Annotated in this window: 221 protein-coding genes, 6 tRNA genes, 2 pseudogenes and 1 other annotated feature (1 of these 230 only partly in view); of the genes and pseudogenes, 131 read left to right on the top strand and 98 right to left on the bottom strand. The window is 59.6% G+C overall.

Annotated elements, in window-relative coordinates:
- From rpsR to PH605_RS09540, 3 genes are all read right to left on the bottom strand, one after another.
- Positions 1-143: the 5' portion of a 30S ribosomal protein S18 gene (rpsR, locus tag PH605_RS09550; RefSeq protein ID WP_003502063.1), read on the bottom strand. Its footprint begins 106 nt before the window's first position; 143 of the gene's 249 nt are visible here — the first part of the coding sequence; its start codon is at positions 141-143; its stop codon lies off the left edge, out of view.
- 16 nt (positions 144-159) lie between these two features.
- The gene (gene rpsF / locus PH605_RS09545; RefSeq protein ID WP_003520723.1) at positions 160-621 is read right to left on the bottom strand and encodes a 30S ribosomal protein S6; all 462 of its coding nucleotides are present in this window, start codon (positions 619-621) and stop codon (positions 160-162) included.
- A gap of 292 nt (positions 622-913) precedes the next feature.
- A complete protein-coding gene (locus PH605_RS09540; RefSeq protein ID WP_142844819.1) occupies positions 914-1,957 on the bottom strand; it encodes an aldo/keto reductase in 1,044 nt (347 codons plus the stop codon).
- Positions 1,958-2,181: 224 nt separating this feature from the next.
- Between PH605_RS09540 and fabD the strand changes: the two genes are divergently transcribed.
- From fabD to vapC, 9 genes are all read left to right on the top strand, one after another.
- Positions 2,182-3,126: an ACP S-malonyltransferase gene (gene fabD, locus PH605_RS09535; RefSeq protein ID WP_142844820.1), complete on the top strand. Its 945-nt coding sequence runs from the start codon at positions 2,182-2,184 to the stop codon at positions 3,124-3,126.
- An 82-nt stretch (positions 3,127-3,208) separates the two neighbouring features.
- Positions 3,209-3,946, top strand: a complete 738-nt coding sequence (gene fabG / locus PH605_RS09530; RefSeq protein WP_003520726.1) for a 3-oxoacyl-[acyl-carrier-protein] reductase — start codon at positions 3,209-3,211, stop codon at positions 3,944-3,946.
- 349 nt (positions 3,947-4,295) lie between these two features.
- The gene (locus tag PH605_RS09525) at positions 4,296-4,532 is read left to right on the top strand and encodes an acyl carrier protein (protein ID WP_003502080.1); all 237 of its coding nucleotides are present in this window, start codon (positions 4,296-4,298) and stop codon (positions 4,530-4,532) included.
- 247 nt (positions 4,533-4,779) lie between these two features.
- On the top strand, positions 4,780-6,042 hold the full coding sequence (gene fabF, locus PH605_RS09520) for a beta-ketoacyl-ACP synthase II (protein ID WP_003520727.1): 1,263 nt from the start codon (positions 4,780-4,782) through the stop codon (positions 6,040-6,042).
- A gap of 329 nt (positions 6,043-6,371) precedes the next feature.
- Positions 6,372-7,592 (top strand): endolytic transglycosylase MltG, encoded by a 1,221-nt coding sequence (mltG, locus tag PH605_RS09515; RefSeq protein ID WP_065654086.1) that lies wholly within the window; start codon positions 6,372-6,374, stop codon positions 7,590-7,592.
- Positions 7,593-7,660: 68 nt separating this feature from the next.
- Positions 7,661-8,548 (top strand): YicC/YloC family endoribonuclease, encoded by an 888-nt coding sequence (locus PH605_RS09510; RefSeq protein ID WP_065654810.1) that lies wholly within the window; start codon positions 7,661-7,663, stop codon positions 8,546-8,548.
- A 5-nt stretch (positions 8,549-8,553) separates the two neighbouring features.
- A complete protein-coding gene (gene gmk / locus PH605_RS09505) occupies positions 8,554-9,216 on the top strand; it encodes a guanylate kinase (protein WP_065654085.1) in 663 nt (220 codons plus the stop codon).
- Positions 9,217-9,309: 93 nt separating this feature from the next.
- On the top strand, positions 9,310-9,543 hold the full coding sequence (gene vapB, locus PH605_RS09500; protein ID WP_031233980.1) for a type II toxin-antitoxin system VapB family antitoxin: 234 nt from the start codon (positions 9,310-9,312) through the stop codon (positions 9,541-9,543).
- Entirely contained in the window at positions 9,543-9,941 is a 399-nt protein-coding gene (gene vapC / locus PH605_RS09495; RefSeq protein WP_020810687.1) for a type II toxin-antitoxin system tRNA(fMet)-specific endonuclease VapC, read from the top strand. The genes vapB and vapC overlap by 1 nt, the downstream gene beginning before the upstream one ends.
- 32 nt (positions 9,942-9,973) lie before the next feature.
- Here vapC and PH605_RS09490 read toward each other — a convergent pair whose 3' ends face one another.
- The 7 genes from PH605_RS09490 to PH605_RS09460 all read right to left on the bottom strand — a co-directional run bounded on the left by PH605_RS09490 (position 9,974) and on the right by PH605_RS09460 (position 18,458).
- The gene (locus PH605_RS09490; protein ID WP_080856195.1) at positions 9,974-10,624 is read right to left on the bottom strand and encodes an alpha/beta hydrolase; all 651 of its coding nucleotides are present in this window, start codon (positions 10,622-10,624) and stop codon (positions 9,974-9,976) included.
- A gap of 73 nt (positions 10,625-10,697) precedes the next feature.
- A complete protein-coding gene (gene rsmA / locus PH605_RS09485; RefSeq protein ID WP_080856196.1) occupies positions 10,698-11,528 on the bottom strand; it encodes a 16S rRNA (adenine(1518)-N(6)/adenine(1519)-N(6))-dimethyltransferase RsmA in 831 nt (276 codons plus the stop codon).
- The gene (gene pdxA / locus PH605_RS09480; RefSeq protein ID WP_065654809.1) at positions 11,528-12,550 is read right to left on the bottom strand and encodes a 4-hydroxythreonine-4-phosphate dehydrogenase PdxA; all 1,023 of its coding nucleotides are present in this window, start codon (positions 12,548-12,550) and stop codon (positions 11,528-11,530) included. Before pdxA ends, rsmA begins: the two co-directional genes overlap by 1 nt.
- A 26-nt stretch (positions 12,551-12,576) precedes the next feature.
- Positions 12,577-13,524, bottom strand: a complete 948-nt coding sequence (locus PH605_RS09475) for a SurA N-terminal domain-containing protein (RefSeq protein ID WP_003520739.1) — start codon at positions 13,522-13,524, stop codon at positions 12,577-12,579.
- Positions 13,525-13,822: 298 nt separating this feature from the next.
- A complete protein-coding gene (locus tag PH605_RS09470) occupies positions 13,823-16,204 on the bottom strand; it encodes an LPS-assembly protein LptD (protein ID WP_142844821.1) in 2,382 nt (793 codons plus the stop codon).
- The gene (gene lptG / locus PH605_RS09465) at positions 16,204-17,292 is read right to left on the bottom strand and encodes an LPS export ABC transporter permease LptG (protein WP_078054093.1); all 1,089 of its coding nucleotides are present in this window, start codon (positions 17,290-17,292) and stop codon (positions 16,204-16,206) included. Before lptG ends, PH605_RS09470 begins: the two co-directional genes overlap by 1 nt.
- On the bottom strand, positions 17,289-18,458 hold the full coding sequence (locus PH605_RS09460; protein WP_078054092.1) for an LptF/LptG family permease: 1,170 nt from the start codon (positions 18,456-18,458) through the stop codon (positions 17,289-17,291). Before PH605_RS09460 ends, lptG begins: the two co-directional genes overlap by 4 nt.
- A gap of 298 nt (positions 18,459-18,756) precedes the next feature.
- Here PH605_RS09460 and PH605_RS09455 point away from each other — a divergent pair, with 298 nt between their 5' ends.
- The 3 genes from PH605_RS09455 to PH605_RS09445 all read left to right on the top strand — a co-directional run bounded on the left by PH605_RS09455 (position 18,757) and on the right by PH605_RS09445 (position 21,959).
- Positions 18,757-20,250: a leucyl aminopeptidase gene (locus tag PH605_RS09455; protein ID WP_059753150.1), complete on the top strand. Its 1,494-nt coding sequence runs from the start codon at positions 18,757-18,759 to the stop codon at positions 20,248-20,250.
- A gap of 25 nt (positions 20,251-20,275) precedes the next feature.
- Positions 20,276-20,725 (top strand): DNA polymerase III subunit chi, encoded by a 450-nt coding sequence (locus tag PH605_RS09450; RefSeq protein ID WP_003520745.1) that lies wholly within the window; start codon positions 20,276-20,278, stop codon positions 20,723-20,725.
- 205 nt (positions 20,726-20,930) lie between these two features.
- Positions 20,931-21,959, top strand: coding sequence for a sensor domain-containing diguanylate cyclase (locus PH605_RS09445; RefSeq protein ID WP_142844898.1), 1,029 nt, complete (start codon positions 20,931-20,933; stop codon positions 21,957-21,959).
- A 31-nt stretch (positions 21,960-21,990) separates the two neighbouring features.
- Here PH605_RS09445 and PH605_RS09440 read toward each other — a convergent pair whose 3' ends face one another.
- Positions 21,991-22,917, bottom strand: a complete 927-nt coding sequence (locus PH605_RS09440) for a Gfo/Idh/MocA family protein (protein WP_125145882.1) — start codon at positions 22,915-22,917, stop codon at positions 21,991-21,993.
- 327 nt (positions 22,918-23,244) lie between these two features.
- Between PH605_RS09440 and PH605_RS09435 the strand changes: the two genes are divergently transcribed.
- Positions 23,245-24,432, top strand: a complete 1,188-nt coding sequence (locus PH605_RS09435; protein ID WP_142844822.1) for a GGDEF domain-containing protein — start codon at positions 23,245-23,247, stop codon at positions 24,430-24,432.
- 106 nt (positions 24,433-24,538) lie between these two features.
- The gene (locus tag PH605_RS09430) at positions 24,539-26,479 is read left to right on the top strand and encodes an EAL domain-containing protein (protein ID WP_142844823.1); all 1,941 of its coding nucleotides are present in this window, start codon (positions 24,539-24,541) and stop codon (positions 26,477-26,479) included.
- Between the two features lie 35 nt (positions 26,480-26,514).
- Here PH605_RS09430 and PH605_RS09425 read toward each other — a convergent pair whose 3' ends face one another.
- Positions 26,515-28,398, bottom strand: coding sequence for an ABC-F family ATP-binding cassette domain-containing protein (locus PH605_RS09425; RefSeq protein WP_142844899.1), 1,884 nt, complete (start codon positions 28,396-28,398; stop codon positions 26,515-26,517).
- 69 nt (positions 28,399-28,467) lie between these two features.
- Positions 28,468-29,514 (bottom strand): GGDEF domain-containing protein, encoded by a 1,047-nt coding sequence (locus PH605_RS09420; RefSeq protein ID WP_161987834.1) that lies wholly within the window; start codon positions 29,512-29,514, stop codon positions 28,468-28,470.
- Between the two features lie 258 nt (positions 29,515-29,772).
- Between PH605_RS09420 and PH605_RS09415 the strand changes: the two genes are divergently transcribed.
- Positions 29,773-30,468, top strand: a complete 696-nt coding sequence (locus PH605_RS09415) for a glutathione S-transferase family protein (protein WP_065654073.1) — start codon at positions 29,773-29,775, stop codon at positions 30,466-30,468.
- Between the two features lie 103 nt (positions 30,469-30,571).
- Complete coding sequence (ndk, locus tag PH605_RS09410) at positions 30,572-30,994, top strand: nucleoside-diphosphate kinase (RefSeq protein ID WP_003496769.1); 423 nt, start codon at positions 30,572-30,574, stop codon at positions 30,992-30,994.
- Between the two features lie 319 nt (positions 30,995-31,313).
- Here the strand turns inward: ndk and PH605_RS09405 are convergent, their stop codons facing one another.
- A complete protein-coding gene (locus PH605_RS09405; protein ID WP_142844824.1) occupies positions 31,314-31,826 on the bottom strand; it encodes a hypothetical protein in 513 nt (170 codons plus the stop codon).
- The gene (locus PH605_RS09400; protein ID WP_193559573.1) at positions 31,823-32,383 is read right to left on the bottom strand and encodes a CGNR zinc finger domain-containing protein; all 561 of its coding nucleotides are present in this window, start codon (positions 32,381-32,383) and stop codon (positions 31,823-31,825) included. The genes PH605_RS09405 and PH605_RS09400 overlap by 4 nt, the downstream gene beginning before the upstream one ends.
- A gap of 52 nt (positions 32,384-32,435) precedes the next feature.
- On the opposite strand from PH605_RS09400, the gene PH605_RS09395 reads away from it, so the two are divergent.
- Entirely contained in the window at positions 32,436-33,332 is an 897-nt protein-coding gene (locus tag PH605_RS09395) for a branched-chain amino acid ABC transporter permease (protein WP_142844826.1), read from the top strand.
- A gap of 110 nt (positions 33,333-33,442) precedes the next feature.
- Here PH605_RS09395 and PH605_RS09390 read toward each other — a convergent pair whose 3' ends face one another.
- The 5 genes from PH605_RS09390 to PH605_RS09370 form a co-directional block, all read right to left on the bottom strand.
- Positions 33,443-33,898: a molybdenum cofactor biosynthesis protein MoaE gene (locus tag PH605_RS09390; RefSeq protein WP_125145888.1), complete on the bottom strand. Its 456-nt coding sequence runs from the start codon at positions 33,896-33,898 to the stop codon at positions 33,443-33,445.
- Between the two features lie 4 nt (positions 33,899-33,902).
- On the bottom strand, positions 33,903-34,157 hold the full coding sequence (gene moaD / locus PH605_RS09385; protein ID WP_065654069.1) for a molybdopterin converting factor subunit 1: 255 nt from the start codon (positions 34,155-34,157) through the stop codon (positions 33,903-33,905).
- Positions 34,157-34,744 (bottom strand): CDP-diacylglycerol--glycerol-3-phosphate 3-phosphatidyltransferase, encoded by a 588-nt coding sequence (pgsA, locus tag PH605_RS09380; RefSeq protein WP_003520759.1) that lies wholly within the window; start codon positions 34,742-34,744, stop codon positions 34,157-34,159. Before pgsA ends, moaD begins: the two co-directional genes overlap by 1 nt.
- Before the next feature lie 103 nt (positions 34,745-34,847).
- A complete protein-coding gene (gene uvrC / locus PH605_RS09375; RefSeq protein WP_161987835.1) occupies positions 34,848-36,899 on the bottom strand; it encodes an excinuclease ABC subunit UvrC in 2,052 nt (683 codons plus the stop codon).
- A complete protein-coding gene (locus PH605_RS09370) occupies positions 36,896-37,684 on the bottom strand; it encodes an SDR family oxidoreductase (protein WP_125145889.1) in 789 nt (262 codons plus the stop codon). Before PH605_RS09370 ends, uvrC begins: the two co-directional genes overlap by 4 nt.
- A 349-nt stretch (positions 37,685-38,033) precedes the next feature.
- On the opposite strand from PH605_RS09370, the gene PH605_RS09365 reads away from it, so the two are divergent.
- Positions 38,034-38,690, top strand: a complete 657-nt coding sequence (locus tag PH605_RS09365; RefSeq protein WP_035261664.1) for an outer membrane protein — start codon at positions 38,034-38,036, stop codon at positions 38,688-38,690.
- A gap of 116 nt (positions 38,691-38,806) precedes the next feature.
- On the opposite strand, the gene PH605_RS09360 is transcribed toward PH605_RS09365, so the two are convergent.
- Positions 38,807-39,403, bottom strand: coding sequence for a glutathione S-transferase (locus tag PH605_RS09360; protein WP_142844827.1), 597 nt, complete (start codon positions 39,401-39,403; stop codon positions 38,807-38,809).
- Positions 39,404-39,515: 112 nt separating this feature from the next.
- A complete protein-coding gene (locus tag PH605_RS09355) occupies positions 39,516-40,289 on the bottom strand; it encodes a ribonuclease T2 family protein (RefSeq protein WP_142844828.1) in 774 nt (257 codons plus the stop codon).
- A gap of 207 nt (positions 40,290-40,496) precedes the next feature.
- On the opposite strand from PH605_RS09355, the gene PH605_RS09350 reads away from it, so the two are divergent.
- Complete coding sequence (locus PH605_RS09350) at positions 40,497-41,444, top strand: lysylphosphatidylglycerol synthase domain-containing protein (RefSeq protein WP_142844829.1); 948 nt, start codon at positions 40,497-40,499, stop codon at positions 41,442-41,444.
- A gap of 5 nt (positions 41,445-41,449) precedes the next feature.
- Here the strand turns inward: PH605_RS09350 and PH605_RS09345 are convergent, their stop codons facing one another.
- Positions 41,450-42,313: a 23S rRNA (adenine(2030)-N(6))-methyltransferase RlmJ gene (locus PH605_RS09345; RefSeq protein ID WP_142844830.1), complete on the bottom strand. Its 864-nt coding sequence runs from the start codon at positions 42,311-42,313 to the stop codon at positions 41,450-41,452.
- Positions 42,314-42,354: 41 nt separating this feature from the next.
- On the opposite strand from PH605_RS09345, the gene PH605_RS09340 reads away from it, so the two are divergent.
- Both PH605_RS09340 and PH605_RS09335 read left to right on the top strand, forming a co-directional pair.
- Complete coding sequence (locus tag PH605_RS09340; RefSeq protein WP_161987836.1) at positions 42,355-44,577, top strand: molybdopterin-containing oxidoreductase family protein; 2,223 nt, start codon at positions 42,355-42,357, stop codon at positions 44,575-44,577.
- Positions 44,578-44,632: 55 nt separating this feature from the next.
- Positions 44,633-45,250, top strand: a complete 618-nt coding sequence (locus PH605_RS09335) for an NUDIX domain-containing protein (RefSeq protein ID WP_080856204.1) — start codon at positions 44,633-44,635, stop codon at positions 45,248-45,250.
- 57 nt (positions 45,251-45,307) lie between these two features.
- Here the strand turns inward: PH605_RS09335 and PH605_RS09330 are convergent, their stop codons facing one another.
- The 4 genes from PH605_RS09330 to PH605_RS09315 form a co-directional block, all read right to left on the bottom strand.
- On the bottom strand, positions 45,308-46,243 hold the full coding sequence (locus PH605_RS09330; RefSeq protein ID WP_142844831.1) for an omptin family outer membrane protease: 936 nt from the start codon (positions 46,241-46,243) through the stop codon (positions 45,308-45,310).
- Between the two features lie 131 nt (positions 46,244-46,374).
- Positions 46,375-47,049: a phosphoribosylglycinamide formyltransferase gene (gene purN, locus PH605_RS09325; RefSeq protein WP_142844832.1), complete on the bottom strand. Its 675-nt coding sequence runs from the start codon at positions 47,047-47,049 to the stop codon at positions 46,375-46,377.
- A complete protein-coding gene (gene purM / locus PH605_RS09320) occupies positions 47,046-48,119 on the bottom strand; it encodes a phosphoribosylformylglycinamidine cyclo-ligase (protein ID WP_078054076.1) in 1,074 nt (357 codons plus the stop codon). The genes purN and purM overlap by 4 nt, the downstream gene beginning before the upstream one ends.
- A gap of 123 nt (positions 48,120-48,242) precedes the next feature.
- A complete protein-coding gene (locus PH605_RS09315; RefSeq protein ID WP_020811533.1) occupies positions 48,243-49,037 on the bottom strand; it encodes a class I SAM-dependent DNA methyltransferase in 795 nt (264 codons plus the stop codon).
- A gap of 244 nt (positions 49,038-49,281) precedes the next feature.
- Here PH605_RS09315 and PH605_RS09310 point away from each other — a divergent pair, with 244 nt between their 5' ends.
- Genes PH605_RS09310 through ppx form a run of 4 tightly spaced genes read left to right on the top strand, consistent with a single transcriptional unit; the run spans position 49,282 to position 54,990 of the window.
- Entirely contained in the window at positions 49,282-50,439 is a 1,158-nt protein-coding gene (locus PH605_RS09310) for an AI-2E family transporter (RefSeq protein WP_065654058.1), read from the top strand.
- Between the two features lie 2 nt (positions 50,440-50,441).
- Positions 50,442-51,170 (top strand): DnaA regulatory inactivator HdaA, encoded by a 729-nt coding sequence (hdaA, locus tag PH605_RS09305; RefSeq protein ID WP_065654057.1) that lies wholly within the window; start codon positions 50,442-50,444, stop codon positions 51,168-51,170.
- Positions 51,167-53,470 carry an RNA degradosome polyphosphate kinase gene (locus tag PH605_RS09300; protein WP_423748604.1) on the top strand — a complete coding sequence of 768 codons (2,304 nt, stop codon included), beginning with the start codon at positions 51,167-51,169 and terminating at the stop codon, positions 53,468-53,470. Before hdaA ends, PH605_RS09300 begins: the two co-directional genes overlap by 4 nt.
- The gene (gene ppx, locus PH605_RS09295; RefSeq protein ID WP_142844833.1) at positions 53,467-54,990 is read left to right on the top strand and encodes an exopolyphosphatase; all 1,524 of its coding nucleotides are present in this window, start codon (positions 53,467-53,469) and stop codon (positions 54,988-54,990) included. Before PH605_RS09300 ends, ppx begins: the two co-directional genes overlap by 4 nt.
- Before the next feature lie 45 nt (positions 54,991-55,035).
- On the opposite strand, the gene PH605_RS09290 is transcribed toward ppx, so the two are convergent.
- The 8 genes and pseudogenes from PH605_RS09290 to PH605_RS09255 form a co-directional block, all read right to left on the bottom strand.
- On the bottom strand, positions 55,036-55,668 hold the full coding sequence (locus PH605_RS09290; RefSeq protein ID WP_142844834.1) for a DapH/DapD/GlmU-related protein: 633 nt from the start codon (positions 55,666-55,668) through the stop codon (positions 55,036-55,038).
- A gap of 155 nt (positions 55,669-55,823) precedes the next feature.
- On the bottom strand, positions 55,824-56,171 hold the full coding sequence (locus PH605_RS09285) for a hypothetical protein (RefSeq protein WP_142844835.1): 348 nt from the start codon (positions 56,169-56,171) through the stop codon (positions 55,824-55,826).
- A gap of 146 nt (positions 56,172-56,317) precedes the next feature.
- Positions 56,318-56,665: a YunG family protein gene (locus tag PH605_RS09280; protein ID WP_065654053.1), complete on the bottom strand. Its 348-nt coding sequence runs from the start codon at positions 56,663-56,665 to the stop codon at positions 56,318-56,320.
- Between the two features lie 124 nt (positions 56,666-56,789).
- Positions 56,790-58,148, bottom strand: coding sequence for an esterase-like activity of phytase family protein (locus PH605_RS09275; protein WP_142844836.1), 1,359 nt, complete (start codon positions 58,146-58,148; stop codon positions 56,790-56,792).
- Positions 58,149-58,300: 152 nt separating this feature from the next.
- Positions 58,301-59,329: an adenylate/guanylate cyclase domain-containing protein gene (locus PH605_RS09270; RefSeq protein WP_125145898.1), complete on the bottom strand. Its 1,029-nt coding sequence runs from the start codon at positions 59,327-59,329 to the stop codon at positions 58,301-58,303.
- Positions 59,330-59,530: 201 nt separating this feature from the next.
- Positions 59,531-59,797 (bottom strand): annotated as a pseudogene (locus PH605_RS09265) (hypothetical protein); the annotation flags it as partial.
- Between the two features lie 30 nt (positions 59,798-59,827).
- Positions 59,828-60,988 carry a ribonuclease D gene (rnd, locus tag PH605_RS09260; protein ID WP_065654050.1) on the bottom strand — a complete coding sequence of 387 codons (1,161 nt, stop codon included), beginning with the start codon at positions 60,986-60,988 and terminating at the stop codon, positions 59,828-59,830.
- Between the two features lie 82 nt (positions 60,989-61,070).
- Positions 61,071-62,342, bottom strand: a complete 1,272-nt coding sequence (locus PH605_RS09255; RefSeq protein ID WP_078054069.1) for an MFS transporter — start codon at positions 62,340-62,342, stop codon at positions 61,071-61,073.
- Between the two features lie 191 nt (positions 62,343-62,533).
- On the opposite strand from PH605_RS09255, the gene aspS reads away from it, so the two are divergent.
- The 3 genes from aspS to PH605_RS09240 all read left to right on the top strand — a co-directional run bounded on the left by aspS (position 62,534) and on the right by PH605_RS09240 (position 66,511).
- Positions 62,534-64,321 (top strand): aspartate--tRNA ligase, encoded by a 1,788-nt coding sequence (gene aspS / locus PH605_RS09250; RefSeq protein WP_142844837.1) that lies wholly within the window; start codon positions 62,534-62,536, stop codon positions 64,319-64,321.
- 1 nt (position 64,322) lies between these two features.
- Entirely contained in the window at positions 64,323-64,799 is a 477-nt protein-coding gene (locus PH605_RS09245; RefSeq protein WP_003520788.1) for an FUSC family protein, read from the top strand.
- A gap of 100 nt (positions 64,800-64,899) precedes the next feature.
- Positions 64,900-64,955 (top strand) — a sequence feature (sul1 is cis-regulatory element that is thought to sense ions involved in sulfur or methionine metabolism; They are found in Alphaproteobacteria).
- A 74-nt stretch (positions 64,956-65,029) separates the two neighbouring features.
- Positions 65,030-66,511, top strand: coding sequence for a SulP family inorganic anion transporter (locus tag PH605_RS09240; protein WP_142844838.1), 1,482 nt, complete (start codon positions 65,030-65,032; stop codon positions 66,509-66,511).
- A 42-nt stretch (positions 66,512-66,553) separates the two neighbouring features.
- Here PH605_RS09240 and PH605_RS09235 read toward each other — a convergent pair whose 3' ends face one another.
- A complete protein-coding gene (locus PH605_RS09235) occupies positions 66,554-67,744 on the bottom strand; it encodes a hypothetical protein (protein WP_142844839.1) in 1,191 nt (396 codons plus the stop codon).
- Between the two features lie 229 nt (positions 67,745-67,973).
- Between PH605_RS09235 and parC the strand changes: the two genes are divergently transcribed.
- Positions 67,974-70,226 carry a DNA topoisomerase IV subunit A gene (gene parC / locus PH605_RS09230; protein WP_065654046.1) on the top strand — a complete coding sequence of 751 codons (2,253 nt, stop codon included), beginning with the start codon at positions 67,974-67,976 and terminating at the stop codon, positions 70,224-70,226.
- A 71-nt stretch (positions 70,227-70,297) separates the two neighbouring features.
- Here the strand turns inward: parC and PH605_RS09225 are convergent, their stop codons facing one another.
- From PH605_RS09225 to hemB, 4 genes are all read right to left on the bottom strand, one after another.
- Entirely contained in the window at positions 70,298-70,543 is a 246-nt protein-coding gene (locus PH605_RS09225; RefSeq protein WP_065654045.1) for an AbrB/MazE/SpoVT family DNA-binding domain-containing protein, read from the bottom strand.
- Between the two features lie 60 nt (positions 70,544-70,603).
- Positions 70,604-71,362 (bottom strand): arginyltransferase, encoded by a 759-nt coding sequence (locus PH605_RS09220; RefSeq protein WP_078054065.1) that lies wholly within the window; start codon positions 71,360-71,362, stop codon positions 70,604-70,606.
- Between the two features lie 178 nt (positions 71,363-71,540).
- Positions 71,541-71,999 (bottom strand): RDD family protein, encoded by a 459-nt coding sequence (locus tag PH605_RS09215; protein ID WP_125145903.1) that lies wholly within the window; start codon positions 71,997-71,999, stop codon positions 71,541-71,543.
- 97 nt (positions 72,000-72,096) lie between these two features.
- Positions 72,097-73,110 carry a porphobilinogen synthase gene (gene hemB / locus PH605_RS09210; RefSeq protein WP_078054282.1) on the bottom strand — a complete coding sequence of 338 codons (1,014 nt, stop codon included), beginning with the start codon at positions 73,108-73,110 and terminating at the stop codon, positions 72,097-72,099.
- 173 nt (positions 73,111-73,283) lie between these two features.
- Between hemB and PH605_RS09205 the strand changes: the two genes are divergently transcribed.
- The gene (locus PH605_RS09205; protein ID WP_003496683.1) at positions 73,284-73,721 is read left to right on the top strand and encodes a DUF6163 family protein; all 438 of its coding nucleotides are present in this window, start codon (positions 73,284-73,286) and stop codon (positions 73,719-73,721) included.
- Between the two features lie 234 nt (positions 73,722-73,955).
- A complete protein-coding gene (gene ldtR, locus PH605_RS09200; RefSeq protein WP_026363448.1) occupies positions 73,956-74,465 on the top strand; it encodes a transcriptional regulator LdtR in 510 nt (169 codons plus the stop codon).
- A gap of 116 nt (positions 74,466-74,581) precedes the next feature.
- On the opposite strand, the gene PH605_RS09195 is transcribed toward ldtR, so the two are convergent.
- Positions 74,582-75,307 carry a hypothetical protein gene (locus PH605_RS09195; protein WP_142844840.1) on the bottom strand — a complete coding sequence of 242 codons (726 nt, stop codon included), beginning with the start codon at positions 75,305-75,307 and terminating at the stop codon, positions 74,582-74,584.
- A gap of 478 nt (positions 75,308-75,785) precedes the next feature.
- Between PH605_RS09195 and PH605_RS09190 the strand changes: the two genes are divergently transcribed.
- The 10 genes from PH605_RS09190 to PH605_RS09145 all read left to right on the top strand — a co-directional run bounded on the left by PH605_RS09190 (position 75,786) and on the right by PH605_RS09145 (position 86,602).
- Positions 75,786-77,117, top strand: coding sequence for a L,D-transpeptidase family protein (locus PH605_RS09190; RefSeq protein ID WP_003520799.1), 1,332 nt, complete (start codon positions 75,786-75,788; stop codon positions 77,115-77,117).
- 198 nt (positions 77,118-77,315) lie between these two features.
- Positions 77,316-78,605, top strand: coding sequence for a serine hydroxymethyltransferase (glyA, locus tag PH605_RS09185; RefSeq protein WP_020809946.1), 1,290 nt, complete (start codon positions 77,316-77,318; stop codon positions 78,603-78,605).
- 16 nt (positions 78,606-78,621) lie between these two features.
- Entirely contained in the window at positions 78,622-79,101 is a 480-nt protein-coding gene (gene nrdR, locus PH605_RS09180; RefSeq protein WP_003496675.1) for a transcriptional regulator NrdR, read from the top strand.
- 2 nt (positions 79,102-79,103) lie between these two features.
- On the top strand, positions 79,104-80,348 hold the full coding sequence (ribD, locus tag PH605_RS09175; protein ID WP_142844841.1) for a bifunctional diaminohydroxyphosphoribosylaminopyrimidine deaminase/5-amino-6-(5-phosphoribosylamino)uracil reductase RibD: 1,245 nt from the start codon (positions 79,104-79,106) through the stop codon (positions 80,346-80,348).
- Positions 80,348-80,959, top strand: coding sequence for a riboflavin synthase (locus PH605_RS09170; protein WP_059752541.1), 612 nt, complete (start codon positions 80,348-80,350; stop codon positions 80,957-80,959). Before ribD ends, PH605_RS09170 begins: the two co-directional genes overlap by 1 nt.
- Before the next feature lie 295 nt (positions 80,960-81,254).
- The gene (locus PH605_RS09165; protein WP_142844842.1) at positions 81,255-81,887 is read left to right on the top strand and encodes a LysE family translocator; all 633 of its coding nucleotides are present in this window, start codon (positions 81,255-81,257) and stop codon (positions 81,885-81,887) included.
- 164 nt (positions 81,888-82,051) lie between these two features.
- A complete protein-coding gene (gene ribH, locus PH605_RS09160) occupies positions 82,052-82,498 on the top strand; it encodes a 6,7-dimethyl-8-ribityllumazine synthase (protein WP_004441178.1) in 447 nt (148 codons plus the stop codon).
- Between the two features lie 4 nt (positions 82,499-82,502).
- On the top strand, positions 82,503-83,000 hold the full coding sequence (gene nusB / locus PH605_RS09155) for a transcription antitermination factor NusB (protein ID WP_004441180.1): 498 nt from the start codon (positions 82,503-82,505) through the stop codon (positions 82,998-83,000).
- Positions 83,001-83,021: 21 nt separating this feature from the next.
- Positions 83,022-84,245, top strand: a complete 1,224-nt coding sequence (locus PH605_RS09150) for an MFS transporter (protein WP_142844843.1) — start codon at positions 83,022-83,024, stop codon at positions 84,243-84,245.
- A gap of 218 nt (positions 84,246-84,463) precedes the next feature.
- Positions 84,464-86,602 (top strand): sodium-translocating pyrophosphatase, encoded by a 2,139-nt coding sequence (locus PH605_RS09145; RefSeq protein WP_142844844.1) that lies wholly within the window; start codon positions 84,464-84,466, stop codon positions 86,600-86,602.
- 76 nt (positions 86,603-86,678) lie between these two features.
- Here PH605_RS09145 and PH605_RS09140 read toward each other — a convergent pair whose 3' ends face one another.
- Positions 86,679-87,209 carry an outer membrane protein assembly factor BamE gene (locus PH605_RS09140; protein WP_003520808.1) on the bottom strand — a complete coding sequence of 177 codons (531 nt, stop codon included), beginning with the start codon at positions 87,207-87,209 and terminating at the stop codon, positions 86,679-86,681.
- Between the two features lie 271 nt (positions 87,210-87,480).
- Here PH605_RS09140 and PH605_RS09135 point away from each other — a divergent pair, with 271 nt between their 5' ends.
- From PH605_RS09135 to PH605_RS09100, 8 genes are all read left to right on the top strand, one after another.
- On the top strand, positions 87,481-88,020 hold the full coding sequence (locus PH605_RS09135) for a ubiquinol-cytochrome C chaperone family protein (RefSeq protein ID WP_142844845.1): 540 nt from the start codon (positions 87,481-87,483) through the stop codon (positions 88,018-88,020).
- A gap of 8 nt (positions 88,021-88,028) precedes the next feature.
- A complete protein-coding gene (locus PH605_RS09130) occupies positions 88,029-88,592 on the top strand; it encodes a YceD family protein (protein ID WP_142844846.1) in 564 nt (187 codons plus the stop codon).
- A 98-nt stretch (positions 88,593-88,690) separates the two neighbouring features.
- A complete protein-coding gene (plsX, locus tag PH605_RS09125; protein WP_035261625.1) occupies positions 88,691-89,752 on the top strand; it encodes a phosphate acyltransferase PlsX in 1,062 nt (353 codons plus the stop codon).
- A gap of 4 nt (positions 89,753-89,756) precedes the next feature.
- Positions 89,757-90,728 (top strand): beta-ketoacyl-ACP synthase III, encoded by a 972-nt coding sequence (locus tag PH605_RS09120; protein WP_059752548.1) that lies wholly within the window; start codon positions 89,757-89,759, stop codon positions 90,726-90,728.
- 244 nt (positions 90,729-90,972) lie between these two features.
- Entirely contained in the window at positions 90,973-91,311 is a 339-nt protein-coding gene (locus PH605_RS09115; protein WP_003502236.1) for an integration host factor subunit alpha, read from the top strand.
- A 274-nt stretch (positions 91,312-91,585) separates the two neighbouring features.
- Entirely contained in the window at positions 91,586-92,119 is a 534-nt protein-coding gene (locus PH605_RS09110) for a MerR family transcriptional regulator (RefSeq protein ID WP_003520813.1), read from the top strand.
- Between the two features lie 163 nt (positions 92,120-92,282).
- A complete protein-coding gene (locus tag PH605_RS09105) occupies positions 92,283-93,011 on the top strand; it encodes a nuclease (RefSeq protein WP_125145913.1) in 729 nt (242 codons plus the stop codon).
- Positions 93,012-93,143: 132 nt separating this feature from the next.
- Positions 93,144-93,229 (top strand) — tRNA-Leu (locus tag PH605_RS09100).
- Between the two features lie 10 nt (positions 93,230-93,239).
- On the opposite strand, the gene PH605_RS09095 is transcribed toward PH605_RS09100, so the two are convergent.
- Positions 93,240-93,770, bottom strand: coding sequence for a DUF4142 domain-containing protein (locus PH605_RS09095; protein WP_125145914.1), 531 nt, complete (start codon positions 93,768-93,770; stop codon positions 93,240-93,242).
- A gap of 253 nt (positions 93,771-94,023) precedes the next feature.
- On the opposite strand from PH605_RS09095, the gene PH605_RS09090 reads away from it, so the two are divergent.
- The 8 genes from PH605_RS09090 (at position 94,024) to PH605_RS09055 (ending at position 103,917) form a co-directional block, all read left to right on the top strand.
- Positions 94,024-96,528 carry a heavy metal translocating P-type ATPase gene (locus tag PH605_RS09090; protein WP_161987837.1) on the top strand — a complete coding sequence of 835 codons (2,505 nt, stop codon included), beginning with the start codon at positions 94,024-94,026 and terminating at the stop codon, positions 96,526-96,528.
- A 12-nt stretch (positions 96,529-96,540) separates the two neighbouring features.
- Positions 96,541-97,551 carry a 2Fe-2S iron-sulfur cluster-binding protein gene (locus PH605_RS09085; RefSeq protein WP_142844902.1) on the top strand — a complete coding sequence of 337 codons (1,011 nt, stop codon included), beginning with the start codon at positions 96,541-96,543 and terminating at the stop codon, positions 97,549-97,551.
- Positions 97,552-97,562: 11 nt separating this feature from the next.
- Entirely contained in the window at positions 97,563-98,051 is a 489-nt protein-coding gene (gene cueR / locus PH605_RS09080; RefSeq protein WP_142844848.1) for a Cu(I)-responsive transcriptional regulator, read from the top strand.
- 72 nt (positions 98,052-98,123) lie between these two features.
- Positions 98,124-99,068, top strand: a complete 945-nt coding sequence (locus tag PH605_RS09075) for an ABC transporter permease (RefSeq protein ID WP_142844849.1) — start codon at positions 98,124-98,126, stop codon at positions 99,066-99,068.
- Positions 99,058-99,963, top strand: a complete 906-nt coding sequence (locus PH605_RS09070; protein WP_142844850.1) for an ABC transporter permease — start codon at positions 99,058-99,060, stop codon at positions 99,961-99,963. The genes PH605_RS09075 and PH605_RS09070 overlap by 11 nt, the downstream gene beginning before the upstream one ends.
- Positions 99,964-100,102: 139 nt before the next feature.
- A complete protein-coding gene (locus PH605_RS09065; RefSeq protein WP_142844851.1) occupies positions 100,103-101,170 on the top strand; it encodes an ABC transporter ATP-binding protein in 1,068 nt (355 codons plus the stop codon).
- A gap of 12 nt (positions 101,171-101,182) precedes the next feature.
- On the top strand, positions 101,183-102,193 hold the full coding sequence (locus PH605_RS09060; RefSeq protein ID WP_065654031.1) for an ABC transporter ATP-binding protein: 1,011 nt from the start codon (positions 101,183-101,185) through the stop codon (positions 102,191-102,193).
- 230 nt (positions 102,194-102,423) lie between these two features.
- On the top strand, positions 102,424-103,917 hold the full coding sequence (locus PH605_RS09055) for an ABC transporter substrate-binding protein (RefSeq protein WP_142844852.1): 1,494 nt from the start codon (positions 102,424-102,426) through the stop codon (positions 103,915-103,917).
- 393 nt (positions 103,918-104,310) lie between these two features.
- Here the strand turns inward: PH605_RS09055 and PH605_RS09050 are convergent, their stop codons facing one another.
- Positions 104,311-104,565 (bottom strand): heavy-metal-associated domain-containing protein, encoded by a 255-nt coding sequence (locus PH605_RS09050; RefSeq protein ID WP_003521591.1) that lies wholly within the window; start codon positions 104,563-104,565, stop codon positions 104,311-104,313.
- Between the two features lie 106 nt (positions 104,566-104,671).
- Positions 104,672-106,129, bottom strand: a complete 1,458-nt coding sequence (locus PH605_RS09045) for a TrkH family potassium uptake protein (RefSeq protein WP_065654029.1) — start codon at positions 106,127-106,129, stop codon at positions 104,672-104,674.
- A gap of 80 nt (positions 106,130-106,209) precedes the next feature.
- Between PH605_RS09045 and ilvA the strand changes: the two genes are divergently transcribed.
- From ilvA to PH605_RS09030, 3 genes are all read left to right on the top strand, one after another.
- The gene (ilvA, locus tag PH605_RS09040; RefSeq protein WP_065654028.1) at positions 106,210-107,484 is read left to right on the top strand and encodes a threonine ammonia-lyase; all 1,275 of its coding nucleotides are present in this window, start codon (positions 106,210-106,212) and stop codon (positions 107,482-107,484) included.
- A gap of 70 nt (positions 107,485-107,554) precedes the next feature.
- On the top strand, positions 107,555-107,866 hold the full coding sequence (locus tag PH605_RS09035; RefSeq protein ID WP_065654027.1) for an HlyU family transcriptional regulator: 312 nt from the start codon (positions 107,555-107,557) through the stop codon (positions 107,864-107,866).
- 117 nt (positions 107,867-107,983) lie between these two features.
- On the top strand, positions 107,984-109,249 hold the full coding sequence (locus tag PH605_RS09030) for a GGDEF domain-containing protein (protein ID WP_065654026.1): 1,266 nt from the start codon (positions 107,984-107,986) through the stop codon (positions 109,247-109,249).
- 43 nt (positions 109,250-109,292) lie between these two features.
- Here the strand turns inward: PH605_RS09030 and PH605_RS09025 are convergent, their stop codons facing one another.
- Positions 109,293-109,910, bottom strand: a complete 618-nt coding sequence (locus PH605_RS09025; protein ID WP_142844853.1) for an FMN-dependent NADH-azoreductase — start codon at positions 109,908-109,910, stop codon at positions 109,293-109,295.
- A gap of 149 nt (positions 109,911-110,059) precedes the next feature.
- On the opposite strand from PH605_RS09025, the gene PH605_RS09020 reads away from it, so the two are divergent.
- Both PH605_RS09020 and PH605_RS09015 read left to right on the top strand, forming a co-directional pair.
- On the top strand, positions 110,060-111,028 hold the full coding sequence (locus PH605_RS09020) for a LysR family transcriptional regulator (protein ID WP_142844854.1): 969 nt from the start codon (positions 110,060-110,062) through the stop codon (positions 111,026-111,028).
- A gap of 271 nt (positions 111,029-111,299) precedes the next feature.
- Positions 111,300-111,860, top strand: coding sequence for a DUF2087 domain-containing protein (locus tag PH605_RS09015; protein ID WP_142844855.1), 561 nt, complete (start codon positions 111,300-111,302; stop codon positions 111,858-111,860).
- A 155-nt stretch (positions 111,861-112,015) separates the two neighbouring features.
- On the opposite strand, the gene PH605_RS09010 is transcribed toward PH605_RS09015, so the two are convergent.
- The 3 genes from PH605_RS09010 to PH605_RS09000 form a co-directional block, all read right to left on the bottom strand.
- Positions 112,016-114,004: a bifunctional 2',3'-cyclic-nucleotide 2'-phosphodiesterase/3'-nucleotidase gene (locus PH605_RS09010; protein WP_059752563.1), complete on the bottom strand. Its 1,989-nt coding sequence runs from the start codon at positions 114,002-114,004 to the stop codon at positions 112,016-112,018.
- Positions 114,005-114,212: 208 nt separating this feature from the next.
- A complete protein-coding gene (locus tag PH605_RS09005) occupies positions 114,213-114,548 on the bottom strand; it encodes a PilZ domain-containing protein (protein WP_003502271.1) in 336 nt (111 codons plus the stop codon).
- A 97-nt stretch (positions 114,549-114,645) separates the two neighbouring features.
- Positions 114,646-115,113, bottom strand: coding sequence for a DUF1203 domain-containing protein (locus PH605_RS09000; RefSeq protein WP_080856231.1), 468 nt, complete (start codon positions 115,111-115,113; stop codon positions 114,646-114,648).
- A gap of 164 nt (positions 115,114-115,277) precedes the next feature.
- On the opposite strand from PH605_RS09000, the gene PH605_RS08995 reads away from it, so the two are divergent.
- On the top strand, positions 115,278-116,165 hold the full coding sequence (locus PH605_RS08995) for a DUF4344 domain-containing metallopeptidase (RefSeq protein WP_142844856.1): 888 nt from the start codon (positions 115,278-115,280) through the stop codon (positions 116,163-116,165).
- 54 nt (positions 116,166-116,219) lie between these two features.
- Entirely contained in the window at positions 116,220-116,864 is a 645-nt protein-coding gene (locus tag PH605_RS08990) for a dihydrofolate reductase family protein (RefSeq protein WP_142844857.1), read from the top strand.
- 113 nt (positions 116,865-116,977) lie between these two features.
- Here the strand turns inward: PH605_RS08990 and sseA are convergent, their stop codons facing one another.
- From sseA to PH605_RS08970, 4 genes are all read right to left on the bottom strand, one after another.
- A complete protein-coding gene (gene sseA / locus PH605_RS08985; protein ID WP_142844858.1) occupies positions 116,978-118,399 on the bottom strand; it encodes a 3-mercaptopyruvate sulfurtransferase in 1,422 nt (473 codons plus the stop codon).
- A gap of 16 nt (positions 118,400-118,415) precedes the next feature.
- Positions 118,416-119,153, bottom strand: a complete 738-nt coding sequence (locus tag PH605_RS08980; protein WP_065654018.1) for an alanyl-tRNA editing protein — start codon at positions 119,151-119,153, stop codon at positions 118,416-118,418.
- A gap of 12 nt (positions 119,154-119,165) precedes the next feature.
- The gene (locus tag PH605_RS08975; protein WP_003521575.1) at positions 119,166-120,203 is read right to left on the bottom strand and encodes a cysteine synthase A; all 1,038 of its coding nucleotides are present in this window, start codon (positions 120,201-120,203) and stop codon (positions 119,166-119,168) included.
- 122 nt (positions 120,204-120,325) lie between these two features.
- A complete protein-coding gene (locus PH605_RS08970) occupies positions 120,326-121,765 on the bottom strand; it encodes a cryptochrome/photolyase family protein (RefSeq protein ID WP_142844859.1) in 1,440 nt (479 codons plus the stop codon).
- Between the two features lie 189 nt (positions 121,766-121,954).
- Between PH605_RS08970 and PH605_RS08965 the strand changes: the two genes are divergently transcribed.
- The 3 genes from PH605_RS08965 (at position 121,955) to PH605_RS08955 (ending at position 123,474) form a co-directional block, all read left to right on the top strand.
- A complete protein-coding gene (locus tag PH605_RS08965) occupies positions 121,955-122,224 on the top strand; it encodes a DUF982 domain-containing protein (RefSeq protein WP_065654016.1) in 270 nt (89 codons plus the stop codon).
- Positions 122,225-122,359: 135 nt separating this feature from the next.
- Positions 122,360-122,917 carry a methylated-DNA--[protein]-cysteine S-methyltransferase gene (locus tag PH605_RS08960; protein ID WP_125145989.1) on the top strand — a complete coding sequence of 186 codons (558 nt, stop codon included), beginning with the start codon at positions 122,360-122,362 and terminating at the stop codon, positions 122,915-122,917.
- Between the two features lie 113 nt (positions 122,918-123,030).
- A complete protein-coding gene (locus tag PH605_RS08955) occupies positions 123,031-123,474 on the top strand; it encodes a TIGR02594 family protein (RefSeq protein WP_078054040.1) in 444 nt (147 codons plus the stop codon).
- Between the two features lie 69 nt (positions 123,475-123,543).
- Here the strand turns inward: PH605_RS08955 and PH605_RS08950 are convergent, their stop codons facing one another.
- Positions 123,544-123,783, bottom strand: a complete 240-nt coding sequence (locus PH605_RS08950; RefSeq protein ID WP_142844860.1) for a hypothetical protein — start codon at positions 123,781-123,783, stop codon at positions 123,544-123,546.
- 170 nt (positions 123,784-123,953) lie between these two features.
- Between PH605_RS08950 and PH605_RS08945 the strand changes: the two genes are divergently transcribed.
- Positions 123,954-124,343: a DUF2934 domain-containing protein gene (locus tag PH605_RS08945; protein WP_142844861.1), complete on the top strand. Its 390-nt coding sequence runs from the start codon at positions 123,954-123,956 to the stop codon at positions 124,341-124,343.
- Between the two features lie 102 nt (positions 124,344-124,445).
- Here the strand turns inward: PH605_RS08945 and PH605_RS08940 are convergent.
- Positions 124,446-124,520: transfer RNA gene (locus PH605_RS08940), tRNA-Asn, on the bottom strand.
- A 176-nt stretch (positions 124,521-124,696) separates the two neighbouring features.
- On the opposite strand from PH605_RS08940, the gene PH605_RS08935 reads away from it, so the two are divergent.
- Complete coding sequence (locus PH605_RS08935; protein ID WP_065654012.1) at positions 124,697-124,975, top strand: hypothetical protein; 279 nt, start codon at positions 124,697-124,699, stop codon at positions 124,973-124,975.
- Positions 124,976-124,978: 3 nt separating this feature from the next.
- Here the strand turns inward: PH605_RS08935 and PH605_RS08930 are convergent, their stop codons facing one another.
- A complete protein-coding gene (locus PH605_RS08930; protein WP_142844862.1) occupies positions 124,979-125,623 on the bottom strand; it encodes an exopolysaccharide biosynthesis protein in 645 nt (214 codons plus the stop codon).
- 511 nt (positions 125,624-126,134) lie between these two features.
- On the opposite strand from PH605_RS08930, the gene PH605_RS08925 reads away from it, so the two are divergent.
- The 7 genes from PH605_RS08925 (at position 126,135) to PH605_RS08895 (ending at position 131,832) form a co-directional block, all read left to right on the top strand.
- Entirely contained in the window at positions 126,135-126,722 is a 588-nt protein-coding gene (locus tag PH605_RS08925; protein WP_059752579.1) for a YqaA family protein, read from the top strand.
- A 138-nt stretch (positions 126,723-126,860) separates the two neighbouring features.
- Complete coding sequence (locus tag PH605_RS08920) at positions 126,861-127,415, top strand: dual specificity protein phosphatase family protein (protein ID WP_003521565.1); 555 nt, start codon at positions 126,861-126,863, stop codon at positions 127,413-127,415.
- 298 nt (positions 127,416-127,713) lie between these two features.
- Positions 127,714-128,826: an ABC transporter substrate-binding protein gene (locus PH605_RS08915; protein ID WP_185740822.1), complete on the top strand. Its 1,113-nt coding sequence runs from the start codon at positions 127,714-127,716 to the stop codon at positions 128,824-128,826.
- Between the two features lie 112 nt (positions 128,827-128,938).
- Positions 128,939-129,991: a FecCD family ABC transporter permease gene (locus tag PH605_RS08910; RefSeq protein WP_078054036.1), complete on the top strand. Its 1,053-nt coding sequence runs from the start codon at positions 128,939-128,941 to the stop codon at positions 129,989-129,991.
- Positions 129,988-130,809 (top strand): ABC transporter ATP-binding protein, encoded by an 822-nt coding sequence (locus tag PH605_RS08905; protein WP_142844863.1) that lies wholly within the window; start codon positions 129,988-129,990, stop codon positions 130,807-130,809. Before PH605_RS08910 ends, PH605_RS08905 begins: the two co-directional genes overlap by 4 nt.
- The gene (locus tag PH605_RS08900) at positions 130,806-131,261 is read left to right on the top strand and encodes a pseudoazurin (protein ID WP_080856240.1); all 456 of its coding nucleotides are present in this window, start codon (positions 130,806-130,808) and stop codon (positions 131,259-131,261) included. Before PH605_RS08905 ends, PH605_RS08900 begins: the two co-directional genes overlap by 4 nt.
- A gap of 73 nt (positions 131,262-131,334) precedes the next feature.
- A complete protein-coding gene (locus tag PH605_RS08895; protein ID WP_078054033.1) occupies positions 131,335-131,832 on the top strand; it encodes a ferritin in 498 nt (165 codons plus the stop codon).
- 149 nt (positions 131,833-131,981) lie between these two features.
- Here PH605_RS08895 and PH605_RS08890 read toward each other — a convergent pair whose 3' ends face one another.
- The 4 genes from PH605_RS08890 to PH605_RS08875 all read right to left on the bottom strand — a co-directional run bounded on the left by PH605_RS08890 (position 131,982) and on the right by PH605_RS08875 (position 133,082).
- On the bottom strand, positions 131,982-132,209 hold the full coding sequence (locus tag PH605_RS08890) for a DUF6429 family protein (protein ID WP_078054032.1): 228 nt from the start codon (positions 132,207-132,209) through the stop codon (positions 131,982-131,984).
- Positions 132,210-132,295: 86 nt separating this feature from the next.
- Positions 132,296-132,502: a hypothetical protein gene (locus PH605_RS08885; protein ID WP_078054031.1), complete on the bottom strand. Its 207-nt coding sequence runs from the start codon at positions 132,500-132,502 to the stop codon at positions 132,296-132,298.
- A gap of 104 nt (positions 132,503-132,606) precedes the next feature.
- Complete coding sequence (locus tag PH605_RS08880) at positions 132,607-132,867, bottom strand: hypothetical protein (protein WP_065654007.1); 261 nt, start codon at positions 132,865-132,867, stop codon at positions 132,607-132,609.
- A gap of 138 nt (positions 132,868-133,005) precedes the next feature.
- Positions 133,006-133,082: transfer RNA gene (locus tag PH605_RS08875), tRNA-Pro, on the bottom strand.
- A 218-nt stretch (positions 133,083-133,300) separates the two neighbouring features.
- Here PH605_RS08875 and PH605_RS08870 point away from each other — a divergent pair.
- The gene (locus PH605_RS08870) at positions 133,301-133,837 is read left to right on the top strand and encodes a DUF1269 domain-containing protein (RefSeq protein ID WP_003521556.1); all 537 of its coding nucleotides are present in this window, start codon (positions 133,301-133,303) and stop codon (positions 133,835-133,837) included.
- A gap of 71 nt (positions 133,838-133,908) precedes the next feature.
- On the opposite strand, the gene PH605_RS08865 is transcribed toward PH605_RS08870, so the two are convergent.
- The 6 genes from PH605_RS08865 to uppC all read right to left on the bottom strand — a co-directional run bounded on the left by PH605_RS08865 (position 133,909) and on the right by uppC (position 139,711).
- The gene (locus PH605_RS08865; protein ID WP_142844864.1) at positions 133,909-134,562 is read right to left on the bottom strand and encodes a hypothetical protein; all 654 of its coding nucleotides are present in this window, start codon (positions 134,560-134,562) and stop codon (positions 133,909-133,911) included.
- A 172-nt stretch (positions 134,563-134,734) separates the two neighbouring features.
- Positions 134,735-134,884: a hypothetical protein gene (locus tag PH605_RS08860; protein ID WP_104679367.1), complete on the bottom strand. Its 150-nt coding sequence runs from the start codon at positions 134,882-134,884 to the stop codon at positions 134,735-134,737.
- Positions 134,885-134,963: 79 nt separating this feature from the next.
- Complete coding sequence (gene uppF, locus PH605_RS08855) at positions 134,964-136,205, bottom strand: polysaccharide biosynthesis O-antigen ligase family protein UppF (RefSeq protein ID WP_142844865.1); 1,242 nt, start codon at positions 136,203-136,205, stop codon at positions 134,964-134,966.
- Positions 136,202-137,755: a polysaccharide biosynthesis glycosyltransferase UppE gene (gene uppE, locus PH605_RS08850; RefSeq protein WP_080852228.1), complete on the bottom strand. Its 1,554-nt coding sequence runs from the start codon at positions 137,753-137,755 to the stop codon at positions 136,202-136,204. The genes uppF and uppE overlap by 4 nt, the downstream gene beginning before the upstream one ends.
- Positions 137,756-137,979: 224 nt before the next feature.
- Positions 137,980-139,122 carry a polysaccharide biosynthesis type 4 glycosyltransferase UppD gene (gene uppD / locus PH605_RS08845; protein WP_161987838.1) on the bottom strand — a complete coding sequence of 381 codons (1,143 nt, stop codon included), beginning with the start codon at positions 139,120-139,122 and terminating at the stop codon, positions 137,980-137,982.
- 16 nt (positions 139,123-139,138) lie between these two features.
- The gene (gene uppC, locus PH605_RS08840) at positions 139,139-139,711 is read right to left on the bottom strand and encodes a polysaccharide export protein UppC (protein WP_003502309.1); all 573 of its coding nucleotides are present in this window, start codon (positions 139,709-139,711) and stop codon (positions 139,139-139,141) included.
- A 210-nt stretch (positions 139,712-139,921) separates the two neighbouring features.
- On the opposite strand from uppC, the gene uppB reads away from it, so the two are divergent.
- Positions 139,922-142,189, top strand: coding sequence for a polysaccharide biosynthesis protein UppB (gene uppB / locus PH605_RS08835; protein WP_142844866.1), 2,268 nt, complete (start codon positions 139,922-139,924; stop codon positions 142,187-142,189).
- Between the two features lie 19 nt (positions 142,190-142,208).
- Here the strand turns inward: uppB and uppA are convergent, their stop codons facing one another.
- On the bottom strand, positions 142,209-143,435 hold the full coding sequence (uppA, locus tag PH605_RS08830) for a polysaccharide biosynthesis GNAT family N-acetyltransferase UppA (RefSeq protein WP_142844867.1): 1,227 nt from the start codon (positions 143,433-143,435) through the stop codon (positions 142,209-142,211).
- 97 nt (positions 143,436-143,532) lie between these two features.
- Positions 143,533-143,745 (bottom strand): DUF2842 domain-containing protein, encoded by a 213-nt coding sequence (locus tag PH605_RS08825; protein ID WP_020811154.1) that lies wholly within the window; start codon positions 143,743-143,745, stop codon positions 143,533-143,535.
- Between the two features lie 143 nt (positions 143,746-143,888).
- On the opposite strand from PH605_RS08825, the gene PH605_RS08820 reads away from it, so the two are divergent.
- Positions 143,889-144,992 (top strand): COX15/CtaA family protein, encoded by a 1,104-nt coding sequence (locus tag PH605_RS08820; protein WP_162856831.1) that lies wholly within the window; start codon positions 143,889-143,891, stop codon positions 144,990-144,992.
- Between the two features lie 6 nt (positions 144,993-144,998).
- On the opposite strand, the gene PH605_RS08815 is transcribed toward PH605_RS08820, so the two are convergent.
- From PH605_RS08815 to PH605_RS08790, 6 genes are all read right to left on the bottom strand, one after another.
- Entirely contained in the window at positions 144,999-145,844 is an 846-nt protein-coding gene (locus tag PH605_RS08815; RefSeq protein ID WP_142844869.1) for an aminoglycoside phosphotransferase family protein, read from the bottom strand.
- A 10-nt stretch (positions 145,845-145,854) separates the two neighbouring features.
- Positions 145,855-146,787 carry an N-acetyl-gamma-glutamyl-phosphate reductase gene (gene argC / locus PH605_RS08810; RefSeq protein ID WP_142844870.1) on the bottom strand — a complete coding sequence of 311 codons (933 nt, stop codon included), beginning with the start codon at positions 146,785-146,787 and terminating at the stop codon, positions 145,855-145,857.
- A gap of 70 nt (positions 146,788-146,857) precedes the next feature.
- On the bottom strand, positions 146,858-147,811 hold the full coding sequence (gene speB / locus PH605_RS08805; RefSeq protein ID WP_142844871.1) for an agmatinase: 954 nt from the start codon (positions 147,809-147,811) through the stop codon (positions 146,858-146,860).
- 131 nt (positions 147,812-147,942) lie between these two features.
- Positions 147,943-148,410 carry a 30S ribosomal protein S9 gene (gene rpsI, locus PH605_RS08800; protein WP_003521540.1) on the bottom strand — a complete coding sequence of 156 codons (468 nt, stop codon included), beginning with the start codon at positions 148,408-148,410 and terminating at the stop codon, positions 147,943-147,945.
- A gap of 2 nt (positions 148,411-148,412) precedes the next feature.
- Positions 148,413-148,877: a 50S ribosomal protein L13 gene (rplM, locus tag PH605_RS08795; protein ID WP_003502335.1), complete on the bottom strand. Its 465-nt coding sequence runs from the start codon at positions 148,875-148,877 to the stop codon at positions 148,413-148,415.
- A 252-nt stretch (positions 148,878-149,129) separates the two neighbouring features.
- Positions 149,130-149,966 (bottom strand): EamA family transporter, encoded by an 837-nt coding sequence (locus tag PH605_RS08790; protein WP_142844872.1) that lies wholly within the window; start codon positions 149,964-149,966, stop codon positions 149,130-149,132.
- Positions 149,967-150,872: 906 nt separating this feature from the next.
- Between PH605_RS08790 and PH605_RS08785 the strand changes: the two genes are divergently transcribed.
- The 4 genes from PH605_RS08785 (at position 150,873) to PH605_RS08770 (ending at position 153,784) form a co-directional block, all read left to right on the top strand.
- The gene (locus PH605_RS08785) at positions 150,873-151,307 is read left to right on the top strand and encodes a CoA-binding protein (RefSeq protein WP_125145969.1); all 435 of its coding nucleotides are present in this window, start codon (positions 150,873-150,875) and stop codon (positions 151,305-151,307) included.
- Positions 151,308-151,381: 74 nt separating this feature from the next.
- A complete protein-coding gene (locus PH605_RS08780; protein ID WP_142844873.1) occupies positions 151,382-152,665 on the top strand; it encodes an O-acetylhomoserine aminocarboxypropyltransferase in 1,284 nt (427 codons plus the stop codon).
- A 150-nt stretch (positions 152,666-152,815) separates the two neighbouring features.
- Complete coding sequence (locus PH605_RS08775) at positions 152,816-153,328, top strand: hypothetical protein (protein ID WP_125145968.1); 513 nt, start codon at positions 152,816-152,818, stop codon at positions 153,326-153,328.
- Positions 153,329-153,442: 114 nt separating this feature from the next.
- Positions 153,443-153,784, top strand: a complete 342-nt coding sequence (locus PH605_RS08770; RefSeq protein ID WP_142844874.1) for a cupin domain-containing protein — start codon at positions 153,443-153,445, stop codon at positions 153,782-153,784.
- Positions 153,785-153,791: 7 nt separating this feature from the next.
- Here the strand turns inward: PH605_RS08770 and PH605_RS08765 are convergent, their stop codons facing one another.
- The 4 genes from PH605_RS08765 to PH605_RS08750 all read right to left on the bottom strand — a co-directional run bounded on the left by PH605_RS08765 (position 153,792) and on the right by PH605_RS08750 (position 157,076).
- On the bottom strand, positions 153,792-154,178 hold the full coding sequence (locus PH605_RS08765) for a type II toxin-antitoxin system VapC family toxin (RefSeq protein WP_059752628.1): 387 nt from the start codon (positions 154,176-154,178) through the stop codon (positions 153,792-153,794).
- The gene (locus tag PH605_RS08760; RefSeq protein ID WP_142844875.1) at positions 154,175-154,426 is read right to left on the bottom strand and encodes a hypothetical protein; all 252 of its coding nucleotides are present in this window, start codon (positions 154,424-154,426) and stop codon (positions 154,175-154,177) included. The genes PH605_RS08765 and PH605_RS08760 overlap by 4 nt, the downstream gene beginning before the upstream one ends.
- Positions 154,427-154,491: 65 nt before the next feature.
- Positions 154,492-155,745 (bottom strand): cytochrome P450, encoded by a 1,254-nt coding sequence (locus PH605_RS08755; protein ID WP_161987839.1) that lies wholly within the window; start codon positions 155,743-155,745, stop codon positions 154,492-154,494.
- Positions 155,746-155,828: 83 nt separating this feature from the next.
- Positions 155,829-157,076 (bottom strand): GGDEF domain-containing protein, encoded by a 1,248-nt coding sequence (locus tag PH605_RS08750; RefSeq protein ID WP_065653992.1) that lies wholly within the window; start codon positions 157,074-157,076, stop codon positions 155,829-155,831.
- Between the two features lie 451 nt (positions 157,077-157,527).
- Between PH605_RS08750 and clpP the strand changes: the two genes are divergently transcribed.
- The 5 genes from clpP (at position 157,528) to PH605_RS08725 (ending at position 165,680) form a co-directional block, all read left to right on the top strand.
- Positions 157,528-158,160: an ATP-dependent Clp endopeptidase proteolytic subunit ClpP gene (gene clpP / locus PH605_RS08745; protein WP_003521529.1), complete on the top strand. Its 633-nt coding sequence runs from the start codon at positions 157,528-157,530 to the stop codon at positions 158,158-158,160.
- Between the two features lie 293 nt (positions 158,161-158,453).
- Positions 158,454-159,731: an ATP-dependent Clp protease ATP-binding subunit ClpX gene (gene clpX / locus PH605_RS08740; protein ID WP_059752638.1), complete on the top strand. Its 1,278-nt coding sequence runs from the start codon at positions 158,454-158,456 to the stop codon at positions 159,729-159,731.
- A gap of 414 nt (positions 159,732-160,145) precedes the next feature.
- Entirely contained in the window at positions 160,146-162,563 is a 2,418-nt protein-coding gene (gene lon / locus PH605_RS08735; RefSeq protein ID WP_078054020.1) for an endopeptidase La, read from the top strand.
- A gap of 289 nt (positions 162,564-162,852) precedes the next feature.
- A complete protein-coding gene (gene hupB, locus PH605_RS08730; RefSeq protein ID WP_003502360.1) occupies positions 162,853-163,128 on the top strand; it encodes a DNA-binding protein HupB in 276 nt (91 codons plus the stop codon).
- Between the two features lie 353 nt (positions 163,129-163,481).
- Positions 163,482-165,680, top strand: a complete 2,199-nt coding sequence (locus PH605_RS08725) for an esterase-like activity of phytase family protein (RefSeq protein ID WP_142844877.1) — start codon at positions 163,482-163,484, stop codon at positions 165,678-165,680.
- A 204-nt stretch (positions 165,681-165,884) separates the two neighbouring features.
- On the opposite strand, the gene PH605_RS08720 is transcribed toward PH605_RS08725, so the two are convergent.
- Positions 165,885-166,022, bottom strand: a complete 138-nt coding sequence (locus PH605_RS08720) for a hypothetical protein (protein WP_003502364.1) — start codon at positions 166,020-166,022, stop codon at positions 165,885-165,887.
- Between the two features lie 317 nt (positions 166,023-166,339).
- A tRNA-Val gene (locus PH605_RS08715) sits at positions 166,340-166,415 on the bottom strand.
- 444 nt (positions 166,416-166,859) lie between these two features.
- Here PH605_RS08715 and PH605_RS08710 point away from each other — a divergent pair.
- From PH605_RS08710 to dnaE, 25 genes are all read left to right on the top strand, one after another.
- Positions 166,860-166,936: transfer RNA gene (locus tag PH605_RS08710), tRNA-Asp, on the top strand.
- A gap of 39 nt (positions 166,937-166,975) precedes the next feature.
- Positions 166,976-167,052 (top strand) — tRNA-Asp (locus PH605_RS08705).
- A 435-nt stretch (positions 167,053-167,487) separates the two neighbouring features.
- Positions 167,488-167,853, top strand: coding sequence for an NADH-quinone oxidoreductase subunit A (locus PH605_RS08700; protein ID WP_003496469.1), 366 nt, complete (start codon positions 167,488-167,490; stop codon positions 167,851-167,853).
- Complete coding sequence (locus PH605_RS08695; RefSeq protein WP_003521524.1) at positions 167,844-168,428, top strand: NuoB/complex I 20 kDa subunit family protein; 585 nt, start codon at positions 167,844-167,846, stop codon at positions 168,426-168,428. The genes PH605_RS08700 and PH605_RS08695 overlap by 10 nt, the downstream gene beginning before the upstream one ends.
- Before the next feature lie 20 nt (positions 168,429-168,448).
- Complete coding sequence (locus PH605_RS08690) at positions 168,449-169,051, top strand: NADH-quinone oxidoreductase subunit C (RefSeq protein ID WP_003496465.1); 603 nt, start codon at positions 168,449-168,451, stop codon at positions 169,049-169,051.
- Positions 169,048-169,476, top strand: coding sequence for a GFA family protein (locus PH605_RS08685; RefSeq protein ID WP_142844878.1), 429 nt, complete (start codon positions 169,048-169,050; stop codon positions 169,474-169,476). Before PH605_RS08690 ends, PH605_RS08685 begins: the two co-directional genes overlap by 4 nt.
- Position 169,477: 1 nt before the next feature.
- Complete coding sequence (locus tag PH605_RS08680; protein ID WP_003496461.1) at positions 169,478-170,668, top strand: NADH-quinone oxidoreductase subunit D; 1,191 nt, start codon at positions 169,478-169,480, stop codon at positions 170,666-170,668.
- A complete protein-coding gene (locus PH605_RS08675; RefSeq protein ID WP_142844879.1) occupies positions 170,668-170,928 on the top strand; it encodes a hypothetical protein in 261 nt (86 codons plus the stop codon). The genes PH605_RS08680 and PH605_RS08675 overlap by 1 nt, the downstream gene beginning before the upstream one ends.
- A 16-nt stretch (positions 170,929-170,944) precedes the next feature.
- On the top strand, positions 170,945-172,042 hold the full coding sequence (locus tag PH605_RS08670) for an NADH-quinone oxidoreductase subunit E (RefSeq protein WP_078054017.1): 1,098 nt from the start codon (positions 170,945-170,947) through the stop codon (positions 172,040-172,042).
- Between the two features lie 10 nt (positions 172,043-172,052).
- Entirely contained in the window at positions 172,053-173,357 is a 1,305-nt protein-coding gene (nuoF, locus tag PH605_RS08665; protein ID WP_020012329.1) for an NADH-quinone oxidoreductase subunit NuoF, read from the top strand.
- Positions 173,358-173,506: 149 nt separating this feature from the next.
- Positions 173,507-175,588, top strand: coding sequence for an NADH-quinone oxidoreductase subunit NuoG (nuoG, locus tag PH605_RS08660; protein WP_142844880.1), 2,082 nt, complete (start codon positions 173,507-173,509; stop codon positions 175,586-175,588).
- 13 nt (positions 175,589-175,601) lie between these two features.
- The gene (gene nuoH, locus PH605_RS08655) at positions 175,602-176,648 is read left to right on the top strand and encodes an NADH-quinone oxidoreductase subunit NuoH (protein WP_003521518.1); all 1,047 of its coding nucleotides are present in this window, start codon (positions 175,602-175,604) and stop codon (positions 176,646-176,648) included.
- Positions 176,649-176,684: 36 nt separating this feature from the next.
- Complete coding sequence (nuoI, locus tag PH605_RS08650) at positions 176,685-177,176, top strand: NADH-quinone oxidoreductase subunit NuoI (RefSeq protein ID WP_003496449.1); 492 nt, start codon at positions 176,685-176,687, stop codon at positions 177,174-177,176.
- Between the two features lie 136 nt (positions 177,177-177,312).
- Positions 177,313-177,927, top strand: coding sequence for an NADH-quinone oxidoreductase subunit J (locus PH605_RS08645; RefSeq protein ID WP_003521517.1), 615 nt, complete (start codon positions 177,313-177,315; stop codon positions 177,925-177,927).
- Between the two features lie 28 nt (positions 177,928-177,955).
- Entirely contained in the window at positions 177,956-178,264 is a 309-nt protein-coding gene (gene nuoK, locus PH605_RS08640; RefSeq protein WP_003521516.1) for an NADH-quinone oxidoreductase subunit NuoK, read from the top strand.
- 7 nt (positions 178,265-178,271) lie between these two features.
- Positions 178,272-180,269 (top strand): NADH-quinone oxidoreductase subunit L, encoded by a 1,998-nt coding sequence (nuoL, locus tag PH605_RS08635; RefSeq protein ID WP_065653984.1) that lies wholly within the window; start codon positions 178,272-178,274, stop codon positions 180,267-180,269.
- A complete protein-coding gene (locus tag PH605_RS08630) occupies positions 180,269-181,780 on the top strand; it encodes an NADH-quinone oxidoreductase subunit M (RefSeq protein ID WP_142844881.1) in 1,512 nt (503 codons plus the stop codon). Before nuoL ends, PH605_RS08630 begins: the two co-directional genes overlap by 1 nt.
- A gap of 18 nt (positions 181,781-181,798) precedes the next feature.
- Entirely contained in the window at positions 181,799-183,241 is a 1,443-nt protein-coding gene (gene nuoN / locus PH605_RS08625) for an NADH-quinone oxidoreductase subunit NuoN (protein WP_078054275.1), read from the top strand.
- A 26-nt stretch (positions 183,242-183,267) separates the two neighbouring features.
- On the top strand, positions 183,268-184,008 hold the full coding sequence (locus tag PH605_RS08620; protein ID WP_161987840.1) for a biotin--[acetyl-CoA-carboxylase] ligase: 741 nt from the start codon (positions 183,268-183,270) through the stop codon (positions 184,006-184,008).
- Positions 184,009-184,209: 201 nt separating this feature from the next.
- Positions 184,210-185,877, top strand: a complete 1,668-nt coding sequence (locus PH605_RS08615; protein WP_142844882.1) for a ribonuclease J — start codon at positions 184,210-184,212, stop codon at positions 185,875-185,877.
- Positions 185,878-186,009: 132 nt separating this feature from the next.
- Positions 186,010-186,315 (top strand): DUF1467 family protein, encoded by a 306-nt coding sequence (locus PH605_RS08610; RefSeq protein WP_065653980.1) that lies wholly within the window; start codon positions 186,010-186,012, stop codon positions 186,313-186,315.
- Positions 186,316-186,971: 656 nt separating this feature from the next.
- The gene (gene proS, locus PH605_RS08605) at positions 186,972-188,294 is read left to right on the top strand and encodes a proline--tRNA ligase (RefSeq protein WP_142844883.1); all 1,323 of its coding nucleotides are present in this window, start codon (positions 186,972-186,974) and stop codon (positions 188,292-188,294) included.
- Between the two features lie 124 nt (positions 188,295-188,418).
- Positions 188,419-189,726, top strand: coding sequence for a lipoprotein-releasing ABC transporter permease subunit (locus PH605_RS08600; RefSeq protein ID WP_003521507.1), 1,308 nt, complete (start codon positions 188,419-188,421; stop codon positions 189,724-189,726).
- 15 nt (positions 189,727-189,741) lie between these two features.
- Positions 189,742-190,425: an ABC transporter ATP-binding protein gene (locus tag PH605_RS08595; protein WP_142844884.1), complete on the top strand. Its 684-nt coding sequence runs from the start codon at positions 189,742-189,744 to the stop codon at positions 190,423-190,425.
- A gap of 433 nt (positions 190,426-190,858) precedes the next feature.
- The gene (gene dnaE / locus PH605_RS08590; RefSeq protein WP_142844885.1) at positions 190,859-194,359 is read left to right on the top strand and encodes a DNA polymerase III subunit alpha; all 3,501 of its coding nucleotides are present in this window, start codon (positions 190,859-190,861) and stop codon (positions 194,357-194,359) included.
- Between the two features lie 22 nt (positions 194,360-194,381).
- Here the strand turns inward: dnaE and PH605_RS08585 are convergent, their stop codons facing one another.
- Together PH605_RS08585 and PH605_RS08580 are read right to left on the bottom strand one after the other, a co-directional pair.
- Positions 194,382-195,620, bottom strand: coding sequence for a L,D-transpeptidase family protein (locus PH605_RS08585; RefSeq protein WP_142844886.1), 1,239 nt, complete (start codon positions 195,618-195,620; stop codon positions 194,382-194,384).
- 169 nt (positions 195,621-195,789) lie between these two features.
- Complete coding sequence (locus PH605_RS08580) at positions 195,790-197,073, bottom strand: DNA polymerase IV (RefSeq protein WP_142844887.1); 1,284 nt, start codon at positions 197,071-197,073, stop codon at positions 195,790-195,792.
- Between the two features lie 178 nt (positions 197,074-197,251).
- Here PH605_RS08580 and PH605_RS08575 point away from each other — a divergent pair, with 178 nt between their 5' ends.
- Positions 197,252-197,539, top strand: coding sequence for a BrnT family toxin (locus PH605_RS08575; RefSeq protein WP_142844888.1), 288 nt, complete (start codon positions 197,252-197,254; stop codon positions 197,537-197,539).
- Positions 197,505-197,765 (top strand): BrnA antitoxin family protein, encoded by a 261-nt coding sequence (locus PH605_RS08570; RefSeq protein WP_003502419.1) that lies wholly within the window; start codon positions 197,505-197,507, stop codon positions 197,763-197,765. Before PH605_RS08575 ends, PH605_RS08570 begins: the two co-directional genes overlap by 35 nt.
- Before the next feature lie 21 nt (positions 197,766-197,786).
- On the opposite strand, the gene PH605_RS08565 is transcribed toward PH605_RS08570, so the two are convergent.
- Positions 197,787-198,095, bottom strand: a complete 309-nt coding sequence (locus tag PH605_RS08565; protein WP_078054010.1) for a DUF3572 domain-containing protein — start codon at positions 198,093-198,095, stop codon at positions 197,787-197,789.
- Between the two features lie 131 nt (positions 198,096-198,226).
- Here PH605_RS08565 and PH605_RS08560 point away from each other — a divergent pair, with 131 nt between their 5' ends.
- Both PH605_RS08560 and PH605_RS08555 read left to right on the top strand, forming a co-directional pair.
- Entirely contained in the window at positions 198,227-198,598 is a 372-nt protein-coding gene (locus PH605_RS08560; protein WP_003521498.1) for a response regulator, read from the top strand.
- An 18-nt stretch (positions 198,599-198,616) separates the two neighbouring features.
- Positions 198,617-199,987, top strand: coding sequence for a PleD family two-component system response regulator (locus PH605_RS08555; RefSeq protein WP_020810655.1), 1,371 nt, complete (start codon positions 198,617-198,619; stop codon positions 199,985-199,987).
- An 889-nt stretch (positions 199,988-200,876) separates the two neighbouring features.
- On the opposite strand, the gene rpmG is transcribed toward PH605_RS08555, so the two are convergent.
- From rpmG to topA, 6 genes are all read right to left on the bottom strand, one after another.
- Positions 200,877-201,044, bottom strand: coding sequence for a 50S ribosomal protein L33 (gene rpmG, locus PH605_RS08550; protein ID WP_003496403.1), 168 nt, complete (start codon positions 201,042-201,044; stop codon positions 200,877-200,879).
- Between the two features lie 89 nt (positions 201,045-201,133).
- Positions 201,134-202,300 carry an MFS transporter gene (locus PH605_RS08545; protein WP_161987842.1) on the bottom strand — a complete coding sequence of 389 codons (1,167 nt, stop codon included), beginning with the start codon at positions 202,298-202,300 and terminating at the stop codon, positions 201,134-201,136.
- 17 nt (positions 202,301-202,317) lie between these two features.
- Positions 202,318-202,944 (bottom strand): NUDIX hydrolase, encoded by a 627-nt coding sequence (locus tag PH605_RS08540; protein WP_003521495.1) that lies wholly within the window; start codon positions 202,942-202,944, stop codon positions 202,318-202,320.
- Positions 202,945-203,006: 62 nt separating this feature from the next.
- The gene (locus tag PH605_RS08535) at positions 203,007-203,450 is read right to left on the bottom strand and encodes a DUF983 domain-containing protein (RefSeq protein ID WP_020808926.1); all 444 of its coding nucleotides are present in this window, start codon (positions 203,448-203,450) and stop codon (positions 203,007-203,009) included.
- Between the two features lie 44 nt (positions 203,451-203,494).
- Positions 203,495-205,849: a ribonuclease R gene (gene rnr, locus PH605_RS08530; protein WP_078054007.1), complete on the bottom strand. Its 2,355-nt coding sequence runs from the start codon at positions 205,847-205,849 to the stop codon at positions 203,495-203,497.
- Positions 205,846-208,530: a type I DNA topoisomerase gene (gene topA, locus PH605_RS08525; RefSeq protein ID WP_142844889.1), complete on the bottom strand. Its 2,685-nt coding sequence runs from the start codon at positions 208,528-208,530 to the stop codon at positions 205,846-205,848. Before topA ends, rnr begins: the two co-directional genes overlap by 4 nt.
- 258 nt (positions 208,531-208,788) lie before the next feature.
- Here topA and PH605_RS08520 point away from each other — a divergent pair, with 258 nt between their 5' ends.
- A complete protein-coding gene (locus tag PH605_RS08520) occupies positions 208,789-209,022 on the top strand; it encodes a hypothetical protein (RefSeq protein WP_003521491.1) in 234 nt (77 codons plus the stop codon).
- Here PH605_RS08520 and dprA read toward each other — a convergent pair.
- The 5 genes from dprA to PH605_RS08495 form a co-directional block, all read right to left on the bottom strand.
- Positions 208,975-210,117, bottom strand: a complete 1,143-nt coding sequence (dprA, locus tag PH605_RS08515; protein ID WP_142844890.1) for a DNA-processing protein DprA — start codon at positions 210,115-210,117, stop codon at positions 208,975-208,977. The two genes, PH605_RS08520 and dprA, sit on opposite strands and share 48 nt — an antisense overlap.
- A 20-nt stretch (positions 210,118-210,137) precedes the next feature.
- Positions 210,138-210,755, bottom strand: a complete 618-nt coding sequence (gene plsY / locus PH605_RS08510) for a glycerol-3-phosphate 1-O-acyltransferase PlsY (protein ID WP_065653971.1) — start codon at positions 210,753-210,755, stop codon at positions 210,138-210,140.
- A gap of 48 nt (positions 210,756-210,803) precedes the next feature.
- Positions 210,804-212,096, bottom strand: coding sequence for a dihydroorotase (locus tag PH605_RS08505; protein WP_142844891.1), 1,293 nt, complete (start codon positions 212,094-212,096; stop codon positions 210,804-210,806).
- Positions 212,093-213,034, bottom strand: coding sequence for an aspartate carbamoyltransferase catalytic subunit (locus tag PH605_RS08500; protein WP_003521487.1), 942 nt, complete (start codon positions 213,032-213,034; stop codon positions 212,093-212,095). The genes PH605_RS08505 and PH605_RS08500 overlap by 4 nt, the downstream gene beginning before the upstream one ends.
- 238 nt (positions 213,035-213,272) lie before the next feature.
- A complete protein-coding gene (locus PH605_RS08495; RefSeq protein WP_125145999.1) occupies positions 213,273-213,704 on the bottom strand; it encodes a nuclear transport factor 2 family protein in 432 nt (143 codons plus the stop codon).
- A 324-nt stretch (positions 213,705-214,028) separates the two neighbouring features.
- Here PH605_RS08495 and PH605_RS08490 point away from each other — a divergent pair, with 324 nt between their 5' ends.
- The 7 genes and pseudogenes from PH605_RS08490 to PH605_RS08455 all read left to right on the top strand — a co-directional run bounded on the left by PH605_RS08490 (position 214,029) and on the right by PH605_RS08455 (position 218,648).
- Positions 214,029-215,681, top strand: coding sequence for an acyl-CoA dehydrogenase family protein (locus tag PH605_RS08490; RefSeq protein ID WP_142844892.1), 1,653 nt, complete (start codon positions 214,029-214,031; stop codon positions 215,679-215,681).
- A 137-nt stretch (positions 215,682-215,818) separates the two neighbouring features.
- A complete protein-coding gene (locus tag PH605_RS08485) occupies positions 215,819-216,430 on the top strand; it encodes a GNAT family N-acetyltransferase (RefSeq protein WP_142844893.1) in 612 nt (203 codons plus the stop codon).
- A gap of 63 nt (positions 216,431-216,493) precedes the next feature.
- Positions 216,494-216,790 (top strand): type II toxin-antitoxin system ParD family antitoxin, encoded by a 297-nt coding sequence (locus PH605_RS08480; RefSeq protein WP_059752717.1) that lies wholly within the window; start codon positions 216,494-216,496, stop codon positions 216,788-216,790.
- Positions 216,787-217,160 (top strand): annotated as a pseudogene (locus tag PH605_RS08475) (type II toxin-antitoxin system RelE/ParE family toxin). Before PH605_RS08480 ends, PH605_RS08475 begins: the two are co-directional and overlap by 4 nt.
- A gap of 121 nt (positions 217,161-217,281) precedes the next feature.
- A complete protein-coding gene (locus PH605_RS08465; protein ID WP_003521480.1) occupies positions 217,282-217,926 on the top strand; it encodes a TetR/AcrR family transcriptional regulator in 645 nt (214 codons plus the stop codon).
- Positions 217,927-218,199: 273 nt separating this feature from the next.
- Positions 218,200-218,334 (top strand): hypothetical protein, encoded by a 135-nt coding sequence (locus PH605_RS08460; RefSeq protein ID WP_256366667.1) that lies wholly within the window; start codon positions 218,200-218,202, stop codon positions 218,332-218,334.
- The gene (locus tag PH605_RS08455) at positions 218,331-218,648 is read left to right on the top strand and encodes a DUF6105 family protein (RefSeq protein ID WP_003521478.1); all 318 of its coding nucleotides are present in this window, start codon (positions 218,331-218,333) and stop codon (positions 218,646-218,648) included. Before PH605_RS08460 ends, PH605_RS08455 begins: the two co-directional genes overlap by 4 nt.
- Here PH605_RS08455 and ruvX read toward each other — a convergent pair.
- Complete coding sequence (gene ruvX / locus PH605_RS08450) at positions 218,600-219,079, bottom strand: Holliday junction resolvase RuvX (protein WP_142844894.1); 480 nt, start codon at positions 219,077-219,079, stop codon at positions 218,600-218,602. The two genes, PH605_RS08455 and ruvX, sit on opposite strands and share 49 nt — an antisense overlap.
- 14 nt (positions 219,080-219,093) lie before the next feature.
- A complete protein-coding gene (locus PH605_RS08445) occupies positions 219,094-219,396 on the bottom strand; it encodes an alkylphosphonate utilization protein (RefSeq protein ID WP_065653964.1) in 303 nt (100 codons plus the stop codon).
- 84 nt (positions 219,397-219,480) lie between these two features.
- Here PH605_RS08445 and PH605_RS08440 point away from each other — a divergent pair, with 84 nt between their 5' ends.
- The 4 genes from PH605_RS08440 to PH605_RS08425 all read left to right on the top strand — a co-directional run bounded on the left by PH605_RS08440 (position 219,481) and on the right by PH605_RS08425 (position 222,621).
- Positions 219,481-220,185 carry a metal-dependent hydrolase gene (locus PH605_RS08440; RefSeq protein ID WP_065653963.1) on the top strand — a complete coding sequence of 235 codons (705 nt, stop codon included), beginning with the start codon at positions 219,481-219,483 and terminating at the stop codon, positions 220,183-220,185.
- Between the two features lie 124 nt (positions 220,186-220,309).
- On the top strand, positions 220,310-220,597 hold the full coding sequence (gatC, locus tag PH605_RS08435; RefSeq protein ID WP_003521472.1) for an Asp-tRNA(Asn)/Glu-tRNA(Gln) amidotransferase subunit GatC: 288 nt from the start codon (positions 220,310-220,312) through the stop codon (positions 220,595-220,597).
- 54 nt (positions 220,598-220,651) lie between these two features.
- On the top strand, positions 220,652-222,133 hold the full coding sequence (gatA, locus tag PH605_RS08430) for an Asp-tRNA(Asn)/Glu-tRNA(Gln) amidotransferase subunit GatA (protein WP_065653962.1): 1,482 nt from the start codon (positions 220,652-220,654) through the stop codon (positions 222,131-222,133).
- 20 nt (positions 222,134-222,153) lie between these two features.
- Positions 222,154-222,621: a GNAT family N-acetyltransferase gene (locus PH605_RS08425; protein ID WP_142844895.1), complete on the top strand. Its 468-nt coding sequence runs from the start codon at positions 222,154-222,156 to the stop codon at positions 222,619-222,621.
- Between the two features lie 71 nt (positions 222,622-222,692).
- Here PH605_RS08425 and PH605_RS08420 read toward each other — a convergent pair whose 3' ends face one another.
- Complete coding sequence (locus tag PH605_RS08420; protein ID WP_003521470.1) at positions 222,693-222,950, bottom strand: YjhX family toxin; 258 nt, start codon at positions 222,948-222,950, stop codon at positions 222,693-222,695.
- 275 nt (positions 222,951-223,225) lie between these two features.
- Between PH605_RS08420 and PH605_RS08415 the strand changes: the two genes are divergently transcribed.
- On the top strand, positions 223,226-223,735 hold the full coding sequence (locus PH605_RS08415) for a GNAT family N-acetyltransferase (protein ID WP_125145997.1): 510 nt from the start codon (positions 223,226-223,228) through the stop codon (positions 223,733-223,735).
- Here PH605_RS08415 and PH605_RS08410 read toward each other — a convergent pair.
- The gene (locus PH605_RS08410; RefSeq protein ID WP_161987843.1) at positions 223,717-224,049 is read right to left on the bottom strand and encodes a DUF1294 domain-containing protein; all 333 of its coding nucleotides are present in this window, start codon (positions 224,047-224,049) and stop codon (positions 223,717-223,719) included. The two genes, PH605_RS08415 and PH605_RS08410, sit on opposite strands and share 19 nt — an antisense overlap.
- A 151-nt stretch (positions 224,050-224,200) precedes the next feature.
- Here PH605_RS08410 and gatB point away from each other — a divergent pair, with 151 nt between their 5' ends.
- Positions 224,201-225,706, top strand: a complete 1,506-nt coding sequence (gene gatB, locus PH605_RS08405) for an Asp-tRNA(Asn)/Glu-tRNA(Gln) amidotransferase subunit GatB (protein WP_078054000.1) — start codon at positions 224,201-224,203, stop codon at positions 225,704-225,706.
- The last annotated feature ends 215 nt before the right edge of the window (positions 225,707-225,921 follow it).

Raw genomic sequence — 225,921 nt, 5'->3', positions numbered from 1 at the left:
ATCTTGCCGCGCTCGGAAATGTAGCGCTGCAGCAGACGTACGTCCTTGTAGTCGATCTTCGGAGCGTTTGCGCCGGAGAAGGGGCACGTCTTGCGACGGCGGTGGAACGGGCGGCGTGCCTGGGAAGAGGATGCGTCAGCCATTGGTCAAAACTCCTTCTTATGCACGGTCTTCGCGCGGACGGCGCGGACGGTCTTCGCGGTCGCCGAAGCCACCTTCGCGCGGTGCGCGCGGGCCACGATCTTCACGCGGGCCACGGTCCGGACGGTCGCCATCGCGGCGCGGACGGTCGTCACGGTCGCGCTTCTGCATCATCGCGGACGGGCCTTCTTCGTGAGCTTCGACGGCGATGGTCATGTAGCGAAGAACGTCTTCGTTGATGCGCATCTGGCGCTCGACTTCATGGATGGCGGCCGCCGGAGCGTCGATGTCCATGAGAGCGTAGTGAGCCTTGCGGTTCTTCTTGATGCGGTAGGTGAGGGACTTCAGACCCCAGTTCTCGATGCGTCCGACTTTGCCGCCGAACGATTCGATAACGCCCTTGTACTGCTCGACAAGTGCGTCGACCTGCTGGGCAGAAATATCCTGCCGGGCAAGGAAGATGTGTTCGTAAAGAGCCATTTAAGCTTTGCCTTTCTTGCGTTTCGTCCTTCACCCGGCAACGGCGCTAAGCCTCAACGACTGCTCTTGGGTAAGGCGGTAAGGCCTTAAAGCAAGAAAAGCGTTGTTCGAGACGGTCGAGAGCGGAGACACGGGAGGCCGGAAAAACCTTATGGTTCCTGCTGTTCCGTTACCGGAACCAGCCCTCCGTTCAGCCACCAGCCAATTGGACCGGGTGTTGTGAACAGCGCGCTTATACGCAATTTTGCCCGGAATGCAAGGGCAAGCGGTGAAAAAGCGCGCTGTAAAGCCGTCAGATCGCCATTGGATATTGGCGATGGATCGCCGCAATCCCTTTTAGTACCTCTTCCGACAGCGTCACATCCGCAGCCGCAATATCCACCTTCAACTGTTCCATCGTCGTCGCGCCGATGATGGCCGAGGCCATGAAGGGACGTGTCAGGCAGAAGGCGATGGCGAGCTTTGCCGGATCGATTCCATGCTGCGCGGCAAGCTCCAGATAGGCCTTGACTGGCGCTTCCTGGAGCGGCTGCAGGCGGCCACCTAGATCCTTGTTGATGGTTCCGCGCGATCCCGCCGGGCGCGCGCCGTTCTGGTATTTGCCGGTCAGAAGACCGGCCGCCAGCGGCGAATAGGCGAGCAGGCCGACATCCTCGTGATGGGCGACTTCCGCCATGTCGAGATCGAAACTGCGGTAGAGCAGGTTATATTCATTCTGAATGGTGGCGACGCGCGGCAGGCCGTTGGCCTCGGCGATGTCGATATATTTCTGTGTGCCCCAGGCGCTCTCGTTGGAAAGGCCGATGGCGCGGATCTTGCCGGCCTTCACCAGTTCGCCGAGCGTTTCGAGCTTTTCGGTGATTTCGGCGAGCGTGCGCTGCTTTTCCTGGCCGGAGGCGTCGAAGCTCCAGACGCCGCGGAAATGATAGGTGCCGCGATTTGGCCAGTGAATCTGGTAGAGGTCGATATAGTCCGTCTTCAGGCGCTTGAGGCTGGTATCCACCGCCTCGCGGATGGCGGCGGCGTCGATATCGCGGCCGCCGCGAATATAATCGCGTCCTGAGCCAGCGACCTTGGTGGCGAGCACGACCTGATCTCGCTTGCCGGTCTTTTCGAACCATGTGCCGATACAGTCTTCCGTTCGGCCCTGGGTCTCGGCGGAAACGGGGGTGGTGGGGTAAAGTTCTGCCGTATCGAAGAAATTGACGCCGTTTTCGACGGCGTAATCCATCTGCGCATGCGCGTCGGCTTCGGTGTTCTGCGTGCCCCACGTCATCGTGCCGAGGCAGATTTCAGACACGGAAATATCCGTGCGGCCCAATAGTCTCTGTTTCATGGAAATGTCCCGGTGCTTGGCCAGATAGTTTGGAAGGTGGTGTGAAAGTAATGGGGAATTGCCGCAGTGCAAGAAAAAATATGATGAAAGATAAGGGGAAAACAGGACGGCAAAACCCCTGACATGGGCCTGCCATGGGGCTTCAAGCCTTGACTTCGCTGGCGGGAATGTGAATGGAAGTCCGAAAGAATAAAGGCAAGGCCAGACAAGAAGGACGACATCCCATGGGTATTGCATTCACATTTCCCGGACAGGGAAGCCAGGCCGTCGGCATGGGCAAGGAGCTGGCGGATACCTATCCGGAAGCGCGCGCCGTGTTTCAGGAAGTCGACGAGGCGCTCGACCAGAAGCTTTCCGATATCATGTGGAACGGCCCGGAAGAGACGCTGACGCTGACCGCCAACGCGCAGCCGGCGCTTATGGCGGTGTCCATGGCGGTCATGCGGGTTCTCGAAGCGCGCGGCTTCAAACTGTCCGATACGGTTTCTTATGTCGCCGGCCACTCGCTCGGCGAATATTCAGCGCTCTGTGCCGCCGGCACCTTTTCGGTTGCCGATACCGCCCGCCTTCTGCGCATCCGCGGCAACGCCATGCAGGCCGCCGTGCCGGTGGGCGAGGGCGCCATGGCGGCGATCATCGGGCTTGAGCATGACGCTGTTTCGGCAATTTGCGAAGAGGCGGCCATTCTCGGCATCTGCCAGATCGCCAACGACAATGGCGGCGGTCAGCTCGTCATCTCCGGCGGCAAGGTCGCCGTCGAGAAGGCTGCGGCGATCGCTTCCGAAAAGGGCGCCAAGCGCGCCATCATGCTGCCGGTTTCCGCACCCTTCCACTCTGCGCTGATGGCGCCGGCGGCGGAAGCCATGCGCGAGGCGCTGGCGGCCGTCGAAAAGCACAACCCGGTCGTGCCGGTCATCGCCAATGTGCGCGCCGCCCCCGTTTCCGATGCCAATGAGATCGCCGCCCTGCTGGTCGAGCAGGTGACGGGTCAGGTGCGCTGGCGCGAGACGGTGGAATGGTTCGCCGCCAACAATGTCACGCAGCTTTACGAGATCGGCTCCGGCAAGGTGCTGACGGGCCTTGCCCGCCGCATCGACAAGACGGTGAACGGCGTTGCCGTCAACGGTGCCGCCGATATCGACCAGCTTCTTGCCACCCTTATCGGCTGAGACGGATACTCCGGCTGCCGCATTCATCGGGCGCAACTGCGCTGAACATTTTCAGTCCGAAGCTCTAAAGAAGGAATAGGACATGTTTGATCTGACAGGCCGCAAGGCTCTCGTAACCGGCGCGACCGGCGGCATCGGCGAAGAAATCGCCCGTCTTCTGCACAGCCAGGGCGCAACCGTTGGCCTGCACGGCACCCGCGTTGAAAAGCTCGAAGCGCTGGCGGCGGAACTTGGCGAGCGCGTCAAGATTTTCCCGGCCAACCTTGCCGACCGCGCCGAAGTAAAGGCGCTCGGCGAAAAGGCCGAAGCCGAACTGGAAGGCGTGGATATCCTCGTCAACAATGCCGGTATCACCAAGGACGGCCTCTTCGTGCGCATGAGCGACGAGGACTGGGATAACGTCATCGAAGTGAACCTGACGGCGATGTTCCGCCTGACGCGCGAGCTGACGCATCCGATGATGCGCCGCCGTTTCGGCCGCATCATCAACATCACCTCCATCGTCGGCGTTACCGGTAACCCCGGCCAGGCCAACTATTGCGCCTCCAAGGCCGGCATGATCGGTTTTTCGAAGTCGCTGGCCCAGGAAATCGCCACCCGCAACGTCACCGTCAACTGCGTGGCGCCGGGCTTTATCGAAAGCGCGATGACCGGCAAGCTGAACGACAAGCAGAAAGACGCCATCATGGGCGCCATTCCCATGAAACGCATGGGAACCGGTGCTGAGGTCGCCTCGGCCGTTCTTTACCTTGCCTCCAACGAGGCGGGCTACATGACCGGCCAGACCCTGCACGTCAACGGCGGCATGGCGATGATCTGACGGCACTTGTGACCGTCATAAAAGGATTGCGGCGCTGTTTAAGCACCTTCCTGGGTAGCTGGCGCCGCAAGGCCCCGCCGGCTGGTTTTCGGCGAAATTGCCTGTCATACGCTGTGCTTAGCGCGTTTTCAGGCTTTTCGACCGATTGAAACCATGTTAAGCGGGCCAAGACTGTGAACAGTCGTCCCGGAGAGACAGGAAGCCGTTGCGATTTTGCGTGACGATGTCTAGCTTGGACCGGGTTGAACGGGTTTGCCAGCAGTGCCGGATTTGAACGGCGCATGAGGGCTTCTAACAGGGCAGGGTGCCGCAAGGCATTCCCTTCAAAATAAAGGTCGAGGAAACCGACATGAGCGATATCGCAGAACGCGTAAAGAAAATTGTAATTGATCATCTTGGCGTTGACGCCGACAAGGTTGTCGAAGGCGCCAGCTTCATTGACGATCTGGGCGCTGATTCGCTCGACACCGTTGAACTGGTCATGGCTTTCGAAGAAGAATTCGGCGTTGAAATCCCCGACGACGCAGCTGACTCGATCCTGACCGTCGGCGACGCCGTAAAGTTCATCGAGAAGGCCCAGGCCTGATCGACCTTGATGGGGGAGGTGCAATATCCTCCCGTCCTTGGCCCGGCTCGTCCGGGCCAATGTTTTATAGGCAGACGGCAACATGCCCCTGACGGTGCGTGTTCCGGGCAATGCATGGGGTCAAGGGCCGGAAACGGCGCCCACAACCTTCGTGCCGAGATTTGAATACTGCAACATCCGATGAACATCTCCTGATGTCCGGCGTTGCATGAAGACCGATGATTTGGATAAGGGCGGAGCATTGGCGATGAGGCGTGTCGTTATCACCGGTACCGGCATGGTATCTCCTCTTGGATGTGGGACGGAAGTGACCTGGGAGCGGCTGCTGGCCGGCCAGAACGGCGCCCGTCTCGTGACTGAATTCGAAGTCGAAGACCTTCCGGCAAAGATCGCCTGCCGTATTCCCGTGGGCGATGGTTCCAACGGCACCTTCAATGCCGACGACTGGATGGAACCCAAGGAACAGCGCAAGATCGATCCTTTCATCCTGTACGGCATGGCTGCCGCCGACATGGCGCTTGCCGACGCGGACTGGCATCCGGAAACGGACGAGGACCAGATCGCCACCGGCGTTCTGATCGGCTCCGGCATCGGTGGCCTTGAGGGCATTGTCGAGGCGGGCTATACGCTGCGCGACAAGGGCCCGCGGCGCATTTCGCCATTCTTCATTCCCGGCCGCCTGATCAACCTCGTATCCGGCCAGGTTTCCATCCGCCACAAGCTGCGCGGACCGAACCATGCCGTGGTGACGGCCTGCTCGACCGGCGCGCACGCCATTGGCGACGCCGCCCGTCTGATCGCGCTCGGCGATGCCGACGTCATGGTCGCCGGTGGCGCCGAATCGCCGGTCTGCCGCATCGCGCTTGCCGGCTTCGCCGCCTGCAAGGCGCTCTCCACCCAGCACAATGACAATCCGGAAAAGGCCTCGCGCCCCTATGATCGCGACCGTGACGGTTTCGTCATGGGTGAAGGTGCGGGCATCGTCGTTCTGGAAGAGCTGGAACATGCCAAGGCGCGCGGTGCGAAGATTTATGCGGAAGTCGTTGGTTACGGCCTTTCGGGCGATGCCTATCACATCACCGCACCGTCCGAGGACGGTGAAGGCGCCTATCGGTGCATGTCGATGGCGCTGAAGCGTGCAGGTCTCACGCCTGACGATATCGACTACATCAACGCCCATGGCACCTCGACCATGGCCGATACGATCGAGCTTGGCGCGGTCGAGCGGCTTGTCGGCGAATCGGCCTCGAAGATTTCCATGTCTTCCACCAAGTCGGCCACCGGCCATCTTCTCGGTGCGGCAGGCGCTATCGAGGCAATCTTCGCGACGCTTGCGATCCGCGATAACATCGTTCCGCCGACGCTGAACCTCGACAATCCCGATGTGGAGACGAAGATCGATCTCGTGCCGCACAAGGCGCGCAAGCGGCAGGTCGATGTGGCGCTCTCGAACTCCTTCGGCTTCGGCGGCACCAACGCCTCCCTCGTGCTGCGTCGTTACGAAGCATAATTGCGGCGGCGGCTCTGCCGCCGCTGGCGCCCTCCCACCGGGTGCTAACAAAGGACGTTCTTTCCTTTGAAGAACGCATTGCGGCTTGCGAAAGCCATTCCGGTTTTCGCGCCGATATTGTAGTCGTTTATGGGAAGCGTTTGCCGGTTCGGGGTAATTTCCGGCCGCAAGCTGCTTCCTCCATCGGCTTTGTCCGAAACGATGTTCGTGAAGCGGAATAGCAAGGCTTCACGATATCTCTATGTGGTGCAGGAAGACATTCCGAACCTGTTTTTGCCGCATTACCTGCGCAAAAAGCGCTGACAACGCCGAACTGAAAAGGACCGACGGTGAGCGACACGAACCAGAACAGCCAGGGACAATACGGACAGAACGGCGCGGGCGAAGGCAATCGTGGCCCGATCATTCCGAAATCCCCGACGGAAGCCCTGCGGCCGGAAAAAGTGCCGGCTCCGCCCAAGCGCTCCCGCAAGGCCCATGGCCAGCTTGTGATCTTTCTGAATTTTCTGATGACGCTCGCGGTTGCCGTCTGTGTGCTGGCCATTGCCGCTTTCTATTACATGATCGATGCGTTTCAGGAGCCCGGTCCGCTTCAGACGAACACGCATTTCACGGTGCGCAACGGCGCCGGTATTATCGAGATCGCCAATAATCTCGAGCGTAACGAGGTCATCTCCAACGCCCGTGTCTTCCGCCTGATGACCGGCAGCTACCTGCAAAAGGACCAGACGCTGAAGGCCGGCGAATATGAGATCAAGGCCGGCGCATCGATGAAGGACATCATGATGCTGCTGGAGTCCGGCAAGTCGATCCTTTATTCCGTGTCGCTGCCGGAAGGCCTGACCGTGAAGCAGATGTTCGCGCGCCTTGGGGCGGATGAAGTGCTGGATGGCGAATTGCCCTCGGCCCTGCCGCCGGAAGGAAGCCTGCGCCCCGATACCTACCGTTTCACCCGCGGCACCAAGCGCGAAGAAATCATCAACCAGATGAGCGCGGCGCAGGACAAGCTGATCAATATGATCTGGGAACGGCGCGATCCGGACCTTCCGATCAAGACCATCGAGGAATTCGTGACGCTTGCCTCGATTGTCGAGAAGGAAACCGGCAAGGATGATGAGCGCGCCCATGTCGCTTCGGTGTTCTACAACCGTCTGAAGAAGGGCATGCGCCTGCAATCTGACCCGACGATCATCTATGGCCTGTTCGGTGGCGACGGCAAACCGTCGGACCGCCCGATCTATCAATCGGACCTGCAGAAGCAGACGCCGTTCAACACCTATGTCATCAAGGGCCTGCCGCCGTCGCCCATCGCCAATCCGGGCCGGGCGGCGCTTGAGGCCGTGGCCAATCCATGGCGCACGGATGACCTTTATTTCGTTGCCGATGGCACCGGCGGCCATGTGTTTGCAAAGACGCTTGAAGAACATAACGCCAATGTGCGCCGCTGGCGCAAGATAGAGGCCGAAAAGGCGGCCTCCGGCGCCAATCCCGAGGTTGTCGTGGATGGCCAGCCGGGCGGGGCCGAGGCGGAAAAGCCGGCCAACAATTGAAAATCCTGACCGGGCCCTGCGATCCGCACGGGCCCGGTTTTGCACAGCATGACGGGGGGCTTCCAGATATGACATTGCAATCGATGACCGGCTTCGCACGCAGCGAAGGAACCTCCGGCCGTTACCGCTGGGCGTGGGAATTGCGCTCGGTGAACGGCAAGGGGCTCGATGTGCGCCTGCGTCTGCCGACCGGTCTTGAAGCGCTGGAAACGGCCCTGCGCGAAATCGCAGGTGAGCATCTTTCCCGCGGCAATATCCAGGCGGGCCTGACGCTGGCGATTGCGGAAAACCGGCTGGAGGCGGTGATCAACCGCGATGCTCTGGCGGCGGTTCTGGCGCTGAAGAAGGAGCTTGGCGATGTCGTGGAAGACAAGCCGCTGAGCTTCGACACGCTGCTTACGCTGCGCGGGCTCGTCGATTTTCGCGAGGCGGAAGACGATGCGGAAGCGCAGGCCGCACGCAATGGCGATGTTCTTGCCGGCTTCGCCGCCGCCGTCGAGAAGCTGAAGGATATGCGCGAACGGGAAGGGGCGTCGCTGTTTGCCATCCTGTCCGGTCATGTCAACCGGATCGAGCAGCTCGCGGACATCATTGAAGGCGATCCTTCCCGCCAACCGGAACAGATCGCGGCACGGCTCGCCCAGCAGATCGCCCTCATCGGCGACGGCTTGCATGGTCTCGACCGTGACCGGCTGCATGCCGAGGCGGCGCTGCTCGCCACCAAGGCGGATCTGCGCGAAGAGATCGACCGGCTGCACGCCCATGTTCAGGCGTCGCGGGAGCTTTTGGCCAATGGCGGACCGGTAGGACGCAAGCTCGATTTTCTTGCACAGGAATTTAACCGCGAGTCGAATACAATCTGTTCCAAATCGAACGCCAGTGCGGTAACCGCAGCAGGCATAGAGCTGAAAGTGGTGATCGACCAGTTCCGCGAGCAGGTCCAAAATCTGGAGTAGACCCCATGGTCCCGGTGAATAATTCTCCCGTCACGATTGCCCGCAGAGGGTTGATGCTGGTGATTTCTTCGCCATCGGGCGCGGGCAAATCGACGATTGCGCGCAACCTGCTCGACAAGGACAAGAATATCGGCCTGTCCGTCAGCGTCACGACGCGCCCGCGCCGCCAGAGCGAGATTGACGGCATCCACTACCATTTCATTTCCACGCGTGAATTCGAGCGCCTGCGGGATAGCGATGCGCTGCTGGAATGGGCAGAGGTTCACGGCAATTTTTACGGCACGCCGCGTGGGCCGGTGGAAGACGCCATGGCTGCTGGCCGCGACATGCTGTTCGATATCGACTGGCAGGGCGCCGAGCAGCTTCAGGACAAGATGAAGGCGGACGTCGTTTCGATCTTCATCCTGCCGCCGACCATGACCGAACTTCAATCGCGCCTGCATCGCCGCGCCGAAGACACCGAAGAGGTCATCAAGACCCGGCTCCTCAATTCCCGTGCCGAGATCGAACACTGGCGCGACTACGACTATGTCATCCTCAATGACGACCTGCAGGCCGCCTTCGAGGCCGTCGAAGCCATCGTGAAGGCCGAACGCGTCCGCCGCGACCGCCGCCACGGCATGTTCGATTTCGTGCGGGGGTTGCTCGAGGAAGAGCCGAAGCTCTGATGGAAGGCAGCGTCTGGCTACCGGCCCCAAAATCTTGAAATCGAAGCGGTTAGGCGTTATGTATATCCCAATAGGATATACGAGGCTCTGACAATGGCTACGTCAACGGTTTTTATAAGCAATCGCAGTCAAGCTGTAAGGCTACCGAAGGCCGTGGCTTTTCCTGATGACGTGCATAAGGTCGATGTTCTGAAGATCGGTCTTGCGCGTGTTATAGTGCCGCAGGGAAAGCGCTGGGACGACCTTTTTCTGACCGGCCCTCGTGCAACGGATGATTTTCTTTCCGTTCGCGAAGAGCCTGCATTGGATGAGCGCGAGCCCTTCTGATGCTCACATATATGCTCGATACCAATATATGCATCTATGTGATGAAGACTTATCCTCCGGAGCTGCGGGAGAAATTCAACGCCCTGGCAGATCAACTGTGTATTTCGAGCATCACACTTGGCGAGCTTTATTATGGTGCTGAAAAATCAGTCCGGCGTCAGGAAAACATCAACGCCATTGAAAATTTTACCGCGCGTTTGGACGTTCTGCCCTTCGCCGACAAAGGCGCCGCACATTACGGCCAGATCAGGGCCGAACTTGCCAAGGCTGGAACCCCGTGCGGCGTTCATGATATGCAGATTGGTGGTCATGCCCGTAGCGAGGGGCTGATCGTCGTAACCAATAATATGCGCGAGTTTGTCCGGATGCCTGGTTTGCGAGTTGAAAACTGGGTTTAGTCCTCGGCCTCGCCCTGCTCCAAAACGTTCGGCTAACCGATGGAAGAGGCTGCTGTTCTCTGGGCGATAGGTTCATTTGCCGCCCATTGGCGAGATAGCCGCTCGTCTGCGGAATCTTCAGCCCAGCCGTGGCCTGTCTCAACTGTCTGCAGAACAACATCCGCACCGGCCGATGCCAGTTGGTTGGCCAAATGCGGCGCGTCGGTGGGGTGACGCCTTTCGTCGTAGGCGCCGGCGAGCAGGAGTATGGGGTATCCTGAGAGGTTTGGGAGAGCCTGATCCGTTCTTGGAGAAAGCGGGCGAAGCAGAATGGCTCCCCTCGACAAATTCCGATTCAAGCATATGGTTTCAGTCGCTATGATCGCGCCGTTCGAATATCCAACGACAAGGGGTCTCTGCCCGGTCTCATGAAATACAAAGTCGATGAACTGGCAGAGGCTGGTCGCTCGATGTTTGAGGTCGTCAATATCAAGCTTTCTGTCGGGCTTTCGGCGGAAAAACGCGAATCCATTTTCCCAGGGAACGGCGCCTCTCGGCGCGTATAAGACACCGTTAGGAAAGACGGAACGGCCAAAAGAAATGAGGTCGTCTTCCGTTCGTCCCGATCCATGCAGCAAGACAACCGCGCAGTCGGGCGTTTCAGCGGGAATGTCGAGCTTGTAATGAAAACCGGCACTCTCCACGCACTTCTTCCTTTATTCGCAGCCTCCACGAACGCGTGTCCCGCTACTCGGAATGGCACATTCCACGACGGATTTACAGGCAGTTCGCCAAAGTGACGAATTCCTCCACCGACAGCGTTTCCGCTCGCCGTGTGGGGTCGATCCCCGCTCTTTCCAGAAGCGTTTCGCCGCCAAGGCTTTTCACGCTCTGGCGCAGCATCTTGCGGCGCTGGCCGAAGGCGGCTTCCGTCACCTTTTCAAGCTTGGCGACATCGCAAGGCAGCGGCTTGTCCTTCGGCAGCAGGTGCACGACCGTGGAGGTTACCTTCGGCGGCGGGCTGAAGGCCTGTGGCGGAACGTCGAAGGCCATTTCGGAAACCGTGCGCCAGCCGGCGAGAACCCCGAGCCGGCCATAATGGTTATCGCCTTCTTCGGCCACGATGCGCTGGCCGACTTCCTTCTGGAACATCAGCGTCATGGAGAGCCAGAAGGGCGGCCATTGTTTCGGCAGCAGCCAGTTGACCAGCAATTGCGTGCCGACATTGTAGGGCAGGTTGGCGATGATCCGCACCGGTTCGCCGGCGGGAACCAGAGCCTCGAAATCGGTTTTGAGGGCGTCGCCCTCGATGACCTCGAGCCGTCCGGGATAATGGGCTTCGATTTCCGCCAGCACCGGCAGGCAGCGGCTGTCGCGTTCGACGGCGATGACCTTTTTTGCCCCGAGCGACAGAATGGCGCGGGTGAGGCCGCCGGGACCGGGGCCGACCTCTATCACCGTCACGCCGTCTAGCGGCCCTGCTGTCCTTGCGATCTTCTGGGTGAGGTTGAGGTCGAACAGGAAGTTCTGGCCGAGCGACTTCTTCGCGTCGAGCCCGTGGCGCTGGATGACATCGCGCAGCGGCGGCAGTCCGTCGATGGCCGCCATTATGCGTTGGCCCGGCTGCGGAGGGAAATCTCCGCCGCCATCTTCAGCGCCGCCACGAGGCTCGCCTCATTGGCTATGCCCTGGCCGGCAATGCCGAAGGCGGTGCCATGGTCGGGCGAGGTGCGGATGAAGGGCAGGCCGAGCGTGACATTGACGGAATCGTCGAAGCCGAGCGCCTTGGCCGGAATCAGCGCCTGATCGTGATACATGCACACCGCCACGTCATATCGCTTGCGGGCGGCATCGTGGAACATGGTGTCGGCGGGCAGGGGGCCGAAGGCATCGATCCCGTCCTTCCGCAACCGCATGGTCGCCGGGTGAACGATATCACGATCCTCAGTGCCGAGTGCGCCATCTTCACCCGCATGCGGGTTGAGGCCGGCAACCGCCAGACGCGGCGCCTCGATGCCGAATTTCTGCCGGAGATCGGCATCGATGATCCGGCAGGTCGTGACGATCAACTCTTCGGTGAGAGCGGCCGGCACGTCTTTCACGGGGATATGGATCGTCACCGGGACGACACGGACCTTGGGGCCGGCAATCATCATCACCGGGATGATGTGCTCGCCGGTCTGGCGCAGGGCAAGATCGGCGAGAAACTCCGTATGGCCGGGGAAGCCGAAACCCGCGTCGTATAGCACCGATTTCGCGATCGGATTGGTGACGACGGCCGCAGCCTTGCCCTCGACCGTGAGGGAAACGGCGGTCTCGATGGCCTTGATCGTCGCGTGCGCCGCTCCGACATGCGGCTGACCCGCCTGCACTTCGAAGCCGACAGGAAGGGGGAGGATGGGGAACGCCTGTTCGAACAGGCCGACGGCGCTTTCCGCATCACAGGTCTCGATATTGACCGGCACGCCGATCAGCGCCGCGCGGCTCGCCACCACATCGGGATCGCCGATGAAGATGAAGGGCGGCACGCCGTTCTCCCGGCGCTTAGCCCAGGCGGTGATGGCGATGTCGGGGCCGATACCGGCTGGATCTCCCTGTGTCAGGGCAAGCGGCAGGGATGCATATGTCACGGAAAGACCCGGCTCTCGTATCAATATCAGGTGTTGACGATCTGCGCCTTCTTGCGCAGCTCATCCATATATTTCTTTTCGTTCGGGTTTTCGCCGTCCTTGGCCTTCATCAGGTCTTCGGACTTGAACACCATTTCCGCTGCATAATCGTCGGAAACCTGGCGCTGCTTGCAAATGGCCAGATATTCGACGCCCTTTTCGGTGACGCGGGTGCCGGTGGTGCCGCCTTCCTTGGTCTTCTCCACCAGCGCCTTCCAGTCTTCCGGCAGCTCCGGCGCCAGAATGCGGCCAAGGTCCTTGATCGCCACATCACGCATGGTCGCGGCGAAGCTCATGGCCTGGTCGCAGCCGGGATAACGCTTGCGCGAGGCCTCAGCCTCGGCCTTGCGCTTGCCGGTAATGGCGTTGCGTTTCGATTCCGGGATGACGAAGATGACCTGCTGCAGGAAATATTCCGTGGTGACGGGCTTGTCGCCGCGTTCCTTCAGTCGGGTAACGAGATCCTGCGTCGACATCTTGCCGCGTGCGCCATAACGGGCGTTGACAAGGCGCGGCCAGCTCATCTGAACGGCGATGAAGGCCTTGAAATGATCGGCGCCGACACCCGCCTGCGCAAGCACCTTCGTCAATTGCTGCGGGGTCATCTTGTTGTTGCCGGCAAAGCGTGCGAAGGCCGCATCGACATCGTCGGTGCTGACCGACATCTTAACGCGGCCGATTTCCTCGCGCTTCAGCGCCTCGTCGACAAGCTGCTCACGCGCCTTTTCATTGAGATTACCGGACTGGCGCTGCAGCTTGAGGAAGGCGACGCGCTTGGCAATATCGTCATTGGTGATGGGTGTCTTGTTGACGACGATCTTGACGGTGCTATCGGCGAAGGCCTGGCCGGCATAGGGCACAACGGCCATGGGAACGGCGAATATCGCAAAGGCGAAAGCAGCGCCACGCAAAGCCGTCTTTCCGAAATTCATCATATCCTTCTCCCTTTCGTCGGGCAGGGTCCTGTTGCCCTGTCCCGCCAATCTGTTTTGCCTGATGAGGGGAATATTGAATTGTCCCGCTTTTCAGACCTGCAACTGTGCATCCGCACCGCGAATTTGCCACGTATATATCATCGCGATCCGCAAGACGGCAATGTGTCGGTTTGTTGAAAGAAAACCCGATAGGTTCCATGCGCGGCCGGACATTGGCGTGTTGTTGCGGCGAAACCGTGGCTTTACTGGCCAAATGGTAAAAAGGCAGGTCACGATGCTGCGTAACCTGCCTCTAAACTCAGTAGTTGTTTGGCTTCCAGCCAATATCCATATCGTTCCAGTCCTCATTGGCTGAACCGACGCTGATATCGCCGAGCGTACGGAAGGCCAGACGGGCATTGATTGACCAGTCATTGGCGGCCTGACGGCTGGAATTGATATTGCCTTCGTCGGAATAGCTGACCGTCAGGATCGTGCACTCATCCTGATAGGCAATGCCGATGCGGCGTTCGGCGGCAAACTTCCCGTTGAGATCGTAATTGATCGAACCGAACAGCGACCAGTTGTCGTCCATGCGCAGCGAACCGGACGCCTGGATGATATCGCGGTCTTCGTTATAGCCGTATTTCGGCTGCGCCTTGACCTGCGTATAGCTGAGCTTGCCGGTAAGGCGACGGTCCGAATAGCTGATACCGGTTTCCGAGCGGTTGATGTCGAAATCGTCCTTGTCGAGACGCAGGCTCGACGACAGCGAAAGTCCGATCGGCGCATCGAAAGCGGCCATGGCGACGTAATCCGAACGGTCGGATTCGAGGCCCGAATTGGCGCCTGCATTGACGAGATCGTAGGAGGCGAAGGAATTGTCGCCCGCCAGATGGAAGGACTGGCCGGCAATGGCGCGAACGCCGTAGCCATTGTCGAACGTACCGTTATAGCGGAAGCCGATATTGGCGCGCGTGCCGCCTTCGATCCGGTCGAAACCGGAGAATTTGTCGCGTTCGAACAGGTTGGTCGCGTCGAAGACGAATGCCTGTGCATCCTCGTTCGGAAGGCGGCCGGCATATTGTTCGTTCGGGCGCACGAAAATCTGTGCGATTGGCTCAATCACGTGGCTGCTGTTGAGCGCGGTGAACAGCCAGGGGTAACGCACTTCCAGACCGCCGGTGACCATGCCGCGGAAAGCCGCGCCGTCATGCATCATGCCCTCATAGGCATAGGAGGTCCCACCCGAGGTGAAGGTCGCAGGAGACATGTCCGTCCAGAGCGCGTCGCCGCGCGCGGCAAGGATCGGCGTGATCTGCAGGCCGCTGTCCATCGTGAAGGTGCGCTTCCACTCGGCTTCGGTGGAAAGGCGCGTATAGTCACCCTCAAGCCCGCTGAAACGCGGATAACCGCCGAGCGCGTAAGCATCCTGCCGCAGGCGCGTGATGCTCGTCAGGTTGGTGGTCAGCGAAAGTTCGCCGCCATAAACCGGATCCGGCACGAAATAACGATAGTCGACAACCGGGTGGACGATTGCCTGTTTGCGTTCCTTGGCTTCGGTATTGTCCGTATCCTGAACGTTGAAATAATAACCGCGGGCTTCGAAGCTGTTACGCTCGCTCGCACCGTTCAGATAAATCTGGTTGGTCTGAACGTCGTTTTTATAACCCTTCAGCCCATAGGTGCGCGAAAAGTTATTGTCGGTCTGCACCATGGCATCCCAGCCGAACGCCCAGCGCGGGTTGATCGAGAAATCACCCTTGCTTGCGATCATGCCGCGATTGTCGTTGAGGGCGTCGCTGGTGCCGGCCGTGAAGGTTTCGGACTTCTGCTGGCTGATGCCCGCGATCGTGACCGTGTGCATGCCGGTTTCGAAGCGCTGGCGCAGTTCCGCCTGCAGCAGCAGACCCTGCGTCGTGTAATAGGTCGGCGTGACGGTCACGTCCGAGGTGTCGGACAGAACGTGGAAATAGGGGACGCCGATACCGAAACCGAGATTGTCGGTAATGCTCATCTGCGGGAACAGGAAGCCGGATTTACGCTTCACCGTATTGTCCGGAACCGTGAGGAACGGCAGATAGGCGATCGAATGGCCGAAAAGCTGCAGGCGGGCCTTTTCCAAGCGCACCGTATGGGTCTTGCCGTCCTGAACGACGCGCTCGGCCTTGACCTGCCACAGCGGCGCCTTTTCGGGCCGCTCGGCGCAGGGCAGACACGCGGTGTAGACACCGTTGTTGAGCACCATCAGGTCGCCTTCGAGACGCTCGGCGCTTTCACCGGCAATACGGGTATTGTCCGTGGTCTCGACGCGCAGCGCATTGACGAAGCCCTGACCGAAATCGTCGGTCACGTCCATCTCGTCGGCATAGATCTTGTTGCCGCCCGGCTCGATCAGCTCGATGTTGCCATGAGCGATCACGCGGCCGGTCTGCTGGTTATATTCCACTTGCTGGGCCACCATGCGGTAGCCCGAATATTTCATGCGAACCACGCCCTTCGCGATCACACGCTGGGAATCGCGATTATAGGTCAGTTCATTTGCTGTAAGCAGGAGTTTCGAATCGTCTTGGCTTGCCGACGCAAGCAAACCATCCTGGCCGATAGCGACCGGGCTGGATGCCAAATACGCGCACACAGCGGCACCTGTCAGAAGGGCCGTCCAAAGCCGCCTGATATTCCCGCGGTCATATACCGCCACTAGCCGTCCTCCTGATGAAGCAGAATGGTTGCCCCCAAAGCCAACGCCACGATGACTGGAACCCAGACCGCGACGGTGGGAGGGACAACGCCACCACTCCCGAATGCCCTTACGAGCACGGTTACTACATAAAGCACGAAGCCGGAAACGATTCCACCCAGAATCACGGAGCGCGATTGGGCGAAGCGGCTGAACTTTAATGAAACGGTCGCGGCGATCAAGGTCATCGCGACCAGAAGCAGGGGCGTCGATAGCAGGAAATGATACTGCGTCTCAAGCGCCTTCGAAGATAGTCCAAAGGACTTTGCAACTTCGATCTTGTGAGAAAGGTCAAAGAAAGCAACGGTTTCCGTCTGCGTCATGCGCTCCTGGACGAATTCCCGTCTCAGATTGGTACTGATCCGCGTGCTTTCTTGCCGAACTGGCACATGCCCGGCGCGCGTTTCCGAAACGCCGTTAAGAAGCCAGTAACCATCTTCCAATTTAGCCGACTTCGCATCCTTACGGGAGACGATGTTTCCGTCCTTGTCGATGTCGATCAGAACCACGTCGAGAAGCAGCGTTCCATTGTCCTCGAAGCTCTTGGCGCCGATGATTGTATCCTGGCCCCCGCTTGCCTGGCGCATCCACGGAATGATCTCCTGCTGGCGGCCGCCGCCCGCTTCGTTGCGCAGGCCGGCTTCCATCGCCAGCGATTTGTTCTGGCCCCATGCCGCGATGGGGTTGAGGATAGTGACCGACAGGATGCCGATGAAAACCGCGCCGAGCACGAAGGGAAGGATGAACTGCCAGGCGGAAATGCCGGCGGCGCGCGTCACCACCAGTTCGTAACGCCGGTTGAGCGAGATCAGCGTCGTCATGCCGACGAAAAGCGCGATGAAGGGCACGGTCTGTTGCAGGATCAGCGGAAGGCGAAGCGCCGTCAGGCCAAGGGCGGCCGGAACGGAATAGCCGGGCAGGCCCGACATGCGCCGTGCCGTTTCGCTGAAGTCGGCGAGGTAAATGATCGAGGATACACCGAGCAGGAACCAGATGGCGGTGATCAGATATCGCTTCAGGAAATACCGGGAGAGCGTGTTGAAAATCATGCGTTGCCGCTCCCAGAGCTTTTCGCCATCCGGCTGGAGAAGAGACGGCGCAGACGACCCATCGCATCGGCGATGATTTTCGGCATTTTCGGCTTGCGACCGGTCAGCAGAATGAAGGCGGCGGCCCCGCCGCTAAGGCCCGGAACGGCATAGACCAGCGGAATGAAGGCCGCGCTCTGCTTGATCTGATTGGTGACGTAAAAACCAAGCCATCGCAGCATGAAGGCCGTCACCAGTGCGGCGACCATCGGATGCAGGCGCGCTTCGCGGTGCGAACGGGCATCGGCGGCGATGACCAGCGAAATCAGCGCGAAGGAGAAGGCGAACATCCAGTCCGACAGGCGCTTGTGCAGCTCGCTGCGGAAGGCTTCCGGTGAGCGCTTGTAGCTCGCATTGTTCTCGTCGGGCGAGAGAAGGAAACCGAGGCTGGCATCGCCCGGAGAGAGCGACGGCTCGGAATCCTGCTTTTCCGACATGGTCGAAAGGTCGAAGGCATAGGACAGGAACTTGACGATCGAGACCTTGCCGTCCGGCGTCTTCTGCTGCACTTCGCCGTCGCGCATGGTCAGCGACGTGCCGCTTTCATCGATCATGCCTTCCTTGGCATAATAGATGAGGTCGAAATTCGGATCGCGGCGGTCGGCGACGAACAGGCCCTTGAGGATACGGCCTTGCCGCTGGGCGATCTGCACGTAAAGACCGTCCTGAATGGTACGGAAAGTCTTTTCTTCGATCACCGAGGACAGAAGGTCGGCATAGGCGGCGGCCACCATCTGCCGGGCGGAGCTGCGGGCGGGCGGCTCGATGAAATTGGTGATGGTGAAGGAAAGCGCGCTCAGAATGGCGGCCAGAATGAGAACCGGGCGATACATGATCGAACGGGGCGATCCGGCTGCATCGATGATGGCAAGCTCGGAATCGTTGTTCATCGTCGTGAAGATCTGGGTGATGCCGATCACCAGCGCGAAAGGCAGGACGACCGGGATCAGCGTCGGCAGGATCATCGTCGCGAGCGCCATGAAGGAACCCATCGACTGGCCGGTATCGGTGACGAGATTGATTCTCTGGAGAACCTGGATGGTCCAGATGATGGCCAGCACCGGCAGCAGCGCGACCAGAAACATCTGCGTTGTCCGCCGCAGGATATAGTTCTCGAGAAGCTTCATACGGCCCTGTTCGACATTGTTTTTCCGTGCGATCGCTCGCCGAGTTTCCGCCTATCTAATCGCATCGTTTGCAATTGGCTATTCCGGCGTGCTCACAAATATGTTTTGCGCGATGATTTTTCCATCGCCTGTGTCTTTTTGTGGAACAAGCTGTCGGTTTCATGACGCGATTTCGCATTCCACAAAAATGCCTTTCCTTTAACGACTGTAGGCCTTTAAAGAATGCGGGGTTGCGCCCGGGGCCGAAAAGGCCATGATCATGCGCATCGTGCAAGTCGTAGAAGAAGAGCAGGAAAACATGTCCGCCAAATTCGATATTTCTTTCGCCAATTCCGCCGCGCTTGAAAACGCGCTCGCCGTTGTGCTGCAGGCCTCGGGTGAGGCGCAGGCCGTCGCCGGCGCCTCCGAGGCCGATCCGGGCGGTGTGATCGAAAGGGCGGCGAAGATTTCGGGCTTTTCCGCAAAATCCATGACGACGCTCGACGTGATCGCGCCGCAGGGTTCCGCCGCCGACAGGCTGCTCGTCATCGGCCTCGGCAAGCCGTCGAAACTGGTCGCCCATGACTGGCTGCGCGCCGGCGGCACCGCCGCCGCCAGTTTCAAGAAAGCGGACAGGGTCGTCATCTATCTCGATGCGCCGGGCGTAGAGGTCGGTGCGCAGGCGGCTGCGGATTTCGCGCTTGGCCTGCTGCTGCGCGCCTATAGCTTCGATGCTTACAAGACCAAGAAAAAGTCCGACGAAGAGAAGACGCCGAAGAAGGTGGAGATCGTCATCGTCACGGCCGCCCATCAGGAAGCGGAAAAGGCTTTTGCCGTCTCCGAGGCCGTTGCGGGCGGTGTTACCCTGGCGCGCGATCTCGTCAACCTGCCGCCGAACGCTCTCGGCCCCGTCGAATTTGCCGAGAAGGCGGAGGAGCTGCGCAAGCTCGGCGTCGAGGTGGAAGTCCTCGGCGAGAAGGAGCTGAAGAAGCTCGGCATGAATGCGCTTCTCGGTGTGGCGCAGGGATCGGCGCGCCCGCCCAGACTCGCGGTGATGCAGTGGAACGGGGGCAACAAGAAGGATGAGCCGATTGCCTTCGTCGGCAAGGGTGTCGTTTTCGATACCGGCGGCATTTCGCTGAAGCCCGGCCTCAATATGGAGGATATGAAAGGCGACATGGGCGGGGCCGCCGCCGTCACCGGCCTGATGCATGCGCTGGCCGCCCGCAAGGCCAAGGCGAATGTGATCGGCGTCATCGGCCTCGTGGAAAACATGCCTGACGGCAATGCCCAGCGTCCGGGCGATATCGTCACCTCCATGTCCGGCCAGACCATCGAGATCATTAATACCGATGCCGAAGGCCGGCTGGTTCTGGCCGACGCGCTCTGGTACACCAAGGATCGCTTCAACCCGAAATTCATGGTGAACCTTGCCACGCTGACGGGCGCGATCACGGTGGCGCTCGGCAATCTTCAGGCCGGTCTTTTCTCCAATGACGACGAGCTTGCAGCGCGCCTCACGCAGGCGGGCGATGTGACGGCCGAAAAACTGTGGCGCATGCCGCTCGGCAAGGATTACGACAAGATCATCGATTCCAAATTCGCCGACATGAAGAACAGCTCGGGCCGTCTGGCGGGTTCCGTCACCGCTGCGCAGTTCCTCAAGCGTTTCGTGGGCGAAACCTCCTGGGCGCATCTCGATATCGCCGGCACCGCCATGGGGTCGCCGCTGACCGAGATCAACCAGTCATGGGGATCGGGCTACGGCGTCAGGCTGCTGAACGAACTCGTTCGCGCCCATTACGAAGATTGAAGCGAGCGGAGCGGCACGTCTGCGGATGACTGAAATTCTGTTTTACCATCTGACGGAATCGAAGCTGGAGGATGCGTTGCCGCCCTTGCTTGAGAAATCGCTGGAACGCGGCTGGAAAGTCGCGATCCAGACGGTGGGCGAAGAGCGTCGTGATTTCCTCGATACGCATCTGTGGACCTTTCGTGACGACAGTTTCCTGCCGCACGCCACCGATACTTCGCCCGCACCGCAAAACCAGCCGATTCTCCTGACGGCGTCCGACGAGAACGCCAACGCGGCAAGTGTCCGCTTTCTCGTCGATGGCGCCGAGCCGCCGGCGGTTGAGGCCTATGAACGTATCGTGTTCATGTTCGACGGATATGATGCTTACCAGCTCGAGATGGCGCGGAATCACTGGAAAAGACTGAAAACAGAGGGACATTCCCTGACCTACTGGCAGCAGTCACCTGAAGGCCGCTGGCAGAAGAAGGCCTGATCGCACCGCCGATTGTGCATCCCGACGATTGGTTCCATACGCAAACAGACCGGCAAAAATTCGCACGTGGCGTCAATTGCGGGTTTTTGCATTATGCGCTCGAAGGAATCCTGCGGGAATGGGCTTTCGCTTCGAGCGAGGCGGCTGGTTTGACCTGCTCTGCCTCGGGCGGCTTCCTGTGACGCAACAGCAGAAGGACATGAGTATGGGACAGGCGATATCGCGACCGGAGGGAGAAACCGAGCGCCTGGTCGCGGTGCGGTCGATCATGTCTTTCAAGAATGCCGAGATGCCGGAGCTGAGAGTGCTGTCGCAACTGGGGCAGGGGGTTTTTGGCGTGGCGCGTGCGGCGGTCAGTATTATCGATGAGGATTGGCTTCATATCGCCGAGCAGGCGGGAATGCAGCTGTCGGAATGCCCGCGCGATCTGTCGATCTGCAACCGCGTCATCGCCAAGCAGGATGTGGTGGTGATTCCCGATCTCACCGAGCATCCGCATTTCCGCTTCATGCCCTATGTGAAAGAGGGGCCGGAGCTGCGTTCCTATGCGGGTGCGCCGATCGAACTTGAGCCTGGTCTTGTTGTTGGCGCCTTTTGCCTGGTCGATACGGTGCCGAGAAATTTTTCCCGCATCGAAATCGAAAATCTCAGACATTTCGCGTTGCTGGCGGCTGCATTGCTGCGGCTTCAGAAAGCCAATTTCACCATGAGTCTGGCCGAACGCGAATTGCGCGATGCGGCGATGACCGATCCGCTGACCGGGTTTTACAATCGCAAGGCGCTGGAGGCGATTGTCGACGGCCAGCTCGGCGCGGCCCTGCGTGCAAACGAGGCCTTCGGTGTGCTCTATCTTGATCTGGACGGTTTCAAGACCATCAACGACACGTTCGGCCATCCTGCCGGTGACCGCGTTCTGACCGCTGCCGCCGGACGTATCCGCAAGGCAATCCGCAAGGAGGATATCGTCGTGCGCATGGGCGGCGATGAATTCGCGATTTTTATACCGCGGCCCCGCAGCCCAGATGTCATGAGCGGAATGGCGGACCGGCTTCTGGCCGCTTTCCGAAACCCCTTCGACGTGGACGGGCAGGACGTGGACGCCCGTCTCAGCATTGGCGGCGCGCTTGCTCCGCAGGCGGGTGCCGACCGGGCAACGCTGCTATCCAGCGTCGACGAAGCGTTGTATCAGGCCAAAAAATCAGGGCGCGACCGTTTCGTCAGCCGCGCCCTTTGAGGCATTGTCTTTCGGGAAGCGTTTCGGCTTCTCAGTCGTAGAAGGAATCCACGAATTTGTGGCGGCCGAGCAGGAAGGCGTCGGCCACGTGGGTCAGCGGCGCGAGATCGACATCGGAACGGCCAGCCTTGATGATTTCCGAGAAACGCTCGTAAAGGGCAGGATATTCCCGCTCCGGCTGGGAGAGTTTTTCTTCGCCATTGATGGCAAGCTTTGCGCCGCCTTCAGAAAGCACCATCCGTCCCGCTGCCGTCTCGGCAACGATATCCCAGCTCTGCTTGCCGGTCTGGCGCCAGTCGAATTCGGCATGGACGGGCGTTTTCGCCACATCGGAAAAATGCAGGTCGGCAGCGATCGGGGCGTCGCGGTTTTCCGGGAACTCAAGCGTCGCCTTGGTCAGGAACAGCGCGCGCGGCAGGATATGGGTGATGATCGAAAGCGCGTTAATGCCGGGATCGAACACGCCGAGACCGCCAGCCTGCCAGATCCAGGCCTGGTTCGGATGCCAGTGGCGCACATCTTCTTTCCAGATGACATGCACGCTCTCGATTTTGGTGGAAGCCAGAAACGCCTTCGCAGCCTCGACCGCCGGGGCATAACGCGAATGCCAGCTTGCAAAGAGCGAAAGGCCCTTCGAATCCGCCAGCCGGACGAGATCCTGCACTTCCGAAAGGGTGGCGCCCGGCGGCTTTTCGAGGAAAACGTGCTTGCCCGCATTCAGCGCCGCGTAGGCCGCCTCGTAACGATATTGCGGCGGCATGCACAGCGATACCGCGTCGATAGCAGGCACAGCCTCCAGCATGGCCTCGATGGTGCCATAGGAAGCGACGCCGTCCACGGTGCCGTGGCGGCTTGCGGTGCAGATCAATTCAAAATCCGGATTGCCTGCAATGGCGGGAAGATGCTGGTCGCGAACGATTTTGCCGACGCCGACGATGGCAAGCTTTGTGGCTGACATGAAGTGGAACCCGTGTGTGAGTGCTGTCTGAGATAAAGTGTGATTTTTACAGGTTTTTAGCAGAAACGCCCGAAGGAGCAAGGCGATCGTTTCGGCGCGAATGGTCTTTCCAGAAAGCGCGACGTCTCGACAGTATCCGACAGTGACTTCGCATTTCCACGCGACCTGAAATATATAAATTAATATTGAATTTTTATTGGAATTTTTCCATTTTTCGGCTGTTGAAATGCAGATTTTGATGTATATCTTGGTATTGATATAATTTATTTATTCTAATATAGTTATTTCAAAGATCGGATTGTGGTGGTTTTGTTTAAATCTGACCGATTGTCTGGCTTCGTTCAGAAAGTCAACGAAAGCAACCACCAATTCAATACATATGGGCTGATTTTCGGCGTCGTCCTCTACAATCTCTACATATTGGTAGATCTCAGTCTGGTGCCCGAGATCATCTGGCTTGATCTGGTCGTCCGCCTGATTATTGTAACGCCGATTTTATTTCTTTATTTTCCGGTGCGATATTATGCGATCGGGCTGCGGCCGGATGCGGTCGCCCATGAGGTGCTTCACGGGCTGGGCTGCATGTTGGTCGTCGCATCGATCATGTTCATCTATGCCAATGCTCGGACGTCATCCGCGAGCGAATATTACATCGGTATCGTCACCGTCGTCATTTACATGAATACGATCCATCGCAAACCGTTTCCCCTCGCGGTCATGGGTACGGTCGGGTGCATGGTGGTATTCATTGTCGGCATGCGGTATGTCACGGTGACGAGCGAGGTCGCCAAGTTGCCCGCGATCATGTGTTCCGTTGGCATCAGCGCGGTTTCGCTGTTTGCGGCCTATCGTATCGAGCAGGTGGAGCGGCGTGATTATCTGGCGTCGCTGCGCGAAAAAATGTTGTTGCAACAAATTCAAAGCGCAAACCGGGAACTTCAGCAGCTCTCCAATACCGATCAGCTCACCGGTATCCGCAATCGCCGCAGCTTCGACGAGGCGGCGAGCGAGACTTCTGCCGGCAGCGGCAGGCCGCGGGCTCTCATCCTTCTCGATGTCGACTATTTCAAAAACTATAATGATTCCGAAGGCCATATTGCCGGCGATGACTGCCTGCGCAGGATCGCCGGACGTCTTCGCAGCGCCCTGCGCAGGGACGATGGCGACAGAAGTTTCGTCGCGCGTTACGGGGGCGAGGAATTCGTCGTCCTGCTCGACGATTGCGTCACTTCCGCTGCACTGGCGATAGGGGAAAGACTGAGATTGGCTGTGATCGACGAGGCAATACCCCATCTTAACCGCCCCGACGGGCGGGAAATCGTCACCGTCAGCCTCGGGATCGCAGTCTCCGGCGACGGCGGGGAAGTTATCTACGACATGGTCAACCGGGCCGATACCGCGCTTTACGAGGCCAAGCGCCATGGAAGAGACCGGCTGGTGTTGGCCTCCGGCCCTACGGAAGCGATTGCCGGTCCAACAGGACCTTATGACGCCGAAGCCGCAATGTCGGCATAGGCGGCTCAAGGCTGGGCGATGTTTGATAAGTCCTGCATGGAGCGGGAGTTGTGAAGTCCATGAACCGGAATTCCGGTGCCGCAACACATGACGACAGGTAATGCAGATGATGGAATTGATCGCCGCACAAGCGGCAGCATCCGCTGCCGAACTTCCCTTCCTCCTGCTTCAGGCGGCAGCCGTTGTCGGCATGGTGTCCGTGCTGATTCTCCTCCGACGAAACATCGCCCTCGAGGATCCCCGCTATAAGGTCTATTATGGCATCGTGTTCGGCGTGGCGGGGTTTCTGCTCGCGATGCTGGTTTCCGAATTCATCAAACTTCCCTCCAAGCCCTATATCCGCACGGAATTGCTGTTTCTTGCCGGGGTGCTGGGCTCATGGCAGGGCGGGTTGATCACCCTGGTTTTCGTGGCGGTCGGGCGATATGTCTTTGGCGGTCCCGCGCTGTTTCTTGCGGCCTTGCAGGACATGGTCGTCATTTCGGCCTGCGGCATCGCCATGTATGGCTGGATGCGCAACCGGCGCCTCGCCGATATCGGAAATCGGGATATTCTTATCGTCTGTGCGGCCAGATTCATGACCGCACTGCTGGCCATCACAATTTCGTTCGCCCTGGGTTTAATCGATCACGCACTGTTCGTAAGCGCACTCGGTCGCCGGACAATAGGCGCCGCCTCCATTGGTTTGCCGATGATCGTGTGCCTGTTCATCCTCTTGCGCAGCGAAGCGCGGGCCCGGGAAGAGGCAAGGAAACGAGAGGAGGCAGCAAGAACGGATTCGTTGACCGGTCTACCCAACACGCGGGCGCTTAAGGACCATATGGAAAAAGTCATGCGGCCGGAACCGGCGGTTCCCCACGCCCTTGTTCTGATCGAGATCGTCAATATAGCCGATGTCGCCGCCTGCGAGGGAGAAGACTGGAGCGATCTTTTCTGGCCCCGGCTTGCGCGGGAGATCTGCGACGGGGACTACGGCGTCCTTTGCGACACCAATGCTCCCTGTAGCTTCATGTTCGGCGATACGACACTCGCAGTCGTCATGCAGGGGATTTCGCTTGAAAAGTCCGAAAGTACGAAACTCATAATGCGTCTGCATGAGGGTTTGAGCACGTTTTGTCGCTCGGCGGAGGCAGGGCCGGTCCCGCATCTCAAAATCGGCGCGGCAAATCTGGACAAGCTTTCGCAACGGAACGTCGCCTCCTTCCTCAGGCACCTCAGCCTGGCGCTCAAGGGCAGCGATCATCCGGTGCAGATTTTCCCCTTCTCCTTTGCCGAGAAAGCGACACTGGACGAGGCGGTGCGGCAGATGCTGGTCAACTGGATCAAATCCGGCACGCCGCCCATTTGTTATCAACCGAAATTCGAAATGCGCAATCGCCGCATGATCGGCGCCGAAGCGCTCCTGCGCGCCGTCGATGCGCGGGGGCAGGCGCTTTCGCCTTATTATGTGCTGGAAATCGCCGAACGCCATCGGCTGCTGGTGGAATTCGAATGGTCCACGATCGAGGCCGTCGTGCGCGATCTTCGCGACCTGCACGGCCTCGAGGCGGATTTTCATCTGGCGGTGAATATTTCCGCTTCGTCCTTTGCGAGCGCGCATTTCGCAGACCGGGTCGTGGCGCTGCTGCACGAAATGGCGGTGCCGGCGCATCGCCTCTCAATCGAAGTGACGGAGATGAGCAGGATACCGACCACCGATGTCGTACAGCAGAATTTCGATACGCTGATTGCCGAAGGCGTCCGGCTGGCGCTCGATGATTTCGGCACCGGTTATGCCGCCCTCACTTTGCTGGCGCGGTTCCCGTTCGAAGAGGTCAAGATCGATCACTGGATGACATCGAGGCTCGACCAGTCGCGGTTCAGGGAGGCCATTGCGCTCGCCTTCGAGAGTGCGGAGCGTTACGGCGCAAAGCTGGTGACGGAAGGCATAGAAACCGAGGAGCAGAGCCGGCTCCTCATGCAGATGGGCATTCGCTTCGGGCAGGGTTATCTTTATTCCCCCGCCGTACCGCTCGACCGCCTGCAACCGCGCAGGGCATGCGCCTAGGACATATCCAGTTTAACCGAAAGCGCAGTCGCGCATCATCCCGCCATTGCTTCTTCATATTCGCTCGAAAGCAGCAGCCATTGCTCCTCCGCATCCGAAAGCTTCGCGGCGGCCTCGCCGCGCTCCTTCACTTTCTGTGCGGCCTTGGCGGGCGCTTTTTCGTATAGGACGGGATCCGCCAGCTCGGCGTCGAGCGACTGAATCAGTTTCTCAAGCTTCGCCGTCAGGGATTCGATTTCGTTGATCTTTTTCTTGAGCGGCGCAAGCTGGGCGCGCTTTTCCGCGCTTGCCTTGCGTTGATCGGCTTTGGAGGCCTGATCGGCCACGGCGTCGGTCTTGTCTTCCTTCTTCTTACCGGAGGAAACGACGAGATCGCGATATTCCTCCATGTCGCCTTCGAAGGTCTTGACCGTGCCGTCAGCCACCAGCCACAGCCGGTCCACCGTCGCCTCGATGAGATGGCGGTCGTGCGAGATGAGGATGACCGCGCCGCTGTAATCGTTCAGCGCCTCGATCAGCGCCCTGCGGCTGTCGATATCGAGATGGTTGGTCGGTTCGTCGAGGATGAGCAGGTTTGGCGCGTGGAAGGCCGCAAGTCCCATCAGAAGCCGTGCCTTTTCGCCACCGGAAAGGTCCTTTGCCGCCGTCGCCATCTTTTCGGTTGCGAGACCCATCTGCGCCACGCGGGAGCGCACCTGTGCCTCTGGCGCCAGAGGCATCAGCTTGCGCACATGTTCGACCGGCGTTTCATCCGGCACGAGGTCATCGAGCTGGTGCTGCGCGAAGAAACCGATCTTCAGGCCAGGGGCGACGCGAAGATCGCCCGCCTGCGGCGCAAGGCGGCCGGAGATGAATTTCGCGAAGGTGGATTTGCCGTTGCCGTTGGAGCCGAGCAGCGCAATGCGGTCGTCATTGTCGATCCTGAGATTGAGCTGCTTCAGGATCGATTTGCCCGGCTCGTAACCCACAGCCCCGCCATTGATGGCGACGATGGGGGAGGCGGGCTGCTTTTCCGGCTCCGGGAAGGTGATCGGCTGGACGTGATCCTCGATCACGGCGGCGACGGTGCCCATGCGCTCCAGCGCCTTGATGCGGCTCTGCGCCTGCCGCGCCTTGGTGGCCTTGGCGCGGAAACGGTCGATGAAGCTTTGCAGGTGTTTGCGCGCGGCGTCATTTTTTGCCTTCGCCTTCATCTGCAATTCGTCGGCCTCGGCCTTCTGGCGCTCGAACTGATCGTAACCACCGCGATAGAAGGTCAGCTTCTTCTGGTCCAGATGCACGATGGAGTTGACGGCATTGTTGAGAAGATCGCGGTCGTGGCTGATGATGATGACGGTGTGCGGATAACGCCGGATATAATCCTCCAGCCAGAGCGTGCCTTCGAGGTCGAGATAGTTGGTCGGCTCGTCGAGCAGCAAAAGGTCGGGTTCTGCAAACAGCACGGAGGCAAGCGCCACGCGCATGCGCCAGCCGCCGGAGAAGGAGGAGGCCGGGCGAAGCTGCGCTTCGTGATCGAAACCGAGACCGGCAAGAATGCTGGAGGCGCGCGCTTCCGCCGAATGGGCGTCGATATCGACGAGCCGCATCTGGATTTCGGCGATACGGTGCGGATCGGTTGCGGTTTCCGCCTCGGCCAGAAGCGCGCTGCGCTCCTTGTCGGCCGAAAGCACGATGGAAATCAGCGATTCTTCGGTGCCTGGGGCTTCCTGCGCCACCTGGCCGATGCGCGCCTGTTTCGGGATTGTCACCGAACCGCTTTCCGCCGAGAAATCGCCGGTGATAACCCGGAACAGGGTGGATTTGCCGGCGCCATTGCGGCCAACAAGGCCCGCCTTCACACCGGCGGGAAGCGTCACGCTGGCATGGTCGAGAAGCAGACGCCCGGCGATACGGGCGGAAAGATCGGTAATCGTAATCATGGCGCCGTTTTGGCCGAACTGTCTTGCCAAGGCAAGAGCGCCCGCGCCACATCGGGCGAGATTAAACTGTCAATCGCCGAGCTGCGCCAGATAGCTGCTGCGGCTATGCTGCGCCACCTCCCGCGAATAACCGACGACGCAGTTGCGCGTGCCGCAGCGGGCCGAAAGCAGAGCGAGTTCGGCATGGCTGAAAAATTCGGCGGGCGTTGCGGTTCCGTCCACCGCAGCGACGCCGATCGAAACGGTCAGATGTTCGCCGTCTCCTTCCTGCGTCACGAAACGCAGCGCCTCCACGCTTTGCCGCAACCGCTCGGCAATGGCCTCGGCCGTGTTCTGCGGCACGCCGGCAAACAGGAAGGCGAATTCATCGCCACCGATACGGGCGACGAAATCGTCCTTCTTGATGGTTTTGCGAAACAGGGCGGCGAGACGCCGTAATGCCTTGTTGCCGGCGGCGGAGCCATATTTGCCGTTGATCTCCCGGAAATGGTCGATATCCAGCAGCACCAGCGAGGTGGCGGATGCGGCCCGGTCCTTTGGAAAAAGAGCGCCAAGCTTTTCGAGAAAGGCCGCGCGGTTTGGCAGTGCCGTCAGCGCATCGCGCAGCGAGGCGGCCTGAAGTTCCCCACGGTTTCTTTCAACCTCGCGGATTTTCACCAGTCCCATGGCGATGAAATGCCGAAGGCTCGTCTGTTCTTCGTGGATATCGCCCAGCAACTCCACGAAGCGCTCCGTTGCGGGCGGCTCGCCATCCTCATGCTGCTCTAGGCTGGCCAGAAAAGTTTCGGTGCGCTGAAGGCTTGCATCCAGCCGCGCGGAAATCTGCGTGAGTGTATCGAAGGCGTCGCTTGCCATCTGTTCGGCTTCGATGCGCGAAAAGCCGGGCAGATTGTGCCGCTGGCCGATGAGGTCGATTTCATGCTGCTGCGGCGCATTGCCAAGAGCGAGAATGTCACGGCCCATGGCCGGATTGTGTCCGGACAATATTTCATAGATCAATTCATAATTGCGCGGCAAAGGTGCAATGTTCATCTTGGCGATGAACTGCGTGATCTTGGTAACGACCAGAGCGCTTCTTGCCTGCTCGCGTTTTTTATCGCCCGCCGATGTCGTCACTGACAGCCCCAATAGCAATGGATTATTATGAATGGACCGGCGATAACCGATTGTTGAACGGCGTTATTCTTACAAGCGACGGTTTAAAATAGAATAAATCCACAAAGAATTTTGCCGTCCCGAAGCATGTATTCCGCGTTGCGGAAGGCGGGTGTGCCCCAAGCGTTCCTTGATCGATAATATGACAAATCCTGATTTGATTTCGGGCGGCGACCGTTTTTATATCGCTCCATCGATGTTGCAGAAGAGGGGCAGCCCATGACGACTTCCAGAACGCTCTATTCGCTATGCGGAAGCGATACTTCCCGGCCATTTTCTCCCCATTGCTGGAAAACCGTGCTTTCGCTGGCGCATAAGGGGCTGGATTTCGAGGAGCGGCCTTTACCCTTCACGGTGATCCCGACGGTGGAGGACGGTTTTTCGAAGACCGTGCCGATCCTGCGCGATGGCGACGAGCTGATAAGCGACAGTTTCGAAATCGCGCTTTACCTGGACGAGGCTTACCCGGAGCGCCCGTCGCTGTTTAACGGCGAGGGCGGTAAGGCCATGGCCCGTTTCGTCGAAAGCTGGTCGCAGACGGTGCTTCACCCGGCCATCGTGCGCATTGCCGTGCTCGATATCCACAATATGCTGGATGAGCCGGACCGCCGTTATTTCCGCGATAGCCGCACGAAAGCGCTCGGCCGTCCGCTCGAGGATGTGGTGGCGAACCGCGAGGCGGAAATCGCAGCCTTTCCGGCATTGCTTGCGCCGATCCGGCGTATGCTGAGCTTCCAGCCTTTCATCGGCGGCACATCGCCGCTCTTTGCGGATTACATCGTGTTCGGCGCGCTACAATGGGCGCGGATCACTACCGGGGCGGATTTGTTCGCCGATAACGACCCCGTGCGGGACTGGTTCGAAGGCTGCCTCGATCTCTATGATGCGAGAGGCCGCAGTGTGACAGCGGCGTGAAATGTCTGGCGTCATTGTCGCAATCTCGTCGATCCCCCTTGTTTTCGGGCCTTTGGGCGGGTAAAGACCGCCCACTTTCTCTGAAGGAAAAGGAAACGGACATATGGCGATTGAACGCACATTTTCGATGATCAAGCCGGACGCAACCAAGCGTAACCTGACGGGCGCGATCACCAAGGTATTTGAAGACAACGGCCTGCGCGTCGTCGCCTCCAAGCGCGTCTGGATGAGCAAGCGCGAAGCCGAAGGCTTCTACGCCGTTCACAAAGAGCGTCCCTTCTTCGGCGAACTCGTTGAAGGCATGACTTCCGGCCCGACCATCGTTCAGGTTCTGGAAGGCGAAAACGCCATCCTCAAGAACCGCGAAATCATGGGCGCCACCAACCCGGCCCAGGCCGCTGAAGGCACCATCCGCAAGACCTTCGCGCTCTCCATCGGCGAAAACTCCGTTCACGGTTCCGACGCTCCGGAAACCGCCGCACAGGAAATCGCCTACTGGTTCGCCGAAACCGAAATCGTCGGCTGATTCAAAATCTCAACGGCTTGAATCGCTGTTGCAGGCGATTGTGTGAAGCTGCTGAAAAGACTCGAAGAAACGGAGCCGAAAGGCTCCGTTTTTTTTGTTTTGGAGCGCTGCCTGCAAGACGGTGCGTTTCTGCGGAGACCTCATTCCATACTCCGTCACCCCGGACTGGATCCGGGGTCCAGCGCGATCAAGTCCTTGATCGCAAAGACTCTTACGCCACGCAGACGCGCGGCTGCTGGATACCGGGTCAAGCCCGGCATGACGGAAGTGAGGTTTGCCACCCCCTACAGAGAACTGAGCCTAAGGCTGCAATTTTTTGTTAGGACGCCGGACACCCCTGAACAGGTCGCATATCCGTCGTGCCATCCGGTTTGAACACCTCCGGATTGGGCGTATAAAGCGGGCCGACCACCAGCGGCTTGGCGGGAAGAAGCGACTGGTCGGTGTCGGAGCGGATCGTGGTTTCGATGGTCTGGAGAATGTCGCCTTCCGGCCCCTTGATGCGGATGGTGACCTTGTAGGGCCGGTCCTGCTTCACGCATTCCACCGGCGGGCTCTGAACCGTGATCTTTTCGTCTTTCGGGAAAATCTTCTCGCGGCTGGTGAGGTCTGGACCGCCGCGCGGGTTTTCGAATGTCGCTTCCACCGTGCTGCCATCGCGAATGGGGGCGATGCGCTGAAGCGTCACCAGATAGGTGGCGATGGCGACGCGATAGTTGAAAACGAACATCCGGCCGGAAATCTTCGCCACTTCGCGCGGTTCTTCCCGCTGGCAGCCTGAAAGAGCGAGCATTCCCGCAATCGCCAGCAAGGGAAGGGCAATTCTTTTCATGATCGCACGTCCTTCTTCCGGTGATAGTGCCGGCTGGCTTTCTGCCGGTTGCCGCACACAGCCATATCGCACCAGATACGGCTTCTGTTCTTGCTGCGGTCGATGAAAAGCCAGCCGCAATTGCCGCAGATCCGCAGCCGCTCCCGTGTCTCGCCGGCAAGCAGCGAGAGGGCGGAATGGGCGGTGGCGTTGCCCAGGCTTTCGGCAAGCGGAAACGTCCGCAGCGCTGTGCCGCAGGCGAAGAGAAGCCCGGCCAGCCTGTTGTCGTCATCGTCGTCGCCGGAAATGGCGGCGCGGAAATAATCGTCGACGGCCTCGCGAAGATCGAGAAAAACCGCCTGCTTTTCCGCCTCGGGCGCGATGAGCGTGGGAAACCTGTCACGTTCAGCACCGAGCCTTGCGGCCGCTTCGGCAAAGGCCGCGATCTGCGCCGGCACGGCAAAACGGTCGACCGATTTTGCCGCATCCGAGCGCAGGATCACGCTATTGGCGACATCCAGCGCCAATGCGCCGCCTGCGAAACGATGTTCTGTCCAGCGAAAGGTCATACCGCACATTATAACTGTCAAAATGAGTTTTAACAGTTATAATCATGGCGGGAGGACGCGCTTGGCCTATTTCCTGCAACAATTGCTGAATGCTGTGCCGGTCGCCTCGCTTTATGCGGTTCTGGCCTTTGGTTATGCCATCGCCTTTTCGGTCACCAAACGCGCCGATGTCACCTATGGCGCCATATTCGCCTTTGCCGGCCAGACCTGCCTGTTATTTGCGGATTTTGGCTGGAACCGGCTGTGGTTGGTTTTGCCGGCAACATTGGCGCTCGGGGCAGGGGCGGGCCTGTTCGGCGGGCTGTGGGCGGCGGGTTTTGTCGGCCGGGCGGTGATGCGGCCGCTGGCGAAAGCCTCTCCCAATGCCGTGACCGTCGCCTCTGTCGGCGTGCTGATTGCGCTGACCGAAAGCGCGAGGCTGGCCGCCGACACAAGGCAGTTATGGCTGCCGCCGCTTCTGTCTCAGCCGGTGCGCTTCTGGGCCGATGGCGGCTTTGCCGTGACCCTGACGCCGATGCAGATGCTGAACACGGCGGCGTTCTGCCTGCTCATTCTCGCAGGGTCGCTTTATCTTGGCCGTTCCGCTTTCGGCAGGCGCTGGAAATCGGTCTCGGACGATGCTTTCGCCGCCGCATTATGCGGGGTGAATGCGGGCCGGATATTTCTCGTCTCCTATTGTGCGGCGGGCGTCGTGGCCGCCATCGCCGGCGTGCTGGCCACATTCTATTACGGCACCATGGATTTCGGCGCTGGTCTGGTCTTTGGCCTGAAGGTGGTGCTGATTTCGGCGGCGGGCGGTTATGCCAGTCCGCTCATCTGCGGCCTTGGGGCCGCCGCCGTCGGCTTTGCGGAAACTTTCTGGGTCGGTTACGGCCCTGCCGCCTGGCGCGATGCGGTGGTTCTGGCGATGCTGGTCGGCTGGCTGATTGTCATGCGCAGCAGGGTGGAAGCGCCCTGAGTCTGGCCACTAGAGCGCTTTCGCGTTTCTTCGAATCGCGAAAGCGCTCTAACTCTTGTTTCGTCGCATTTCCGGGCGGAAAACCGGGCTCCACTTTTCCTGGAAATGCTCTATCGCCACTTGTCCTTGGCCGCGTCGTCGGTTGTTTTTGCCGCAACCCAGTCGCCCGCCGAGCCATCCTTGCCATGTTCCTTTTTCCAGAACGGGGCGGATGTCTTCAAGTAGTCCATCACGAAATTGGCGCCATCGAAGGCGGCCTGTCGATGCGATGAAGCTGTGATGACGAGGACGATGTTTTCGCCGGTGGCGATCTTGCCGTGGCGGTGGATGGCGGTGAGGCCGAGAAGGCCGAAGCGCTCCATGGCAAGTGTGGCGATGCGGGTTATTTCCGCCTCCGCCATGCCGGGATAGTGTTCAAGCTCCAGCGCCGCAAGCGTGCCGCCATCATCCCGACAGAGCCCGGTGAAGGCTACGACCGCGCCGATGCTCCTGTCACCTTCCGTCAGCCGGCGGGTTTCTTCCGCAGCGTCGAAATCCTCTGCCTGCACGCGGACCGTCGGCTGCATCCGCTCATCCCCCCGTCATCGGCGGGAAAATGCCGATCTCGCGCGCGCCGACGATGCTTTCATCATGCTCGACATGCTCCTGATTGACGGCGACGCGGATCACATTGGGAAACTCGAAAGCAGCTTCGTAATTCTCGCCGCGCGTCGCAAGCCAGGCGATCAGCTCGCCGGCGGTGGTGACGGAGGAGGGGATGTCCAGCTCTTCTTCATCCGTGCCGATCTTCTCGCGAACCCAGGCGAAATAAACGATCCGTGTCATCAGTCTTCGTCCACGATGTGCTTCAGGCCGGCCTTGAAGTAATCATAGCCGGTATACATGGTCAGCGCCGCCGCGATCCACAGCAGGGTAATGCCCATTTCGGTCGTGTAGGGCAGAACCTTGTCGCCCGCAGGACCCGCGAGCAGGAAGGCGATGGCGACCATCTGGATGGTGGTCTTCCATTTGGCGATGCGGGTGACGGGAACGCTGACCTTCAGCGCCGCCAGATATTCGCGCAGGCCCGAGACCAGAATTTCGCGGCAGAGAATGGTGATGGCCGCCCAGAGCGACCAGCCGGCAATGGTGCCATCCGCCGCCATCAGAAGCAGGACGGAGGCGACCAGCAGCTTGTCGGCGATCGGGTCCAGCATGCGGCCGATATTCGACGTCTGGTTCCAGATACGCGCGAGATAACCATCGAGGAAATCGGTCAGCGAGGCGATGATGAACAGCCACAATGCCGTCCAGCGCGCGAAATCCGAGCTTTCCAGTTTCCCTTCGATGTAAAAGCACAAAACGATGACAGGAACCGCGAGGATGCGGCCATAGGTGAGGAGGTTGGGAATGCTGTATGCGCGCGAAGCCATGGGAAACCTGTCAGTCTAAGATTAGCTGCCTTGATGCCGCCGCCAGGGCATAGCGTCAACACGTGATTATGTTTTTTTAGCAGTTCGCCACGAGGGCGCGGCGTCAATCGCTGCCGCTCTCGTGGAAGTGATTGTAGATTTGCCGCGCAACCGTCTCCGAAATGCCGCTGACAGCCATCAGGTCGTTGAGGCCGGCGCGGGAAACCGCCTTGGCCGTGCCGAAATGCTGCAGCAGGGAGCGCTTGCGGCCCGGACCGATTCCCGAGATTTCGTCGAGCGGATTGCGCACCATTTCCTTCTTGCGACGCGCCCGGTGCGAGCCGATGGCGAAGCGGTGCGCTTCGTCGCGCATGCGCTGAATGAAATAGAGCACGGGATCGCGCGGCGGCAGCGAAAAATCGCTGCGCCCATCCGCAAAGAAGCGTTCGCGGCCCGCCTCGCGGTCCACACCCTTGGCGACGCCGATGGCGGTCACACAGTCGCGAATGCCGAGTTCATCGAGAATGGCCCGTACCGCCGTCATCTGCCCCTGACCGCCATCGATCAGGATTACATCGGGCCAGGCGGGGAAGGGCATATCGGCGGCTTCCTCCGGCGTCGGCGTCTGCGTCTGCCCACGGTCGGGCTTTCCTTCTTCCTTCAGCAGGCGCGAGAAGCGACGGGTCATCACCTCGCGCATCATGCCGAAGTCATCGCCGGGGGTGATGTCGGTCGATTTGATGTTGAACTTGCGGTACTGGTTCTTCACGAAACCTTCAGGGCCCGCCACCACCATGCCGCCCACGGCATTGGTGCCCATGATATGGGAGTTATCGTAAATCTCGATCCGGCGCGGCACATAAGAAAGACCGAAGGTTTCCGCAAAACCTTTCAGAAGCCGCGCCTGAGACGAGGTTTCCGCCAGCTTGCGGCCATGCGCCTCGCGGGCATTGGCAAGCACATGGTCGGTGATGTCCTTCTTCTCGCCACGCTGCGGCACGCTGATTGTCACCTTGTGCCCGGCCTTTTCGCCGAGTGCTGCGGCCAGCAGCTCCTGCTCCTCCACCGTTTCGGAAAGCAGGATTTGCTTAGGCACCGGCTTGTCGTCATAAAACTGCGCCAGGAATGCATTGAGGATTTCCGAGCCGGGCAGCGAAGGGTCGGCCTTCGGGAAATAGGCGCGGTTGCCCCAGTTCTGGCCGGTGCGGAAAAAGAACACCTGAATGCAGGAGATGCCGCCTTCATGGTGGATGGCGAAGACATCCGCCTCCTCGATGCCGGCGGGGTTGATGCCCTGATGGCTCTGGACATGCGACAGTGCGGCCAGCCGGTCGCGATAGACGGCGGCGCGCTCGAAATCGAGGTCCTCGGCCGCCTCGTTCATCTGCCGCGCAATCGCGGTCTTGACGCTCTGGCTCTTGCCGGACAGGAAATCCTTGGCTTCCTTGACGAGTTCTTCATACCCCTGATCGCTGATCTCATGCGTGCAGGGGCCGGAACAGCGCTTGATCTGGTAAAGAAGACAGGGACGCGTGCGGGTTTCGAACACGCTGTCGGTGCAGGTGCGGATCAAAAAGGCGCGTTGCAGAGAATTGATGGTGCGGCCGACTGCGCCGGCCGACGCAAAGGGGCCGAAATAATCGCCCTTGCGCGCCCGCGCTCCACGGTGTTTGAAAATCGCCGGCGCGCGGTTGTCTGCGGTAATGAGAATATAGGGAAAAGACTTGTCGTCGCGCAAAAGCACATTAAAGCGCGGCCGCAAGCGCTTGATGAGATTCGCTTCCAGTAGAAGCGCCTCTGTTTCCGTGCGGGTGGTGACGAATTCCATATGGGCGGTCAGCCGCACCATCTGGGCAATGCGATTGGAATGCACGCGGCCCTGCGCGTAATTGCCGACACGCTTCTTCAGCGAGCGCGCCTTGCCGACATAAAGAACGTCGTTCGCCTCGTTGAACATGCGATAGACGCCCGGCGCATTCGGCAGGTGTTTGACGAATTCGCCGATCAGATCCATGCCCTTCAGGCCGGATTCGTTCTTCCAGCCCGCATTCCAGTCCATGCCGGCAACGTCGCTCGATGCCTCGGCCGCATCGGTCGCAGCAAGGTTTGCATCGTCGTCTTCGTCGTCGGTTTCATCGAAGAGAATACCGCCATCAGGCAGCTTCTTTCCGTTCATTCATTTATCTCCGCCACGTCAGGGGTTTCCCAGCCAAGATGCTGGCCGCCGTCGAGCGCGATCATTTGTCCGGTGACCGACGGCGTGTCGAAAAGAAAGCGAATCGTCCGCCCGAACTCGTCCGGTGCGGGACCACGCTTTAATATAAGGCCGTCGATCTGCGCCTGAAAGTCCTCGGGCGCCTGTCTTTCGCTTTTGAATGTCGGACCCGGCCCGATGGCGTTGACCCGCACACGCGGCGCAAAGCTTTGCGCCATCGTCCGCGTGGCCGTCCAGAGCGCCGATTTCGAAAGCGTATAGGAATAAAACCGTGGCGTGAGCGCAAGCACGCGCTGGTCGATGATATTGACGATCAGCCCGGATTTATCGGCAGGCAGTTGCTCGACAAAGGCGGCGGCGATGAGGGAGGGCGCCCGCACATGCACGGCGAAATGTGCGTCGAAGATCGCCGGATCGGGCTTGTCCGCCGAGTCGTCGAGAAAAACCGACGCATTGTTGATAACGACGCCGATAGGCCCGAGTGCTGACGCAGCCTGTTCGATGAGTCCCGAAGCAGGGCCGGATTGTGTCAGATCCGCCTGAACGGCTACAGCCTTGCCACCTTTCTGCCTTATTTCGTTAGCGAATTCCTCGGCGCTGGCCATGGAAGTATTGGCATGGACGGCGATGGCGAAGCCATGGGCGGCCAGATCGGTGGCGATTGCCCGCCCGAGCCGGCGGGCGGCTCCCGTTATCAAGACTGTCTTTTGTATATTTTCTTTCACGGCTGACCTGCATTTGCTCATATCCGTCCTATTTGCTGGATATAAATGCAAATCGCAAGCTGTCCATCGGCCCCAAAAGAATTGGGCGATTTTTTATTCACAATGCAATTTCGGTTTAATTTGAATATAACTAAGTTTAAAGGCGATCTATTGCTGGTTAGGCTTCTGTTAGGGTTAATAAACCCCTTGTGGCAATTAGGCAACGTCTAATTCTAGTCACGTCGCTGCCCCAAACAATTCACATTTTGGCTCTTTGATCTCCGCATTCTCCTATCAAATTCAGTTTCCAGAGGGGCGATTAACCCGACGAGTTTACACCGCGTCTGAGAACAATGTTTTGAGTACAGAGCGGTCCTGAAAGGAGAATAGCATGCGTATTTTCGTAGCAACCCTTATGGCTTCGACCATGGCAGCCGCCGGCTTTTCGGCTGCTCACGCCGCTGACGCCGTAAACGAAGTGCCGCAGGCACCGGTTTCCTACGACCAGCCCGCGCCGGTCAAGGATTGGTCCGGTGCGTACCTCGGTGGTACGGTCAACTACGATTGGGGCCGTTTCAGCTCCAGCAACGACGGTCGTGACGCCAAGGGCGCTGGCGGCGGTCTCTACGGCGGTTACAACTGGCAGAACGGCCAGCTGGTTTACGGTGCGGAAGCCGACGTCAACCTCGGTGACGAGCGCGGTTCCGCCGGTACGGTCGCAGGTCGCGCCGTCGAAGGCAAGCAGGGCGTCAACGGCTCGCTGCGTGGCCGCGTCGGTTACGACATGAACCCGTTCCTGCTCTACGGTACGGCCGGTCTTGCTGTTTCCGACAACAAGGTTCGTGACGGCGTCAACAAGGACAGCGCCACGGCTCTCGGTTACACGGTTGGTGCCGGTGTTGAAGCCATGGTTACCGACAACATCACCGCTCGTCTGGAATATCGCTACAGCGACTACCAGAAGAAGGACTACACGCTCGGCAACGACGCCTTCTCGCGTGGTTATGACGACCACTCCGTCAAGGCCGGTATCGGCGTCAAGTTCTGATCCCTCAAGGATCGCTATTGGAAAAGCCGGGGTTTTGCCCCGGCTTTTTTGTTTTTCGCTCTTAAGCGTCGGCATGAATCCCCGGCCTTCCGGCCAGGCGTCCTTCTGCATCCGCCTCAGGCGGCGGCCTTCATTTCCGCATAGGCTTCGAAACGCTTGCCGAAGGTTTCCGGCCAGGCGGCCAGCGCATCGCGACCTTCGGCCCATTCCCCGGCGAAACGCAGGTCGAGATAACCGATCATCGCGGCAAGGGCGAAATGGCCGCCATGCAGCTTCTTGCCGGTTTTCGGCAGGTTGGTGTTGAGATAATCAAGCCCGCGGATCACCTTGCTCCACTGCTTGTCGATCCATGGCTGGTGGATCTTCTCTTCCGGGCGGAAACGGCGCTCGTAAACGATGGCGAGCAGGCAATCCATGATGCCGTCGCACAGCGCTTCGAGAATTTCCACATCCGTGCGCTTGCCGTTCTTTTTCGGGTAGAGCTTGCCGCCCGAAAGACGGTCGAGATAATGCATGATCGCCACGCTGTCATAGACCGAGCCGCCTTCATCCAGAAGCAGGACCGGAATCTTGCCGAGCGGATTGTTGTCCATCAGCGTTGCGGGCTCGGCACTGGTGTCGACACGCACGGAGGTAATGTCGATGCCGAGATGGCGCGCGGCCATACGGACCTTGGCGGAGTAGGGGGAGGCGGGCGAGTAGAGCAGTTCCATGGTCGTGTCCTGTGGGTTGTCGTCTGGGGACTGGAATAGTCAATAAAGCTGCATAGCGGTTTTATGTCTGGAAAATGTGTAGAAGAGTGCAATCGAGAGCAGTCGATGCGCTCTAGCGAATGGGGATGATTTCCGTGGCGTTGGCGCGGCAGCCCTTGCGGTCAAGCTCGGGGCAGTCGCGGAATGTCATGTCCCTGTTGAGGCAGATGCGCACTTCCTCAAGGCGCCTGCCGTCGCAGCTGATGGAGATGCCGCGTTTCGACAGGCCGGGATTGGCGTCGGTGAAGGCGGTTTCTATGGCGTCGGCGGAGAGAGTGGCGGCTTCGGCGCCGGAGGCGATCTTTCCCGGCAGCCGGATGGCTTCGAAGGCGGCCCGTGTCGCCGAGAAATAATCCCTCTGCGACAGGCCGGAGCAGGAGCCGTGCTTGCGCCACTGGTGGCCGATCAGGCCCATGGACGGCATGATATCGAACATGGTGCGGCCGATCGCGTCCGGAACACGGTCGGGCTCGCCGCTCTGGCAGAATTCCGGATAGCCGTTTTCGTTCTGCGGCCACAGCCCGTGCACCACGAAACCGTAACGTCTGTCGCTGCCGCATTGCTGGCGGTTGCCCGAGCCTTCGGAACTGGCGCAGAATGCCGGTGACCAGGAGAGCGACAGCACGTAAAAATCGAACCCGCTTCCGCGGGACGCAGGGTTCTTGCCCGTCTCCTGTCGGGAAACGTCGCGCCCTGGAGCGTCCGGCCGGGAGTTGCCGGCGGTCTGCGATTGGGATTGTGTCTGCCGGTTGCCGGCGGGGTTGGTCGGTGTCGGATTTTCCCGCGCGAACCACAATGCGCCGAGCGACAGAAGGCCCAGGGCGATGAAACCGGCATAACGCTTCATTCCGTGTACGTTCTCCGGAAAGTGGACGACCTCACATCGCCGGCGGGCGACGATCCGGTCTTACATCAACTTGTGAACGGGGCAAACCGCCAATCTTTGATGAAAAGGTTGAAAGCTTTGCCGCATAACGAATAAAGTCGAACGAATCTTCCGCAAAGACGGAACGGGGCTGGGGTGAGGCTGGAGGAAATAGGCGGGCATGACCGCATGAAATTCAAGAAATATATCTGGCCCGTCGTTGGCTTCGCGACGATCGGTTTTTCCGCATGGTTGCTCTTTCACGAACTGCGCGGCCTGTCGCTCGATGATCTCTGGGACAGTCTGAAAGCCATTCGCGTGCGGGACTGGCTGTGTTCGGGCCTTGCAACCCTGCTGGCCTATGCCGCGCTCGCCGGTTACGACCGCATCGCGTTGCAGCATCTTGGCCGCAAAGTGAACTGGTTCTTCATCACGCTTACCTCTTTCACCACCTATGCACTGTCCCACAATGTCGGGGCCTCGGTATTCTCCGGCGCCGTGGTGCGATATCGTGCCTATACGTCCAAGGGGCTGAGTGTGGCGGAAGTGGGCGTGCTTGTCGGCCTCTGCTCCTTCACTTTCCTCATCGGCACGATCATGCTCATCGGGCTGGTGCTGCTTTACGAGCCTGACATCACCGAACGGTTTACCGGCATTCTGCCCGTCGAAGCCTCCACCACCACAGGTGTGGTGCTGCTTCTTTTCGTCGGTCTTTATATTCTTGGCAGCCTGCTCAGGCTGAAGCCCCTGAAAATTGGTTCCTTCGTGCTGCCATACCCCGCGCCGGAGCTTGTTGCGCAGCAACTCGTCATCGGCCCGATCGAGCTGATCGGCGCGGCGGGCATCATCTATTTCGCGCTGCCGGAAGCCGGAAATCCTGGTTATATGGTCATTCTCGGCATATTTCTGGTTTCCTTCTCGGCGGCGCTCATCTCGCACGCGCCGGGAGGTCTGGGGGTGCTGGAACTGGTCTTCGTCACCGGCCTGCCGGACATGAACCCGGCGGATGTCATCGCGGCGCTTCTGGTCTTCCGGCTGTTCTACCTCATCATTCCCTTCATCATGGCCCTGTTCGTGATCCTGTTCTTCGAACGGTCGCAGCTTGCGCAGGCGCAGAGGCGGGAAGGGCTGAGATAGCCCCCTCAAATCTCTTCCGCTTTTTCCTCGCCGCGCAGCCAGAAGGCGCGCTGCGAGGCGAACCTGTCCTGCGCCAGCATTGTCTTCAGGTAGGGCAGCAGCGTGTGCAACTCGTCCTTGAGCGTATAGGGCGGATTGACGATGATGAGGCCGGAGCCGCTCAGGCCATCCAGCCGGTCGCTTCTGACGGAAAGCTCTGCGCACAGCATCTTCGGAATGTCGAAGGATTGAAGCCGCTCGTGGAAGTCCTTGATCGGAGCGCCTTTCTTCAAGGGATACCACAGGCAATAGGTGCCGGTGGAAAAACGCCGATAGGCCTTGTTCAAGCCATCGGCCAGACGCTGATATTCATTCTCAAGCTCGAAAGGCGGATCGACGAGGATCAGGCCGCGCTTTTCCTTCGGCGGCAGATGCGCGCCGAGCGACAGCCAGCCATCCAGCTCGGTGACACGCACCTGATAGTCCCCCTCGAACAGGCGCGCGAGCGCCCGGCTGTCATCCGGGTGCAGTTCCATGGCCGAAAGCCGGTCCTGCGGGCGAAACAGCATGCGCGCTAGTTTCGGTGAGCCGGGATAGAATTTCACGCCACCTTCAGGATTAAGCTCCTTCACGGCGTCAAGATAGGGCTCCAGCAGTTCGGCGATGGGGGCGGGCAGATCGGCCTCCATCAGCTTGCCGATACCGGTCTGCCATTCGCCGGTCTTCTGCGCCTCTTCCGAGGTCAGATCGTAAAGCCCGATGCCGGCATGGGTGTCCAGCACGCGAAAGGCCTTGTCCTTGTTCTGCAGGTAACGCACGAGGCGGGCGAGAACGGCATGTTTGAGGACATCCGCGAAATTGCCGGCGTGATAGATGTGGCGGTAGTTCATGGATGTGTCTCGCTTGCCGTTTATCCGGATGAATGGTCAGGATGAATATTCTTGATGGACGTCACTTCGGCCTTTTTGCCGCATCGTTGATGCAATATACAAAAGACATGAACGTTGCGACCCCGATTTCCGCTGAAAAAGCCGCCCCGAAGTCCGAAGTCCGTATCGGACACTCGGTCTGCCCGCATGACTGTCCGAGCGCCTGCGCGCTCGAGGTCGACATCAATGCGGATGGCCGCATCGGCCGCGTGCGCGGGGCTAACGCCAATACTTATACCGCCGGCGTGATCTGCGCCAAGGTGGCGCGTTATTCCGAGCGCATCTACCATCCCGGCCGTTTGCTGACGCCGAAGCGCCGCAAAGGCGCAAAGGGTGCCGGCGACTGGCAGGAGATTTCCTGGGAAGCGGCTCTGGACGAGGTGGCGGACGCGTTCGTCAAGGCCGAGGCGCGGCATGGCACTGAGGCCATCTGGCCCTATTTCTATGCCGGCACCATGGGGCAGGTGCAGCGGGATTCCATCGAGCGCCTGCGCCACGCCAAGAAATATTCCGGCTTTTTCGGCTCGATCTGCACCAACATGGCCTGGACCGGTTATGTGATGGGCACCGGCGCATTGCGTGGCCCGGATCCGCGCGAGATCGCCAAGGCCGATGTCGTCGTCATCTGGGGCACCAACGCGGTCGCCACACAGGTCAATGTCATGACCCATGCGGTGAAAGCCCGCAAGGAACACGGCGCGAAGATCGTCGTCGTCGATATCTACGACAATCCGACCATGAAGCAGGCGGATATGCGCCTCGTCGTCCGCCCCGGCACGGATGCCGCACTTGCCTGCGCCGTCATGCACATCGCCTTCCGCGACGGTTACGCCGACCGTGATTATATGGCGCGCTTCGCCGACGATCCGGCCGGGCTCGAGGCGCATCTGAAGACGAAGACGCCGCAATGGGCATCCGAAATCACCGGCCTTTCGGTCAATGAGATCGAGGATTTCGCAAGGCTGGTCGGCGCCACCAAGAAGACCTTCTTCCGGCTCGGATATGGTTTTGCCCGCCAGCGCAACGGCGCGGTCGCCATGCATGCGGCGCTTTCCATCGCCACGGTTCTCGGCTCCTGGCAATATGAGGGCGGCGGCGCGTTCCACAACAATGGCGATATCTTCCGGCTGAACAAAGCGGAGCTGATGGGCAGTTCTTACGCCGACCCTGAGGTGCGCCAGCTCGACCAGTCGCAGATCGGCCGTGTGCTGACGGGGGACGCCGAGGCGCTGCGCCACGGCGGCCCGGTGACGGCGCTGCTCATCCAGAACACCAATCCCGTCAATGTCGCGCCTGAACAGCGGCTGGTAAAACAGGGCTTCCTGCGCGACGATCTCTTCGTCGCCGTGCATGAGCAGTTCATGACCGAAACGGCCGATGTGGCCGATATCGTGCTGCCCGCGACCATGTTCCTCGAACATGACGACATCTACCGCGCCGGCGGCCAGAACCACATTCTGCTTGGGCCCAAACTGGTGGAGCCGCCGGAAACGGTGCGCACCAATCTCTTCGTCATCGAGGAACTGGCAAAGCGCCTCGGCGTCGACCATATGCCGGGCTTCGGCCTTTCGGCCCGCGACCATGTCGACCGTATGCTCAAAGTCAGCGGCTGGGGCGATTTCGACACGCTGGCTGAAGAAAAGTGGATCGATGCGCAGCCGTCCTTCGAGGTGGCGCATTATCTCCAAGGCTTCGGTTACGGCGATGGCAAATTCCGCTTCAGCCCCGAATGGGCGACTGGACCGTCTCCGAACAAGCCGCCGAAAAATATCGGTGTGATGGGGCCTGTTGCACAATTTCCGAAATTCCCGGATCAGGTCGACGTCATCGAAACCGTGGACGGTGACCATCCCTTCCGGCTGGCGACATCGCCGGCGCGCAACTTCCTGAACTCCACCTTCGCGGAAACGAAGACCTCCGTGCAGAAGGAAGGCCGTCCGGAATTGATGATCTGTCCCGAGGATGCGAGCGGCAACGGCATCGCCGATGGCGACATCGTCCGCATCGGCAATGCGCGCGGCGAAGTGCGTCTCCATGCTAAAATCGTGGAGGGTGCAAGACCGGGTGTGCTGATCGCCGAAGGGCTATGGCCAAACAGGGCGCATCTCGATGGCGAAGGCATCAATGTGTTGACCGGCGCCGATGCCGTCGCTCCCTACGGCGGTGCGGCTTTTCACGACAACAAGGTGTGGCTCCGCCGCGATGACGAGGTCCGCGAGGCTTGATATTGCGCCGCAACACGGGCAGGCTGAAATTCCACGACAGGCAAGGACATATCCGGTGACACAGACGCAGGCGAAAAACATTCCGGCTGACACGGATGCGGGCAGAATCCGGCTGGTGGAAAAAGAAACCGTCTGGAAGGGCTTCGTGCATATGCAGAAGCTCGTTTTCGACCAGCGCATGCCGGATGGCAAAACCATCCGTATCGTCCGGGAAGTCCACGACCATGGCAGCGCCGCCGCCATTCTTCTTTATGACCCGAAGCGCGACAGCGTGGTGATGGTGCGCCAGTTCCGCCCCGCCGCCTTCGTGAACGGCGATCAAAGCTTCATGATCGAGGTACCGGCGGGGCTTCTCGACGACGACGACGCAGCCGTCGCCATCCGCCGTGAGGCAATGGAAGAATCCGGTTACGCTGTTGAGAAGGTCGAGTATCTCTTCGACATGTATGCAAGCCCCGGCACGCTGACGGAGAAAGTCAGCCTCTTCGTCGCCCGCATTGATCTTGACGTGCAGGCCGGCAGCGGCGGCGGACTGGAGGACGAAGGCGAGGATCTGGAGGTTCTGACCTACGGGCTGGACGAAGCCTTCGCGATGATCGCATCGGGTGAAATCACCGATTCCAAGACGATCATTCTCCTGCAATGGGCGATGTTGAATCGCGATCGGCTTTGAGGGCAGGGTTATTCGAACGCATCTGGTAAATTCGTACATCGAGTAAAACCGCCGAAATCAGAAGCGTCCTCTCACACCCATCCCCACGAAAATCGACTGCAAGTCACCGCCGCCGGCATTCTTTTCCGATGACAGGTTTCCGGCGCCTGCGCCGCTGTAATGTGTGTCTCCGCGCCCGAGGCTGGTATAGTCATATGCGCCGTCGAGATAGATCGAGGCATTCTCGGTCAGGTCATAGGCGACGCCGGCCTTGACCCCGAACATGCCGGCGACGTCGAATTTGTCGGTGAAGCGCATGTCACGCAGCCAGTGATCGTCGGTCGCCTTGCCATAGACCATGGCGCCGCCTTCGAGGCCCAGATTGAGCGACCAGTTGCCGAACCTCTGGCCGCCCGTCAGGTTGCCGTAGAAAACCGGGATTTGCTGGCGATAGGTGATCCCCTTGAGGCCATCTTTGAATTTGCCGGAGAAATCGCGGCGGGAGAAAACGCTGTAAACGGCGTTGCCGCCATAAGCCGACCATTGAACATCCGTATAACGAAAACCCACACCGGCGCTTAGATATTGCTGCGGATCGTCCAGCAACATGCGATTGAGTTCGAGGCTTCCCGAAAAATAATGGTCGAGCCGCGTGTCGTCATGCTGGGAACGGTGGCTCCAATTGTCCTTCGAGCTATCTCTGGAAAAAGGCCAAACCCAGTCATAGTCTGTCATATAGCCGTCGCCCTCGAAGCCGACTCGGCCCTCCGCCTTGACGCGCCAGCCGGGCGCAAGTTCAAGTCCGAGCGAGCCGCGCAATGCCACGGCGTTTTTGGTTTCCCATTCGAGTTCGCTCAGCTTGCGACCACCGATATGGACGGTTTCTGTCGCTCGAAGATTGAGAACGCCGGCATCCACTGAGGCCGTAATGCCGCTTTGCTCAGCCGCGACGGGCAGGCTGGCGCCCGCCATCAGGACAAGAGAAAGCGGCAGGGAAAATCTCGACAATGGCATAATCGCTCCTGAATGACCGGAGGGCCCGAAATAAGGGCCGTTGCGGGCATTAAAGATGATTATGGTAAATGATCGGTTTATTTTCCGAAAAATACCATTGTGAGTGTTTTTGTACTTTAGTTATAGCTTTATCAGGAGGCGGAGATGAGATTTGAATACTCAGTTTTACTGTCGCCATCCGTGGAGACCGCCTTGCCATCTTCCATTCGAACCTTGCCTTCGGCAAGCCGCTTCAGGGTAAGCGGGTAGAGCTGATGCTCGACTGTCAGGATCCGCGACGCCAGAGTTTCGGCCGTATCGCCGGAAATGACCGGCACCGCACCCTGCGCGATGGTCGGACCTTCATCCATGCCTTCGGTGACGAAATGCACGGTGCAGCCGGAAATCTTCATGCCGCTGTCGATGGCGCGCTGATGGGTGTTGAGGCCGGGGAAAAGCGGCAGCAGGGAAGGGTGGATATTGATGATGCGCCCTTCATAGGGAGCAATAAAATCCCCGGATATCAACCGCATGTAACCGGCGAGACAAATGATATCGGGCGCGATTTCCCCAAGTGCGGCCAGAATGGCGCCCTCATGCTCGGCCTTGCTGGCATAGGTCTTGCGCTCGAAGACCAGCGTGGGAATGCCCATGCCCCGTGCCTTTTCCAGCCCGCCCGCAGATGCCTTGTCCGAGATGACGCAGACGATTTCCGCCGGAAAATCCGCCGTCTGACAGGCCTTGGCCAGCGACACCATGTTGGAGCCGCTGCCGGAAATGAAAACGACGACGCGTTTGCGGCCGGACGGGAAGGCGGCGCTCATCATAGGCCGAGAGCGCCCTTGTAGATGGTGCCATGCGCGCCTTCTTCGCGGGCGACCATGCGGCCGAGCGGGAAGACGGTTTCACCTTCGGCAGTCAGAACCTCGGTGACCTTTTCGGCATTTTCGGCCGAAACGACGACGATCATGCCGACGCCGCAATTGAAGGTGCGCAGCATTTCCTTCGCTTCGACGCCGCCGGTTTTCGCCAGCCACGAGAAGACGGCGGGAACCTTGATCGCATCGAGATCGATTTCGGCAGCGAGATGCTTGGGCAGAACGCGCGGAATATTCTCCGGGAAACCGCCGCCGGTAATATGCGCCAGCGCCTTCAGCGCGCCGGTCTCGCGGATCGCCTTCAAAAGCGGCTTCACATAGATGCGGGTCGGCGTCAGCAGCGCTTCGCCGAGCTTCTTGCCATCCGCGAAGGGGGCAGGCGCGCTCCAGTCGAGACCGGAGATCGACACGATCTTGCGCACCAGCGAAAAGCCGTTGGAGTGAACGCCGGAAGAGGAGAGGCCGAGAATGACGTCGCCTTCGGAAATATCGCCAGCCGGCAGAAGCTGGCCGCGTTCGGCCGCACCCACGGCGAAGCCCGCGAGATCGTAATCGCCATCGGAATACATGCCGGGCATTTCAGCGGTTTCGCCGCCGATCAGCGCACAGCCGGATTCGCGGCAGCCGGCGGCAATGCCGGAAACGATGGCCGCACCCTGGTCCGGGTCGAGTTTGCCGGTAGCGAAATAGTCGAGGAAGAACAGCGGTTCTGCGCCTTGAACGACGAGATCGTTGACGCACATGGCGACGAGATCGATGCCGACGGTGTCGTGATAGTCAGCATCGATGGCGATCTTCAGCTTGGTGCCGACGCCGTCATTGGCGGCCACCAGAACCGGATCGGTGAAGCCTGCGGCTTTCAGATCGAACAGGCCGCCGAAGCCGCCGATTTCGCCATCCGCGCCGGGACGCCGCGTCGAGCGCACCGCCGGTTTGATCTTTTCGACCATCAGGTTGCCGGCGTCGATATCCACACCTGCATCACTATAGGTAAGACCGTTCTTGCCCGACTGGCTCATGGCTCTCGTCTCCGCTGGTTCCTTTGGCGTCGCCATTCGCACGGGACGGGGCCTGATGCAAGGGTTTGAGTGGCAAAAGCTCCGGTTTTTAACGGCTTTGGCGGGGCTTACCGAATTGGGTGCTCACGATGGCTGCGGCGCGGCGCGACAGACGAGATTGAGCAGGCCGTCGTTGGACGTATCGGAATTTTCCTCTATCGGCCGTCCGTTCTCGCCATAACGCGCGGCGATCTCGAAGCCTGCCGCTTCCAGCTGACGGGTCTGGGCAGCAAGGTCGATGAAATAAAACAGGCCGCTCCAGCGATGCGCCTGATCCGCGAGAATGGCATATTCCGGCGTCCGCCGTGTCGAAGGTTGCAGTCGCAGATAGTTGATCCAGCTTTGCGGATGCAGCGAATTCACCACCTCGCGCGGGTGCCAGGAGCGGCGGTGCAGCGGCATGCCGCCGGCCCGCTTCCATTGGCGATTGTGAAACGAAAAGATGAAATATCCGCCGGGCGCAAGAATGCTTCGCACGGCATGGATGATGGCAAGCCGGTCCTCATGGTCGAAGGCGCTTAGAATCGCGAGCGCGCCCAGCACGCAATCGAAACGCTCCGCACCGAACTGGCCGATCGCCCGCACATCCATATCGAGAAACGTGGCGGCTGGAAAATTGCGCCGCGCCAGCGCAAGCATAGGCTGCGAACGGTCGATGCCGATATAGTCTCCCACCAGCGGCAGAAGCGGCTTCGTCGTTCGGCCGGTGCCGACGCCGAGGTCAAGCAGCCGCTTGCCCGCATAGGCATGGCGGAACTGGTCGAGAATGATGCGTTCGGCCGGGTAAAGCTGCTGGTTGTCATACCATTCGGCAACTTCGGGATTATCGAAGAGACCGGCATTATATTCCGCGATGCCATTTTCACTGGTGCTCTGCATCGTGCCCCCCCGGCCGCCGGAGATGAAGGAGCGCCGCTGGCCCGCCCGGCAATATTTGATAGTTGTCTAATATTTACCGTCGGTCAACCTGCCGTTGCGAGGGGTTGGCCGGAAATGAGGGATTTTGCCGCTGTGCGGGCAGCCTCCTTCTGCCCATGCGCGAAAGCGCCGGTCTTGACCATGTGCATGTACGCATCCTATCTCCATCACGGGCGGTGACGGTGCGGCGATAAAGGATGAACGGATGCAACCCCATGTAAGCGGTACGAGCCTGCGCCGGCAGGTTTTTTTCTGGATCGGCGTGCTTGCCGTCTTTGTCCTTTTCCTGATGGTCTTCAGCTCCATTCTCCTGCCTTTCGTGGCGGGCATGGCGCTTGCCTATTTTCTCGATCCGGTTGCCGACTGGCTGGAACGGCGCGGCTTGAGCCGGTTGATGGCGACCGTCGTCATCCTCGTCTCCTTTGTGCTGATCTTTGCGCTGTCGCTCATCATCATCATCCCGCTGATCGCCGCCCAGGCCTCGGAATTCATCACGCGCATCCCGCAATATATCTCGTCATTGCAGCAGCTGATTGCCGGCGCCGACACCAATCTCCTGCCGGATTGGGTCAGCAGCCAGATCGACGCCGTGAAGGAGAATTTTTCAAAGCTTTTGACCGAAGGTGCCGGTTTCATCGGCACGTTGCTGACGCAGATATGGAATTCCGGCAAATCGCTGGTCGATGTCATGTCGCTGCTGGTCGTTACGCCCGTGGTCGCCTTCTATCTGCTGCTCGACTGGGACCGGATGATCGACAAGGTCGATAGCTGGATACCGCGCGACTATGTCCATACCGTCCGGCAGATCGCCCGCGACATGGACAAGACCATTGCCGGTTTCGTGCGCGGGCAGGGGTCGCTCTGCATCATTCTCGGCGTTTATTATGCCGTCGGCCTGTCACTGGTTGGCTTGAATTTCGGCCTGCTGATCGGCCTTTTTTCAGGCCTCATCAGTTTCATTCCCTATATCGGCTCCATGGTCGGCCTCATCCTCGCCGTCGGCGTCGCCATCGTGCAGTTCTGGCCGGATTACATCTATGTGTTTCTGACGCTCGTCGTGTTCTTTTCCGGCCAGTTCATCGAAGGCAACATCCTGCAGCCGAAGCTTGTCGGCAAAAGCGTAGGCCTGCATCCGGTCTGGCTGATGTTCGCCCTTTTCGCCTTCGGTGCACTTTTCGGTTTCGTCGGGCTTCTCGTCGCGGTGCCAGCTGCGGCGGCGGTCGGTGTGCTTGTCCGCTTCGCCTTGTCGCGGTATCTTGAAAGCGATCTTTACCATGGGCATGCCGCCAACCTTCCCTGGGACACAAACCCTGCCCTGGAAGAAGGGAAAACGTCCTCCGGCAAGGTTGACTCTCAGAGCTGACGATGACTGACCAAATCAAAACCGACAACGCCCGGTCGAAGGCCGAGCAGCTGCCGCTCGCATTCTCGCACCAGTCCGCTTCCGGCAGGGATGATCTCCTCGTCTCCGCCTCGCTTGCGGCTGCCGTCAGCCTCATCGATGAATGGCCGAACTGGCGCTCGCCCGTCGTCGTGCTGGCCGGGCCGCCGGGTTCGGGAAAATCGCATCTCGCCAATATCTGGAAAAATATCAGCGACGCGCGCGACATTCACCCCCAGACGGGCTCGGATGCTGCGCGTGCGGCCGAAACGGGGCCTGTTCTTTTCGAGGACGCCGACCGGCGCGGTTTTAACGAAACGGAACTCTTCCATGTCATCAACAGCGTACGCCAGCACGGCACCACGCTTTTGATGACGAGCCGGCAATGGCCGGCCGCATGGCCCGTGACGCTGCCCGATCTGCGCTCGCGCCTCAAAGCCGTAACGGTGGTGGAAACCGGCGAGCCGGACGAGGGGCTTTTGGCGCAGGTGCTGGTGAAACTCTTCGCCGACAGGCAGCTTTACATGGATGACAAACTCATAGGTTACATCGTCAATAGAATGGAGCGTTCGCTCGATACGGCCCAGACGATCGTGGACCGTATAGACCGGCTGGCGCTTTCGCGTGGAACGAGAATTACACGTCCTCTGGTGGCGGAGGTCCTCAATGCGATGGACAACGCAGCGGCGGGCAGCGGACTGGACGTCGATTGACTGTCACAGTTCCGTCGTCAAACTGTTATACGGGCAAGAAGGACGATCGCGCGATGCAGCAGGATCACGGGACGGAAATCGGTCAGGGGATGGAACAGGGAATGGACGCTATCGCGCAGGAAGACTTCAACAAGGTTCAGCCGGTGACCGAAGGCGAGAGCCTGTGGGACAGCCCGGCGCGTTTCATCAACCGCGAATTCTCCTGGCTCCAGTTCAACCGCCGCGTTCTCGAAGAAACGCTGAACACGGATCATCCGCTGCTGGAGCGGCTGCGTTTCCTCTCCATCTCGGCCGCCAACCTCGATGAATTCTTCATGGTCCGCGTCGCCGGCCTGGAAGGGCAGGTGCGCCAGAAGATCACCGTCAAGACGCCGGACGGCAAGACACCGGCCGAGCAGCTCGAAGATATTCTGAAGGAAATCGACAATCTGCAGATGGAGCAGCAGGCATCGCTCGCCGTTCTGCAACAATATCTCGCCAAGGAAGAAATTTTCATCGTGCGGCCGGCCGCACTTTCGGATGCGGACCGCACCTGGCTGGAAACGGAGTTCGAGGAACGCATGTTCCCCGTTTTGACGCCGCTCTCCATCGACCCGGCGCACCCGTTCCCCTTCATTCCCAATCTCGGCTTTTCCATGGGCCTGCAGCTCGACAGCGTCAACGGCCGCGAGCCGATGACGGCGCTGTTGCGCCTGCCGCCCGCGCTCGACCGTTTCGTGCGCCTGCCTGACGAAAAGAACGCCATCCGATACATCACTCTTGAAGATGTGGTCGGCCTGTTCATCCACCGGCTCTATCCCGGTTACACCGTGCGCGGTTCCGGTACGTTCCGCATCATCCGCGACAGCGATATTGAGGTGGAGGAAGAGGCGGAAGATCTGGTCCGTTTCTTCGAGAGCGCGCTGAAGCGCCGCCGCCGCGGTTCCGTTATCCGCATCGAGACTGACAGCGAAATGCCGCAGTCGCTGCGCCAGTTCGTGGTGCATGAGCTTGGCGTGCCTGATAATCGTGTTGCCGTTCTGCCCGGCCTTCTCGCGCTCAACACCATCTCGGAAATCGTCCGCGCGCCGCGCGACGACCTGAAATTCGAACCCTACAACGCCCGTTTCCCCGAGCGCGTGCGCGAACATGCCGGCGATTGCCTCGCCGCCATCCGCGAAAAGGACATGGTGGTTCACCATCCCTATGAAAGCTTCGACGTGGTCGTGCAGTTCCTGCTGCAGGCCGCGCGCGATCCCGAAGTGCTCGCCATCAAGCAGACGCTCTACCGCACCTCCAATGACAGCCCGATCGTTCGCGCGCTGATCGATGCGGCCGAAGCCGGTAAATCCGTTACCGCGCTGGTCGAGCTGAAGGCGCGTTTCGACGAAGAGGCGAATATCCGCTGGGCGCGCGATCTGGAGCGCGCCGGCGTGCAGGTCGTCTTCGGCTTCATCGAACTCAAGACCCACGCCAAGATGTCGATGGTTGTGCGCCGCGAGGACGGCAAGCTCAGAACCTATTGCCATCTCGGCACCGGCAACTATCACCCGATCACCGCCAAGATCTATACCGACCTGTCCTTCTTCACCTGCAACCCGAAGATCGCCCATGACATGGCGAATATCTTCAACTTCATCACGGGTTACGGCGAACCGGAAGAGGGCATGAAGCTGGCCGTTTCGCCTTATACGCTGCGCGCCCGCATCGTAAAGCACATCAACGAAGAGATCGAACATGCCAAGCGCGGCGCGCCGGCGGCGATCTGGATGAAGATGAATTCGCTGGTCGATCCTGAAATCATCGACACGCTCTACCGCGCCAGCGCGGCGGGCGTGGAGGTCGATCTCGTCGTGCGCGGCATCTGCTGCCTGCGCCCGCAGGTGCCCGGTCTGTCGGATAACATCCGCGTCAAATCCATCGTCGGCCGCTTCCTCGAACACAGCCGCATCTTCTGCTTCGGCAATGGTTTCGGCCTGCCGTCGGACAAGGCGCTGGTCTATATCGGCTCGGCCGACATGATGCCGCGCAACCTTGATCGGCGCGTGGAAACGCTGGTTCCGCTCACCAATCCCACCGTGCATGAGCAGGTTCTTTCACAGATTATGCTTGGCAATCTCATTGACAACCAGCAGAGCTACGAGATACTTGCGGACGGAACGTCGAGGCGCATCGAGGTGCGTAAAGGCGAAGAACCGTTCAACGCGCAGCACTATTTCATGACCAATCCCAGCCTTTCCGGACGTGGTGAAGCCTTGAAATCCAGTGCGCCCAAATTGATTGCCGGGTTGATTTCGTCCCGCAAGAAACAGGCTGAATGACTCGATCAGAAGCACAGGGGCGGCTGACCGGCCTTGCCCCCGTTTCCGTCATAGATATTGGTTCGAACTCCGTTCGTCTCGTCGTATATGAAGGTCTTTCCCGCGCGCCTGCGGTGCTGTTCAACGAAAAGGTCCTGTGCGGCCTCGGCAAGGGACTGGCGCTGACGGGCCGTATGCATGAGGAAGGCGTCAGCCGGGCGCTGATGGCGCTTCGGCGTTTCCATGTCCTTTCCGAGCAGGCGCAGGCGCAGAAGCTTTATGTGCTGGCGACGGCTGCGGCGCGTGAGGCGGAAAACGGCCCGGAGTTCATCCGCGAGGCAGAAGCCATACTCGGCTGCGAGATCGAGGTACTGTCAGGCGAAAAGGAAGCGCTTTATTCCGCCTATGGCGTGATCAGCGGTTTCCATGATCCAGACGGCATCGCCGGCGATTTGGGCGGCGGTTCGCTCGAGCTCATCGACATCAAGGGCAAGAGCTGCGGCGAGGGCATCACCCTGCCGCTCGGCGGCCTGCGGCTGTCGGAGCAGTCGGACGGCTCGCTGGAAAAAGCGGCGACGATTGCCAGAAAACACGTCAAATCCTTCGCCAAGCTTCTGGCGGCGGGTGAGGGGCGCACCTTTTACGCGGTGGGCGGCACCTGGCGAAACATCGCCAAGCTGCATATGGAGATATCGGGCTATCCGCTGCATATGATGCAGGGCTATGAATTGCCGCTGGAGGAAATGCTGAATTTTCTCGAGGAGGTCATCGTCTCCCGGGATAGCAAGGACCCGGCCTGGCAAGCGGTCTCCAAGAACCGCCGCTCGCTTCTGCCCTTCGGCGCCATCGCCATGCGCGAAGTTCTGAAAATGATGAAGCCGGCCAGAATCGCCTTTTCGGCGCAGGGCGTGCGCGAAGGTTATCTCTATTCGCTGCTGACGGAAGAGGAGCGGGATTCCGATCCGCTGCTGGTTGCCGCCGATGAACTTGCCATTCTGCGCGCCCGCTCGCCGGAACATGCGCGCGAACTGGCGGACTGGAGCGGCCGCACCTTCCCGGTCTTCGGCGTTGATGAGACCGAAGAGGAGAGCCGTTACCGGCAGGCGGCCTGCCTTCTCGCCGATATCAGCTGGCGCGCCCATCCCGATTATCGCGGATTGCAGGCGCTCAACATCATCGCCCATTCCTCCTTCGTGGCGATCACCCATCCCGGCCGCGCCTATATTGCACTCGCCAATTATTATCGCTTCGAAGGTCTGAACGACAACGGTACCACGCAGCCGCTCGCCGCCATGGCGGGTGACCGGTTGCAGGAGCTTGGTAAATTGCTCGGCGGCCTGCTGCGCGTCGTCTATCTCTTCTCGGCTTCAATGCCGGGCGTCGTCGACCACCTCAAATTCCGCAAATCCGGCAATCCCGATCTCGATCTGGAATTCGTCGTGCCGCACGATTATTGCGATTTCGCCGGCGAGCGGCTGGACGGGCGTTTGCAGCAACTGGCGAAGCTGACGGGCAAGCGGCTGGCATTCGTGTTCGAATAACGAACGGCGCGTTTCTGTTTCGCGACAGGACGGTTCTTGCGTCCGCTAGGACCAGCGCTCGCAAAAGGCTTCTATGTCGCTCGACTGAAAGTCGGAAAGCCGCGCCATGATCGTTTCGAATGGCCAATCCCACCACGCGATTGATGCAAGCTTTTCCGCGATGGGCCGCGAAAATCGTTCGCGAATGATTTTTGCGGGAACGCCGCCGACGATGGTGTAGGGCAGCACGTCTCTGGTGACGACCGCGCCGGCGGCGAGCACTGCCCCGTCTCCAACCGTGACACCCGGCAAGACGATAACGCCGTGACCGATCCAGACATCGTGACCGATGACGGCGCGGTCCTCCCTGCGCCGGTCGAAAAAGGCGTCATCGCGCACGGCATCCGCAGAATAATATTCAGGGCAATAGCTGAAACGGTGCATGGATGGCCGGTCCATCGGATGGTTCGGAGCGCCTATCCTGACCTCTGCGGCGATGGCGCAGAATTTTCCGATCGTTGCATCGCCCACCATGCAACGGGGGCCAAGATAGGAGTAATTGCCGAGCTCGGCATTGTGCAGGGAGGTGTCAGCCAGAATTTCGCAGCATTCGCCGATGCTTGAATCTCTTATGCTCGCCGTCGCATGGACGACGGTCTCCGCAATTTTCGGGCGCTTGATCTGTGCGGTCGAATCCATTCCAGCCTCCGGATTTGCGCCTGCTTAAACGGCGATGATGAAGGTGCTGTGACGTGAAATGGCGATAGGGGTCCGGCCGGGCTGGGCATCCTCTCTAAAACGCAGATCGCGCGCGATGCCGCGTGACGCGAAATCCTGCATTCACTCGGAATGTATCACTTGCCGGGGACATCCGCCGCGGCAGGCGTTTTCTTCCAGTAGTGGTCGGATATGTTTTGCGCATTCCGAATGATGTGGCCGGCGATTTCGGGGTCTCCGCCCTCGAAGGTTTTCGGGTCCGCCCCGCATAACATCAGGAAGAGCTGCTGATGGGCGACGGCGGCAAAATAGTCGCGGGGCGGTGGCTGCATGTCTGAATCGACGGCCCGGAATGCCTCAGTTACCTCTTTGCTGGCACGTTCGAGCGCTGCGTGAATGGTGGCCATCGTCGCTGCTTCCGTGCGCTCCAATATGGCCTGTACCTGCCGTTCCGCCGGTGTCAGGACCGGGCAACTCTCGCTCATCGAATATCTCTCCTGTCGGTGCAACCATTCCACCTGGCGATATTATCGCAAGGATTGTGTCCGCTTTGCGGGAAAGATTGACATCTTGGTCTCGGAGCGTAACACCCTGGCTGGCCACCGTGCCGCGATGCGCTTTTGCTAACGGCTCAGCCGTGCCCGAGCGCCTTGCGGATGCAGGCGCTGAGATAGGCATATTGCAGCGGCGTTATCGTCGCCATGGCTTCCGTGCGGCTGGCAAGCCTGTCCTGATAGCCGACCGGAATATCGAACTGGCTGAAGGTGAAATCCCAGCGGGTGCCTTCGACGATATTGTAAAAATGGTCGGCACCGCTGACAGCGGTTTTGGCAAGCTCTCCGCCGAAAATATCCTGTACCACCAGCGCGGTGACGCTGCCTTGGCCCTTGGCGGGGTTTTCGCGCGACCAGAGGCCGCTCGTCTCGCCCGACCAGCTTTTCTTCAGGGCGTAATAAAGTCTTTCTGCATGGTCCTGCATGAAACGTCTTCTTTTCCGTTAGCTCTGGAAAATCGGAACGGAGCGCCATGCAGACATTTGTGTCTGCCGGGCGCTCCGTCCGGATCATTCGCAGCCGTCAAAGCAAGTGACAGCAGCCTTCGTCTTATTTCGCCTCAAGCAGGTCCTTGACCTCCAACAGGACGAATTCGTTGTCGTCAGCCTTGTCCAGCGCACGGCCGGCCGAGAAGGGCAGGTTGTTGTCGTTGCCGACGACGATATGGGTGGCATCGACGCGGTCGACATTCTCGATGGTGACGAAAGGCATGTCGTAATAGCCGTTGCCGCCGCCCTGACGTTTCTTGTTGTCAGGATCGGAGATCTTCAGAAGATCGATATAGCCGATCTTGCGGGCGGCCTTGCCGACATTGGCGTCATTGAACTCGATCTTGTAGATGCGCTTGACCTTGGAAGGCACGGCAAAGCAGTTTGCTTCCGGCTTCTTCGGATCGGCGCAGGCCTTGTCGGACGTGCCGGCGCCGTTGTCGCGCTCAATGACGAGCGCGGTGGTGTCATCCAGCATGTTGAAGTCGCCGATTGCCTCGCCGCCTTCCGCCAGCGGATAAAGCCAGCTGCGGCCGGTCCACGCCTTCTTGGCGGTGTCGAGTTCGATGATGCGCAGCGCGGTCGCGCCGTCATCGGTTTTTTCCACCTGGCCGTCGGCCATGTAGAGCGGGCCTTCCAGCAGGCCATAGAGCTTCGAGCCATCCTTTGAGAGCGCCATGCCCTCATAACCGCCGGAGCGCTTCAAGTTGAAAGCGGGCATTTTCTGCGTGGGGTTGCCGGGCAGGGCAAGAGCCGGATGGTCGGGAGACTTCACCTCGATGTCGCCGGCCTTGGTAGAGATCACGTCGGTCAGCTTGCCGTCGCGGGTGAATTTCAGAATGTAGGGGCCGAATTCTTCGCCGACCCAGAAACCGTCAGCGACCGGCTGAATGGATTCGACGTCGAAATCCGCACCCGTCAGGTAACGCTTGCTCGAGCCTTCCAGAACGATGGGGAAGGGCGCTTTCATGTCGGGATCGGAAAGGAAGACGGTTTCAAGCGCGTTGACCTTGCCGGCGTCCCAATCGAACTTCAGATGGTGGAGCATCAGCATGGCGTCGCTGGAATTGAGCTTGGAACCGAAACCGTTGTCGGAAAGGCTCCAGAAGCTGCCGTCCGGCATCGCCCTGATGCCGGAAAAGCCCTGCATCGGCTGGCCGTTGAACGGCATGGAAAGGCCGGTCAGGCGCACGCCGTCCTTGCCGGGCACGGTGCCGAGGCCCTCGGCGCGCTTGCGGTCGGCGGTGGTGAATTTGGCGGAGGTCTTGAGGTGCTCCGGCGCATCGGCAGGTGCGGCGATCATGGTGTTGGCAGGCAGAATGGCGTGCGAGACCAGCTTTGCCGGAAATTCCTTTTCCGCCGCATGTGCCGCGCCGGCGAGCGCGAGAACCGCGAAAGGTGCAAAAAGAATGTGCTTCATGATGGAGACCCCTCTCAATACCTGTTGAAGACAAGATTGACGCGATAGGGTCGTCGCATGACAGGCAGGTGATTGCCGTTTGAAGCTTTGATGAATTTTGATGACGGCCATCATCGGCAGATGGGCCGCACGGCTTTTTTTGTCGATGGCCCTTATGCGGCGGGCGCCTGATATTGGCTGAGCGTGCAGACGCCGAGCGTCTGTCCACGGCCCTTGACGGCATGTTCGCCCAGATATTCGCTGCGCACGCCCTTCGGAAGCACCAGCTGATGGGCAAGGTCAGCGGAAATCAGCACCGGGTGACCGAGCATCTTGCTCAGCGATTCGAGCCGCGACGTTGTGTTCACCGTGTCGCCAAAATAGGTAATCTTGTGGTGATCGACACCGATTTCCGCGGTGATGACCGGCCCGCCATGAATGGCGAAGCGCAGGCGCGGCACCTCGCCGAAGCGGGCGAGCCACATGTCGCGGGTGTTTTCAATGGTCGCCTGAATATCGAAGACGCAGCGCACACAGGCCGCCCGCCGGATCGCCATGTGATAGGGCCAGGTGATGATGGCGGCGTCGCCGATATAGTCGTCGATGACGCCGCCGTGTTTTCTGACCGGTGCGGCATAACTTGCAAAAATTTCGCCGAGAAATTCCTGGGCCTTCAGGTCGCCATGGGTTTCGGCGAAGGAGGTGGAGCCGACGAGATCGATGAAGATGAAGACGCGGTCTTCGCTGACCGGCCGGCGGTAACGCCCCAGGATGAGGTCGATGAAGATATCGCGGCCGAGAAGCTCGCGCACCCGCATGATGAAGACGATGATGCCGCAGACAATGAGGGTGAAGATTAGCGTCTGCACCTCGGCATGGACGGCGCGTTTCCAGGTGCCGGGAAATATCCCGCTCAACCACAGGATCGTGCCGCCAAGCCCGAAGCCGCAAAAGACGAGGATGGCATAGATGACGAGGCCGACGGCGATATAGGCCGGCGTCGGCAGGGCGCTCACCTGCCGCGACAGGCCGGGCATGATATAACCACGCTCGAAGGCGAGGATGGGTGCGCAGGCAAACAGCGCATAGGTAGCGCCAATCAATGCACCGCCGCCATATTCCAGAAAGGCGTAGGCCACGCCGCTGCCGGCCACGGCAACGAAGAGCACCACGTAATCCAGAATGGGCAGCAATTTTCTCATGTCGGTTCTTGGGTCTCGGGAAGGGGAGGCTTTGGTCTTGGGAAAGAAGGGCAGGCCGCTCCCTTCGGTCGAAGCTTCTGTTCAGGTCATATGCGACATTAATGTGGAAAAAGCGCCGCAAAAAGTGAGCAATCGGTAAGGTTGCATGAAGGATTGGTGAGGCTGTTGCGCTGTTGCAGCAAAATCGGCGTTGCCGCCGTTCTACGCCTGATAGGATGTTCTGTAATAGACGGTTTCAAGCGGGGATTGCGGCCGGTCATTTGGCGAGCGGTTCGACCATTTGACGGGGAAGGCGGAAAAACGCAGCCGGTTGCCGTCGATCCAGGCCCGGTCGAACAGAGTTTCTCCCTTGCGGGCGAAGATGATGGCGGCGCAGGTGCGGCCATCAACGTCGAAGGGAGTGTTCTCCCTCCAGCCGCTCAAGCCGCAGCCCATGCCTTTCGGGTCGCGATTATAGCGGCCGACGACGTGGCCGTTGGCGTGGAAAGCGGCGGGCCGTTACGGCTCGCCTGCCGCAACCTCCACCGCCTCGACCTTCTTGCCAGCGAAACGCAGCGCCACTTCGCCATTGATGAGCTTCAGGGCCACATCGCCGAAGAGTTCCCGCCGCCAGCCGGTCAGCGCCGCCACGGTTGCCTTTTCGCCCTCGGCGGCGATCTTGTCCAGATCGTCGCTATTGGCGATGACCTTGGCGGCGACGCCATGCTTGTCCGCCGTCAGCTTCAGCAGAACTTTCAGAAGTTCCACGGCAGCGCCGGAGCCTTCCGGTGCGTGGCTGTGACGCGGTGCCTTCGGCATTTCCTCTTTCGGCAGCGCCAGCGCCGCATTCACCGTTTCGACGATGGCGGTGCCGGAGGCGGAGCGCTCCCAGCCCTTGGGGATGGTGCGAAGCCGCGACAGCGCCTCGGCGTCCTTCGGCTGCTGCTGGGCGATTTCGAAGATCGCATCGTCCTTCAGCACGCGTGAGCGCGGAACGTTGCGGGAGCGCGCCTCACGCTCGCGCCAGGCGGCGATGAATTTGAGGATGGCAAGCTCGGTCGGCTTGCGCAGGCGCGATTTCAGCCGCAACCAGGCATCGTCGGGATGCATGTCATAGGTGTCGCGAGACTCGAGAATATCCATCTCTTCGGTCAGCCACAGCGAGCGGCCTTCGCGCTCGAGCTGGGCTTTCAGCGAGAGATAGACATCCCGCAGATGGGTCACGTCGGCCAGCGCGTAATCCAGCTGCTTTTCGGTCAGCGGACGGCGGCTCCAGTCGGTGAAACGCGAGGATTTGTCGATCTGGACGTTTTTGATCTTCTGCACCAGCTGGTCGTAGGAGATCGAATCGCCGAAACCGCAGACCATGGCGGCAACCTGCGTGTCGAAGATCGGGTGCGGAATAAGCCCGCCGAGATGGTAGATGATCTCGATATCCTGTCGCGCCGCATGGAAAACCTTCACGACAGCAGGATTGGCCATCAGTTCGAAAAGAGGGGTCAGGTCGAGACCCTTCGCCAGCGGATCGACCAGCACTTCGAGCGTCGGGCTTGCCATCTGCACCAGGCAGAGTTCCGGCCAGAAGGTCGTTTCCCGCAGAAATTCGGTGTCGATGGTGATGAATTCCGATTTCGCCAGTTCCGTGCAGGCTTCGGCGAGGGCGGCAGTCGTTTCAATCATTGTTATTGGCCAATCGTGAAAATTATCCGTCTTACTTTCCCTTTGCCGGGCGCATGTCAATACAAAGCCCGCTTTCGAAGGCTCAAGGATCGTTTTTCTCGGGCGGATGGGGCTCCGCTTCATCCTTTTTGGGTGGCGGAGCCGCGGCGAGCTTCTGGAAATAGGCTGAGGTGCGCAAAAGCGAGCTGAACCGCCAGTTCCGCTCCTCCACGGGCACACCTTCGCGCACCTGCAGCCGGTAGATGGTATAGGCGATGAAAACGATCTGGATCGCTGCCGTATAGCTGAATAGCGCCTTCGGGCCGAACTGGTCGATCAGCACGGAGGCGAGCAGCGGCCCGACGGTTGCGCCCACCGACCAGAAGAACAGCAGTCCGGCCGACATCATCGCATGTTCGCCTTCCCTGGCATGGTCGTTGCCATGAGCGGAACTCAGCGAATAGAGCGGCAGGGCGAAGGCGCCGAAGATGAAGACGCCGATGATGTTGCTCCACTCATCGGTTCCGGCGAAGAAGGCGAGAAACAGGCCGACGACGACCGAGCCCGCCGTGGTGGCGAGAATGATGATGCGCCGGTCATAACGGTCGGAATAGACGCCGAGCGGATATTGCAGCACCACGCCGCCAATGATGCCGGCGCTCATGAAGGTGGCGATGGCGGTGACGGAAAGGCCGATCTGTTCGGCATAGATCGGGCCGATATTACGAAACGCCGCCATGCTGAGACCAACGGCCACGCAGCCGACCACGGCAAGCGGCGAGATGCGCCACACCGCGAAGAGATTGAAGGGTATCTGTTTCGGCGGCGCGGGGTTGGATTTGTCGGCAAGCGAGATCGGCACCAGCGACAGCGTCAGCGCCATGGCGATCAGCGAAAACACCACGGGTCCGTCGATGCCCGCGACGGGAATGATATATTGCGCAAGCGTGACGGAGCCGAGATCGACGAAACGATAGATGGAGAGCGTGCGCGCCCGATTGGAATTGGTGACCTGCGCGTTGATCCAGCTTTCGATGGCCGCGAAAAGACAGGCGACGGCAATGCCGGTGACGAAGCGCATCAGCATCCAGAACAGGGGATGCATAAGGAGCGGCATGGCGATCGCTGCGGCGGATGCGACGGCCGCCATGGTGGCGAAGGTGCGGATATGGCCGATCTTGCGCAGAAGCCGCGTCACCGAAATGCAGCCAAGCGCGAAACCGAAGCTGTAGGCGGCGCTGATGAGGCCGATGGTGCTGGCGGAAAACCCTTCGGAGAGACCGCGCAGTGCTATATAGGTTCCCTGCAGGCCGTTGCCGCCGATCAGGATGCCGGCGGTGACGAGAAGCGGGATAAGAGGTCTGATCTGGCTCATTGCGGGCCGACTCGGTTTGGCGGGCTGGATTAGTCCTATCTAAAGCGAAGGCAGGGGAAAGGACAGGCTGAAGGCGACATTGTTGTGCTTTGCCTTGACAAATCAGGCTGGCCATGCGCTTTTCCGGCAAATTTCGACAGTGCCGCCCATCTGGCCTCCATCAGGCCCACGACACGTTCCAGGATAAAAAAATGCATCGTTACCGCAGCCACACCTGTGCCGCTCTCCGCAAGTCCGACGTCGGCGAAACCGTTCGCCTTTCCGGTTGGGTTCATCGCGTGCGAGATCATGGCGGCGTTCTCTTCATCGACCTTCGCGACCATTACGGCATCACCCAGGTGGTGGCCGATCCGGACAGCCCGGCCTTCAAGGTTGCCGAAACCGTGCGCGGCGAATGGGTCATCCGCATCGATGGCCTCGTCAAGGCGCGCTCGGAAGACACCGTCAACAAGGGCATGGCGACCGGCGAGATCGAGCTTTATGCGCAGGAAATCGAGGTTCTCGGCGTTGCCAAGGAACTGCCGCTGCCGGTCTTCGGCGAGCCTGATTATCCTGAAGACGTTCGCTTGAAATACCGCTTCCTCGATCTTCGCCGTGAAACGCTGCACAAGAACATCGTCAAGCGCACGCAGATCATCTCCGCCATGCGCACCGGCATGGCCGATGCCGGCTTTGCCGAATATACGACGCCGATCCTCACCGCTTCCTCGCCGGAAGGCGCGCGCGACTTCCTCGTGCCGTCGCGCATCCATGAAGGCAAGTTCTTCGCGCTGCCGCAGGCGCCGCAGCAGTACAAGCAGCTTCTGATGGTGGCCGGTTTCGACCGTTATTTCCAGATCGCGCCGTGCTTCCGCGATGAAGACCCGCGCGCCGACCGCCTGCCGGGCGAGTTCTACCAGCTCGACGTCGAAATGAGCTTCGTGACCCAGGAAGATGTCTGGACGACGATGGAGCCGATGATGACGGCCGTGTTCGAGAAATTCGCCGAAGGCAAGCCGGTTACGAAACAGTGGCCGCGCATTCCCTATGACGAGGCGATCCGCAAATATGGTTCCGACAAGCCGGACCTGCGCAACCCGATCGTCATGGAAGCCGTGACAGAACATTTCGACGGTTCGGGCTTCAAGGTCTTCGCCAACATGATCGCTTCCAACCCCAAGGTTCAGGTCTGGGCCATCCCGGCCAGGACCGGCGGCTCGCGCGCTTTCTGCGACCGCATGAACGCATGGGCGCAGTCTCAGGGCCAGCCCGGCCTCGGCTATATCTTCTGGAAGGAAGAGGACGGCAAGGTCGGCGGTTCCGGTCCGCTCGCCAAGAACATCGGCGAGGAACGCACCGAGGCGCTGCGCCAGCAGCTCGGCCTTGAGGCAGGCGATGCCTGCTTCTTCGTCGCCGGCGATCCCGCCAAGTTCTACAAATTCGCCGGCGAGGCGCGCACCCGCGCTGCCGACGAACTGAACCTGATCGACCGCGACCGTTTCGAAATGTGCTGGATCGTCGATTTCCCCTTCTTCGAATATAACGAGGAAGAAAAGAAGATCGACTTCGCCCACAACCCCTTCTCCATGCCGCAGGGCGGTCTGGAAGCGCTGGAAGAGCAGGATCCGCTCTCCATCAAGGCGTTCCAGTATGACGCGGTCTGCAACGGCTTCGAAATCGCCTCCGGCTCGATCCGTAACCAGTCGCCCGAGCTGATGGTCAAGGCCTTCGAAAAGGTGGGCCTGTCGCAGAGCGATGTGGAAGAGCGCTTCGGCGGTCTCTATCGCGCCTTCCAGTACGGCGCGCCTCCGCATGGCGGCTGCGCATTCGGTATCGACCGCGTGGTCATGCTGCTGGTTGGCGCGAAGAACCTGCGCGAAATCACGCTGTTCCCGATGAACCAGCAGGCGCAGGACTTGCTGATGAACGCGCCGTCGCCGGCAACGCCGACGCAGCTTCGTGAGCTGGCGCTGCGCGTCGTTCCGTCCAAGAAGGACTGATATGGTGAAGACGCTGCTCGACCGGGTTCGCGCAGCCTTCACCCGTGCATTGGCGGCCGCTCTTGCGGCCGCTTTTGCGTTCTGGGTCGCGCATCGGTGGCTGGGCCACCCGCAACCCGTCTTTGCCGCAATCAGCGCACTTATCTGCCTTGCTCCGGGAATTCCAAGCCATGTTCGTCAGGGCCTAGGCCTGATGGTTGGTGTCACCGTCGGCATTCTCGTTGGGGAGATTGCGCTCCTTGTCCCGCATGACTTCGCTGAAATCCGGCTGGCCTCGGCGACCTTCATCGCCATGATCCTTGCGTCCATGTTCGGTCTGCCGCCGGTCGTGCCGATACAGGCAGGCGCTTCAGCCATGCTGGTGCTCTTAATGGGGCCGCAGGCTGCCGGTTTTGTCCGTTTTGTCGATGTGATCGTGGGCGTGGCGACCGGTGTAGCCGTAGCGCTCGTCTTCTTTCGCGAGCGGCTGAAGCTCTAGCGGTCTTGCGCAAAGCGGCATGAGCATACGATCGCAGACATCGAAAGCGGGCGCGCAACTTGCGGCCCGCTTTTTTGCTGTTTATAGGTGAATTACTCACCACGGACCCGGTGAAACTCCGGGTGGCTCTTCTGGCCGCCGATCCGCCAGACAACGCAAAGCACCGACATTCCATTTCAATCTACCGGACATGGCTCCGGCCGGTGCGTCATTCTTTGCGAAAAAATCAGATGAACAGATTTCAGACTTACAGACGTGAGTGGTTTTCCAATATTCGCGGCGATCTCCTTTCCGGCATCGTCGTGGCACTCGCCCTCATTCCAGAAGCCATCGGCTTTTCCGTCATCGCCGGGGTCGATCCGAAGGTGGGATTGTTCGCCTCCTTTGCGATTGCCTGCGTTTCTGCCTTCACCGGCGGTAGACCTGGGATGATCTCGGCGGCAACCGCCGCCACGGCCGTCCTGATGGTTACGCTCGTCAAGGAACACGGGCTGCAATATCTCTTCGCCGCCACCATCCTCATGGGCGTGCTGCAAATTCTGGCGGGCCTTGTAAAACTTGGCCGGGTGATGCGCTTCGTCTCGCGTTCGGTCATGACCGGCTTCGTCAACGCGCTGGCGATCCTGATCTTCATGGCGCAATTGCCGGAACTGATCGGCGTCCCGGTCGAAACCTATGTCATGATCGCGGCCGGTCTTGCAATCATCTATCTCTTCCCGCTGATCACCAAGATCGTTCCGTCGCCGCTGGTCGCCATCATCGTTCTCACCTGTGTCGCCGTTTTCTCGGGCATGGATATCCGCACGGTCGGCGATCTCGGTGAATTGCCCTCGACGCTGCCGATATTCGCCCTGCCGCAGGTGCCGCTGACCTTCGAGACGTTACAGATCATCTTTCCCTATTCCGTCGCGCTCGCCGCCGTCGGTCTGCTGGAATCGCTGCTGACAGCGCAGATCGTCGACGACATGACGGATACGGGCAGCAACAAGAGCCGGGAATGCATCGGGCAGGGGACGAGCAACATCGCCTCCGCCCTCATCGGCGGCATGGGCGGCTGCGCCATGATCGGCCAGTCCGTCATCAATGTCAGCTCCGGCGGTCGTGGCCGCTTGTCCACTTTCGTCGCGGGCGCGTTCCTGCTGTTCCTCATACTGGTGCTGGATGATCTCGTGCGCATCATTCCCATGGCTGCGCTGGTGGCGGTGATGATCATGGTCTCCATCGGCACATTCTCGTGGCGCTCCATCCTCGATCTGCGCCGCAACCCGCCATCCTCCAGCATCGTCATGCTGGTCACGGTCGGCACGGTGCTTGCGACCCATGATCTTGCAAAGGGCGTGCTGGCCGGCGTCCTTCTCTCTGGCGTGTTTTTCGCGGGCAAGGTGTCGAAACTCTTCCATGTCCGGTCGGAGCTTTCAGCCGATGGCCGGGAGCGGATCTATCGTGTCGACGGCCAGATTTTCTTCGCCTCGACGGAGAGCTTCATTGCCGCCTTCGATTTCGCCGAAGAGGTTGAGGCGGTGACAATCGATGTCACGCAGGCGCATTTGTGGGATATTTCCGCAGTCGGCGCTCTGGACAAGGTGGTGCTGAAATTCCGCAAGGCCGGCAGGCGGGTCGAGGTGGTCGGTGTCAACGAGGCGAGCGCCCACATGATCGACCGCTTCGCCCTGCACGATAAACAGGATGGCGCTGCCGCGCCGCTGCACTGAGCGCAAAAGAAAAGCCCCGGCATGACCGGGGCTTTTTTAGTTTTATTCGTTTGCCGTCACCGTGACACCGAGCATTTTCGGCAGAGTGTTCGGCGCGCCCATCGCAGCGCCCATGATCATCGGGAACGGAACCGGCTTTTCCGGCTCCGCCGTGATCGAGAAGTTCTTCGGATTGTCGACATAGGCGTTGACGGCCGCCGACACCATGTTCTGCAATTCCGGCACGTTGAGCGAGGCCATCATGATCGGGGCCATGCCCTTGATGGTCTGGGCAAGCTGATCGCCCGTCATGCCCTGCTGGCTTGCCGCATAGTCGATGGCGCGCTTGGTGATGCTGGCGTCTTCGAAGCTGATTTCAGCGTTGATGAAGGAGAGCTGCTGCATCAGGCCGAGCATGGCAAGGCTTGCTGCCTGGTCCGCCTGTTCCTTGTTCGGATTGGCGGCCTGCGCCTTCACCGTCTCCTGCATCGACTTGATGAAGGCGAGCGTGTAGCCGGAGAAACCGAACGACATGTTCAGGCGGCCGACATCATCGAGGTCGATGGCATATTCTTCAACATCGATAGTACCGGAGGCCACTTCCCAGCTACCGCTCATGGTCATGTCGCCGGAGAGCGCCTGCAGCTTCAGCTTTTCGATCGCGTCCTTGGTCGCAGGATCGGTCACTTCGCTGAGATCGGCCTTGAAACCGGAAGCGTCGAGTTCAAAGCCGATAGAGTTCTTGTCATCGCTGACCGACATCGTCGCGCTGGTTTCCTCAAGCGAGAAAGCCGGCTTGCCGTCGATGGAAACGGAAACCGGACCGCTATGTGCTTCGTCGTAGAACATCAGCGCATCGACGGTGCCAGTGGTGGAGTCTGCGGGAATGACGAGACCGGACATGTAGATGTCGCTTGCCTTGATCTCCACGTTTTCCTGCTTGTAGTCGATATTGTCGAAGCGGGCGTTCTTGATCTTGTAGCCGCCGTTGTTTTCCTCGACGCCTTCGAGCGTCACATTGCCGACCGGGATCTTCTTGGCCGGATCTGCGACCGCGTTGAAGGTCACGTCGTTCAGGGTCACCGTCGAGCCGTTGACGGCGACGGAACCGGCGGCGATCTCGCCGCCCTGCGCGGCATAGGCCGCATTGATCTTCTTCAGCACATCCCCGCCATCCAGCGCGAAAGCCGGCGCCGAAAGCGTAAGAAGCGCGGCGCTCGCGAAAAGAACCTGCCGGGTGGATTTCAGTCTCATGATGTTTCTTCCCTCAACGTACGGCTGTGCACCGTGTTCGAATTCGAATGCTGATACTTATATTCGCGATTATTCAAAGGTCTATAGGATTTAGATCGATTCCCATGACGGCGGCATTGCGGCATTTGCAACGCGGTTAACAAAAAACAGCATGAAAGGGTTGCGTTCATCCACAGGCGCGACCCCCGAATTTCTTGCCGGGAATCGGCATTTCCGCTAGTCAAGCACCATGGGAAAAAATCTTGTACCTCCGTCCGGCGGAGACGATAACATTCATCCGGTCGATTTGAAGGCGGCGCTTGAAGAGCGCTACCTCGCTTATGCCTTGTCCACGATCATGCATCGTGCGCTGCCGGATGTGCGCGACGGCCTGAAGCCGGTTCACCGCCGCATCATTCACGCCATGAGCGAAATGGGCATTCGCCCCAACTCGGCCTTCAAGAAATGCGCCCGTATCGTCGGTGACGTGATCGGTAAATTCCACCCGCATGGCGACCAGTCTGTCTATGACGCGCTGGTGCGTCTCGCACAGGATTTCTCCCAGCGTTATCCCATCGTCGACGGGCAGGGCAATTTCGGCAATATCGATGGCGACGGCGCCGCCGCCTATCGTTACACCGAAGCGCGCATGACCGAGGTTGCGGCGCTGCTGCTTGAAGGCATCGGCGAGGATGCGGTGGATTTCCGCGCCACCTATAATGAGGAAGACGAGGAACCCGTCGTCCTGCCGGGCGCTTTCCCCAATCTGCTCGCCAACGGCGCCTCCGGCATCGCAGTGGGCATGGCGACGTCGATCCCGCCACATAACGCCCATGAGATTTGCGACGCGGCGCTTTACCTCATCAAGCATCCCGATGCGACGGTTGAAAAGCTGGTGGAATTCATTCCCGGCCCCGACCTGCCGACGGGCGGCGTGATCGTTGAGAGCCGCGAGAATATTCTCGATGCCTATAAGACCGGCCGCGGCGGTTTCCGTGTGCGCGCCAAGTGGGAAACGGAAGATCTCGGCCGTGGCGGTTACCAGATCGTCATCACCGAAATTCCCTTCCAGGTGCAGAAATCGCGCCTGATAGAGAAGATCGCCGAGCTGCTGATTGCCCGCAAGCTGCCGCTTCTCGAGGATATTCGCGACGAATCGGCCGAAGACGTGCGCATCGTGCTGGTGCCGAAGAGCCGTACCGTCGATGCGACGCTGCTGATGGAATCGCTGTTTCGCCTGTCCGACCTCGAAAGCCGCCTGCCGCTCAACATGAACGTGCTGTCGCTCGGCAAGGTGCCGAAGGTGATGGCGCTGAACGAGGTGCTGAGCGAGTGGCTGGCGCACCGCAAGGATGTGCTGGTCCGCCGTTCCCGCCATCGTCTGGCCGCCATCGACCGCAGGCTGGAAATTCTGGGCGGCCTGCTCGTCGCCTATCTCAATCTCGATGAGGTCATCCGCATCATCCGCGAAGAGGATGAGCCGAAACAGGTGATGATGGCCAAGTGGTCGCTCACCGACAATCAGGCCGAAGCCATCCTCAACATGCGGCTGCGCAACCTGCGCAAGCTCGAAGAATTCGAAATCCGCAAGGAATTCGACGACCTCAGCAACGAGAAGGCTGAAATCGAGGGGCTGCTCGCTTCCGATGACAAACAATGGCAGACCGTCGCCTGGGAAATCGGCGAGGTCAAAAAGAAATACGCCAAGGCAACCGAAATCGGCCGCCGTCGTACGCAGTTCGCGGATGCGCCGGATGCCGATATCGAGGCCATCCAGCAGGCGATGATCGAGAAAGAACCGGTCACTATCGTCATCTCGCAGAAGGGCTGGATCCGGGCGCTGAAGGGGCACATGTCCGACACCTCGTCGCTCACCTTCAAGGAAGGAGACGGCCCGAAACTCGCTTTCCCGGCGCAGACGACCGACAAGCTGCTGCTGCTGACGACGGGCGGCAAGGCCTATACGCTTGGCGCCGACAAGCTGCCGGGCGGTCGCGGCCATGGCGAGCCGATCCGCATCATGGTCGATATGGAGAACGATCAGGACATCCTGACCGCCTTTGTGCACGATCCATCGCGCAAGCTGCTGCTCGTCTCCACGGCCGGCAACGGTTTCATCGTGGCCGAGAGCGAAATGGTCGCGAATACCCGCAAGGGCAAGCAGATCATGAATGTCTCGATGCCGGATGAAGCCAAGCTCGCCGTGCCGGTCACGGGCGACCATGTCGCCGTCGTCGGCGAAAACCGCAAGCTCCTGGCCTTCCCGCTGGCGCAGGTGCCGGAAATGTCGCGCGGCAAGGGCGTGCGCCTGCAACGCTACAAGGATGGCGGCGTCGTCGACGTCAAATGTTTCGCGCTTGCCGAGGGCTTGTCATGGTCCGACACGGCCGGGCGTCTCTTCAACAAGGTGGGCGAAGAACTGCGCGAATGGCTGGCCGACCGCGCAACGGCAGGCCGCACCGTGCCGAAGGGCTTTCCGCGCAGCGGGAAATTTGGCGGCTGATATTTGAACGTCCCGGGGCTGTCCCGGGACGTTTTCAATCTCATGTGTTTGGCAATCAAACCACCGAGTGCTTATGACTTCGCGAGCGCTTTTAAAGCAACGTGGTACTTGCGCATCACTTGCCGTGCATGTTCCAGCTGACGATCAAAGTCACCTGTTGCTTCTTCGTTCGGGCTCTCAGCAGTTCGCAATTCAAGTACGTTGCCGTCAGTTCTTGAACTGAGAACGTCGCCAATCTTCCAGCCAAGCTGTTCAAGCATATCCTTTGGGATTACAACGCCTGCCTCTTCACCGAACTCGCAAATGGTTGCTTTCATCTGAAATACTCCAAGTTTGATTGGAATTTAGCATGCGATTTTGACGGTTAGACCAGCCCGTTACTTTTCTTCCGGCGTGTAAACCTCCCACCCGCGCGGCGTCAGATGCTCCTGCGGATGGTAGCGGGTCTTGTAGCCCATCTTTTCCGAACCATCGACCCAGTAGCCGAGATAGACATGCGGCAAGCCAAGCGCGCGGGTGCGGGTGATGTGATCGATAATCATGAAGGTTCCGAGCGAGCGTTTTTCGAGCTCGGGATTGAAGAAGGAATAGACCATCGACAGGCCGTCGCTCATCACGTCGCTGAGCGCCACCGCCAGTAATTCTCCGCGCTTGCTGGAATCGATGCCGGAGCCGGGTTCGCGCACACGGTATTCGATGATGCGGGTGTTCACATGCGTGTCTTCCACCATGATGGCATAGTCCAGCGCCGACATGTCGGACATGCCGCCCGACTGGTGGCGGTGGTCGAGATAGCGACGAAACAGGGCGAATTGTTCGGTGGAAGGCTCGGCGGCGTGAACGGTGGCCACGACATCCCTGTTGGCGGCAAGAACACGCCGCATGGATTTTGTCGGCTTGAACTGTTCGGTCAGGATGCGCACGGAGACGCAGGCGCGGCAGTTTTCGCAGGCCGGGCGATAGGCGATGTTCTGCGAGCGCCTGAAACCGCCCTGGGTCAGAAGATCGTTCATTTCCGAAGCGCGCGGGCCGACCAGATGGGTGAAGACCTTCCGCTCCATCTGGTTCGGCAGATAGGGGCAGGTGGCCGGCGCCGTAAGATAGAATTGGGGAGAGGGCGTCGCCTGCGTGTTCATCGAACCGTGATCGCCTCCTGCGTCTGTTATGAAAGCGCGCCGCGATTTCACGGGGTTGGCGGCGGCGCTTCAAGCGACATGCATAATGTCACAGAATGGCAAAATGCCGGAAAACGTCAACTGCGAGATGCGGCATTTGCGGGGTTTGAAAGCCACGTTTGCGTGGCTTTCCGCAATATCAGCGCGTTCTGACGATGACGGTGCCGAGCAGGAAGTCGTGAACGAGGCGCGAACGCTCGGTAAACAGGCCTGCAAGCAGGATCAGCGGCGTCAAAACCGAGTTGATGATCCAGAAAAGCACGATGTGAACGGTCGACAGCAGGAAATCGATTCGCCGCCCGTCCATCCGCGCCATCGCGATCCCCATCGCCCGCATGCCGGGGGTCGCCTGCGAGGGGCCGCCAAGCGTCATGCCGAAATAAAGCACCGCAACGATGACGAACAGCGCCGGGAAGAGGAACCACCCGAGGCCGAAGGTAATCACGCCGAGAAAGAAGACGATCACAGCTGCCGGAATGCACAGCAGGAGAACGATCGCATAATCGATCAGGAACGCGAAGACTCGCCGGCTCAGGACGCCGCTATAGGCGCGCCAGTCATCCGGTGCGGCATAAGTGGGGTTCTGTTCGAGGCTCATCGGTCGTTTTCTCCTGAGAGGGTGTGACAGCGCGGCATGAGTGCCGTGTCAGCAGACAATATGGGAAGAAAACGACCGAATACAATAAGTGCGGGTCTTAGCCCTTTGCAAGTTTGCGTGCGGCCTCGATAGCGAAATAGGTGAGAACACCATCGCAACCGGCACGCTTGAAACAGAGAAGCGTTTCCATCATCACCCGCTCGCCATCGATCCAGCCGTTCATCGCGGCAGCCTTGATCTGGGTATATTCGCCGGACACCTGATAGGCGAAGGTCGGCAGGCCGAAATTTTCCTTCAGCCGCCAGCAGATGTCGAGATAGGGCAGGCCGGGCTTGACCATCAGCATATCCGCACCTTCCTCCACGTCGAGCGCCGCGTCGCGGATTGCCTCCATGCCGTTGGCAGGGCTGATGTAATAGCTGTTCTTGTCACCCTTCAGCAGTCCGGCCGTGGAGATGGCCTCGCGATAGGGACCGTAATAGCCGGAAGAGAATTTCGTCGCATAGGACATGATGCCGACATTCTGGTGCCCGGCGGCATCGAGACCGCGACGGATGGCGCCGATACGGCCATCCATCATTTCCGATGGCGAAATAATGTCCGATCCCGCTTCCGCCTGAAGGATCGCCGCCTTGACGACCTGTTCCACCGTCTCGTCATTGACGATCTCGTCGCCGCGCAGAATGCCGTCATGGCCGTGGCTGGTGAAGGGATCGAGCGCAACATCGGTAATCATGCCGATATTGGGAACGGCTTTCTTGACCGCGATAGTCGCCTGATTGATAAGATTGTTCGCCTCGAGAGCGTTGGAACCGGTCTCGTTGCGCAGCTCCATTTCGATGTTCGGAAAGGTCGCAATTGCCGGAATGCCGAGATCGGCGGCCTCTTTCGCGGCTTCGACCAGTTTGTCGACGCTCATGCGGTTGACGCCCGGCATCGCCGGAATGGGTTCGACAATATTGCTGCCCGGCACGATGAAGACCGGCCAGATGAGATCGTCGACGGTGAGGCGGCTTTCCTGCACCAGACGGCGCGTCCAATCCGCCTTGCGATTGCGCCGCATGCGACGATGGCCCGTGATCTCGTCGACCAGATGCGTTTTGTCCTGCATGTAAGAATGTCCTTCGATCAATTTTGGAAAGCTGCATAGCATGAAGCTTGGTCCATGCGAATGCGACAATCTCCCTCATCGGCGTCCTGCGATGACGATGATGCTTTGACAAGGCAGGCGGCGGGATTCAATATGGGCTGGTCGCCCGTTCGTCGAGACCGTATCTTCCGGCCATGGAACCTGATTCTCAACCTCTGCCGAAACGCCCGCTTACGGAAATCCTCTTTCTGGTCTTCATGAGGCTGGTCGCGGTGTCCTGTTTCTGGTTCGGCCTGCAATATTGGGCGATGCTGACGGGCTATTCGCTTGGGGGCCATGGGCGGTTCGATATGCTGAACCTGCCCTGGCGCGTGGCCGGCAGCGCGCTGGCCGTTATTTTCCCTGTCGCGGCACTCGGTCTCTGGCTCGGGGCCTCCTGGGGCGCGGTCATGTGGGTCATGGGCGCGGGTGCGCAGATCGCCATGTATAAGGTTTGGCCGCATATCTTCGGCGCCAACACGCTGGTGCCCGTCATGCACGGCCTAGTGGCAACCATTTATATACTATTCCTGGTCGCTTTCTGGCTGGATCAGCGCCAGAATGAAGAACGCGCAAGAATTGATTTACCATAAGAATAAAGCAATTCGGCCTGATTTTTGGCCGTATTTCATGGCTAAGTCATTGATTTATAATAGATGACCTTCAACCATTCCCGCTTCGCCACAAGTTGGGCCCTCCGGGGAAAATGCAGGTAACCATTTGTTAATCGTAGCTTTTAAGTAGAATTTTATGCGCATTGATTAGGTTCTCACTCAAGGCGGGAGACAAACAAACACACCGCCAAACAAAACAGTGAGGCAGTCATGATCAATAGCAAAGTTAAGCCCCAGGCCGTTGTTGCCGATGCACATGAAGATACCATCCGCTCGCTCTACATGGAGTCGCTGCATCTGGTGGAACGTCTCCACCGCCGCCTCCTCGATGTCATCAAGGATGAGTTTGACCGTCAGGGTCGTGATGACGTCAACGCCGTTCAGGCCCTGCTGCTGTTCAACATCGGCAATTCCGAACTGACGGCCGGCGAGCTTCGTTCCCGCGGTTACTACCTCGGATCGAACGTCTCCTACAACGTCAAGAAGCTGGTCGATCTCGGCCTCATCAACCACCAGCGCTCGCGTGTCGACCGCCGCTCGGTCCGCATCAGCCTGACGGAAAAGGGCCAGGAAATCGCCGAAACGGTTGCCCGCCTTTATGAACGCCACGTCGGCTCGATCGAAAAGGTCGGCGGCATCGGCACCGGCGAGTTCTCCGAAATGAACAAGCTGCTGCAGCGCCTCGATCGCTTCTGGAACGACTCGATCGCTTACCGTCTCTGATCAAATAAGTAATTGAACCACTACATATAATCCAGTTCTACACTGGAACGAAAGGGCGTAGCGGGTACTAAAGTGTACAACGTTGCGCCCGTTTCCGTTTCATCTCCGTATCACTGCTAAAAAGGAATGTCGTCGTCCATATCGCGTGAGAAGCCCCCTTTCGGACCCTCAATCTTCTTCTGAGGAGCCTCAAGCTTTTTCGGCACTTCAGGCGGCGGTAGCTGGGCTTGATCGGGTTCGGCGGATTTTGCTTTTCCCATCACATCACCAATGCGCTTAAACAGCTCATTTAGCGGATTGAGCGCCTTGCCGTACTCTTGAGCAAGCGCTGCACCCTCAAGCATGAAAAGCATGGCATTGTCGAAACGCGTCCGGCTGCGGTCAACGTCTGCGATGAAGAGATTGAGCTTTGCAAAGAGCGAATTGCGCTTACGCTCCTCAAGATCGGACTTTTGAATAACGCTAGCGATTTCATTGACCAGAGCATGAATTCGATCTTTCTCAGCGTCACTAAGGCAGACCGAATATACCTTGTGAGCTCGGGTCTGTCGGATTTGCACCGTCATAACGTAGCGCTGCACTTGATAGGAAAATTCGTCGTAGACTTCGTACACTCGACCTCGAGGCGGAAGCTCCCAACTGTCAAACTCAGTGATATTGAGAGCTGAGGCGGCTGAGAGAACCTTGCCCATGAATTCGAGGTTGAATTGGCTTCCGTCCTCGTTCTGGTCGAGGCGCAATAGGTTTTCTTTGAGTTCTTGTTGATAGCGGTGAACCAACTCGGAAAAGGCTATCCCATCATCCTCGTGTAGGTTTGCAAACTCTTCCAGAATAGATGCCATGGGTGCTCCTCTGTAACGCAACCTGAAAATAGGTTGAATCAGATACAGTTACAACGTGCGCGACTGCTAATTCCAAGGAAATTTGTTCTTTATTTGTTCGTTAAAACCATAGCGAGGAATGCAGGCTATCTCACGCAGCGATCAACGATACCGCCGCTCACCATTTTCTGCCGCGCACCTCATTCGCCATGAGCCAATCTGGCCCATAAGGTGAACCTTCGACCGGCTTTTTCAGAGGAACACAGCTTCGTGAGAAGAGGGCCGTGACACGAATCGGCCATATTGATATGGGACGCGCAAGTCTAAGGAGCCGGCTTTTTCTCCTGTTGTTGCGGCAAGTGCCGATTGTACTGCCAGACACCAGCACCCTGATCATGCTTATCAGGTAATCCCGGCCGGCAGACACGTTGTACGTGTTTGTTAATCATATTGATTTAGGCATTGTTGAGAATGCCGAAGAGAGTGGCTGGTAGGTAGAATGACAAAGAAATCCGTTTCCGATTCCGTATCGCGCCGCGCGCTTCTGCGTTCGGCCGTTTCCGTTGGCGCCGCCGCGCTTGCCGCGCCGGCCTTTGCGCAGAACGCGCTCAACGATCTCATGGGCTCTTCGCGCCGCGGCAACTGGGATGACCAGTTCGATGCCAATACGTCGCGTTCGGCCGTGGGCGTCGTTTCCAACAATCCGGTTCTCGGACGCGAAGCGCCGGTCTACATGCAGCAGGCGATCATGCAATATCAGCAGATCGTGCAGAATGGCGGCTGGCCGGAAGTGCCCGCGTCCCAGCAGCGTCTCCAGATCGGCGTCTCCGATCCTTCCGTACAGGCGCTGCGCCAGCGACTGATGGTGTCCGGCGACCTGCCGCGTGAAGCCGGCATTTCCAGCGCCTTCGATAGTTACGTCGATGGCGCGCTGAAGCGTTTCCAGGCCCGTCATGGCCTTCCGGCAGATGGCGTAAGCGGCGAATACACCACGAAGGCGCTTAATGTTTCCGCGCAGATCCGTCTGGCGCAGCTGCAGACCAACCTCGTTCGCATCCAGTCCATGTCCGGCGATCTCGGCCAGCGTCACCTGATGGTGAATATCCCGGCCGCCGCCATCGAAGCCGTTGAAAATGAACGCGTCGTGCTGCGCAACACGGCCGTCGTCGGCCGCGCCAGCCGCCCGACTCATGTGATCAATTCCAAGATTTACGAGGTCATCCTCAACCCTTACTGGACCGCGCCGCGCTCGATCGTCGAAAAGGACATCGTGCCGCTGATGCAGAAGGACCCGACCTATCTGGAGCGGAACAACATCCGCCTCATCGACGGCAAGGGACAGGAAGTTTCGCCAACCGCAGTCGACTGGTTCGCCCCGAAGGCTCCGAACCTGATGTTCCGTCAGGACCCCGGCAAGATCAACGCCATGTCGTCCACGAAGATCAACTTCCACAATCCGAACAACGAATATATGCACGACACGCCGCAGCAGGGCCTGTTCAACAAGCTGATGCGTTTCGAATCCTCCGGCTGCGTGCGCGTGCAGAACGTGCGCGACCTGACGAGCTGGCTGCTGCGCGACACGCCCGGCTGGTCGCGTCAGGAAATGGAGCGCGTCATCGCCACCCGCGTCAACACGCCGATCAAGCTGGCGCAGGAAATCCCGGTCTATTTCGTCTACATCACCGCCTGGTCGGCGAAGGACGGCGTGGTGCAGTTCCGCGACGACATCTATGAAAAGGACGGCAACGCCGAACTGGCGCTCAACACCACGAGCGGCATGGAACAGCCCGCCGGCCCGGTGGATGACGATCTGTTGCCGCGCAACTGATCCGGCTTTACCGCTATTTCATTCCATCATCATGAGCCGCACCTTCGGGTGCGGCTTTTTTCTTGGCGATTTTCTGAAAACATCTGTCGTTTTTTGTCGCAACGTCGCAGTTTGACGGGCAAATCTCGCTGCCCGTATTGCTCTTGTCGGGGCAGGGCGCTAAGACGCCATCGCATTACTGTTTCAGGAGCCTTCACCATGTCGAACACAGATGCTTTCTTCTCCCGTCCGCTTGCCGATGTCGATCCGGAAATTTTCGGCGCGATCGAGAAGGAACTGGGTCGCCAGCGCCACGAGATCGAACTGATCGCCTCGGAAAACATCGTTTCCCGCGCCGTGCTCGAAGCGCAGGGTTCGATCATGACCAACAAATATGCGGAAGGTTATCCGGGCAAGCGTTATTACGGCGGCTGCCAGTTCGTCGATATCGCTGAAGAACTCGCCATCGAACGCGCCAAGAAGCTGTTCGGCGTCAACTTCGCCAACGTGCAGCCGAATTCCGGTTCGCAGATGAACCAGGCCGTGTTCCTCGCGCTGCTTCAGCCGGGCGATACCTTCATGGGTCTCGATCTGAACTCGGGAGGCCACCTGACGCATGGTTCGCCGGTCAACATGTCCGGCAAGTGGTTCAACGTGGTCTCCTACGGCGTGCGTGAAGGCGACAACCTGCTCGACATGGACGAGGTGGAGCGCAAGGCCAAGGAACACAAGCCGAAGCTCATTCTCGCCGGCGGCACCGCCTATTCGCGTGTATGGGACTGGAAGCGCTTCCGCGAGATCGCCGATGAAGTCGGCGCCTACCTGATGGTCGACATGGCGCACATCGCCGGTCTCGTCGCCGGTGGCCAGCATCCGTCGCCGTTCCCGCACTGCCATGTCGCCACCACCACCACGCACAAATCGTTGCGCGGCCCGCGCGGCGGCATGATCCTCACCAATGACGAGGATCTGGCCAAGAAGTTCAACTCGGCCGTTTTCCCCGGTCTGCAGGGCGGCCCGCTGATGCACGTCATCGCCGCCAAGGCGGTCGCCTTCGGCGAAGCGCTGAAGCCCGAGTTCAAGGACTATGCCGCTCAGGTCGTCAAGAACGCCAAGGCGCTGGCTGAAACGCTGGTCGAAGGCGGTCTGGATGTCGTCTCCGGCGGCACCGACAACCACCTGATGCTGGTCGATCTTCGCAAGAAGAACGCCACCGGCAAGCGCGCGGAAGCAGCGCTCGGCCGCGCTTACATCACCTGCAACAAGAACGGCATTCCTTTCGATCCGGAAAAGCCCTTCGTCACCTCGGGTGTGCGTCTCGGCACGCCGGCCGGCACGACGCGCGGTTTCAAGGAAGCGGAATTCCGCGAAATCGGCAAGCTGATCGTCGAGGTTCTCGATGGTCTGAAGGTTGCCAATTCGGATGAGGGCAATGCCGCCGTCGAGGCTGCGGTGCGTGAAAAGGTCGTCGGCCTGACGGACCGTTTCCCGATGTACCCTTACATGTAAGTAGGAAAGGAAGAAGATGCGCTGCCCTTTTTGCGGTTCTGAAGACACGCAGGTCAAGGACTCGCGTCCGGCGGAGGACAATACCTCCATCCGCCGGCGGCGCATCTGCCCCGATTGCGGCGGCCGCTTCACGACCTATGAGCGCGTGCAGTTGCGCGAGCTGATGGTCATCAAGAAAAGCGGCCGCAAGCTGCCCTTCGACCGGGAAAAGCTGGTGCGATCCTTCGAGATTGCGCTGCGCAAGCGCCCGGTCGATCGCGACCGGATCGAGCGTGCCGTCTCCGGCATCGTTCGCCGCCTGGAAAGTTCGGGCGAGACGGAAATTCCCTCGGAAGAAATCGGCCTGCAGGTTCTCGAAGCGCTGAAGAGCCTCGATGACGTGGCCTTCGTGCGTTACGCCTCGGTCTATCGCGATTTCAGCCATGCCGAGGATTTCGAAAACGTGATTGCCGAAATCAACGCCAAGATCGCCCGCGATACGGACGCCGGAGTCTAGCCGTGACCACCCGCGCCGATGACGAAAGGTTCATGGCCCGCGCCATCGAGGTTTCGCTTCGCCATCAGGGCCAGACGCTTACCAACCCATCGGTTGGCTGCGTTCTCGTAAAAGACGGAAAAATCATCGCCGAAGCCGTGACCGCCATTGGCGGCCGCCCCCATGCCGAACGGCAGGCGCTGGAAATCGCCGGGGAAGCGGCGCGCGGCGCCACCGCCTATGTGACGCTCGAACCCTGCTCGCACTGGGGCAAAACCCCGCCCTGCGCCAATGCGCTGGTGGAATATGGCGTCGCCCGTGTCGTGGTCGCGGTGGACGATCCGGATGAGCGCGTCTCCGGCCGTGGTTATACGATTTTACGGGATGCCGGTATTGTCGTGGAAACCGGCCTGTTGCGGGATGAGGGTAAGAGGGCGCTGGCCGGTTACCTCACGCGTCAGGTGAAAAAACGCCCGCATGTGATTCTGAAACTTGCCGTTTCCGCCGATGGCATGATCGGCAGGAAAGGCGAGGGGCAGGTGGCGATTACCGGTCCCGAGGCTCGCCATGCCGTGCATCAACTTCGGGCGCGTTGTGATTGCATTCTCGTTGGTATCAGGACCGCCATTGCGGATGATCCTGAACTGACGGTTCGAATCGCAGGTCTCGAGGATCGCTCGCCGGTGCGGATCGTGCTGGATCGTCAGTTTGAGTTGCCGCTGACATCGAAGCTGGTGAAGACAGTGCGGGAGGTGCCGGTGATCATTGCGGCGTTACCCCCCTCTGCCCTGCCGGGCATCTCCCCCTCAAGGGGGGAGATCGATGGAGCGCCGCTTCGCCCCGCATCGGCGGCCGGAGAGGGCGAGCCGGAGGCGCTATTTGAACGAGCGGACAGCCACTTGCCGATCTCCCCCCTTGAGGGGGAGATGCCCGGCAGGGCAGAGGGGGGTAGCCGCGACCGCCGCCGCCAACTTCTCACCGACGCCGGCGTCCAGATCCTCGAAGCACCAACGCTCGAAAACCTCCTCCACATCCTTGCCGAAAGCGGCATGTCGGAACTTCTGGTCGAAGGCGGCGCCTTTGCCGCAAAATCATTCCTTGAAGCCGGGCTGGTGGACCGTATCATGCTGTTCGAAAGCCCGGTGGTGATCGGTGAGGGCGGCATTGAAACGCCGCTCAACCGTGCCGATATTCCGGGCGACTATGCTCTGGTCAGCGAAACCGCCTACGGGCCGGATCGCTGCTTCGATTATGAAAGGCCGATTTGATGTTTACCGGAATTGTCACCGACGTCGGAACCGTTTCCGAGCTGGAAGCTCTGGCCGAAGGCGTGCGTCTGCGGGTGGCGACAAATTACGACCCCAAAACCATCGATATGGGCGCGTCCATCTCCCATGGCGGCGTCTGCCTGACGGTGACGAGACTGCCGGAAGATGGCAGCAATGAGCGCTGGTACGAGGTCGAGGCATGGGAAGAGGCCCTGCGCCTGACGACGATTGCCGGCTGGCAAAAGGGTACCCACGTCAATCTGGAGCGGGCGCTCAAGATCGGCGATGAGCTTGGCGGCCACATCGTTTCCGGCCATGTCGATGGCAGGGCGGAAATCCTTTCGGTGGAGCCGGAAGGCGAGGCGGTGCGCATTCGCCTGCGCGCGCCGGAGCATCTGGCGAAATTCGTGGCGCCCAAGGGTTCCGTGGCGCTCGACGGCACGTCGCTCACCGTCAACGCCGTCGAAGGCACGGATTTCGACGTGCTGCTGATCCGCCACACGCTGACTGTCACCACCTGGGGCGAACGCCAGCCGGGCGATTTCGTGAATTTCGAAGTCGATACCATGGCGCGTTATGCCGCTAGGCTTGCGGAATTTCCCTCAGCGTAATGTGACGAGCTTCGGAGAGGAGGACGCACCGACGCCTCCTCCGTCATTCCGGCCTTGAGCCGGAATCCAGCCAGCCCAAGTCTTTGGGATGAAAGAACTTTTCCCGCCGCGCAGACGCGCGTTGTCTGGATTCCGGCTCAAGGCCGGAATGACGGAAAGGGAGTGGCCAACACCTGAAATCGCGGCATATTGCAATTGTTCTCATGCACCGCTTCCGATGAAGCTGGAAACGCTATAGGACTTTTTAGGCCGTTTGATATCGACCGCGAGCCAAACGGGGTAGGGGAAATACATCATGCCGTACTTCGAACTGCTGACAGCCTTTTTTATAACCACCGCCTTGTTCGCCTATATCCCCGGTCCGGCCATGCCTTATGCGGCGGCGCAGACCATGGCGCGCGGACGGTTTGCCGGGCTGATGGCGGTGCTTGGAATCCATGTCGGCTGCTATTTCCACATCTTTGCCTCTGCGGCAGGGCTTTCGGTGCTGTTTCAGGCCGTGCCGTGGCTTTATCTCGCCGTGAAGCTCTGCGGCGCGCTGTATCTTGTGTGGCTCGGCTTCTCGATGCTGCGCAGCAAGCTCGAAGGCGAGGCGGTCAATCTGACCATCGAGCCGAAATCGGCGCGCCGCGCCTTTATCGACAGCATCATCGTCGATGTTCTCAATCCGAAGACAGCACTGTTCTTTCTGGCCTTCCTGCCGCAATTCGTGGACCCTGCGGCAGCCTTTCCGGTCTGGCTGCAATTGCTGATCCTCGGCATCGCCGTCAATTTCATTTTTTCCTCGGCCGATCTTGTCGGCGTGCTTCTCGCAGGCGCCATGGTTGGGCGTTTGAAGCGTTCCGGGGCGGTACAGGTGCTCGCCCGGCGTGCGGCAGGGACGGTGTTGATGGGGCTTGGCGTCCATCTCGCCTTCCAGAAAACCTGATTGTCGCGAAGCCGCGCCGGGAGGCGTGAAACCCGGCCAAATGCCCCGCAAACGCGGCCTCTTGCGCCGCTGACACATGAAATTACTTGCCAAAAATGGCCAGCCGTGGTTTGACCGCCGCAAAAGCCGGTATGATCCGGCATTAAGCTTTTCAGGAAAATATCATGTCCAAACCCCATCTTCTTATCGTGGAAGCACGTTTTTACGACGATATGGCGGATGCCCTTCTCGAAGGCGCGAAATTCGCGCTCGATGAAGCCGGCGCCACCTATGACGTCATCACCGTTCCCGGTGCGCTGGAAATCCCCGCCGCCATCGCCATGGCGCTTGACGGTGCTGACAATGACGGCACGGAATATGACGGTTTCGTTGCGCTCGGCATGGTCATTCGCGGTGAGACCTATCACTTCGATATCGTCGCCAACGAATCCTCCCGCGCGCTGATGGATCTCGCCGTCAGCGAATCGCTGCCGATCGGCAACGGCATCCTCACCGTCGAGAATGACGAGCAGGCATGGGCGCGCGTGCGTCGTTCCGACAAGGACAAGGGCGGTTTTGCGGCGCGTGCGGCGCTGACCATGATCGAGCTGAAGAAGAAGCTGGGTGGCTGAGCGCATGTCGAATGTTGAAAATGGCGGCGAACCGCGCCAGCCTTCGGTAAAGCCCGCCAACCAGCGCGGCGCGGCCCGCCTTGCGGCCGTGCAGGCGCTTTACCAGATGGATGTCGGCGGAACCGGCGTCATGGAAGTCGTGGCCGAATACGAAGCGCACCGTCTCGGGCAGGAAGTCGACGGCGATACCTATCTGAAGGCCGACCCGTCCTGGTTCCGTTCCATCGTTTCCGGTGTCGTCCGAGATCAGACGAAGATCGACCCGCTGGTGCGCTCCGCCCTTCTGGAAGACTGGCCGCTGTCGCGCCTCGATGCCACCGTGCGCGCCATCCTGCGTGCCGGCACGTTCGAGATTCTCGAGCGCAAGGACGTGCCCGTCGCCGTCATCGTCACGGAATATGTTGAAATCGCCCGTGCTTTCTTCGAGCATGACGAGCCCAAGCTGGTGAATGCTGTTCTGGACCGCATTGCCAAGCAGGTGCGCGGCGAGGCAAAACGCTAAAATACGTTAGGTGAGGAAGAGATGAGCGCGGTTTCCGTCCCCGGACTTGAAGTTCAACTGGACGAGGCGAGGCGCAACGTCTTCCTCCTCACCATCGCGCAGGCGATCATGGGATCGGCTGCGCCCTTAAGCTTTTCGGTCGGCGCACTTGCCGGCTATCAGCTGCTCGGCGCGGATAAGTCGCTGGCGACCGCGCCTCTCACCGGCTTCAATATCGGCGTTGCGCTCGGCGCGATCTGCGTGGCGGCCGCATCCCGCTTTCTCGGCCGCAAGGCAGGCTTCATGGTCGGCGCGCTGATGTGCTCCATCGGCGGCGGCATTGCCGCAGTGGCGCTCTTCCGTTCGGATTTCTGGCTGTTTGCCCTCGGCCTGCTGCTGATCGGCATTTCCGGCGGTTTTACACAAAAAATCCGTTTCGCCGCAGCCGACGCCTCTCCATCCTTTTACAAGCCTAAGGCGATCTCCTGGATTTTGGCCGGCGGCATCATTTCCGCCATTGTCGGGCCGCAACTCGCCATCTTCGGCAAGGATCTGCTTGCGCCGGTCACCTTTGCCGGCGCTTTTCTGGCGCTCGTTCCGCTCGGTCTCGTTTCGATCGCCATTCTGGCGTTTCTGAAATTGCCCGACCCCAAGGCGGCCGCCGCCCATGTCGAATCGGTAAGGCCGCTGTCGGAAATCGTCCGCACGCAGCGTTTCGTCACCGGCATGATCTGCGGCATCGGTTCCTATGCCTTGATGACTTTCATGATGACCGGCGCACCGCTCGCCATGGTCGTCGGCTGCGGTTTCCCCACCGAACTCGCCACGCTCGGCATCCAGTGGCACGTGCTCGCCATGTTCGGCCCGAGCTTCTTCACCGGCATGCTGATTTCCCGATTCGGTGCGGAAAAAATCGTTGCGGCGGGCCTTATTGTGCTGATGGCTTGTGCCATCGTTGCCCATATGGGCATAGAGCTGTGGAATTTCTGGGCGGCGCTCATCCTGCTCGGCCTCGGCTGGAATTTCGGCTTCATCGGCGCAACCGCCATCATCACCTCCAGTTACCGCCCGCATGAGGCGGACAAGGTGCAGGGTTTCCACGATATTGTGCTGTTTGGCACCGTGGCGCTGTCATCCTTCTCTTCCGGCAAGGTATTTACGGCCTGGGGCTGGTCGGTGATGAACCTCGTCATCTGGCCGGTTGCCGGGCTTTGCCTCCTGCTTGTCCTGTCGCTCGTCCTGACAAGCCGCAAAAAAGCAGCCTGAGTCGCGCGCCGCACTCTACTCCTTTCAAGTTTCAGGCAAATTTGTGGGCTTGACGCGGCACCTCGCGCCAACGCAATCTCCGCTCCGAGGACATTTTTCCTTGGGAGGGGAACAAATGCCCAAGACGGGATTTGGGACAGGCCGTCCGCATCTCCCTGCACAAGGTTTCGCCACGCCGGGGAGGGAGTGAGACCCGGCCTTTTGGGAGGTAAGTGCGCATGACCGTAATACCCATAGTAATTTTATGCGGTGTCCTGTCCGTCGTTTACGCGGTATGGGCCACCAAGAGCGTTCTCGATGCCGATCAGGGCAACGAGCGTATGCGTGAAATAGCAGGTTTTATCCGTGAAGGTGCGCAGGCTTATCTCACCCGTCAATATCTCACCATCGCCATCGTCGGACTGATAGTCGCCATTCTGGCCTGGTATCTTCTGTCATCCATGGCAGCCATCGGCTTCCTCGTCGGCGCGGTGCTTTCAGGCGTCGCCGGCTTCGTCGGCATGCATGTCTCCGTGCGCGCCAACCTGCGCACCGCGCAGGCCGCCTCGCACAGCCTTTCCGCCGGTCTCGATATCGCTTTCAAGTCGGGCGCCATCACCGGCATGCTGGTGGCGGGCCTCGCGCTGCTCGGCGTCTCCATCTATTATTTCATCCTCACCTCGGTGATGGGCCATCCGGCCGGCTCGCGTGAGGTGATCGATGCGCTGGTGTCGCTGGGCTTCGGCGCATCGCTGATCTCCATCTTCGCCCGCCTCGGCGGCGGCATCTTCACCAAGGGTGCGGATGTCGGCGGCGATCTCGTGGGCAAGGTGGAGGCCGGCATTCCCGAGGACGACCCGCGCAACCCCGCAACCATTGCCGACAATGTCGGCGACAATGTCGGCGATTGCGCCGGCATGGCGGCTGACCTCTTCGAGACCTATGCCGTCTCTGTCGTCGCGACCATGGTTCTCGCCGCGATATTCTTTGCCGGAACGCCGATACTGGAAAGCGCCATGGTCTATCCGCTGGCGATCTGCGGCGCCTGCATCCTGACCTCGATTGCCGGCACCTTCTTCGTGAAGCTCGGCACCAACAATTCCATCATGGGCGCACTCTACAAGGGCCTCATCGCCACCGGCGTCTTCTCGGTTGCGGGTCTTGCTGTTGCCACTCATTCCACGGTCGGCTGGGGAGTGGTAGGCACGGTGGCCGGCATGGAAATCACCGGCACCAATCTCTTCTTCTGCGGATTGGTCGGCCTCGTCGTGACGGCGCTGATTGTCGTCATCACCGAATATTATACCGGCACCAACAAGCGGCCGGTCAACTCCATCGCCCAGGCGTCTGTCACCGGTCATGGCACCAATGTCATCCAGGGCCTTGCGGTCTCGCTGGAATCGACGGCGCTGCCAGCCATCGTCATCGTCGGCGGCATCATCGGCACCTACCAGCTCGGCGGCCTGTTCGGCACCGGCATCGCGGTCACTGCCATGCTCGGCCTTGCCGGCATGATCGTGGCGCTCGACGCCTTCGGCCCGGTCACGGACAATGCCGGCGGTATCGCCGAAATGGCCGGTCTCGATCCTGACGTTCGCAAGGCGACCGATGCGCTGGACGCCGTCGGCAACACCACCAAGGCCGTCACCAAGGGGTATGCCATCGGTTCGGCCGGTCTCGGCGCACTGGTGCTGTTCGCCGCCTATGCCAATGACCTCTCCTATTTCGCCGCCAATGGCGATACCTATCCCTACTTCAAGGACATTGGCGAGATTTCCTTCAGCCTCGCCAATCCTTACGTGGTTGCCGGCCTGCTGTTCGGCGGCCTCATCCCCTATCTCTTCGGCGGCATCGCCATGACGGCGGTGGGCAAGGCGGCAAGCTCGATTGTCGAGGAAGTGCGCCGCCAGTTCCGCGAAAAGCCCGGCATCATGGCCGGAACGGAAAAGCCTGATTATGGCAAGGCCGTGGATCTGCTGACACGGGCGGCGATCAAGGAAATGGTCATCCCGTCGCTCCTGCCGGTTCTGGCGCCGCTCGTCGTTTATTTCGGCGTGCTGGCCATTTCCGGCTCCAAGGCGTCGGCCTTCGCGGCACTTGGCGCATCGCTGCTTGGCGTCATCATCAACGGCCTCTTCGTGGCGATTTCCATGACCTCCGGTGGCGGCGCATGGGACAATGCCAAGAAGAGCTTCGAAGACGGTTTCATCGATAAGGACGGCGTGCGCCACGTCAAGGGTTCGGACGCCCACAAGGCGTCGGTGACGGGCGATACGGTCGGCGATCCCTATAAGGATACCGCCGGTCCCGCCGTCAACCCGGCGATCAAGATCACCAATATCGTCGCGCTGTTGCTGCTTGCGGTTCTTGCCCACTGAGGGCTTAGGTTCCGACAAATGAAAAAGGCCCGGGGAGCGATCCCCGGGCCTTTGAATTTTTCGTTTCTTCTTCCGATCAGGGGGTGTTGTTGCCCTGACCCAGAATGCTCTTGGCGATATTGGCGCCCGAGGTGCCGCCTGAGAGCAACTGCTGCAGGAAGGTGAGGTCCTTGCCGCCCGTCGGCGTGGTGCGCGAAATCGTGTCGAAGACCTTGCCGTCCTGCAGCGTATAGTTGGCCTTGCGCTCGATCACGCCGTCCTTGTTGAAGTAGATCGCGAGAATGTTCTGCTCGACCAGCGCCGGCTTCATGAAGGCCGCGCGGCGCACGCGCTTCTGCGAGATGTAATAGAAAACCTCGTTGCCGAAGGTCGCGGTGGTGGAGGGCGTGCCCATGGTCAGCAGAACCTGCTCGCGGCTCGAACCTTCCGGGATCAGCTGAAGCGACTGCTCGTCCATGACGTAGCCGTTATGGAACACATCGGTCGTGCTGCTGCAGGCGGAAAGCAGGCCGGATGCGAGCACGATTGCGATGGCGGTCTTGCTCAGAACATTGCCGTGACTTGCGGATTTCTGCTTGCTCAACTGCTTTTCCCCGACTGCGATCATGAATGGCACCTTCCGGCATTGCGTGGTGCACAGTGTCTGTGCACATGATTGTGTCAATCCGGGGACGGAAAATCCCGGTCACTCCCCAAATTCAATGCTTTCCCGGTCTTTTGGAACTCCTCCGGTTCTCTTCGACTGTTTCAGGCGAAAGACGAACGTGACCGCGACAGCATTGCAATTCGTGGATGCTTCGGTAAACCAGCTTTGACGATCATGCAACAAGTGCGATGGGCGGTAAGCGAATTCACCCGTCCCGTTCGGAAAAAAAACGATGATATTCGGGCTGTTCAAGAAGAAAAACAACAATCGCGCCATTGTCGACCGGCAATATGCGACTTTGACCGCCGCTGCCCGCACGCCCGCTTTCTATCTCGATCTCGGTGTTCCCGATACGGTCATGGGCCGCTTCGAGATGCTGTCGGTCATCATGATTCTCTATTTCCGCCGCACCAAATCCTCCGATGTCAGCGGGCAGGAAATTGCCCAGGAGATCGTCGACGCCTTTTTTCAGGACCTCGATCATTCCATCCGCGAACTGGGAATCGGCGATCAGGGCGTGCCGAAGCGCATGAAGAAATTCGCCGGCATGTTTTATGGGCGGCTCGAATCCTATGCGGCGGCGCTGGATGCTTCCGACCGCGTTGCCCTTGCCGCGGCGCTCCGGCGCAATATATATCCGCAGGTAGATGAGAAGGCGCCCGATATGGAGGGGCTGGCAGCCTGGATGATGGACGCATCCACGCAACTTGCCGCCCAGTCCGAAGACACAATAGCAACCGGAAGCCTGACGCTGCCCTTGCCTGGACGATGAGGTTCACGATGAACGCGCGACACCCTGCAAATGACGACCTGCCTTTTTCCTATCCCGTAAAGGTAGGCCATATTTCCGCCAATCCGGTCAGGATTGGTCTCGAAGCCAGTGCCGAGGAACTGAAGGCGCTGGCGAAATTCTGGAATGTGGTTTCCGTCGAATATCTGAAGGCGGAGCTGCAGGTTTCCCGCTGGAAGAAGGATGGCGTGAAGATCAAGGGCGAAGTGCATGCGGCGGTAACGCAATCCTGCGTCGTCACGCTGGAGCCGGTCTCGAGCAAGATCGATGAGACCGTCGAGCAGATTTTCGTTCCGGAAGGTTCGAAACTGGCGCGGATGGTGACCAATGAGGAAGGCGAGATCGTGCTCGACCCCGACGGCCCGGATATTCCCGACCAGTTCACCGGCGACAGCATTGATGTCGGCGCGGTGGTTGCCGAATTTGCGGCACTCGCGATCGATCCCTATCCGCGCAAAGCGGATGCGGAATTTCCCGAAACGGCCGACAGGGAGCCTGAGGAAGAGAAGCGTCCATCGCCTTTTGCCGTGCTCAAAGATTGGAAAAAAGACTGAATGGCCCCGTTGGGCTGAAATAATTTTATTGTAACGAAGGCCGGAAAAGGTATTTTCGCGCAAAACCGCTGATTGGCGGGAAGAAGGATAAGGGACGAGTGATCAGAATTGCAATTGACGTCATGGGTGGCGATTTCGGCCCAGATGTTGCCATACCCGGTGCCGCCAAGGCGCTTGAACGGCACAACGATGTAACTTTTCTGCTCTACGGGCAGAAGAGCAAATGCGACCCCATTCTGGCACAATATCCCGCACTTCGGGAAAAGTCGGTCTTTCACGATTGTGAAGTCTCGGTCAGCATGGACGAGAAGCCGAGCCAGGCGCTGCGCCGTGGCCGCTACGTTTCCAGCATGTGGCGCGCCATCGAAGCCGTGAAGCTCGGCGAGGCGGATGTCGCCGTTTCCGCCGGCAATACCGGCGCGCTGATGGCCATGGCGAAATTCTGTTTGCGCACCATGGCGCGGGTGGAACGCCCGGCAATCGCCGGCATCTGGCCGACGCTGAAGGGCGAAAGCATCGTGCTCGACATCGGCGCGACCATCGGCGCCGATTCCCAGCAGCTGCTGGATTTCGCCCTGATGGGTGGCGCCATGGCCCGTGCGCTCTTCGATATCGACCGTCCGACCGTCGGCCTGCTCAATGTCGGCGTCGAGGAGGTCAAGGGTCAGGAAGAGGTTCGCGAGGCCGGACGGCTGATCCGCGAGGCCGATCTCGCCACCATCGATTATCGCGGTTTCGTCGAAGGCGACGATATCGGCAAGGGCACGGTGGACGTGGTGGTGACCGAAGGTTTCACCGGCAACATCGCGCTCAAGGCCGCCGAAGGCACCGCCCGCCAGATCACCACGCTGCTGCGTGAGGCGATCTCCCGCAGCTTCTTCGCCAAGATCGGTTATATTCTGGCGAAAAGCGCCTTCGACGTACTCAGGGAAAAGATGGACCCGCGCAAGGTCAATGGCGGCGTGTTTCTGGGCCTGAACGGCATTGTCATCAAGAGCCATGGCGGCACGGATGCCATTGGTTTTGCCTCCGCCGTCGATGTCGGCTACGACATGGTCCACAACGGCCTGACGGCCAAGATTGAAAATGATCTGAAGATTTACCACGCAAGACGGCTTCCGCCCCCGGCGCCCGAAGCTCTCGTGGCTGACGAGGAATAAGGGAATGATCCGCTCTATAGTCCGTGGTTTCGGGGCAGCGCTTCCGAAGCGTGTCATGACCAACAGCGAAATTGAAGGGGTCGTCGAGACTTCCGACGAATGGATCGTGCAGCGCACGGGCATCAAGCAGCGCTATATCGCCGGCGAAGGTGAAACCACCGCGTCTCTCGGCGAAGCTGCGGCGCGCGCCGCGCTCGATAATGCCGGCCTGACGCCCGACGATATCGACCTCATCATTCTGGCCACCTCGACCCCGGATAACACCTTTCCGGCAACGGCAGTGAACATCCAGAACCGTCTTGGCATGACCCATGGTTTCGCTTTCGACATGCAGGCCGTCTGCTCCGGTTTCGTTTATGCCGTATCGACCGCCGATCTCTATATTCGCGGCGGCATGGCCAAGCGCGTTCTGGTGATCGGTTCCGAAACCTTCTCGCGCATCCTCGACTGGAAGGACCGTACCACCTGCGTTCTCTTCGGCGACGGAGCCGGCGCGCTGGTTCTGGAGGCCGGCGAAGGCGAGGGCACTTCTGCCGATCGCGGCATTCTGACGGCGCAGCTCCGCTCCGACGGCTCGCACAAGGAAAAGCTTTATGTCGATGGCGGGCCTTCCACCACCGGCACGGTCGGCCATCTGCGCATGGAAGGCCGGGAAGTGTTCAAGCACGCCGTCGGCATGATCACCGACGTCATCGAACAGGCCTTCGAAGCGACGGGCACGACGTCCGACGATCTCGACTGGCTGGTTCCGCATCAGGCCAACAAGCGCATCATCGACGGCTCTGCAAAGAAGCTCAACATCGATCCGGAAAAGGTCGTGATTACCGTCGATCAGCACGGCAATACCTCGGCCGCCTCCATTCCGCTGGCGCTCGCCGTTGCCGCCGGTGACGGACGCATCAAGAAGGGCGATCTGGTCATGCTGGAGGCCATGGGCGGCGGCTTCACCTGGGGCGCGGTGCTGCTGCGCTGGTAAAGGCCTGATTTCCGCATTTGCCGGGGCGCTGGCGCGAAATCGGTTGTGATTTTCGCGCTCACGCCCCGATCGGAAGCGCCGGAGCGGCCGGAGCCTGTGTCAAAACCGTATCACTCGCTCTAAGCCCTTGCACTGATTGCCGAAAGCCTCAAATGAATCTGGAACAATCCCTTGACCGGTCGCCACAAGGGAAATAATCTCGGCGGCTCCTAGAGAAGAGTTCAGACACGGTTTGTGGGGAAAAATGGCCGGGAAGACAGTGACACGCGCAGATCTTGCAGAATCTGTGTTTCGTAAAGTCGGGCTGTCCCGCACCGAATCCGCCGAACTGGTCGAAACGATCATTGACGAAATATGCAACGCGATCACCCGCGGCGAAGTCGTCAAGCTTTCTTCCTTCGCGACATTCCAGATCCGGGAAAAGAACGAGCGTATCGGCCGCAACCCGAAGACGGGTGAGGAAGTTCCGATTTCCCCACGTCGCGTCATGACCTTCAAGGCCTCGAACGTGCTGAAGCAGCGCATCTTGAAGGCCCATACGGCCCGCAAGGCCAAGCAGAAGGGCCAGAAGGCCGGGGCGTAATCCCTCTCGCAAGGTCTAAGCAGCACGGCTTTTTTGCCGTATCGCAAGCCTTTTTCCCCATTCTTCTTGTGAACATACTTGAATTTCAACGTGCAAGCCGTTGAAATCCGGTCGACTCACATCATAATCAATTTTAGTGATTTGTATCTCGCCGCAACGGCGTCGGCGCGGGGTCGTAACCGACTTTGCGCGGTGTTTGACCGGCGGGAGAAAAGCGTTCTCGTTCAGTGTCCGGCCGGATGCATGGCGCTCCGGTTCGGATGGGAGTGGAAATTTGGATAAAAGCCCCGACGCGTTTCGGACGATCAGTGAAGTGGCAGATGAGCTGAACCTGCCGCAGCATGTGCTGCGTTTCTGGGAAACACGCTTTCCGCAGATCAAGCCGATGAAACGGGGCGGGGGCCGCCGTTATTACCGTCCTGACGATATCGATCTCCTGAAGGGCATTCGTCACCTTCTTTATGACCATGGTTACACCATCAAGGGCGTACAGAAGCTGCTGAAAGCCAATGGCAACCGCTTCGTGGCGGCCATCGCCTCCGGTGATCTCGCGACCATGGAAGCCATCATGGCGGCGAGCGGTGAAAAGGAAGTCGCCGAACCGCGTGTCGTCGATACCGATGGGGACGAGGTCGTCGGCCGTCCGAAGGCCAAGCCAAGCGGCCGTTTTTTCGGCTTCGGCGGTGGCGGCGGCGATGCGGAAATATCGGTCGGCAAGTCGAGCATCGGCAAGGATGATCAGGCGCTTTTGCAGGAAGCCCTGTTCGATCTCCTCGAATGCAAGCGCCTTCTCGATCAGGTTCGCTGAGGGTTTATCCACAGCTCATTTCCGTGCTTTCCATTCGGGAAATCGAGAAAACAAGGGGTTAGGTCGTTTTCCCGATTCTCCGAAAAACGAAAACACCCGGCAATGCCAACCTTTCGGAAACTCCTTTGCCCGATAATGCGGCTCCGTAAGAAGGAGTCCGATCGTGAGCAATCGAAAATCGACAGCACGACGCCGCACGGCGAAGAAATCGGGTGGCGGCAGCGTTTGGCCCTGGGTGCTGATGCTGGGCGTCGTTGCCGGCGGTATTCAGGCTTACGAACATCGCGACAGTCTTTTGCCGCAGCGGCATGTTGCAAAGGCGACATCTCCGGCCACGAGTTCTTCGAAAGTAGCGACGGCGGCCAAGCGCGATTCCGTCACGCCGGAGAAAGTGGCGTCCATTCGCCCCGCATCGCCGGCTCTGCCCGGCAACGGCCCGGTGCCGCCGCGCCCGATCGCCATGCCATCCGCCTCGCAGCCGAGCCAGGTTGCCGCTATCCTGCCGGAAACGCGCCCTTCGGTCGAAAAAATCTCGCTCGGTGAAAAAAGCGGTACTTTTGCCTTTTGCGGTCGTTCCGGCCTCAACAATTGCGTGGCTGATGGTAACACGTTCTGGATGAAGGGTGTGAAGATGCAGATCGCCGGCATCGACGTTCCGCAAATCGACCGAGCGCGCTGTATGGAAGAACGCCAGCGTGGTTTCATTGCAAAGGTCAGGCTTCGCGATATGCTGAACGCCGGCGCCTTCGATGTGGCGTCGTCCACTGCTGCAGACGGACAAGCCACGGAACGCAAACGGCTTTCGCGTTCGGGCGTATCCTTCGCCGATCAGCTAATACGGGAGGGGCTGGCGCATCCGATCTCCGCAAAAAATCAGTCCTGGTGTGGCTAAGGCCCCGTTGACCGAAACCGCCCGGCCTGTGTAGATGAGGCTCCGTCGCGTTTGGGATCGGCCGTTGGGCCGACTGCCGTGGAGACGACGGATTTTTACAGCGCTTGCCTGCAAGGTGTAAGGCGCGGTAATGCGGACGTGGCGAAATCGGTAGACGCAGCAGACTTAAAATCTGCCGACCATTGGTCTTGCGGGTTCAAGTCCCGCCGTCCGCACCACCTCTCATCCTTACTTCTTATCCAGACCTTGGGCCATTTCCAGGTGGTGTTGCAGTGCCGGCAGGGTTTTTGCCGCCCATGCCTTTAGCTCGACATTTTCGCCGCCGTCAGCGTATCGTTTGAAAAGATCCACCGCATCCTCGTGCGCATCGACCTGATCATCGACGTATTCCTCGTTGAATTCCGCGCCGTTGAGTTTGGCCAGATCGTCGATTTCTTCCTTGTGATCGTCAGTCAGAGCGGTCGTGGGCGTTCCCGTTACTTTGTCGCCGGAGAGAAGAGCCTTTAAGTCCGCGCTGGTCTTTTCATGTTCGGTGATCATCTGCTGCGCGAAAGCCTTGATAGCCTCATCGCCTTTGGTCAGTGCAAGCTTGCTCGATTCGATTTCAAAGAGATCGCTTGCGGAAACCTGCAGGATGAAGTCTTCGGTTTTGGGCGCAACGCCGAGCGCGGAATTAACGCCCGTGGACTCCGTTGCGGACTGTGCCATGGCGGTGCTGGCGACCAGCGCGAGCGCTAACGAGAAAATGGTGTTCTTCATCAATCTGCCTCCTGATGGTTAGAGGCATTTCCAACCGAGGTGCGGAAGGATTGTTCCCGCATGGCGCTAAAGAAACCTTCCGTCGCAGCCGTTTCTCTTTGGAATACTTCCATTTTTCCATCATTGCGGGCAGGAAAACGCCCGTTCACGTGCACTGCATCGTCACCTGAAAATCATCAAAAAGAACCTATTGACCTTGCCACGATGGGAAGCCCTATCTTTTTTTTAACACAAGAAAAGAGGGGTCATACGCATGTCACAAATGGAGATCCGGGCGAGTCATCAGATTGCGATCGATGGCATGACATGCGCCTCCTGTGTCGGCCGCGTTGAAAAGGCGATTGCCAAGGTCCCGGGCGTTCTGAAAGCTTCGGTCAATCTGGCAACGGAACGTGCCGACATTTCCTTTTCCGGGCCGCCGGATGTGCCGGCCGTTATCGAGGCGGTGCGGCAGGCCGGTTACAGCGTCGAAGAGAAAACCATCGAACTCGATATTGAGGGCATGACCTGCGCCTCCTGCGTCGGACGTGTCGAAAAGGCGTTGAAGGCCGTTTCCGGTGTTTCCGGTGCAAGCGTCAATCTCGCGACGGAACGCGCCACCGTCCGCGTCGCCGGCAACGCCGCCTCTGCGGCCAATCTGGCGGACGCCATCCAGCGGGCGGGCTATAAGGCGAACGAGGTTGTTGCCGACAAAGCCAGAGATGGAGAGCAGGACAAGCGCGAGGCGGAACTGCGCAGCCTCAAAATCAGCCTCGCCGTCGCCGTTGTTCTGACGCTACCCGTTTTCGTGCTGGAAATGGGGTCGCATCTGGTGCCTGCCATCCATGATTTCGTGATGGAAACGGTCGGCATGCAGGAAAGCTGGTATCTGCAATTTGCGCTGACGACGCTGGTTCTGTTCGGGCCCGGCCTGCGCTTCTTCAAAAAGGGCATACCCGCACTTCTGCGGTTGGCGCCGGACATGAATTCGCTCGTCGTGCTGGGCACCGCCGCTGCCTGGGGATTTTCGGTTGTCGCAACCTTCATGCCCAAAGTCCTGCCGAGCGGCACGGCCAATGTCTATTACGAGGCGGCGGCGGTCATCGTCACGCTCATCCTTCTCGGACGTTTTCTGGAAGCGCGCGCCAAAGGCCGCACCAGCGAGGCTATAAAGCGGCTGGTCGGCCTGCAGGCCAAGTCCGCCCGCATGCTGCGCGATGGCGAAACCATCGATGTGCCGTTGCAGGATGTGCGCACCGGCGATGTGATCGTGGTTCGGCCCGGCGAGAAAGTGCCGGTCGACGGGCTGGTCCTCAGCGGCTCTTCTTATGTCGATGAATCGATGATCACGGGCGAACCGGTGCCGGTCACCAAGGCGGCGGGTTCCGAAGTCGTCGGCGGCACGGTCAACCGTAACGGTTCTTTCACCTTCCGCGCCACCAAGGTCGGCGCCGATACGCTGATCGCTCAAATCATCCGCATGGTCGAGGAGGCGCAGGCCGACAAACTGCCCATCCAGGCGCTGGTGGACAAGGTAACCAACTGGTTCGTGCCGGCGGTGATGCTGGCAGCGCTCGCCACCTTCATCATCTGGTTCATGTTCGGGCCCGATCCGGCCTTGACCTTTGCGCTCGTCAATGCGGTTGCGGTGCTCATAATCGCCTGTCCCTGCGCCATGGGCCTTGCCACGCCGACCTCGATCATGGTCGGCACCGGCCGCGCTGCCGAAATGGGCGTGCTGTTCCGCCGGGGCGATGCGCTCCAGACGCTCCGGGATGCCGATGTGATCGCCGTCGACAAGACCGGCACCCTGACGCTCGGCAAACCGAAACTGGTGCATTTTACCACGACAGAGGGCTTCGATGCGGATGAGGTGTTGCGCCTCGTCGCCTCGCTGGAGAACCATTCCGAACATCCGATTGCCGAAGCGATCGTCGAGGCTGCGAAACATGGCGGCCTGACGCTTGCCGATGCGGAAGGCTTCGAGGCGACCCCCGGATTTGGTGTTGCAGCCATGGTCGACGGCCGCAGGGTGGAAGCGGGCGCGGACCGGTTCATGACCAAACTCGGTTACGATGTCGCGATGTTCGCAGACGATGCCGAGCGGCTGGGCAGGGAAGGGCAGTCGCCGCTTTATGCCGCCGTTGATGGCAGGCTGGCCGCGATCATCGCGGTCGCCGATCCGGTCAAGCAGACGACCCCGGAGGCGATTGCGGCGCTGCATGCGCTCGGCCTCAAGGTCACGATGATCACGGGTGACAATCGCCGCACCGCTGAAGCCATCGCCCGTCGGCTCGGCATTGACGAGGTGGTGGCGGAAGTTCTGCCCGACGGCAAGGTGGAGGCCGTCAAGAGGCTTGCTGCCGGCGGGCGACGTGTCGCCTTTGTCGGCGATGGCATCAACGATGCGCCGGCGCTGGCCGCCGCTGATGTCGGCCTTGCCATCGGCACGGGCACGGATGTCGCCATTGAAAGCGCCGATGTGGTGCTGATGTCCGGCGATTTGCGCGGCGTCGCCAACGCCATCGCGCTCTCCAAGGCCACGATCCGCAATATCGGCCAGAATCTGTTCTGGGCCTTTGCTTACAATGCCGCTCTCGTTCCCGTGGCGGCCGGAATATTGTATCCTGTCAACGGCGTTCTGCTGTCGCCTGTCCTTGCCGCCGGAGCCATGGCGCTTTCCAGCGTCTTCGTATTGACGAACGCGCTGCGCCTGAAAAGCTTCCGCGCGCCGCTGGTGGACAGATCGTCCGGCATGCAGCTCGCAGCGGCCGAATAGGAGGCGGACATGATGACGCCCGGCAACACAATCTATCTGCCGCAGATCGGACGCAGCATCATGGCGGCGCAGGGTGAGACCGTGCTTCAGGCCGCACTGGCCGCAGGGGTTACTTATCCGCATGGTTGTCGCATGGGCCGCTGCGGCGCCTGCAAGTCGCATCTCATTTCCGGCGAAATCGATCTCCTCAAGCATACGCCCTTCTCCTTGACCGAAGAGGAAAAAGCCGATGGCCTGACGCTTGCCTGCCGGGCCGTGCCGTTGAGCGACATGACCATCAGCTGGCTCGACGGGGCGGATGAGATCGCCGATATTCCGACCGGCCGCTTTAAGGGCGTGGTTGCGGAAGTGGTGGATGCCACGCACGATATCAAGCTCATCCGCATCCGGCTTGACGATCGCGGGCAGTTTACCTTCAAACCCGGACAATATGTGCGCCTGCTTTATCCCGACTGTTCGCCGCGCGATTATTCCATTGCCAGCAGGGTGGATGAGGAACTGATTGAATTCCACATCCGGCATGTTCCCGGCGGCATGACGAGCGGCCGCATCTTCTCGCTCGCAAGCGCGGGTGACCCCGTCACGATAGTCGGGCCTTTCGGCTCTTCGTTCCTGCGGGAAAAACATTGCGGGCCGATCCTCGGCATTGCTGGCGGTTCGGGGCTCGCTCCGGTCAAGGCAGTTGTCGAGGCGGCGCTCGCAACAGGCCGCGAACGACCGGTTCATGTCTATTTCGGCGCGCGCGCCGAGCGTGATCTCTATATGCTCGACCGCTTCGGCGATCTTGCCGCCCGGCATGGCAATCTGAGTTTCGTTCCGGTTCTCTCGCATGAGGAACATGCCGATATCCGGTGCGGTTATGTCGGTGCGGCCGTGGCGGATGATTTCGACGATCTCGATGGCTGGAAAGCCTATATTGCAGGCCCGCCGGCCATGATCGAGGCGACGGTGCCACAGCTTCTGGCGCGCGGCATGCGCACCGCCGACATTCATGCAGACGTGTTTTTCACCCCGGAAAGATAGGAGCAGGATCGATGAATATTGGCACAGCCGCCACCGCATCCGGTGTTTCTGCGAAGATGATCAGGCATTACGAGACAATCGGCCTGATCAAATCGGCAAACCGCACGGAGTCCGGATACAGGGTCTATACGGCCAATGATCTGGAAACGCTGCGTTTCATCCGGCGCGGACGCGATCTCGGTTTTTCCATCGAAAAGATCAGGCAGCTGATGACGCTCTGGCGCGATCCGGGCGGCGCCTCATGCGATGTCAAACGCATCGTCATGGAACATGTCGTCGATCTGGAAGCGAAGATGCATACGCTTCGCGAGATGGCCGACACGCTGCGAAATCTCGCAAACTATTGCCCTGACAACGGAGAGCCGGATTGCCCGATCATTCATGATCTCGCCCATGCCGAGGATATCGATTTTACGACCGTGGCCATCGTGCCCAAGCGCACCGGAATGCTGAAGGGCACTTCCGGGCCGGTGATGGATCGACAGCGCCCGGTGAAATAAGCGGCCGTTTTCCTTTGGGAAACGGGCGTGGATTGCAGTGCAGACGCCAATTGTGGTGAAGGAGACCAAGCCATGTGGATACAGATAATACAGCGCTTCCTTATTCTGTGCCTGATGCTGGCGATCGTGTCCGTCATCGCGTTTCTTCTGCCCTATATGGCGGGCGGCGATCCGGCCCGCACCATTCTCATGTCGCGCATGCGCGATACGGCGCTCGATCCGCATGCGGTCGAGGCGCTCAGGGTCAGCCTCGGACTGGACCGCCCGCTCTATGTGCAATATTTCGCCTGGTTGTCGGGCGCGCTGCGGGGCGATCTCGGATTTTCCTTCACCAGCAGCCAGCCGGTCGCCGCCGAGCTTTTGCGGTCGCTCTGGGTGTCGGTGACGCTGGCGCTGACGGCGCTGGCGGTCGCGGTGGCCATCGCCCTGCCGCTCGGCACCCTGGCGGCGATGCGTCCCGGCGGTCGGCTGGACAATTTCGCGACGCTGATGATCCAGACCTTCGTTGCAACGCCCGAATACTGGTTTGCGCCCATGTCGGCGCTGGTCTTCGCGCTCTATCTCGGCTGGTTACCCTCGGCCGGGTGGGATAGCTGGCGTTCGCTGGTGCTTCCCGCACTGACCCTGACGCTGCGGCCGCTCGCCTATTTCACCCAGGTGACGCGCGCGGCAATGGCCGAGGTTCTGCGCGCGCCCTATATCACGGCGGCCCGCAGCCGCGGTCTCGGTATGCATGGCACGGTTATGCGCCACGGTATCCGCAACGGCTCGCTGCCGGTGGTCACCTTCTTCGCCCTGTGGCTTGCCGGCCTGCTTGGCGGATCGGTGGTCGTGGAGGTGATCTTCGCCATTCCCGGCATGGGCCGGCTTCTCTACGACGCCGTGGTCAATCGCGACATTCCGATGCTGCAGGGCGGTTTCATCTGCATCGTGGCGCTCTCCATCCTGATCAATACCCTCGCCGACAGCTTTTATGTCCTGATCAATCCAGCAATGCGAGCTCACCATGACCATTAGCCACTTCCCGAGCGCGTCTGCCGCCGCCATGCCGATGACCACCCCCAAGCGCCCTTCGAACCTCGCCCGCTTCACGGATTTCATCCGCCGCCGGCACTGGACCTTCTATGCGGGATCGGCGATTTTTCTCGTCATCATCCTCTTGCTGGTGATCGCGCCGTGGATTTCGCCCTATGATCCGGCAAAGCAGAGCCTTCGGCTCAGGCTGAATGCGCCGAGCGCTGCCTATTGGCTTGGGACGGACCATCTCGGGCGCGATGTCTTGAGCCGGCTGTTGATCGGCGGCCGCTTCACGGTCACGATTGCCGCCATCACCGTCATTCTGTCGGTGGTGATCGGAACCTTCATCGGCATCATCAGCGGCCGCAGCCGCGGCATCCTCGACGAAGTGCTGATGCGCATCGTGGACCTGCTCATCGCCATACCGGACGTGGTGATCGCGATTTTTCTCGTCGCCATCTTCGGTCCGGGATATGGCACGCTGATCGCATCGCTGACCATCGTTGGCTGGACACCTTTTGCGCGGCTGGCGCGGGGGCTGACACTGTCGATCAATTCCCGCGAATATATCCGCGCGGCAGAGGTGCTCGGCTGCACACGGCGCTTCATCATCTTCCGGCATATCATTCCCAACACGATCTGGCCCATCGCGGCCGTGGCGTTCCTGCGCTTTGGCCACAAGCTGATCACGGTGGGCGGATTGTCGTTTCTGGGCCTCGGCGTACAGCCGCCTGCGGCCGACTGGGCGCTGATGCTGGCCGATGCGCAGGCTTATGCGGAACGGATGCCCGTTCTCGTCATCGCACCGGGTCTGGCGATTTTCCTGGCGGCGCTCAGCGTGACGTGGATCGGCCATGGCCTGAACCTGGAAACGAAGAAAACCGACGGTCATTGACACCTGCCAACGGGCAATGGTCGATTTGACGATTGTCAAACATAGATGACGCAACGGAACCGGAAGGAGAGTAATATCGTCTGAAGCCGCATGAAGAATACGCAATGCCTCCGATTCAATAAAAATAAGGGGAACTCTTATGAATATCGAAGGACAAACGCTTGCCAATACGGCCATGTCCCCTGAATGCGCACCGCTTCTGGAGATAGAGGACCTGCACGTTTCAGTGCCGGCGCAAAACGGCCGCAAGTTTGTTATTTCGGGCCTGACGCTTTCCGTCAACGCCGGAGAAGTCGTCGCTCTCGTCGGCGAATCCGGGTCGGGCAAGAGCATGACGGCGCTGTCACTGATGCGGCTTTTGCCGCAGGGCGCGGAAATCAATTCCGGCCGCATTTCCTTTGCCGGTCGCGATATTCTCGCTCTTTCATCCTCCGAACTCGATGCGCTGCGCGGCGCAGATATCAGCATGCTGTTCCAGCAGCCGCAGGCCATGCTCGACCCGACCAGCCGGGTGAGGACGCAGGTGGCCGAGCCGCTCTGGATCCACCGTAAAATGAGCCGGCACGCCGCACTTAACCGGGTCGTCGGCCTTCTGTCGGATGTCGGCATTCCCGATCCATCGGCGCGGGCGCAGTGCTTCGCGCACGAGCTTTCCGGCGGCATGGCGCAACGTGTGATGATTGCGGCCGCACTCTCCGGCAATCCGCAGCTTCTGATCGCCGACGAACCGACGACGGCACTTGATGTCACCGTTCAGGCACAAATCCTGCGCCTGCTCGATGACGAACGCCGCAAGCGCCGGCTTGCCACGCTGCTCATCACCCACGATCTCTCGGTCGTCGCCGCCTTCGCTGACCGGATCGCGGTCATGTATGCCGGCCGCATCGTCGAGGAGGGGCCGACCCAGGCGATCCTCAAGGCGCCACAGCATCCCTATACCAAGGCGCTCATCAGCTGTTCGCTTTTGACCACCGACAGCGAGGGGCAGTTGCTGACGATCCCGGGCTCCAGTGCGCAGGCCCATGACATGTCCTGCGGCTGCCGGTTTCATCCGCGCTGCGCGCTTGCCAATTCGGCAGGCATGAGCGGCCGCTGCATGGCCTCGGAACCGGATCTGAATGCCTTGCCCGAAGGGCGCAAGGCGCGGTGCTGGGCGGTCGGCCACGACCATGCCAGCCACGATCATGCCGGTCACACGGTCTGCTGAGGGAGGGCGACGATGCTAGCGACAGCGACGACACAGACCCCGCCATCGGCGGAAAACAGCAAGCGGCCATTCGTGGTCGCGAAGAACCTTTGCAAATATTATCCCATATCGGGTCTCGGTCACCGTGTGGTGAAATCCGTCGACGATGTTTCCCTGACGATCGGCGAGGGGGAAGTGCTTGGTCTCGTCGGTGAATCCGGATGCGGCAAAAGCACGGTTGCCGGGCTGATTACGCGGCTGACCCACGCAACGAAAGGTGAGGTCAGCATCGGGCAGAACGATATGCTGCACATGCAGGGTGAGGCGCTCCGGCGTATGCGCCGGGTCGTGCAACTTGTGTTTCAGGACCCTTATTCCGCACTCGATCCCCGCATGCGTATCGGCCAGAGCATGGAAGCGCCGCTTGCCCAGCATGGCATCGGCACGCGCGAGGAGCGCACGGCCCGGGTTTTCCGGATGCTGGAAGAGGTCGGCCTCGACGGCTCTTTTTACGATCGGTATCCGAGCCAGTGTTCCGGCGGCCAGTTGCAGCGCGTCGTCATCGGCCGCGCGCTGCTTCTCAATCCGAGCTTCCTTGTCTGCGACGAACCGACATCGGCGCTCGACGCCTCAATGCGCACGCAGATCCTGAACCTTCTGATGGACATGAAGCGCCGTCACGGTTTGACGGTTCTGATGATTTCCCACGATCTGCGCGTAGTGCGTTATCTCTGCGATCGCATCGCGGTGATGTATCTCGGACGTGTCGTTGAAATCGCCGACCGGGAGGAGCTTTTCAGGGCGCCGAAGCACCCCTATACCAAGGCTCTCATAGCATCGTCGATGCTCGACGAGACGGGGTTATATGCACCGGAGATGCTTCTGGACGGCGATCTGCCGAGCCCTCTCAATCCTCCCAACGGCTGCAAATTCCATACCCGCTGCAAATATGCGACCGATATATGCGGCGAGGTGGAACCCGTTCTGGAAGGCGTTTCCGGCGAGCATTTCGCGCGCTGCCATCGCTGGCGGGAATGGGGCTGACGGACAACGCAGTTACAGTTTTCTGTTGCCGTAAAAACAGATGAATTGTGTGTTTACGGATTAATATCGGAATAAAATTCCGAGTACAAAACGTAAAATAGATAATATTCGAATGGATAATCGAGAGATATCCATAGGGTATTCTTATTGCCTTTGTAATGATTGAGTGAAATTTCGTGAAAATATACGAATTGTGAGCGTTGTCATCAAAAATAAAAGGGGAATATTCTATGATGAAGCACGCACTTTTGGCGTCATGCGCCATTGTGGTTTCGTTTGGAACGCATGCGGCAGAGGCCGCCACGATTACCTACGACGATAATTTCGGTGTGAAGACCGGCTGGCAGCTGGCTTCCGACGACGCCTATCTCGGCTCGCGTGCGGGTTGTTTCGAAAGCCTGGTGCGTGTCGGTTATGACATGAAGCTGGAGCCAAGCCTCGCCGAGTCCTGGACGCAGATTGATCCCAAGGTGTGGGAATTCAAGCTGCGCAAGGGCGTCAAGTTCCAGAACGGCGAACCGCTCGATGCCAAGGCCGCGGTCAATGCACTCAGTAATCTCCTAAAAGCACCCGTGCCCGCCCGTGCCTTCTCTCCGAAGCTGATTGCCGCCGTCGAAGCTGGCGGCGATGATGTGGTGAAGATCACGACGATCGAACCCTCCGTGCTGCTGCCGGCGCAGATGGCAAGCCCTGCTACCTCGATCCTCGCTCCATCCGCCTACAAGGACGGTAAGGTCGATCCCATCGGAACCTGCACCGGACCTTTCAAGATCACCGAGGTCGATCCCAGCCAGCATATGGTTCTGACGGCCAATCACGATTATTGGGGCGGCATGCCGAAACTTTCCGGCGGCCGTGTCAATTTCGTGCCCGATGCCGACACACGCGCCACCCAGGTTCGAACCGGGGAAGCGCAGGTTTCCCGGCTCGTGCCGTCATGGACGGTCAAGACCATCGAATCCACCGATGGCGTCAAGGTCGCGCCAATCCCGTCGCCGCGTATCACCGAGTTGCTGCTGAATAATTCAAAGCCGCCTTTCAACAATATCAAGGTGCGTCAGGCGATCCAGGCCGCCATCGATACGGGTGGTATCGCCGAGAGTATCTATGAAGGCGTAGTCAAGGGCGCGACCATGCCTTTCGCGGCCGGCGAACCGTGGGCTGCAAAGGAAACCAAACCCGCGTATGACGTGGAAAAAGCCAAGGACCTTCTGAAAGAGGCCGGCGTTGCACCCGGCAGCCTTAAGGTGACGCTCCTTGCCTATACCGCAAAGACCGAACTCAAGGACGTCGCGGCGATCATCCAGGCGCAGTTGCAGGAAATCGGAATCAAGGTCGATGTCCGCGTTGCCGATTACAGCGCCATCGAGCCCGACATGCTCGCCGGCAACTTCGACATGGCGCTGCTGTCTCGCGGTTACGCCACCGATGTCGCCGAACCGGCCGGTTTCCTGAATGCCGACTATACCTGCGGCGGCGGCTACAATATCTCGCATTATTGCAATGCGGAGACGGACAAGCTGATCAAATCCGCCTATTCGGCGGGCGAACCCACCAAGCGTTATGCCATTTACGGCGAAGCGGCGAAGAAGATTTATGACGAAGCCGTCTCCGTCTTCCTCATCCACGAAACCGTGTTCGATGCCTATTCGGAAAAGCTCGAAAACTACAAGCCGCATCCGCTGAACTATTTTGTCATGACCAAGGATCTGGCGACAAAATAAATTAGTGTGATGGTGCTGATTGAGAGGGGCCCGGCTCGCAAGAGCCGGGTCTTTTTTGTGATAAGGTCCTTGCACCTCTCCTCCGTCATTCCGGCCCTGAGCCGGAATCCAGCCAGCCCAAGTCCTTGGGCTGAAAAGAGGATTCCTGCCGTACAGACGCACGTCGGCTTGATTTCGGCTCAAGGCCGGTGTGACGGCATGTGGATGATTGGCTTCATTAAACTGGGAAAAACCTCCTCCGTCATCCCTGATTGAAAGGGAGAGGGCGTTCGCCATCCGGGAGGAAAGAGGGACGGATGCCGTCCAAAACCCGTCACATAATGCAGCGTGAAGCGGGGCAGATGGGGCGATCCGGCGGCCGCAGCGGTGAAGCGCCGCCGGTATCTCTTCGGATCAGGCGCGTGCTTCCGGCGTATAGCCTGCAGCGGTGATGATTTCGGCAATACGTGCTGCATCGGAGACGCCGCCAACCACAACCGTGCGGCTTGCCGGATCGGCATGCACGGCAGCGCCGGGAACGGTCTTTTCGATCGCGCCCTTGATCACTCCGGCGCAGTGACCGCAGGTCATGTCTTCAACGTGAAAAGAAAGGTCTGCATCAACCGGTGCCGTGGTGGTTTCGGCGTGATGCTGGTGAGCGGTGCACATAGGCGGTTCTCCATGGTTTGGAATTCTAACAGGAGGAGCCTGGACTATTCCAACGTGGGAAGGTCAAGCGCTTTATTCGCCGGCGCTCAACAAGTATGCCTCGACATCAGCTGCGCCAGAAGATCGGCATCAGCAGCACCAGAACCGTCAGGATTTCCAGACGTCCGAGCAGCATCAGGACCGAGAGGAGATAAAGCGCGGGATCGCTGATGGTGGAGAAATTGCCCGCCGGGCCGATGATCGGGCCGATGCCGGGTCCGACATTGGCGAGCGAGGTCGCAACGGCCGAGGTGGCGGTCAGGAAATCGTAACCCATAAGGCTCATGGCAAGGCTGCCGGCGATCCACAGCGCGATGAAGCAGCTGACGAACAGGAAGATTGTCCGGATCGTATCGGGATCGACCACCTGCTGGCCGTAACGCACCGAATAGACCGCGTTCGGATAGATCAGCTTCTTCAGCCCGGCGCGCACCACGTTGAACATGATGAGAAAACGATAGGCCTTGATACCGCCCGCCGTCGAGCCGGAACAGCCGCCCATGAAGGTGGCGAAAAAGGCAACGACGACGACGAAAGGCCCCCAGAGCGTATAATCGTCGCTGGCAAAGCCGCCGGTCGAAAGGATCGAGGTCATATTGAAGAAGGAATGGCTGAGCGCGTCATCCAGCGGCACACCGTTCCTGAAATGATGGTAGACTCCAACCGCAATCGAGATCGCACAGAGATAACCGAGGAAAACGGCGATCTGCGGGTCGCGCAGCGTTTCCAGCCGGCGGCGCACCGCAAGCAGGATCATGACCGAGAAGGGCAGGCTGCCGAAGATCAGAAAGATGGTGGCGATCCACAGCAGCGCCGTATTGTTGAAATAGGCAAAAGACGCGTCATGGGTGGAAAAACCGCCGGTCGCGACCGTCGACATGGCATGGTTCAGCGCATCGAAATGCGACATGCCGGCAAAATCGTAAGCGATGGTACAGGCAAGCGTCATGATGATGTATATGGCCACAAAAGCCCGGGTGAAGCTCGCCAGCCGCGCAAAAGGCCGGTCGTTGCCGGTATCGGAAGATTCCATGCGGAAGAAGGTCATGCCGCCGACACGCAGCAGCGGCAGGATGAAGAGGCCCAGCGCCACGATACCGATACCGCCAAGCCAGCACAGCAGCGAACGCCACAGAAGGATGCCCTGCGGCGCGTTGTCGAGACCGGCAATGGCTGTAGACCCCGTCGTCGTAATCGCGGAAACGGATTCGAACAGCGCCTGGCCGAGCGTCAGGTTGAGTTCGGACAGGTAAAGCGGAACCGCGCCGACAATGGAAAACACCAGCCAGAGCAGGTTGACGAGCAGAAAGCCGAAACGTTTGTTGAAGGCCGCAATCGGACCGCGCGTCGCCAGCGCGCAGGCAAGCGCAAAGCCCCCGCACATGAAACCCGACAGCGCAAACACCATCCAGTCGTCATTGCCGTAATAAAGATCGGTGAGCGCCGGCAGGAACATGGCCGTCGCCATGTAAAGCCCGAAGATGGACGCCACATATATGACCGAGCGCAGAAGGTTGCTGTTCAAGAAATGAAACCCGGAGTTTGTTGCCGCGCTGAAATGAGTCTTTGTCTCGGACGTCTTCCTATGGCATAGCGGGTGCCATTATGAATTTCAATGGATTGACTATCGTGGACAAGCAGCTTGTGGAAGCAGCGCGGCGAGAAGTGCGGGAAATATTCCCGGAAACGCCGTTGCAGTTGAATGAACATCTCAGCCGTCGATATGGCGCGTCGATTTGGCTGAAGCGTGAGGATCTGTCCCCGGTTCGTTCCTACAAGATTAGAGGCGCATTCAACTTCCTGCGCAAGGCGGTGGCCAAGGCCGGCAAAGGCAAGGTTTTCGTCTGCGCTTCGGCCGGAAACCATGCGCAGGGCTTTGCTTTCGCCTGCCGTCATTTCGGTGTTCAAGGCGTTGTTTTCATGCCGGTGACGACACCGCAGCAGAAGATCGAAAAGACCCGCATCTTCGGCGGCGAATTCATCAGCATCCGTCTGGTGGGCGATATATTCGACCAGTGTTATGCCGCCGCCCGCAAATATGTTGAGGACAATGACGGCTACATGGTGCCGCCCTTCGACCATGAGGACATCATCGAAGGCCAGGCGACGGTCGCCGCCGAAATCATGGATCAGCTTCCGGAAGGCACGAAGCCGGATATCGTCGTCATGCCCGTTGGCGGCGGCGGTCTTTCTGCCGGTCTATCGGGCTTTCTGGCCGGCACGGTCCGCAAGGAGAACTTCGTGTTCTGCGAGCCGGAAGGGGCGCCGAGCCTGAAGAAAAGCCTCGAACGCGGCGAACCGGTGACGCTGAACAAGGTCGATAATTTCGTCGACGGCGCCGCCGTCGCCCGCATCGGCGACCTGAACTTCAAGGCCCTGAAGGATTTTCCGGCCGAGCAGGTCATGCTCATCCCGGAAAACGCCATCTGCGTGACGATCATCGAGATGCTGAATCTCGAAGGCGTGGTGCTGGAGCCGGCCGGCGCGCTGGCAATTACCGCGCTGGAAAAGCTCGGCCGCGAGAGGCTGGAAGGCAAGACGGTCATCGCCGTCGTCTCCGGCGGCAATTTCGATTTCGAACGTCTGCCGGACGTGAAGGAACGCGCCATGCGTTATACGGGCGTGAAGAAATACTTCATTCTGCGCTTGCCGCAGCGCCCCGGCGCGCTGCGCGATTTCCTCAACCTGCTCGGCCCGGACGACGATATCGCCCGTTTCGAATATCTGAAGAAATCGGCCCGCAATTTCGGTTCGATCCTGATCGGTATCGAAACCAGCGCTAAGGAGAATTTCGCCGGCCTGCTGGAACGTTTCGAAGCCGCCGGTCTCGGTTATGAGGACATCACCGAAAACGACATCCTGTCGAACCTGATCATCTGATCGGAAGAGGCAGGGAAGGGCGGATCGTCTCCGCCCTTCAAAACTGACACAGATTGAGGGAGTGAAAGCCATGGCATCGTTTTTTTCCAAAATCCTCTCGGCCTTCGGCTCCGGCCAGCCGTCCTCCGACGCGCCGCAGAAGGTCGCCCAGGCGGAGCCGCATGCGCATGGCGACTATCTGATCTATGCGACGCCGATCAAGGAAGGCGGCCAGTTCCGCCTGGCGGGCCGCATCGAAAAAAAGGCCGGCGATGAAGTGCTGGTGCATGAATTCGTGCGCGCCGACGTCTTCACCAGCATGGACGATGCGGTTGAGTTCACGATCCGCAAGGCAAAGCTCATCATCGACCAGAACGGCGCTTCGCTTTTCCCAGGAAAATGATGACGCTTTCTTGCCTCGGATATTAAGATTCCGTTGTTTGCTTCGGCCTATCCTCCTCAAAATGTGAAGCCGCGCGCCACTGACGCCGCGCGGCGCGTATAGGTAAGGCATGCGCCGATGCAATGGGCAAATCTCGCCCTCTTTCTGACGGAAGCCGTCGTCTATTTCTCGGTAATGACGGCATTCCTTCATTACCGGCATATTCTCGGCATCGGTGTTTTTCTCACCGCGCTGGGCGTCATGCATTTTCTGGAGACCTATCTGGCGGCCGTCTTTTACGTGCAGCTGCCTTTCGGCGTGGCGTCGCCCGGCTCCTCGATCCTTTTTGCCGGCAAGCTGATGATGATCCTCATGCTCTATATGCGGGAGGACGCGGCGGTCGTTCGACAGCCGATCTACGGCCTGTTTCTCGGCAATATAGTGACCGTCATCATGGCGCAGATCATCCGTTTCCATCAGACGGTGGCGATCGTTCCCGGGCAGTCGGTCAGCACCGCATTTCTGGATGACATGGGCGTGCTGATGGTCTGGGGAACCAGCCTGCTTTATATAGACGCCATCGCCATCATCCTGTTTTACGAAAAACTGGGGCGTTATTTGCAGCGCCATATCGTACTGCGCTTTGCGATCTGCGGCGTCGTTATCCTGAGCTTCGATCAGGCGGGTTTTTATGGGGCGCTGCGATTGTTGTTCAACGCGCCTCTCGATGTCTTTTACGACGGCTGGAAGGCGAAGATGGCGGCGGTCGGCATCTATTCGCTGCTGTTTGCCACCTATCTCTGGCTGACATCGGCCAAGGGCCGCTTTCTGACACGCCGCAGCGTTGCCGATGTCTTCAACGATCTCACTTTCAGGGAACGTTACGAGGAGCTTCTGTCCCGCTCCGGACGCGATATGCTGACCGGCGTATCGGACCGCGCCCGCATGGAGCTCGATGCGCCCTCCGTCGTCGTGGAGTGCCTGGAGAAAAAGCGGCCGGTCAGCGTGCTGATTGTCGATATCGATCATTTCAAGACCGTCAACGATACGTTCGGACACCTGCAGGGCGATGATATCTTGCGGGAATTCGCCGCCGTCCTGAAGCGCGCGGTGCAGCCGCTGGGCCATCTCTACCGCTTTGGCGGTGAGGAATTCGTTGTCCTCCTGCCGGCAATGGCGCATGAAACGGCGCTGGCATTTTCGAACAATCTTCGGGCAGCGATCCTTGCGGACCTGCAGCGGCCGGACGGTTCGCCGCTGACCGTCAGTATCGGCGTCGCCACCGCTTTCGAGGATGGACAGCTTTTCCGCGCGCTCCTATCGGAGGCCGACGCACGGCTCTATGCGGCAAAAAATAACGGCCGGGATCAGGTCCACGGCCGTTACGGAATGTGGGTCGGCTGATACCGGCAACCCTGACCGGCATCGCCCAGACATTCGATGTGCCTCAGGCGGCCTGCGCCAGCTCGGCAACCTTGGCCTCGGCGGCAGCCACAGCCTTTTCGACGGCTTCCGGACCGAAGGCGAGACCGTCGACATAGATGACTTCCACATCGGTCATGCCCATGAAGCCGAGAACAGTCTTCAGGTACGGAACGGCATGGTTCATCGAGACCGCCGGGCCTTCGGAGTAAACGCCGGCCGCAGCCAGAACGATATAGACCTTCTTGCCGGTGGCGAGGCCGACCGGGCCGGTTTCGGTGTATTTGAAGGTCTGGCCGGCGCGGGCGACATTGTCGATCCACGACTTCAGGCCGGAATAAATGTTGAAATTGATAAGGCCGGTGCCGATGACGACGGTGTCGGCGGCGAGAAGCTCGGTCACCAGCTTGTCGGAATAATCGGCGGCAACCGCTTCTTCGGCGGTGCGCTGGTCGGGCGCCTTGCGGATGGCGGCGGTCTTGACGGTGTCGAGATGCGGGATCGGGTCAGCAGCGAGATCGCGGTGGACAAGGGTGTTGGAAGCCGACTTCGCCTTCAGCTTGTTTGCGAGTTCACCGGCAAACTTGTTGGAAACCGATTCGTCGCCACGCGGGCTGGAGGTGATGAGAAGAATGTTGGACATGGTCTTTCCTTGCATATGCGATGAATTGACGGGCGCCTTGGGAGGGCGGGAGAGCACGATGCCCTTCCTTTGCGCTCTATATGAAAAATTACTGCCATCAAGAAAACTGTGATAATGTGGAAGCAATCTATCGATGAAATGGATGGGACATGGACGCGAACCCGACCCTCGATCAATTGCAGGTGTTTTTGACGGTTGCCGAGACCGGCAGTTTTTCCGCCGCGTCACGGGCGCTCAATCGCGCCCAGTCGGTGGTCAGCTACACCATCGCCAATCTCGAGGCGCAGCTTGAAGTGACGCTGTTCGAGCGCAGCGGCGTGCGTCAGCCGAAGCTGACGGATGAAGGCCGCGCCATGCTGGAGGATGCAAGGCGCATCGTCGCCGGCCTGCAGGAGATGCGCGCCCGCGCCAAGGGGCTGAAGCAGGGGCTTGAGGCGGAACTCTCGGTCGCCATCAGCACCATGGTGCCGGCGGAGGCCATGGTGGCCGTGCTGCGGGATTTTCGCCAGCAGTTCCCAACCGTCACCCTCAGCCTCAATGTCGGCGAGCTGGGCATGGTCATGGAGATGGTGCTCTCCCGCAAGGCAGGTATCGGCATCGGCGGAGCGGTATTGCGCCAGGATGATGAACTCGTGATGGAAAAAGTCGGCCATTCCTTCATGTTGCCGGTGGTTGCGGCAGACCATCCACTGGCGCAGATCGAGCGGCCTCTGGTTCTCGCTGACGTGCGCGAGGAGGTTCAGCTTGTTGTCACCGATGCTTCGGGCCTGACCAAGGGGCGGGATTTCAACGTGCTGTCCTACAAGACGTGGCGCGTCAGCGACATCGCCACCAAATACCAGCTCATCAAGGGCGGCCTCGGCTGGGGCGGTCTGCCCGCGTCGATCGTGCGCAATGATTTGACCAATGGCAGCCTGAAGGCGCTCGAGCTGGAGGCCTATGAGCAGGGCGAGTATCCGCTCTTTTCACTGCGAAGGGTGGATTCACCGGCGGGGCCCGCAGGCCAGTGGCTTGCCGAAGCATTTCAGGAACGCCTCTCCGCATGCCCGAACCATAAGGATTTCAACGGGATGATTGAGGCTAACAAACACAAGCCGATTGCTGTCGCCGCTGAGTGACATTGTCTAATTATATCTGGACCGAGCGGGGCCACATTTTCCCGGCGGGTAGAAGGAACGCGCGGCAACCTCGGCGCTATGCCAGCAAGGCCAATTGACGTGGGCGGGTCGCCTGCCTATACCTAAATCACGGTCAGCAGTTCACCGAGGCATCGCCGTCCCGCAAGGGAAGCTAAACCTGCGTTTTTAAAGTTTGACAGCACTTATCCCGTGCCATGTCGGAAGCCGGCGATCAGCGACACCTTTTCGGAATGGCACTTGAGGGTAAGTCATGCCACGTTCGATCCTTTCCATTGATATCGCCGACCTCTCGACTTTCGCCAAATCCGTCCGCGAACAGATCGGCAGGCTGGACCGAAAGCCAAGCCATGTGGAGATGCTCAATCTTCTGAGCCGGGCTGCCGGGTTCCGAAATTTCCAGCACTTGCGAGCCTCGCGCGAGCCATCCGATGACAGCGGACCATCCCGGCCAGATATGCTGCCGGCGGCTAATGAGGGCAGGGTGCTGAAGACCGTTCGTGTCTTCGACGCTGCCGGCCGGCTGATGCAATGGCCGGCCCGCCGCTCGCAGCAGGAACTGTGCCTCTGGTACCTATGGGCGAAAATTCCTGCCTGGCGGAGCTTTTCCGAGCGCGAATTCAGTATTTTTCTGGATAGCCTGCACCTGTTCGGGGATGCGGCGATGCTGAGGCGCGACATGGTCGGCCTGAGGCTCATCCGCCGCAACCGCGATGGCAGCGATTATCGGCGCATCGAGCAGAAACCGCCATCGGAACTGCCGCTTCTGCTGCGAGCGCTCGGTGGGCGCGATTGGGGGGATAGCCCTCGGTAGTGCCGATAGTTTCGATCAAACTCGGCGTTATCCTCGGGCTTGTCCCGAGGATCTGCTACGGATTGATTTAATTCGACGTGGTTAGATCCTTGGGACAAGCCCAAGGATGACGGCAGAGCTTCCCCCTGCCGCCAACAGCCGAAAGGCCGCAGCCCTCAAAGAACCAGACGGAACTTCGCGAAACCTTCCGCGCCGTCCCCGGCATCCTCGATCTTTGCGCCCTTGATATCGGCCGCGTAGTGGCGGCCCTTGGGGCCGGTCTCGAAGATCGCCGTGGTATCGGCCACCGGTGCGAAGGACCAGTTTGCATCCGCAGACGGGTTGATGGTGCCCTGATCGATGATATAGCGCACGATCACGTCGCGGTTGGTGTCGGGGGCCACGAAGATCACCTTGTCGCCGGCGATATCGGGGAATTTGCCGCCGCCGCTGGCCCGGTAATTATTGGTCGCCACCACGAATTTCTGCTCGGGATCGATCGGCTTGCCTTCAAATTGCAGATTGACGATGCGGTTGCTGTCCGGGTTGACCGCCTTGCCGTCCTTGTCGAATTTCGCCGGTTTGGAAATGTCGATCTGATAGGTCACGCCGTCGATGACATCGAAATTATAGGACGGGAAATCCGCATTCAGCAGCGGCGCATCCTTTGCGCCGGCCTCGACAGTGTTGAACATGCCGGCCGACATTTCCAGCCAGTTCTTCACCTGCGCGCCGTTGATCAGCACCGCCTGCACCGTGTTGGGGTAGAGGTAAAGATCGGCGACGTTCTTGATGGCGATGTCACCGGCGGGGACATCGGTATAATAATCCGCACCGCCGCGACCGCCGGACTTGAAGGGGGCTGCCGCCGAAAGCACGGGCAGATCCTTGTATTGCCCTTCCTTCAGCATGTCCTTGATGTACCAGGTCTGGGCATTGGAGACGATCTGTACGGAAGGATCGTCGGCCACCAGCGCGAAATAGGAATAGAGCGGCGCGGAGGTCTTGCCGACGGGACGGCGCACATAGGCAAGGGCCGCCTCGTGATCGGCCTTGGCGGCGGCGAGGACTTCCGCCTTGTCCGTGAAATCAGCGACGACCTTGCGGTTTTCGTCGCGGTGGTAGATCGGCCGGGCTTCGGAGGTGAAGTCGACGATCTTCCAGCTCTTGCCGTCCTTTTCGAGCAGCAGGTCGATAAGGCCCATATGCGAGCCCCAGAAACCGGCCATTACCGCCGGCTTGCCCATCAGCGTGCCCTTGACGGCATCCGCACCCTCAATGCCGTCCCAGGTCTTCGGACCGGGGAAGACCAGATGCTGGTGGCCGGTGAAGATCGCGTCGATGCCTTCGACACCCGCCAGATAAAGCGAGGCGTTTTCCATGCGCTCGGTCTGGCCCTTACCGTCGATACCGGAATGGGAAAGGGCGATGACGATATCCGCACCTTCCTCCTTCATGACCGGAACCCAGGCTTTCGCCGCCTCGACGATATCGCGCGTCTGCGCCTTGCCCTCGAGGTTCTTGGAATCCCACATCATGATCTGCGGCGGCACGAAGCCGATGATGCCGACCTTGACCGGGCTCGTCACGCCGCCGCCGTCGCGGATCTGCTTCTCCAGAATGACATAGGGCTTGAAAAACAGCTCGTCGTTCTTCGGATCGGAAGCAAGCTGGCCCTTGGTGAGGTTGGCGCAGACGTAAGGGAAACCCGCACCCGCCAGCGTGTTCGACATATAGTCGAGACCGTAATTGAATTCGTGGTTGCCGAGCGTGCCGCAATCGTAACCCAGCACGTTCATGGCGTTGATCACGGGGTGCTTGTCGCCGGCCTTCATGCCGCGCTCATAGGCGATATAGTCGCCGAGCGGGTTGCCCTGCAGGAAGTCGCCATTGTCCACCAGCATCGAGTTTCCGGCTTCGGCGCGGATGGTGTCTATGATCGAGGCCGTGCGCGCCAGTCCCATCGTGTCGTTCGGCTTGTCGGCGTAATAATCATAGGGAAAGACGTGAACATGGATATCGGTAGTTTCCATGATACGCAGATGCGCCTGGTTGGCCGCCGCACGCGCAGCAAAAGGGTGCAGCATCACCAGCGCCGAGGAGGCTGCGATGCCGCCCAGAAGCGAACGCCGGGTAATGGGATGGAGAGCGAGAAGCGACGACATGGGAACTCCTTCGGATGAAGCTTGCTCTGTCTTGAAAAAATGACAGGGTAGAAGCAATCGCAGAGGAGTCCATCACCAAAATGACAGGCCCGTGACAGATGGGGCGGTTTTCAACCGTTTGATAAATTTTTTATCACGGGCGTGCGGCGCAGGTGTCGCCGCACCGGAGAATGCGCATCCTACGTTCTTTGCATTGCTGCGCTTTAGATCAGCGGGCCAGCGTCGGTTTCACTTCTTCGTGGAAGAAGCGGAAATAGGAGGAGAGCTGCGCCAGCGTGTTGGTGGAAAGCTTGAGCTGCAGGCCGAGGCGGTTCATGTGCTGCCATTGCACGACGCCCTCGATGAAGCCCAGATCCTCACTCTGCACCTTGACCCGGCTGCCCTTGGCGGCGGCGAAAGGTCCATCCAGCTCGAGCGCCATTCCGGTGGCGGAAAGATCGACCACACGCCCTCTGGTCGACTGGCTGAAATAATGCACGGTCGCAAAAATCCTGGTCTTGCTGCGGGGCGCGGTCCGGGTCGCCATATTAAGGTTGTTTGTCATTTTGCTGCTCAAATCAATTGTTTCCGATACCTGCATCATGGCGCGAAAAACTTGAGAGCCGTTTAGTTCTTCTCTTAAAATTGCATGTAATTGCCGATTATGCTGTGTCGATACGGCACTGATAGCAATTATTGCGGGCTGAGCGCACATGTACATAAGCGACATCCGCGCGCTCCAGAAGGTGCCGCGCGCGCGAAACGATCTCGTCTGTCGCCGTCACCGCGCCGGTGCCGTAGACGATGCGGTCATCGGCTCCATAACCGCGCACGATATAATCCGGACTGTCCAGCATCGGCGGAATGGCCTGCGTCTGCGGGTAGCGCTCACAGGCGTCGGCATGCAGAAACACCGGGCCCGTTTCCGCATAGGGCTGCAGCGAGGGAAAGGGCCGATAGGCGAGGATCAACATCTCTTCGCCTTCCCCGATCTGGGAAAGGCAGTGGCGGCAGGGCATGCCGCCGGGAGAAACGGCTCTCTCCGGCGGATTGCCATAGGCGTCGGCGGCTCCCGCCCGGTAGGCTTCGGCTTCCTTAGCCGGCATTGCAGTGAAAACGAGATCGGTCATGACGGAGACCTCCTGGGTTGGGTTCGGCGTTGCTTCTTTGCAGCTATGGTCCCGAAACGGATCACTATCCACCCGATTCTTGACAGGCGATGCAACCAGCCCATTGCGTGACTCGTTAGCTTCGGGAATCAGTGACGCTCCTCGTTCCCGGAAGGTCTGATTTTATGTTCCGTCGTTTTCTGGCCGCCGTTCCGCTGGCTTTCGTTTCGTTGACGGCTCCGTTTGAGGCCGAGGCGCAGGTCGCTTCCGGACTCGATGGCCTGTCCGACGAACAGCTTCAGCAGGCGGTCAATTTCGTTATCGGCAATGCGATCTTCTCGCTTTATCACGAGGGTGCGCGCATGCTGATCTCGGATTTCGGAACGGCGGACACGGCAAGTGTGCAGGCGCCGGCCGATCAACTGGCTGGCACGCTCATCCTCCAGGCCAACGAGGAATGGCTCGACACCGCGCTCGTCAATGCCACGGACAGCTGGTATCTGGCGCGTGAGGCGGAGACCTTGCCTGAGCATGAAGCCCCGGTCTTCTCCGCGCTGGTGCCCGACAAGAGCCGAGATCGCAACATGGCCTGCCTGATGGTCGGCCGTGACAAGGACGGTTATGGCGATCTGGCCGCCATGATGGGGCTCAACAATGCCGAATTCGACAAATGCGCCGCCGCCTATCCGGGCGTTGCTTCGGCCTGGGAGAATTTTCTGAGCCCCCACCGCAGCCAGACCCCTTCCAGATTCTCCGTCAGCTACGTGCCGCCGCGCGACCCGGAGCTTGAGCCCTACGCCATCATGATCAAGGAATCGAAGGTTCTCGATCTCATCAGCCGCAGTTTTAGCGGCTATGGCTTGAAGGGGGACGTCAAGCTGACGGCCAAGTCCTGCGGCCGTCCCGACGTCTACTGGTCGGCGGAAAAGCGCGAGATCACCTATTGCTATGAACTCGGCAAGTTCCAGGCGGAACTGATTGCCGATCACCTGTTAAACACCGTCACGGAAGACAAGGGCGCTGCCGGCGGGCAAATCCCGACGGCCGCCGCTAATCTGGAACGGGAAATCTGAAGCCGGATTGCCGAACGCTGGCAATCTGGCTTCCCGATATGGGAGGAGAGTGCCGTGCCAAAGGTTGTCGTTCGCAATTTCGCCATCTCGCTTGACGGATACGGCGCGGGCCCAGACCAGAGCCTGCAGAACCCGCTGGGTGTGAACGGCGAAGAGCTGCACCAATGGGCTTTCAAGACCCGCACCTTTCATCGCATGTTCGGCAAGGACGGCGGCTCGACCGGGACGGACGAGGATTTTTCCGAAAAGAGCTTCGAAAATATCGGTGCCTGGATTTTGGGGCGCAACATGTTCGGGCCGGTGCGCGGCGCATGGCCGGATGAAAACTGGAAGGGCTGGTGGGGCGAAGAGCCGCCATATCACGTTCCAGTTTTCGTCCTGACGCACCATGCGCGCCCGTCCTTCGAGATGAAGGGCGGCACCGTATTTCATTTCGTGACCGACGGTATCGAGGCGGCGCTCGATATGGCGCTGAAGGCGGCAAATGGAAGGGATGTCCGCATCGGCGGCGGCGTTTCCACCATCCGGCAATATATGGCGGCGGGCATGATCGATGAGCTGCATCTGGCGCTGGCGCCGGTTTTTCTCGGCAAGGGTGAACATTTGTTCGAAGGGATGGACCTGCCCGCGCTCGGCTACCGCTGTACCGGGACCGTGGCGGGCGAGGGCGCTACCCATCTGATTATCGACAGGGCATGAATGCTGCGCCGTTAGAGGTGTCCCCACCAACATTGCGCAGCGGTTCCTGCGCTGACATTTCCCTCACGCACTTCTTATCGGAGAATGGCACGCGTTGCTCTCAAGGGCGCTACTCAGTTGCGCAGCGATATCTCCAGAAGCTCGGTATCGGCAAGCGGCTCCACCCAGGCCTCATAGGTGCCGACGGGCGAAAAGCCCATCATCTGGTAAAGCTGCAGCGCGCGCGGATGGTCGAGCGTGTTGGTGGTCACCGTCACCCGTTGCGGATTGTCCTGCCAGGCGGCGTAAAGCGCCTGCAACAGGAACCACTTGCCGACGCCTGCACCGATCGCCTCTTCGAGCAGCCCGAAATAGGAAAGCTCGGTCACCTCGTCGCTCGCCTTGTTCAGTTCGAAGAAACCGGCGGGCGCACCGTTCATATAAAGAACCGTAACGCTGTTTTTCGGATCGCGCAGAATGGAGGAAAGCTCCGCATCGCTCATGCGCATGCGCTTTTGCCAGTGCCAGCGTTTCCCCACCCGCCAGTAGAGATAGCGGTAGAAATGCAGGGGAATATTGTTGACCCGCATCAGCGCCGTCTGGATGTTGACCGGGATCGGCAGGCTGACCTTGGGCGGAGCCGTCATTTCCAGCTGCGTCACATGCGCCTTCAGCGGTCCGTGCGACAATGTGGGGATTGCGTCTGCCGGACCGGTAACCACCGGCGTATCCTGCAATCCGCCCCATTCCGACCATGAGCCGTCGTAAAGCGAATTATCCTTGTGGCCGAGCGATTCCAGCGCAAGCGTAATAACGGCGGCGGTGACGCCCGAGCCGCAACTGGTGACGACGGGCTTCGAAAGATCGATGCCGGCATCGGTCACCATCTTGCGGATGGCGGTGAGGTCCTTGAAGTGGCCGTTTTCGGAAAAGGCTGTCGCGGGCAGGCTGCGCGCGCCGGGCATGTGGCCGGAGCGCATGCCAGCACGCGGCTCGGCCTCGTCGCCGGTAAAGCGTCCGGCGCCACGGGCGTCGGCAATCTGTTTTTCGCCGCTGTCGACAATGCCGCGCATGGCGTCAAGCGAGGTTACGCGCTTCTCGTTGAAATCAGGCGTAAAGGTTGCCGGCTCGATTTCCGGCGTACCGGTTTCGAGCGGCCGGCCTTCGCGTTTCCAGCCATCGAGGCCGCCATCCAGCACATAGGCCTTGCGCACGCCCATCACCCGCAGCATCCACCATACGCGTGGCGCGGAAAAGAAGCCGGGGCCGTCATAGACCACGATCGTATCGGTGTCGCTGAGGCCAAGCGCACCGGCCTGCTCCGCGAAGAATTCCGGCGAGGGCAGGGAATGCGGCAGGCCGGTGGTATGATCGGCGATCTTGTCCTGATCGAAGAATACCGCACCGGGCAGGTGACCCGCCGCATATTCTTCCGCACCGTTGCGCTTGTGCGCCGGCAGATACCAGGAGGCATCAACGACACGAAACCCGGCCGTGCCGAGCTGTTTTTCCACCCAGTCCGCCGAAACGACGAAACGGCTCTTATCCGTGCTCACGATGTTTCTCCCAATCTCAGGCAACAGCTTCAGGCGCGCCGAAACGAATGCGGAACCGCCTGTTCTCCTTGCCCTTCTTTTCTATCTTGGCAATGTGAATATCGCCTACTTCCTGCGTTTCGGAAACATGGGTACCGCCGCAGGGCTGGCTGTCGATGCTGGAGTTTTCGCCGATGCAGACGAGGCTGACCCGGCCAAGGCCCATTGGCGGGCGCACATTCTTGGATTTGACGATGCCCGGATTGGCCTGCAGCTCCTCGTCGGTGATCCATTGCAGGAAGACGGGATGGTTGGCTTTCACCAGCTCCATAAGCTTTGCCGTGACTTCGTCCTTGTCGATGGTCTCGGACATGTCGAAATCGACACGCGATTCATCCTCGCCGACGGCGGCTCCGGTGATCGGCCATTGGCACACGACGGAGAGCAGATGGCAGGCGGTGTGCATCCGCATCAGCTTGTAGCGACGCGGCCAGTCCACATGCAGGGTGAGTTTTTCGCCGACTTCAGGAGAAGGCTGGCCTTCGAGCGGCACATGGATGATCACGCTCTTGTCGGCGCCGTTTTTGGTGATACCGAGTTCGATGCGCGAACCATCGGCCCGCTCGAGAAAGCCGCTATCGCCCGGTTGGCCGCCGGAGGTGGCATAAAAGCATGTCTGGTCCAGCTCTATGCCGCCATCCTCATGCACCGCCGTGACGATCGCTTCTGCGGTGGAAAGATAAAAATCGTCACGGAACAGGGCATTCACAGGCATTTCGGCATGTCCTCAAACGGTTTCGTACGGAACCGCAATCTCGCTTTTCGTCGCCAGCCACTGTGGGATCGGAAGTCCCTTGGAACGCAGGAAATCCGGATTGAAAAGCTTCGACTGATAACGATTGCCGTAGTCGCACAGTATCGTCACGATTGTATGCCCCGGACCGAGCTCGCGGGCAAGGCGGATTGCGCCGGCAATGTTGATGCCGGAGGAGCCGCCAAGGCAAAGCCCTTCCTTCGTCACCAGATCGAACAGCACCGGCAGCGCTTCGGCATCCGAAATGCGATAGGAGAAGTCAGGCGTAAACCCTTCCAGATTGGCGGTGATGCGCCCCTGTCCGATGCCTTCGGTGATGGACGAGCCTTCGGATTTCAGCACGCCGTGCTTGTAAAATTCATAGAGAGCCGCACCCTCGGGATCGGCAAGGCCGATCTTGATGTCGGGGTTGAAGTCGCGCAGGCCATCGGCCACGCCCGCAAGCGTTCCGCCGGAACCGACCGAGCAGATGAAGCCATCGACCTTGCCGTCCGTCTGGTCCCAGATTTCGGGGGCCGTCGTTTCGATATGGGCCTGACGGTTGGCGATGTTGTCGAACTGGTTGGCCCAGATCGCGCCGTTTTCATCGGTTGCGGCAAGCTGTTTTGCCAGCCGGCCCGAAACCTTCACGTAATTGTTCGGGTTGGAATAGGGGGCGGCCGGAACCTCGACCAGCTTGGCGCCGAGAAGCTTCAGCGCGTCCTTCTTTTCCTGGCTCTGCGTTTCGGGAATGACGATGACCGTCTTGTAACCCAGCGCATTGGCGACCAGCGACAGACCGATGCCGGTATTGCCCGCAGTACCCTCCACAATGGTGCCGCCCGGTCGCAGCTGACCGCGCCGCTCGGCATCGCGGATAATGTAGAGTGCGGCGCGATCCTTCACCGATTGCCCGGGATTGAGGAATTCCGCCTTGCCGAGGATTTCACACCCCGTCGCTTCAGAGGCGGCTTTCAGACGGATGAGCGGCGTGTTGCCGATAGCACTGAGCGCAGAGGAGTGAATGGTCATGATTGAGCCTTCTTGTCTGAGCGGAAATTAGGTGCCGTTATGTCCCGTTACAACCGCTTCAAGGCAAGAAATTATCTTCCCGGCTTTGGCTTAGCCACGCAAAATTTTGCCGATACCCAATTTTATGCGTTCTTCTTGACGTCGGCATAGGCCGCAAGCGCTCTTTCCCGCGCTTTTCCATGGTCGACAATCGGTAGCGGATAGGTCTTGCCAAGTTCGATGCCCGCCTTCTTCAAGGCCTCTTTCGGCGCTTCGAACGGCTTGTGGATGTATTTTCGCTCAAGCTTTTCCAGCTCCGGCACGAAATGGCGCACATAATCGCCATCGGAGTCGAATTTTTCGCCCTGCAATATGGGGTTGAAGATGCGGAAAAACGGCGAGGCGTCCGCGCCTGATCCCGCCACCCATTGCCAGTTGGCTGCGTTGGAGGCCGGGTCCGCATCGACAAGCGTGTCGCGGAACCATTTCTCACCCTTCCGCCAGTCGATCAGCAGATGTTTGATGAGGAAGGAGGCTACGATCATGCGCACCCGGTTGTGCATGGTGCCGTGTTTCCACAATTGCCGCATGCCGGCATCGACGATCGGATATCCCGTCATCCCGCGGGTCCACGCCGTGAAGGATTTTTCATCGTCTCGCCAGCGGAAGGCGTCGAAACTGTCGTTCCAGTTCTTTTCATCGAGTTCGGGAAAATGAAACAGCAGGTGATAGCAGAATTCCCGCCAGACGATTTCCTTGCGAAAACGGCTGATATCGTTGGAGGCGATATGGCGGGAAAGCCCCTTCGTCGCGTGCCAGACGGTAGAAGGCGATATTTCGCCGGACGCCAGATGCGGCGAAAGCAGAGAGGTGGCGTGCTTTGCCGGAAAATCGCGGCCTTCTTCATAACCCTTCAAAGCGCCATCGATGAAATCGTCGAGTTTCTCCCGCGCCCCGCCTTCGCCGGGAGACCAGATGTCGCTGAAGTGTTTCGCCCAGTCGGGCTTGGTGGGTAACAGTTTCCAATCGCCAGGCTTTTCCGATTTTGGCCACGTCTTCGGCGCCTTGAGACCCTTCGGCGCATCCGCCGGCGCATGTGGCTCCTCGCCGCCCTCCAGCGCCCGCCAGAAAGGCGTATAGACCCGGTATGGACCGCCGGATTTCGTCTGCAGCCTCGATGGTTCATGCAGCAGATGGCCGGAAAAGCTGCGGACCGTCAGGCCGTCATCCCGAAGCGTCTGTTTCAGCGCCTTGTCCGTCGCCATGCCGGCAGGATCGTATCGGCGGTTCCAGAATACCGCCTCTGCACCGGTTTCGGATATCAGATGGCGCAATGTCTCGCCGGCGTCGCCGCTCAGAAGCACGAGGCGGCTGCCGATTTTTTCCAGTGCAGCGGTAAGGGACGTGAGGGAGTGGTAAAGCCACCATTCCTGTGCGCCGCCCAGCGGGCCGCATGATTTTTCCCTGATATAGACGGGGATGACGGGGCCGCCATGCTCCACGGCGGCAAGCAAAGCGAGGTTGTCCGAAAGGCGCAGGTCCTTGCGGAACCAGACGATGGCGGGGGAGGCTGTTGTCGGCATGAAAGGACCCGGTTCACTTCCGCTTGAACGAGTGTTGAAACGCTTTGTTCCGCAAATCGGCTAGAATGGAAAGATGGAGGGCATGGTTTTTCGAGGGTTATTTTTTTCGCCCTTGAAACCGCTGATAAAGGGAACCAACTGGAGGAGCCAGCGTTTGTCGCGGGTTAATAGAGCATGGAAGTGCAATCAATGTTGCTGAATGACGTTAAGTGGGAAAAGCCCGTTACCATCTCCCTTGAAAACGGTGCTCCCCGTATTTTCAATGGCGTTTACGAAGCCTTCGATTTTCTCCAGCACGAATGGCCTGAGCGTGGCGACAAGGTGCATGAACAGGCGCTGCGCCTGTGCCGCGCCTCGCTGATGGGCGACGTGGCGGGGGAAATTGCCCGCACGGCCTTCGTTGCCGCCAGCCGGCAGGCACGGTGCCTTGTGGAAGAGCCGGGCAAAATCGCGTCCTGAACGGATTTTCGGAACTGATGTGTATAAGGCCACCCGCAAAAAACGGGTGGCCTTGTTTGTTGAGGAGCAGGAAACGGGTTGTTTCGAATGCGGGATATGGCATCGTGCATGCAAAAATGCGGATGAGCGACGGCAATGAGCAACCACTACGGCTATATTGTTTTTCCCACAGCCCTCGGCCATTGCGGCCTTGCATGGGCAGGCCGGGGCATTGTGCGTTTGCAATTGCCCGGCTCTGACGCCGGCGAGACCGAAAAACTTCTCCAGAAGCGCCTGCCATCCGCCTCCATCGCCGTTCCCGACACACGCATGCGTGAGGTGATTGCGATGATCACCCGTTATTTCGGCGGCGAGGAGATCGATTTTACCGCCGTTGAACTCGATCTCGCCGGGCAAGAGCGTTTTTTCCTCGATGTTTACGCCGTTGCGCGGCAGATCGGCTGGGGCGACACGACGACCTATGGCGGCATCGTAAAAACGCTAGGCCTCGGTATGGAAAAGGCCCGCGATGTCGGTCAGGCCATGGCGAAAAATCCGGTGCCGTTGATCATTCCCTGCCATCGGGTTCTCGCCGCCGGCGGCAGGCTTGGAGGCTTCTCCGCACCGGGCGGAACCACCACCAAATTGCGTATGCTGGATCTCGAAAATGCCGGCCGCAGCCGCACCGATGAGGCGCAGGGCAGCCTGTTTTGAAGCAATGACAGATCAGCGCCCATGAATAGGCGTCTGATTTCTGCCCATTTCTCGTCAAATTGTCGCTAAATTGTCACAATACACGGGCGCCCTCTAACATAAGGGCGAGACGTTTGAGAGTATCCGCGTTAATTCTATCGGTTGCCTTGTCTTTTACAGTCATTGCATCGGCCTCTGCCGGCATGCTGAACCAGGCAGAAAAATACACCGGGCTGCATGAGTCCAAGAACAACAAGAGCCTCAAGAACATTCTTGGCGCAAATCCCCGCAGCACCCCATGGTGCGGCCTTTTCCTGCATGCGGTCGCCAGCAAGGCCGGCCGGCAATCTCCCAAATCCTATGGATTTGCGAAGTCCTGGACATCCTTCGGTTATGCCGTGCCAGTCAGTCAGGCGAAGCCCGGCGATGTCGTCGTCATTCGCAACGGCCGCGGTTACCACGCCGGCATTTTGAAAAGCATGAGCGGCAAGACTGCCCAGATCCTCGGTGGCAACCAGTCCGGCCGGGTGCAGGTGTCGAACTTTAACCGCAAGGCCATCGTTTCGGTCCGCCGCTAAATCTCCTGACATTTTTGACGGCATTTTTCGATAAAGGCGGGCTTTGACCCGCCTTTTCCGTCTTTGGGCCTAGGGCTGCTCTCTGGTGCCAGGCGCTGCGTCGCGCTGATCGTCGTCCTCAAGGTCTGTGGCGACGATGAAGGCGTCTTCGTGCTGCCTTGCGGCCTGCCGGCGCGCACGCAGGCTCACGCTCTCGTCCGGGTAAATCTCGACCTCTTTGGCTTTCAGTTCGCTGTCTGTTTCAAACCGCGCGACATCGTCGTCCTCAATATCAAGTGGTTCGGTTTTCGGCTTCTGCGGGGTGGTCATGAAGCGATCTCCTGCTGGTTTCTGCAGGTCAAACGATCGGCGGCCGATGACGGTTCCGTTTCTCGCGGAAATGCTCATTCGTCGCAGGTCAAAGCGGAACTAACTCTGGCTTTTTTTGTTTTTTCAATGGCACAATCAAAACCCGTGCAACGTAAACAGGGAGGTCCGTTATGAGCCATGACCGCGAAGCCGCAATCCGTGAAAAAGCGCGCGCAATATGGGAGAGGGAAGGAAGACCCGACGGGCACCATGAACGACACTGGATCGAGGCGGAACGGGAGCTTTCCGCAGATGCGGAAGCGGCGAAGGCCAAAAGCGGAGATGGCGTGAAGAAGTCTGCTGTCGCGAAGGCGCCTGCGAAGAAGACGCCAGCGAAAAAGGCAACTCCGGCAAATGCCAAATCACCCGCGGTAAAATCGCTTGAGAAAGAGCGGAAATCTACGGATAAGAACAAGGAAGACGATCTCACCGAGAGCCTTGAGGAGAGTTTTCCGGCAAGCGATCCTCCGGCGCTGACCAACGCCACGAAGGCGACGAAAAGGGCTGTCAAGAAGAACTGATCGTTTGGCGGTAGGATAATGGGGAAGTCACGACAATCCCCCAAGAAGAATGGGGCGAATTGCAGCTGCACTTCGCTCTTCAAAACATGTTTTTGAGAGAAATGGCTCCCCGGGCCGGATTCGAACCGGCGACCTGTCGATTAACAGTCGAATGCTCTACCGCTGAGCTACCAGGGAACGTCCACCGCTTGGCGCGGTGTGAGCGGGGTAATACAAATGCTTTTCCGATTTGCCAAGCGGTTTTTTCAAAAAAAACGCATTCCTCTTGTTTTATCCATCCAGAGTCCCGATTTTCCGGGCTTATCGCCGGTGAAAAAATTATCCACAGGCCAGATGCAAAAGGGCAGGATGGAATGAAATTCGGTATCGACCACAGAACGCACCGCCTCCATGTCGGAAAATGGAGCTTTGCCATGCCGCGTTCGCGCGTCGGCAGGATTGCGACCGGCTCGGCGCTGGTGGTGGGCGGAACGCTGGGTTTCCTGCCCGTGCTCGGCTTCTGGATGGTTCCGCTTGGTCTCGTCGTGCTTTCCCACGATCTGCCGGCGGTTCGCCGCCAGCGGCGACGGCTGGCGGTCTGGTGGGCATCGCGGCAGAACCGCCGCGACACCCGCAAGGGCGACCGGCAATAGGTCTTATGCGCCGATGGAACTGCTGATGCCCTGTCCGGCCCAGAAGGCCGCATAAGCGAGCGCTGCGAAATAAATCGCCGTTAGCCCCAGAAACAGGTAGCCGCCGAGCACGGTGACGCCATCCCTCTGAATCATCCCTGCCGAAAAAAGCAGGATCGCAACGCCTGGAAGGGTGTTGGAGAAGGGAATGAAGCCGAGCGGCATCATCAGCAATACGCCCGCCGTCATCAGCGCAAGTCCGTTTACGCGGTTGGCGATGATGCCGGTCGTCAGCGCGGGAATGCGCGGGCGGATGAAACCGTCGAGCTTGGAGACAATGGCGACGCCTTTTTGAAGGGCGGGAACGAGCTTTGCCGTCTCCATCTGCCGGTCGAGGATTTTTGCCGGCAGCCATGGCAGGCGGTTGAGGGTGATTGCCAGGCTGACAAGAATGATCGCCGCACCAAAGACCGTGCTGACGCCGGGAATGGAAACCGGGATGAGAAAGGGCAGAGAGGCGATTGCGCAGATGAGCAAAAGGCCCTGTTCGCCGATCGCTTCCATCAACTCGCGCAACGTGATCGTCTGACCCTGCAGCTTTCCTATCAGCTTCTCAAGCGTCGTGCTCAGCTTTTCAGACGTATCAGTAAATGCGAATTCGTTCGTCATGCGGCTTCCCGGAAGTTGTTTAACTCCGGGATTGATAACATCCATCCGTCCCGATGCCTATCGCCGATAGAAAAAGAGCCTCATCTCATTTGGTCGCGTGGTTCGCTTGGATTAGTGCGAAACCCAGCTACTGTAGGCGCCTGCAAGAAGAACCACCAGCAGAATGACAAGTATGACCGGATTGATCGATGTAACGAAGTTTACATAGTCCATGATAACTTCCTCCTCTTTCCTCCACTTCTTATTCTACAGCAAAAAGGCGAGTTCATCTACCACAGGCTGAAATTTCGCATTGCAACAACCGGCTTGCGGTGAGGGCTGGAAATGCTCGTCTTTATGATTTTTTGCGATGCAAAAATAAATTTTCCAACATTTGCCATTCTCTTGCGTTGTCTCTAATCCTCATTCGGGGCCGGTCTCTCCGGCCCGTCGGCAACCGCATGAATCACCGCCGATATGCCTTTGCTCCCGCCTGCCTTCACTCCGCAACACTCTTCCCCGGGGACACGACATGCTGAAAAACATCTATGCCTGGACGATGGCGCTCGCCGCGCGCAAAACCGCCGTGTGGTGGCTGGCAATCGTGGCTTTCGTGGAAAGCTCCATCTTCGTTGTGCCTGCCGATGTGCTTTTCCTGCCCATGGTGCTGGCCAGACCGAAAAAGGCGATGTTTTATGCGCTCGTGGCAACTGTCGCCTCGGTTCTTGGCGGCATCGCCGGCTGGTTCCTCGGCCACTATGCCTTTGAAAGCATCGCGCGGCCCATTCTCGAATTTTACGGCAAGCTCGACAGCTTCGAGCATCTGAAGAACTCCGTTGACTACGAAACCATCGTTCTCCTGCTGGTGACATCGGGGCTCGCGCATCTGCCGCCGATCAAGGTCGTGACTATCCTGTCCGGCGCGGCCAATATCAGCCTTGGCCTGTTCATTCTTTCGGCCGTCGTCACGCGCGGCGCACGCTTTTTCATCCTTGCCGGATTGCTGCAGAAATACGGGGAATCGGTGCGTCATTTCATCGAAAAACGCCTCGGCGCCATCACCGCGGCGGCCGCCGCCGCGCTCATCGCGGTCTATGCGGTTTACGTTTTCGTGCGTTGATCAAGCGCAAATTTTCTACTCTTACAATACTGTCGCATAACTTTCAGCTTACTGTCAGAATCCGTCTGTATCGGTTCTCTCGTCGAATGAGGGAACCGTTTTATTATGCGAAGATTTTGGAAGTGCTCCTTTTGGGGCATGGGTATTGCTGTGCTTGCCGCAGGCGGTTACCTCTACGCCATTCAGCTCCTGGGCAATTTTCACGAGGTTGTCGCGGGGCAGCTTTATCGCTCCAACCAGCCGAGCAATGAGCAGCTCGTCCGCTATACCAAAGACCATGGTATCAGGACGGTCATCAATCTGCGCGGTGCGAACGAATCCAAGGCCTGGTATCGCGATGAGGTCGAAACCGCCCGCGAACTGGGACTTAATCATATCGATTTCGGCATGTCGGCAAGCCAGGAGCTTGACATGAACAGGGTCAACGAGCTGGTCGCCATCATGCGCGATGCGCCTAAGCCCATTCTCATTCATTGCAAGGCCGGTGCGGACAGGACAGGCCTCGCCACCGCGCTCTATCTCAGCCGCGTGGCAAAGCTTGATGAGGAACAGGCGGAAAGCCAGCTTTCCTTCCGCTTCGGCCATATCGGCATTCCCTATCTCTCGGAAACCTACGCCATGGACCGGACCTGGGAGAACGCGGAAAAGATGCCCGTCGTCGACGATTTCGCCATCGCCTCCAACGAGTTCTGAAGTCGGCTCGGGCGCATTCCCCACAGGGCACACTTCAATGATCTGAACGGGATCTTGCGTCCTGTCTCGATGACGTAGGTTATCGGGACGGGCGCAACCCAGAGATCTTGGCCGGCTGAGGGCGCGGGCTGCGCAGCATCTATTGCCGTCGCCCAGCGCAATATTTCTCCGACATGCATATCTACCGGAAATGACAATTTTCATTTTTATATTAGCAACTTATGTGATCTAGCGATTTAAGTTGACTCGTAGTGTCACCTTTTATAGAGCGGCATTGTTTCAACTTCTGGATCGCATCATGACCCGCAAAACATTTATCGGCGGCCTTGCCGCATCGTTCTTATCCGTTTTCTTTATCGCACCTTCCGCCACTGCCGCAGAGAAGACCATCACCGACGTCATCGGACGCGAGGTGAAGGTTGATCTTCCTGCAAAACGCGTCGTTCTCGGTTTCTATTTCGAGGACTACATGGCGGTGGGTGGCGAAAAGGCCTATGATTCCGTCGTCGGCATTTCCCGCGAAGCGTGGGAAGGCTGGGTTCCCGCCAACTGGAAAATGCATCTCGCTCACCGCGCCTCGCTTGCGGATATTGCCGATGTCGGCGAAGTCGAAGCCCAGACCTTCTCGGTCGAAAAAGTTCTGAGCCTCAATCCCGATCTGGTGATTCTGGCGGATTGGCAATACAAGGCGCTCGGTCTCGATGCCGACCGTCTGGAAGAAGAGGGCATTCCCGTCGTTGTCGTCGACTACAACGCCCAGACGGTCGAGCGCCACGTCGCCTCCACCCGGCTTTTCGGCGAACTCACCGGCCAGCAGCAGCGCGGCAAGGAAATTGCGGAATTCTACGCCGGTTCTCTGAAGGATGTCGCCGAACGGGTGGCGAAATCCGGTCAGCCGAAACCGAAGGTCTATGTCGAATTCGGCAATAAGGGACCGGCCGAATATTCCTTCACCTATGGCAAGAACATGTGGGGCGCCATGTCCACCGCCGCTGGCGGCGACAATATCGCAGCACCTTTCGTCGAGTGGTGGGGACCGATCAATCCCGAGCAGGTTCTGGCTTCGAAGCCCGACGCCATCTTCATTTCCGGCCGTGAAAACAACAAGAACCCCGCAGCGCTGGCGATGGGGCAGGCGGTGAAGGCCGCGGATGCCCGCGAAAAGCTCAAGGCCTTCGAAACCCGTCAGGGCTGGAGTGAAGTGCCGGCCATCAAGAACGGGCAGCTGTTCGGTGTCTATCAGGGCGCGTCGCGCACACTCTCCGATTTCGCCATGGTGCAATATATCGCCAAGCAGCTTTATCCCGAGCAGTTCAAGGATGTCGATCCGATCGCGAACTATCTCGGCTATTACAGGAAGTACCTCCCGGTCACGCCTGAAGGCACCTTTGCCATCGCCGTCAAGGATTGATGGTTCTGTCGCCGGCGGCGGAAAAGCATATTTGCTTGCCGCTGGAGGTTAAATTCTGCGGACGCCACTGCACGGCGTCCGTTTTTCAGCGTCTTTTTCAAACAGGTTTTCCATGACAATTGCCGCCCGCAATGCCGAAGCCATCGGTGCGCACCGGCTGCGTGAACGTCGTCGCTGGCGCGTCGTCTTGGTCTTTTTCGTGCTGATGGCGGTGAGCCTCGTTCTCGATATCGCCACCGGTCCCTCGCTGCTGTCGCCCGCCGAAGTGGTGAAGTCGCTGACCGGCCTTGGCGAACGGGCGGCGATGACCGATTCCATCGTGCGCGGCCTTCGCCTGCCCATGGCGCTGATGGCGCTCGCCGTCGGAGCGGCGCTCGGCGCCGGCGGCGCGCAGATGCAGACCTTGCTGAATAATCCCATGGCGAGCCCCTATACGCTCGGCATGGCGGCTGCGGCGGGCTTTGGCGCCGCGCTGGTGCTTTCGCTCGGCGGTCTCGGGCTGGATGCCATGATTGCCGTTCCGCTCGGCGCTTTCGTCTTTTCCATGCTCGCCGCGCTCTTTCTCTTCATGTTGGCCTCCATGCGGCAGATGACGGCCGAAACCATCATTCTCGGCGGCATCGCGCTTCTTTTCCTGTTTCAGTCGCTGCTGTCGCTCATCCAGTTCCTGTCCTCGCCGGAACTGTCGCAGCAGATTCTTTTCTGGCTGTTCGGCAGCCTGACCAAGGCGACCTGGCCGACGCTCGGCCTGACAGCCGCCGTCACCGCCTTCTGCTGCGCCCTGCTCATGGCGGATTGCTGGAAACTGACGGCGCTGAGGATGGGGGAAATGCGGGCAGCCAGCCTCGGCATCAATGTGCGCCTGCTGCGCATGAAGGTTCTCATCATCGTCGCCATCATGACAGCGACGGCAACGAGTTTTGTCGGGGTCATCGGTTTCATCGGGCTGGTCGCGCCGCATATCGCCCGTATGACGGTGGGCGAGGATCAGCGCTTCTTTTTGCCGATGTCGGTACTGAGCGGCGCGCTGATGCTTTCGGCAGCCTCGATTCTCTCCAAATCGATCATTCCCGGCGCTCTGTTCCCGGTCGGCATCGTAACCGCCATTGTCGGCGTGCCGTTTCTCCTGTGGCTGATTTTCGCTCCGAAGAGGCGCGGCCGATGATGGTTCTGGATAATATTTCCGTCGAACGGGGCGGGCAGGTTATTGTGAGAGACCTCTCGGCACGCCTGGAGCCCGGGCAAATCCACGCCGTCATCGGCCCGAACGGAACGGGCAAGACGACGCTTCTCAGAGCGATCTTCGGCGACCTGCCGCTCGCTGCAGGCGCGATCAGCCTCGGTGATCGTCGCCTTCAGGCCGGGGAAAGGGCAGGGCGGCACAGAAGGGAATGGCGGGATCGTTTCGCCTATATGCCGCAGGACACGGCCGCCGATATAGCGCTCAGTGTGCTGGAGGTGGTGGCGCTCGGCCGCTTCGGCCGGCTTTCGCTTCATATCGACGACGAAACGCTCGATCTGGCGATGACACGCCTGCATCAGGCCGGAATAGCCCATCTGGCGGGCAGGGAGATCGCCTCGCTCAGCGGCGGGCAACGGCAGATGGCGCTTTTCGCGCAGGTTCTGATGCGTGAACCGCAGGCGATGCTGCTCGATGAGCCTGTCAGCGCGCTGGACCTCAAGCATCAGGTGGCGCTTCTCGATCTGGTGCGGCGAGAAACCCGCGCCAATGGCCGGGTGACGCTTGTCGTGCTGCATGATCTCAATCTCGCCTGCCAATATGCCGATAACCTGCTGGTGATTTCGGATGGCGCGCTGAAGGCGACCGGCGCACCGGGCGATATCGTCACGCCGAAGCTTATTTCCGAGACCTATGGCGTTGCCGTGGAGGTGTTGCGCGACCGGCGCGGCAATCCCGTCATCCAGCCGGCGGGCGATCCGCCGCTCGAACATTTCAAAACCCTTGAAGGAATAATTGCATGAAACGATTTTTGATGACGCTTGCCACGGCTTTGGCCGTAATCCTGCCCGCCACACCATCCCTTGCCGCCGAACACAAGATCCTGATGCTCAATTACGGCAAGGATGGCGGCATGGTGTTCGAGCCTTCCTATGTGAAGGCGGAGCCGGGCGACACCATTACCTTCGTGCCGCAAAATTCCAGCCACTATGTGCAGTCCTATGCGGTTCCGGAAGGCGTTAGCCCTTGGAAAAGCAAGCTCGATGAGGCCTTCACCGTCACTGTCGAGAAGGAGGGTGTCTATCTCTATTATTGCCCGCCGCATCTGATGATGGCGATGATCGGCATCATTCAGGTCGGCAAGCCCGTCAATCTCGAAGCCGTCAGACAAAAGGCCGAGAAGCTGCGGCCCAAGCTCGTCATGAAGAGCGAAAGGCTGGAGACGGCGCTCGGGCAGGTGACGCCCGCACAATAACGCCCCGCCTTTCAGGCCGCGCCAATCCGCACCGCAAATCCGCTTCTTCAACCCCGAAACCAAGGATGAAACCATGGCAAACAAAGTTATCGAAACGACGCTAAACGATCTCCTCAATGGCGAGCTGCGCGCCCACCACGCCTATCTTCAGGCGGCCGCATGGGCGGCGGAACGCAATCTCGACGGTTGCTATAAATTCCTGCTCGGCCACGCGGCGGAAGAGCTGGAGCACATGCACCGCATCTTCGGCTTTCTGAACGATCTCGGCGCACGCGTCACCTTTTCCGAACTGCCGGCGCCGCAGGTCACGGCAAACGACATCAAGGGGCTGTTCACCATCGTGACGGAGCACGAATCCCGCGTCACCGCCGCCATCAACGCGGCAGTCGATCTTGCCCACGTGGAAAAAGACCACGCCACAACCTCATTCCTGCAATGGTTCGTGGATGAGCAGCATGAGGAAGACAGCCTTTGCCGCACCATACTCGGCAAGATCGAGCTGATCGGCGACGGCCCCAATGCGCTTTACCTGATCGACCGCGAAATCGGTCAGCTGGCGGACAAGGGCTGATTGCTGCGCCAGTCCCAACTCTCAATAGTATACGATTCATGATCGGGTAAATCACGTACCACGATGCCGGGTGAACTCGGCATCGCCTCAGAAAAGCTGCGGCCATTCCAATCTGTCAGGCGATACTGCGTGACGGCGACTTAACTCGATCACTGTCGCGTAAAGAGTTGCCGAAACAACGCCTCCGAACGCTGACGCCCTTCATGCGTCAGCCCCAGCGAATTCGATTTATTAACAGGGTTATCGATCATGCCCTTCTGGTGCAAACGCTCCAGCACATCCCAGTCATGCCCCTTCCAAGCGTAGTAATCGTTGTGAAGGGTCAGCCATAACAGTGCAAGCACCGTGTCATCGATTTTCTCTTCATCGATATCCATTCAACACCTCGCGACGATTGGCAGTGAAGGTTCGCTATCTGCGGGAAGTTATCGGCTTCTCCGGTCTGGTGCAATGACAGGGCTTATCAGCGCCCAATCCCGTCCAGCGGCGTCCATCCGCGCGTATATCCCCTTCCCATAATGGCGACCGCCAGGGAAAGCTGTTCCTGCAGATGCTCGATTTCGCCGAGAAGAGCTTCGACAGCCGCCTTCGCATCGCCGTCGTGACATTGGATGACATATCCGGCTATGTCGTCAGGCCGTGTGGGGGTGATTTTTTCAGCGTCGGACATAGTGGATGACCTCTCTTTTGTTCACTAAATGTTCTAATTTTTAGCAGAGAGTCAACAACGCAATGGGCGTCGCCCTTTACAGTCCGGCACTGCGGAATTGAACGTTAGTGAACAGACGGTTCTTCGCCATCCAGAAAGCTGCGAATCCCGTCCTTCTCACACGTTGCCAGAAATTCTTCCCAGGCGTCTTTGTCGGTCGCGAAGGGTTCGTCCCAGGTGGTGACATCGTCGTGCTCGCTGATGACCTCGAGCGTCCAATCCTGCTGGGTGCCAGCGGGCCGGTAGATATCAACCAGAACCGTGATGCCGTCGTCTTCAAACTCGCCCGAGAATTCTGAGTGTTCTATTTTCGTTTTTTTGGCCATCTCGGCACACCTCATTCTCAGGCCTGGACAAACGTATAGCCCAATCCGGGCTTTTAAATTCGCGCATGGCGCAGGTTACCAGATAGCTGAAACAAATATAGCCAGCTCTGGGGGAACTGGCTATCTATCTGATTTTAATGGTCGGAGCGGCGGGATTCGAACCCACGACCCCTTGACCCCCAGTCAAGTGCGCTACCGGGCTGCGCTACGCTCCGGACCTGAAAGCCGTTTATATATAAGCCTGTTAGGGCGCAAGCGGAAAATGGTCTTTTCATAAAAAAAGGAGCAAACGGTGTGGATGGCGTAGAGAGGGCTAAGCAGCCCGGATGGGCGGCCGTCAAACGCATGACACATCCCCTTTCCATCATTGCCGGAACAAGCCGCCCGCTTCGGCGTTCAATCGCAGCGGAAGTGAAACTCAGGGAGACGAACTATGTCCGAACTCGTCGTTGTTGGTTTTGACGGAACGGAAGTGGCCGACAGGGTGCTTCTGAAGCTTGCAGGCCTGAAAAAGGAATATCTGGTCGATCTGGAAGATGCCGTGGTTGTCGTTCGCGATGAAGATGGCAAGGTGCATCTGAAACAAAGCGTCAATCTGACGGCGATCGGCGCAAGCTCCGGTTTCCTGTCCGGCGGTCTCTGGGGCGGCCTCGTCGGCCTGCTTTTCCTCAATCCACTGGCGGGATTTGCCATCGGCGGCGCGATCGGTGCCGGCACGGGGGCTCTTGCGGGTTCGCTAACGGATTTCGGCATCGACGACGATTTCATCAAATCGCTCGGCGAGACCATTCCCAACGGTTCTTCAGCGCTGTTCGTGCTGATCCGCAAGGTGCAGCCGGAAAAGGTGCTGGCGGAATTCGAAGGCCTGCGCGGCCGGGTCATCAAGACGTCGCTGTCGCCGGCGCAGGAAGCGCAGTTGCAAAAGGCGCTTTCCGGCGGAGCCGAACCGGCTGCCGCGCCTGCCGTCTGAGCAAACGATGAAAGCGAGGCTGCGGCATATTCCATGTCGAGGCCATCTGCTCGGGCATCGGGGAATTCGGCTTATACGGTCAAAGTGCCGTTTTTCGCCTGAGGCCAGGTGAGATAATAATAGCGGCTGCCGACGCTGCCGAAAAACGCGTTGTCGCCGGAAACGGTATCGACATAGGCGCCGGCCTCGCTTCTCGCATAGGCCGAGCCGTCGCGCTTGAGATGGTCTTTCAGAAAGTCGCTCCATCCCGTCATGGCGATATCCGTGGCCGGCCTGGAGGTGGTTTCTGTATCGGAGGCCACATCCCAGGCCTTTATTTGCGCACCCTCGGCGGGGTCGGAGACGGTCAGCGTGCCGGCCGTCAAAGCCTCCAGCATGGCCTTGGCCTGCGAAGCCTTGTCCGGGTCTGCGGTCAGTTCATCCAGCGTCTCCTTCAGCTCCTTCATGAAATCGGCCTTGGTAATATCGCCGGAAGAAAGCTGGGTATCCGTGTCGTCGGTCTGCGTATCCTCGTTCGAGGTCTGGGCATATTGCGCCAGAAGCTGCGTGAGCCGCGTGTTGGTGGAAGACGAGGAGGAGGTGGTGTCCAGCCCGTAAGAATCGAGGAGAGACGTCCGCGTTGTGGAGGAGGATGTGACGGCGGAATTGTCTTCCTGCTCCTTGATGGCCTTGAGGGCCAGTCTGGTGGCGGTGAGGCGTGTGGACAGGTCGATGGAGGAGACCATTGCGCTAGCTGTTTCCTTGATCGGGCGATACGCATCATTCGTACCGAACCGGCTCGGCGGGCATCGCTCCCGCCTTTCGTCTCCTCTCATAAGAAGACCGGGCGAATCCCGGCCGCGTTCGGCTTGGGATGCACCCGGTCTTAATGGCCGGACTTTGCGCGACGCTTGCGGATTAGTTCTCCTGAACGGAGACGCCGTTCGGGCCGATATTCATCTCGATCCCCTTCGGCTTGCTTTCCTCGTGCCAGACATAGACGCCAAGGCCTGCGATGACCACGATGAGTGCGCCGATGATAAGATAGAGATTATTGGTCTGCGTCATTAAGATGTCTCCCCGTTTGACAATCAGAATCCGGGGCTAAACGCATGAAATGGCGTAAGGTTCCGTAAGGGTAAGCGGTTTAGGCGACACGCGTGCGGCGGCGCAGGCTTTCGCGTTTTTCAAGCGCCATGCATCCCCACAATATGCCGAGCAGCAGGAAGAAGTGTCGCCAGTGGTCGGTATCGATGACGGCGCCGATCATTACATGCCCGACGAACGTCACCCAGGAAATGATGAGGAACGGCTGCCAGGGGCGTGGCCGCAGCAGGTGCCTGAAACCGGCGGCGATGGTCCAGCAGATCAACACGAGATAGATCACGAAACCGAACCAGCCATGCGTCGTCAGGCTCTTCAGCCAGATATTATGTTCGGCGGCGGGAAACATATTGTCGAACACCATGGGGCCGATGCCGAGCGGGTGTTCCATGGCGAGCAGGAAGCCGAGATAGTGGCGGGCAAAACGCCCGAGATGGCCGCCGTCATAAGATTGCACCGCCGAAGCGCGGCTGGAGAACAGATCCGCCACCTGCTTGAACTGCAGCGCGATGATGACCGCCGCGACCATCAGCCCGGCGGCGACAAGAAACAGCACGAGTATCTTCAGGCGAAACGCGGCCGTGCGCTCCTTCAGCAGCATCACGAAGACGAGGAGGATGGTGGCGAACAGAAACAGGCCCCAGGCTGCGCGCGAGAACGACAGGAACACAGCAAGCGACAGGATGAGCAGCCCGGCGATCCGCCACGGCGCATGCATCGCCTTGCCGGTAAGAAGGCCGTAAATGAGGTAGAGCGAGGGCGTCACCAGAAAGGGACCGAAAACGTTCGGGTCCTGAAAGGCGCCCTTGGCGCGGTCGTAAAGGGTGAAGACCTCGAAACCCGGAATGGCGTGGAAATATCCGATGATGCCAAGCAGGGCGGTGATCAGCGCCGCCGCAAGCCAGGCCCGGAAAATCAAAAGCAGCCGCTGGTATTTGTCCTCTATGATCGCCGCATAAAAAACCGAGGTCAGCGCCAGAAAGGTCGAGACGGCGAGATAAAGCGGCCCCTCGTCCAGATCGGCCATGGTGGTGAGCGAAAGATAACCGCCGACATTGAAGGCAAGCAGCAGGCACAGAAGCAGGACGACGGTGCGCGAAAGGCGAAGGCCGAGCAGGAACCACAGGGCCACCTGTCCCACCATCATCAGCTCATAGGGCGCCGGCTCGGAAATGACGAAACCGGAAAGGAACACGCCGAATGCGATGAAGAACGAACCGACGAGCCGCATGGCGGCCAGCGGCGCGTCGAAATCCGGTGCGTGCTGGTAGCCGGTGTGGGTCAATAGGCGTTTTCCGATTTCAGCAGCCGTATCGGCGTGAGGAACAGGATCTTCAGATCGAGGAACAAAGACCAGTTCTCGATGTAGTAGAGATCGTATTCGGTGCGGAACTTGATCTTGTCGCCATGGTCGATTTCGCCGCGCCAGCCGTTGATCTGCGCCCAGCCGGTAACACCTGGCTTGACCTTGTGGCGCGCGAAATAGTGCTCCACCACCTCGGTATATTTCAGGTCGCCCGTCTGGGCATGAACGGCATGCGGGCGCGGCCCGACGAGAGAAAGATCGCCATAAAGAACGTTGAAAAGCTGCGGCAACTCGTCCATCGAGGATTTGCGCAGGAAGCGGCCGACGGGCGTGACGCGCGGGTCGTTCTTCGTCACGGCCTTTTTCGCGGTCGGATCGCTAAGTTCCGTATACATGGAACGGAACTTCCAGACGTTGATCGTCTCATTGTTGAAGCCGTGGCGCTTCTGCTTGAAAAGGACCGGGCCTTTCGAGGTTGTTTTCACGGCAATTCCCGCGCCCACCATCACCGGCCATAAAAGGGCGATGCCGATGAGGCTGAAGGTGATGTCGAACACCCGTTTCGCCACCGAATCCCAGTCGCGGATCGGCTTGTCGAACACATCGAGCATCGGCACCTTGCCGACATGGGAATAGGCGCGCGGGCGGAAACGCAATTTATTGGCATGAGCCGCGATGCGGATATCGACCGGCAGCACCCACAGCTTGCGCAGAAGCTGGAGAATGCGCGCCTCGGCGCTGAGCGGCAGGGCGATGATCAGCATGTCAAGCTTCGTCAGGCGGGCAAATTCCACCAGCTCCGCAAAGGTGCCAAGCTTGGGATAGCCGGCGACAACCTCGGGAGAACGGGCGCTTTTCCGGTCATCGAAGATACCGCAAATGCGGATATCGTTATCGGACTGCTGCTCCAGCGAGCGGATAAGGTCCTTGGCGGTATCGCCGCCGCCGACGATGACGGCACGGCGTTCCATCACGCCGTTACGGCCCCAGTGGCGAATGGCGAAGCCGAGGATCAGCCGCCCGGCGAAGATCGCCACCGCACCCGTTGCATACCAGATGCCGAAGGCCTGCCAGGAATGCAGCGCATCGGGAAAGAAGAGGAGAAGGAAACAGGCAATTCCCACGAAGGAGAGGCACACTGCGCCCTGAATGCGGGCGAACATCTTCAGCGGCGTGCGCAGCGTCGGAAGCTGATAGCAATCACCGGCCTGCAACAGAAACACGCAGAGCGCCGCCCCCAGCACGCCGCCGCCGAAAACCGACAGAAAGGTTTCGAGACCGCGATCGGCTGCGATGCCGTTGACGATGGCGGCGATGACGACGAGCATCGTGAATTCCAGAAGCCGCAATTGCCCGATCACCATGTTGGGCGAATGGTTGCCGGCGCGAAGCTGGTTGGCGATCTGCCGAGCAAGCGGATTGAGAACGACGGTTTCGGAGGCCGAAGCCCCACCGGCTTCATGGTCGGAGAGTTTCTTGCGCAATGACGCCAGATCGAATTGCAGCCTGTCCTTGTCAGTCTTGGTCATTGCCTTGGTCCGCACCCTCCAGCGCATCGGCCTTAAAATCGCATTGGATTTTCGACCGGAACGATGCGCAACCTCAAAGTGGTAGAGCGCCCTTCGTGCATCCGAATGGACACGTGGCGCTCTACGAGCAGAAAACTAGCCGAAACATGCTAAGAAACGTTTATGATGAGTTTCTACAGGACGGCCGGAATATACAATTAAAAATCGTGTTTTTGAAATGACTATCAGGTCGATAACAGGTCGCGATAGAGTTTCATCATCTCATCCGCCATGACCGGGGTTGAAAATTTCGCCTTGAAGCTGTCCGGGCGAGGCATGATCCGCTGCGCCCAGCCGGCATCCTCGGCATCCTTGACCATGATCAGTGCCAGCGCATCGGCGTCGCCAGCCGGCACGAGCGCCTCGCTGTCTTTTCCAAGGACTTCGGGAATGCCGCCGACATGCGAGGCGATGACCGTTTTTCCCGCCGCAAGCGCTTCGAGCACGATATAGGGCATGGCTTCGGCGCGCGACGGCACTACCACTGTCGTTGCCAGTTCGAAGGCCTGCCTGGCGGGCATGGCCGCATGCATGGAAATCCGTCGGGAAAGCCCGGCCTTGTCGATCATCGCGGCATATTTGTCCCTGTCCGGTCCGTCGCCGACGATCACGCCGGTCATCGGCTGGCCGATGCTGCGTTCCATTTTTGCGAATGCCCTGATGAAGACATCCGGTCCCTTGAGGTCGCGCAACATGCCGATATAGAGAAAACGGGCCGCATCTTCGCGGGCGGGCACGGTTTCGAACTCGCTTTCCTGCACGCCGTTATAGATCATCGCAGTGCGGGTGCGTGGCCTGCCGACCTTGGCCTCGTAAGTCGCCTGCTCGAAATTGCAGACGAAACAGAGCGCATCGGTGAAATGCTCCTGAAACCGCTCCAGCCGCAGGAAAAGCTGCCCTTTGAGGCTGTTTCTGGCGTAATGCAGGCTGCCGCCATGCGGTGAATAGAGGCGGGCTACGCGATACCTGTTCGCCCGCAGGAGTGAGCCGATCAGCCGGGCAAGAGCGCCACCCTTGGCGCTGTGCCCGTGCAGAATGTCCGGCCGCAAACTTTTGATGTGCTTGTAAGATTTCCACAGCGCCATGAAGTCGCCGGGGCTGATGGACCGACGGATGGGCAGACGGGTGAGGCCAAGCTCCAGCATCGGGGTGATCTGTGCGAAAAGCCGTTCCTCATGCGCGCCGCCGGTGGAGCTGTCGCAGACGATGCCGACCTTGTGGCCCTGTTTCACATGTTCTTCGATGAGGTCGCGCACATGGCGGAAGACACCGCCCACCGGGGAGCGGAAGCAGTGAATGATGCGCAGGGGAGGGCCGTCATCCGACACGTTCGCCACTCCGTTTTCAGAAGAAGCGTTCACGCACATAGACGGTATCGCCGGCCAGAATGGGGGCGGTGATACCGATCCGGCCGGTCATCACCTCGGCATTGATCTTGCGGGTAATGTCGACATCGGCCTGATTGGCGCGCGGGGTGAAGCCGCCGGCAATGGCGATGGCGTTTTGCACGGTCATGCCCGGCACGTAGGAATATTGGCCGGGACGGCCGACTTCGCCCATGATGAAGACCGGGCGATAACGGTCGATCTCGATCGTCACGTCCGGATCGCGAAGATAACCCTGGCGCAGTTTGGCGGCGATGGCGGCTTCGAGCTGCGGCAGGGTCTTGCCGCGTGCCGGAACCTGACCGACGAGCGGGAAGGCGACATAACCGGCCTGATCGACCGTATAGGTATTGGTCAGCCCGGCCTGCTCGAACACGTTGATGCGCAGCCTGTCGCCGCTATCGACATGATAAGGCTGCAGGGCGGCTTCGTTGAAGGACCTCGGAGCGGGTTGATATGCCGCGCAGCCGGAAAGGGCCGTCAGAACGGCGAGCGTCAGTGCGGTGACATGTCGTGATCCGGCGAGCGGCATCTCATCTGGCTCCGAGTCGAACTTTGATCATTCTTATCGTTCTGTTAGGGTTAATGTGCGGTAAACGACCGGCGCGAGCGTTGGTAATATCGGCTTTATTTCGTCGGATTCGCAGGGATTAACTGTTGTGTTACCGGCAAGACTTAAACTTCGCGAAAATTGACCATCTATATTTGAGCGCCCGAGGTTTGTCTCGGTTACGGAGCCCGCATGAACGGCGATCGCATTGACGACAGGGATGTGGATATCGATCTTGCGCAGCTTGTCGCGGCCATTTGGCAGCGCAAGGGCCGGATCGCGGCAATCACGCTTCTTGCCGGGGGCGCCGCCTTCGTGATCTCAAGCATGATGTCGCCCGCCTACAAGGGCGAGGCGCGCGTGCTTATCGAATCCCGCGCGGCCTCCTTCGGTGCCTCGCAGCAGTCCAATGCGCCCGCCGAACCCGTGCTCGACGAATTGACCGTTTCCAGCCAGGTGCAGATCCTGCAATCGGTCGACCTCATCAAGCAGGTCGCCAAAGACATGAAGCTTTACGAGCTGGATGAGTTCGATCCGGAGGCCCATCCTTCGCTCATCTCGCAGCTCCTGGTCGCCGTCGGCGTCAAGAAGGACCCGCTTCAGGTGCTGCCAGAAGAGCGGGTGCTGAGCGCCTTCCGGGAAAAGCTGCAGGTCTATCAGGTCGAAAGCTCGCGCGTCATCACGGTCGAATTTTCCTCGCAGGATCCGAAACTCGCCGCCGCGATCCCCAATGAGATGATGAAGGCCTATATCGCCCTGCAAAGCGGCGCGAAGCTGGATACAAGCACGGAAGCGGCGCGCTGGCTGGAGCCGGAAATCGCCAATCTGCGCGAAAAGGTGCGCGAGGCCGACAGGAAGGTTGCGGATTACCGCGCCTCCTCCGATCTTCTCTCGGCGGGGCAGGGCGAAACGCTCGCCACCCGCCAGCTCAGCGATATCTCCACCGAACTTGGCCGTATCCGCGGAGAGCGCGCCAATGCGGAGGCGCGGGCGGAAGGCGTGCGCAGCGCGCTTGCAAGCGGCCGCCCGCTCGATACTTTTCCCGATGTCGTCGGTTCCCCGACGATCCAGAGGCTGAAGGAAAACGAAACGACCATCCGCAGCCAGATTTCCGATCTCTCGTCCTCGCTGCTGGAAGGCCATCCACGCATCCGCGCGCTGCGCAACCAGCTCGACGGCATACAGCGGCAGATTCAGGAAGAGACCCGCAAGGTGCTGGCGAGTCTCGAAAACGAGGCCAATGTTTCGCGCCTGCGGGAGCGACAGCTGGTCCAGCAGCTGAACATGCTGAAATCGGAAAGCGTGCGTGCGGGCGAACAGCAGGTCGGCCTCAACGATCTGGAGCGGGAAGCCTCAGCGCAAAGGCAGCTTCTGGAAACCTATCTTGCCCGTTACCGCGAAGCGACATCGCGCGCCGGCTCGGTGGATTCCACGCCGGCCGATGCGCGCGTCATCTCGACGGCGGTGGAGCCGCGCGAACCCTATTTCCCGAAGACGGGCGCCATCACCATCGTTGTGACGCTGGCGGCGTTTCTGCTGTCCTGCATCGTCGTCATGCTGGTGGAGCTTTTCACCGGCCGGGCTCTAAAGCCGATGGGCAGGAATCAGGTTCCGCCTCTCTCCGATCCGCCTTCTCCTTCGCGTGCTCCAGCCGATCCGGACAAGACCACGGACGTGCCGGAACAGCCTGTAGCGGCGCGCCATGAAACCATGCAGCCTGCTGCGCGGGCCATGCCGGTCGCGGCATACCAGCCCGTCGCCGAAGAGGAAGAACGGCATGTACCGGCGGTCGCTGCTGCTGCCATGCCGGCCTTACCGGTGGAAGATGTCGCGGCTGCGAAAGAGGAGGCAACGGAGGAGGAAATCGATACCGATGACGATTTCTCCATCGACGCCGTTGCAGGTTTCCTGGCCACCCGCCTCGCCAAACCGGTCGCCGCAATCGTGTCGCCGGCTGGTGATAGTGGTTCGACCACGTCCGTCATGCTGGCGCGTGCTTTGTCCGAAATGGGCCGTTCGGTCGTTCTCGTCGACATGACGGCGTCAGCCTGTCCGACGCGGCTGATGGCGCCGGAAGCCGGGCTTCCCGGTGTCATGGACCTTCTGGCGGGCGCCGCCGCTTTCGGTGAAACCATTCACGGCGACCGCCTGTCCGACGCCCATATCGTGCCGCGCGGCAATGCGAAGCCGCGCGAGGCCATGCGCGCGATAGACCGTCTGACGATGATCCTCGGCGCGCTCTCCGACGCTTATGATACCGTCCTCGTCGAATGTGGCGCGGTGCAGATTTCGAGTCTCGGGAAAATGCTGCGCAACCTGCCGGCGGAAATCATCGTCTCGGTTCCCGGCAAGGATAGCGAATTGTTGGAAAAGACGCTCGGTGAACTGGTTGCTGAGGGCTTTGAACAGGCATTGCCGATGACCGGCATGCGCAAGCCGGACCATCTGAGCGCAGCCTGAGACGCGGCAAAAAAACTGCTCAGTCGGTGGCGGTGTCCATCTTCGAGCGTCCGGCGCGAAAACGCTGTATGAGCGCATAAAGCGCCGGATTGGATTTGATCAGGCTTTTCGTCCGGGCGATGGCGACATAGGCTGAGGCCGCAACACGACCCTTCAACGTCACCGGCAGGAATATATCGTGCTGCACGGTGAAAAGCGGGCACCAGCTGCGCTTATAAAGCTGGTCGCCGACGCCGAAATCGAAGATCGCCGCCTTTTCGTGGCATGCCCTTTCGATCATCAGCCAGAACAGCAATTCACCGGGGCTGAGTTCCGAAACGGATTCATCGATCGAACCGAACTGGCAGATGATGTGATCCTGCTTGCGCGAAAGGCCGGCGATCGCGGCGATGACCCCCTCGTTTTCGCCATGCAGGCGAATGGCATGCAATTCCAGCAGACTGTTCGTGCCCGTCTCGGGAAAATTGGCCAGATCGTAGAAGAAATCCCGCACCGATTGATCCCGAAACACATCCGGAATGCCCTGCGAGGCGAAACGGGCGGCCTTCTGGCGGAAAAACGCCTGCAGCAATTCGCACTTTTCCTGTGGCGACCGTGCGATCACATGGCTGTAACCGCCCATTTCCTCTGCCCTTCGGCTCTGGATGCGGAATTTCTTCCGTCGCCTCTTGGCATTGACCTGCCGGAGCGTGGCTTCGAAGCTTTCGAACAGGGGAAGCTGGAAGGCCGGATTCTGGTTTTCGACGGAAGCAAGATGCGAGAGGGGATTGGTCCTGTCGCGCCACGTCAGCGGTATGTTCTGCAAGGCCAGAATATCGGCCCGGCCATGCAGCAGCTTCCGCGCCTCACGGGCAATCGCTGCTGCGATTTCCTGTCCGGCCTGTTCGGCAAAGGAGGGGTCGAAAAGCCCCGTATTGATATTGTTGAAACGGCCGCCGGGAAAACGCGCCTTGCGGATGCCGCCTTCCAGTACGATTTCGAGTGGCAGCAGAAAGATCGTCTTGCCGCCCTGCCGGCCGCGAAGCGTCAGGAGCGCGCTGTCCTGCGTCTGCGCCCAGATGGAGCACCAGCCGAAACCCTGATGCAGCGAATTGAGCGGGTCGTTTTCCAATCGCTCCCAGTCGGAGCGGATGGTGGAGGCGTCATCGACCAGATCGATCAACAGACGATCAGCACTCCGCCGCTCGTTTTGCACGGCGGCTGGTGCTTGCTCATCGCTGATAAAGACCGGCCCCTCAGCCGCCATCCACTCTCTCCGGTTGTTTCGGTCGGACTATATCGCTGAGCGGCAAACAATCGGTTTATAAAATTGCGACCTCAGGGTGTCATGCGATGGCTGGCGCTTAACCCTGCTTTTTGGGTCCGGCCATCCATTTGATGATCAGCATCGCCGGCAGAACCCACAAGATTCCGGTCAGCACGAAATAAGCGAGATGCACCCACCAGGGCGATTGCGCCAGCGCCGCCGATGCAATGGCCGTCGCCACCACGGCGTAAACGACGACGAGGCAGATGATGACGATGGTGCCGATAAGCGATCTGAGGCGAGGGTGCATGAAGTCTTCCGTCATTGAGTATCTGCGCGGGACTATAGCGCCGCGACCGCATGCCGCAAACCCTGAGGCCTTGTTTTGTGGTGCCGGTTGGGGCTAATCAACATGACTGTATGAGGGAGACCTGAAAGATGCGTTCGAGCGGCATGACGATGGCAAATGGTTCTGCGGAAATCGTGGTGGAGGCTGCCCTGCAGAAACAGGAGAAGGACCGCCGCCTGCTGCGCATCTGGCTGCGCGTCGTGCTTTTCACGCTCTTCTGTCTGGTCCTCGTCGGCGGCGCCACGCGGCTTACCGAATCCGGCCTGTCGATTACCGAGTGGAAGCCGATCCACGGCGCCATTCCGCCGCTTTCAGTCGCCGAATGGGAAGAGGAATTCCAGCTCTACAAGCGCATTCCCCAATATCAGGAAATCAACAAGGGCATGTCGCTCGACGAGTTCAAGACGATTTTCTGGTGGGAATGGGCGCATCGCCTGCTTGCCCGCACCATCGGCGTCATCTTCGCTTTGCCGCTCGCCTTCTTCTGGCTCACCGGCCGCGTCGAAAAGCGCCTGCGCCTGCCGCTGGTCGGCCTTCTGGCGCTTGGCGGCTTTCAGGGCTTCATCGGCTGGTGGATGGTCTCTTCCGGCCTCGTCAACCGCACCGACGTCTCGCAATATCGCCTTGCCACACATCTGACCATCGCCTGCCTCATCTTTGCGGGCTGCATGTGGATTTTGCGCGGACTATCGCATCATTCGCCTGATGCCGCCGACGAAAAGACGGGCAGGGGTTTTGCCGCGCTGCTGACGGTGCTCTGTCTCTTCCAGATCTATCTCGGCGCATTGGTGGCGGGGCTGAATGCCGGCCTTTCCTATAATACCTGGCCGCTGATGGACGGCTCGCTGGTGCCGGGCGACCTCTTCCTGCAACAGCCCTGGTGGATCAACCTCTTCGAGAACCCCAAGACGGTGCAATTCGTCCACCGCCTCGGCGCCTACACGCTGTTTGCCGCCACGCTGTGGCATATGGTGTCTATGGCGCGCGCCTTGCCCAATACACCGCATGCCCGCCGCGCGGTGCTGTTCTTCGTGCTCGTCTCCATTCAGGCGGCGCTCGGCATCACCACGCTGCTCATGCATGTGGATATTCACATCGCGCTCGCCCATCAGGGCATGGCGCTGATCGTGCTCGGTTTCGCCGTCGCCCACTGGCGCGGTTTCATCGGCGAATATCCGGCGCCCGTTGCGGTCGAAGTCAGGGACTGAGGCGGCTTAGAACTGCCCGAGCACCGTTTTGATGGTGGCCGCGACGGCGAGTTCGTTGTCGCGTTCCTCCGCATTGCCATCCTCTTCGTGCCACGCGGCAGAAAGGCAGCCATAGGCAAAGGCGTATTGCAGCAATAGCCGTTCGTCCCGTTGCAGAGCCTTCGCAAAAATCGCTGCCATTGAGGCGATGCGCGCCTCGCTGCGGGTAAGGTCGAAACGGTCGAGCGGATTGGAGAACATATTGGCGACATCGAGCGCCGCATCGCCGATCAGGCCGGCCGGGTCGATGATGATCCAGCCGCGTTCACTGCGCATGATGTTCTCGTGATGCAGATCGCCGTGCAGCGGCTTGATATCTCGCTGCCGGTCGATCAGTGCCTGCGCCAGCGCGGCGCCCTCGATATAGGGGCTGTCCACGCCGTCAGTACGGTCCTGTTCGGCCTTGCGGAACAGGCTCTCAAAATAGAGCGGCAGCGTCAGCAGGCTTGAAGGCGGCGGCTGCTGCGATGGCTGATGATATCTGAGCAGGACATCGGCGGCGATCTCCGTGGTGGCATTGTCATTGCCGTCGCGAAACAGCACGTCGCGCAGGGTCTCCGTGCCGGCATGTTCCATCAGCAGAATATCGTCGGAGCGGTCGAGCAGCTCCACGCAGCCGATGCCGGCGCGCCATTTAATGAAATCCGCGCCGCGAAGGCTGTCCTTCAGTACTTTCTTTTTCAGAACCTTGGCGACGGCAAGCGAACCGTCGCCGCGCGTAAGCTCGTAAACCACCCCGGCCGGCGTATCGGCAATAGGTTTCGCGGCCTCGATATTCCACGAGGCCGGAAAAGAGGGTGGGGCAATCTTCATGAGAAAAGCCTCATGCGGAGAGCATCAGTTCCATGTTCTGCACGGCAGCACCGGATGCGCCCTTGCCGAGATTGTCGAGCAGCGCGACGAGGTTGATGTGTTCGCCGCCCGGCGTACCGAAGACGAAGAGTTTCATCGTGTCCTTGCCCGCCAGTTCCTCGGCGTCGATGCGAGCGAGCCCCTTGCTTTCGGCAAGCGGCACCACATTGACGATGTCCTGTCCCGCATAATGGGCGGTCAGCGCCGCATGGATCGTTTCGACGGTCGCGCCTTCCTTCAGGTCGGCGGCAAACAGCGGCACCTGCACGATCATGCCCTGCGGGAAACGACCGACGGAAGGCGAAAACAGCGGTGCGCGGTTGAGCTGGCCATGAATGGTCATTTCCGGCACATGCTTGTGCTTGAGCGTCAGGCCATAGAGGAAATTATTGGCGCTGATTGCGTCATCGCGACTCTGGTCTTCCATCTGGGCGATCATCTGCTTGCCGCCGCCGGTGTAACCGGAAACCGCATTGACGCTGACCGGATAACCGTCCGGCAGCAGGCCTGCGGCGCGCAGCGGGCGAATAAGGGCGATAGCACCGGTCGGGTAGCAGCCCGGATTGGCGACGAGACGGGCGGAACGAACCTTCTCGCCCTGTTCCTTGTCCATTTCGGCAAAGCCATAGGCCCAGTCTTGGTGAACGCGATAGGCGGTCGAGGTATCGATGATGCGGACATTGTTATTGCCGGCCACCATTGAGACCGCTTCCCGGGAAGCATCGTCCGGCAGGCAGAGGATCGAAATGTCGGCATTGTTGAGCATATCCTCGCGCATCGCCGCATTGCGGCGCTCGGCCTCGGGTATGGACAGCAGCTCAATATCGCGGCGACCGGCAAGGCGCGTGCGGATCTGCAGACCCGTGGTGCCGTGTTCGCCATCGATGAAGATCTTCGCTGTCATGTCCTTGTCCTGACTTTTCAAAGGGTTGCGAGGGTAATCGGAATCAGTTTGGCAGGCGCCGGCTTCCTTATCAGCCGGCCTTGTCCAGCCGTTCGGCGCGCAGGCCAAGCATATACATTGCAACGGTGGCTCCGGCAATGGCGGTAATATCGGCATGGTCATATGCGGGTGCTACCTCCACGACGTCCGAGCCGCGAATATCAAGCTGGCCAAGCCCGCGCAGAACGGAGAGAATTTTGGCACTGGTCGGCCCGCCGGCCACCGGCGTTCCGGTTCCCGGCGCAAAGGCAGGATCGAGGCAGTCGATATCGAAGGTCAGATAGGCGGGCATGCCGGCCGTGTGCTTGACGATCAGCGAGGCGATATCGCTCGCCCGCATTTCCTCCACCTCGTAACCGGGGAGAATGCGAATGCCGAAATCGTCAGGCGCATGGGTGCGGATGCCGATCTGGATCGACCGATCAGGGTCAATCAGTCCATCCCGCACGGCGCGGGCCACGAAGGAGCCGTGGTCGATGCGCTTGCCGTCGTCGAACCAGGTGTCCTGATGCGCATCGAACTGCACAAGCGCCAATGGCCCATGTTTGGCCACATGCGCCTTTAAAAGCGGCCAGGTAATGAAGTGATCGCCGCCGAGCGTCAGCAGATAATCTGTTTTGGAAATGATCCGGCGCGCTTCTTTTTCGATCGTATCAGGCGTTTTCCAGTGATTGCCATAGTCGAGCAGACAGTCACCATAGTCGATGGTCGGCATATGGGCGAAAAGATCGCGCGCGAAGGGATATTGCGGATCGTTGTCGAAGATCGCCGAAGCCCGGCGGATCGCCTGCGGCCCGAAACGGGCGCCCGGCCGATTGGAGGTGGCCGCATCGAAGGGAATGCCCCAGATGGCCGTCGATACGCCCTTGAGGTTCTTGGTATATTTGCGCCGCATGAAAGAGAGGACGCCCGCATGGGTCGGGTCGGTGGCGGCCGATGTCAGGGTCGTTGCGGTGAAGGCATGGTCGATGGTTTTGGACGGCATTGATCACCCCATTGCGATTTGCGCCGAGGTTGCTGTCTTCCTGCTGAAAAAACAAGGGAGCAGACCATGAAAAAAAGGCGGAGCCGAAGCCCCGCCTTTCGAAGTTCTGAATGAACCGTTCTGAGAAGCAATTAGCGCTTCGAGAACTGGAACGAACGGCGGGCCTTGGCCTTACCGTACTTCTTACGCTCGACAACGCGGCTGTCGCGGGTCAGGAAGCCACCCTTCTTCAGAACGGAGCGCAGGCCCGGTTCGAAGTAGGTGAGGGCCTTGGACAGGCCGTGACGAACGGCGCCGGCCTGACCGGACAGACCACCACCGGCAACGGTGGCGATGATGTCGAACTGACCCGTGCGGGCAGCGGCGACGATCGGCTGCTGAAGGATCATCTGCAGAACCGGACGTGCGAAATACGTGGTGAAATCGCGGCCGTTGATGATGATCTTGCCAGAACCGGCCTTGACCCATACGCGGGCTACGGCGTTCTTGCGCTTGCCGGTCGCGTAGGAGCGGCCGAGGGTGTCAACCTTGCGGACATGCACGGGAGCCGAAGCTTCCGATGCCGGGGCGAGGTCTTTCAGAGAGGAAAGATCGGCCATTATCAGGCGCTCCTTACGTTCTTCTTGTTAAGCGCGGCCACGTCGAGAACGGTGGGCTGCTGTGCTTCGTGCGGATGGTTCGAGCCGGCGTAAACGCGCAGGTTCTTCATCTGGCGACGGCCGAGCGGGCCGCGCGGGATCATGCGCTCGATGGCCTTTTCAACGACGCGCTCCGGGAAGCGGCCTTCGATGATCTGGCGAGCCGTACGCTCCTTGATGCCACCCGGGTGACCGGTGTGCCAGTAGTACTTCTTGTCGGAGTACTTGTTGCCGGTGAAGGCAACCTTTTCCGCGTTGATAACGATGACGTTGTCGCCATCATCAACGTGGGGGGTGTAGGTAGCCTTGTGCTTGCCGCGCAGGCGGGTTGCAACGATGGTGGCGAGGCGACCAACAACGAGGCCTTCGGCGTCGATGATGACCCACTTCTTCTCCACCTCAGCAGGCTTCTGAACGAAAGTAGACATGGATTTCACTTTCTAATGTGGACCCGTCATCCTCTTTATGAAAGAGCATACGGGCGTTTCTTGTTGCTTGGTTTGGTTGCCGTCAAAGGCAACCGCAAATGACCCTATTCCGGCTGGAATCCGATCTGGCGCGCTTATACGGTGCGCGGGCGAAAGCGTCAATATGACGGATTCTGAAGGTCGCAAAAATAAGATAGCAAAAACAATGGTTTGATAATGGGGTATTATTTTACCTCACCGAGCGACCCTGTTTTACCCCAGTCGCATCACCAGAACGCCCGCTGCAATGATGCCTCCGGCAAGATAACGCCAGATGCTGGCACGTTCTTTCAGGATCACCACGGAGATCACCAGCGCAAAGAGAATGGAGGTTTCCCGGAGCGCCGCGACCACGGCGACGGGCGCTTTGGTCATGGCGTAAAGTGCCAGCCCATAGGAGAGAATGGAGCCGACGCCACCGATCAGGCCGCGCCACCAGTTGCGCCGGACATGGTCCGCGACCGGGCCCACACCGCGCTGGTAGAAGGCAAAACCGAAAAGCAGCACGGGCGGCAGAAGCGACATCCACAGCGTATAGGAGATGGCGTTGCCGGAAAGCCTTGCGCCGACACCGTCGACGAAGGTGTAGGACGCGATCACGAAGGCGTTGAGCAGGGCGACCATGATCGCCTTTCCGCCACCGCGCCGCGCCTCGAAAGCGAGCGTCAGGATGCCGCCGGAGATGACGGCGATGCCGGCAAGGGCCAGCGGGCTTAAAATCTCGCTCAGGAACAGGCTGCTCGTCGCCGCGACGATCAGGGGCGCCACGCCGCGCATGACGGGATAGACAAGGCCGATGTCACCGATCGTATAGGCGGCGGCGACAAGCCGGAAATAGGCGAATTGCAGAACGGCCGAAGCGATCAGGAAAGGAATGGCGACCGGCGCGGGAAATGGCAGGAAAGGCAGAAACGGTAGCGAACAGGCCGCAGCGCCCGCCGCGATCAGCGAGGCGTCCAGCGATTTGTCGGATCCGGCTTTGACCAGCGCATTCCATCCGGCATGCAGCATCGCGCCTAGGAGCACCAGAAGAAGAATGTCAAATGTCACAATAGAGACTCGCTCGCGGGCTACTTTGAGCAACCTACAGCATCGGCTTGAAAACCGGAATCGATTTTCGGCGAGGGCGGCAAGCCTTTGCCGATTGCTCGAGCACGCTTTTTGCGCACGGGAAACCGCCCGCAAGCGGCATGTGGTCACCGCGGAAACTGCAACGCGCGTAAAATTTATGCTTTGTGCATGTCATGGCGCCGGGGAATGATTTTGCGCCGGGATGATATGACGTTCTGCTCATGATTTCATCCGCCAGATGGAGGCATGAGCGTCCGACGCACAGCTTCTGGTTTCGCCTCGAAGCGAATTTTCACTGAAAATACTACCAAATTTGTCAAATATTGGTGCGCAGTGCGCTAGGACGCTTTGGGCGCAAGATGTATTAATCGGACCACCGTGCGCGTGAAAAACAATTTCATATCTTCCATGAATCGGAATCTGTAACGTTGTAGGTTTGTATGTAGTTTGATTTGCAGAATAACTTTCTGAAAATTAGGTATCTCTAATTTTCCTGTGAACGGAATGAAAACAAACAGGAGACGAAGAGCGCATGAATTGCACGCTAATGTTGTTTTGGCCCTTATTTGCGCCAATTCGCGCCATTTTGAAAACTGGACAAAAATAGTCAGTACAACCGCCATTCCGGCGTTTGGTGAAATCATTTTGCGTGGGCGAAACCGTTCCGCTGCGCGGCGAGGTGTCTGCCGCAGCGGCAATTTTTCAGCCGTGCAGGGGTTCCAGAGAGCGAAGAACCTTCCTAGATGGAGGGGGGGACGCAACCGGTAGCGTCAGGTATGTGTCGGTGGAATTATGCGGGAGACGCTATGCTCGCGGCGCTTTTAAATGGCGCAGCTGCATTGGTATTCTTCAAACCATGCGACGCTCCAGAAGGGATAAGTTGACATGCAGCATGATAGTTACGAGCCCGACTACCTCAGAAGAATTCTGACCGATGTCAAAACCATCGCCCTGCTCGGTGCTTCGCCCAACCCGGACAGGCCGAGCCACGGCGTGATGCGCTTCCTGCTGTCCAGGGGGTATCGTGTGTTTCCGGTCAATCCCGGCCAGGCAGGCAAGGAGATATTGGGGCAGAAGGTCTATGCCAAACTCGCCGATATTCCCGAGCCGGTGGACATGATCGACGTTTTCCGGGCGCCGGAATATTTGTCGGCAATCGTCGAGGAGGCGATCTTACTGCCGGAGCGGCCAACGGTAATCTGGGGCCAGCTTTCCGTTCGCGATGACAATGCCGCCGCCAAGGCGGAAGCCTACGGTATGGAAGTCGTGATGGATCGTTGCCCTGCAATTGAGTATCCCCGTCTCAATATTGTGCGATAGTTGGTACGGATCGGACTTATCATTTGGCGGCAAGGCATTATGATCCCTCCGAAATTCCAATTGGAGGAAACATCATGCCGAGCAGCAATCCCGGGTTTTCGACGCTGGCCGTTCATGCGGGCGCGCAACCCGATCCGACCACCGGCGCGCGTGCCACGCCCATTTATCAGACCACGGCCTATGCTTTCCGCGACGCCGATCACGCCGCCGCCCTGTTCGGACTGAAAGAGTTCGGCAATATCTACACCCGCATCATGAACCCCACCCAGGCGGTTCTGGAAGAGCGCGTGGCAGCACTTGAGGGCGGCACGGCCGCGCTTGCCGTCGCGTCCGGCCATGCCGCGCAATTGCTGGTCTTCCATACGCTGCTGCAATCCGGCGACAATTTCGTCGCCGCCCGCCAGCTCTATGGCGGCTCGATCAACCAGTTCGGCCATGCCTTCAAGGGCTTCGACTGGCAGGTCCGCTGGGCCGACGCCACCGATCCGGCCAGCTTCGAGGCGCAGATCGACGAGCGCACGCGCGCCGTCTTCATCGAAAGCCTTGCCAATCCGGGCGGAAATTTCGTGGATATCGCCGCAATCGCCGATGTTGCCCATCGGCATGGCCTGCCGCTGATTGTCGACAACACCATGGCGAGCCCCTATCTGCTGCGGCCGCTGGAACACGGCGCGGATATCGTGCTGCATTCGCTGACGAAATTCCTCGGCGGCCATGGCAACTCCATGGGCGGCATCATCGTGGACGGCGGAACCTTCGACTGGTCGGCGACGGACCGATATCCGGCCCTGTCACAGCCCCGGCCGGAATATTCCGGCGTCGTGCTGCACCAGACCTTCGGCAATTTCGCCTTCGCCATCGCCTGCCGTGTGCTTGGCTTGCGTGACCTCGGCCCGGCGATCTCGCCCTTCAACGCCTTCCTCATCCTGACCGGCATCGAGACGCTGCCGCTGCGCGTTCAGCGCCATTCCGACAATGCGCTTGCCGTCGCGAAATGGCTGAAGGCGCATCCCAAGGTTGGCTGGGTGCATTATGCGGGGCTGGAAGACAGCGATAACCACGCTATCCAGCAGCATTATTCGCCAAAGGGGGCGGGCTCCGTCTTCACCTTCGGCGTCAAGGGTGGTTATGCGGCCGGCAAGGCGCTGGTGGAAGGACTGCAACTCTTCTCCCATCTCGCCAATATCGGCGACACTCGCTCTCTCGTCATCCACCCGGCCTCCACCACCCATGCGCAGCTGACACCGGAACAGCAGACGGCCGCCGGCGCCGGGCCGGATGTGGTTCGCCTGTCGGTCGGTATCGAGGACGTCAAGGACATCATCGCCGATCTCGAGCAATCGCTCGCCAAGGTCTGATGTGGCGGCTCATGCGAGTCTGGTGACCGCGTGACACCAAGCAAATTTTAGTGTGATTGAGCGGCCGCCGGAACCATGAAAACAGGGTGCTTTCGGCGGCAGCGGATTTGAGTGAAGGCCCCCGCCGTCCCATCGCGAAAGATACGCCATATGAAAACCCGAACCGGAATGCTTCGTATTGTCGCCCTTCTCCTTGCGATCGGGGTCGCGGGTGTGGCTGACATACCGGTCGTAGCTTCGGCTTCGCCGGCAAAGGCCGGGGCGGAATATTTCCCGACGCAGCAGGATTTTGTCGGAAAATGGAAGCTCACCGGTGCGACCAGCCGCCCGCCGCGCAATATGAAGACTGCGCCCACCGCCCAGCAGGAAGCGGATGCGACACTGTTCCAAGAAACGGTGACGACATTTTACTCCGCGTTTGATTATCTGGAGATCACCGCGGACGGTCGCTACAATTTTCATCAACCCGGCGATCCCTCAGGTTCATGCGTCTGGTGCGGCACATGGTCCTTTGACAAGAGTTCGCTGTGGCTGAAGCTGGATACCGCGCCCCGGCTCGATATCTACGCGAAGGACGGCGATATACAGATGACGTACACCGCTGAACCCGACAAGAAGTCGAAATACACCTGGCTGGTTTTCGGCTGGACGAAGATGGAGTAGGCGTCTCATTTCCTCGGCGGTAACGCCCAACCGGAATACCCAAGACTGTTTGACGAAGCGCTCAGAATTGAGCAAAGCTGTATGGCCAACCATATTTGACGGACAGGGGACGTCATGACGAATTTTCTGTCCTTCGATGATATCGCCGAGCTGGAATACGGTGCACCCGCCCCGGAAAGACTGATTTCCGGCGATCCCAAATTCACCACATGGAATATCGAGGAAGCTCCGGGCGGCATCTATGCCGGCATCTGGCAGTCCACGCCCGGCAAATGGCGGGTGGTCTATGACGAATGGGAATATTTCAACGTTCTCGAAGGCCATTCCATCCTGACCGAAGACGGCGGTGCGCCGCGCGATCTGAGACCGGGCGACCGCGTTATCCTGCGTCCTAGCTTTACGGGCACGTGGGAGGTCGTCGAGACGACGCGGAAGGATTATGTCATCCGGCTCTGATGGCGCGCTACCAGCGTGTCATGACGCCGAGCGATGGAATTTTCTCGTCGATAGATATCAATGCCATGTTTTCTAAAATAGATTGAGCCGCAAGAATTCGATCGAACGGATCGCGGTGTTCGCCCGGCAGCATGGCGCTTCGAACCATATGAGCGCTGTTGATGGGAAGTTCGAGAAAGCCTTCCTGTTCGATTACACCCGCAAAATCAGGAAGTATGAGCGACGCACCGGGCAAACGGCCTCGTGCGAATTTCGTGGCAATTTCCCATGCCGAAGCCGCGCTCACATAGAGGTCATTATTGGGGTCGCTGATGATTTCGCGCGCATCCGGCGAAAGCCGGTCATGGTCATTCAGCCACCAAAGCAGTGCATGGGTATCCAGTAGATATTTCATTCGGTCTCGAACTCTTTAAGTTCGTCTTCCGTCAGCGGTTCGAAGAACTCAGGTCCGACGACGAGCACGCCCTTGAAACGCCCCGGAACGCGTCGGCGTTTTTCGTGTGGAACAGAGCCCGACTTACTCTCCGAAAGACCCACCGCATCCAATTGACGCGATAGTCTCTCAAGATGCGCCTCCAGTTCGGTAAAAACGACCGGAGTGGGCAGCGTCATATCCGTTTTTTTCTTCGACTTGGTTGCCAAGGCATTTGCCTCATCACTATTGGACGAAAATACCATAGCGCATCGGGGATGATAAAAAAACTACTTCACCACGCCAGATCGAGCCGCTCCAGACCATGGAAATGATAGACATCCTTGACCCTGGGCGGCTCGGCGATCTTCAGGCCCGGCAGGCGTTTGAAAAGCAGGGGCAGGGCAAGATTGAGCTCCAGCCTTGCCAGCGGCGCGCCGATGCAGAAATGGATGCCGGCGCCGAAGGAGACGTTGGCGCCCTCGTTGCGGTCCGGCCGGAAGGTCAGGGGATCGGAAAATTTTGCCGGATCGAGATTGGCGGCGGCGAGGATGAGGCTGACCTTGTCGCCGCGCTTGAACGCGACGCCGTCGATTTCGACGGGCTCCAGAACCCAGCGCTGGAAAATATGCACCGGCGCGCAGATGCGCAGGGTTTCTTCCACCGTGCGTTCCGTGGCGGCATCGTCGTTAAACAGCGTCTCGGGGGAGATGCCGCTTTCCAGAATGATGCGCACGGAATTGCCGATCTGGTGCACGGTCGCCTCGTGCCCGGCATTCAACAGCACGATGGTGGTGGAGATGAGCTCGTCGTCGGTCAGATACTGGCCCTTGTGCTCCGTATGGATCATGTGGCTCAGCAGATCGTCCTTCGGCTCCGCCCGCCGCTCGGCGATCACGCTGCGCACATAGTCTGAAAACTCATGCGCGGCCCTGTCGGCCAGCAGCTCATCTTCCGGCGTGCGTTTGAACATATACATGCCGACATAGGCATGCGACCATTTCAGAAGCTGCGGCCCCATCTCCTCGGGAATGCCGATCATGCGGGCGATCATCGTCACCGGAATGATATCGGCATAGGAAGAGAGCAGTTCCGTCTCGCCCTTGCTTTCGAAGGCGTCGATCAGACGGTTGGCGAGTTCCTCGATTTCCGGCTTCATCTTGTCGACGTGCCGCGACACGAAGGCGCGGTTGATGAGCGTGCGCAGCCGCGTGTGCTCCGGCGGTTCCAGTTCCAGAAGCGAATGCTGCTCGGCAGCATCGAAATGCTTCACATGTTCCAGCGGCTCCGCCAGGCCGATCTCTTCGCGGCTTGCCACATGCAGGATCTGCCGCCCGAAGCGGCGGTCGCGCAACAGCGCGCTCACGTGGTCGTATCCGGTGAAAAACCATTGCCGCTGTTCTTCCCAGTAGAAGGTGGGACATTCAGCGTGCAGGGCCGCATAGACCGGGTTCGGATCGCTGTAGAAAGCCGGGTCGCGGGCATCAAGGGAAATGCGGCGGGTGGCGGGATCGATTTTGAGAAACGGAAATGTCGCTGTCATGCCCATGGTCTATTCCGCGCGCGGCGCTTTGGGAAGGGAGGGAAATCCCTTCCGGATACCTCTATGCCTGTCACTGGGTGATTACATCGTCACCGGCTGGCAATGGCGGCTATCCGGTTCAGCGCCGCGACCTGGCGGTCGGCATTGTTGTCCATCGGATTTTCGTCACGGTCCGAGGCGGGCACGACGACATTGGCCGAATTGACATGGATGACGGTCCGGTTGCGCCCGGCCTTCTTGGCGGCATAGAGCGCGCGGTCGGCTTCCGTCATCATCGTGTTGAGGTCGGCGTCCTTGATCATGGCTTCCGATATGCCGACGCTGGTGGTCACCTCGATGGCTTCACCGCGCGAACTGATCTTCGAAAGGCGCAGATTGCTGCGGATGGCTTCCGCAAGCGTCGCCGTGCTGGAAGGGCTTTCGACTTCGGCAACCAGCGCGAATTCCTCGCCTCCCATCCTGACGAAAAGGCCGCGATCGCCGATTGCGCGCTGGGCGATATTGCAAAAATGCACGAGGACCGCATCGCCGGACTGGTGGCCGTATCTGTCGTTGATCTTCTTGAAATGGTCGATATCGAACAGCACCAGAGCCACGTAACGGCTGGAGGCCGGCGACCTTTTCTTGATACGCTCGAACTCCTCCAGCAGGCCGCGCCGGTTGAGAACGCCGGTCAGATGATCGGTCATGGCGAGGCGATGGAGGCGGCTTTCCGTATCCTCCATGATGATCTTGGCGCTGATCATGATGATGGCCGTGAAGCCGAGCATGCCGGAGAGGGCAAGCGCCGATGTCATGGGAATGGCGTTGGGGATGGCGGCATTGACGGGGATGACGATGGATGCGACGAACGCCCCGGCAAAAGCCTGCAGGATCAGGATCGCGGCCAGAACCCGGCGGCTGCGTGAGGCGCGCGCCTTGCTGGCCAGAAGGACGCCGGCGAGCATGAAATAACCCGTGGCCGCACTGGCGTGATAAAGCAGGATGCGGGCCACCATGTTTTCACGCACGGGCGGCAGGAACATTCCGGCGATCCACAGGAGAGCCGGAATGGCGACCCAGCCGCCGATTTTCCGCTGTTCGAAGCACAGCAGGCCCGCAAGCCAGAAACCGAAGGCGGAAAGTGCGAGCGTATTGCCGACCTGGATGGACAGAAAACTGGAAATATCCCCGCGAAACGCCACCATGACAGCGCCGAAGCCCGTGGCGAGGAAACCGGCGGCGAAAAAGAGATTATGCCGGCGGGAAGGGCGGTGCAGCCACAGCGTTCCCAAAAGCACGGCAAGGGTGAACGTTTCCGCCGCCCACAGTAGCGTGCTCGTCTTTGCATCCAGCATTGCAAAATCCTATCTGCGCCATAATGCGATAAAAGCGGGCTCTTTCGCACGAGGTGCGTTATGCCCGCTGGAATTGTTGAGCTGCCATTTCGCCCGGTGGGCCCATTCCCCAAAGGGAACCGGAAATTCGCTGGCCAGTATCGGCAGCAAATACTAACGAGTTCTTGCCGGTGAGAAGTTATATCTGTGCATGGCGGGCGATTTTTGCCGTCGTCGCCTGCCATAGTAAAAAAATGGTGGCAGCGGGGGAAAGAGGCCCCGCTGGCGCCGCCCGGACCGAAAGCCCTGTCAACCTCGGCCCGAAAGGCCTGCAAACGCTGTTGAGCCGTTAAGGATATGCGGCTTCGTGTCTTGAAGTACGGGGCATGCACACTCTATGTAGGGAGTATGAAGGTTAGAAGTGATTCCGGAGCGGTTTTTCGCGAAGGGCAGAGTTTGACAAAGGACGGACATGAAAAATCCAGTTGATACCGCCATGGCTCTGGTGCCGATGGTCGTTGAGCAGACCAATCGCGGCGAACGCTCCTACGACATATTTTCCCGTCTTCTCAAGGAACGCATCATTTTCCTCACCGGCCCGGTGGAAGACCAGATGGCTTCGCTCGTCTGCGCGCAGCTGCTGTTCCTCGAGGCTGAAAACCCGAAGAAGGAAATCGCGCTCTACATCAATTCGCCGGGTGGCGTTGTGACCGCCGGCATGGCGATCTACGATACGATGCAGTTCATCCGCCCTGCGGTCTCCACGCTCTGCGTCGGCCAGGCTGCCTCCATGGGCTCGCTGCTTCTGGCTGCCGGTGAAAAGGGAATGCGTTTCGCAACCCCGAACGCCCGCATCATGGTGCACCAGCCTTCCGGCGGTTTCCAGGGGCAGGCATCGGACATCGAGCGCCACGCCCGCGACATCATCAAGATGAAGCGCCGCCTCAATGAAGTCTACGTGAAGCACACGGGCCGTACGCTCGAAGAGGTTGAAAAAACCCTCGATCGCGACCACTTCATGGATGCAGACGAGGCGAAGGACTGGGGCGTGATCGACAAGATCCTGACCTCGCGCCAGGAAATCGAAGGCGCCGCCGCGAATTGAGGCGCGCCGCTTTTTGACGTTTGTTTGAACCCGCAAAAGTAATTTCGGGGCTTTCAACCGCAACAGAAAGCGATATTAGTATATATAAAGGCTATGTTGAATTTTTATGACGTGGCCTTTGGTTTGATGGGGAATTCGTTGCAGCCGGTTGTCAGCTCATGTATCTGATACCGGTTAGTACCCCGGGAAACGAGGCGGATACGGCGATGCACCCCAAGGGCTGCCGTATCGGCGGGCGGTAAGTTGACCGCGATCCGTTTGGCGGACCTGCGGCGTGCTGGAAGGAAAGTGATATGAGCAAAGTCAGCGGCAGCAACGGCGGCGACTCTAAGAATACACTCTATTGTTCATTCTGCGGCAAGAGCCAGCACGAAGTCCGGAAACTCATTGCCGGACCGACGGTATTCATCTGCGATGAATGCGTCGAATTGTGCATGGACATCATCCGCGAGGAGAACAAGACGTCGATGGTGAAGTCGCGTGAGGGTGTTCCCACCCCGCAGGACATCATCAAGATCCTCGACGAATACGTCATCGGCCAGAAGCAGGCGAAGAAGATCCTGTCTGTTGCCGTTCACAACCACTACAAGCGCCTCGCGCACGCCTCCAAGAATGGCGATGTCGAGCTTGCGAAGTCGAACATCATGCTCGTCGGTCCGACGGGCTGCGGCAAGACCTATCTTGCCCAGACGCTCGCCCGCATCATCGACGTTCCCTTCACCATGGCGGACGCAACGACGCTGACCGAAGCCGGTTACGTCGGCGAGGACGTGGAAAACATCATCCTGAAGCTGTTGCAGGCTGCGGATTACAATGTCGAGCGCGCCCAGCGCGGTATCGTCTATATCGACGAAGTCGACAAGATTTCCCGCAAGTCGGACAACCCGTCCATCACGCGCGACGTGTCGGGCGAGGGCGTTCAGCAGGCGCTTCTGAAGATCATGGAAGGCACGGTCGCTTCCGTACCGCCTCAGGGCGGTCGCAAGCATCCGCAGCAGGAATTCCTGCAGGTGGATACGACCAACATCCTGTTCATCTGCGGCGGCGCGTTTGCCGGTCTCGACAAGATCATCTCGGCCCGTGGTGAAAAGACCTCGATCGGCTTCGGTGCGACCGTCAAGGCGGAAGATGATCGCCGCGTCGGCGAGGTTCTGCGCGAGCTGGAGCCCGAAGATCTGGTGAAGTTCGGTCTCATCCCGGAATTCATCGGCCGTCTGCCGGTTCTCGCCACGCTGGAAGACCTCGACGAGGATGCGCTGATCCAGATCCTGTCCGAGCCGAAGAACGCGCTGGTCAAGCAGTATCAGCGCCTGTTCGAGATGGAAGATGTGGAACTGACCTTCCACGAGGACGCCCTTCGCGAAATCGCCCGCAAGGCGATCACCCGCAAGACCGGTGCCCGTGGCCTGCGCTCGATCATGGAAAAAATCCTTCTGGACACCATGTTCGAACTGCCGACGCTGGAAGGCGTGCGCGAAGTGGTCATTTCCGACGAGGTCGTCAGCGGCCTTGCACGTCCGCTCTACATCTATGCGGATCGTCAGGAAGAAAAGACCAACGTTTCTGCCTGATCGGCCGGTCCGGTGCTTCGATGAAGTCAGAAGGCCCGCCTCCGTGCGGGCCTTTTCTGTTGTCGCCGGGTGTGAAACTTGCGCCTAACTTGGCGAAGCCCGATTTTGCGTTTGGAGCGGATTGCGCTTTGCTGATAAAGTCTTACAACTGATTTGCAGCGCGATATGACGGAAATGTGAATTTCGTCGGCGACCCGGTTCCTGAGCCCTCAAGGATAACCGGAAATGTCGGTAGTATTAGCCGGCGCTGGGTTTTGTTGAATTTCACGGTCCTGCCGTCGCGTAAGGCCGTCTGTTCCGGCGACTTGAAATCGGTGTTTCGAAACTCCACTTTCAGTCTCGAGAAATGAATGTGCCGGATGCCCCAAGCTGTCCGGCAAAGTGTCCCGAAAGGGACCATGGAAAGGAAATGATATGACGAACATCACGTCTGCGGCATCTGGCGGTACCTATCCGGTACTTCCCCTGCGCGACATTGTCGTTTTCCCGCATATGATCGTTCCCCTGTTCGTCGGGCGGGAAAAATCCATCCGTGCGCTCGAGGAAGTCATGGGGTCGGACAAGCAGATCATGCTTGTTACCCAGATCAACGCCAGCGATGACGATCCTGCCCCGGAGGCCATCCACAAGGTCGGCACGGTCGCCAATGTCCTGCAGCTTCTGAAGCTTCCCGACGGCACCGTGAAGGTGCTGGTGGAAGGCAAGGGCCGCGCCCAGATCGACAGCTACACCGGTCGTGAAGACTTCTATGAAGCCACTGCGACGCCGTTGCAGGAGCCTGCCGAAGATCCGGTCGAGATCGAGGCGCTGTCGCGTTCGGTCGTGTCTGAATTCGAGAGCTATGTGAAGCTCAACAAGAAGATTTCGCCCGAGGTTGTCGGCGCTGCCGGCCAGATCGACGATTATTCGAAGCTTGCCGATACGGTCGCTTCGCACCTGTCGATCAAGATTACCGAAAAGCAGGAAATGCTGGAAACCGTCAGCGTGAAGCAGCGGCTTGAAAAGGCGCTCGGCTTCATGGAAGGCGAAATTTCCGTGCTCCAGGTCGAAAAGCGCATCCGCTCGCGCGTCAAGCGCCAGATGGAGAAGACACAGCGCGAATATTACCTGAACGAACAGATGAAGGCGATCCAGAAGGAGCTCGGCGACGGCGAGGACGGCCGTGACGAGATGGCCGAGCTGGAAGAGCGCATCGCCAAGACCAAGCTTTCCAAGGAGGCCAAGGAAAAGGCCGAAGCGGAAATGAAGAAGCTGCGCCAGATGAGCCCGATGTCCGCGGAAGCGACCGTCGTGCGCAACTATCTGGACTGGCTGCTCGGTCTGCCATGGGGCAAGAAGTCCAAGATCAAGGCGGACCTCAACAATGCCGAGAAGATCCTGGATCAGGACCACTTCGGTCTGGACAAGGTCAAGGAGCGTATCGTCGAATATCTGGCCGTGCAGGCCCGTGCGACGAAAATCCGTGGCCCGATCCTCTGCCTCGTCGGCCCGCCCGGCGTCGGCAAGACCTCGCTCGCCAAGTCGATCGCCAAGGCGACCGGCCGCGAATATGTGCGCATGGCGCTGGGTGGCGTTCGTGACGAGGCGGAAATCCGCGGTCACCGCCGTACCTATATCGGCTCCATGCCGGGCAAGATCGTCCAGTCGATGAAGAAGGCCAAGAAGGCGAACCCGCTCTTCCTGCTCGACGAAATCGACAAGATGGGCATGGATTTCCGTGGCGATCCGTCGTCGGCTCTGCTCGAGGTGCTCGATCCGGAACAGAACTCCACCTTCATGGACCATTACCTTGAAGTGGAATACGACCTGTCCGACGTGATGTTCGTGACCACGGCCAACACGCTGAACATTCCCGGCCCGCTGATGGACCGCATGGAAGTGATCCGCATTGCCGGTTACACGGAAGACGAAAAGCGCGAAATCGCCAAGCGTCACCTGTTGCCTAAGGCGATCAAGGAACATGCCCTGCGTCCGGAAGAGTTCTCGGTTACCGATGACGCCCTGATGGTCGTCATCCAGCAGTACACCCGCGAGGCGGGCGTGCGCAGCTTCGAACGCGAGCTGATGAAGCTGGCGCGCAAGGCTGTCACCGAGATCATCAAGGGCAAGGTCAAGTCCGTTGAGGTTACCGCAGCAAACGTTCCGGATTATCTGGGCGTTCCGCGGTTCCGCCACGGCGAGGCCGAGCGCGAGGATCAGGTCGGTGTCGTCACGGGTCTGGCCTGGACGGAAGTTGGTGGTGAGCTGCTCACCATCGAAGGCGTGATGATGCCGGGCAAGGGCCGTATGACGGTGACCGGCAACCTCAAGGAAGTGATGAAGGAATCCATTTCGGCGGCGGCATCCTATGTCCGTTCGCGCGCCGTGGACTTCGGCATCGAGCCGCCCCGCTTCGACAAGAGCGACATCCACGTGCACGTTCCGGAAGGTGCGACCCCGAAGGACGGACCGTCCGCCGGCGTTGCCATGGCGACCGCCATCGTCTCCATCATGACCGGTATCCCGGTCTCGAAGGATGTGGCGATGACGGGTGAGATCACGCTTCGCGGTCGCGTGCTGCCGATCGGCGGCCTGAAGGAAAAGCTGCTTGCGGCCCTTCGCGGCGGCATCAAGAAGGTGCTGATCCCGGAAGAAAACGCCAAGGATCTGGCGGAAATTCCGGACAATGTGAAGAACGAGATGGAAATCATCCCGGTGTCGCGCATGGGCGAGGTCATCAAGCACGCCCTTATCCGCCAGCCGGAGCCCATCGAGTGGGACGGCAGCATCGAGACGCCGGTGATCGCAACCGTCGAAGGCGTCGACGACGGCAGCCAGACCATCGCGCATTGATGCATGCATCGTCGCGAGGGGCGGGAATCGCCTTTCGCGACGGCTGATGCATAGATTCAATGTGTTAGGTGTCGGAAGGCGCATGTGGCGTAAAGCTGCGCACAAGTGATGCGAATTTGGCACGAATATGTGGAAGGCCGGCAGAAATGTCGGCCTTTTTTGTGAAAAAAAACGCAGACCCCTTGTTTTTCAGGCGATTCCAGCGCTTTTGGGTTGCTGCGCGCGGATGCGAACGTATTCTGCGCCGGCTTAATTTGAGTCGTTTCAAACCATTGAAAGGGGTGGAAACATGAACAAGAACGAGCTCGTCTCTGCTGTTGCCGAAAAGGCTGGTCTCACGAAGGCAGATGCTGCTTCCGCTGTTGATGCTGTATTCGAAACTGTACAGAGCGAACTGAAGAACGGTGGCGACATTCGCCTGGCCGGCTTCGGCAGCTTCTCCGTCAGCCGTCGTGAAGCCTCCAAGGGCCGTAACCCTTCCACGGGTGCTGAAGTCGATATCCCGGCTCGCAACGTACCGAAGTTTTCCGCAGGCAAGGGCCTGAAGGACGCCGTCAACTCGTAAGGTTTCCAGAAAGCCGCAACGCCCGGCGGCGGGCGGGCAGCTTTTCAGGTTCACGAGGAAACATGTTTTGACGCCCTGACGCCGTCACATCGCCGCCAAAAGCGGGCGGTGTTTCGAAAAGCTCTTTTCGGACAGGCCGGGTTCTCCCGGTCAAGATGTGAATGAAAGCAGGGAAGCGCCTGTGTAGCTTCCATCCGGACACACGGCGTTTTTCGACGCGGAATGTGGGCATAAACACGAAAGCCCGGCCTTCCAGGCCGGGCTTTTTGATTCAGCGGTCAGGAAGTGTCATGCCACTGTCATGTCTGTAACGCAGAAGCCTTGGGGTATTTTTGGACCCAAGGGGGATTAAAATGGCGTTCCGATTTTCTCAAATGGCTTTGACCGCCGCGCTGCTCACGTCCGCAGCCATTCCGGCCGCGGCCGAGCCGGTTTTCAACCGCATCGCATCTTTCCCGGTGGCGAAAAACCTTCCCGCGGACAAGGACGCCAAATCCGTCACCTCGGCTGAAATCATTACCGCCAGCGAAGACGGCAAGACGCTGATCTATTCGGACAGCCCGCTTGGCGGCATCGGTTTCATCGACATCACCGACGCCAAGGCTCCCAAGGCCGGCGGCGCGCTGCTGCTCGAAGGCGAGCCAACGTCCGTTGCCGTTGCCGGTCTCAAGGTGCTGGCCGGCGTCAACACGTCGGAAAATCGCGCCAAGCCGTCCGGCAAGCTGGTGACGGTCGATATTGCTACCAAGAAGATCGAAGCAAGCTGCGATCTCGGCGGCCAGCCCGATTCCGTCGCCGTTTCCCCGGACAAGACCTTCGCCGCCATCGCCATCGAAAACGAGCGCGATGAAGAGGTAAACGAAGGTGCCCTGCCGCAGATGCCAGCCGGTTATCTGGTGACTGTCGGCCTGAAAGACGGCGTTGCCGATTGCGCGACGCTGAAGAAGATCGAACTCACCGGCCTTGCCGAAATTTCCCCTGAGGATCCGGAACCGGAATTCGTGTCGATCAACGCCAATGGCGAGATCGCGCTGACTCTTCAGGAAAACAATCATATCGTCATTCTCGACGGCAAGACCGGTACGGTGAAGACGCATTTCTCCGCCGGCAAGGTCGATCTTGAAGGCATCGATACGAAGACCGATGGCCAGTTGAAGTTCACCGAGAAGCAGGAAGGCCGCAAGCGTGAGCCGGACGCCGTGAAGTGGCTGGACAATGACCGTATCGTCATCGCCAATGAGGGCGACTGGCAGGGTGGTTCGCGCGGCTTTACCATCTTCGACAAGACCGGCAAGCTCGTCTATGAATCCGGCTCCTCGCTCGAACACGCGGTTGCGGCCATCGGCCACTATCCGGAAAAGCGCTCCAAGGCAAAGGGCATCGAGCCGGAAGGTCTGGAAGCTGCGACCTTCGGCGACCAGAAATATTTCTTCGTGCTGTCGGAGCGCGCCTCTGTCGTCGCTGTATACAAGGACACCGGCAAGGAGCCGGAACTGACGCAGCTCCTGCCTTCGGGCGTTTCGCCGGAAGGCGCTGTCGCCATCCCGTCGCGCAACCTCCTTGCCACGGCCAATGAGGTCGATCTGATCGAAGACGGCGGCGTGCGCTCGCATGTCATGCTCTATGAACGCGGTGAAGGTGAAGCAGCCTATCCGCAGCTGGTTTCCGCCACCGTCGATGGTGCACCGATCGGCTGGGGCGCTCTTTCGGGTCTGGTCGGCGATGCCGAAAAGCCCGGCATTCTCTATGCCGTGTCCGACTCGGTCTATGGCAACCAGCCGTCGATCTTCACCATCGATGCGACGAAAAAGCCCGCCACCATCACTAGCGTCCTGCGCGTCAAGCGTGACGGTATTGCCGCTCAGAAGCTCGACATCGAAGGCATCACGCTGGACGGCAAAGGCGGTTTCTGGCTGGCTTCTGAAGGCGACAGCGCCAAGCTCGTTCCGCACGCGCTCTATAACGTCAACGCCAAGGGCGAGATCAAGGCTGAGATCGCATTGCCGAAGGAACTTCTCGCCGGCGACACCCGCTTCGGTTTCGAAGGCGTGACGATGATCGGCAAGGGCGACGACGCGACGCTGTGGATGGCTGTGCAGCGTGAATGGGGCACGGACGAAAAGGGCTTCGTCAAGCTGGTCTCCTACAATCCGAAATCCAAGGAGTGGGGCGCCGTCCGTTACCCGCTCGACAAGACCGAGGCAGGCTGGGTCGGCCTCTCCGAAATCGCCGCGCAGGGCGACTATGTCTATATCGTCGAGCGCGACAACCAGATCGGCGACAAGGCAAAGATAAAGAAGCTCTACCGTGTTGCGATCGCGGACCTGAAGCCTGGCAAGATCGGCGGCGACCTGCCGCTGGTGGCCAAGCAGGAAGCCCATGACTTCCTGCCTGACCTCAAGGCCCAGACCAACGGTTATGTCGTCGACAAGCTGGAAGGCTTCACCTTCGACAAGGCGGGAACGGCCTATGCCGTGACCGACAATGACGGCGTGGACGATTCTTCCGGCGAAACGCTGTTCTTCACCGTCAATATGAAGGCGATCAACTGATCGAGCCGATTGGCACCGCAAATGAGAAAAGCCGGGCTATGCCCGGCTTTTCTGCATGGTGAGGGGCCGCTTGGCCGGATTTCCCGATCTTGCACGATGCCTGACGACGCAAGCCGTTAAAATCGGCATTGCCGCTTCGATATCGGATTGTGAAGGATTCGTCCGGAGCCATCCGGGAAAATGCTGCGGATCGATCGTAACGGATCACCGCCCCATGGAATTCTTGCTTTTGGGAGTATCTTGTTTTTCCGAGTCCTGCTGGACCCAGCGGAAAAAAATATAAACAGGCAGCGCAATAAGCGCGAGTGTTACAAACGCGTCGATCGACATGGTTTCATCCATCAGTTCAACCGTTCATCATGAAACGGTGCGCAAACAATGCCTGAAATCTCTTTAGAAAGTCTGAATCTTCCTTATTTTCCGGTATGTTGCGGGGTGATACAGGGGGTGGTCAAGTTGTCGGATTTTGGAACAGCAGTGCCGATTTGGCATGGCGCAACTGGAGAAAAGCGATTCCAGCGGTTGGGAATCATGACGACGCTCTACCGACCGTAGTGAGGGCAGGGGGGATAATTCCGAATACTCGAGGGCTTATCGCATAGCGAAAGCAAACACGAACGATCTCGGTTCAGGGGTGATATTTAAATCTTCTGGAAAAATGGTGGGCGATGAGAGACTCGAACTCCCGACATCCTCGGTGTAAACGAGGCGCTCTACCAACTGAGCTAATCGCCCTTCGCGTCTTGCGGATCATGTCCGCCGCGTCGGTGGCCGTGATGTATGCGGATCGGAAAAAAACCGCAAGGGCTTTTGTGAAGTTTTTTTGTTTTTTTGCCGAGAAAATTTTCCGTCGCCGGGGGACGGGGGCAAAAAGCCGGGAACTGCGGGCTTTTTTCCCGAAACAGGACCCGAGGACGCCGTGATGGTCATGTGGAAATCCCGCTACGGAAGCCTCCGGCTGTGGACAAGTTTTTTGTTTTCGTTGGGAAAAGCCCGAAAAACAGGGCGTTTGCCGCAATCGCGTTCCAAGGCCTTTCGGTTTTTCCTGATCAAAATGAAGAAGCTTATTCTTTTGTCGTGAAACCTGCTTGACACCCCCGCACGAACGCCGTAGTTAGCCGCTCATCGAACAGCCGAGGCTGGTTCGAGCGGCGGGACTGGTTCCTGTCGTCAGGAGATGCGGGTGTAGCTCAGTCGGTTAGAGTGCCGGCCTGTCACGCCGGAGGTCGCGGGTTCGAGCCCCGTCACTCGCGCCATCCTGTCCCTCGGAAAACGCAGATGAATGTCTGTGGTGCGCGGGTGTAGCTCAGTCGGTTAGAGTGCCGGCCTGTCACGCCGGAGGTCGCGGGTTCGAGCCCCGTCACTCGCGCCATTTCTCTCTCCTGAAATGTCTCCTCAAAAACAGATCGACACGCGATTTGCGCGCTCGTCTATTGACGATTCCAGCGCCTGATTCCGGGCTTTTTAAACGCGATTTTTCCTGCATTTTTTAGTCAAGTTTCGATTCCCAAATATCGTCACTTCACCGCCATCCCGACGTAAAATTCGTGTGACTTTTTTGCGGTTGCGTCGTTCAATCGATTATTATTGTATTTGAGTGGCTTAGGCCGGAATTGTGGCCCAAATTTGCGTCAATTCCGGCAATATTGTTGCCAATCAATGCGGCAGGTGTCTTGAAATGGTGCCTAAACTCTTGCAGAGAGAGCGCGGCTGCGCTAACGACTTTGGCGTTGCAACATATTGTCCGCTCTTTGAGACTTAAGGTCACAAAGGCAGGCCCGGCACCCGGCCGGGCAGGGAAGAGACCATGACTGAACTCCTCAGTTCCTACATTCCGATCGCAATATTCATCGGTATCGCTCTCGTCATCGGCCTGGCGCTTCTCATTGCGCCGTTCGCTGTCGCTTACAAGGCGCCGGACCCGGAAAAGCTTTCTGCTTTCGAGTGCGGTTTCAACGCCTTCGACGATGCCCGCATGAAATTCGATATCCGCTTTTATCTCGTGTCGATCCTGTTCATCATCTTCGACCTGGAAGTCGCCTTCCTGTTCCCCTGGGCGGTGTCTTTCGGCGAGATGGGCTGGTTCGGTTTCTGGTCGATGATGGTGTTCCTTCTCGTTCTCACCATCGGCTTTATTTATGAGTGGAAGAAGGGAGCGCTGGAATGGGCATGAGCCAGAACAACACCACGCTCGTTGCGCCGCAGCCGAAGGGGATCATCGATCCCTCCACCGGCAAGCCGGTTGGCAGCAACGATGCCTACTTCACGGAAATCAATGACGAGCTGGCCGACAAGGGTTTTCTCGTCACCTCGACCGACGAGCTGATCACCTGGGCACGCACCGGCTCCCTGATGTGGATGCAGTTCGGCCTTGCCTGCTGCGCCGTCGAAGGCCTGATGCAGGCGTCCGGCCCGCGTTATGACATGGAGCGCTTCGGCGTCGCCCCGCGCGCCTCACCGCGCCAGTCGGACGTGATGATCGTCGCCGGCACGCTGACCAACAAGATGGCGCCCGCTCTGCGCAAGGTCTATGACCAGATGCCTGAGCCGCGTTACGTCATCTCCATGGGCTCCTGTGCCAATGGCGGCGGTTATTACCATTATTCCTACGCCGTGGTGCGCGGCTGCGACCGCGTCGTGCCGGTGGATATCTACGTTCCGGGCTGTCCCCCCACGGCGGAGGCGCTGCTTTACGGCGTGCTTCTGCTGCAGAAGAAGATTCGTCGTACCGGTACGATCGAGCGCTAAGGGCAAAGGACGGATTAAGAATGAGCGAAGCTCTCAACGATCTTGCTGCTTACGTTAAGGAAGCGCGTGGTTCCCTCGTGGTGTCGGCTGATATCGCCTATGGCGAGCTGACGCTGAACACGACGCCTGAAAGCGTGATCGCGCTTTTGACCTTCCTGCGTGACGACGTGCAGTGCGGTTTCGTCAACATCATCGATATTTGCGGTGTCGACTGGCCGCAGCGCGAGAAGCGTTTCGATGTCGTCTATCACCTGTTGTCGCCGCGCCAGAACCTGCGCGTACGCGTCAAGCTGCAGGTGGCGGAAGACGAGGGCGTACCGTCTTCGACCTCGGTTTATATGGGTGCCGAATGGTTCGAGCGCGAAGCCTGGGACATGTATGGCATTCCGTTCGAAGGCCATAAGGATCTCCGCCGCATCCTCACGGACTACGGTTTCGAAGGCCATCCGCTGCGCAAGGATTTTCCGGTTACCGGCTTTGTGGAAGTGCGTTACGATGACGTGCTGAAACGGGTTCTTTATGAACCGGTTGAACTGAAACAGGAATTCCGCAACTTCGATTTCCTCTCCCCCTGGGAAGGAACCGAATATGTTCTCCCGGGTGACGAAAAGGCCAAGCAATGAGCCAAGCCCCCCCGACAGAGCATGGACAATGTCTTTGCGGCGCCGTCGGCCTCAATGCCGTCATCGGTGCCCGCGAATTCGGCGTTTGCCATTGCTCCATGTGCCGCCGCTGGTCCGGCGGTGCCTTTCTGGCTGTCGAATGCGCTGATATCTCCGTTGAGAACGAAGAGAACCTCGGCGTCTATTCCTCGTCGGAATGGGGTGAGCGCTGCTTCTGCAAGAATTGCGGCAGCACGCTGATGTGGCGCTCGAAGGACGGCAAGCATTTCGCCGTTTCGTTGCAGGCTTTCGATAACCCTTCCAGTTTCAAGTTCGCGTCGCAGATTTTCACGGATGAGAAGCCTTCGAGCTATTCTTTCGCGGAAGCCACGCAGAACATGACCGGCCCCGAATTCATCGCCATGATCACCTCGGCGGAGCACTAGAATGACTGAGCATAACGTCCGCAATTTCACGATCAACTTCGGTCCGGAACATCCGTCCGCGCACGGCGTGCTGCGTCTGGTTCTGGAACTGGATGGCGAAATCGTCGAGCGCGTCGATCCGCATATCGGTCTCCTGCATCGCGGCACCGAAAAGCTGATCGAGACCAAGACCTATCTGCAGGCCGTTCCTTATTTCGACCGCCTCGACTACGTCGCACCGATGAACCAGGAACACGCTTTCGCGCTCGCCGTCGAAAAGCTGCTCGGTCTCGAAATCCCGATGCGCGGTCAGTTGATCCGCGTCCTGTATTCGGAAATCGGCCGCATCCTGTCGCACATCATGAACGTGACGACGCAGGCCATGGACGTCGGCGCTATGACGCCGCCGGTCTGGGGCTTCGAAGAACGCGAAAAGCTGATGGTGTTCTATGAGCGCGCCTGCGGCGCCCGCATGCACTCGGCTTACGTCCGTCCGGGCGGCGTGCATCAGGACCTGCCGCCGGAACTGGTGGATGATATCGGCAAGTGGTGCGATCCGTTCCTCACCGTTCTCGACAATATCGAGGGCCTTTTGACCGACAACCGCATCTACAAGCAGCGTAACGTCGATATCGGCGTCGTCTCGCTTGAAGACGCCTTCGCCTGGGGTTTCACGGGCGTGATGGTGCGCGGCTCGGGCGCTGCCTGGGATTTGCGCCGCGCGCAGCCCTATGAGTGCTATTCCGATCTCGAATTCGACATTCCCGTCGGCAAGAACGGCGATTGCTATGATCGTTACCTGATCCGCATGCAGGAAATGCGCGAATCCGTAAAGATCATGAAGCAGTGCGTCGACCTTCTCTCCGGCAAGCATCGCATCGGCCCGGTCTCGTCGCTAGACGGCAAGGTAGTTCCGCCGAAGCGTGGCGAGATGAAGCGTTCGATGGAAGCGCTGATCCACCACTTCAAGCTCTACACCGAAGGTTACCACGTTCCCGCCGGCGAAGTTTACGCCGCCGTCGAAGCGCCGAAGGGCGAGTTCGGCGTTTACGTGGTCGCAGACGGTTCGAACAAGCCCTATCGCTGCAAGATCCGCGCGCCGGGCTACGCACACCTGCAGGCCATGGATTTCCTGTGCAAGGGCCATCAGCTTGCTGACGTTACAGCCGTGCTCGGCTCCCTCGACATCGTGTTCGGGGAGGTCGACCGCTGATGCGTCTGCCGCTGGCCATACCGGCTTTTCTCGCTGCGATGTCTGCCTCCGCTCTCGCCCAGACGGCGACGGACGTGGGCGGCATATCGCTGTCGAGCGGCGGCTCTTCGACCATCAAGCAGCTTCTGTCGTCGGGATACGAGATCAAGGCCTCGGTTCCCAATGGCAGCAAGTTCATCGTGTTCATGCAGAAAGACAAGGCGGCTTACGCCTGCGAATTCGTCACGGTGGCGAGATCGCGTTGTGAGACGTTAAACTGAAAAGGCGTGAGGAAGTATGTCCGTTCGTCGACTAGCCGAAGATCAGTTCCAGCCCGTGGCGTTTGCCTTCAATGCGGAAAATACCGCATGGGCTGAAAAGACGATCAAGAAATATCCCGAGGGACGCCAGCAATCGGCGGTCATCCCGCTGCTCATGCGTGCGCAGGAGCAGGACGGCTGGGTTACCCGCGCCGCCATCGAGAAAATCGCCGACATGCTGGATATGGCCTATATCCGCGTCATGGAAGTGGCGACCTTCTATACCCAGTTCCAGCTGAAGCCGGTCGGCACGCGCGCCCATGTTCAGGTTTGCGGCACCACGCCCTGCATGCTGCGCGGCTCGGAAGCGCTGATGGATGTCTGCCGCAAGAAGATCCACCACGATCCGCTGCACACCAATGAGAGCGGCACGCTCTCCTGGGAAGAAGTGGAATGTCAGGGCGCCTGCGTCAACGCGCCGATGGTCATCATCTTCAAGGACGCCTATGAGGACCTGACGCCCGAGCGTCTGGAAGAGATCATCGATACGTTCGAGGCAGGCAAGGGCGACACCGTCAAGACCGGCCCGCAGATCGACCGTCACCAGTCGGTCCCGGTCGGCGGCCTGACGACGCTGACGGAAGAGATCAAGCCGGATCGCTCCAATCTCGACAAGCCGGCCGAAGTGGCTGCGGACGCCGCACCGGTTCCGCCCTCCAACGCCGCCAAGCCGAAGACGGATGCGCCTGAAACCGATCCGAAGCTGAAGACGCCGGTGACCGCGCCGAAGGCTGCCGAAGCCAATGTGAAGACCGCCGAAAAGGAAGCTTCGGGATCTGCGAAGCCGTCGCTCGATTCCAAGGATCGTCCGGCAGGCATCGAAAAGCCCGCAACGCCCGACGACCTGAAGCTGATTTCCGGCGTAGGCCCCAAGATTGAGGGTACGCTGAACGAGCTCGGCATCTTCACCTATGCGCAGATCGCCGGCTGGAAGCAGGCCGAATGCGACTGGGTCGATGGATATCTGAATTTCAAGGGCCGTATCGGCCGTGATGACTGGGTCAAGCAGGCCGAGGCGCTCGCCAAGGGTGGCGAAGCCGAGTATATCAGGGTCTTCGGCAAGAAGCCGCGGTAAGAGGTGAAGCATGTTAAAAGATCAGGATCGCATCTTTACCAATCTCTACGGCCTCAAGGACAAGTCCCTGAAGGGCGTGAGAGCGCGCGGCCATTGGGACGGCACCAAACAGATCATCGAAAAGGGCCGTGACTGGATCATCAACGAGATGAAAGCTTCCGGCCTTCGCGGTCGCGGCGGCGCTGGCTTCCCGACGGGTCTCAAATGGTCCTTCATGCCGAAGGAAAATGACGGCCGCCCCCATTACCTCGTCGTCAACGCCGACGAATCCGAGCCCGGCACCTGCAAGGACCGCGAAATCCTGCGCAACGATCCGCATACGCTGATTGAAGGCTGCGTGATCGCCGGTTTCGCCATGGGCGCGCATACCGCTTATATCTACGTTCGCGGCGAATACATGCGTGAGCGTGAGGCGCTGCAGGCAGCCATCGATGAGTGCTACGATGCCGGCCTGCTCGGCAAGAACAACAAGAACGGCTGGGATTTCGACATCTACGTCCACCACGGCGCGGGTGCCTATATCTGCGGCGAAGAGACGGCTCTGCTCGAAAGCCTTGAAGGCAAGAAGGGCCAGCCGCGCCTGAAGCCGCCGTTCCCGGCCAATATGGGCCTCTATGGCTGCCCGACGACCGTCAACAACGTCGAATCCATCGCCGTTGCGCCGACCATCCTGCGCCGTGGCGCGGCATGGTTCTCGTCCATCGGCCGTCCGAACAATGTCGGCACCAAGCTGTTCATGGTCTCCGGCCATGTCGAGCGTCCGTGCACCTTCGAAGATGCGCTGGGCCTGTCCTTCCGCGAGCTGATCGAACACCATTGCGGCGGCATTCGCGGCGGCTGGGACAATCTGCTCGGCGTCATCCCCGGCGGCGCATCCTGCCCCATCGTTCGCGGTGAGGACATGAAGGACGCCATCATGGATTTCGACGGCATGCGCGAAGTGAAATCCTCCTTCGGCACCGGCGGCATGATCGTCATGGACAAGTCCACCGACGTCATCAAGGCGATTGCCCGCATCGCGGCCTTCTTCAAGCATGAAAGCTGCGGTCAGTGCACGCCGTGCCGTGAAGGCACGGGCTGGATGTGGCGCGTGCTGGAACGCATGGTCAAGGGCAATGCCCAGAAGCGCGAAATCGACATGCTGTTTGAAGTGACGAAGCAGATCGAAGGCCACACCATCTGTGCGCTCGGCGACGCCGCCGCATGGCCGGTACAGGCGCTGATCCGCAATTTCCGTCCGGAAATCGAAAAGCGCATCGACCAATATACCTACAGGGCCATGGATGATGGCGCTGTTCTGGAAGCCGCTGAATAAGCATTAAGGCTTCAGGCGGAGCCGGAGTTTTCCGGCCTCGCGACACCATGAAGCGTCTGGCAGACGATACGAGTGCCGGGCGTGATTAAGGATTTGTTGCGGACCGTGTGAGACATGGGACGAACAGGCAACAGGACGTAAGTAGAACCATGGCAAAGCTCAAGGTTGACGGTAAAGAGATCGAGGTTCCGGATCATTTCACGCTGTTGCAGGCGTGCGAGGAGGCTGGCGCCGAAGTTCCGCGCTTTTGTTTTCATGAGCGCTTGTCGGTCGCGGGTAACTGCCGCATGTGTCTCATCGAGGTGAAGGGCGGACCGCCCAAGCCCGCCGCTTCCTGCGCCATGGGCGTTCGCGACGTTCGCGGCGGCCCGAACGGCGAATTGCCGGAAATCTTCACCAACACGCCAATGGTCAAGAAGGCCCGCGAAGGCGTGATGGAATTCCTGCTCATCAACCACCCGCTGGATTGCCCGATCTGCGACCAGGGCGGCGAATGTGACCTGCAGGACCAGGCCATGGCCTTCGGTATCGCCGGTTCGCGTTATGCGGAAAACAAGCGTGCGGTTGAAGACAAGTACATCGGACCGCTCGTCAAGACGGTCATGAACCGCTGCATCCACTGCACGCGCTGCGTCCGTTTCACCACGGAAGTGGCCGGCATTGCCGAACTCGGTCTCATCGGCCGCGGCGAAGATGCGGAAATCACCACCTATCTCGAGCAGGCCATGACCTCGGAGCTGCAGGGCAACGTCGTTGACCTCTGCCCGGTCGGCGCGCTCACCTCCAAGCCTTTCGCCTTCACCGCCCGCCCGTGGGAACTGAACAAGACCGAAACCATCGACGTGATGGACGCGCTCGGTTCGGCCATCCGCGTCGATACTCGCGGCCGCGAAGTCATGCGCGTCATGCCGCGCGTCAACGAGGCGATCAACGAAGAGTGGATTTCCGACAAGAGCCGCTTTATCTGGGACGGCCTGAAGACTCAGCGCCTCGACCGGCCTTACGTCCGCAAGGATGGTCGCCTTCAGCCCGCCACCTGGGGTGAAGCCTTCGGTGCCATCAAGCAGGCGGTTGCCGCAACAACCGGCAACAAGATCGGCGCGGTTGCCGGCGATCTGGCCTCCGTCGAAGAAATGTTCGCGCTGAAGTCGCTTCTCTCTTCGCTCGGTTCGGCCAATGTCGATTGCCGTCAGGATGGTGCAGCGCTTGATCCTTCGCTCGGTCGCGCCAGCTACATCTTCAATTCCACCATTGAAGGCATCGAGCAGGCCGACGCCCTGCTGATCGTCGGTTCCAACCCGCGCTACGAAGCGGCCGTGCTCAATGCCCGCATCCGCAAGCGCTGGCGTCGCGGCGGTTTCCCGATCGGCGTAATCGGCGAAGCTGGCGAACTGCGCTACAATTACGAATATCTCGGTTCCGGCGCTGAAACGCTGTCCGATCTGGCCAATGGCTCGCACAGCTTCATCGACAAGCTGAAATCTGCCAAGAACCCGCTGATCATCATCGGCCAAGGCGCTCTGGCGCGCGCCGATGGTGCAGCCGTGCTGGCTGCCGCCGCCAAGCTCGCTACCTCGGTAGGTGCTGTCACCGAAGAGTGGAACGGATTCTCTGTCCTGCACACCGCCGCTTCCCGCGTCGGCGGTCTCGACATCGGCTTCGTGCCGGGCGAGGGCGGTGTTGCCGCCGCTGACATGGTCGCCTCCATGGACGTTCTCTTCCTGCTCGGCGCCGATGAACTCGACCTGTCGAACAAGGGCGCCAAGTTCACCGTCTATATCGGCAGCCATGGCGACCAGGGCGCGATGAATGCCGACGTCATCCTTCCGGGTGCGGCCTATACCGAAAAATCCGGTATCTGGGTCAACACCGAAGGCCGCGTGCAGGTGGGCAACCGCGCCGGTTTCGCACCGGGCGAAGCCCGCGAAGACTGGGCGATCCTGCGTGCGTTGTCCGATGTTCTCGGCAAGAAGCTGCCGTTCGATTCGCTGTCGGCGCTCCGCGGCCAGCTCTATGTAGCGCATCCGCATCTGGCGGAAACGGACGAGATCGTCGCCGGCAACGGCAAAGATATCGAAGCGCTGGCTGGCAAAAGCGGCTCGCTCAACAAGTCGGCGTTTGCCTCGCCGGTTAAAGACTTTTATTTGACGAACCCGATTGCGCGCGCATCCGCCGTCATGGCCGAGTGCTCCGCATTGGCCCGCAACAATTTCCAGGCTGCGGCAGAGTAAGGGTAGGGGATTTATGGAACAGTTTTTCTGGAGCTACGTCTGGCCCGCGCTGATCATGGTCGGCCAGTCCCTGCTGCTTCTCGTTTGCCTTCTGGTGTCCATCGCGTTCCTGCTGCTTGCCGACCGCAAGGTCTGGGCGGCGGTACAGCTGCGCCGTGGTCCGAACGTCGTTGGTCCCTTCGGTCTCTTCCAGTCCTTCGCCGACCTTCTGAAGTTCATTCTGAAGGAGCCTGTCATTCCGGCCGGCGCCAACAAGGCCGTTTTCCTTCTGGCGCCGCTGGTAGCGGTGACGCTGGCGCTCGCCACCTATGCCGTGATTCCCTTCAATGAAGGCTGGGTTGTCGCCAATATCAATGTCGGCATTCTCTATATCTTCGCGATTTCTTCGCTTGAAGTATACGGCATCATCATGGGCGGCTGGGCTTCGAACTCGAAGTACCCGTTCCTCGGCGCGCTGCGTTCTGCCGCGCAGATGGTGTCCTACGAAGTGTCGATCGGCCTCGTCATCGTCACCGTTCTGCTCTGCGTCGGTTCGCTCAACCTGACGGACATCGTTCTGGCCCAGAAGACCGGCCTCGGCACCATGCTCGGCCTGCCGGCCTCGTTCCTCGACTGGCACTGGCTGTCGCTCTTCCCGATGTTCATCGTGTTCTTCATTTCGGGCCTTGCCGAAACCAACCGTCCGCCCTTCGACCTTCCGGAAGCGGAATCGGAACTGGTCGCCGGTCACATGGTCGAATACGGCTCCACGCCTTACATGATGTTCATGCTCGGCGAATATGCTGCGATCGTCCTGATCTGCTGCCTGACGACGATCCTGTTCATGGGCGGCTGGCTGCCGATCGTGGATGTGTGGTTCCTGAACTGGGTTCCGGGCATTGTCTGGTTCGCATTGAAGGGCTGCATGGTCTTCTTCATGATCGCGCTGACCAAGGCTTTCGTTCCGCGTTACCGTTATGACCAGCTCATGCGTCTCGGCTGGAAGGTGTTCCTGCCGCTGTCGCTCGCCATGGTCGTTATTGTTGCATTCGTATTGAAGCTGACGGGGTGGGCCGGTTGATGTCCGTACTCCTCGCTCAGAAATCTGGAGACTGAGATGGCAAGCCTCTCCCAAGCCGTCAATTCGCTGTTCCTGAAGGAGTTCGTCGGCGCGATCCTGCTCACGATGCGCCACTTCTTCAAACAGAAGGCAACGGTGAACTATCCTTTCGAAAAGGGCCCGGTCTCTCCGCGCTTCCGTGGTGAACATGCGCTGCGCCGTTATCCGAACGGTGAAGAGCGCTGCATCGCCTGCAAGCTGTGTGAAGCGATCTGTCCCGCTCAGGCGATCACCATCGAAGCCGGCCCGCGCCGCAATGACGGCACCCGCCGCACGGTGCGTTACGATATCGACATGGTGAAGTGCATCTATTGCGGTTTCTGCCAGGAAGCCTGCCCGGTGGATGCCATCGTCGAAGGCCCGAACTTCGAATTCGCGACGGAAACCCGCGAGGAGCTTTATTTCGACAAGCAGAAGCTTCTCGACAATGGCGACCGCTGGGAGCGTGAAATCGCACGCAACCTCGCACTGGATGCGCCTTACCGTTAAGGCGCAACCGTCTTTCCGGGGGAAACCCCGGAGAGCGATGAAAAGTAAAATGCCTGCGCGGTTTTCGCCGGCGGGGACGAAACGGGTGAGGGGCCTTCGAGCCATCTTTGCCCGATGAGGACAAGAAGGCACCAACATGGGTCTGCACGCTGTATTCTTTTATATATTCGCTTTCGTCGCCGTGGCGTCTGCGTTCATGGTCATCGCATCGAAGAACCCAGTTCATTCGGTGCTCTTCCTGATTTTGACCTTCTTCAACGCAGCCGCGCTGTTCCTGCTGACGGGCGCCGAATTCCTCGGCATGATCCTGCTGGTGGTTTATGTCGGCGCCGTGGCGGTGCTCTTCCTCTTCGTCGTCATGATGCTGGATGTGGATTTCGCAGAGCTTCGTTCGGGCGTGCTGCAATATGCCCCGGTCGGTGCGCTGATCGGCGTCATCCTCGCGGCGGAACTGATCGTCGTGGTCGGCGGCAGCATGCTGAACCCGATTGCGGCCAAGTCCATCACCATGCCGATCCCGCCGGTCACCGAACGCACCAATACGGCCGCACTCGGCGACGTGCTCTATACCAATTACGTCTACTTCTTCCAGCTCGCCGGCCTCGTGCTGCTGGTGGCCATGATCGGCGCCATCGTGCTGACGCTGCGTCATCGCACCGACATCAAGCGGCAGGATATCTCCACGCAGGTCGGCCGCGACCCGAAGACCGCCGTTACCACGGTCAAGGTCAAGCCGGGCCAGGGCATCTGAGGCGCGAACGGATCCAAGGAAACAGAATATGGAAATCGGTCTTTCCCACTACCTGACGGTCAGCGCGATCCTCTTCACGATCGGCGTCTTCGGCATCTTCCTTAACCGGAAGAACGTCATCGTCATCCTCATGTCGATCGAACTCATCCTCCTGGCGGTCAACATCAACATGGTGGCCTTCTCGGCCTTCCTGAACGATATCGTCGGCCAGGTCTTCGCTTTGTTCATTCTGACCGTCGCAGCCGCTGAAGCGGCCATCGGTCTTGCAATACTCGTTGTCTTCTACCGCAACCGCGGATCGATCGCCGTCGAAGACGTCAATATGATGAAGGGCTGATAAGGCTATGATCTACAAGGCTATCGTCTTTCTTCCACTGATCGGCTTCCTGATCGCCGGCCTGTTCGGCCGCTCCATCGGCGCCAAGGCTTCGGAATATGTCACCACCGGTCTGATGATCGTGGTCGCCATCCTGTCGTGGATCGTGTTCTTCACCGTCGCGCTCGCCCATGGCGAGCCGGGCGAGGTGATCAAGGTCACCGTGCTGCGCTGGATCCAGTCCGGCGGCATCGATGTCGAATGGGCGTTCCGCATCGACACGCTGACGGCCGTCATGTTCGTCGTCGTCAACACCGTCTCGACGCTGGTGCATCTCTATTCGATCGGATACATGCACCACGATCCGCATCGTCCGCGCTTCTTCGCCTATCTGTCGCTCTTCACCTTCGCCATGTTGATGCTGGTGACCTCCGACAACCTGCTGCAGATGTTCTTCGGCTGGGAAGGCGTGGGTCTGGCGTCCTATCTGCTGATCGGCTTCTGGTTCAAGAAGCCGTCCGCTTCTGCCGCTGCGATGAAGGCCTTCATCGTCAACCGCGTCGGTGACTTCGGCTTCATTCTCGGCATCGGCGGCGTGTTCGTGCTGTTCGGTTCGATCAATTTCGAAACGATCTTCGCTGCCGCTGCGACCTATCTGCCGGCTGAAGGCGCTGCCTCCTCGGAAACCGTCATCAACCTGTTCGGCATGCATCTGGACAAGGCCCATGCGATGACGGGCGTGTGCCTGCTGCTCTTCATGGGCGCGATGGGTAAGTCGGCGCAGTTCCTGCTGCACACCTGGCTGCCGGACGCGATGGAAGGCCCGACCCCGGTGTCTGCCCTCATTCACGCCGCAACCATGGTCACCGCCGGCGTCTTCCTCGTCGCCCGCATGTCGCCGCTGTTCGAACTTTCGCACGATGCGCTGACCGTCGTGACGCTGATCGGCGCCATCACCGCCTTCTTTGCGGCAACCGTTGGCCTCGTGCAGAACGACATCAAGCGCGTTATCGCCTATTCGACCTGCTCGCAGCTCGGTTACATGTTCGTGGCGCTCGGCGTCGGCGCTTATGGCGCTGCCGTGTTCCACCTCTTCACGCACGCCTTCTTCAAGGCCCTGTTGTTCCTGTGCGCCGGCTCGGTCATCCATGCCGTCGATGGCGAGCAGGACATGCGGTACATGGGCGGTCTGCGCAAGCATATCCCCATCACCTTCTGGACCATGACTGTCGGCACGCTGGCGCTGACCGGCGTTGGTATCCCGGGCACGATGATCGGTTTTGCCGGCTTCTTCTCCAAGGACGTCATCATCGAATCCGCTTATGCGTCGCATTCGGTTCTGTCGGGCTTCGCCTTCACGCTGCTGGTCATTGCCGCGCTGTTCACCAGCTTCTATTCTTGGCGTCTGGCCTTCATGACCTTCTTCGGCAAGCCGCGCGCTTCGGCCGACGTCATGCACCACGTGCATGAATCGCCGATGGTCATGCTCATCCCGCTCTTCATCCTCACCGTTGGCGCGATCTTCGCCGGTGTTGCCTTCGAAGGTTATTTCTTCGGTCATGAATATGCCGAATTCTGGAAGGGCGCCCTGTTTACGCTTCCGGAAAACGAGATCCTCGAAGAGTTCCACCACGTTCCGCTGTGGGTGAAGTGGAGCCCGTTCTTCGCCATGGCGCTTGGTTTCGTGACCGCCTGGTACATGTACATCAAGTCGCCGGAGACGCCGAAGCGTCTGGCCGAGACCCATCGTGGCCTCTACCAGTTCCTTCTCAACAAGTGGTATTTCGACGAACTCTACGACTTCCTCTTCGTTCGTTCCGCAAAGGCGCTCGGCCGCTTCCTGTGGAAGAAGGGTGACGTCGCCGTCATCGACCACTATGGACCGAACGGCATTGCAGCGCGTGTGGTTGACGTGACCAACCGCATGGTCCGCCTGCAATCCGGTTATCTTTATCATTATGCCTTTGCGATGCTGATCGGCATCGCGGCGCTTGTCACCTGGATGATGCTCGGGAGTGCCCTCTGATGACCGATTGGCCCATTCTTTCAACGGTCACCTTTCTGCCGCTCGTCGGCGTGGTGCTCCTGCTTCTGACGAATGAGAACGGCCCCTATGGTCGCCGCAACATTCTCAATGTCTCGCTGCTGACAACAGTCTTCACCTTCATCGTGTCGCTGTTCATCTGGATCGGTTTCGACAATTCGAACCCCGGTTTCCAGATGGTCGAGAAGCATCAATGGTTCGGCAACATCGCCGCCTACCATCTGGGTGTCGACGGCATCTCCATGCTCTTCGTCATCCTCACCACTTTCCTCATGCCTTTCTGCGTGCTGGCAAGCTGGGATTCGATCGAGAAGCGCATCAAGGAATACATGATCGCCTTCCTGCTCTTGGAAGTCGTCATGATCGGCGTTTTCGTGGCGCTGGATACGGTTCTCTTCTACGTCTTCTTCGAAGCGACGCTGATCCCGATGTTCATCATCATCGGTGTGTGGGGCGGCAAGGATCGCGTTTACGCCTCCTACAAGTTCTTCCTCTACACGCTGCTCGGTTCGGTTCTGACCATGCTCGCCATCATGGCCATGTACTGGCAGGCCGGCACCACCGACATGACAGAACTCTTGAAATACGGCTTCCCGGCCGGCATGCAGACCTGGCTGTGGCTCGCCTGTTTCGCCGCCTTCTCGGTCAAGATGCCGATGTGGCCGGTGCACACCTGGCTGCCGGACGCCCACGTTCAGGCCCCGACCGCAGGTTCGGTCATCCTTGCCGGCGTCATGCTGAAGCTCGGCGGTTACGGTTTCATCCGCTTCTCGCTATCGATGTTCCCGCTGGCTTCGGATTATTTCGCTCCCTTCGTCTTCACGCTGTCTGTTCTCGCCATCATCTACACCTCGCTGGTGGCGATGATGCAGGACGACATCAAGAAGCTGATTGCCTATTCCTCCGTCGCCCACATGGGTTACGTGACCATGGGTATCTTCGCCGCCAACGTTCAGGGCGTGCAGGGCGCAATCTTCCAGATGCTGTCGCACGGCATCGTGTCGGGCGCGCTCTTCCTCTGCGTCGGCGTTGTCTACGACCGTCTCCACACCCGCGAAATCGCGGCCTATGGCGGCCTCGTCAACAACATGCCGAAATATGCCGTCGCCTTCATGATCTTCACCATGGCCAATGTCGGTCTGCCCGGCACCTCCGGCTTCGTCGGTGAGTTCCTGACGCTGATCGGCGTCTTCCGCGCCAACACGCTGGTCGCACTGTTTGCGGCAACCGGCGTCATCCTCTCGGCCGCCTATGCGCTGTGGCTCTATCGCCGCGTGATCTTCGGTGCGCTCGAGAAGGAAAGCCTGAAGTCGATGCTCGATCTGTCGACCCGCGAAAAGGTCATCCTTTATCCGCTGGTTGTGCTGACGATCTTCTTCGGCGTCTATCCGGCACCGGTGTTCGATGCGACAGCCGCATCGGTCGATCTTCTGGTAAACAACTATTCGGCTGCACTGCAGGCGGCGCAAAATGTTGCGCTCTCTATGAATTGACGACAGGACCCGTTGGACATGACCGCTGAAATCCTTTTTGCCAGTCTGCACATTGCGACGCCCGAGCTGATCCTTGCGGTCGGCGCGCTGGCGCTGCTCATGATTGGCGTCTTCTCGGGCGACAAGTCGACAACGACGGTCACCGGCCTTGCCGTTGCCCTCCTGCTCGTCGTCGGTCTCTGGATCATCTTTGCCCCCGCTTCGGGCGTGGCCTTCGGCGGTGTCTACATCGCCGATGCCTTCGGCAACTTCATGAAGGTACTGGCGCTGATCGGCTCCATCACCGCCATGATCCTGGCCGTCGGTCAGGGCCGTTTCGAACCCATCGGCCGTTTCGAATATCCGGTGCTGCTGGTTCTTGCGACGCTGGGCATCCTGCTGATGATCTCGGCCAACAACCTGATCTCGCTCTACATGGCGCTGGAACTGCAGTCGCTGGCGCTCTACGTTGTCTGCGCCATCAACCGTGAAAGCCTGCGCTCCACGGAAGCGGGCCTGAAGTATTTCGTGCTCGGCGCGCTGTCTTCCGGCATGCTGCTTTACGGCATGTCGCTGGTCTACGGCTTCACCGGCAATACCGGCTTTACCGAAATCGCCCAGGTTCTGGCCTCGGAAACCCGTTCGCTCGGTCTCGTTTTCGGCCTGGTCTTCGTTCTCGCCGGTCTCGCCTTCAAGATTTCGGCCGTGCCGTTCCATATGTGGACGCCGGACGTTTATGAAGGTGCGCCGACCCCGGTAACGGCGTTCCTGTCGGCTGCGCCGAAGATCGGCGCTATGGCGATCCTCGTTCGCATCGTCATCGAGGCGTTCCAGCCGGTCTTCGCCGACTGGCAGCAGATCGTCGTGTTCATCTCCATCGCCTCCATGCTGCTCGGCTCCTTTGCCGCAATCGGCCAGAAGAACATCAAGCGCCTGATGGCTTATTCCTCCATCGGTCACATGGGTTATGCGCTGGTCGGTCTCGCTGCGGGCACCGAAGCCGGTGTGGCTGGCGTCATCCTCTACATGACCGTTTATATGGTCATGACGCTCGGCACCTTCGCCTGCATTCTCTCCATGCGCCGCAAGGAAATCGGCAATGTCGAGACTGTCGAGGATCTGGCCGGTCTTTCGTCCTCCAACCCCTTCATGGCGGTTGTGCTGACGATCCTGATGTTCTCGCTTGCCGGCATTCCGCCGCTCGCCGGCTTCTTCGGCAAGTATTATGTCTTCCTCGCTGCCATCGAGGCGAAGCTCTATCCGCTCGCCATCATCGGTGTCATCGGCTCGGTTGTCGGCGCTTATTATTACATCCGCGTCGTCAAGGTCATGTGGTTCGATGAAGCCAAGGACAAGTTCGAGCGTCCGTCGGGCGAACTCAAAGTGGTTTATGCGCTTTCGGCCTTCTTCACCGTGGCCTTCATCGTCTTCGGCGGTGCACTCGGCAACGCGGTCACTGCTGCGGCGAAGACCTTCTTTTGAGCAGCACACACAAGCATACGGGCCGGATGTCCATCGATGACTTCCGGCACGAGGCGATGGCGGAAACGCCATCGACCAATCTGGAATGTTTCGCCCAGGCAAGGGCGGGCGATGGCGGCAATCTGTGGATCACCGCCATCCGCCAGACCGGCGGACGCGGCCGTCGCGGCCGGCCATGGGTCTCCGAACCCGGCAATCTCTACGCCTCGCTTCTTCTGATCGATCCCGCTCCGATGGACCGTATAGGGTCCCTGCCGCTTGCCTTCGCGCTGGCTGTTTATCGCGCCATCCGCGCGGTGCTGCCGACGGGTGGTGAGCCGCTCGAAATCAAATGGCCGAACGACGTGCTGATCGGACGCCGCAAGACCTGCGGCATTCTGATGGAGGCGGAGCTGCTGCCGGATGGCCGGCGCGCCATCGTCATCGGCATCGGCATCAATATCGCCCATAAGCCGGAAAATCCGCTTTACCCCGTGACCATGCTCTCCGAACATGGTGCGTCCTGCTCGCCCGACGAATTGTTCGCCCATCTTTTCCGTGAGACGGCGGAGGTGCTGGGGGCCTGGGACGAGGGCAGGGGCGTTGCCGGCATCATGGCTGGCTGGCGTGCCGCCGCCTGCGGCATCGGCGAACATATCACCGTCAACTTCCCGGACCGTTCGATTGGCGGGCGTTTCGTCGGGATTGATGATAATGGTTATCTGCTGCTGGATGAGGATGAGGGCGCAAGGCGCTCGATTGCCGCCGGCGACGTGTTTTTCGGATGAGGTGAACGGCGCGACCCGAAGGCCCGCGCCGAACCGCTTTCGACGGGTTGGAGCTTTCCTGCGGCTCATGAAAAGCAGGGTGAAAAACCGGTTCCGCATCGGCCCGGTCGATCAGATGGTTCAACAGGTCCGATGCTTAAGAGCGGCGGGCGCGGCCAATTGCCGTCGCCTGCATGCTTTCGTGAATGGATAAGAAAAACAATGGCTAAACAGGACGAACTGGTCTTTGTGCCGCTTGGCGGCGTGGGTGAAATCGGCATGAATCTGGCGCTTTATGGCTACGGGCCGGAGAGCAAGCGCCAATGGATCATGGTGGATTGCGGCGTGACCTTCGCCGGCCCGGACCTGCCGGGCGTCGATCTGGTACTGCCGGACATCAGCTATATCGCCGAGCAGAAAAAGAACCTCAAGGGCATCATCATCACCCACGCCCATGAAGACCATTATGGCGCGCTTAACGATCTCTGGCCCGGCCTCAACGTGCCGGTCTATGCTTCGCCTTTCACCGCCGGCATGCTGGAAGCCAAGCGCGCCTATGAGGGCACGCGTGCCGAAATTCCGGTGACGATCTTCAAGGCGGGCGACCGCATCAATGTCGGCCCGTTCGAAATCGAGGCGGTCGGCGTCAACCACTCCATTCCGGAGCCGATGTCGCTGGTCATCCGCACACCGCTCGGCAATGTCATCCACACCGGTGACTGGAAAATCGACGAGGCCCCGTCGCTCGGTCCGTTGACGGATGAGGCCCGCTTCCGCGCCATCGGCGAAGAGGGCGTACTGGCGCTGATGTGTGACAGCACCAATTCGGTGCGCGATGGCGTATCGCCCTCCGAACACGAGGTTTCCGAAGGCCTGCGGCAGATCATCGAAAACGCCGAGGGCCGTGTGGCCGTCACCACCTTCTCCTCCAATGTCGGTCGCATCCGCTCGATTGCGCAGGCCGCGGAAGCAGCCGGCCGCGAGGTGCTGCTGCTTGGCTCGTCGCTGAAGCGCGTCGTCAACGTCTCGCAGGATCTCGGCATCATGGAAGGCATCAAGCCATTCCTCGCCGAAGACGAATATGGCTATATTCCGCGCGACCGGGTGGTGCTGATCCTGACCGGTTCGCAGGGCGAGCCGCGCGCCGCACTCGCCAAGCTTTCGCGTGACGAGATGCGCAATGTGGCGCTGGCTTCCGGCGATACGGTGGTGTTTTCCTCGCGCGCCATCCCCGGCAACGAGAAGGCGATCATCGACATCAAGAACGGCCTCATCGAGCAGGGCGTCCATATCGTCACCGACAATGAGGCGCTGGTGCATGTCTCAGGCCATCCGCGCCGCAACGAACTTCTGAAGATGTACGAATGGACGAAGCCGCAGATCGTCGTGCCCGTCCATGGCGAGGCGGCGCATCTGGTGGCGCAGAAGGAACTGGCCGAACAGGCCGGCATTTCGCAGGTGCCGAAGGTGCGCAACGGCAATGTTCTGCGCCTTGCGCCGGGTCCTGCGGAAGTCATCGACGATGTGCCGCATGGCCGCGTCTTCAAGGATGGCAATCTCGTCGGCGACATGGACGAGATGGGTATCAGCAATCGCCGCAAGCTGTCCTTCGCCGGCCATGTGGCCGTCAATGTCGTGCTGGATAGCCGCTATGATTTCCTCGGCGATCCCGATGTCGTGCCCTTCGGCCTGCCGGAATTCGACGACGAGGATGAGGCGATGGAGGACACGCTTTATGACGCCGTGCTCGGCGCCGTCGAAAGCATTCCGCGCGCCCGCCGCAAGGATCTGGAACTGCTGCGTGAAGCAGTGCGCCGCGCCGTGCGCGCAGCCGCCAACCAGAGCTGGGGCAAGAAGCCGATCGTGACGGTATTTGTAACCAAGGTCTGAGCCGGGAGCTTTCCGGCAATCGGCCGGGCCGTCTGTCTCTTTCCCGATGATTCCAGGGCCGTGCCGCAAAGCGCGGCCCTTCTGTTTTCTTTTAGGGTTTCTTGCGGAGAAGTGATTCCGATCTGCGGATGAATGCGTTACAAGAAGCCCATTGTGCAGGAGGATCACATGCCGCTTCTTTCGGCCTTCGCCGTTTATTTCATCGTCTGGTGGACGGTGCTTTTCATCGTGCTGCCGATTGGCCTGCGCACTCAGGATGAGGAGGGCGATGTGGCGCTGGGCACGGTCGCCAGTGCGCCATCAAGGTTCAGGGGCGGGCGGATCGTTTTGTGGACGACCGTAATCTCGGCCCTGATCTGTGGGCTGTGGTACGGCGGAACCTGGTGGTTCGGCGTCAGCCTCGATGACCTGCCGAGAATTATTCCCGTTTTCGATTGAAAAGCTGCGCAGGTGATCGCCGTTAACGCGCATCTGCGCACTCAGATTGGCGGTGAGCCCATGGTCGCGGCAGTTTCCGACGGATATGACCGGGATTCTGTCATATGGATGTCATATCTCTCGTGCAAACAGCAGGAACGTGCTCAGTGCCTGATTCACCGCCATAATTTTACCGGAATATAGCGGCGGGGCGGGGTTATTTGTGTAGAAGCAAAAAAAAAACAAGGCCTTTCAGCCTTGTTTTCCAGGTTTCGCGTGATCTGTAACCGTTGCCGGGGCTGCGAACGAGCGCGCCTAAGATCTGATCCTCCCAAGACTGACCGCGAAAATGACAAGAATTTAAACTTCCTGCCTCTTTTGTAAGCTAAAGCTAGCTCAAACCCCCATGCTTGTCATCTCATTTTTTGCATATTTGTTACAGTCGGCAAAAAATTCTCCGTGGTGCAATTTGTCGCACCGGATCAAGAATAATATTCCGACCAAAGCGTTTTGACGCGAATTAGCTATCGCGAAAATACCCCAAAATCGCCTTTAACGCTCTTTTCATGGCGGGTTTTCATCTCGGCCGGAAACGGCTATATCCGGCGCCAATATCCCTCTATTCGGGGCGATTCCCGCGCCTTTGCGCGCTGTCGTCCGCATCAATGGAAGCCGTCATGCGTCTCAGCCGTTATTTCATGCCCATCCTGAAGGAAAACCCCAAGGAAGCGGAGATCGTCTCCCACCGCCTCATGCTGCGCGCCGGCATGATCCGGCAGCAATCGGCTGGCATCTATTCTTGGCTGCCGCTCGGCAAGCGCGTGTTGGACAAGGTCAACAGGATCATCCGCCAGGAGCAGGACCGCTCCGGCGCCATCGAGCTTCTGATGCCGACGCTGCAATCGGCCGAGCTCTGGCAGGAAAGCGGCCGTTACGATGACTACGGCAAGGAAATGCTGCGCATCAAGGACCGTCAGGACCGCCAGATGCTCTACGGCCCCACCAATGAGGAGATGATCACTGACATCTTCCGTTCTTATGTGAAGTCCTACAAGAACCTGCCGCTGAACCTCTACCATATACAGCTTAAGTTCCGCGACGAGGTGCGTCCGCGTTTCGGCACCATGCGTTCGCGTGAGTTCCTGATGAAGGACGCCTATTCCTTCGATCTGACCAAGGAAGACGCGATCCATTCCTATAACAAGATGTTCGTGGCTTACCTGCGCACCTTCGAGCGCCTTGGCCTGCGCGCCATTCCGATGCGTGCCGATACCGGCCCGATTGGTGGCAATCACAGCCATGAATTCATCATTCTGGCCGATACCGGCGAATCCGAAGTCTTCTGCCACAAGAGCTTCCTCGACCGCGCCATTCCCGCCGAAAACACCGACTTCGACGATGTCGCGGCGTTGCAAGGCGTATTCGATGAGTGGACGGCCGATTATGCCGCCACGTCCGAAATGCATGACGAAGCCGCTTACAATGCCATTCCCGATGGCGAGCGCCTTTCCGCGCGCGGCATTGAAGTCGGCCACATCTTCTATTTCGGCACCAAATATTCCGAGCCGATGGGTGCGAAAGTGCAGGGTAAGGATGGCAAGGAACACCCTGTCCACATGGGTTCCTATGGTATCGGGCCGACACGCCTTGTTCCCGCCATCATTGAAGCATCGCATGACGAGAACGGAATCATCTGGCCGGCCTCGGTCGCTCCCTTCGATGTCGTGATCATCAACATGAAGGCTGGCGATGCTGCCTGTGATGCGGCTTGCGAAAAGCTGTATTACTCGCTCTCCAACGCCGGCAAGGATGTTCTTTACGACGACACGGACGACCGTGCAGGCCAGAAATTCGCCACGGCCGATCTGATTGGCGTGCCGCTGCAGATCATTGTCGGCCCGCGTTCGGTCGCGAATGGCGAAGTCGAAGTGAAGGATCGCAAGACCGGTGAGCGGGAGACCGCGACGATCGAGGCGGCGATGAACAGAGTACTCGGCTGAGCGCGAGCTGAAGACGGAGCGGCTTCACCCGAAGTCCGCTCCGGTTTCGTAACGCAGATGCCGCAGAAATATGGGCCGGTTTTCGGAAAAGACCGGCCTTGTAGTTTGAGATCAGGGAGACGACATGGCACAAGCCGAGGCTGACAAGGGTGCGGCTGTTTCCGCCGGGGCAAAAACCGCCCGGCCGTTTTCCGCTTTTGAACGTATGGTGGCCTGGCGTTATCTGCGGTCGCGGCGCAAGGAAGCGTTCATTTCCGTCATTGCCGGGTTTTCCTTTGTCGGCATCATGCTGGGCGTGGCGACGCTCATCATCGTCATGGCGGTGATGAACGGGTTCCGCACCGAGCTCATTTCGCGCATTCTCGGCATCAACGGCCATATGATCGTGCAGCCTATCGACCAGCCATTCAATAATTATGATGAGCTGGCGAAGAAGTTTGCCGCCGTTCCCGGCGTCACCATGGCCCTGCCGCTGGTGGAGGGCCAGACGCTCGCCTCCGGCCGCGGCGGCGCGGGCTCCGGCGCTCTGGTGCGCGGCGTTCGCCAGGAAGATATCGACAAGGTCAAGGAAGTCGCCACCAACATCAAGACCGGCGATCTGGTCGGCTTCATGGCCGGAGATGGTGTTCTCGTCGGCTCAAGGCTTGCCGCCCAGCTGGGCGTAACGGCCGGCGACGATATTACCCTCATTTCCCCGGAAGGCGACGTGACGCCGATGGGCGTCAATCCGCGCGTCAAATCCTACAAGATATCCGGCGTCTTCGAGATCGGCATGTCGGAATATGACGCCTCGATGATCTATATGCCCCTGTCCGAAGCCCAGCTTTATTTCAATGCCGAAGGCCTCGTGCAATCCATCGAACTTTATGTCAGCCGCCCCGACGATGTCGACGGAATCCGCCCGCTGGTGGAACAGGCCGCCGAACGCCAGATTTATATCACCGACTGGAGACAGCGGAACCAGACCTTCTTCTCCGCCCTGCAGGTGGAAAGAAATGTAATGTTCATGATCCTCACTCTCATCGTTCTGGTGGCGGCGCTGAACATCATTTCCGGCCTCATCATGCTGGTGAAGGACAAGGGCAGCGACATCGCCATTCTGCGCACCATGGGCGCAAGCTCCGGCTCCGTGATGCGCATCTTCTTCATGACCGGGGCGGCCATTGGCATGGTCGGCACCTTTGCGGGCGTGGCGCTCGGCGTCATCGTCTGCCTCAATGTGGAATCCATCAGGCAGTTCTTCTCGTGGATATCCGGCACGGTGCTGTTTGACCCGCAGCTTTATTTCCTGAGCCAGCTTCCGGCCGAAATGGATATCAGCGAGACCATTTCCGTTGTCATCATGGCGCTGACGCTCTCTTTCCTGGCAACGATCTTTCCAGCATGGCGGGCTTCCAAGCTCGATCCGGTGCAGGCCCTGCGTTACGAATAAGGACCGCTTCGCAATATGGCAAAAAAAACAGTGCTGCGGCTTACTGGCGTCGAGAGAACCTATGGTCAGGGCGAGACGTCGCTTTCCATTCTGCGCAAGGCTGATTTCCAATTGAAGAGCGGCGAGATGGTGGCGCTGGTCGCCCCTTCGGGAACCGGTAAATCCACGCTGCTGCATCTGGCGGGACTTCTCGAACATCCAGATGCCGGCGAGGTCTATATCAACGGCGCACCCTGCAATGACCTGCCGGATGAAACGCGAACCGCGATCCGCCGCAGCGATATCGGCTTTGTCTACCAGTTCCATCACCTCCTGCCGGAATTCTCGGCGGTGGAAAATGTGATGATGCCGCAGCTCATCGCCGGTCTGACACAGGCCGAAGCCCACAAGCGCGCCAGTGCGCTGCTCGACTATATGCGGGTGGGGCATCGCGGTGAGCACCGCCCGGCGGAACTCTCCGGCGGTGAACAGCAGCGTGTCGCCATCGCCCGCGCCGTCGCCAACGCACCGCTTTTGCTGCTCGCCGATGAGCCGACCGGTAATCTCGATCCGGAAACAGCGCATTATGTATTCGACGCGCTGGAGGCGCTGGTACGCCAATCCGGCCTTGCGGCGCTGATCGCCACCCACAATCATGAACTCGCCGCCCGCATGGACCGGCGCGTGACGCTGGCCGACGGCAAGATCGTCGATTTCTGAGCTGGTAAGTCGATCCGTCCGGTGCTCTCCAGAGAACGCCGGTTCTTCTCATTTGAATTTTTTCTGAGCCCGGCGGTGTTTTTACCTCCGGGTTTTTTCGTTTTGGAGTCAGTGGCTTGCTGTTCCCATGCGGGAACCGAAGGCGATTCTGCGGCATTAGCAAGGGGAATATCAGCAAAACCCTGTTGACAATCGAACAAAATGAGAACAAAGTTGGAACATAACGAGTAAGGAGAGACCAATGACTGATTTCATCCGTGACGTTGCCGCTTTCGCCTCCATCGCTGTCTTCGTAGCCAGCTTTTCGGTGATCCTCACCGCCCTGTGAAGGGCACGCCGGCGCAGAAACCTGTATGGACGCCGCAAAGCGGTGGACTTTGAGCGCCGGAAATCGGAAAATCGCCCCCTCGATTCAGAATGACAGGATGATGATATGGGCGATGCGGTTGTGCGTGGAGAGACCTCTGGCGAGACGCTAAAAAATCCCGGTTTCGTCCATTTGCGGGTTCATTCCGCCTATTCCCTGCTTGAGGGGGCCTTACCCCTCAAGAAAATCATGTCGAAGGCCGTCGCCGACGGCCAGCCGGCCATTGCCATCACCGATACCAACAACCTCTTTGTCGCGCTGGAATTTTCCGAAAAGGCGCGCGATGAAGGTTTGCAGCCCATCATCGGCTGCCAGCTGTCGATCGACATGCAGGATGCGGCGGAGGACCGCCGCAACCATAACAGCCACCTTCAGAAACTTCCCGCCATAGTGCTCCTTGCCGCCAATGCCGAAGGTTACGAGCGGCTGGTGGATATCGTCAGCCGCGCCTATCTGGAAGGTGAGGGCAGCGGCCATTCGGTGCATATCACCCGTGCATGGCTGGAGGAAGCCTCCAATGCCGGCCTGATCGCGCTGACGGGCGCCTCCGGCGGTCCGGTGGATATGGCCTTGAAGGAAGGTCACGCTGCCCAGGCGAAAGAACGGCTGCTGACGCTGAAGTCACTCTTCGGTGACCGGCTTTATATCGAATTACAGCGCCAGTCCGGTTATGACCGTTCCCATGAGCGGCGCATGATCGGCCTTGCTTATGACCATGATATTCCGCTGGTCGCCACCAACGAGGCGTTTTTCCCTTCCAAAGCCGATTACGAGGCGCATGATGCGCTGATGGCGGTGGCGCATAACGCTATTGTCTCCGATGACAGCCGGTTCCGGCTCACGCCCGACCATTACCTCAAAAGTCGACAGGAAATGGCGGCGCTGTTTGCCGATCTTCCCGAGGCGCTGGAAAACACCGTCGAGATCGCGCTGCGCTGCTCCTATGTGCTGAAGAAGCGCGGGCCGATCCTGCCGCGTTTCACCGGCGCCAGCGACGACCCGGAGGCGGCGGAACATGCCGAAGCCGAAGAGCTTCGCCGTCAGGCGGTGGAGGGGCTGGATCAGCGCCTGGCGGCGCTCGGCATGGCGGCCGGCTATACGGAGCAGGACTATCGCGACAGGCTGGATTTCGAACTCGGCGTCATCTCGCGCATGAAGTTCCCCGGTTACTTCCTGATCGTTGCCGACTTCATCAAATGGGCCAAGCAGCACGATATTCCGGTCGGGCCGGGCCGCGGTTCGGGTGCGGGCTCGCTTGTCGCTTATGCGCTCACGATTACCGATGTCGATCCTCTGCGCTTCTCGCTGCTGTTCGAACGCTTCCTCAATCCTGAACGCGTTTCGATGCCCGACTTCGATATCGACTTCTGCCAGGACCGTCGCGAAGAGGTGATCCGTTACGTGCAGGCCAAATATGGCCGCGAGCAGGTGGCGCAGATCATCACCTTCGGTTCGCTGCAGGCGCGCGCGGCCTTGCGCGACGTCGGCCGCGTGCTGGAAATGCCCTATGGGCAGGTGGACAAGATCTGCAAGCTGGTGCCCAACAATCCGGCCAACCCGACACCCCTGTCGAAAGCGATCGAGGAAGAGCCGCGCCTGCAGGAAGAGGCGGACAAGGAGCCGGTCGTCGCCCGCCTTCTGGATATCGCCCAGAAGATCGAGGGACTTTACCGCCACGCCTCCACCCACGCAGCCGGTATCGTCATCGGTGACCGCCCGCTGTCGAAGCTGGTGCCGATGTATCGCGATCCGCGCTCGGATATGCCGGTCACCCAGTTCAACATGAAATGGGTGGAAAGCGCCGGTCTCGTCAAATTCGACTTCCTCGGCCTGAAGACGCTGACGGTGCTGAAGGTGGCCGTCGATTTTGTTGCCAAGCGCGGCATCAAGGTCGATCTCGCGGCGATCCCGCTGGATGACGCCAAAACCTACGAGATGCTCTCGCGTGGCGAAACCATCGGCGTGTTTCAGGTGGAAAGTGCCGGCATGCGCAAGGCGCTGATCGGCATGCGGCCGGACTGCATCGAGGACATCATCGCGCTGGTGGCGCTTTATCGTCCGGGACCGATGGAAAACATCCCGGTCTATAATGCCCGCAAACATGGCGAGGAGGAGCTGGAATCGATCCATCCGACCATCGACCATCTGCTCAAGGAAACGCAGGGCGTTATCGTCTATCAGGAACAGGTGATGCAGATCGCCCAGGTTCTCTCCGGTTATTCGCTCGGCGAAGCCGATCTTCTGCGCCGCGCCATGGGCAAGAAGATCAAGGAGGAGATGGACAAGCAGCGCGAACGTTTCGTGGATGGCGCCATCAAGAACGGCGTCTCGAAGCCGCAGGCCAACACCATCTTCGACCTTCTCGCGAAATTCGCCAATTACGGCTTCAACAAGAGCCACGCTGCGGCCTACGCCATCGTGTCCTACCAGACCGCCTATATGAAGGCGCATTATCCGGTGGAGTTCCTGGCGGCCTCCATGACGCTCGATATGGCGAACACGGAAAAGCTCAACGATTTCCGCCAGGATGCCGGTCGCCTTGGCATCGAGGTCGTCGCACCTTCGGTACAGACGTCATTCCGGCAATTCGAGACGGGCGAGAACCGCATCTATTATTCGCTCGCCGCCATCAAGGGCGTGGGCGAGGGGGCGGTGGAACACATCGTCCAGGTACGCGACGGCAAGCCGTTCACGAGCCTTGAGGATTTCTGCCTGCGCATCGATCCCAAGCAGATCAACCGGCGTGTGCTGGAAAGCCTGATCAATGCCGGCGCTTTCGATTGTTTCGGCCGCGACCGCGCCGAGCTGATCGGCGGGCTGGACCGCATCATCGGTTATGCGCAGATGGCTCAGAATGATCGTGCAGTTGGACAATCGGACATGTTTGGTTCCGGTAGCGGAAGCGGTCCGGAAAAGCTGGTCCTTCCTGCCTTCCAGCCGTGGCTTGCCTCCGAAAAGCTGCTGCGTGAATATCAGGTGCTTGGTTTTTACCTCACCGCCCATCCGCTCGATACCTATCGCCCCGTGCTGGAGAAGCTGCGGGTGCAGAATTTCGCCGATTTTTCCGCCGCGGTGAAACAGGGCGCAACTGCCGGGCGTCTGGCCGGCACGGTGACAGGCAAGCAGGAGCGCAAGACCCGCACCGGCAACAAGATGGGCATCGTCACCTTCTCGGACGCATCGGGCCAATATGAGGCGGTGCTGTTTTCTGAAGGGCTCGGCCAGTTCCGCGATCTGCTCGAGGTCGGTAAATCGCTGGTCATCACCGTGCAGGCGGAAGAGCGCCCGGAAGGTATCGGCCTGCGTATCCAGACGGCGCAGTCACTGGAAGAGAAATCCGTGCAGATGCAGAAGGCGTTGCGTGTTTATGTGCGCGATTCCGGCCCGCTGAAAACGGTGGCCCGCCACCTCAATACGAAAGGCGATGGCTCAGTCTATTTCATCGTCATCAAGGATGAGGGCAGCCGCGAGATCGAGGTGGAGCTGACAGAGAAATACCGCATCTCGCCGGAAATCGCCGCTGCGCTGCGGTCCGCGCCCGGTGTCGTCGATGTGGAACTGGTGTGAGGCATGAGGCCTCACACGTCGCTCATACCGGCCCTTCTTTGGTCACGGTAATGAAGTCCGTTCCAGTGCCTGTCTCCAGCTGGTGACTGATATCGGAAACGGTGATCGAGCTGCCGCTTGAAAGCTCCTGCTCGATCCGGCTGCGTATTTCCGTGGGAATTTCGAGGCGGCCGAGCACGGCGCTCAATTGATCGAAACCGCCCGGGGCTTCTGTAACGGAGATGCCGAGCCGCTTGCGGGCCGCCGCCGGCAGATGGTTTTCCAGCGTCACGCCGTTCCATTCGGCAGTTCCGGCGGCGCGATCCACGGACACGGCTTCGAAGAAATGGGTTCCGAGCGCGACTTCCGGGTCCTTGATGTCGATGGCTGCCTCGAACAGCGGCTTGAAATCCTGCCGCACCATGATCTGGCCGGTCGGTGGGTGGTCCTCACCGGCGGAGGCATAAAGCGCCGTCACGAAGGCGTCGGTCAGGAGCGGGCCGGTGGTTTTCAGCCCCTTCCAGCGCTTGAAACCATTGATGGCGCTGATCGTCATTTCCCCGGCATAACCATCGGCTGAACCGGCATCGAAGCCGAGGCGGGTCAAAACGGTCTGAATATCCATCACCTTTTCCCGCTCGCCGCGCCGGGTGATGAGAATGCGCAGGGGCGAGGGCTCCCTGGTCTTTGCCGCCGGCTTGAGAGCCTGGGTCTTTTCATTGACGGCAACCTCCACCGTCCCCAAGGCCGCATCGAAAGTCGCCGGGCGCAATTCCACATCCGACAGAAGCAGCTTGCCGTCATCGGCATCGTCGCGCGGCTGAAACAGCGCCGGATGCTGCACAAAGCGCAGCGAGACCGGCCGGTCGGTGATGATGACATGCACGCCGGTCTTGGTGTCTCCGAAGAGAGACTTCGCGAATTTGGACGGCAGGCGCACGCAGCCGTGCGAGGCCGGATAGTTCGGCACCTTGCCTTCGTGCAGCGCGATGCCGGACCATGTCAGCCGCTGCATGAAGGGCATGGGCGCGGCCGAGTAGATATTCGACTCGTGGTATTTGCGCTTTTCCAGAATCGAGAAGATGCCGCTCGGCGTCTCATGTCCGGCCTTGCCGGTGGAGACTTTCGAGGTGGCGACGATTTCGCCGTTCTCATAAAGCGAAAGCGACTGGTCGCTTTTAGATACCAGTATCTGCAGGGACCTGCTGTCAGCGGCAAGCGCCGGAAAGGCAAGAATGCTGGCCGACAGCATGCCAGCCATAAGACGGAGGCGGAGGGACATGACGCAATACACCACATGTACAAAACTTGCCTCACTCAATCATGCGAAGTTTAATGAAGTTTAAGGACCGCTCATTAGCAACATCACTAATTTGTGTAAAATCTAAAATATATCCGGCGCGAGGCGGCGAGCGCACGATTGCGCGACCTGTCACACAATCCCGCAACTGTTATTTGCGCGTTCCGAACGTATAGCCGGTCTCGACGCTGCCCTTGCCGAACTTGTCGCGCAGCTTGTCCATCGCCGCTTCCGCCGCAGCCCGGCGCCCCGCCTGTTTGTCGACCAGATCGGGCGGATCGGCGAGGCCCGCGTCGCGCAGATCGCTGACGCCGATCCCGATGAGGCGGAACCTGGTGCCGTCCGTTTCCTTTTCCAGCAGCGAAAGGCCGGTGCGGAAAATCCGGTCGGCAAGCTGCGTGGGGTCGTCCAGCTTGCGGTTGCGGGTGCGCAGCTTGAAGTCTGCCGTCTTCATCTTCAGCACCACCGTCTGGCCGGCAATGCCGCTCTTCTTTAGCCGCCAGGCAATCTTTTCGGAAAGCGAGCGCAGGATCGGCACCAGATCCTCATGGCGGGAAATATCGTTGAAGAAGGTGGTTTCGGAAGAGACGCTTTTGACGGGGTCGTTATTGTGCACGTGCCGCTCGTCAATGCCGCGTGAAAGCCGGAAGAGGCGTTGCCCCATCACGCCATAGCGGCGCATCAGCTCGCTTTCCTCCATCTCCTGCAGCTGCGCGATCATGCGGATACCGTCCGCCTCCAGCGTCGCGGCAAAGGCCTTGCCCACGCCCCAGATGGTGGTGACCGGCCGTGCCGCCAGAAAGGACAGCGCCTCCGTTTCGCCGATCACCGAAAAGCCGCGCGGCTTTTGCAGGTCGGACGCGACCTTGGCCAGAAATTTGCAGTAGGAAAGCCCGGCTGAAACGGTCACGCCCACTTCCTTTTCCACGCGCCTAGCGAATTTCGCCAGCACACGGGCCGGTGGATCGTGATGCAGCTTCTCGGTGCCGGAAAGATCGAGAAACGCCTCGTCTATGGAAAGCGGCTGAACGAGCGGCGTCAATTCCTGCATCATCGCCCGGATTTCGCGTCCGACACGGCTGTATTTTTCCATATCCGGCTTGATGACGATGGCGTCAGGACAGGCTTCCAGCGCCTTGAACATGGGCATGGCGGAGCGAACGCCGTGAATGCGGGCGATATAACAGGCGGTGGAAACCACCCCACGCTTGCCGCCGCCAACGATCACAGGCTTGTCGGCCAGTTCCGGGTTGTCCCGTTTTTCAACGGAGGCATAAAAGGCGTCGCAGTCGATATGGGCAATGCTCAGATCGTAGAGTTCGGCATGATAAACAAGCCGCGGGCTGCCACAGGCGCGGCAACGCCTCAGCCCCTCTGGCTGGCCGGCCAGACAGTCGCGGCAAAAACCGGGATCATAGGGTTGCGACGTGGACATGGGGCGAAAACAAAACCAGAACGTTGCCGACCATACTCCGGCCGTGACAACGGCTCAAGGGGCGTTCGCGACAAAGCCTGGATTTGAAAACCCCGGCACATGGAAAACTTGCATATCGTGGAGAAATGTTTGATCTTCACCCATATTTGTAGTTACAATTGTAGATGATTTTTTACGCATGTTCGAATGGGATGAAGAGAAAAACAGGTCCAACATCCGAAAGCATGGCGTCGGATTTCAGACTGCGATTCGAATCTTCGAGGGTGCGGTTCTTTCATGGGTCGATGAGCGTGCCGCCTATGGAGAGACGCGCTATCACAGCATAGGGCAGATCGAAGGGATAGTATTTCTGGCGGTCATCCATACCGATCGTGCCGGTAAAACCCGCATCATCTCCGCCCGGCCGGCAAACCGCCGCGAAAGGAAACGTTATGACGAAGAAATACGAAAAAGAACTGAGTCTTGAAGAGCTGGCAGCCTTGCCCGACGAGAAGATTGACTACAGCGATATTCCCGAACTGGATGAGCGCTTCTGGGCGAACGCAAAACTCGTGGAGCCGGAAGGAACGCAGCAGATCACGCTGAGGGTCAAGAAGTCCGTCGTCGAGGCTTATAAATCCACCGGCAAGGGATACCAGACGCGCATGAATGCTGTGCTGGAATCCTATGCCCGCACATTGTTGAAACGCTGACCGCCTCCGGCTGGCGACCCGTCAATACACGCCTGAATCCAGCCCCGGCCCGGAAAAGTGATGCCAGGCGGCCGCCACTGTTTCGGGGGAAGTATCGGTCGCGGCGCAAAACGCCATCAGGTCCGGTTCATGGCTCATCAGAAAATCGGTGAGGCCGGCAAGAAAGCCGTGATCGTTGACGGCCTGGCGCAGCATATTGGCCTGCAACCCGCTCAGCGCCAGAAAACGCGCCAGCATTTCCGGCTCGTTTGCCAGCCAGCCAAGTATGGCGGCTGCCGTTTCTTGCGGATCCTGGCCGGCATTGCCTTTGTTTTTCGTATCGCGCAGCATTTCTTCCCCGAAGTTACCTATTTTGAAACCAAATCCCTCTAGCCTTGCGCAACAAATGGACGATGGAATCGGTTCTCTGGCAACTTATATGTCTGGATGAAGGTTTCAAAGCGAAACGGGGACTGCTCACCATGCCCAAGCAGGTCATGATAGTCGAAGACAACGAGCTGAACATGAAGCTCTTTCGCGACCTGATCGAGGCGTCCGGTTACACGACCATCCAGACGCGCAACGGCATGGAAGCGCTCGATCTCGCCCGCAAGCACCGCCCGGACCTCATCCTCATGGATATCCAGCTTCCGGAAGTCTCGGGGCTGGAGGTGACGAAGTGGCTGAAGGAAGATGACGAGCTGCATGTCATTCCGGTCATCGCGGTCACGGCTTTCGCCATGAAGGGCGACGAGGAACGGATTCGCCAGGGCGGATGCGAGGCCTATGTGTCGAAGCCGATTTCCGTTCCGAAGTTCATCGAAGTTATCAAGACTTATCTGGGCGATGCGTGAGGCGACTGGGGAACGGTTATGACGGCGAGAGTTCTGGTTGTTGACGATATTCCGGCCAATGTGAAGCTTCTCGAAGCCCGTCTTCTGGCGGAATATTTCGATGTCGTCACCGCCGAGGATGGTTTCAAGGCGCTGGCGATCTGCGACGAAGAGCAGGTCGATATCATCCTGCTCGATATCATGATGCCGGGCATGGATGGTTTCGAGGTCTGCGAAAGGCTGAAGGCCAATCCGAATACCGCACATATTCCGGTGGTGATGGTCACGGCACTCGATCAGCCTTCGGACCGCGTGCGCGGCCTCAAGGCCGGCGCCGACGATTTTCTCACCAAGCCGGTCAATGACCTTCAGCTCATCGCCCGTGTCAAAAGCCTGGTGCGCCTCAAGGCCGTCAGCGACGAATTGCGGCTGCGTGCCGAAACCGCACGCCAGATTGGCATCGAAGAAATGCTGCGCAGCGATGGCCTGATGCAGACGCCGGGCCGCGTGCTGGTTGCGGATGGCCGCGCCAGCTCGCAGGAACGTATCGTGCGGGCGCTGAAGCCGGTTGCCGAGGTCGATGCCGTCACCGAGCCGCAGGCGGCCTTGCTCAAGGCTGCGGGCAATCCGTTCGAGCTCGTCATCGTCAATTCCAATTTCGAGAATTACGATCCGCTGCGGCTGTGCTCACAGCTTCGCTCGCTGGAACGCACCCGTTTCCTGCCGCTGCTTCTGGTGGCGGAGCAGGGGGCGGACGATATGGTGGCGCGGGCGCTCGATCTCGGCGTGAATGATTACATTCTCCGCCCGATCGATCCGAACGAACTCGTCGCGCGCTCGCTGACGCAGATCAGGCGCAAGCGCTACAACGAACATCTGCGACTCAATCTCCAGCATACGATGGAACTTGCCATTGTCGACGGGCTGACCGGCCTCAACAATCGCCGTTATCTCGACAACCACCTCAAGATACTCTTCGACCGAGCTGCCGTTCGCGGCCGTCCGATCTCAATCTGCATGACGGATATAGACCGCTTCAAGCTGGTTAACGATACCTATGGCCACGATGTCGGCGATGAGGTGCTGCGGGAATTTGCAGCACGCATCCGCAGCACGGTGCGCGGCGCGGATCTCGCCTGCCGTTATGGCGGGGAGGAATTCGTCGTCGTCATGCCCGATACGCCGATGGAGCTTGCGGCAAGCGTCGCCGAGCGCCTGCGGGCGATAGTCGAGGACAAGCCTTTTTATGTTCGTTCCATCGACCGGGAATTGAGCATTACCGCCTCCCTCGGCATCGCCACCAGCAGCGGCGCCTTCGGTGCGCCGGACGAAATCCTGAAGCAGGCGGACAAGGCGCTCTACGAGGCGAAACACGCCGGCCGCAACCGCGTCGTTGCTGCCGCTGCCTGAGCGTTAGCGGCGGATTGCATAAAATATTGCGCAATCTCTCCGTCATATCCCGGCGAAATAGTTGTTCGGGAATACGGGGCGGCCGTCGCAAGACTGCAAGCCATTGACCTTGGACGTATTTTATCACTTTGCAATGAAAAGATGCAAATTGGCGATATAAATAGAGTTCAAGTTGAAAAATACGTTGAATTCAATCTCTCCGGCAACTATAGTGTGCCAGCTTTGTATACTTAACCATGTTTCCCAGGTGATGTATCTCTGGCTTAAGAATTTGTTGATTTTTATTTTACTTCTGCGCACACTCCTATTGAGAGTAACAGTTCTTCCGGCGGTTTATCCGTCTTGTGATGATGAATGATAGCGGCTTTAGCCGTCGCGATTTCGCTCGTCAGGGGCTGGTATTGCGTAGTTTGAATGCCCCATGATGCTCAGGTCCGCCGCATCTCCTGAATCGTGGGGTCGGTCGGCTGACGATGTCCGAATCGGTTCCTCGTGCCGTAATCGCATCGTTGGCCGACCGCCTTCTTCCGGAACTGCCTGTTCGTGATGCGCGTGTCGCAGCTTAGCGGCTTATACGGTCGTCTCCGTTCACGTCATGTGCGAGGTCGTGATACGGGGCAGGGGCGGATGTGTAGCCCTTGGGATACTTCTTCCGAGCATCTGAATGATTGCGGCGGCGGGTGGGGCGTCAGGCCATATGGTCGGACTTACCCATGGCTGCTCGCGCGCTTTGCCAGTGACGGCGGCAATTTCCGGGGAGCGGGGAGGCGGGCCTTATTGGCCGTCTGGAACGCCTCTGGGCGCGACAAGGCTGATGGCAGCCTCTTCCTTCGGCACAAACAAAAAACGCGCCCGTTGGGCGCGCTTTTGTCGGAGACCGATCAAGAAATTACTTGATCTTGGTTTCCTTGAATTCAACGTGCTTGCGTACAACCGGGTCGTACTTCGTCTTCGTCATCTTGTCCGTGAACGTACGGCTGTTCTTGGTGGTGACGTAGAAGGTACCGGTGTCGGCTGTCGACAGCAGCTTGATCTTGATTGTTGTAGCTTTCGCCATGGTCGTCCTGCCTTTAAACAAAAGAGAAGCCGCAGGCGCTTCTCACCTCGGCTAAATCTGGCGCGAAACTACGTATCGCGCCTGAAAAGTCAAGCCTGTTTTGCCCGGAAAACAAAACGGACGATATAAAGCACCACGTAAAGCCCGAAAAATACCGCCAGCGACCAGGCAAAGCCGTCGGTTCCGGCAAGGTCCATGGAAATGCCCACGGCCTGCGGCCCCGCAATCGTGCCGACGGCGTAACAGAAGATGAAGGCGGCATTGGCGGCGACCAGATCGGCGCCTTTCAGGCGCGATCCGAGATGGGTGAGGCCTACAGTATACATGCCGGAGACCAGCCCGCCCCAGAACAGCAGCAGGGCCGCCACCAGAAGCCAGCTTTCCACCAGGAAAGGCAGCGCCAGCGTGCCGCAGACGCCGGCAAAGGCCATCAGCCCCAGCATCGTCCGCCGGTCCTTCATCCGGTCCGAAAGCAGGCCGATCGGTATCTGGAAGACCATATTGCCGATGCCCATCACGGTGAGGAGAAGCGCTGCCTGCGATTCGTTGAAGCCCTCCCGCGTCGCATAGATCGGAAACAGCGAAAGGCCGCCGGCCTGCACCGAGCCAAAGACGAAGGCCGCCGCGGACGCCATGGGCACCAGCCAAACATAACGGACGAAATGGTGGTTCGGTCCTTCGTCCAGCTCCGGGCTTTCGCCGCGCGCCATGAAGATCGGGATCGCGGCGAGCAGGATGATCGCCGCGCCGACCAGAAACGGCAATATGCCTTCGCTGCCGACCACGGAAAACAGCAGCGGACCGACCGCGAAACCGACCGCAAGGCCGGTGGCGTAGATGCCGAGAACCATGCCGCGTTTTCTGGGCGGCGCGGTCATGTTGATCCAGTATTCGGAGAGAATGAAAAGCGTAGTGGTGGCGCCATGGAAAACGATTCGCAGCGGAAACCACATCCAGAAGGCCTCGGCGAAATAAAAACCGAGCGCGCTCAGCGCCGAAATGACGACTGCGAACAGCATGGTTCGCGCCACGCCGAAATCATGGGCGATCTTGGTGGTCACGGGGGCCGCCATCATCGCCGCGACGCCGGCCATGGCCGAATTCACCCCGATCATGGTGGAAGAGATGCCGCGCTTCTCAAGGATGATCGACAGGAGCGGAAGGCCAAGGCCGATGGCGACACCGACCGCACTGATGGCGGAAATGGCGGCGATCAGTGAGGGCCAGTGAATGGCGTCCGCTTCTTCGCATTTCATTTGTGACATGACGGCCTTTATACAAAGTCTCGAATGAACCGGCCGTGGCGCGTGACATAGAGCCGCGCGGGGCTTTCAAAGGGCAATGAGGGATCACCTATCATGAGTTTTGTGACATCTTCGAGAACCGTGCGCGTGATTTTCGGCATGTTCAGACCGGAAAGGTCTGTCATGTCAAGCCATTGCACATTGTGCAACTCGTCAGAATCACGGGTTAGCCGGGTATCCAGCCGCAATTCGTCGGCATAACAGCAGAAGAATCGCGTGTCGTAGCGCCGCACATTGCCGGGTGGGGTGATAGCGCGGGCCACATATCGGAAACGGGAAAGATCGGGGCCCCTGGTGCTCAAGCCGAGATCCACACCCGTTTCCTCGAAAAGTTCGCGCGCGGCGGCAAGCGCCAGAGCTCTCGCGCCAGCAGCGCTCAGCCGCCGCGCCGCGGAGGCGGTGAGGCTGTGGAGGACGGCGGGATGCAGATCGCCCGAAAAGGGCAGCGCATGGTCGCGCGGATCGCGTTTGCCGCCGGGAAACACATAGGCGCCCGGCATGAAGACATGAGCGCTGCTGCGCTGGCCCATCAGTACCCTGAGCTGCGAGCCGGAGCGGTCGAAAAGAATGATGGAGGCGGCGTCGCGCGGCCGCATGGGCGCGCTCGCCGTTTCGGCACGCCGGGGAAGCTGAGTCACCTGCAAGGTCCCGCCCGCCGTCAGTGAGACGAGCCGTCGATCTGCGCTTTTTGCTGTTTTCGGTCGAAGCCGTGCATCTTCAGCGCCCATTGCAGGCCGATGACGCCGCCCTTGATGGGTTGCAGCGTCAAAAGTGCGGCGAGAACGGTGATCGGCACCCAGATGGCGAAATGCACCCACATGGGAACGGAAAACACCATATCGGTCATCATGAAACCGCCGACGGCGATATGGCCGATGATGACGATGGAAATATAGGGCGGCAGGTCATCGGACCGGTGGTGGTGCATTTCTTCGCCGCAGGCGGCACAGGCATCCACCGGCTTCAGAAAGGCCCGGAACAGGCGTCCGCTGCCGCACGCAGGACAGCGATTGGCCATTCCCCGCATGATCGAGCGGCCAAGCGGCCGTTCCGCGCTATCGTCTCCGAAGGTGACTGTTTCCGAGCCCTGATGTGCACTCATCCTTAAGTCCTTCTCCCGTTTTTGAACCGCCTGCAGCGGTCTTGTTACCGTCGCCTTCTGGGCGGCCGCGTCCCGGGCTTTGCGGCAGAACGCGACGTTCGCCGGCCTGCCTTGTGGAACGACCGCGAGCCGACCGGCATCTTGCGCCCCGGGCTCAGCATATCGAAACGAAGCGCGCCTGCCAAAGGCACCGCTTCCGCAAGCCGCACCTGAACCGTATCGCCAAGCTGGTATCCGAGGCCCGTCTTCTCTCCTGTCAGGGCCTGATGGGCCTCATCGTAAAGGAAATAATCGGTTCCGAGTGTAGATATAGGAACAAAACCGTCCGCGCCAAATTGCGGAAGCGCGACAAAAAGTCCCGCCTTGGTGACACCGCCGACGCGGCCCTCGAATTCTTCACCCACCCGTTCGGAAAGATGATGCGCGATCAGCCGGTTGACGGTATCGCGCTCTGCTGCCATGGCGCGCCGCTCGAAGGTCGAGATTTCAGCGGCGATGTTATCCAGCGTCGCCTCTTCCTGCGGTGTGATGCCGCCTTCGCCGAGGCCAAGCGACCCGACCAGCGCGCGATGCACGATGAGGTCGGCATAACGGCGGATCGGCGAGGTGAAATGCGCATATTTCATCAGGTTGAGGCCGAAATGGCCGATATTCTCCGGGCTGTAGATCGCCTGGCTCTGGCTGCGCAGCACCATCTCGTTGACCATGATCTGGTGCGGTGTATCGAGCGCGCGGGCCAGAATGCCGTTGAAGGAATTGGCGCGCATGGCCGCACCCTTGGCCATGGAAATGCCGATGGTGCCGAGGAATTCGCGCAGCACCTCCTGCTTGGAAAGCGTGGGCGCATCGTGGACGCGATAGACCAGCGGCTGCTTCTTCTTTTCCAGCGTCTCGGCGGCGGCGACATTCGCCTGGATCATCATTTCCTCGATCAGCTTGTGGGCGTCCAGCCGTTCGGGAATTACGACCGCGTCGACGGTACCATCGGGGCGCAGCTTGATCTTGCGCTCGGGCATGTCAAGTTCCAACGGCTGGCGCCGGTCACGGCCTCGCTTCATCACCTCATAGGCGTGCCACAGGGGCTTGAGGATCGGCTCCAGCAGCGGTCCGGTCTTATCGTCGGGCTTGCCGTCAATGGCGGCCTGAGCCTGCTGGTAGGAGAGCTTCGCAGCGCTCTTCATCATGATGCGATGGAAGGTATGGCCGGCCTTGCGCCCTTCCTTAGAGAAGGTCATCCGCACCGCAAGGGCAGGGCGGTCGACGCCTTCCTTCAGCGAGCAGAGATCGTTGGAAATGCGCTCCGGCAGCATCGGCACGACGCGGTCGGGGAAATAGACCGAGTTGCCGCGTTTCAGCGCTTCGCGGTCCAGCGGCGAACCGGAACGCACATACCAGGAGACATCGGCAATGGCGACGGTGACGATGACACCGTCAGGATTGTCGGGCGAAGTGTCGGGCTCGGCATAGACCGCATCGTCATGGTCCTTGGCGTCGGCCGGATCGATGGTGATGAGCGGCAGGTCGCGCCAGTCCTCGCGGTGCGACATGCTGGCCGCCTTGGCGGCATCCGCCTCGGCAAGAACGTTCGAGGGAAAGATATGCGGAATGCCGTGGGAATGGATCGCGATCATCGAGATCGCCTTTTCCGAGGCAACGGAGCCGATGACCGACAGCACCTTGGCGCGCGTCAGCCCGTAACGGCCGCTGTTGCGCGAGGTTTCCACCTCGATCAGATCGCCGTCCTTGGCATCGCCGACGCCATCGGGGTCGATGACCATTTCCTCACCGCGCCGGTCGATCGGCATCAGCCGTCCGCCGCCGCCGGCCGTCTCCTTGAACACGCCGAGCAGAGCATTCTGCCGGCGGTCGATCAGCTTTACGACGCGGGCCGTATAGGCCGGGCCGGAGCTTTCCTTGGAGGGGAAGATTTTCGCCAGAATGCGGTCGCCAAGACCCGCCGCCGGGGCCTTCTTGCCGCGATCCTGCGATGACTGGCGGATGAGCACGGCCGGCGCCGCGCCCTGATCCTCGGGCCATTCCGCCGGCCGGCCGATCAATTCGCCGTCCTTGTCACGGGTGGTGATATCGAGAACCGTGACCGGCGGCAGGCCGCCCGGCCGCGTCAGCGACTTGCGGCTCTTCTGCACCATGCCGTCGGCTTCAAGCTCTTTCAGCAGCGCTTTGAGAACGACGCGGTTCTCGCCTTTCAGCCCGAAAGCCTTGGCGATTTCCCGCTTGGAGGCCTGTTGCGGATGGTCGGCGATGAATTTCAGCAGCACCTCGCGGGACGGCACCTCGCCATGGATGATGCCTTCACCTTCACTGACCCGCTTGCCGCGCCCGGTGCGTCCGAAACCGTCGCTGGCGGAACCCTGTCTCTGACGCGGCGCTTTGCTCACTCTGCTGCCTTCTTGGGTTTGGCCGCTGCCTTCGGCTTGGCGGCCGTCTTGCTCTTCGTTGCCGCCTTGGCCTTGGTCGCCTTGGGCTTTGCTGCGGCGTCACCATCGGCCTTCTTGGCAGTTGTCTTCCTGCCCTTGGCAGGCTTGCCGCCGGTGCCGGTCTTGGCGATGCGCTCGGCGATCAGCACCAGCGCCTCGTCCAGCGTCACCGAAGCCGGGTCCTGACCCTTCGGAATGGTGGCGTTGACCTTGCCCCAGTTGACGTAAGCGCCATAACGCCCGTCGCGAACGGTGATGGCACCGCCATCGGGGTGATCGCCCAGCTCCTTCAGCGCCGCCGGCGTGCCGCTGCGGCCGCGGCCCGGTCCCTTGCTCAGCTTTTCGGCAATCACGGTCACGGCGCGGTTGAGGCCGATAGAGAACACGTCCTCGATGCTTTCAAGGTTCGCATAGGAACCGTCATGCAACAGGAACGGCCCGTAGCGGCCGAGGCCGGCGGAAATCATCTTGCCGGTTTCCGGATGCTTGCCGATATCGCGCGGCAGGTTGATGAGCGCTAAGGCCTTTTCGTGGTCGATATCTTCAGGCTTCCAGCCCTTGGGCAGCGAGGAGCGCTTGGCCTCCTTGCCGTCACCGCGCTGGATATAGGGCCCGAAACGGCCGGAGCGCAGCGTCAGCTCCTCGCCGGTCATAGGATCGGCACCCAGCGCCTTCGGCTCGTTCGATGCGGCAGCTTCCGCTTCCGAGCCGTCCGAGGTCAGCTGGCGGGTGTAGTTGCATTCCGGATAATTGGAGCAACCGACGAAAGCGCCGTATTTGCCGAGCTTCAGCGAAAGATTGCCGGTGCCGCAAACCTGACAGATGCGCGGATCGGAACCGTCCTCGCGCTTGGGGAAGACCAGCGGCGCCAGAACCTCGTTCAGCGCATCCAGAACGTTGGTGACACGCAGTTCCTTGGTGTCTTCGATCTGTGCGAAGAAATCCTTCCAGAAATCGCGCAGCACCTGCTTCCAGTCCAGTTCGCCGGCGGAAATCCGGTCGAGCTTTTCTTCAAGGGCCGCGGTGAAGTCGTATTCGACGTATTTGGTAAAGAAGCTTTCGAGGAAAGCCGTCACCAGCCGGCCGCGCGAATGCGGCACCAGCTTGCGCTTGTCGACGACGATATATTCGCGGTCGCTCAGCGTCTTCAGCGTCGCCGCATAGGTGGAAGGACGGCCGATGCCGAGTTCTTCCATCTTCTTGATCAGCGAGGCTTCCGAATAACGCGGCGGCGGTTCGGTGAAGTGCTGGCTGGCATTGATCTTCTGCTTGGCGAGGTTCTCGCGCTCGTTGATCGGCGGCAGACGGCCTTCGTCGTCACCGTCATCGCTCTGCTCGCCATCTTCCTTCTGGTCGGTATAAGCGGCGATGAAGCCGTCGAAGCGGATGACAGAGCCGACGGCGCGCAGGCCTGCCTTTTCGCCGCCATTGCTGGCGAGGATTTCCACCGTCGTCCGCTCGATTTCCGCCGAGGCCATCTGGCTCGCTATGCCGCGCTTCCAGATCAGGTCATAGAGACGCAGCTGATCGGGATCGAGGTAACGCTTCACCTGATCCGGCGTGCGGTTGAAATCGGTCGGGCGGATAGCTTCGTGCGCTTCCTGGGCGTTCTTGGCTTTGGTGGAATAGAAACGCGCCTTTTCCGGCACGTAACGGCCACCGAACTGCTCGCCAATGGCGCGGCGGGCGGCATCGATCGCTTCCGGGGCCATCTGCACGCCATCGGTACGCATGTAGGTGATCAGACCGACGGTCTCGCCGCCGATATCGATGCCTTCGTAAAGCTTCTGCGCCACCTGCATGGTGCGCGAGGCGGAAAAGCCCATGCGCGAGGAGGCCGCCTGCTGCAGCGTCGAAGTGGTGAAGGGCGGGCCGGGATTGCGCTTGACCGGTTTCGCCTCGACGCTTTCAACGACATAGCTCGCGCCTTCCAGCAGCGCCTTCAGCCGGTTCGCGTCGTCTCCGGTCTTGATCGAGCGGCTTTGCAGGCGCTTGCCATCGGCCGAAACCAGCTTGGCTTCGAACTCGTCACCGCGCGGTGTCTTCAGAAGTGCGCTGATGTTCCAGTATTCCTCAGAGACGAAACGCTCGATCTCGGATTCGCGGTCGCAGACGAGACGCAGCGCAACCGACTGAACGCGGCCGGCGGAACGCGCGCCGGGCAGCTTGCGCCACAGCACCGGCGACAGGTTGAAGCCGACGAGATAATCCAGCGCGCGGCGGGCGAGATAGGCGTCGACCAGCGGCACATCGATGTCGCGCGGGTTCGCCATGGCGTCCAGCACGGCCTTTTTGGTGATGGCGTTGAAGACCACGCGTTTTACCGGCTTGTCGCCGAGGACGCGCTTCTTCTTCAAGAGATCGAGAACGTGCCAGGAAATGGCCTCGCCTTCGCGATCCGGGTCGGTTGCGAGAATGAGGCCGTCGGAGGATTTTACCGCATCGGCAATATCCTTCATGCGCTTGGCGGATGCGCTGTCGACCTCCCAGGACATTTCGAAATCCTGGTCGGGCAGCACCGATCCGTCCTTGGCAGGAAGGTCTCTGACGTGGCCAAAGGATGCAAGAACCTTGTAGCCCGAGCCAAGATACTTGTTGATCGTCTTGGCTTTGGCAGGAGATTCTACGACGACGACATTCATATTGTTTTTCTCTGGAACTGGTCCGTTAACGTGGCCGGGTCACGGCGCAATGCCGCAATTCGCCTTCTTTATATTTCGACATGGACAGGTAATGCGCGCGGGTCAAGAGGCAAGGCCGATTTTATCGCTTCAAGGTGATTGCAACCTATGGATAATCTATTGTTGTATTGCAATCTTTGGTAAATTGGTTATGATGGGCAACATCATTTGAATCGACTTATTGCTCTTCGTTTCAGGCAAATTTTGCAGGATAGATATATGGTCCCCAACGCAACAAACAATAATGCCGATAATGAAGGGACCAGAGAGAACTTGGCTTACATTCGCCAGATGCTCGCGGAACTGAGGCAGGTCGCAAGCCGTGAGGGGGCCGACATGCTGTGTTATCTGATCGAGATGGCCTATGTCGAAGTCGGCGATATCCAGAGCGGACGGCGCAAGCTGTCAATCCGCGATGAAGAGCGACACACGCCCCCCGGCATGCCGGTTTAGACGTCCGGCAATATCAAGCTCCAGCAGCACCAGGTGAACGGTTGCAGCGGAAAAACCTGTGTGACGGATGATATCGTCCGTTTCCACAGGCGAGGGACCGAGAGCGGCGGCGATGATGCTGCGCTCGTCGTCACCTGGTGGTGACATCTCCGTGTCGGATCTCGGTTCCTCGATCTTGCGTTCGTAGGGCAATTGCGGCTCCATCAGCGGCCGCAGCGCTTCCAGAATATCAGCCGCGCCCGTGGTCAGCATCGCGCCTTCCTTGATCAGCCGGTTGGTGCCCTCGCAGCGGGCATCGAGCGGGGAGCCGGGTACGGCGAAAACGAGCCGCCCCGCTTCTCCGGCAAGCCTTGCCGTTATCAGCGAACCGGAGCGCTCCGCCGCTTCGACGATGACGACACCGAGGGAGACGCCGGCGATCAATCGGTTGCGGCGGGGAAAATCGCGGGCGCGCGGTTCCCAGCCAAAGGGCATTTCGCTGATCGTCGCGCCGCCCTGGTCATATATCTCCTGCAAAAGCCCGAAATTTTCCTGCGGGTAGGGGCGGTCGAGACCGCCGGCCAGCATGGCAACCGTGCCGGTTGCAAGGCTTGCCCGGTGTGCGGCCGCATCGATGCCGCGCGCCAGCCCCGAAGCGATGCTATAGCCGGCGCGGCCGCAATCGCGCGCCAGCATGGCGGCGAATTTCGCGCCGTTGATGGAGGCGTTGCGCGAACCGACGATGCCGATGCTCGGTCTTGTCGCGGTCGCTGCCGATCCTTTCATGGCGATCAGCGGCGGCGCGCCATCCAGCTGCCGCAGGGCAGGTGGGTAATCGGGCTCGCCGATGCCGACGAAACGCGCGCCGAATTTTTCGGCCCTTTCGATCTCGCGTTCCGCCTCCGCTTGCGTCGCGATGCGCGGACTGCGCGACGAGCCGCCGCGCCTTGAAAGCTCGGGCAGGGCATCGAGCGCCTTTTCGGCGCTGCCGAAATGATTGATGAGTTCGCGGAAGGTGACGGGACCGATATTGTCGCTACGGATCAGCCTCAGCCACGCGACCCGCTGCCGCGCGGAAAGCTCTATGCCCTGCCGTGTCGTTTCCTCATGCGGCATGGCACATCCTTAAATGGGCCTCAGCCCTTTTGCCCGATCCTGCTTTCAGTGCCCGCCAGCAGGCGTGCGATGTTCTCGCGGTGCTTCCACCATGAAATCGCACTCAGCAGCGTAACCAGCAGAGCCGTCTTTTCAGGTCCGAGCACCCAGAGGGCGACGGGAATGACCAGCATGGCCAAAAGCGCCGACAGCGACGAGTAGCGGGTGATGAAGGCGGTTGCGAGCCAGATGAGCGCAAAGGCCAGCATCATCAGCGGTGCGGCCCCCAAAAGCACGCCGATATAGGTTGCCACACCCTTGCCGCCCTTGAAGCCGAGCCACACCGGAAACAGGTGGCCGAGGAAGGCGAAGAAACCGGCGACCAGCGACGCTTCGTAACCCCAGAGCGCATTCGCGACCAACACCGCCGCCGTGCCCTTCAGCGCGTCCAGCAGCAGGGTTGCGGCGGCGAGCTTCTTATTGCCCGTGCGCAGCACATTGGTCGCGCCGATATTGCCAGAGCCGATCTTGCGCACGTCACCCAGCCCCGCCATGCGGGTAAGAATGAGGCCGAAGGGAATGGAACCGAACAGATAGCCGATCAGCGCTGCAAGCGCGAGAAGGGCAGGCGCCGTCTGCCAGTCAGTCAAAGCACTCATTCAAACGTCCCCTCTGCCGCGCTGGCCGCGTGATCTCTGTCGGTGATCTTATGCCAAGGAATGAACGGCTTTGCCAGCCACATAAGTGGCAACCGCGCGGCCGCTGAAACGGGCATCCTCAAACGGGGTGTTCTTGGATTTCGAGACCAGCTGCTCCTTTGCCACGAGCCATGGCTCGTCGAGGTCGATCAGCGTGATATCGGCCTTCGCACCCGCCATCAGCGTTCCCGCATCCAGTCCGAAAATCTTCGCCGGGCGGGTGGAGAGCGCATCGATCAGTCGCATCAGCGGAACTTCGTCGCTGTGGTGCAGGCGCAGCGCCGCCGCCAGCAGGGTTTCAAGCCCGACCGCGCCGCTCGCCGCATCCGAAAACGGCAGCCGCTTGGTGTCGACATCCTGCGGGTCGTGCGAGGAGACAATAATGTCGATGGTGCCATCCTTCAGTGCCTCCACCATGGCCTTGCGGTCGTCTTCGGCGCGCAGCGGCGGGGAGAGCTTGAAGAACGTGCGGTATTCGCCGATATCGTTCTCGTTGAGCGTCAGATGGTTGATCGAGATGCCGCAGGTGGCTTTGACGCCCCGCTGCCGCGCAAGGCGGATCGCTTCCGCGGATTCGGGCACGGAAATCTTGGCGGCGTGGTAGATCGCCTGTGTCAGCCCGGCAATGCGCAGGTCGCGCTCCAGCGGGATGATCTCGGCCTCCTTCGGAACACCCGACAGCCCGAGCCAGCTTGCGAAAAGCCCCTCGTTCATGTCACCGCCGCCGATATATTTGTCGCGCGTCTCGAGCGCGATCACTGCGCCCAGTTCGCGCGCATAGGTCATGGCGCGGCGCAGCACCAGCGTATCGGAAAGCGCCTTGCGGCCATTGGTGAAGGCCACCGCGCCGGCTTCCTTCAGCATGCCGAATTCGGTCATTTCCTCGCCGTTCAGACCCTTGGTCAGGGCTGCTGCGGGATGCACGTTGACGAGCGCCTTGTCGCGCGCCGTCTTTTTCACATATTCGACCAGCGCGATGTCATCGATGACAGGATCGGTATCGGGCATGACGATGATGCTGGTGACGCCGCCGGCCGCTGCCGCGCGCGAGGCGGATTCGATGGTTTCGCGGTGTTCGGCACCAGGCTCACCCACGAAAACACGGGCGTCCACCAGACCGGGAACAGCCAGCAGACCCTTGCAGTCGCGAACGGTCGCCCCTTCGGGAGCGCCCTGATTATGCGCACCCTTACCTGCCGCCAGAATGGTGCCATCAGCGCCGATGATCACACTGCCGGTCTCGTCGAGATTCCGGGATGGATCGACGATGCGGAGATTGTTGAGAACGGTAACGGCACTCATACGCGCTCACCCTGATTTTGCGAGACAAGCAGGGTTTCCATGACCGCCATGCGCACGGCAACCCCCATTTCCACCTGGCTTTCGATCACGCTCTGCGGACCGTCGGCCACGTCGGAGGCGATTTCCACGCCGCGGTTCATCGGGCCGGGATGCATGACCAGCGCATCCTCCTTCGCCGCTTTCAGCTTTTCGGCATCCAGACCGTAATAATGGAAATATTCGCGCACCGAAGGCACGAAGGAGCCGGACATACGCTCGCGCTGCAGGCGCAGCATCATCACCACATCGGCGTTCTTCAGTCCTTCCTTCATGTCGTGGAATACTTCGACGCTCATGTCGCGGATACCGGAAGGAAGAAGCGTGGCGGGGGCGACGACGCGAACGCGCGCACCCATCTGGTTGAGCAGGATGATGTTGGAGCGGGCGACGCGTGAATGCAGCACGTCCCCGCAGATCGCCACCGTAATGCCGGACAGTTCGCCCTTCGCGCGGCGGATGGTCAGTGCGTCGAGCAACGCCTGCGTCGGGTGCTCATGCTGGCCGTCGCCGGCATTGACGACGGAGCAGGCGACCTTTTGCGCTAGAAGCGCTGCCGCACCGGCGGAAGAATGGCGCACGACCAGCACGTCCGGGCGCATGGCGTTCAGCGTCATCGCCGTGTCGATCAGCGTTTCGCCCTTCTTCACCGAGGAATTGCCGACCGACATGTTCATCACGTCTGCACCAAGGCGCTTTCCGGCAAGCTCGAAGGAGGACTGCGTGCGCGTCGAGGCTTCGAAGAACAGGTTGATCTGCGTCAGGCCCCGAAGCGTCGAGGTCTTTTTCTCGCGCTGGCGGCTGATTTTCACCGCCTCGTCGGCCTTGTCGAGAAGCAGGGTGATATCCTGATGGGAAAGCCCCTTGATGCCGAGGAGATGGCGATGGGGGAAGAAGACCATGCGGTTTGCCTCCTGACGGGCGCCGCATTTTCCCGTGAAAATGCCCGGAACGCCCGAATGCTGATCCGCGCGCTCCCATTCGCTGTGAACACGCCTCAGGAGTGCGGCGGAATTCGGTCCTGCGCTCTATAGAGACTGCATGGTCGCGGGGCAAGCGCCCGCAACTCCTGAAATGAAAACATGCCGATGTTTCCCCAACCCTCGAGCACAAACGGCCTGACGATGGAAGGCGCAGGCATTAAACGATGCCATGCTCCTTCAAAAGCGCCTGCTCGTCTCCTGACGCCCAGCCGAAAACTTTCGGGGCTCCGTCCAGCCTCTGGACGAAGTAGTGAACATCGAAATCGATTGCGACATCCGGTTGCCGCTTGCGATCAAAGGTCGCCGTCCAGGCAACATGGGCAAGGCAATGATGGTCGTCGATGGGCGAGATACGGATGTCGCGTATCCGCATTTCCTTCGTTCCGATCGTCCGGTAGCGCTCGTAGCCCTTCATCATGACCTGCTTCAAGTGGTCATCGTTCTTTCCGGTCATCACCCCGGCGGGGGAGGCGGCGATAAAGTCGGAGGCGTAGAGGGAGGCGACCTCCTCCATATCCATGTCACCCTTGAGAGACTTATTGAAAAATCGCTCATATCGCTCGAAGAGCCTTCTTACGCTGGCCTCCATGGTCTCCTCCCTGTGCAGCCGTTCAGCAAAGTCGCCAACCGAAAAAGCATGCCGCAGGTTCCACGTCAGGCCGCAGATTATGGAGAATGCGTTTATCCGCATGCCCGCCGGTTGCTGCCGCAACTTCTGCGCGGCTTTTTTGGGGACTGTCGTTGATCTTGCCGGAAACGTGTTTGGTATTCTCCGGGCCGGATATCTAAATCAGGGACATTCCCGAAAAATGCTGAAAGCGGCGGTTTAATCGCCTCAATCGCTTCCTGCGGGTGGAATTATGCAATATCACCCCACTATGCAACGCCAGTACAAAACAGCTAGAAGCAGCGGATGACCCAGAATTCCCGGACAGAAGAAACGCTCGCCGAACTGAACCAGCCAAGCCTCTGGTCCGGTATCAACGCCTATCGTTCCGATCCGCTGATCGTCGACCTCACTTCCGGACTGTCGCGCAATCTAAGGGATGAGTTCGACCAGCTCGGCCGCTACGTCACGTCGCATGAGGCGCAGGAGCTGGCGCGCATGGCCAATCAGGGCGTGCCGCAGCTGCATACCCACGGCCCGCGTGGCGAGCGTCTGGATCAGGTGGAATTCCACCCCGCCTGGCACGCGCTGATGCGCCGTTCCATGTTGTCAGGCCTGCATTCCAGCGTTTGGGAAAATTCTCCTGATACGCGCGGCAATGAGCACAAGGCCCGCGCCACCAAATTCTACCTGACCTCGCAACTTGAGGCCGGGCATCTTTGCCCGCTCACCATGACCAGCGCCTCCGTTGCCGCCATCATGGCTTCGCCGCGCGTGCAGAAGGAATGGGCGCCGAAGATTCTCTCGCGCAAATATGATTCCTCGCAGAAACCGGCCCTGCAGAAAACCGCCGTCACCATTGGCATGGGCATGACGGAAAAACAGGGCGGCACGGATGTGCGCGCCAACCGCACTACGGCGGAGCGGGTGGGCGAAGGCATCTATCGCCTGTCCGGTCACAAGTGGTTCCTGTCCGCGCCGATGAGCGACGGTTTCGTCATGCTCGCCCAGATGGGCGACGGCATGGGCTGCTTCCTCGTGCCGCGTTATCTGGAAGACGGTTCGAAGAACGGCCTGCATTTCCAGCGCCTCAAGGACAAGCTCGGCAACCGCTCCAACGCTTCCGCCGAAGTCGAATTCACCGATGCCTTCGGTTATCTGCTGGGCGATCCCGGCAGCGGCATCCGTACGATCCTCGACATGGTGACGCTGACGCGGCTCGATTGCGCGCTTGCCTCCGCCGGCATGATGCGCGCCTCGCTTGCCGAAGCCGTGCATTATGCCCGTGGCCGTTCTGTTTTCGGCAAGATGCTGGTCACGCAACCGATCATGACGCGTGTTCTCGCCGACATGGCGCTGGATGTGGCGGCGGCCACTGCGCTCTCCTTCCGGCTGGCGACCGCATTCGACGCTGCCCGCAACAATCCGGCCGAGGCCGCCTATGCGCGGGTGATGACGCCCATCGTAAAATACTGGTGCTGCAAGATCGCGCCGGCGCTTATCTATGAGGCCATGGAGTGCCTTGGCGGCAACGGTTACGTGGAAGAGCGGCCGATTGCCCGCCACTATCGCGAAGCGCCCGTCAACGCCATCTGGGAAGGCTCCGGCAACGTCATGGCGCTGGATGTGCTGCGGGTTCTCCAGCGCGGCAAGGATCTGTTCGATCTCGTCTTCCAGACGCTGGAGCGCGATCTGGGTGCAGCCGGCAAAAAGACCACCGACGTGCTGCGCGCCGCAATCGCCCTTGCCGAACGTGACGAGGGAGCGGCCCGCCTGTTGGTGGAGCAGTTCGCGCTTGCGGCCGCTGCCGCCGAGCTTTGCCGCCTCGGCGCCGGCAAGATTGCCGATGCCTTCCTCGAGACCCGTCTCGCGGGCGGCTGGCGGCATACTTACGGCATGCTCGATTCCCGCTTCGATCCGAATTATATAATCGATCTTCTTTATCCGCCTGCATCTTGACCGATGCTTGCGGATGAAGGTTTTGCAGTCCCGGCGGGAGGGGTCTCGGATTTGAAAAACAGCAATGGCGTAAAGCGTGTTCTGATCTGTCGTGACACTTTCGCGCATCGATGCGCGGCAAGGGAAGGCGGCTGCCAATGCTGACCTTCCGTTCCGCCCGTTCCGAGGATGAAGACGCGCTCTACGCCATAAGCCTCGCCACCGGCGATGCCGGGCAGGACGCCACCGCCCTTTACAATGATGGCCGCATGGTCGGGCATATCTATTCCGTGCCCTATCTACATCTCTGGCCCGATGCCGTTTTCGTGGCGGAGGATGAGGAAGGTGTGTGCGGCTATATCGTCGGCGCACTCGATACGGCGGTGCACGAAGAACGGCTGGAGCGGGAATGGTGGCCGCATCTGCGCAGCCTTTATCCCGATCCCGGCGGCGATCAGCAGACATGGGACGCCGACCAGCGCCGCGCCCAGTTCATCCACCATCCACGCCGCACGCCCGCCTGGCTCACCGATCCGTTTCCGGCCCATATCCACATGAACCTCCTGCCGCGCACGCAGGGCAAGGGCGGCGGCACCCGGCTTCTGTCGCGCTGGCTCGATATGGCGAGACAGAACAACGTCTACGGCATCCACCTCGGTGCCAGCGAACGCAACCATGCGGGTATGCGCTTCTGGGAAACCCGCGGGTTCAAACGCCTCGAAAGCCACGAAACGCCGGGCAGCGTATGGTTCGGCATGGCGCTGGAGTAATATTGGCAGATTATGCCAATCGGTGGTATTGTTGGACGTCGCTAATATCTGGTGGAGGCTCTGATGCCGACGCGTAACGTCGTTCTGACACAGCATCACGAAGAGATCATAGACGAACTCGTTAAATCTGGCCGCTATCAAAATGCCAGCGAAGTGCTGCGCGAGGGCTTACGATTGATCGAAAGGCGCGAGCGCCTTGAGGTGACCAGATTGGAAGCCTTGAGGGTGGCGGCGCAACAGGGCTTCGCAGACCTTGATCAAGGCCGTTTTACGGATGTGGCGGAGGATGATCTCGACGACTTCATTTCCGCTCTCGGGCGCGACGCTGAAGCGCGCCTTGCCAAATCTGATAAGGCATGACGAAGTATCGTCTGTCCGAAGCCGCGCAATCGGACATTATTGAAATTCTTGGATTGACCCACACGACATTTGGGGCCGCAGCTAGAAAACGCTACGAAAAATTGCTTGTCACGGCGCTGCGTGATGTTGCGCGGGATCCGTTTCGCTCCGGAACAAGTCTCCGCCCGGAAGTGGCAGACGATGTCCGCAGCTACCATCTCCTTACAGCCGGGAAAGGGCGAGAAGTGAAACCGGCCTGGTTAAATATCCGAGGCATCTGTTGCTTTATCGCGTGTTGAATCCCGATTTGGTGGGCATCGGTCGCATTCTTCATGATTCCATGGAAATCGAGCGGCATCTCCCGGTTGACTATGGAGATGTCAGCGGCTGAAAACGCATGGTGTCACCTTCATCCACAAAAACCTTCCGTCCATCCGCCCCGCCGCGTTGTTCTTCCCTTCATGCTTTGTTAACCCGTTGAGAGAGGCCTTTCAAAACACGGGTAGGGAATCATGCTGGCGACCGCAGAGGCGATTTCAGCCGACAGACCGGAAAAGCGCATCAAGGATCGCGCTCAGACCGAGAAGGCGATTTTTAATGCGGCGCGGTCGCTGCTTGCCGAAGAGGGATTCCAGGGTTTTGGCATCAATGCCGTTGCCCGCCGCGCCGGCTGCGACAAGCAGCTCATCTACCGTTATTTCGGCGGCCTCGACGGCCTGATAGAGGCGATCGGCGAGGACCTCGGTTCATGGGTGAAGGATCGCATTCCGGAAGATACCGGCGGCATGTTCCTTTTGACCTATGGCGACCTCATGGAAAAGCTCGCGCTTTATTTCATGGATGCGCTGCGCAGCGATCCTCTCGTCTGCAAGATCATCGCCTGGGAAGTGTCTGACGGTTCACCCCAGGTGCGGCAACTGGCCGAAGCCCGCGCCAAATCGCTCGGCAAATGGCTGGAGCGTATGCGCGGTTCGCTGGCGGCGCCGAAGGGGGTGGATACAGCGGCGGTCAATGCCGTACTGTTCGCTGCCATTCAGCACCTCGTCATTTCCGCTGCGACCAGCGGTCAGTTCGCTGGCGTACCGCTGAAATCAGACCGGGACTGGGACAAGATCGCCACTGCCGTCAAAAGGCTGGTGCGCGGCGTTTACGGCTGAACCGGTTTCGCAGGCGGAAGACAGTCGCGCCTGGACCTGCGCATTAAAGAAAAATCAGTCATGTTTTCATCGGGCCGGCAAACGCGCGGCGCATCCGGCCGTCCACGCGATCACGTTTTTATCCACATGCCGGCCGCCGTCGTTAACCATAATGACAGCTTTCATTTGCCTCGCCATGGCTGCCGGTCCAGTGTGGATTAACGAAATGTTAACCATGCGCAATGACTGCGCATAAGGGAGCCGCAAGTGAGCCGCTGGACAGCTTTAGGCGTCATGATGACGTTTTTTGTGATGCTGCCGTTGGATATCGACGCGCCGGCGCTGAACCTCTGCCTTATGGCCGTGGTGCGCTGGGCGGTGCTTGCCGGCGTTCCCGATACGATGTTTGTGCGGGGGCAGGCGGCATGAAGTGGTTTCTGATCCTCTGGGCCGGTCCCGTTGCGCTGCTGGGCAGCTGGTACTGGCTTTCCTATTACGACATGAGCTTCGGCTTCTACATGCTCACACGCCAGACCCATGATCTGGTGTTCGAGATTTACGGCAATATTCTCGGCCTGCCGCCGGAAAGCCTGCCGCCCCTGGTGGCACGCGCCATTGCCGTCGACAGCCTGATCGTTTTTGCGATTCTCGCCTTCCGCAAGAGAAAGCAGATTGCGGCCTGGTGGCAGGGCCGTCAGTCGGCCGCGCGGGTGAGTGCGGAAAGCCTGTCCAGCGCGCCCTGAAGAATGAAGCTCGCGGCGGCTGAATCGATGCGTTCGGCCCGCTTTGCGCGTGAGACGTCCATTTCCAGCAATGCGCGCTCGGCCGCGACCGTCGAAAGCCGCTCATCCCAGAAAATGAAGGGCAGGGTGGTTTTTTCGCCCATCGTCCGCACAAAGGCGCGCGTCGCCTGCACGCGGGGACCGGCCGAACCATCCATGTTCATCGGCAGGCCGATGATGAAGGCGAAAACTTTTTCCTTTTCGGCAAAGGCCAGCAGCACTTCCGCATCCTGCGTGAATTTCACCCGTTTGATGACGGGGCGCGGCGTTGCGAAACGCCGCGACAGGTCCGACATGGCAAGCCCGATCGTCTTCGTGCCAAGGTCGAGGCCGGCAATAGCCTGTCCCGGCTGAAGCGCCTGCGCCAGTTCCTCAATGGTGAGTGTTGCCATGTCGCGTGTTGTCCTTATCGTTTGCGGACGAATTCGGTGCGCAGCACCAGACCCTTCACCGCATCATGTTTGCAATCGATCTCTTCCGGATTATCGGTCAGGCGGATCGACTTGATGACGGTGCCCTGCTTGATGACCGTGCTGGTGCCCTTGACCTTCAAATCCTTGATCAGGGTGACGGAATCGCCATCCGCCAGCACATTGCCCGCCGCATCGCGCACTTCATTCGTACGCGCCGCTTCTGCAGCCAGCTCGGAGGCCGGTCGCCATTCACCGGTCGCCTCGTCATACACGTACTCGTCATCATTTGCGGCCATGGTCGCCTCTCTTAAATATTGGTAGTGCGGTTGTTCAGGCCGTCCTATGTCATAATATACCGGCAATACAAAGGAGAACTTCCCATGAAAATCACCTGGCTCGGCCATTCCGCCTTCCGCCTCGAAAACGGCAGCGCGAAGATACTCATCGATCCGTTCTTCACCGGTAACCCCGGTTTTGTCGGACAGGATGGAAAGTCGGCAGCCGAAGGCATCACCCATATTCTCCTGACCCACGGCCATGGCGACCATGTCGGCGATACCGTCCAGCTTGCCCGCGAAACCGGCGCGACGGTTCTTGCAAATGCCGATCTTGCCGCCTGGCTTTCCGCCAAGGGCGTCGCGAAGGTCGATATGGGCAATACCGGCGGCACGGTGCATTTCGATGGTTTTTCCGTCACCTTCACCAATGCGCTGCATTCCTCCGCCCAGATCACCGAAGACGGCGTCTCCCATTCGCTCGGCAATGCCAACGGTCTGATGCTGCATTTCGAAGACGGCCCGGCCGTCTATCACATGGGCGATACCGACATCTTTTCCGACATGAAACTCATCAATGAACTGCATCAGCCGGATATCGGCCTTGTGCCGATCGGTGACCGCTTCACCATGGGCGGAGCCGTCGCCGCGCTCGCATGCCAGCGCTTCTTCAATTTCGGCAATGTCATTCCCTGCCATTACGGTTCCTTCCCGATCATCGACCAGACGCCGGAGAAGTTCGTGGCCGGCATGGAAGGGGCGCAAGCGCGCGTCCACACGCCGAAGGCCGGCGATACGCTGTCCTTCTGACATTTTGCCCGTGCATGTCGCGACCGCAAACCGCCATACAGTTTGGCGCGACATGCTTTCTACCGTTGCGAATGACGGACATGGTGATTATAGCGAATGGGAAATATCCCATCGGAGTAGAACCATGTCCGTCGATCTCGCCACCGTAAAGCGCGTTGCGCGCCTTGCCCGTATCGCAGTCAGCGAAGAAGAAGCACAGAATATGCTCGGCCAGCTGAACGGCATACTCGGTTTCGTGGAGCAGCTTTCGGAAGTGAATGTCGACGGCGTCGAGCCGATGACCTCGGTGACCCCGGTGGACATGAAAAAACGCGCCGACGTGGTGACCGACGGCAACAAGGCGGAAGACATTGTCGCCAACGCGCCTGCGACCGACCGGGACTTCTTCATGGTCCCGAAAGTGGTCGAATAAGCCGACCGCCTCTGCCGCCCGATTTTTCCAAGATTTCGAAAGCCGTTGCCGACCATGACCGACCTGACGAGCCTGACCATTGCCGAAGCCCGCGAAAAGCTGAAGGCCAAAGAATTTTCCGCCCTCGAGCTGACCGACGCCTATCTCTCCGCCATCGATGCGGCCAACGGCGCGCTGAACGCCTATGTGGCGACGACGCCTGAAAAGGCGCGCGACATGGCGAAAGCCTCCGACGAACGCATCGCCGCCGGCAAGGCTGGCGAGCTGGAAGGCGTTCCGCTCGGCGTGAAGGACCTTTTCGCCACCCGTGACGTGCACACGCAGGCGTGTTCGCATGTTCTCGATGGCTTCAAGCCGAAATATGAATCCACCGTTACCCAGAACCTCTGGGATCAGGGCGCCGTCATGCTCGGCAAGCTCAACATGGACGAATTCGCCATGGGCTCGTCCAATGAAAGCTCCTGGTACGGCCCGGCCATCAACCCGTGGCGCGCCAATGGTTCCGACCAGAAGCTGGTGCCCGGTGGCTCTTCGGGCGGTTCGGCCGCAGCCGTGGCCGCGCATCTCTGCGCCGGCGCGACCGCAACCGATACCGGCGGCTCCATCCGCCAGCCGGCAGCCTTCACCGGCACCGTCGGCATCAAGCCCACCTATGGCCGCTGCTCGCGCTTCGGCATCGTCGCTTATGCTTCCTCGCTCGATCAGGCAGGCCCGATTGCCCGTGACGTGCGTGATGCCGCGATCCTGCTGAAGACGATGGCAAGCGTCGACGCCAAGGACACGACCTCCGTCGACCTGCCGGTGCCGGATTACGAAAAGGCCATCGGTCAGTCGCTCAAGGGCCTGAAGATCGGTATTCCGAAGGAATATCGCGTCGACGGCATGCCGGAAGAAATCGAAAAGCTCTGGGCCAAGGGCGTCGAGTGGCTGCGTGATGCCGGTGCCGAGGTCATCGATATCTCGCTGCCGCACACCAAATACGCGCTGCCCGCTTATTACATCGTCGCGCCGGCGGAAGCCTCGTCTAACCTTGCCCGTTATGACGGCGTCCGTTACGGTCTGCGCGTCGACGGCAAGGACATTGCCGACATGTACGAAAAGAGCCGCGCCGCCGGTTTCGGTAAGGAAGTGCAGCGCCGCATCATGGTCGGCACCTATGTGCTGTCCGCCGGTTATTATGACGCCTATTACCTGAAGGCGCAGAAGGTCCGCACCCTCATCAAGCGCGATTTCGAAAACGTCTTCCACGAAGGCGTCGACGCCATTCTGGCGCCGATCACCCCGTCTTCCGCCTTCGCAGTCGGTGACGAGGAACTCGCCTCAGATCCGGTGAAAATGTACCTGCAGGACGTTTTCACCATCACGGTCAACATGGCCGGTCTTCCGGGCCTCTCGGTTCCGGCCGGCCTCGACGGCAAGGGCCTGCCGCTTGGCCTCCAGCTCATCGGCAAGCCTTTCGAGGAGGAAACGCTGTTCAAGACGGCACACGCCATCGAGCAGGCAGCCGGCAAGTTCACCCCCGCCAAATGGTGGTGAAAAGCCTAAAGCTACGATACATGAACGAAGCCGACCGCGATGCGGTCGGCTTCGTCGGTTTTGCGGCATGGCGTTCCGGTAACGCCTTCGACGACAGCTATCTCGATCCTGATGTCATCGAGCGGGTGAGGGGCGAATTCGAGAGTTTCGCAAAGTCTCCGACCGGTGATATTGTCGTCGCTGAAATGGACGGCGTTGTTGCCGGATGGGGAGCGTGCGATACGGCACCGCATCACATTTCCGATCTCTGGGTGGACCCGAACTGGCAGGGCAAGGGGATCGGCAAAGCCCTGATCCTTCATTTTCTCGACAGGATGCGCGCGCAAGGCCTGCCGCTTGCCACCATCGACACCCATGCCAGAAACCGCGCAGCCATCGGTCTTTACGAGCGTTGCGGATTTGAGATCGTCTGGCGCGGCATGGAATGGTCGGACATCATGAAAGTCGAACTCGAGAAGGTGAAGCTAAAGCGCAGGCTCTCGCCATAACCCGCTCTTACGGCCGCAGCGGCTTCTCGGCGAAATGCCGGGCGACAGCACTGCCGCCGCCCGTTTGTTTTTCATCGATTGTCCAGCTCACCCCGCACGAGTTCCAGCCCGCGCGTCGTGATGCGGTAGGGCTTGCCGCCGGAAGAGGCGATGGCTCTCTTCCGTTTCAGCTTACGGAAGGTGAGCAGATCGAGGCCGCTGAAAATCCAGCCGTCACGCGTGTAGAGCGCGAGTTTTTCGATTTTGTGGGCGTCGTCTCGAACGAGTTCAATTCTGCCGCCCTGGGCGAGCAGGTGAAGAATGCGCTGTTCGGCGCGGGAAATGTCCATTTTTTTGAAGTCCGGTCGGCGTCGTATAGACGCGTGAAAGCAAATCCGGGTGCCGTTAAGGCATCCGGCTCGGTTTCAGCATGGCCCGGCGCGCAATAAACTTGCGGGCAGGGCCTTTACCGGGACTCCGATTGAGCGAACATAAAAACTCCGTTCTTGCTCGTTTTGGGTAGCGGGCAAAGCCGAGGCGGTCAAGTCCCGCCAGGCGCGAGAAAACCACGCTGGTCGAATCGCGCCGGCAATGGTTTAATTTCAACGGCCATGGAGGGCGCGGCTTGATCGTCATTCGCAATGCGCATGAGCAGGAAGCGGAGGTTCTGGCGGCCATCGGCCTCAGGGCATGGCGACAGGCAACCGCGGCTCTCGGCATCACCCCGACCCTTTACGACAATGCGGCCAGTGCCTTTTCCAATTTTACCCGCTCGTCATGGCTGGCGATCAGGGTGGCGGAGTTTGGCGGCTCGGTTGCCGGATGGGCGGCGCGAGAGCACTTCGACGAGACGATTTCCGATTTCTGGATCGATCCTGATTTTCAGCGCAGAGGTGTCGGCAGCCACTTGTTGGGCGATGTCGAAAGGCTGATTGAGGATAGGGGTTTCGAGACCATTCGGCTTGAAACCCATGCCCAGAATGAGCCGGCCGTCGCCTTTTTCCGCCACCATGGCTATAGCGTCCGCTGGCTCTCCGTCTCCTATGCGCCGAAACTCGACCGCGAAGTGCAGTCGGTAGGCCTGCAGAAGCAATTGGCCGAGGTCGAGAGCGGTCTTTATGGGCCGGCTTTCTGAGGCAGAGTTTGCAGAGCCTCCACCAGCCGCATCGGCCAATCCGGCATGATGGCGAGCGATGCGACAAGGCCCACCTGCAATATCACGATCGATATCAGGATGCTGCCGAACGGTTCCTTGCGCGTTTTATGCCGAAGCAGCCGTTGTGCCGAGATTGCGCCCAGGCTGCCGCCGATGAGCGCAAGCGATAACAGCGTGCTTTCCCGGATGCGCCATCCGCCATTTCTCGCCGCTTCCTTGTCACACCAATAGACAAGAAAGACGAAAAGATTGAAGGCGATATAGGTTATGAAACAGAGAGCGACCGTCACCATGGCGTGAATTGAAACCGGGAAGCGTAAAAAACGCGTATCCTGTATCGGCGAAAATCCCGGGCCTGGCGTGAGAGGGTGCAAGATGTCTTGCGCCCGCGCTCCATTTGTTCTACCCACCAAGGCCAAAGAACCCGTATATCGTGAGCTTCAGATGACCCTTGTAGACGTGCGCACCCCCGACCCGAAACGCTTCATTCCCGGCGCCACCGGCGATTGGGAAATCGTGATCGGCATGGAGGTGCATGCGCAGGTTCTCTCCAATTCCAAGCTGTTTTCCGGTGCATCGACCACCTTCGGCAATGCGCCGAATTCCAACGTGTCGCTGGTGGATGCCGCCATGCCCGGCATGCTTCCCGTCATCAACGAGGAATGCGTGAAGCAGGCGGTGCGCACCGGTCTCGGCCTGAAGGCGAAGATCAACCATCGCTCGATCTTCGACCGCAAGAACTACTTCTATCCGGATTTGCCGCAGGGCTACCAGATTTCGCAGTTCAAGGACCCGATCGTCGGTGAGGGCACCATCACCATTTCGCTCGGCCCGGACCGTCAGGGCAATTTCGAAGATATCGAGATCGGCATCGAGCGTCTGCATCTGGAACAGGACGCCGGCAAGTCCATGCATGACCAGCACCCGACCATGTCCTTCGTGGATTTGAACCGTTCGGGCGTGGCGCTGATGGAAATTGTCTCCAAGCCGGACATGCGTTCGTCGGATGAGGCCAAGGCCTATCTCACCAAGCTGCGTTCCATCGTGCGTTATCTCGGCACCTGCGACGGCAACATGGATGAAGGCTCGATGCGCGCCGACGTCAACGTCTCCGTGCGCCGTCCGGGCGAAGGTTTCGGCACGCGCTGCGAAATCAAGAACGTCAACTCCATTCGCTTCGTCGGTCAGGCCATCGAATATGAGGCGCGCCGCCAGATCGCCATTCTGGAAGATGGCGGCGTCATCGATCAGGAAACCCGCCTGTTCGACCCCGGCAAGGGCGAGACGCGGTCCATGCGCTCCAAGGAAGATGCGCATGATTACCGTTATTTCCCCGATCCGGACCTCTTGCCGCTCGAATTCGACGATGCCTTTGTCGAGGCGCTGAAGGTCGATCTGCCGGAACTGCCTGACGACAAGAAGGCCCGTTTCGTGGCCGATCTCGGCCTGTCGGTCTATGACGCCTCGATCCTCGTTTCGGAAAAGGCGATTGCCGATTATTACGAGGCAGTCGCCGCCGGTCGCGATGCGAAGGCCGCCGCCAACTGGGTCATCAACGATCTGCTCGGCGCGCTGAACAAATCGGGCAAGGATATCGAGACGACGCCGGTTTCGCCGGAACAGCTCGGTGGCATCATCGATCTCATCAAGGCCGAGACCATTTCCGGCAAGATCGCCAAGGACCTGTTCGAAATCGTCTGGAACGAGGGCGGCAACCCGGCTGAAATCGTGGAAGCCCGCGGCATGAAGCAGGTGACCGATACCGGCGCCATCGAAAAGGCCGTCGACGAGATCATCGCCGCCAACCCGGATCAGGTCGAGAAGGTGAAGGCAAAGCCGACTCTTGCCGGCTGGTTCGTCGGTCAGGTCATGAAAGCGACGGGCGGCAAGGCCAACCCGCAGGCGGTGCAGGCGCTGGTGAAGGCCAAGCTCGGTATCGAGGAAGAGTAAGCGGACGCTGCCTCGTGCTCACAGGTATCGAGGCAGAAAGCTCTCATCCGTCATCCTCGGGCTTGTCCCGAGGATCTAACGACCCACAAGGTCCAACGTGCTCAGATCCTCGGGACAGGCCCACTACTGTCCGGTTTAAATTTGCGGCCATTGGAAGGCCATCTGGATTTGGTTTCTGGGTTTGTCTGGTGGCGGGTCGAGAAGCCGATCGGTGC

The sequence above is a fragment of the Agrobacterium sp. CFBP 3001 genome (assembly GCF_027871605.1).
Classification (GTDB): Bacteria; Pseudomonadota; Alphaproteobacteria; order Rhizobiales; family Rhizobiaceae; genus Agrobacterium; species Agrobacterium leguminum.
Note: the sequence above shows the minus strand (reverse complement) of the source record. Positions and strands in the feature narration are given on the sequence as shown.

Excerpts from the sequence above, each read along its gene's own strand:
- rpsF (WP_003520723.1), bottom strand. The coding sequence starts at position 621 with ATGGCTCTTTACGAACACATCTTCCTTGCCCGGCAGGATATTTCTGCC.
- PH605_RS09540 (WP_142844819.1), bottom strand. The coding sequence starts at position 1,957 with ATGAAACAGAGACTATTGGGCCGCACGGATATTTCCGTGTCTGAAATC.
- fabD (WP_142844820.1), top strand. The coding sequence starts at position 2,182 with ATGGGTATTGCATTCACATTTCCCGGACAGGGAAGCCAGGCCGTCGGC.
- fabG (WP_003520726.1), top strand. The coding sequence starts at position 3,209 with ATGTTTGATCTGACAGGCCGCAAGGCTCTCGTAACCGGCGCGACCGGC.
- PH605_RS09525 (WP_003502080.1), top strand. The coding sequence starts at position 4,296 with ATGAGCGATATCGCAGAACGCGTAAAGAAAATTGTAATTGATCATCTT.
- fabF (WP_003520727.1), top strand. The coding sequence starts at position 4,780 with ATGAGGCGTGTCGTTATCACCGGTACCGGCATGGTATCTCCTCTTGGA.
- PH605_RS09510 (WP_065654810.1), top strand. The coding sequence starts at position 7,661 with ATGACATTGCAATCGATGACCGGCTTCGCACGCAGCGAAGGAACCTCC.
- gmk (WP_065654085.1), top strand. The coding sequence starts at position 8,554 with ATGGTCCCGGTGAATAATTCTCCCGTCACGATTGCCCGCAGAGGGTTG.
- vapB (WP_031233980.1), top strand. The coding sequence starts at position 9,310 with ATGGCTACGTCAACGGTTTTTATAAGCAATCGCAGTCAAGCTGTAAGG.
- vapC (WP_020810687.1), top strand. The coding sequence starts at position 9,543 with ATGCTCACATATATGCTCGATACCAATATATGCATCTATGTGATGAAG.
- rsmA (WP_080856196.1), bottom strand. The coding sequence starts at position 11,528 with ATGGCGGCCATCGACGGACTGCCGCCGCTGCGCGATGTCATCCAGCGC.
- PH605_RS09475 (WP_003520739.1), bottom strand. The coding sequence starts at position 13,524 with ATGATGAATTTCGGAAAGACGGCTTTGCGTGGCGCTGCTTTCGCCTTT.
- lptG (WP_078054093.1), bottom strand. The coding sequence starts at position 17,292 with ATGATTTTCAACACGCTCTCCCGGTATTTCCTGAAGCGATATCTGATC.
- PH605_RS09460 (WP_078054092.1), bottom strand. The coding sequence starts at position 18,458 with ATGAAGCTTCTCGAGAACTATATCCTGCGGCGGACAACGCAGATGTTT.
- PH605_RS09455 (WP_059753150.1), top strand. The coding sequence starts at position 18,757 with ATGTCCGCCAAATTCGATATTTCTTTCGCCAATTCCGCCGCGCTTGAA.
- PH605_RS09450 (WP_003520745.1), top strand. The coding sequence starts at position 20,276 with ATGACTGAAATTCTGTTTTACCATCTGACGGAATCGAAGCTGGAGGAT.
- PH605_RS09445 (WP_142844898.1), top strand. The coding sequence starts at position 20,931 with ATGGGACAGGCGATATCGCGACCGGAGGGAGAAACCGAGCGCCTGGTC.
- PH605_RS09440 (WP_125145882.1), bottom strand. The coding sequence starts at position 22,917 with ATGTCAGCCACAAAGCTTGCCATCGTCGGCGTCGGCAAAATCGTTCGC.
- PH605_RS09430 (WP_142844823.1), top strand. The coding sequence starts at position 24,539 with ATGATGGAATTGATCGCCGCACAAGCGGCAGCATCCGCTGCCGAACTT.
- PH605_RS09425 (WP_142844899.1), bottom strand. The coding sequence starts at position 28,398 with ATGATTACGATTACCGATCTTTCCGCCCGTATCGCCGGGCGTCTGCTT.
- PH605_RS09415 (WP_065654073.1), top strand. The coding sequence starts at position 29,773 with ATGACGACTTCCAGAACGCTCTATTCGCTATGCGGAAGCGATACTTCC.
- ndk (WP_003496769.1), top strand. The coding sequence starts at position 30,572 with ATGGCGATTGAACGCACATTTTCGATGATCAAGCCGGACGCAACCAAG.
- PH605_RS09405 (WP_142844824.1), bottom strand. The coding sequence starts at position 31,826 with ATGAAAAGAATTGCCCTTCCCTTGCTGGCGATTGCGGGAATGCTCGCT.
- PH605_RS09400 (WP_193559573.1), bottom strand. The coding sequence starts at position 32,383 with ATGTGCGGTATGACCTTTCGCTGGACAGAACATCGTTTCGCAGGCGGC.
- PH605_RS09390 (WP_125145888.1), bottom strand. The coding sequence starts at position 33,898 with ATGCAGCCGACGGTCCGCGTGCAGGCAGAGGATTTCGACGCTGCGGAA.
- moaD (WP_065654069.1), bottom strand. The coding sequence starts at position 34,157 with ATGACACGGATCGTTTATTTCGCCTGGGTTCGCGAGAAGATCGGCACG.
- pgsA (WP_003520759.1), bottom strand. The coding sequence starts at position 34,744 with ATGGCTTCGCGCGCATACAGCATTCCCAACCTCCTCACCTATGGCCGC.
- uvrC (WP_161987835.1), bottom strand. The coding sequence starts at position 36,899 with ATGAACGGAAAGAAGCTGCCTGATGGCGGTATTCTCTTCGATGAAACC.
- PH605_RS09370 (WP_125145889.1), bottom strand. The coding sequence starts at position 37,684 with ATGAGCAAATGCAGGTCAGCCGTGAAAGAAAATATACAAAAGACAGTC.
- PH605_RS09365 (WP_035261664.1), top strand. The coding sequence starts at position 38,034 with ATGCGTATTTTCGTAGCAACCCTTATGGCTTCGACCATGGCAGCCGCC.
- PH605_RS09360 (WP_142844827.1), bottom strand. The coding sequence starts at position 39,403 with ATGGAACTGCTCTACTCGCCCGCCTCCCCCTACTCCGCCAAGGTCCGT.
- PH605_RS09355 (WP_142844828.1), bottom strand. The coding sequence starts at position 40,289 with ATGAAGCGTTATGCCGGTTTCATCGCCCTGGGCCTTCTGTCGCTCGGC.
- PH605_RS09350 (WP_142844829.1), top strand. The coding sequence starts at position 40,497 with ATGAAATTCAAGAAATATATCTGGCCCGTCGTTGGCTTCGCGACGATC.
- PH605_RS09345 (WP_142844830.1), bottom strand. The coding sequence starts at position 42,313 with ATGAACTACCGCCACATCTATCACGCCGGCAATTTCGCGGATGTCCTC.
- PH605_RS09340 (WP_161987836.1), top strand. The coding sequence starts at position 42,355 with ATGAATATTCTTGATGGACGTCACTTCGGCCTTTTTGCCGCATCGTTG.
- PH605_RS09330 (WP_142844831.1), bottom strand. The coding sequence starts at position 46,243 with ATGCCATTGTCGAGATTTTCCCTGCCGCTTTCTCTTGTCCTGATGGCG.
- purN (WP_142844832.1), bottom strand. The coding sequence starts at position 47,049 with ATGATGAGCGCCGCCTTCCCGTCCGGCCGCAAACGCGTCGTCGTTTTC.
- purM (WP_078054076.1), bottom strand. The coding sequence starts at position 48,119 with ATGAGCCAGTCGGGCAAGAACGGTCTTACCTATAGTGATGCAGGTGTG.
- PH605_RS09315 (WP_020811533.1), bottom strand. The coding sequence starts at position 49,037 with ATGCAGAGCACCAGTGAAAATGGCATCGCGGAATATAATGCCGGTCTC.
- PH605_RS09310 (WP_065654058.1), top strand. The coding sequence starts at position 49,282 with ATGCAACCCCATGTAAGCGGTACGAGCCTGCGCCGGCAGGTTTTTTTC.
- hdaA (WP_065654057.1), top strand. The coding sequence starts at position 50,442 with ATGACTGACCAAATCAAAACCGACAACGCCCGGTCGAAGGCCGAGCAG.
- ppx (WP_142844833.1), top strand. The coding sequence starts at position 53,467 with ATGACTCGATCAGAAGCACAGGGGCGGCTGACCGGCCTTGCCCCCGTT.
- PH605_RS09290 (WP_142844834.1), bottom strand. The coding sequence starts at position 55,668 with ATGGATTCGACCGCACAGATCAAGCGCCCGAAAATTGCGGAGACCGTC.
- PH605_RS09285 (WP_142844835.1), bottom strand. The coding sequence starts at position 56,171 with ATGAGCGAGAGTTGCCCGGTCCTGACACCGGCGGAACGGCAGGTACAG.
- PH605_RS09280 (WP_065654053.1), bottom strand. The coding sequence starts at position 56,665 with ATGCAGGACCATGCAGAAAGACTTTATTACGCCCTGAAGAAAAGCTGG.
- PH605_RS09275 (WP_142844836.1), bottom strand. The coding sequence starts at position 58,148 with ATGAAGCACATTCTTTTTGCACCTTTCGCGGTTCTCGCGCTCGCCGGC.
- PH605_RS09270 (WP_125145898.1), bottom strand. The coding sequence starts at position 59,329 with ATGAGAAAATTGCTGCCCATTCTGGATTACGTGGTGCTCTTCGTTGCC.
- rnd (WP_065654050.1), bottom strand. The coding sequence starts at position 60,988 with ATGATTGAAACGACTGCCGCCCTCGCCGAAGCCTGCACGGAACTGGCG.
- PH605_RS09255 (WP_078054069.1), bottom strand. The coding sequence starts at position 62,342 with ATGAGCCAGATCAGACCTCTTATCCCGCTTCTCGTCACCGCCGGCATC.
- aspS (WP_142844837.1), top strand. The coding sequence starts at position 62,534 with ATGCATCGTTACCGCAGCCACACCTGTGCCGCTCTCCGCAAGTCCGAC.
- PH605_RS09245 (WP_003520788.1), top strand. The coding sequence starts at position 64,323 with ATGGTGAAGACGCTGCTCGACCGGGTTCGCGCAGCCTTCACCCGTGCA.
- PH605_RS09240 (WP_142844838.1), top strand. The coding sequence starts at position 65,030 with ATGAACAGATTTCAGACTTACAGACGTGAGTGGTTTTCCAATATTCGC.
- PH605_RS09235 (WP_142844839.1), bottom strand. The coding sequence starts at position 67,744 with ATGAGACTGAAATCCACCCGGCAGGTTCTTTTCGCGAGCGCCGCGCTT.
- parC (WP_065654046.1), top strand. The coding sequence starts at position 67,974 with ATGGGAAAAAATCTTGTACCTCCGTCCGGCGGAGACGATAACATTCAT.
- PH605_RS09225 (WP_065654045.1), bottom strand. The coding sequence starts at position 70,543 with ATGAAAGCAACCATTTGCGAGTTCGGTGAAGAGGCAGGCGTTGTAATC.
- PH605_RS09220 (WP_078054065.1), bottom strand. The coding sequence starts at position 71,362 with ATGAACACGCAGGCGACGCCCTCTCCCCAATTCTATCTTACGGCGCCG.
- PH605_RS09215 (WP_125145903.1), bottom strand. The coding sequence starts at position 71,999 with ATGAGCCTCGAACAGAACCCCACTTATGCCGCACCGGATGACTGGCGC.
- hemB (WP_078054282.1), bottom strand. The coding sequence starts at position 73,110 with ATGCAGGACAAAACGCATCTGGTCGACGAGATCACGGGCCATCGTCGC.
- PH605_RS09205 (WP_003496683.1), top strand. The coding sequence starts at position 73,284 with ATGGAACCTGATTCTCAACCTCTGCCGAAACGCCCGCTTACGGAAATC.
- PH605_RS09195 (WP_142844840.1), bottom strand. The coding sequence starts at position 75,307 with ATGGCATCTATTCTGGAAGAGTTTGCAAACCTACACGAGGATGATGGG.
- PH605_RS09190 (WP_003520799.1), top strand. The coding sequence starts at position 75,786 with ATGACAAAGAAATCCGTTTCCGATTCCGTATCGCGCCGCGCGCTTCTG.
- glyA (WP_020809946.1), top strand. The coding sequence starts at position 77,316 with ATGTCGAACACAGATGCTTTCTTCTCCCGTCCGCTTGCCGATGTCGAT.
- nrdR (WP_003496675.1), top strand. The coding sequence starts at position 78,622 with ATGCGCTGCCCTTTTTGCGGTTCTGAAGACACGCAGGTCAAGGACTCG.
- PH605_RS09170 (WP_059752541.1), top strand. The coding sequence starts at position 80,348 with ATGTTTACCGGAATTGTCACCGACGTCGGAACCGTTTCCGAGCTGGAA.
- PH605_RS09165 (WP_142844842.1), top strand. The coding sequence starts at position 81,255 with ATGCCGTACTTCGAACTGCTGACAGCCTTTTTTATAACCACCGCCTTG.
- ribH (WP_004441178.1), top strand. The coding sequence starts at position 82,052 with ATGTCCAAACCCCATCTTCTTATCGTGGAAGCACGTTTTTACGACGAT.
- nusB (WP_004441180.1), top strand. The coding sequence starts at position 82,503 with ATGTCGAATGTTGAAAATGGCGGCGAACCGCGCCAGCCTTCGGTAAAG.
- PH605_RS09150 (WP_142844843.1), top strand. The coding sequence starts at position 83,022 with ATGAGCGCGGTTTCCGTCCCCGGACTTGAAGTTCAACTGGACGAGGCG.
- PH605_RS09145 (WP_142844844.1), top strand. The coding sequence starts at position 84,464 with ATGACCGTAATACCCATAGTAATTTTATGCGGTGTCCTGTCCGTCGTT.
- PH605_RS09140 (WP_003520808.1), bottom strand. The coding sequence starts at position 87,209 with ATGATCGCAGTCGGGGAAAAGCAGTTGAGCAAGCAGAAATCCGCAAGT.
- PH605_RS09135 (WP_142844845.1), top strand. The coding sequence starts at position 87,481 with ATGATATTCGGGCTGTTCAAGAAGAAAAACAACAATCGCGCCATTGTC.
- PH605_RS09130 (WP_142844846.1), top strand. The coding sequence starts at position 88,029 with ATGAACGCGCGACACCCTGCAAATGACGACCTGCCTTTTTCCTATCCC.
- PH605_RS09120 (WP_059752548.1), top strand. The coding sequence starts at position 89,757 with ATGATCCGCTCTATAGTCCGTGGTTTCGGGGCAGCGCTTCCGAAGCGT.
- PH605_RS09115 (WP_003502236.1), top strand. The coding sequence starts at position 90,973 with ATGGCCGGGAAGACAGTGACACGCGCAGATCTTGCAGAATCTGTGTTT.
- PH605_RS09095 (WP_125145914.1), bottom strand. The coding sequence starts at position 93,770 with ATGAAGAACACCATTTTCTCGTTAGCGCTCGCGCTGGTCGCCAGCACC.
- PH605_RS09090 (WP_161987837.1), top strand. The coding sequence starts at position 94,024 with ATGTCACAAATGGAGATCCGGGCGAGTCATCAGATTGCGATCGATGGC.
- PH605_RS09085 (WP_142844902.1), top strand. The coding sequence starts at position 96,541 with ATGACGCCCGGCAACACAATCTATCTGCCGCAGATCGGACGCAGCATC.
- cueR (WP_142844848.1), top strand. The coding sequence starts at position 97,563 with ATGAATATTGGCACAGCCGCCACCGCATCCGGTGTTTCTGCGAAGATG.
- PH605_RS09075 (WP_142844849.1), top strand. The coding sequence starts at position 98,124 with ATGTGGATACAGATAATACAGCGCTTCCTTATTCTGTGCCTGATGCTG.
- PH605_RS09070 (WP_142844850.1), top strand. The coding sequence starts at position 99,058 with ATGACCATTAGCCACTTCCCGAGCGCGTCTGCCGCCGCCATGCCGATG.
- PH605_RS09065 (WP_142844851.1), top strand. The coding sequence starts at position 100,103 with ATGAATATCGAAGGACAAACGCTTGCCAATACGGCCATGTCCCCTGAA.
- PH605_RS09060 (WP_065654031.1), top strand. The coding sequence starts at position 101,183 with ATGCTAGCGACAGCGACGACACAGACCCCGCCATCGGCGGAAAACAGC.
- PH605_RS09055 (WP_142844852.1), top strand. The coding sequence starts at position 102,424 with ATGATGAAGCACGCACTTTTGGCGTCATGCGCCATTGTGGTTTCGTTT.
- PH605_RS09050 (WP_003521591.1), bottom strand. The coding sequence starts at position 104,565 with ATGTGCACCGCTCACCAGCATCACGCCGAAACCACCACGGCACCGGTT.
- ilvA (WP_065654028.1), top strand. The coding sequence starts at position 106,210 with ATGAATTTCAATGGATTGACTATCGTGGACAAGCAGCTTGTGGAAGCA.
- PH605_RS09035 (WP_065654027.1), top strand. The coding sequence starts at position 107,555 with ATGGCATCGTTTTTTTCCAAAATCCTCTCGGCCTTCGGCTCCGGCCAG.
- PH605_RS09030 (WP_065654026.1), top strand. The coding sequence starts at position 107,984 with ATGCAATGGGCAAATCTCGCCCTCTTTCTGACGGAAGCCGTCGTCTAT.
- PH605_RS09025 (WP_142844853.1), bottom strand. The coding sequence starts at position 109,910 with ATGTCCAACATTCTTCTCATCACCTCCAGCCCGCGTGGCGACGAATCG.
- PH605_RS09020 (WP_142844854.1), top strand. The coding sequence starts at position 110,060 with ATGGACGCGAACCCGACCCTCGATCAATTGCAGGTGTTTTTGACGGTT.
- PH605_RS09015 (WP_142844855.1), top strand. The coding sequence starts at position 111,300 with ATGCCACGTTCGATCCTTTCCATTGATATCGCCGACCTCTCGACTTTC.
- PH605_RS09010 (WP_059752563.1), bottom strand. The coding sequence starts at position 114,004 with ATGTCGTCGCTTCTCGCTCTCCATCCCATTACCCGGCGTTCGCTTCTG.
- PH605_RS09005 (WP_003502271.1), bottom strand. The coding sequence starts at position 114,548 with ATGACAAACAACCTTAATATGGCGACCCGGACCGCGCCCCGCAGCAAG.
- PH605_RS09000 (WP_080856231.1), bottom strand. The coding sequence starts at position 115,113 with ATGACCGATCTCGTTTTCACTGCAATGCCGGCTAAGGAAGCCGAAGCC.
- PH605_RS08995 (WP_142844856.1), top strand. The coding sequence starts at position 115,278 with ATGTTCCGTCGTTTTCTGGCCGCCGTTCCGCTGGCTTTCGTTTCGTTG.
- PH605_RS08980 (WP_065654018.1), bottom strand. The coding sequence starts at position 119,153 with ATGCCTGTGAATGCCCTGTTCCGTGACGATTTTTATCTTTCCACCGCA.
- PH605_RS08975 (WP_003521575.1), bottom strand. The coding sequence starts at position 120,203 with ATGACCATTCACTCCTCTGCGCTCAGTGCTATCGGCAACACGCCGCTC.
- PH605_RS08970 (WP_142844859.1), bottom strand. The coding sequence starts at position 121,765 with ATGCCGACAACAGCCTCCCCCGCCATCGTCTGGTTCCGCAAGGACCTG.
- PH605_RS08965 (WP_065654016.1), top strand. The coding sequence starts at position 121,955 with ATGTTGCTGAATGACGTTAAGTGGGAAAAGCCCGTTACCATCTCCCTT.
- PH605_RS08960 (WP_125145989.1), top strand. The coding sequence starts at position 122,360 with ATGAGCAACCACTACGGCTATATTGTTTTTCCCACAGCCCTCGGCCAT.
- PH605_RS08950 (WP_142844860.1), bottom strand. The coding sequence starts at position 123,783 with ATGACCACCCCGCAGAAGCCGAAAACCGAACCACTTGATATTGAGGAC.
- PH605_RS08945 (WP_142844861.1), top strand. The coding sequence starts at position 123,954 with ATGAGCCATGACCGCGAAGCCGCAATCCGTGAAAAAGCGCGCGCAATA.
- PH605_RS08935 (WP_065654012.1), top strand. The coding sequence starts at position 124,697 with ATGAAATTCGGTATCGACCACAGAACGCACCGCCTCCATGTCGGAAAA.
- PH605_RS08930 (WP_142844862.1), bottom strand. The coding sequence starts at position 125,623 with ATGACGAACGAATTCGCATTTACTGATACGTCTGAAAAGCTGAGCACG.
- PH605_RS08925 (WP_059752579.1), top strand. The coding sequence starts at position 126,135 with ATGCTGAAAAACATCTATGCCTGGACGATGGCGCTCGCCGCGCGCAAA.
- PH605_RS08920 (WP_003521565.1), top strand. The coding sequence starts at position 126,861 with ATGGGTATTGCTGTGCTTGCCGCAGGCGGTTACCTCTACGCCATTCAG.
- PH605_RS08915 (WP_185740822.1), top strand. The coding sequence starts at position 127,714 with ATGACCCGCAAAACATTTATCGGCGGCCTTGCCGCATCGTTCTTATCC.
- PH605_RS08910 (WP_078054036.1), top strand. The coding sequence starts at position 128,939 with ATGACAATTGCCGCCCGCAATGCCGAAGCCATCGGTGCGCACCGGCTG.
- PH605_RS08905 (WP_142844863.1), top strand. The coding sequence starts at position 129,988 with ATGATGGTTCTGGATAATATTTCCGTCGAACGGGGCGGGCAGGTTATT.
- PH605_RS08900 (WP_080856240.1), top strand. The coding sequence starts at position 130,806 with ATGAAACGATTTTTGATGACGCTTGCCACGGCTTTGGCCGTAATCCTG.
- PH605_RS08895 (WP_078054033.1), top strand. The coding sequence starts at position 131,335 with ATGGCAAACAAAGTTATCGAAACGACGCTAAACGATCTCCTCAATGGC.
- PH605_RS08890 (WP_078054032.1), bottom strand. The coding sequence starts at position 132,209 with ATGGATATCGATGAAGAGAAAATCGATGACACGGTGCTTGCACTGTTA.
- PH605_RS08885 (WP_078054031.1), bottom strand. The coding sequence starts at position 132,502 with ATGTCCGACGCTGAAAAAATCACCCCCACACGGCCTGACGACATAGCC.
- PH605_RS08880 (WP_065654007.1), bottom strand. The coding sequence starts at position 132,867 with ATGGCCAAAAAAACGAAAATAGAACACTCAGAATTCTCGGGCGAGTTT.
- PH605_RS08870 (WP_003521556.1), top strand. The coding sequence starts at position 133,301 with ATGTCCGAACTCGTCGTTGTTGGTTTTGACGGAACGGAAGTGGCCGAC.
- PH605_RS08865 (WP_142844864.1), bottom strand. The coding sequence starts at position 134,562 with ATGGTCTCCTCCATCGACCTGTCCACACGCCTCACCGCCACCAGACTG.
- PH605_RS08860 (WP_104679367.1), bottom strand. The coding sequence starts at position 134,884 with ATGACGCAGACCAATAATCTCTATCTTATCATCGGCGCACTCATCGTG.
- uppE (WP_080852228.1), bottom strand. The coding sequence starts at position 137,755 with ATGACCAAGACTGACAAGGACAGGCTGCAATTCGATCTGGCGTCATTG.
- uppC (WP_003502309.1), bottom strand. The coding sequence starts at position 139,711 with ATGCCGCTCGCCGGATCACGACATGTCACCGCACTGACGCTCGCCGTT.
- uppB (WP_142844866.1), top strand. The coding sequence starts at position 139,922 with ATGAACGGCGATCGCATTGACGACAGGGATGTGGATATCGATCTTGCG.
- uppA (WP_142844867.1), bottom strand. The coding sequence starts at position 143,435 with ATGGCGGCTGAGGGGCCGGTCTTTATCAGCGATGAGCAAGCACCAGCC.
- PH605_RS08825 (WP_020811154.1), bottom strand. The coding sequence starts at position 143,745 with ATGCACCCTCGCCTCAGATCGCTTATCGGCACCATCGTCATCATCTGC.
- PH605_RS08820 (WP_162856831.1), top strand. The coding sequence starts at position 143,889 with ATGACGATGGCAAATGGTTCTGCGGAAATCGTGGTGGAGGCTGCCCTG.
- PH605_RS08815 (WP_142844869.1), bottom strand. The coding sequence starts at position 145,844 with ATGAAGATTGCCCCACCCTCTTTTCCGGCCTCGTGGAATATCGAGGCC.
- argC (WP_142844870.1), bottom strand. The coding sequence starts at position 146,787 with ATGACAGCGAAGATCTTCATCGATGGCGAACACGGCACCACGGGTCTG.
- speB (WP_142844871.1), bottom strand. The coding sequence starts at position 147,811 with ATGCCGTCCAAAACCATCGACCATGCCTTCACCGCAACGACCCTGACA.
- rpsI (WP_003521540.1), bottom strand. The coding sequence starts at position 148,410 with ATGGCCGATCTTTCCTCTCTGAAAGACCTCGCCCCGGCATCGGAAGCT.
- rplM (WP_003502335.1), bottom strand. The coding sequence starts at position 148,877 with ATGTCTACTTTCGTTCAGAAGCCTGCTGAGGTGGAGAAGAAGTGGGTC.
- PH605_RS08785 (WP_125145969.1), top strand. The coding sequence starts at position 150,873 with ATGCAGCATGATAGTTACGAGCCCGACTACCTCAGAAGAATTCTGACC.
- PH605_RS08780 (WP_142844873.1), top strand. The coding sequence starts at position 151,382 with ATGCCGAGCAGCAATCCCGGGTTTTCGACGCTGGCCGTTCATGCGGGC.
- PH605_RS08775 (WP_125145968.1), top strand. The coding sequence starts at position 152,816 with ATGAAAACCCGAACCGGAATGCTTCGTATTGTCGCCCTTCTCCTTGCG.
- PH605_RS08770 (WP_142844874.1), top strand. The coding sequence starts at position 153,443 with ATGACGAATTTTCTGTCCTTCGATGATATCGCCGAGCTGGAATACGGT.
- PH605_RS08765 (WP_059752628.1), bottom strand. The coding sequence starts at position 154,178 with ATGAAATATCTACTGGATACCCATGCACTGCTTTGGTGGCTGAATGAC.
- PH605_RS08755 (WP_161987839.1), bottom strand. The coding sequence starts at position 155,745 with ATGGGCATGACAGCGACATTTCCGTTTCTCAAAATCGATCCCGCCACC.
- PH605_RS08750 (WP_065653992.1), bottom strand. The coding sequence starts at position 157,076 with ATGCTGGATGCAAAGACGAGCACGCTACTGTGGGCGGCGGAAACGTTC.
- clpP (WP_003521529.1), top strand. The coding sequence starts at position 157,528 with ATGAAAAATCCAGTTGATACCGCCATGGCTCTGGTGCCGATGGTCGTT.
- clpX (WP_059752638.1), top strand. The coding sequence starts at position 158,454 with ATGAGCAAAGTCAGCGGCAGCAACGGCGGCGACTCTAAGAATACACTC.
- lon (WP_078054020.1), top strand. The coding sequence starts at position 160,146 with ATGACGAACATCACGTCTGCGGCATCTGGCGGTACCTATCCGGTACTT.
- hupB (WP_003502360.1), top strand. The coding sequence starts at position 162,853 with ATGAACAAGAACGAGCTCGTCTCTGCTGTTGCCGAAAAGGCTGGTCTC.
- PH605_RS08725 (WP_142844877.1), top strand. The coding sequence starts at position 163,482 with ATGGCGTTCCGATTTTCTCAAATGGCTTTGACCGCCGCGCTGCTCACG.
- PH605_RS08720 (WP_003502364.1), bottom strand. The coding sequence starts at position 166,022 with ATGGATGAAACCATGTCGATCGACGCGTTTGTAACACTCGCGCTTATT.
- PH605_RS08700 (WP_003496469.1), top strand. The coding sequence starts at position 167,488 with ATGACTGAACTCCTCAGTTCCTACATTCCGATCGCAATATTCATCGGT.
- PH605_RS08695 (WP_003521524.1), top strand. The coding sequence starts at position 167,844 with ATGGGCATGAGCCAGAACAACACCACGCTCGTTGCGCCGCAGCCGAAG.
- PH605_RS08690 (WP_003496465.1), top strand. The coding sequence starts at position 168,449 with ATGAGCGAAGCTCTCAACGATCTTGCTGCTTACGTTAAGGAAGCGCGT.
- PH605_RS08685 (WP_142844878.1), top strand. The coding sequence starts at position 169,048 with ATGAGCCAAGCCCCCCCGACAGAGCATGGACAATGTCTTTGCGGCGCC.
- PH605_RS08680 (WP_003496461.1), top strand. The coding sequence starts at position 169,478 with ATGACTGAGCATAACGTCCGCAATTTCACGATCAACTTCGGTCCGGAA.
- PH605_RS08675 (WP_142844879.1), top strand. The coding sequence starts at position 170,668 with ATGCGTCTGCCGCTGGCCATACCGGCTTTTCTCGCTGCGATGTCTGCC.
- PH605_RS08670 (WP_078054017.1), top strand. The coding sequence starts at position 170,945 with ATGTCCGTTCGTCGACTAGCCGAAGATCAGTTCCAGCCCGTGGCGTTT.
- nuoF (WP_020012329.1), top strand. The coding sequence starts at position 172,053 with ATGTTAAAAGATCAGGATCGCATCTTTACCAATCTCTACGGCCTCAAG.
- nuoG (WP_142844880.1), top strand. The coding sequence starts at position 173,507 with ATGGCAAAGCTCAAGGTTGACGGTAAAGAGATCGAGGTTCCGGATCAT.
- nuoH (WP_003521518.1), top strand. The coding sequence starts at position 175,602 with ATGGAACAGTTTTTCTGGAGCTACGTCTGGCCCGCGCTGATCATGGTC.
- nuoI (WP_003496449.1), top strand. The coding sequence starts at position 176,685 with ATGGCAAGCCTCTCCCAAGCCGTCAATTCGCTGTTCCTGAAGGAGTTC.
- PH605_RS08645 (WP_003521517.1), top strand. The coding sequence starts at position 177,313 with ATGGGTCTGCACGCTGTATTCTTTTATATATTCGCTTTCGTCGCCGTG.
- nuoK (WP_003521516.1), top strand. The coding sequence starts at position 177,956 with ATGGAAATCGGTCTTTCCCACTACCTGACGGTCAGCGCGATCCTCTTC.
- nuoL (WP_065653984.1), top strand. The coding sequence starts at position 178,272 with ATGATCTACAAGGCTATCGTCTTTCTTCCACTGATCGGCTTCCTGATC.
- PH605_RS08630 (WP_142844881.1), top strand. The coding sequence starts at position 180,269 with ATGACCGATTGGCCCATTCTTTCAACGGTCACCTTTCTGCCGCTCGTC.
- nuoN (WP_078054275.1), top strand. The coding sequence starts at position 181,799 with ATGACCGCTGAAATCCTTTTTGCCAGTCTGCACATTGCGACGCCCGAG.
- PH605_RS08620 (WP_161987840.1), top strand. The coding sequence starts at position 183,268 with ATGTCCATCGATGACTTCCGGCACGAGGCGATGGCGGAAACGCCATCG.
- PH605_RS08615 (WP_142844882.1), top strand. The coding sequence starts at position 184,210 with ATGGCTAAACAGGACGAACTGGTCTTTGTGCCGCTTGGCGGCGTGGGT.
- PH605_RS08610 (WP_065653980.1), top strand. The coding sequence starts at position 186,010 with ATGCGTTACAAGAAGCCCATTGTGCAGGAGGATCACATGCCGCTTCTT.
- proS (WP_142844883.1), top strand. The coding sequence starts at position 186,972 with ATGCGTCTCAGCCGTTATTTCATGCCCATCCTGAAGGAAAACCCCAAG.
- PH605_RS08600 (WP_003521507.1), top strand. The coding sequence starts at position 188,419 with ATGGCACAAGCCGAGGCTGACAAGGGTGCGGCTGTTTCCGCCGGGGCA.
- PH605_RS08595 (WP_142844884.1), top strand. The coding sequence starts at position 189,742 with ATGGCAAAAAAAACAGTGCTGCGGCTTACTGGCGTCGAGAGAACCTAT.
- dnaE (WP_142844885.1), top strand. The coding sequence starts at position 190,859 with ATGGGCGATGCGGTTGTGCGTGGAGAGACCTCTGGCGAGACGCTAAAA.
- PH605_RS08585 (WP_142844886.1), bottom strand. The coding sequence starts at position 195,620 with ATGTCCCTCCGCCTCCGTCTTATGGCTGGCATGCTGTCGGCCAGCATT.
- PH605_RS08580 (WP_142844887.1), bottom strand. The coding sequence starts at position 197,073 with ATGTCCACGTCGCAACCCTATGATCCCGGTTTTTGCCGCGACTGTCTG.
- PH605_RS08575 (WP_142844888.1), top strand. The coding sequence starts at position 197,252 with ATGTTCGAATGGGATGAAGAGAAAAACAGGTCCAACATCCGAAAGCAT.
- PH605_RS08570 (WP_003502419.1), top strand. The coding sequence starts at position 197,505 with ATGACGAAGAAATACGAAAAAGAACTGAGTCTTGAAGAGCTGGCAGCC.
- PH605_RS08565 (WP_078054010.1), bottom strand. The coding sequence starts at position 198,095 with ATGCTGCGCGATACGAAAAACAAAGGCAATGCCGGCCAGGATCCGCAA.
- PH605_RS08560 (WP_003521498.1), top strand. The coding sequence starts at position 198,227 with ATGCCCAAGCAGGTCATGATAGTCGAAGACAACGAGCTGAACATGAAG.
- PH605_RS08555 (WP_020810655.1), top strand. The coding sequence starts at position 198,617 with ATGACGGCGAGAGTTCTGGTTGTTGACGATATTCCGGCCAATGTGAAG.
- rpmG (WP_003496403.1), bottom strand. The coding sequence starts at position 201,044 with ATGGCGAAAGCTACAACAATCAAGATCAAGCTGCTGTCGACAGCCGAC.
- PH605_RS08545 (WP_161987842.1), bottom strand. The coding sequence starts at position 202,300 with ATGAAATGCGAAGAAGCGGACGCCATTCACTGGCCCTCACTGATCGCC.
- PH605_RS08540 (WP_003521495.1), bottom strand. The coding sequence starts at position 202,944 with ATGCGGCCGCGCGACGCCGCCTCCATCATTCTTTTCGACCGCTCCGGC.
- PH605_RS08535 (WP_020808926.1), bottom strand. The coding sequence starts at position 203,450 with ATGAGTGCACATCAGGGCTCGGAAACAGTCACCTTCGGAGACGATAGC.
- topA (WP_142844889.1), bottom strand. The coding sequence starts at position 208,530 with ATGAATGTCGTCGTCGTAGAATCTCCTGCCAAAGCCAAGACGATCAAC.
- PH605_RS08520 (WP_003521491.1), top strand. The coding sequence starts at position 208,789 with ATGGTCCCCAACGCAACAAACAATAATGCCGATAATGAAGGGACCAGA.
- dprA (WP_142844890.1), bottom strand. The coding sequence starts at position 210,117 with ATGCCGCATGAGGAAACGACACGGCAGGGCATAGAGCTTTCCGCGCGG.
- plsY (WP_065653971.1), bottom strand. The coding sequence starts at position 210,755 with ATGAGTGCTTTGACTGACTGGCAGACGGCGCCTGCCCTTCTCGCGCTT.
- PH605_RS08505 (WP_142844891.1), bottom strand. The coding sequence starts at position 212,096 with ATGAGTGCCGTTACCGTTCTCAACAATCTCCGCATCGTCGATCCATCC.
- PH605_RS08500 (WP_003521487.1), bottom strand. The coding sequence starts at position 213,034 with ATGGTCTTCTTCCCCCATCGCCATCTCCTCGGCATCAAGGGGCTTTCC.
- PH605_RS08495 (WP_125145999.1), bottom strand. The coding sequence starts at position 213,704 with ATGGAGGCCAGCGTAAGAAGGCTCTTCGAGCGATATGAGCGATTTTTC.
- PH605_RS08490 (WP_142844892.1), top strand. The coding sequence starts at position 214,029 with ATGACCCAGAATTCCCGGACAGAAGAAACGCTCGCCGAACTGAACCAG.
- PH605_RS08485 (WP_142844893.1), top strand. The coding sequence starts at position 215,819 with ATGCTGACCTTCCGTTCCGCCCGTTCCGAGGATGAAGACGCGCTCTAC.
- PH605_RS08480 (WP_059752717.1), top strand. The coding sequence starts at position 216,494 with ATGCCGACGCGTAACGTCGTTCTGACACAGCATCACGAAGAGATCATA.
- PH605_RS08465 (WP_003521480.1), top strand. The coding sequence starts at position 217,282 with ATGCTGGCGACCGCAGAGGCGATTTCAGCCGACAGACCGGAAAAGCGC.
- PH605_RS08460 (WP_256366667.1), top strand. The coding sequence starts at position 218,200 with ATGATGACGTTTTTTGTGATGCTGCCGTTGGATATCGACGCGCCGGCG.
- PH605_RS08455 (WP_003521478.1), top strand. The coding sequence starts at position 218,331 with ATGAAGTGGTTTCTGATCCTCTGGGCCGGTCCCGTTGCGCTGCTGGGC.
- ruvX (WP_142844894.1), bottom strand. The coding sequence starts at position 219,079 with ATGGCAACACTCACCATTGAGGAACTGGCGCAGGCGCTTCAGCCGGGA.
- PH605_RS08445 (WP_065653964.1), bottom strand. The coding sequence starts at position 219,396 with ATGGCCGCAAATGATGACGAGTACGTGTATGACGAGGCGACCGGTGAA.
- PH605_RS08440 (WP_065653963.1), top strand. The coding sequence starts at position 219,481 with ATGAAAATCACCTGGCTCGGCCATTCCGCCTTCCGCCTCGAAAACGGC.
- gatC (WP_003521472.1), top strand. The coding sequence starts at position 220,310 with ATGTCCGTCGATCTCGCCACCGTAAAGCGCGTTGCGCGCCTTGCCCGT.
- gatA (WP_065653962.1), top strand. The coding sequence starts at position 220,652 with ATGACCGACCTGACGAGCCTGACCATTGCCGAAGCCCGCGAAAAGCTG.
- PH605_RS08425 (WP_142844895.1), top strand. The coding sequence starts at position 222,154 with ATGAACGAAGCCGACCGCGATGCGGTCGGCTTCGTCGGTTTTGCGGCA.
- PH605_RS08420 (WP_003521470.1), bottom strand. The coding sequence starts at position 222,950 with ATGGACATTTCCCGCGCCGAACAGCGCATTCTTCACCTGCTCGCCCAG.
- PH605_RS08410 (WP_161987843.1), bottom strand. The coding sequence starts at position 224,049 with ATGGTGACGGTCGCTCTCTGTTTCATAACCTATATCGCCTTCAATCTT.
- gatB (WP_078054000.1), top strand. The coding sequence starts at position 224,201 with ATGACCCTTGTAGACGTGCGCACCCCCGACCCGAAACGCTTCATTCCC.